Here is a 230686-nt window from a genome sequence, read left to right as displayed (position 1 = left end):
CCGGCCGCGGTGGCCGTGTGGACCACCGGCTTTGCCGTGCACCCGGTGGCGAAAGCCACCACCCTGGAGGTCACCGACACGGGCCAGATCGTGGTCGACGGCACCATGCGTTCGGTCTCGCATCCGGATGTGTACGCCATCGGCGACGCAGCCATGGTGATGGGCCCCGGCGACAAGCCGCTGCGGATGTCGTGTGCCTCGGGCATCCCCACCGCCTGGCAGGCCGCCGACGCCATCGCAGCGTGCCTGACCGGCGGGAAGGCCCCGGACGTGCCGCTGCGCTACGTCAACCAGTGCATTTCGCTGGGCCGCAAAGAAGGCCTGATCCAGTACGTCACCGCCGACGACCGTGCCATCGGGGTGGCCCTGACGGGACGCCTCGCCGCCGTCTACAAGGAGCTGATCTGCAAGGGCGTGGTCTGGGGCGTCGCCAACCCGACGCTCGGGATACCGTCCCGGCGACGCCCACTGGTGAGGGGAGCCGCCGAGACGGACCCGGTAGCCAAGGCATCGGCCTGACGGGCCCGGCGACAGGGGAGCCGCTTCGCCACCGGTCTCCGCGACGGTGGCCTACGGCCACGGTTGCGGACGTGGCCGTAGGCCCGGAAACCGACGGGCCGCCGGCGTGGGCCACCCGGTACCCGGCCGGCGGCGAGGTGGTCATCCGGCTGGGCCTCGGCCTCGGTGGCGAAGCGGGTTTCGTCTGAACACGTGCTCTAACCAAGGACACACGTCGCCGTTGAGGGCCGTGAGGATGAGCCAGCGCACCACGGCTCCGGCGGGAGGCACGGGTGTTGGCTGCGGTGGCCGGGAAGGTTCGCCTGCCGTTTGCGTCGGCGACCCGCCGGCTTACCCGGAATTGGGTCACGTCTGCTGGAGTTGTGTGTCGACGGCCAGTTGGTGATTCCACTGAAAGGCGAACATGTCGCCGGTATGACGGCTGTACACATCGCTCACCCCCTGAAGCGCCTGAAGCACCCGAAATACTCGAAGTGCCTGAAGTACCTGCTGAAGTACCTGAAGCGCCCGATGCGGGGTGTAGGCGTTGATCCCATGCCATCCCGGCGACCGGTTTACCGGCCTCTTTCACGGTGTGCACGGTCCCCGCCCGTAACTCCGGTTCAGAAAAGCGCCCCCACGACTCCCGTGGCCCGGACCTCTCCCAGGACCGGGGGCTGAACGCTACGCGGGAAACGCACTTCGACGCTGCCCGATTGGCGTGGTGGCGGCGCCTGGGCCGAGGCGTGCACCGATGTGCGCAGCCGTATCCCCCGGCGAGGCTGCGTTGCTGGGGAAGAGAGGCCAAAAACCTTATGCAGAAGACGTGTTGAAGTCAGCCAGGACACCTCCCGGCCCTCTTGAGTACGGCGCTGCGGTGATAGCATCCCGGCGTCCGCGATCTTGATCCTGCTGTTGGATCAGCTGCTGTTCGAGGCTGGCCTGCTCGCTGTGCGACTGCGGTGTGCAGTTGCCGGTGGATGCGCTGTGGATCACCGCGAGGTGGGCTGGCCAATGGCTGCAGCCACGCGCCGGGAAAGGTTTCCATGAATCAAGACGTGCTCATATGGTGCCTGGTTGCGGTAGCGGCGGTAGCCGTAGCCGCGGTCGCGGTACTCGTCGTTCGCAACAGGGCCCTGGGGAACAGGAAGCGGCAGGCCGAGGCCGAGTTCACGCGGCAGCGTGACGAGGCCGAGCGGCGACTGGAGTTCGCCGAGGCCGAGTTGCGGAGGTTCCAGCGGGAACAGGCCGCCGTCATCAGTGAAGCCGAGCATGAGGCCGAGGAGAGGACCAAGGCCGTCCTCAAGGGCGCCGCTCGCCTCCTGCAGAGCCTCACCGCCGAAGAGGCGACGGTCCTCGGCCAGATCCAGCGGACGTATGGAGGACACCCCGTCCTCACCGATCTGCTCGATGTGCATCACGCCAACGCGCAGATGGCCCGCAAGTCCGAGGGCATCGCCGTCATGTGCGGTGCGCCCCTCGGCCGCCGCAGCAGGCCCGCAAGCGTCTACGACGTGGTGCGCAACGCCCAGAGTCAGATCCGGAACTTCCAGCGGGTCGAGATCATGCAGTTCAACGGGATCGCTCTGAAGGCGTCCGCCGTCGCACCCGTCGCCCTGACCGTTGCGGAACTGCTGGACAACGCGGCCTCCTTCTCCCAGCAGGACGCGCCGATCGAGGTGACGTTCCAGCGGGTTCAGAACAACGTGTGCATTGTGATCGACGACGCTGGCGTCGGCATGAACGACGAGGACCGGCAGGCGGCGACCGAACTGCTCTCCGGCGACCTCGCTCCTCGTCTGTCGCAGCTTGGCACCCAGCCCAAGTTCGGTTTCCCCGTCGTCGGCCTCCTCGCCCGACAGTACGGGTTCGCGGTCGATGTCACCGGGGTCTCCCGGTACGGCGGTGTCCGGGCCGTGGTGCGGTTGCCCGAGGAGCTGTGGACCACGGAGGAAGCGCCGCAGCCGGTGCAGGAGGCTCCGGTCAGCAGCATTCGGAGCGCCGAGGGCCGGCCGCGCGCCCGCGCGCGCACCGTGCACGGCCTGCCGGTGCGGGGCGCACGCAAGTCGCCCATTGCGAGCGTTGCCGACGACGGGGACGGCGCGGGCGTGTCGAGGCCGCCCACCCTCACCGGCCGCAGTCTCGGTGGTCTCCAGCGCGGCACCCTGTCGGGCCGCACCGCTGACGCCCCGTCGACCGAAGGGTCCGAAGAAGCATGACCACTGACCTGTCCTGGATGGTCAAGGACATCGTGGACAACGTTCCCCGGGCACTGCACGCCGTGGTGCTGTCCTCGGACGGCATATCCAGGGGAGCCACGGACGGCATGACCGAGAAGGGCGTGCGCACCGTTTCCGCCGCCATGGCCGGCATGCAGTCGCTCAGCCGTGCCACGGCCCGCTTCGCGGGCCCGGTGAAGGAATGGCAGTGGAACCAGACGATCGTCGAGTTCTCACACGGCTGGGTGTTCCTGGTCGGAGCGGGACCAGGTGCCTACCTGGCCGCCGCCGCGGAGCCGGACGTCGACCTGCAGCAGATCTCGTTCCGTATGCACCGGCTGGTCGCCCGGCTGGGTGACAACCTCACCTCCGCCCCGAGGGTGAACGGCGCCGATGGGGCCCGGGCCCTCGACGCCCAACTGGTCCAGGACGAGGCGAGAGGCGGACCGGGCTTCGTGCTTCCCGAGTTGGACACGGTGGTCGCCGAGGTCCGGGGGGCCCGGCACGCCGTGCTGCTCGGCGCCGACGGGCTGCCGCGGGGGACGACCTCGGGGATGGGCAAGGACCTGGCCGACACGATGTCCGCCGCGATGACGGGTCTGCACGCCTACAGCCGGGCGACGGCGCAGTTCGCGGATGGTCGGGACGACGTCGAGTGGTTGCAGACGGTCATCGAGTTCCAGCACGGCTGGGTCTTCCTGATCGCGGCCGGTGACGGTGCCTACCTGGCTGCATCGGCCGAACACGACTGCGACATCGAGGAGTACACCACGCGCCTGAAGGACGTGGTGCCCGCGCTGGGCACGGCCGCGGCTCCCCGAGGAAGGACGGCCGGCGATGCGTGAGAATCCGGATCAGGCTCTGGAGCTGACGTCCGATTTAGTCCCTCTGTTTGTGATCACGAACGGGCGTGGCCTGCCTCCGGAGCACGAGTACTCGCACACCACGCTCGTGACCGCCCAGGAGGGCGCCCCGGCACGCGCGCTGTCCCCGGAGGCTCGCGAGGTCATGGACCTGGTCTCGGACGGCTTCCTGTCCGTGGCCGAGGTGGCCGGTCACACGCACCTGCCGCTGGGCATCGTGCGCATCTTGCTGGCTCGGATGGAAGACGACGGCCTCATCTTCGTGCGGCCTCCCACACCGCGTGCCGAGCTCCCAGACCGCGAGCTGCTCCAGGCCGTCATCGACGGCCTGCACGCCAGCCTGAAAACACCGTACGGAGCGTAAGCCGTGTACCTGGATCCAGCCGTCGCTCACGCCGTGAAGATCCTCGTCGTGGGTCCTTTCGGGGCCGGGAAGACCACGTTGATCGGCAGCATCTCCGAGATCGAGCCGCTGCAGACCGAAGAGGAGATCACCGAGGCGAGCGAGGGCTTCGACGACCTTTCCGGAACGCCGGACAAGACGACCACCACCGTGGCCATGGACTTCGGCCGGCGGACCCTCAACCAGCGGTTGGTGCTCTACCTCTTCGGCACGCCGGGGCAGGAACGCTTCAAGGAGATGTGGGAGAGCTTGTCGGCCGGCGCGCTGGGCGCACTGGTCCTCGTCGACCCCGAGCGGCTGCACGAGTGTTTCCCCGTCCTGGACCTGGTCGAGCAGTTCGGCCTGACCTATGCCGTCGGCGTCAACCGCTTCGACGGCAACCCCGACTACCCGCTCGAGGAGATACGCGAGGCCCTGAACCTCTCCGCGGAGACCCCTCTGGTCAACTGCGACGTGCGTCAGCAGCAGGCGTCGACGGAGGCACTCATCACCCTCGTGCAACACCTCATGTCCGCACTCGGCTAGGAGCCATGGCATGCACCACCAACACGACGCCGCGGAGATACCCCCCGCTTGTCCCGCACACGGGAACGTCCAGCTGTTCGGACCGGGCTTCGGCTCCGACCCGGAACGCTTCTACACCCACCTGCGCTCGCTCGGCCCGAGTGCCCCCGTCGACATCGCTCCGGGGGTCGAGGTCGAGCTGGTCACCAGCTACGAAGCGGCCCTGTCCATCCTGCAGAACCCCCACTTGTTCGTCCGCGACTCCCGCCGCTGGAAGGCGCTGAACGAAGGGCGCGTCCCCCCGGACAGTCCCGCCCTGCCCATGATGGGGTATCGCCCCAACGCGCTGTTCTCCGACGGTGCGGCGCACGCCCGCCTGCGTCTGGCGGTCACGGACAGCCTGGCCACGGTCAACGAACTGCAGCTCGTCCGGAAGGTCCAGCAGTCCGCCGACTACCTGATCAGCCGCTTCAGCTCCGAGTCCCGCGGCCAGGCGGAGCTGATGGCCGAGTACGCCCAGCCCCTTCCCCTGCTCGTCTTCAGTGACCTGTTCGGCTGCCCGCCCGAACTCGGTGACCGCGTCATCGCCGGGATCACCGGCATCTTCGAGGGCACCTCCGGTGCGGACGAGGCCCTCGGCGGTGCGCTGACGGAGCTGATCGCCCTCAAACACCGCAATCCCGGTGCGGACGTGACGACACGTCTGATGCACCATCCCGCCGGGCTGTCCGACGAGGAGGTGCTCCACCAACTCGTGACCCTGCTCTCCGGTGGCACTGCGCCCCTGGCGGCTGCCATCGGCACCAGTTGCGCCCTGTACTTCAGCGAGGACTGGCCGGTCGGTCTACCGGTGGAGGACGCGGTCGCCCAAACACTGTGGAGGTATGCGCCGATCGCCAACTACGCTGCCCACTACCCGACTCAGGACATCGAATTGGGGGGCCGCTCGCTGCGCGCCAACGATCCGGTCCTGATCTCGTTCGCGGCGGCCAACACCGATCCGGCGCTCACCGAGCACAGCGAGCAGCTCGGCGGGAAGGCTCACCTGGCCTTCGGTGCCGGCCCCCACGCGTGTCCGGCGAAGGACCTGGCGTCCCTGATCGTGGTGAGTGCGGTCGAGTCGGTGCTCAACCGGCTGCCCGATGTCGAGATGCGCGTTCCGTTCAAGGCGCTCGCCTGGGGGGACGCCCCCTGGAGCCGCTCGCTGGTGACCCTCCCGATCCGGTTCACTCCGCGTGCGGTGCCGTCCGCGGTGCCCGTGGGCCGGCCGGTCGCGGAGGCGGCCGACTGGTCCGCGGCCCCTGTCCAGCGCTCCGCCCCGGCGCCGGGTCCGGCGGCCGCTCCTGCCGCACCGCGGCCCAGGCAAGGCCTGTTCAGCCGGTTCCTGGCATGGACACGAGGCGAGGTCTAGAGGATGAGGGAGTGATGTAAGTAACCCAACGAGAACACTGTGTTATTGGATGCTTCAAGATTCCCACGGGTACGTATGGCGGCTGTGCTCAGAAAGGGGCTGTCACCGTGGGAAGTACCACGACTCTGATGTCCGACCGCCGAGCCGCCGTTTCCCTTCTCTCCCGTTTACGAACGGCGCAGGGCCAGGCCGATCCCTTCCCCCTCTATGCCGAACTCCGCTCCAAAGGCCCCGTCGTCCTGGCCCCGTGGGGCGGATTCCTGGTGACCCGTTTCGACCTGTGCGACCGGATAGTGCGCAGCGGTACCTGGCTGGAGCCGGACCGGCGCTGGCGGGAGAAGCAGGGAGCGCGTACCCGCTGGAGCGCCTTCTCCGCACGGGAGATAGCCAGCACCCTGCCGGCACTCAACCCGCCGGACCACACCAGGGTGCGGCGGGCGGCCGGGAACTTCGACCGCGGCACCATCGATCAGTTGGGCCACACGGTCACTCGGGCGACTGATCGCCTCCTCGACGTCCTGGCCGATCGGCTGAGGGACGGCACGGCGGACTTCGCCGCCCTGGTGAGTGAGGAACTGCCCATCGCCGTCATCGGTGACTGGCTCGACCTGCCGCGGGCCGACTGGCCACGTCTGCGCGAGCTGACCCACGAGCAGGTCTACACTCAGGAACTACTTCCCACAGCAAGTCAGTTGGCCAGGTCCGATGTGGCGATGGCCGAACTGCGGGACTACTTCCTCACGGTGGTGCGCGATCGGCGCGCCTGCCTGAGGGAAGACCCCGTGTCCCGGTGGATCACCACCTGGGACGCCATGGAGCCGGACCAGGACAAGGCCGACGAAGCGGTCTACTACCTCTCCCTGTTCGTGCTGCTGGCCGCGTTGGAGACCAGCTCCACACTGCTGTCGACCATGGTGCTCCGGCTGGTCGAACGGCCGGAACGGTGGGACCTGGTCGCCTCCTGCCCCGACCTGGTGCCCGCTTTCGTGGAGGAGACGCTGCGTTTCGACCCTCCCTCGCACGTGATCAGCCGAGTCGCCGCCGTGGACTGCACGCTGGAGGGCGTGGACGTGCGCGCGGACGACATGGTCCACCTCATGGTGGGCGCGGCACATCGGGACCCGGCCCGGCACCACGACCCCGACCGGTTCGACCCCCACCGCAAACCCGCCCACCTCGCCTTCAGCGGAGGCATCCACTACTGCCTCGGTGCGCCACTGGCGCGACTGGAGGCCCAGACACTGCTCCGCCGACTGGTCAGGCGCCTGCCCGGCCTCACCTTGGTGCGCCCCCCTGCCATGGCGCCCCGGGTGGCCTTCAGACGCCTGCTGAACCTGGACGTCACCCTCATATGAACTCCTCATCCCCTTCCCCCACCGTGTCGGTGCACGAGGCCGTACGTGTCGAGCAGCGCGGCCCCGTCCTCCACGTCCGGCTCAACCCCTCCGCAGGGGACGACACCCTGGACATCGCCGCGCTCGACGCCCTCCTGGCGCTCCTCGACGGCCTCCACGACCGCCCGGACGTCCGCGTCCTGATCCTGTCGTCCCTGGGCAAGGACTTCTGCCGGGGAGCCGACCGCCACGAGTACCAGGCCGCCCTCGCCACAGACCCGGCGGGGACCACCCTGCGCCGCATCACCGACAAGGCACACCGCCTGTGCCTTGCCCTGGAGAACACCCATGCCGTCACCCTCGCCCGGCTACACGGCAGCGTCATCGGGGCTGGTCTCGCACTCGCCGCGTACTGCGACCTCCGCGCGGGTGCGGACACCTGCCGGTTCCGCATGCCGGAGGTCGGGGTGGGCCTGCCGCCGGCCTGGGGAGGAGCCATGGGCCGCCTGATCTCCGAGGCCGGCGCCGCGAGGATCCGGGAACTCATGCTCACCTGCAACGCGTTCGACGCCGCCACCGCGCACCGTCTTGGACTCCTCCATGAGGTGGCCCCCCTCGAACGGTTGGACGAGGTCATCGACGCGTGGACGGCGCCGCTGCTGCGGCGCTCCCCCGAGGCCCTCGTCCTGACCAAGCGGATGCTCGCCGGCTACGCGCGTGCCGACCGCACGGCCGACGTCGCCCTGCTCGACTCCCACATCCTGACCGCGCACCTCGCCTCGGCCCGGACCCCGGGCGCCCGGTGAGAAGCGGTCGGTGCGGCCCTGGCCGCGCCGACCGCGACCTCAGCCGCCGGGCGGCGCCTTCCCCGGTCCGCCCGGCCCGAGCCCGGTCATCACGGGCGACCTGACGGGTGCACGGTCCAGGACCACCGCAGGGGAGGCGCCTTCGCGCGGCCGCCGGGGAGTGGCCGCGCGGCTTGTTCTTCGGCAAGCGGACAGGGGTGCCCCGCACAGCGGACAGGGGTGCCCCGCAGGGACGCGTGGGGCGCCGGAGCCGCCGTCGGGACGGAACGACGGGTACCGGCACGTGGCCCCGCCCGATGCGCGCCGCCCGCGTTGTCCGTGCGCGGGCAACGGCCGGGCGGCTCCACCCGAAGACTGCGCCCGGTCGGCGCCCGTGCGGCAGGAACTGCCCGGGACCGCGCACAGGCCGCACACAGTTCCCCTTCCTAGCATCGCGTGCATGGATTCGACGATTTCGGGGGCGGACGCCCGCTCGCCACGTGCCAGGATCCTCCTCGTCGAAGACGACGAACCCATGGTCGAGCTGCTGGAGGCGGCCCTGCGGCACGAAGGGTACGAGACCCGCGCCATGCTGACCGGCCGTGAGTGCGTCTCCGCCGGGCCGTCCGCTGGATGCGACCTGCTGCTGCTCGACGTCGCCCTGCCCGACCTCGACGGGTTCGAGGTGTGTGGGCGGTTGCGCGAAGCCGGATGCGAGCTCCCGGTCATCTTCCTGACCGCGCGGGACAGCCGGGCCGATCTGCGCACCGGGTTCGCGCGGGGCTGCGACGACTACCTGACGAAGCCCTTCAGCTTGGAGGAGCTGACCCTGCGGATCGCCGCCGTACTGCGTCGCAGCCGACGAGCCGGCCCGGCGGACCGGCCGTTGCGTCACGGCGGTCTCGCACTCGACGACCGGGCCCACCGGGTGACCCGGAACGGCCGGGAGATCGCCCTGTCCCCCACCGAATACCGCATGCTGCGGTACCTGCTCCGGTGGAGTGGCCAGGTGCTCTCGAAGTCCCAGATCATCGAGGGCGTCTGGGGGCACGCCGACGCCGGGCGCGGTGACGGCAACCTGGTCGAGGTGCACATCAGCCAACTCCGCAAGAAGGTCGACGTGCACGGTCCGGCCCTGATCCACACCGTGCGCGGATTCGGCTACGTCCTGCGGACCGAGGAGCGCTGAGGCATGCGGTTGCGCGCGCGCCTCGCCCTCCTGGTGGCTGTCCTGCTCACCGGGGCGGTGGTCGTGCTGGGAGGCGGCACCCTGTGGTGGACGCGGTCCAGCCTCGTCGACGAGGCCGATGCCCGGCTCCTGCGCGCCCGCGCCCAACCGCAGCCGGCGCCTTCCGGCGGTTCGGCCGACCGGGCCCAGCCTCCGGCCCGGCGGGCGGTGGCCCTGCTGCGTTTCGACGCACGGGGGCACCTTGAGCAGACCACACCGTCGGAGGCGACCGGAGATCCGGATCCCCTGCCGGCCGTCTCCTGGCCGGCCGCCCTGTCCGGCGGTCCGGACGGCGGGATACGGAGCGCCGAGAGCGTGGACGGGACGCTCGACTACCACTGGACGGCGGTACGCCGACCCGATGGCGGCGTGACCGTCTTCGCCGTCTCGCTGGGAGAAGTGGCGCGGACGGCCGGCCTGTTGCTGTGGAGCCTGCTCCTGGGCGGCGGCACCGTGGTGGCACTCGGTGGGGGAATCGGTTGGTGGGTGGTGCGTAGGGAGCTCCGTCCGCTGGACGACCTGGTGCAGGCCACGGCGGCGGTAGCCGCCGGCGACGTGACGCCCCGTACCGGGGCCCGGCCGTCCCGCGGTGAGATGGGACGGCTCACCGCGGGCTTCGACCACATGCTCGTCCGGCTGGACGCGTCCCTTGCCGCCCGTGAGTCCGCCCGGCTCAAGCTGGAGCAGTTCGTGGCCGACGCCTCCCACGAACTGCGTACGCCGCTGGCACTGGTCCGCGGTTACGCCGAGCTCCACGGACGGGGAGGGCTGCCGCCCGGCCCTCGGCTGGACCGGGCGATGTCACGGATCGCCGCGGAGACGGCCCGGATGACGGGACTCGTGGAGGACCTGCTGTTCCTGGCGAGGCTGGACCACGAGGCCACCGGCGATACGCCCAAGACGAACGGTCAGACGAAGGACCAGACGTACGTCGACGCATACGGCGGCACGAACGGTGAGGCGAACGGCGGCACGAATGATGAGGTGGATGAGGGCGGCACCCCCGCCGCCCGGGTGGAGGTGGCCGCGGTCCTTCGGGAGGCGGTCGAGGAGCACCGCGTGCTCGGCCCCGGCCACCCGGTCGGGCTGGACGCCGCGACGGGTCTGACGGTCTGTGCCGACAGGCTGCGGCTGCGTCAGGTGGCCGGCAACCTGCTGGCGAACGTCCGTGCCCACACACCGCCCGGCACCGCCACCCGGATCACCGCCGAGGCGGCGGGTCCGGTGACCGAGATCCTGGTGGCCGACAACGGCCCCGGAATCCCCGCCGCTGACCGCCCGTACGTCTTCGACCGTTTCTTCCGCCCCCACGGCTCCCGTGCGCGGACGCGGGCCGGATCGGGACTCGGTCTCGCCATCGTGTCGGCGCTGGTGAGCAGCTGTGGTGGGACGGTGACCGCGATGGAGACGCCCGGAGGCGGCGCCACCTTCCTGGTGCGCCTGCCCCGGCTGTGGCAGGCAGAGGGGTCGGCCGCGCCCGAGCCTTCAGCCAGTGCTCAGGAAGGCTTCAGCGGCGTGCACCGCTGACAGTGACAACGTCGTACCCAACAGAACGGTAGAGCCCGGCCTCAGCCCCCTGCCCCTCCCGCGCCGCCGGGGCGGTCGCGAGCGTGGCGGGGGACCGGATGACGCGGCGGAGCCGGGTGGCGCGGCCCGGGCCGGTCCTGACACCTCCTCCGAGCAAAGCAAAGGACACAGCGTGACAGCGAAGACTCCAGCGAAAACGACAGTGCGCCCTACGACTTCACAGACTCGCGCGACCGTCCTCGTGCGGTCCCGAAGTTTCGTGCTGCGCGGGTTGGCCGCGGCGAGCGGTACGGCGCTGCTGGCGGCCTGTGGCTCGGCCCCCACCACGCCGGCGCAGGATCTGGTGAGCCCGGCTCCGTCGGTGTCCGCCGCGGGCGTCCCCGCGGCCTGGTCCGCGGTCATCGACCCCAAGAAGATCCCACTCGGTGACGGCAAGGTCTCGACCACCCCGCAGACCGGCTCCCTGTACTCCTGCAACACGTCCTTCCGCGGCGGCGGGGCACGCCACGACGGCCCTTGGCTCGACAGCGAGAACAAGACCTGGGACTCCACTGCGAAAGTGCACGTTCAAGGCGCGCACACCTGGCCGGACGCCGGGTACAACGAGACCGTCCAGGGTGACTCCCGGGTCATCACCTCCCAGGACCTACCGAACCACCAGGTCACCGGCACCTTCCCCATCGAGCAGTCCGACCCCGCCTACCAGTACGACACCAACCCCAACCCCATCGAGTCACACACCGTCCACCTCAGCATCCCGCGCAGTCCGACCCTCGCCAACGGCCCCACCTGCGTGGGCATGGGAGCGATCGGCGTGCTCAAGAACGGCGTCTACGTCTACAACGCCATCGACGACGCGGGCCGGGACGCCGCGGCCCACGAGACCCAGGACGCGTGCGACGGGCATCCCGATGGTGCGGAGGAGTACCACTACCACGACATCCCGTCCTGTCTGCTCTCAGCCGCCACCGACAAGGGCTCGACGCTCGTGGGGTACGCCCTGGACGGCTTCGGCATCTACGTCGAACGGGATGACAAGGGGAACCTCCCCACCAACGCCGACCTCGATGCATGCCATGGGCGCACCAGCACGGTGATGTGGAACGGCAAGGAGACGACGATCTACCACTACAGCGCCACCCTGGAATTCCCCTACACCGTCGGCTGCTTTCGCGGCACACCGGTCGACACCCCGGCACATGACCGGACCGGGGGCCGCAACGGGGGCGGTGGCGGTCAGCGGCAGCGTCCGGGGCAGCAGCAACGCCCGGCGCGCTGAACGCCGGCCATGGTGATCACGCCGTCCCGGCCGACGGCCGACGGGCTCGTGCGGCGGCCCGGCCACTCTCACCGCGGCTGGCGGTCCGGCGCCTGCGGTTCCGGGCGGAGGACCTCTTGCCCTCGCGTCGTTCGTTGACCGGTGCGGCGAGGGTGACGGGCACGCCGGAAGGGGGACGGGCGCCGGTGATGCGCTGCAGTTCCTCTTCTCCCGGGCGGATCCGGACGGTACGCGGAGCGATGCCGGCGTCCGCCATCAGGCGGTCCACCGCGCGTCGCTGGTGCGGCAGGACGAGGGTGACGACGGTGCCGGACTCGCCGGCGCGTGCCGTCCGGCCGCCGCGGTGGAGGTAGTCCTTGTGGTCGCCGGGCGGATCGACGTTCACGACCAGGTCGAGGCCTGTGACGTGGATTCCGCGGGCGGCGACGTTGGTGGCCACCAGGACCGTGACGTGGCCGTCCTTGAACTGAGCGAGCGTCCGGTTGCGCTGCGACTGGGACTTGCCGCCGTGCAGGGCCGAAGCACGCACCCCGACGGACAGCAGGTGCTTGGCGAGCCGGTCCACCGCGTGCTTGGTGTCCAGGAACATGAGCACGCGTCCGTCGCGGGCGGCGATCTCGGTCGCGGCGGTGTCCTTGTCGGCATCGCGCACGTGCAGCAGGTGGTGCTCCATGGTGGTGACCGCTCCCGCGGACGGGTCAACCGAGTGCACGACGGGGTCGTGGAGGTAGCGGCGTACCAGGAGGTCGATGTTGCGGTCCAGGGTGGCCGAGAACAGCAACCGCTGACCGCTGGCGGGAACGTGGTCGAGCAACGCGGTCACCTGCGGCATGAAGCCCATGTCCGCCATCTGGTCGGCCTCGTCGAGCACGGTGACGGCGACCTGTCCCAGCTGGCAGTCGCGCCGTTCGATGAGGTCCTTGAGACGGCCGGGTGTCGCGACGACGACCTCGGCGCCGCTGCGTAGCGCGCTCGCCTGGCGGCCGATCGACATGCCGCCCACCACAGTGGCGAGTCGCAGCCGCAGGGCGCGGGCGTAGGGGGTGAGCGCGTCGGTGACCTGTTGGGCCAGTTCCCGGGTGGGGACGAGGACGAGGGCGAGCGGCTGGCGGGGCTGGGCCCGCTGCCCGTCCAGACGGGCCAGCAGCGGCAGGCCGAAGGCGAGCGTCTTGCCCGAGCCCGTGCGGCCCCGACCCAGGACGTCCCGGCCCGCCAGCGCGTTCGGTAGCGTGGCCGCCTGGATGGGGAAGGGCACGGTCACCCCTTCGGCGCGGAGCGCGGTCAGCAGCCGTGCGGGCATGTCCAGTTCGCCGAACGTCTCGACTGCCGGCAGCGGCTCGGTGAGGGTGACCGGCAGGGCGAACTCCTGGCGCCGCGCGGTGGAGCGTGCGCCCTGGCCGCCTCCCGGTCCGTTGCCCGAACGAGGACCCTGGCGGCCCTTCCCCGGCGCTCGGAAGCGGCTGTCGGGGGCAGGGTCTGTCGAGCGCCTGGACCTTCTGTCTGTGCGGAAGCCACCGGAAGTGCCGCCGGTGCGACGGGTGCGGTTCATGGAGGAACCTTCCTCGATGCGGCGTATCGAGGAATTCTGTCCAGCGGTCACGGCCGCACGAGGATTCGCAAGAATGAGCCGGGAAAAATAAGAAAGCCGGGTCTCGTGCTGCTGAAGCCGGAGTGGCCGGCGGTCCGGAAAGCCGGAAATCCAGAAAATCAATGACCTGGGGCCCGCACCCCAAGAGCGCGGGCCCCAGCCACGTGATGCGCGAACCGTTGGCTCGCGACTGTTCGCGTCAGCGTCAGGCGGGAATGATGTTCTCGGCCTGCGGGCCCTTCTGGCCCTGCGTGACGTCGAAGGTCACCTTCTGGCCTTCCTGAAGCTCGCGGAAGCCGGTGGTGGCGATGTTCGAGTAGTGGGCGAAGACGTCAGCGCCGCCACCGTCCTGCTCGATGAAGCCGAAGCCCTTTTCCGCGTTGAACCACTTCACGGTGCCAGTCGCCATAATGAATCTCCCTTGGGGGCAGTGTCGGACTCCACACTTTGTGGAGCCGAGTCGCCGCGATGATCACCCCTCCGGAAGGATTCCGGAAAGCTCTGCGAAGAAGACTCTCTGGCAACCAAAACTGCAACTGCTATCACGCTAACACAGGTCGGGCGGCGGCGGTCATGTGCTTTCGGGGTCGTTCGCCGGTTCCCACTCCTTCGGAGTCACTATTTCTGTACTGGCGGGACTAGATATCTCCGTTGCGCTCGTCCAGCCTCCGTTGCATTTCCTGGTTCAGGCGGAGGGCGTCGTCGAGTTGGTTCTCAAGGGAGATGATGCGGCACGCGGCCTCGATGGGAGTGCCCTGGTCGACCAGTTCCCGAGCACGGGCTGCGATGCGCAACTGGCCTCGGGAGTAGCGGCGGTGACCGCCTTCCGAACGCAGGGGGGTGATGAGCCCGACTTCGCCGACGGCCCGGAGGAAGGCGGGGGTGGTGCCGAGAACGTCGGCGGCCCGTCCCATGGTGTAGGCGGGGTAGTCGTCGTCGTCGAGGCTGCCGGCACCAGGGGCGTTCTCAGCGGGCATAGCACCTTCGTTTCGGGGACGCGGCGAGGGATCCGGGTGTGCGCCGCACCTGTACTCCGGTGGTTCGGCGTCACCTGCCTCGTGCGTCAACCCTAACGCCGGCGGGCTCGGACATGTGGTCTCGCCGCTACAGATTCTCGTTGCACGGCTGGATGGGTCGTGCGCCGGGTGCACGCGGCACCCGATGAGGTGACCGTCGGCGTGTTGCTCCAGACGGCCGGTGCGCGGTGGGTGAACGGCGGTCGTGCGGTGCGGCTCCGACCGGTGTTCGGCGCCGCCCGTCTCGGCGCTTCCCGTCTCGGCGGCGGGCGTCGGGGCCGTCCGGCGGAGGTCACGCTGACTCACAGCAGGGCCGGGCCCGGCCGGCCGGCTGTTGGATCGGCCGGCTGTTGGATCGGTGAGTCAGCGGCTCGTTCGCAGGTCCGGGAACTCCTCGGTCCAGGCGGAGCGGTGGTCGGTGCCGGAGGTTTCCGGTCGGCCGGTGGAGTGTGGTGCGGGGTGCCGGCGGGGCGGGCTCCGTCTCGCCGGCGATGACGACGTGTAGAGGTCTCCACCTGCGGAGTGTTGTCGTGCGTGGTGGTGCGGTGCCCCCGTCAGCGCCCTTGCGCGGCGCGGACTTGTGACGAGAGCCCTGTTCCGGATCAGAGTTGTGAGCCGCCCGTGGCGTCGATGACCTGCCCCGTCACCCAACGGGCGTCGTCCGAGGCCAGGAAGGACACGATGTCGGCCACATCCCCGGGGCGGCCGACGCGGCCGAGGGCTGAGAGCTCCGCAGCGGACTGTTCGGCGGCTTTGTTGCCGCGCAGCCAGGAGGCGTTCATGTCGGTGCCGATGATGCCGGGTGCCACCGAGTTGACGGTGATGCCGCGGCTTCCGACGGCCTTGGCGAGCGTGAGGCTGAAGGTGTCGATGGCACCCTTTGTCATGCTGTAGGCAATGATGTCGGGCTGCGCGATCCGTGTTGCCCCGGACGAGACGTTGACGATCCGGCCGCCGTCCCGCAGCCGCTTGAGCCCCTGCTGCACCAGGAAGAACGGGGCCCGCACGTTGACGGCGAACACCTCGTCGAACGTCTCGGGCGTGGTGTCCTCAAGCTGGCTTCGAGGCGCGATGCCGGCGTTGTTCACCAGGATGTCGAGGCCGGCGCTGCCGCCGTGTTCGAGGACCTTGCGGTCGAACTCTGCCCAGAGGGTCTCCACATCGTCGCCGGTGCCCAGTTCGGCCCGGGCGGCGAACGCCGTGCCGCCCGCCTCCCGGATCGCACCCACCACTTCTTCGGCGGCAGCGGCCTTGCGTCCGTAGTGCACGGCCACCAGAGCGCCTTCCCGGCCGAGCCGTTCGGCGATCGCACGTCCGATGCCGCGGCTTCCGCCCGTCACCAGAGCCGTCTTCCCCGTGAGTGAACCCATGACCTTCCAATCTGTAGCGATAGCTATGGAAAGAGCCTACAGCGGATCCGTAGCGATCGCTGTAAAATTTCCCCATGACGGCGACGAGGCGGGGACGACCGCGCAGTTTCGACCGCGAGGCGGCGCTCGCCCAGGCCACGCGGCTCTTCTGGGAGCACGGCTACGAGGGCACGTCCATCGCGGATCTGACCAGGGCCATGGGGATCTCGCCGCCCAGCCTGTACGCGGCCTTCGGCGACAAGCGCGCCCTCTTCACCGAGGTCGTCGACCGGTACGGCGGAACCTTCGGTGCCTTCATGAGCAGGGCGCTGGAGGAGGAGGGTGACGTCCGGGCGGGGTTCAGCAGGATGCTGCGCGAGGCCGCGGTCTCGTACACCGACCCGCTGCATCCGGCGGGTTGTCTGGTCATCACGGCGGCGACGAACTACTCGGCGCAGACCGCCGATGTCCAGCAGGACCTGCGGGAGCGGAGGCTGGCCAGGGCCCGTGGCTTCGAAGAGCGACTGACCGAGGCCGGGAAAGCCGGGGCGCTGCCCGAAGGCGTCGAACCACGTGCCCTGGCGGTCTACTTCGCGACCGTGGTCCAGGGCATGTCCCAACAGGCACGGGACGGAGCGAGCACGGCCGAACTGGAGAGGGTGGCCGAACTCGCCATGGTGGTTTGGCCGGCCCCACTGTGAGAAGGGGGGCGTGAGTACGGATGCCCACGCCCCTCCCGGTGCTGTGGCCGACCTCTTCCCGGCACGGAGCGGCTTCGGAGCGCCGGTACAACCAGTCACGATGCGGGCGTGCCGCTCGTTGAAGGCCCACGGTGAAGGTCGCGTCCCGTACGGAAGGAGCGCCCCACTCCGATGCCGCATCCCCATGGGAACCGGACCCCGTGCTGAGGGAGCTCCTGTTCATGGACCTCAAGGGCCTGCGCGCCGAGCCGGACGACGTCATCCCCGGACCCCTCGACGGCGGCCACGCGGAACGCACCGCTGGTCTGTGGCCCTCCTCTGGTCTGGTGGCTCTCCCACGTGACGGGAACGCCGATCCGCCCCCGCGCTTCCTGGCCTGCTGCGCGCTCGTCTCCTGGGCGGACCCGGCCGGCTACGCGCCGTCGGCGAGCACCATCGCCAGGTCGGCCCTGATCCGGCCCGGAACGTGTCCGGTGCCGCGCGGACGCAGCCGGTGCAGGGCATCCCGCACGACGCAGTCGCCAGGCCGACGGCATGCAGCAGGCGGAGCACACCGGGATGACCCGGTCGGGTGGAATACCGCTACGGCGTTCGAGTCGATGGGCGATTCCCCCTCACAACCTGTGCCCAGCGGTGATGAGGTCGTGTCCCCGGGGGGAGTGGACAACCTTCAACCGAGGAAGACATGAGACGTTTTGCCAGACGGGCCGCCCTGGTGTGCCTGCCCACTGCCGTTGCCTTCGCGGTGCTCGCGTGCCCCGCATCCGCTGCCCCGTCCGTACCGACCGGCGGTATGCTCCGCGCCGGTGCCACGGACGCCCTCAACCCTCAGACCCAGGCCGATCTCGACACTTCCATGCGCGGCGAGGCCTACGCCAACGCCTCCTACACCTTCTACGCGGCCCAGGCCGACCGCGAGGGGCTTTCGGCCACCGCCCGGCTGTACCGCAAGACAGCCTCGGTGGAACTCAACGAGCACTTCCGCGAGGAGGCCGCTCTTGCCGGCGTAGTCGGCTCCGACGCGGACAACCTGCGCGCTGCGATCGCCGGCGAGACCTACGAGACGACCATCATGTACCCCACCTTCGCCCGGCAGGCCGCGGCCGACGGCGACGACAACGCCGCCGCGCTGTTCACCGAGATCGGCCAGGACGAGGCACACCACCTGGCGGCGTTCCAAGCGGCCTTAGACGTGGTCGAGACCGGCCACGGCAGCATCCCCGCCCCGCCACCCGTCGATGCCGTTCAGGTCCCCGCTGGCGGCCCGCAGGTCCATTCCGCCCGCACCTTGGCCAACCTCGACACCGCCATGCACGGCGAAGCCCTCGCCCACGCCCGCTACACCCTCTACGCCGACCACGCCGCCACCAGCCGTCGCCCCGCCCTGGCCCGTCTGTTCCAGGGCACCGCCCAAGTCGAGCTGCGCGAGCACTTCGCCGGTGAAGCCGTCCTGTACGGCTTGGTCGACACAACCCGGGCCAACCTGGCCAAGACCATCGTCGGCGAACGCTACGAGGCCGAGACCATGTACCCCACCTTCGCCCGCCGCGCCGAAGCCGTCGGCGACGACCGAGCCGCCCGTCTCTTCTGTCACAACGCCACTGACGAAGCCAGGCACGCCCGGGCCTTCCAGCAGATGCTCGACCACCCCAACTGACGCACCCCATGGGCCTGGCCCCACGCGCGGCAACTGCACCGTCCCTTGGCTGGGGTCTCGTGCGGCCCGGAGCAACGGCCGGTCCATGTAGTGCAGACGGACGGGACCTGTCCCCTCGTGGTGGACACCTCTGACCCCGGCCCCGTGTCAGGGGCCGGGCAGGAGGGTTCTCCTAGGAGTAGGACAGATCTGTCCTCGATCTTTCATTGGGCCCGCCGACGACGGAGTCGGTGGGCCCTTTCGCCTTCCGGAGCTGATGGTGGGCAGTCGCGTCGGGCGGGCGTCGGGTTCCACTGCCCGGGGTGGGCCGTGGGCCACGCCATGGTGCCCGATGCGAGGTGGTGACGGAGCAGGCGACGTCCTGCCCGGCCTCTTGGAAGTGCAGGGCGTCCTCGGATCGCCGAGTCCGGGCCCGCCCGGGCCGCTGACGCAAGGGGCGGACTCGTCACTACACGTCCCGGAGATCGGGCGCTCCGAGAACTGACCGAACGAGGACAACCCCCACTGGGTGAAGTGGCAGTGACGACGTGTGGGCTCGTCCGGAAGCCTTCGGCGATGCCGTCCCCGTTGGTGAAGGCGTGGTTCCCACGTGGAGAACCACGACGTCGCACCGCCTGCGAACGGCCGGTAGTCGGCCCGACACCATGCCTGAACATGCTGCTCGCCCGGCGTGACAGGCACGACCTGCACCGGTACCCCTACAGCGACCAACTCCCGTCGCATAGGCCCGAGGACTGGGGCACCGCTCGTCCGGGAGTGATATGTCCTCACCACTGGTTACTTGTCGGTATGCTCCCATGTGGGGTCTGCTGGAAGAAACAGCGATCGGGAAGGACCGGAATGACCAGGCGGTCCAATGGTGTGGACACGATCTGTCCACACCTACTCACGGGGCACGATCCCAGATTCGGAGTGTGGTGGTTAGAGACCCTGACCGGCCGGGAGAAGGAAGTCCTTCTGCTACTCGGTACGGGTCTGGGCAACCGGGAGCTAGCCCGGCAACTGGGTATCGCGGAGCGGACGGTGAAGGCGCACATCGCGAACATCGTGGAAAAGATCGGGCAAACGACGCGGACCCAAGCCGCGATCGTGTCCGCGCTGGCCCATGACGCGTTGTGTTCTGATCCGTCGTGCGCGCGGCATCCGGTGCCGGTTCCCGGTCAACGTCGCCCTGCTGCCGCGTGACGGAGTGTCCTGCGCCCGCGCCGTACCGGGGCGGGCGCAGGACCGGTCAGCGTCGACGTCATCGATGTTCCCGCCGGCCGTGAGATGGGGCGAGCGCCGCGGCGGGCTTGATCCGGGGGGCAGGACCAGGCATCGGCCGTGGCCCCCTCCGCTGACATCACCACCGCAGCCTGCTGGCGCCTCGGCTGCCCGCACAGCCGCTCCGCCTGCACCCTCCGGGCGCGCCCGATTCCCCCGTCGGCCTTCAACGCTCCGCTTCAGACCGCGCCGCCTGCGCGCGGCCGGCCTTCTCGTCCTCGGTCGCCTGCCGTAGCTGCGCCGCCGCCTCCCGTGGGTCGAACGCCGTGGTCAGGCCGTCGCCGAGGTATTGACAGGTGAGCCACACGTGATGTCCGTCCAGATCCGGGGCATGTGCCGGGGGATCCGGGCCCGGGAGTATTGTGGGTTTCGTGACCAATACTGTTCGGGAATCTGCTGTGGTGCCGGCCAGGCGTGTGGTGTTTCCGCTGGTTATCTGGGTGGCTGTGGTGCCGTGGCTGCTCGCTACGGTGACGACTATGCTGTGGGGGTTCTCGCAGGAGCCGGACGGGCTGTTCTTGACCTTCGGCACCCGGCTGGTGCTGGTGCCGCTGCTGTTGGCCGGTGAGGTCGTCGGCGTGATAGCGGCCTTCCGGCGTTATGACGGTCTACGCTCCCGATTTTGGCCGGCGGCCGGGCTGGCATTTGCCCTTCTGGCACTGTTTACGGTGATGGCCGTGGCCGTGACGTGGGGCGAGTGGGGTGGGATGCTGCTGATCTGGGCCCTGTACACCGGCTACGTGTTCTTCGTTTTCGTCTCCGGTGGGATGGCCTGGAAGAAGATCTTCGCCTAGCTCATCGCGGTATGAGGAAGGCCCCGGCAGTGGGTAGCGCGCCGGGGCCTTCCTCGTGCTCGGGTGCTTACTTGTACTTGCCGTAGTAGCCGGTGAGGTTCCTCAGGTCGCACAGCAGGGCGCCGACGAGGCACAGCGGGGAGGCGTACTTGCTCTTGTAGACCCAGGTGACACGTCCACCGTTGTAGATGTAGATCTCGTGGTTGGGCATCCGCCGGTGGTTGCCGGAGCGGATTTCCCAGCCTCCACGGGTTATGTGGAACGTCAACGCACCGTCGATGGCTCCCTTTACTTTGGCGATACCGCCGCAGAACGGGTTGGTGGCGTGGGTCACCATGCGGATGTCGACGTATCCGGAGCCGGAGCCGAGCTTCTTGACCTTCATGTCCTTGGCGCTGGCGGTCTTCTGGGCGACCAACTTGTGGTTGGACTTTCGGTAGACGTGGGTGGCCTTGACGGAGGTGTATCCGCTGACCTTGCGATTCTTCCAGGTGATGACGGCAGACTCGGAGGTGCGGTAACGGGAACTCTTCCAGTCAAAGCCACGGTTATCGCCGCCGTAGACGTACTTTGTGCCCCAGTACTTGCACGCCTTGGGTATGGGCTGGTTGATGTATTTGTCGGGGATGAATGTTGTCCACGTCAAGGTGGTGGTGGCCGACGCTTTGGCGGCCTTGGCCTGGGCGACGGCGGTGCGTTGGACGGCTGCCGCTTCGGCCTCGCCGTGCTTGACCTTGGGCACAGCGACGGTGAGGCCCCAGGTGCGAGCGGCAGAGGTGTCGCCCTTGAGCTGGGGGATGATCCTGTACTGATAGGAGGCGCCGGCAGTGGCGGTGGTGTCCTTGAAGGTGGCCTGGCCCGGCTTGGTGGTGGTGAGAGGGGTTTCGCCGCGGACGACGGTGTAACGGGCGTCAGCCGCGTAGGGCTTCCAGGTCAGTGTCACGACCCCCGGAGCTGCCGTGGAGGTCACGCCCCGGTCCGCCAGGGTGTTGTTGACGAGGGCGGCCCGGCCACCACCGGTGCGGCCGATATTCAGGTGCTGTTCGGTGAGGTCGGAGCGCTGACGCGCGTTCAGGGGGGGCCGGGGCGGCGGGGGCATCGTCGGCACGGGAGGCCACCGTGGTGGTGGCGACGAGTGCGAGGGGGAGGGCGACGAGGGCCGCCATGCGGGGCAGGGATGCGCTGACACGCATGTGGTTCTCCGTTCGTTGAGTAGGCGTGGACGTGTCTCAGTGCTGCTCGTATCGAGTTCGAGGGCGCCCCAGCACTGGTTGTGTGTTCATCGACTTGCCCTCGACGTAGGTCTGTCTTGGGGCTGTCGGAAGGTGATCTCGCCGCCGGACCTGGTGGACGTGACGCCCAGGCGCGCGCCGGACTAGGTGGAGCCGCTCACGAACAGGCAGCGGTCCACGTGGTGAGCAGGTCGGCGGCCTTACGCGTAACGGGCCTCCCGTAGAGGCGAATTGAACAGGTGTTCCCCACTGTACGGTTCGGGTGGCGGGGTGTCTGTTGTCTAAAAGGGAGGCCCGTAGGGCGGGGGAAGGGCAGTTGGGGTCTGTGGACGACCGGGTTCCAGGAAGCGATTGCGTCAGGGCGTGGTGTCTGCGGTCCCGGCGGCCGGTCCCGGACCTGCCGTGAATGGCACTGCCTCTTCAGTGGTGACGGGTGTGTCACGTTCCTCGTGCCCGGAGTGTCGTTGACGTTCGCGGTGAGGGCGTCAACGGGCGCGTGCCGACGCTGTCTTCGAATCTTGTCCCCCATGGTCATAGAGGGATGCGCCCCACGAGGGTGAGCGAATTGCGGCGCGGGCAAGGGCTACAGGAAGGCCGGATGCCTGCGCCGGTCCTGCCGGCGGCAGACCCCGTGCCTTACCGGCGTCGGTGGTGCAGCAGGACAGCCGCCAGTGCGGTGAGTTCGCGCAGGACGGCGGGCACGGCGGCCGGATCGGCCCGGCGCACCGCGGCGACGGCGAACCCGAAGCTGGACGAGGGCGAGGTGCTGACGGCGATGCTGGACCGTGAGCCGGACGCGGTCACCGAGCGGGTCAGGCGGGTCGCGCGAGATCCTGCACCCACACCATCCCGTCGGGACCCTTCGCCGTACCGACGCCCACGTCTCGGTATGCGCAGTTGAGCATGTTCTCCTGATGGATCGAACCGTCCATCCAGTCCTCGACCACGGTGGACGGGTCCGAGACGCCCCGGTCCAGGTTCTCCCCCCAGGCGCTCCAGTCGTATCCGGCGGCACTGATCCGCTCGTCCGCGTGCCGCCCCTCCGGATTCGCGTGATCGAAGTAGCCGCGCGCCACCATGTCCGCGGCGTGCTTGCCGGCAGCCTCATTGAGCCGAGGGTCGATCCTCAGTGGTGCACAGCCGGCCTGTGCCCGGCGGGCGTTGACGAGTTCGGTGAGCCGTTGGGCGGGTCCCACCGCTGCGGGGGTGGGGCTGGGAGTGCTGCGTGTGGGGGTGGGCGTGGGGGAGGGCGTGCGTGTGGGCGTGCGTGTGGGCGTGGGGGTCGGCGTGGGCGACGAGGCCGAGGGGGCGCGGGACGCGACCGTCGTGCGGACGGTCTTGGGCTCGGGCGCCTGTTCGGAGCCGGGCCACAGCAGGGAGAGCAGGAGCGCACCGGCCACCGCTCCGCCCCCCGCGGCGCCGACGACGGGCCACTTCGTCGCGGCCCTTCCCACCGCTTCACCTCCGGCTCCCGGGCCCGGTGCGGCGGTCACCCCGTTTGTGGCGACCGAGGGGTCGACGGGGCTGGCGGAGCCGGAATGTCCGCTCAGGCCGTACAGGTGGGGCGGTGCAGCCGGGTAGCCGTGCAGGGGTACGACCATCGCCACACCCGCCAGCAGTCCCTGCGGTGGTACGAGGTCCGTCCAGTGCGTGGAGCATGTGGGGCACGTACGCGCGTGTCTGGCGATCCTCTTGCGCCACACGGACGACGGCGTACCGTCCCAGCCCGCGGTGACCTCTCCCAGTTCCTCGCAGTGAGCACGGAGGCCGACGGCGCGAACGACGACTCGGCTCACCTCCAGTCGCTCCTTCATGCGCTGCACGCGCACACCGGCGTGTTGGGGAGTCAGGCCGAGGGCCGCTGCCAGCTCGTCCCGGGTGAGTCGGCCGGCGGCCTCCTCCCACCACAGGGCGAGGACCTCCCGGTCGTTCTCGTCGAGCCATCGGGTTGCTTCGGCCACCTCGCGGCGCTGCCCCGAGAGTTCGAGCTGGAGGATGGTCAAGTCGACGAAGTCGGGGGCACGGTCGGCGCCTTCGGGAACGGACTCGAGGGAGGTTGCCGTGTCGCGCTGCTTGCCGTGCCAGCGGTGACGTATCTCGTTCACGGCTATGGCGACCATCCAGGAGCGAAAGCGCGCCGGCTCCCGCAGCCCGCTCAGGCCGTGGAGCACCCGGAGCATGGTGTCCTGGACGACGTCGTCCACGTCGGTGTGACCGTCCAGCGCGCGTCCCACGATGTTGTAGACCAGCGGCAGGTAGTCCGCAACCAGTTGGTGCTGCGCATGGTGGTCCCCGTCGCGCGCGGCGGTGACGACATCGACCCCGTGCAGGTTTTCCCTTTTCATCCGTCCCTCTCCCCTTCCTCCCCGTCCTCGGGACCGGCTTCCTCCCCCCCGTCCTCGGGACCGGTCGTCGGAGCACGCCTCGACGACTGGCCGAGACGCCCGAGCCCGCGGGCCCCGCGGTTTGAGTCAGGGACAGTACCGGACGTGTGTTCTGGGCTCTGCCGGTCCGGGCGGCCTCCGTCCGCGGCCGGCAGCCACGTTGGCGCCTCACGGTCGGCCCGTCTCCGCTCCAGGGACACGACGGTCGACGAACTGCCCGTACGGACGGCCGCCGCGGAGCCCTCCGGGACTTCGGTTCGGTGACGGCCGGGAACGCGCTCCGCGCGAGTCGCTCCCGCCACCAACGCCGGCCTTCCGCAGAATCTTTTCCACATAACCTGTTATGCGACCTGCATGGACCGCTCTCCTGTGCGCCGGAACGACCGGCCAGGGAAGGAGCCACCATGCGCCACTACGACCCTCGTCACGCGCACAAGCCGGGCGAGAGCCGGCCATCGCCCCCGGCGACGCCCGACCTTCCGGAGATACCCGGGGACACTCGACCCCTGGGTGACCGGAGGTCGCGCGCGTCGAGAAGGGGACAGCGTCGGGCGCGGGGCGGAAGGCTCGTCATCGCCGCGGTGACTGGTTTCACGGTCACCGCGGGTGTGGGCTACGCCCTGAGCGGCCACGGGGACGGTGCGCGGACCAAGGCGTCGAATCAGGTGGAATCCCTGGAGCGCGAGCCCGAAGCGCCCCAGTCCGGGGCGTCCGTCACCACCCGACCCCAGGCATCCGCGTCCCGCACGGCCTCGGCGTCCGCCTCGGCGTCCGCCACCGCCACGGCCACGGCCACGGCGGAACCGTCCGGGACCGGGAGGCCCGCCGCCCCTCGCGCGTCCGGTGCGGACACGGCCCACTCCGCGCCTGTGAACCGGCCACGTCCGACGCGGCGAACCACAGCGCCGAGCCCCGAGCGCACCGCGGGTACCCCCCGTCCCGGAGGCCCGGTCTCCGGCACAGCCGCCGAACTCGCCCGGGAAGTGGTCCGACTCACCAACGAGGAGCGGGCAAAGGTCGGCTGTGCACCACTGCGTGTCGACGGCCGCCTCCAGGCCGCCGCTCAAGGCCACGCCGATGACATGGCCGCTCGCAACTACTACGAGCACGACAGTCCGGACGGACGGAACCCCGGTGACCGGATCGGAGCGGCGGGCTACGACTGGCGAAGGTGGGGCGAGAACATTCACAAGGGTCCGAAGGACGCCGGTACCGCGATGCGGGACTGGATGAACAGTCCTGCGCACCGCGACAACATCCTCGACTGCGGCTTCAAGGATCTGGGCGTCGGCGTCAACCTCAGCCCCAACGGCCCCTGGTGGGTCCAGGACTTCGGCACTCCGAGCTGACCGGCGACCGCGCCCCCGATGTTGCCCGAGTGAGGTGACCCCTCGGGGCCTGCAGGGAATCAACTCGATGGCTCTGGTACTTGACACCGCTGGTCAGCGCGACGCAAGCACCCATGGTGTTCTTCTGCAGGCCCCGGGGACTCCTAGCAAAATGGCTGCTTTTGCCGGTGTGTTTGGCGATGGCGGCGAGAGCGGGGCCGATCTGGTTCAGCAATTCTGGTGGGCAGCGGCGGGCCAGGGAGGAGACCGAATCGAAGAACGGGCGGCGAGGAACTGCCTGCTCGGCCAGTGCTCGGTGCAGGCGCGTGAGGAGGCCGGCGAGGTCCTTGAGGGCTTGGGCGTGCGGAACGCGCCGGAGCGCACGAAGGCCCCGGTGTGTGACCGCCGAGGTCGCAGACGATGGGCGCGGTGGCTCCCTCGCTGGAGACGGCGCCGCTGCCGAGCACTTGCGGGACAGGTACGGCGACGCCGGCCGCGTGAATGGCGGCGGCCTCGGTCGGCGCGTTGCGGCGGGCGGTGTGGTCGTACAGCTTCACGATCACGCTGCGGCCGTCACTGAGGCCGGTCCGGAACACGGCCGTCCGGGAGCCCACCGACAGGCGCTCCGCGGTCCGGGCGGGCGTCCCGAGAAGGGCGCTGCAGACGCGGGAGACCATGGCGGGCGGCGGGGCACGGGGAAGGTGGCACCGCATACATCAATCCGGCACATGGACATTTGGTACATAGCCATGAAGCGCACCAACGTCTACGCCGACCCCGAGGACCTGGCGATCATCAAGGAGGCCGCCAAGCGCCGGGGTATAGGCGAGGCTGAGATCATCCGTCAGGGCATCCACCTCGCGGCCATGACGAACCGGGTCTGGGACGAGCCGCTGTTCTCCCGCACCTTCGAGGGACCGGGGCGCGCGCTGTCCAAGTCGGAGGTCCGGGACACGGTCGCCGAGGCCGTCTGGCGTGAGACCGACGCTCGGCGCGGGTCGACGCGCAAGCCGGCCGAGAGGAGTCGTCGCGGCCGCGCACAGGGGCCGGACACGACATGTCCGGCCCTGGCGGGCCATCACCGGACGACGCTGGTGCTGCCGGTGTGCGATCTCTTTGCGGCGTGGGGGTGTTCAGCGGGCGCTGCCGAGGTTGCGGTCGGCGTCGGAGCCCTGGAGCATCAGGGTCGTCTCCTCGATGCGGTTGAAGCGGCCGTCGGCGGCGAGGTCGGCGAAGACATAGACCTCCATGGTCACGGTCGAGCCGTCCTTCTTGGTCATGCGGCAGGTGTGGCGGTCGGCGTACTTGTCGCCGTCGTGCAGCTCCTCGTGGACCTCGATCTCGCCTCCGGCGACGATGGCGCGCAGGTGTTCCATGTGCTGCAGGAACTCGGCGCGGTTGGACCATTCGCCGTCCGTGCGCTGGCGGTACTCGGGGGTGAAGTGGCGCTCCACCGCCTCCTCCAGGGTGAGCTCGTCGTTGAGGAGCAGGTCGGTGAGGGCGGCCTTGATACCGGTGCGGGCCATGGGAGTTCTTCCTTCCGGGAGGGTCAGGCGATGGCGGTGGTGACGTTGAGGGTGTCGTCAAGCCAGTCGTAGATACGGGCCTGGGTCAGGCGCCTGGCGCCGGGGTGGCAGTGGGCTCCCGCGCCTTCCTCGGCGGTGAAGACCATGAGGGTCCTGGGGCAGGTGAGGTGATCGAAGAGTAGTTCGGGCTGGCCTTTGAAGAACATGCCACGATGGGCATGGCTGGCTGAAGGATTTGGCCGACGCCGCCCGCGACATGGCCAAGGCTCTGGACGCGTACGCGGATGCCGTGCACAGTGCGAAGAAGAAGCTGGAACACGAGCTGGAGATCGTCGGCGCCACCCTCGTCGCCGGTACCGCCCTGGCCATCTTCACCGCGGGCGTCTCGGAGGGCGCGGCAGCAGCGGCAGCGGTCACTGTCGCGGACATGGCCGCCGGCCTGGGCATCGCAGTGACCGAGGAGGTCGCCACCATCGCGGGCACCACCTTGGCCACCGCAGCCTTCGCCGGTGTCGAATCCATTACGGTGGATCTCGCTGTAACCCAGCCCGTGTCCATCGCCTTGGGGGAGCAGAAGGGTGGGTTCAGCCTCGATGAGGCCCACCAGGCCGGCGTGTACGGCGCACTTCTGGGCGGTGGCTTCGGCGGTGCGGGTGCAACCTACAGGGCTGTCCGTAGCGGAGGCTTGACGAGCTTCTTCGACAGTATCGATATCAATCTCACCGGGCCTCGCATGGCCGTCGCCGGAGTTCCGGGCGAGCTCGGCGGAGCCACTGGTGACCTCGCGGCGGGTAACGGCTACGCGATGCGGATCAGCGGCTCCGACGCCGGGGGTAGCGGGGCGGGGAAGTCGCCATGGCTTGCGGTGAGCGGCGTTGAAGGACCCGCAGCCGGTAAGTCCCTCAGACCCCCGAACGCCCGGCACACTGTCTCGGGGGCCGCCCACAGTGGCCGCAATGTCAGAGAGGCCAACAGTGTTGTTCTTCGCGGCTACGAGCAGGACATCCACCAGGACATCGCCGACATCGCGGCCGGCAAGGCCGCCTGGGACGACGCCACCAGCCGTTACGAGGTCAAGGGGCGCACGTATGGCGTCGAGGACACGGGCACGGTGTACCCCGACAGCGGCGCGGGCATCGTCAAGCTCGACCGGAACGAATACGCCGCCCTCCAGCAGATCGCCAAGGCCAAGGGCGATATCAGCGCAGCCCCACAGTTGACGCGGAATCCGCGCTTCACAAACAACCCAGAGGCCGTACAGAAGGCACTGGACATTTTCAACGGGACCTACTCACCATGACGTACAACCTCCTCACCGTGGAGCCCCTGACCCTCGACGCCGTCACGGCCGCACTTGCGCAGTGCCTGCATGTGGGCGTCCAGGAAGTGGACGTCGCCGACGAGGACACAGACCAGGACCTGCGCAACTGGGATGCCCTGGTGCTGTGCGAGATGGTGAGCGTCCTGGGTGACGTGTCCACGTCTCTGGACATCTATGTCCATGAGTCGGTGCAGCCGCGACCCACTGAGCGAGAGTTGGCTTCCGCCTTCGCCCGGTCGGCAGGCGCCCTGATCCTCTTCCCCGCCGAGGAGGCGCTGCCGAGCGCGTACTGGCTGGCAACGGAGAGCGGACTCGTCACACGGGCACGTCTGTACGAGAACGACGACGAAGAACCCTGCTACACGATCGACAGGGTCGAGGCACCCATCGACCGGCTCCCGCACGTCACGGTGGCGCGCATCCCCGAAGTTGTCCGCGAGCTAAAGGTCGTCACCCCGCTTGGCGACGTCTTCGCCGCGCATCTGCACCGCATGTACCCGGAGGACACCGACACCCCGGGAACCCCGTTCTGGACGGCAAGGAGTTCCCTGATCGCCTGGGAGAAACTCGTCCGCCAGATGGAAGCTGCCTGGGCGCCGTCCGGCTGGTATCCGGCCGACCTCTACATGGAGCGTCTCTCAGCGAGGGACAAGTTGGAGCAGCTGCGCAATCAGTTCCCCCCAAACGTAACTGTCCTCCTGCAGAACGCTCTTGAGCCGCTGGACGACCTCTTCGCCGACCTGACAGTCGACGACACGGATGGCCTGCTCGGCAAGGAGCCGCTCCCCGGCAAGGATGTCGCCTCGGCACACGGATGGTGGTGGGACCGCCGCCCGGAACCCCTGCCCTGGTGATATGACGGGCCAGTGCCGCCGGCTGCAATCCAGATTGGCAGGACACGGTCCGGGACGTTCTGGGCGCGCCCTTGGCTCGTCAGCACCTGCCTCCTTCACCTATGGGCTCGCCGGTGAGCTTCACCACTGGTGCGGGATCCCTGTGAGGTGGATCTGGCGCGTTTATGGCACCCGAGGGCTGAACAAGCCGCACAACAAACAAGGCCCAGGTCTCCGACCTGGGCCTTCACACTGGAGCGGGTGACGAGAATCGAACTCGCGCTCTCAGCTTGGGAAGCTGATGTTCTACCATTAAACTACACCCGCGTAAGTACGGACAGTGACTCTGGGAGTCGAGGCCCGGACACTTGCTTACCTTACATCATCGTGCCCCCTCGATGTTCAGGCCCCGGGAGCTGAGTGTGTTTCAGGGGCGGGATCCGGCTGCGGTTGAACGGAGTTGGGGCGTACCTTGGGGGCAGGGCGGGGGGTCGGGTGAGGCCGGAGCGCCGCCTGGAGAGTCGTCTCTTTGATCCCGTAATGTGGCTTTTGTTGCCGGGCCAGTATGTCCGGCGAAGCTCTTGGGGAAGGGACATAAGGGACTTGATGGAACGCACCGTCGTCCGCTGCGCGGACGGGCACGTCTTCAGCACCGCTTCGTTCCCGATGCAGCAGGCCGAGCGACTCGGCCCTGGCAGGCTCATGAGGTGTCCGCGGTGTGCCCGGCTCCGCAGTGTGGTGCCGGTCGCCCTGCAGAAGCGGTAGTGGTGTGACCGGCCGGGGCCGGCCGGGACCAGAGGCAAGAGGGGTAAGGCACGCCGGGCGCGGCGGACGCGCTGTAGTCGGGCGGTAACACCGGGCGCGCGGAGTCGTCACGATTGTCACGGCTCCGCGCGCCTTGCGTATCCTCGCTACGTGCTTCTCTCAGACAAGGACATCCGGGCCGAGATCGACGCCGGGCGGGTACGGATCGATCCCTACGACGAATCCATGGTGCAGCCGTCGAGTATCGACGTACGGCTGGACCGTTACTTCCGGGTGTTCGAGAACCACCGCTACCCGCACATCGACCCCTCGGTCGAGCAGCCCGATCTGACGCGCCTGGTCGAGCCCGAGGGCAACGAGCCGTTCATCCTCCACCCCGGGGAGTTCGTCCTCGCCTCCACGTACGAGGTCATCACCCTGCCCGATGATCTTGCGTCGCGGTTGGAGGGGAAGAGTTCGCTCGGGCGCCTTGGGCTCGTCACGCACTCCACCGCCGGGTTCATCGATCCGGGCTTCAGTGGTCACGTCACCCTGGAGCTCTCCAACCTGGCCACTCTCCCCATCAAGCTCTGGCCAGGGATGAAGATCGGCCAGCTGTGCATGTTCCGGCTGACCTCGCCTGCCGAGTTCCCCTACGGCTCCCAGCGCTACGGCTCCCGTTACCAGGGGCAGCGCGGGCCGACCGCTTCGCGGTCCTACGTGAGTTTCCATCGGACCCAGGTGTGAGGGCGGATACGACATGAGTGACGTGCGGGAGAACCTGACGTACGAGCGGTTCGGGACCGCTGTTCGGGAACTGGCCCAGACCATCGCCGACGACGGGTACGAGCCGGACATCGTGCTCAGCATCGCCCGGGGCGGTGTGTTCGTCGCCGGAGGACTCGCCTACGCCCTCGACTGCAAGAACATCCACCTGGTGAACGTCGAGTTCTACACCGGCGTGGGGACCACCCTGGAGATGCCGGTCATGCTGGCGCCCGTCCCCAACGTCATCGACTTCTCCGACAAGAAGGTGCTCATCACCGACGACGTCGCGGACACCGGCAAGACGCTCAAGCTCGTGCGCGACTTCTGCCTCGACACCGTCGCCGAGGTGCGCTCCGCGGTGATCTACGAGAAGTCCCACTCCCTCGTGCAGTGCGAGTACGTCTGGAAGCGCACCGACGAATGGATCAACTTCCCGTGGTCGGTCTTGCCTCCAGTCAGTAGGTCGGGTGAGCCGATCAAGGAGAACAGGGAAGCGCTCTAACCTGCTGCTCCCTTGCCTCCTCCGAGAGCCCTCGCTCTTGATCTCTGCACATGGGCCTCAAGGACAACGGCGTAGAGGTGGCGGACGGCGAGATCATCGCTGTGCGCATCATCGTGGGCTCAAGGCGCTTCGCGACCACCTCGGGTGCTCGTTGCATGAAGCGCTCGACGTCTACACGACGCGCTACGGGCAACTGCGCCGTGAGAGGCCGGCCGCAGGACGCCGGACCAGAAAAGCGCCAGGCGCTCGGGCCGGTGCGCGTCGAAGGAGATGGCGAAGAGCCGGCTGCTCAGTGCGCCACGCATCCTCGGTTCGTTGAGTGCCAGCTGTCGGCAGGGCGCCATGCCGGCGCCTCGAACGAGCATCCCACGGGCGGGCCATCCTCAGTCGCAGCCGAGTATGCCGCGGCCTGGTTCCGTGCGGGACGCCCTCCTTGGCGGCCTCCACGCTTCACGCTCCCGTCCCCCGTGCGTCGGTGGACACGGGGGAGGTCTGCACGAGCATCCTGCGCGGGAACGTGACCGGCTCGATCTCCCCGCAGCCATCTGGGCTCCCCTGGTGCCCAGATGGCCCGGCAGAGCGCCAGCGCGTCCTGCCCGGACACCACGGCCGGCCGGTCCCGCTTCGATGACGACGATGGCACCGTCCACCCGTTGACGCCGGATGGCCATTCTCGCCGCTGAGAATCTCGCTGTGGTAGGCCTGGGGCCCTTTCCCCCGTGTCATGCACGCCCGTACGGGGGCGGACGGGTGTACGAGCGTGGGTCGTACACCCGTGTGTGCCCGAGCGGTTAGAACGTGCCCAGTTTCACGATCGACAGCAGCGCGATCAGCTGGATCGCGGACGCGCCCAGCGCCTTCGGCCAGGGCAGGTCGTGGGAGCGGGAGACCATCAGGGTCAGCAGTGCTCCGGCCGCGACCCAGGTGGCCCAGCCGAGCACCTGGACGAAGCCCGCGTCGCCACCTAGGAACATGGCGAACACCAGTCGGGGGGCGTCCGTCAGGGACGTGATCAGCATGGACAGACCGACCGTGGGCTGCCAGGAGCCGTCACCGCCGAGTTGGCGGGCCAGGGTGTGGGTGACCACCCCCAGGACGAAGGTGCTCAGCACCATGGTCACGGCGGTGATCAGGACGATCGGGACCGCGTTGGAGAGCGTGGCGTTGATCGCGTCCTTGCGGGCGCCGTCGAAGCCGAAGACGGCGAGCAGGCCATAGAGGAAGGTGACGACGAGGGCCGGACGCCACATCGTGTAGTCCCGCATTCGCAGGAACGTCTGGTCGGGGGAGAGGAAGATCCCCCGCAGCAGTTCCTTCCAGTGCAGGGGAGGCCCGAGCGGGGCCGACGGAGCGGCCGAGCCGGCGTGGTAGGTCTGCCCCTGGGTGTAGCCGGCGGCGTCGTCGACCGAGAAGGCCTGGGTGTGACCCGGGTTGTTGGCCGTGTACGGGTCCGGAGCACCGCCCTGTCCGGGGTGGCCGCCGGGGTAGCCGTCCCCGAAGTACTCGGGCCCGTCCTCGGCCTGCGGCCACGGTGCGCCGCCGGCACCGTACGACGACCGCTGCGGCGGGTACGGCTGCTGCGTCGACGGATAGCCGTACGACGGGCTCCGCTGTCCGTACGACGGTCCCGCGGGTTGTCCGTACGGCGACGGCCCCTGCTGTCCGTGCGACGGGCCGGGCCCGCCCTGCGACGGGGCCTGCGGCGCCTGCTGTCCTTGCGGGGCACGGTCGTTCCGACCCCCGCGTCCGATCCTGAATCCAGCCACGTCAACGAACGTACCCGGTCCGGGGAGGCGATGCGCCCGGAGCCGGGTGCGCGGAGCGGCTTTGCGGCACAGCTGTGACATCCCCTAAGGGACCGTCAGGGGAGGAATCAGGGGATTGCCGGGGGAGCCGTCAGCAGGCTGTCCGGGAGCTGTCGGGCAGCTGTCCGGGCCGTGCCGGGGACGGCCGTGGCGAGCGGGGCGGGTGGGGCGGTCCGGGCGGGGCGGGCGGGGGTGGGGCCGGGTGCTGTGGACCCGGCTCCACCCCCTCGTGCGGCGGCGCGCCGGTGCTCGGTCCGGCGCGGTCGGCTCAGCTGTCTCAGTCGGCGAAGTTGACGCCGAACAGGGGCGCACCGGCTGTGGAGACGCCGGCGGACGTGCAGGAGATGAACCTGGCGCCGGACGTGGTGATCTTGGTGCCGTTGGACGGCAGGTAGGTGACGGCGCCGTTGCCGCCGTTCTCGTACGAGCCCACCACCAGGTCGGCCTTGCCGTCACCGGTGACGTCGTCGAGCTTGACGTCGGCGCCGAACAGGTCGTTGTCCTCGTTGCTTCCGGGGACGCCCGCGGTGTTCTGGTGGAAGGACTGCATGCCGGAGGTGGTGTTCACACCGGAGGGGGAGCCGTACAGGATGGTCACCATGCCGGTGTTGGAGACACCGCTGATGTCCTCCGCGGGGCTGCTGACGACGAGGTCCTGGTAGCCGTCGCCGTTGATGTCGCCGAGGTCGAGCTCGTGGCCGAAGGCGTCGCCCTTCTCCGACTTGCCGGGCACGTTGCCGGTGTTCTGGGTGATGCCGATGGTGGAGGCCGGGCCGGAGGCGGAACCGTAGGTGATGTTCACCTTGCCGCCGTCGGCCGAGTCCGGGACCTTGGTGCCGTCCTCCAGGGAGCCGTCCCAGCCGGCGCCGCTGACGATGTCGCCGTAGCCGTCGCCGTTGATGTCGCCGATGCCGGTGATGATGCCCGGCTTCAGGGCCTTGGCGGAGGAGCCGCTCAGGCCGCTGGGGGAGCCGGGCAGCCAGTAGTTGGTGTTCCAACCGTAGTCGGTCTTGGTCTCGTAGCCGTCCACGACGAGGTCCGTGCGGCCGTCGCCGTTGACGTCGCCGGCGGTCAGGTTCAGTGGGCCGTAGGGGTAGGAGTTGGTGCCCGACTGGATCGGCGGCTTCACGGTGGAGAGGCTGCCGTAGGCGCCCGAGGTGGTGAAGCCGCCCCGGTAGAGGTAGAGGGTGCTCTTGGAGGAGCCGACGACCAGGTCGGCCTTGCCGTCGCCGTCGAAGTCGCCGGCGGCCAGGTTCTTGCCCCAGAAGTCGTGGGCGGACGGGGCCGGGTCGTGGATGGTGACGCCCTTGCCGGTGATGCCGTTCTTGGAACCCCAGAGGATGGCGACGGTGCCGCCGTTGACGTCGGTGCCGACCTTCTCGGCGGGGGTGCCGACGACGAGGTCGTCGATGCCGTCCCCGTTGAAGTCGGCGTACGCGGTGGTTTCGCCGAAGCGGTCGCCGGCCTCGGAGGTGCCGGGAACGCCGGAGGTGTTCTGGCTGATCGTGCTGCGCTGGGTGGACTTGATGCCGGAGGCCGAGCCGTACAGGACGACGACCTGGCCGGCACCCTTGTGGCCGTTCACGTAGGCGGCGGGCGCGGAGGCGGCGACGTCGCCTATGCCGTCGCCGTTGAAGTCGGCCTTCGCGACCTTGAAGGAGTCGGCGGCCATGGCGGGGGTGCTGGCGAAGGTGAGCAGACCTCCCGTCAGCGCGGCCGCGGCGGCCGTCGCGAGGGCGATGCGTCTGGTGCTGTGCAAGCGGGTTTCTCCCTGCGGCATATGTGGGATGCCCGGGGCATCCGGGGTCGGTGTACTGCGGACTGCCCGCGTTTGCCGTGAGTTGTCCCCGGGTTCACGGGGCGGTCAGCAGAAGGGAGACCGGCGGGGACATGTAAGGGTTGTACATGAGTTTGATTTTCAGGCGAACCTGAGGGCCGATTACCTCGTCGGGGCGGGGAGCAGCCTGCTGGCGTTCAGCGGCGAAGGGGCCGAGGACGGCTCGGATGCGCGGCGGCGCCGTCGGGCTGAACCGGTCCCGCGTATGCCGCGGCGCCCCCTGCCTGTGCGGGGCGGGGGGCGCCGTCGGGTCTGAGCGGGTCGTAGCGGCTTGGGCCGGCTACTGCACCGGTTCCGGCTCGGGCTCGTTCTCCGATTCCGTTTCGCCTGCCGGGTCGACCGGGGTCTTGACGGAGTCGAGCAGCAGTTGGGCGACGTCGACGACCTGGATGGACTCCTTGGCCTTGCCGTCGTTCTTCTTGCCGTTCACCGAGTCGGTCAGCATGACCAAGCAGAACGGGCAGGCGGTGGAGACGATGTCGGGGTTGAGGGAGAGGGCTTCGTCGACGCGCTCGTTGTTGATGCGCTTGCCGATCCGCTCCTCCATCCACATCCGGGCTCCGCCGGCGCCGCAGCAGAAGCCGCGCTCCTTGTGGCGGTGCATCTCCTCGTTCCTGAGGCCCGGGACCTTGCCGATGATCTCGCGCGGGGGCGTGTAGATCTTGTTGTGGCGGCCCAGGTAGCAGGGGTCGTGGTAAGTGATGATGCCCTCGACCGGGGTCACCGGGATCAGCTTGCCCTCGTCGACGAGGTGCTGGAGCAGCTGGGTGTGGTGGATGACCTCGTAGTCGCCGCCGAGCTGCGGGTACTCGTTGCCGAGTGTGTTGAGGCAGTGCGGGCAGGTGGCGACGATCTTCTTCGCCGACCTGGGCTTCTTGGTCGACTCGTCCTCGTCGTCCTCACCGAAGGCCATGTTGAGCGCGGCCACGTTCTCCATGCCGAGCTCCTGGAACAGGGGCTCGTTGCCCAGGCGGCGGGCGGAGTCGCCAGTGCACTTCTCGTCCCCGCCCATGATCGCGAACTTCACGCCCGCCATGTGGAGGAGTTCGGCGAAGGCCTTCGTCGTCTTCTTGGCGCGGTCTTCCAGGGCACCGGCACAGCCGACCCAGTACAGGTACTCGACCTCGGTGAGGTCCTCGATGTCCTTGCCGACGACCGGGACCTCGAAGTCGACCTCCTTGGTCCACTCCAGCCGCTGCTTCTTGGCCAGGCCCCAGGGGTTGCCCTTCTTCTCCAGGTTCTTCAGCATCGTGCCCGCCTCGGACGGGAAGGCACTCTCGATCATGACCTGGTAGCGGCGCATGTCGACGATGTGGTCGACATGCTCGATGTCCACCGGGCACTGCTCGACGCAGGCGCCGCAGGTGGTGCAGGACCACAGGACGTCCGGGTCGATGACGCCGTTCTCCTCGGCGGTGCCGATCAGCGGGCGCTCGGCCTCGGCCAGGGCGGTGGCGGGGACGTCCTTCAGCTGCTCCTCGGAGGCCTTCTCCTCGCCCTCCATCGTCTTGCCGCCCCCGGCCAGCAGATACGGCGCCTTGGCGTGTGCGTGGTCCCGCAGGGACATGACCAGGAGCTTGGGGGAGAGCGGCTTGCCGGTGTTCCAGGCCGGGCACTGCGACTGGCAGCGACCGCACTCGGTGCAGGTGGAGAAGTCCAGCAGACCCTTCCAGGAGAACTGCTCGACCTGGGAGACGCCGAAGACGTCGTCCTCACCGGGGTCGGTGAAGTCGATCGGTTCGCCGCCGGACGTCATGGGCTGCAGGCCGCCCAGCGCGGTCCCGCCGGTGGCGTTGCGCTTGAACCAGATGTTCGGGAAGGCGAGGAAGCGGTGCCAGGCCACACCCATGTTGGTGTTGAGTGACACCACGATCATCCAGACGAACGAGGTGCCGATCTTGACCATCGCGGCCAGGTAGACCAGGTTCTGCAGCGCGGTGGTGCTCAGGCCCTTGAACGCGATGACCAGTGGGTACGAGGCGAAGTACGCCGCCTCGTAGTGGTCCACGTGGTGCAGCGCGCCCTCCAGGCCGCGCAGGACGTAGATCGCCAGGCCGATGATGAGGATGACGTACTCGACGAAGTAGGCCTGTCCGGCCTTCGAACCGGCGAAGCGGGACTTGCGGCCCGGCCGGGACGGCAGGCTCAGCAGCCGGATCGTCATGAGGACGAGGATGCCCAGGGTCGTCATGACGCCGATGAACTCGATGTACATCTCGAACGGCAGGAAGCCGCCGATCAGCGGGAGGGTCCAGTCGGCTTGGAAGAGCTGGCCGAACGCCTGGGCGAGGGTCGGCGGCAGGGTCAGGAACCCGATGGCGACGAACCAGTGGGCGATGCCGATGATCCCCCAGCGGTTCATGCGGGTGTGGCCGAGGAACTCCCGGACCAAGGTCACACTGCGCTGGTACGGATTGTCGGTCCGGCTGCCGGCGGGGACGGGTTGGCCCAGCCTGAAGTACCGGACGAACTGGCCGATGGCACGGGCGAGCAGCGCAACGCCGACCACGGTCAGGACCAGCGACACGATGATCGCGGCGAGTTGCATGGGGGCTCCTGAGGCAGCCTCGAAATTACTAAGCGGTAACTTATGCAGTCCGTCTGAGACTACCCCCATCTTCCGTCCGGATGCAGCGTGGCGCGGGGTGATCTGGGTCGCTGAGGGGCGCCTTCCCGGGAGCGGGATGCCCATCCTTCCTCACTGCTTTTCCAGGGGTGGGCAATCCGATCGTGTTATTCGTACCGAATTGCTACATTTACACCTACCTTAGAGCCGTGCTCTATGGGATCGCCGCCGCCACTGCCGCCCTCCTTCTCGCCGCCGTGCTCACGGCGCTGATCAGGGCGCCCGCGCTGCGGGCGGGCATCGTCGACCGGCGGCGTCACCGGCAGCGGCCCGTGCCGGTGCTCGGCGGGCTCGCCGTGGTGGCCGTCACCTGTCTGGTCGCATGGGCGGGTCAGTGGACCCGGGTCGCTCCGCTCGGGGGCGGGATCGCGAAGCTGCTGGCTGCCGCCGCCGCGGTCGCCGTGCTGGGGCTGGTCGCCGATGTGTGGCGGCTGCGCGCGCGTGTGCTCGTCGCCGCTACGGCCGTGGCCGCGGCCTGTGTCGTGCCGTATGACGAGACGGGCGTGCTGGGCGGGGTGCTGGCCGTGGGGTGGATCGTCCTCTCCGTGCTCGCCTTCAGGGGGCTCGATCACGCCGACGGGCTCGCCGGAACCGTGGGGGTGATCACCGCCTTCGGGGCGGGGGCCTGTGCCGCCGTCGAGGTGCTGGACGGGCTCGCCGTGCTGCTGAGCGTGTTCGCCGCTGCCCTCACCGGCTTCCTGATGCACAACTGGCATCCCGCGCGGATCGGGCTCGGTGCCTGCGGTTCGCTGTTCACCGGGTTCCTGCTGTCGTCGTCCGTTGTCCTCACCCGCGCGGGGTACGGAATCGGGTCAAGCGTGGCGGTGGTGTTCTGCCTCGGTGCCGTCGCCTTCGCCGACGCCGTCCTCGTCGTCCTCGTCCGGCTGCTGGGGCGACGTCCGCTGCTCCGGCGTGGTCCCGACCATCTCACCCATCGGTTGCGGCGGCTCGGACTGACCCCGCAGGGATCGGTCGTACTGCTGGGTGCCGGCTCCTTCTCCTCGGTGCTCGTCGGGGTGCTCGTGCACACCGGGTGGATGGGGGAGTGGGCGGTGCTGTGGGTGGCGGGAGGGGTGGTTGCCGCCGTTCTGGTGCTCCTTCGTGTTCCTGTTCCACGGTCCGCTCGGGTGGCATCTACGCAGGTCAGAGGGGCCTTGCGTGTAAGGAACGGATAAGAGTTGAGCGGGCTGGACTCAAGTCTATTGACCGGAAGCACCCTCCTCGTGCACACTTGAGCCTGTTCCACTCAAGTCAGTTGGAGGAATCAACCATGGCACGTGCGGTCGGCATCGACCTGGGCACGACTAACTCCGTCGTCAGCGTTCTGGAGGGCGGCGAGCCCACCGTCATCACCAACGCAGAGGGCGCCAGGACCACGCCGTCCGTCGTCGCCTTCGCCAAGAACGGTGAAGTGCTCGTCGGCGAGGTCGCCAAGCGCCAGGCGGTCACGAACGTGGACCGGACCATCCGCTCGGTGAAGCGCCACATGGGCACCGACTGGAAGATCCAGCTCGACGGCAAGGACTTCAACCCGCAGCAGATCTCCGCCTTCATCCTGCAGAAGCTGAAGCGGGACGCCGAGGCGTACCTGGGCGAGAAGGTGACCGACGCGGTCATCACCGTCCCGGCGTACTTCAACGACTCCGAGCGCCAGGCGACCAAGGAAGCCGGCGAGATCGCCGGTCTGAACGTCCTGCGGATCGTCAACGAGCCGACCGCCGCGGCGCTCGCCTACGGCCTCGACAAGGACGACCAGACGATCCTCGTCTTCGACCTCGGTGGCGGCACCTTCGACGTGTCCCTCCTGGAGATCGGCGACGGCGTCGTCGAGGTGAAGGCCACCAACGGTGACAACCACCTCGGCGGTGACGACTGGGACCAGCGCGTCGTCGACTACCTGGTCAAGCAGTTCCAGTCCGGTCACGGCGTGGACCTGTCCAAGGACAAGATGGCCCTGCAGCGTCTACGCGAGGCTGCCGAGAAGGCCAAGATCGAGCTGTCCTCGTCCACCGAGACCTCGATCAACCTGCCCTACATCACCGCGTCCGCCGAGGGCCCGCTGCACCTGGACGAGAAGCTCACCCGGGCGCAGTTCCAGCAGCTGACCGCGGACCTGCTGGAGCGCTGCAAGACGCCGTTCCACAACGTCATCAAGGACGCCGGCATCTCCATCAAGGAGATCGACCACGTCGTCCTCGTCGGTGGCTCCACCCGTATGCCCGCCGTCGCAGAACTGGTCAAGGAGCTGACCGGCGGCAAGGAGGCCAACAAGGGTGTGAACCCGGACGAGGTCGTCGCCATCGGGGCCTCGCTCCAGGCCGGTGTCCTCAAGGGCGAGGTCAAGGACGTCCTGCTGCTCGACGTCACCCCGCTGTCCCTCGGCATCGAGACCAAGGGCGGCATCATGACCAAGCTGATCGAGCGCAACACCACGATCCCGACCAAGCGTTCGGAGATCTTCACCACGGCCGAGGACAACCAGCCGTCCGTGCAGATCCAGGTCTACCAGGGCGAGCGCGAGATCGCGGCCTACAACAAGAAGCTCGGCATGTTCGAGCTGACCGGTCTGCCGCCGGCGCCGCGTGGCGTCCCGCAGATCGAGGTCTCCTTCGACATCGACGCCAACGGCATCATGCACGTCACGGCGAAGGACCTCGGCACCGGCAAGGAGCAGAAGATGACCGTCACCGGCGGCTCCTCGCTGCCGAAGGACGAGGTCGACCGGATGCGCCAGGAGGCCGAGCAGTACGCGGAGGAGGACCACCGCCGCCGCGAGGCCGCCGAGACCCGCAACCAGGGCGAGCAACTGGTCTACCAGACCGAGAAGTTCCTCAAGGACAACGAGGACAAGGTCCCGGGCGAGGTCAAGACCGAGGTCGAGGCCGCCGTCGCCGAGCTGAAGGAGAAGCTCAAGGGCGAGGACACAGCCGAGATCCGCAGCGCCACCGAGAAGGTCGCGGCCGTCTCGCAGAAGCTGGGCCAGGCCATGTACGCCGACGCCCAGGCCGCTGGTGCGGGTGCCGGTGAGGCCAAGGCTGACGACGACGTCGTGGACGCCGAGATCGTGGACGACGAGCGCAAGGACGGTGCCGCGTGACGGAGGAGACCCCGGGCTTCGAGGAGAAGCCCGACGTCCCCTCCGGCGCGACCCCCGAAGACGCCGAGTCGAAGGCCGCTCCCGAGAAGGGGGCGGCCCCGGCCGGGGACGTAAGTGCAGACGCGGGCTTGGTGGCCCAGCTGGACCAGGTGCGCACGGCGCTGAACGAACGCACCCTGGACCTTCAGCGCCTCCAGGCCGAGTACCAGAACTACCGCCGCCGCGTCGAGCGTGACCGGATCGCGGTCAAGGAGATCGCCATCGCGAACCTCCTGACCGAACTCCTGCCCGTGCTCGATGACATCGGCCGCGCGCGGGAACACGGTGAGCTGGTCGGCGGGTTCAAGTCCGTCGCCGAGTCGCTGGAGACCGTCGCGGCGAAGATGGGCCTGCAACAGTTCGGCAAGGAGGGCGAGCCCTTCGACCCGACGATCCACGAGGCCCTGATGCACAGCTACGCGCCGGATGTCACGGAGACCACGTGCGTGGCGATCCTGCAGCCCGGGTATCGCATCGGCGAGCGCACCATCCGCCCCGCGCGGGTGGCCGTCGCCGAACCGCAGCCCGGCACACAGTCGGTCAAGGCCGAGGACGCCGAGGAGAGCACCCCGGCACCCGGCTCCGCCGAGGACAAGGAGAACGGTGGCCCGGACGAGGGCTGACGTGTACACCGAGGGGAACCACGGAAAGGGGGTACGTCGAGGATGAGCACCAAGGACTTCATCGAGAAGGACTACTACAAGGTCCTCGGCGTCCCCAAGGACGCCACCGAGGCCGAGATCAAGAAGGCGTACCGGAAGCTCGCCCGCGAGTTCCACCCGGACGCGAACAAGGGCAACGCCAAGGCCGAGGAGCGCTTCAAGGAGGTCTCCGAGGCGAACGACGTCCTCGGCGACCCCAAGAAGCGCAAGGAGTACGACGAGGCACGCGCCCTGTTCGGCAACGGCGGCTTCCGCCCCGGACCGGGCGCCGGCGGCTCGTTCAACTTCGACCTGGGCGACCTCTTCGGAGGCGGTGCCCAGGGCGGTGCCCAGGGCGGCGGTTTCGGCGGCGGAATCGGGGACGTCTTCGGGGGCCTGTTCAATCGTGGCGGCGGCGCCGGCGCGCGTACCCAGCCCCGGCGCGGCCAGGACATCGAGTCCGAGGTCACGCTGAGCTTCACGGAGGCCATCGAGGGCGCCACGGTGCCCCTCAGGATGTCCTCCCAGGCGCCCTGCAAGGCCTGTTCCGGCACCGGCGACAAGAACGGCACACCGCGCGTGTGTCCGACCTGCGTCGGCACCGGGCAGGTGGCGCGGGGTTCGGGCGGCGGGTTCTCGCTCACCGACCCCTGTCCCGACTGCAAGGGCCGCGGCCTGATCGCCGAGCACCCCTGCACGGAGTGCAAGGGCAGCGGGCGCGCCAAGTCGTCCCGCACCATGCAGGTCCGCATCCCGGCGGGCGTCACCGACGGGCAGCGCATCCGGCTGCGCGGCAAGGGCGCGCCCGGCGAGCGGGGCGGACCGGCGGGCGATCTCTACGTGGTCGTGCACGTCGGCGATCACCCGGTGTTCGGTCGCAAGGGCGACAACCTCACCGTCACCGTGCCGGTGACGTTCGCCGAGGCGACCCTCGGCGGCGAGGTGCGCGTACCGACCCTCGGTGGCCCGGCGGTCACCCTGAAGCTGCCCTCCGGCACCCCGAACGGCCGTACGATGCGGGCGCGGGGCAAGGGTGCGGTCCGCAAGGACGGCAGCCGTGGCGACCTGCTGGTCACTGTCGAGGTGAGTGTCCCCAAGGACCTTTCGGGGAAGGCTCGTGACGCGCTGGAGGCGTATCGCGAGGCGACCGCGGGCGAGGACCCGCGGGCGGAGCTGTTCGAGGCCGCGAAGGGAGATTGAGAGCCCCCATGGATACTTCAGGCCGTCGGCGGAACCCGTATGAGCTGACCGAGGAGACCCCGGTCTACGTCATCTCGGTGGCGGCCCAGCTGTCCGGGCTCCATCCACAGACGCTGCGCCAGTACGACCGGCTGGGCCTGGTCTCCCCCGACCGCACCGCGGGCCGGGGGCGGCGTTACTCGGCCCGCGACATCGAGCTGCTCCGCCAGGTGCAGCAGCTGTCGCAGGACGAGGGCATCAACCTGGCCGGCATCAAGCGGATCATCGAACTGGAGAACCAGGTCGCCGCGCTGCAGGCCCGTGTCGCGGAGTTGCAGTCGGCGGTGGAGGGCGCGGCGGTCGCGATGCAGCAGCGTGAGGCAGCCGTCCATGCCTCCTACCGTCGTGATCTGGTCCCGTACCAGGAAGCGCAGCGGACCAGCGCGTTGGTGGTGTGGCGGCCGAAGCGGCGCCAGCAGTCCGACTGACCGCGGCTGAGTCCCCCCGAGGGCCCGTAGGCGTCCGCCGCCTGCGGGCCCTCGCCGTTCCCCGTACGCCTGCCGGGACGAGGGGGCTGTGGGGCGTGCAGGTGCGGGCGTACTGCGGCTGCTCCTCCGTGCAACGCCTCCGCGGCCCGCACGGGAGGCCACCGGAGAGGCGCTGGCGCGTCCGACGCGTGGTCAGCGAGCCAGGGAAGGCCGGCGGATGGACGGTACGCGGACGAGCGGTCGCCTCGTGCGGCAACAGCCCTGCGGACCGGCACAGCATCGTCCGGGCGATGGCCGGCGGGGCGGGTGCGGAGCCCCTCGGGGCGGCCGTGCCGCCCGTCTTCCCGTACCACCGGGACGGGGCGGGGGATCTGCGGGAGACCGTGGCGCACCGCGGGGCGGATGAGCTGAGGATGGCTGAGTTCATTCGGCTGTTTGAACGAACCTCTTTCTTTGCCGCGTCATGGAGTCCTCTTGAATGAAGCGTCCGTAAAGGGCGTTTGAAGGCGATTCTTCGGGCGGTTTGCGGGGGCAGCGGAACGTGCTGTTGCGGACTCGTTAAGTGAGACGCCTTGACGCCGGGTGTGGCCTCCGCGTTGTCTTTTCAGACACCTAGGCCGTATAGCACCACCCACGTCCGGAACGCACCTGAAGTGAGCCCTCGAATGCGTCGTATCGCCCTATCCGTGGCCGCGTCCACGATGACCCTCTCGCTCGCCGGCTGTGGCGTGCTGAACGCGGCGGGGGACGGCGCGAGCGCGAGCCCGACCAAGGGCAACGACATCACGGTGGGCCTGTTGCTGCCGGAGAAGGCCAACACCCGCTACGACAAGTTCGACTACCCCATCATCAAGAAGAAGGTCGCCGAACTCACCAAGAAGCAGGGCAAGGTCGAGTACGCCAACGCCGCCGCGGACGCCTCCCGGCAGGCCGGGCAGCTGCAGAAGATGATCGACGACAAGGTCGACGTCATCCTGCTCGACGCGGTCGACTCGCACGCCATCGCCAGCGGGGTGAAGAAGGCCAAGGCGGCGGGCATTCCGGTCATCGCCTACGACCGCCTCGCCGAGGGTCCGATCGACGCCTACATCTCCTTCGACAACGAACTCGTCGGCGAAGTGCAGGCCCGCACCCTGCTGGAGGCCCTGGGGCCGAACGTCGACACCTCCGACAAGATCGTCATGATGAACGGCTCCCCCACCGACCCGAACGCCAAGCAGTTCAAGCAGGGTGCGCTCTCCGAGCTGAACGGCAAGGTCACGATCGCGGACAGCTTCGACACCACGGACTGGAAGCCGGAGAACGCCGAGGCCAACATGACCAAGGCGATCGCCAAGATCGGCAAGGACAACATCGCCGGCGTCTACGCCGCCAACGACGGCATGGCGGGCGGCGTCATCAAGGCCCTGAGGGCGGCCGGCGTCACCCATCTGCCCCCGATCACCGGTCAGGACTCCGAACTCGACGCGGTCCAGCGCGTCGTGACCGGTGAGCAGTACATGAGCATCTACAAGTCCTACCCGGACGAGGCCGATGCCGCCGCGCAGATGGCCGTCGCCAGGATCCAGGGCAGGGACATCCAGTTCGATGCGCTCACCCAGGACAAGGTCGACAGCCCCACCACCAAGAACATCCCCTCCAAGCTGGTGCAGCCGAGCGCGCTGACGAAGAGCACCATCAAGGACACCGTCGTCGCGGACGGCATCTACACCATCGATGACATCTGCACCGCCAAGTACAAGGCGGCGTGTGCGGCGATCGGCCTGAAGTAGCCACGACCCACCACGGGCACCGAGCCGTACGACGTGACGTCGTACGGCTCGCGGCCGTGTGGCGTTCACTGACCCCGGCGGCCTTCCCGGAGCGTCGTGCCACCCGCCTTCGCCGGCCCCCTGCGGGGCGGGGGCGTCCGATTGCCGCTCCGGGGGCCGGGCTCTGGTGGGAGGCGGGAGCAACGATGCCCCGGTCATGTCCGCACGGCCTTCACGTTGTTGCAACGCGAGGCGCGGAGCCTGGATGATACCCGGCCATAACGGTGGTTTGCGGCGGGCGCCGCGTGGGGAGCCGTGTTGCGGACCCAGTCGGTGCCGCGCATAGTTGCGCTGCGGAAGTGGCAGCACACCGGGGGTGGGATGGGCAATGGCCGGGCGTGGGGCGGAGCAGCATCCGCACGGTGCCGACCGGCTGTGCGAGGCCGGGGACCGCGTGTATTCCCGTGCCGTGCGCCGGGGACGAGTGCCGCGCACGGACGCCGAGTCGGTGCCCTGCCTGATGGAACTGGCTCTGCTGCACCCGGACCCCGACGACATGGACTGGTTGGTTCCCACCTCCCCGCAGGAGGTCATGACCAGGCTGCTGCGCGGGGTCTACGACGAGGTCAGTGAGAGCCAGCGGCGGGTGGGCTCGGCGGTGGCCGCCTTCGAGCGGTACGCGGACCTCGGCCGGCGGCTGAACACCCTTGCCGGGCCGGCCGAGGGCAGCGCCATCCGGGTGCTGGACGGGCTCTCCCGCATCCAGGCCGCGATGGACGAGGCGACCGAAGCGTGTACGACCGAGGTGCTCACGGTGCAGCCGGGCGGCATCAGACGGGAGGCCGAACTGACCGAGGGACTGCACCGGGCGCTGGCCCTGCGCGGCCGGGGCGTGCGGATGCGCGACCTGTACACGCATGTGGCCCGGCACGGGCAGGGGTTGCTCAACTACCTGGAGTTGATGGGAGACGCGGTCGAGGCACGTACCCTCGACGAGGTCATCGACCGCCTCATCCTGTTCGACCGCACGGTTGCCTTCATCCCCGCGAACACGGACCGCACGATCGCCCTGGAACTGCGCCATCCGGCCCTGGTCGAGTACTTGGTGACCGTCTTCGAGCGCCTGTGGCGGCTGGCGATCCCGCTGACCGCGCCGCTGCCCGACACCGGGATCGAGGGCATCTCGCACCGCGAGCAGTCCATCGCCGCGCTGCTTGCCGAGGGCCATCAGGACGCGGTGATCGCCGAGCGGCTCGGTATCAGTGTCCGTACCTGTCGTGCCCACATCGCCCGGTTGTCGGAGACGCTCGGCGCTGCCAGCCGTACTCAACTGGGCGTCCGCATCGCCCAGGTGGGTCTGGACGGCCAGCGGTCCGGTCTGCCGGCCGCCGCCCTCACCGCTTCCGACCCGGGATCTCCGGGCGCGCGATGAGGCAGCCGGTGGTGCCGTGTGCCGGGTGCGGTTCGGATGTCACGGGGGTGCCCCGCTCAGCCCCGGGTCACTGCGAGCCCCCTCGATCCGGCAGGGGGGTGTCCTTGTCGAGGATGCCTGACTGCGCGATGAGGTAGCCGAGCTGGGCACGGCTGCCGCTGCCCAGGGCCTGGGCGAGTTTGGCGATGTGGGCGCGGCAGGTGCGGACGTTCATGCCCAGGCGGCGGGCGATGGCCTCGTCGACGTGGCCTTCGACGAGGAGCTTGGCGATGGAGTGCTGGATCTCGGTGATGCCGTCGGGGGCGGTCTCGTAGGGGGTGCCGGCGCTCAGTGGTACGGCACGCCCCCACATGAACTCGAAGACCTTGATCAGATATCCGACGAGGCCCGGGTGACGCAGCTCCAGGGCGACTTGCCGGTCGTCCCGTATGGGGATGAAGGCGACCGTCTCATCGCAGATGATGAGCCGTTCGACCAGTTCGTCGATGGTGCGGTACTCGGCTTTGCCATTGACGAACTGGTCGACGTAGGCCAGCCGTTCGGGGATGAACCGGGCAGTGTGCTGGTACAACGTGCGGATGCGGACGCCACGTTCGATCAGGGTCTTGTCGCGCTCCAGACCCTCGATGATTCTCCGTTGGGGGTGACGGACGCTCGGCTGTACCGTCAGTACCTCGCTGCGGCACTGGTCGGTTGCCAGGTCGAGGGCGGCGTTGATGCGGTCGAGGCCCTCCAGCACGGTGATCGAGTGGGTGGGAGCACCGTCCTGTGCGGTGAGGTTCATGAAGGGTTCGAAGACGTCGGCGATCTCCAGGGAGGTGCGCCTGCGCTCGGTGATCTCGCGCTCGATCGGGCTGAGCCGCCGTGCCAGGGCTACCGATGGGGGGACAGGGCGGAGCCAGTTCGGGTCGTCGGGGTCGGCGTGCAGCAGGGCGAACTCCATGAGGCAGGGAGCGGCCTCCACGTCCGCACGGGCGACGCGGCCGGTGCGGAGTGCGTTGGCGTAGAGAAGCCTTCCTTCCTCACATAGTTCAGTAATCGCGTGGGGATGTGTCACGTATGTCGGATTCTTCGTCAAATCTCCACCCCCCAGGGTCCTGAACATGCAGGAACATGATGCACTGATTGTGTGGCCATGACGTGCCCGAATGAGCCATCGTCGTAGTCGACGGGGGAAGAGGGGACCTTCAAGTGAGGACGAAGCCGACTATGCGTAAGAGAATGCTTCGCTCGGTGCTTGTCGCCGCCTTCTCAGCCGTTGTGGCCTTCGGAACGCTGAATGGCCTCTCCACTGCGAAGAGCGACGTACGGGCGGACACCCAGTGGTCATTCGTGAAGCCTGGTGGGGCTGTCGATGACTATGCTGCGGCAGCCCCGAGTGACACTCAGTGGTCTTGATATGACGACTCCACCCGATGACCGCTCCTTCCGTCGCGAGATGGCCACCGCCTATCGCTCGGGCTGGCACTTCATCGACCTGGTCACCGCCATCCCCCACAGCGGCGACTCGCTGATGGTGACCGTCTTCGGTGAGCCGGTCGTCGTCACCCGGGACGAGGACGGGGACGTGCGGGCCTTTCGGTGCCTGCGCAAGCCCCGGGGTGCGCCCCAGCCGGTGCGCTGTGCCATCCGATACGGGATGATCTTTGTGAACCTGGACCAGCGAGACCACCGGATGGCAGAACCGGATGTCTCGGATGTGCGGACTATTTCGGCCACCCCCCGCAGTGCCTGACGCGATTCCCCCGTCGTAAAAGATCGCTCAGGTGCTTCCCCCCGCAGCGGCGTCACCGTGACCTGAACACGGTGACGCCGCTGCAGTTTGTGCTGCTATGTCGAGGTATGGGGGTGCTTCCATGGTGGCTGAAATCAATCGGTTCGACTCGCCCGGACACTCGCTCCGCTTCCCTCTCGGTCACCATGTGTGACGGATCAGTAGTACACGCTCGCTCGTGCCGGTGGCATATCTGAAGTGCCGCTTGCCGCCACCTGCCCCGGCGCCTTTCGGTTCTGGCTGCGTTCGCACGTGCGTACGCATGCGTGGTGTCCCCTGGTGTCAGTCGCCAGCCATCGGAAATTCGACACCGGGAAAGCGTGCGTCCGCCGTCTTGAGTGGAATAGACTCAACTTTGTGCAGGTTACCTAAGTCAGGGCCGCGTGAGCTGTCGGGGCTTTCGGTACGGGAAGCGGCCGTGGAGTCGATGAGGAGGAGAGCACGAACGTGGACGCCGAGCTGACCAACAGGAGCCGGGACGCGATCAATACGGCGAGCAATCGCGCCGTCACCGAGGGGAACCCGGATCTCACCCCAGCCCACCTGCTCCTTGCACTGCTCGCGGGGCAGGACAACGAGAACATCACCGATCTGCTCGCGGCGGTCGGCGCCGATCAGGCAGCCGTGCGCTCCGGCGCGGAGAAGATCCTGGCCGCGCTGCCCAGCGTGACCGGTTCCACCGTTGCGCCGCCGCAGCCCAACCGTGAGCTGCTGGCGGTGCTCGCCGATGCCGGTGAGCGCGCCAGGGAACTCGGTGACGAGTACCTGTCCACCGAACACCTGCTGATCGGCATCGCCGCGAAGGGCGGTGCGGCCGGCGAGCTGCTCAAGGCGCAGGGCGCCGAAGCCGGGAAGCTGCTGGAGGCTTTCCGTAAGGCCAGGGGAGGGCGCCGGGTGACCACCACCGACCCCGAGGGTCAGTACAAGGCCTTGGAGAAGTTCGGCACCGACTTCACCGCCGCTGCCCGCGAAGGCCGATTGGACCCGGTCATCGGCCGTGACCAGGAGATCCGGCGGGTCGTGCAGGTGCTGAGCCGCCGCACCAAGAACAACCCCGTGCTCATCGGCGAGCCCGGCGTCGGCAAGACCGCCGTGGTCGAGGGACTCGCCCAGCGGATCGTCAAGGGCGACGTGCCCGAGTCGCTGCGGGACAAGCGGCTGGTCGCCCTCGACCTCGGCGCGATGGTGGCCGGTGCCAAGTACCGCGGTGAGTTCGAGGAGCGGCTGAAGTCCGTACTCGCCGAGATCAAGGACTCCGACGGGCAGATCATCACCTTCATCGACGAGCTGCACACGGTGGTGGGCGCCGGTGCGGGTGGGGACTCGGCCATGGACGCCGGCAATATGCTCAAGCCCATGCTCGCCCGCGGTGAGCTGCGCATGGTCGGTGCGACCACCCTGGACGAGTACCGGGAGCGGATCGAGAAGGATCCGGCGCTGGAGCGCCGCTTCCAGCAGGTGCTGGTCGCCGAGCCGACGGTCGAGGACACCATCGCGATCCTGCGCGGCCTCAAGGGTCGGTACGAGGCCCACCACAAGGTGCAGATCGCGGACAGTGCGCTGGTGGCCGCCGCTGCCCTCTCCGACCGGTACATCACCTCCCGCTTCCTGCCCGACAAGGCCATCGACCTGGTGGACGAGTCCGCCTCCCGGCTGCGCATGGAGATCGATTCGTCGCCCGTCGAGATCGACGAACTCCAGCGCGCCGTCGACCGGTTGAAGATGGAGGAGCTGGCGATCGCCAAGGAGACCGACCCGGCCTCCCTGGAACGACTGGAGAAGCTCCGCCGCGACCTCGCCGACAAGGAGGAGGAACTGCGCGGCCTGAACGCCCGCTGGGAGAAGGAGAAGCAGTCCCTCAACCGGGTCGGTGAGCTGAAGGAGAGGCTGGACGACCTGCGCGGCCAGGCCGAACGTGCCCAGCGTGACGGCGACTTCGATACCGCAGCCAAGCTGCTCTACGGCCAGATCCCACAGCTGGAGAAGGAACTGGAGGCAGCTTCCGAAGCCGAGGAGGAGGCCGCCAAGGACACGATGGTCAAGGACGAGGTGGGTCCCGACGACATCGCCGACGTCGTCGCCGCCTGGACCGGTATCCCCGCCGGCCGCCTGATGGAGGGCGAGACGCAGAAGCTGCTGCGTATGGAGGACGAACTGGGCAAGCGGCTCATCGGGCAGACCGAGGCCGTGCGCGCGGTCAGCGACGCCGTGCGGCGCTCTCGCGCGGGCGTCGCCGACCCGGACCGCCCCACCGGTTCCTTCCTCTTCCTCGGCCCGACCGGTGTCGGCAAGACCGAACTCGCCAAGGCGCTGGCCGACTTCCTCTTCGACGACGAACGGGCCATGGTCCGTATCGACATGTCCGAGTACAGCGAGAAGCACAGCGTGGCCCGGCTGGTCGGCGCCCCTCCCGGGTACGTCGGCTACGAGGAGGGCGGCCAGCTGACCGAGGCGGTCCGCCGCCGCCCGTACAGCGTCGTGCTTCTGGACGAGGTGGAGAAGGCCCATCCCGAGGTCTTCGACATCCTGCTCCAGGTGCTGGATGACGGTCGTCTGACGGACGGCCAGGGCCGCACGGTCGACTTCCGCAACACCATCCTGGTGCTCACCTCGAACCTGGGCAGCCAGTTCCTGGTCGACCCGACCACCACCGAGGAGGAGAAGAAGGAGCAGGTGCTGGAGGTCGTCCGGGTCTCCTTCAAGCCCGAGTTCCTGAACCGTCTGGACGACCTGGTGGTCTTCTCGGCGCTGACCAAGCCCGAGCTGGAGCGGATCGCGCAGCTCCAGATCGACCGGCTGGCCAAGCGGCTCGCCGAGCGGCGCCTCACCCTGGACGTCACTCCCGAGGCTCTGGCCTGGCTCGCCGAGGAGGGCATGGACCCGGCCTACGGTGCCCGCCCGCTGCGCCGCCTGGTGCAGACGTCGATCGGCGACCGCCTCGCCAAGGAGATCCTCTCCGGCGAGATCAAGGACGGCGACACGGTCCGCGTGGACCGTTCCGGTGAGGGCCTGCTGGTGGGCCCGGCCACGGGCAAGACGCTGTGACGCTCACTCGGTGAACGTCGAGAGCCGTACGAGGGCCAAGACCGGGCCCTCGTACGGCACGTCCACGAGGGCCCGGTCCTGGCTCTCGGCCCGGCTCGGCCCCCGGGTCGCCCGCGCCGTTCGGGTCCAGACGGAGATCCATCCCTTCGCCGCAGTACTCCGTGTTCGGCTCCGGCGCGAGTACTCCGTGTTTGGCTCCGACGCGTGTGGACAGGTGCTCTTCAGCCCGTCCTGCGCGCCGCGCCTCGGTATCCGGAAGGTGGCGTGGTGGGAGAGGGTATCCAGCCAGGTCTCCGCGGTGCAGTGGGTGTCGTGCGCGCCACTGGGCACCTCGATCCGTTGAGCGTGAGCGCCTCGGCGCAGGGTGCCTTCTCCAGGTCCCCGGCCGCCGTAACGAAGGGGGCCGCCACCTTCGTCATTCCCACGACCAGCACCACCGCAACCAAGGGGGCAATCGCCGCGATCAACGCGATGCACCCCCACCTTTTCCGCTCCCGTCACGCCATCCGGGCCTCCCGAGCGCATCGGCCGCCCATTCGTTCAGCCGGATCGTGTCAGCCTATGGCTGACAGGCCCGGCCAGGGCTTGCCACCCCCCTCCCCGCATGAGGGAGGATGGCGGAATCCGCATGAAGGGAAAATCACGGTGAGCATCGACCCGTCCTCGATTCCGAACTTCGGGGGCCAGCCCGAACCGCAGCCCCAAGGACCGGCGGGCCCCGTCGTCCCGGATCAGGATCTCGTGAAGCAGCTCCTCGACCAGATGGAGCTGAAGTACGTCGTTGACGAGGAGGGTGACCTCGCGGCGCCGTGGGAGCAGTTCCGCACGTACTTCATGTTCCGTGGAGAGGCCGAACAGGCGGTCTTCTCCGTGCGGACCTTCTACGACCGTCCCCACAAGATCGACGAGAAGCCGCAGCTGCTGGAGTCCGTCGACGACTGGAACCGCCGCACCCTGTGGCCCAAGGTGTACACCCACACCCACGACGACGGCACGGTCCGTCTGATCGGCGAAGCCCAGATGCTGATCGGCACGGGTGTCGACATCAACCACTTCGTCTCCTCCACGGTCAGCTGGGTGCGGGCCGCGATCGAGTTCGACAAGTGGCTCGTCGAGCAGCTCGGCCTGGAACAGGAGATCAACGACTCGGACGAGCCCGAGGACGACGGAGAGTAGTCCTCCGGAACGCCACAGCGGCGCGTGTGCAGACACCATGGGGTACGCGCCGCGGGTGAAGCTGAGCCCGGCCCCGGCACACGACCGCCACGACGGTGCGCCGGAACCGGGCTCTCGTCATGCCTACCGGCTCCCCCGCGGGTGGTGGCACCTCGGTCCACAGTCTGTGGAAAACCTGGCCGCCCCCACCGCGGGCCCCCTGCGTCGTCGGACGTGGTCGTTCCTGGCGGAAGCCCCGTGACGGCGGCAGCGCCACCTTCACCGTCGAGCCCGAGAAAGGGAGATCGGGGCAGGGTCCCGCCGCTGAGCTGCTGAAACGAAGAGCTCAACGGTGCAACTACCCTATGCGCCCAGCATCTTGAGGCGGGAGGCGGCTTCCTCCCATACGCTTGCCCGCTTGCAGAACGCGAATCGCACGAAGGGCGCGCCCTGCTCACGGTGGTCGTAGAAGACTGCGTCGGGGATCGCCACCACCCCGCAGCGCTCGGGCAGCGCACGGCAGAACGCGAAGCCGTCCGATTCGCCGAGCGGGCGGATGTCGGTGGCGACGAAGTACGTGCCGGCCGGGTGGAAGACCTTGAAGCCTGCCTGCTCCAGGCCGCTCGCGAGCAGGTCCCGCTTGGCGTGCATGTCGGCGCGGAACTCGTCGAAGTACGAGTCGGGCAGGGCGAGCGCCTCGGCGACGGCGTATGGGAAGGGACCGGCGGAGACGTACGTCAGGAACTACGTCGCCGAGCGGACGGCGGTGATCAGCTCGGGCGTGGCCGTTGCCCAGCCGACTCCGCCTTCATGCACCTATTTGTTTCCTGGCTCCACGTCGGGCCAGGTCGACCCCCGTGAACTTGTTGTCGGCGCAGCAGCGGCTTCGGTGGGGCCTGGTCCTGTCGCAGGAGTGGGACCTTCAGCTGCTATCCGCCTCGCGCGATAGAAATCAGAACACAATCAGAGTAAAGTCTGAGTATGAGCATCGCACCCACGGCATTCGAATCGGAGTCCGTCTCGTTCACCGATCTGTCGCGGAACCCGAAGGCTGTCGCTGCCAGGGCAGCCGCCCTGGGATGCCTGCGTGTCACCCACCGAGACGCACCCGACATGGTGTTGACCACGGCCATATACGCAGAGCGCGCCGAGGAGAACCTGACCACGGCCTCCCGGCTGTTCCTTGCACTGTTGAAGCAGGACGACGGTGCCAAGTCGCTTCTGCTCGCGCTGCCCGAGGTGTTCCCGTGGGTGCGCCACCTGGACGCCGAGGAGGTCCGGGAATTCACTGTCGAGCTTCTGGAAGCGCTGTCCGACGCTGCTGAACTGGGCGCCAGGGAGGCTGTGCACCGAGCGATCGTCTCGTGGCGGGCCACCGCCCGCATCAACGCCGACCCTGACCAGCTCAGGGAAGCGCTCAGTCCGCTTGGCGGCGTCGACCTCGGCCCGGTCGAGGTGTACGAGTGAGCCCGAAGAAGGGCGATCGGGTCAGCGTCCCTCCGCTGAGCGGCTGGAACGTCATCCACGGGACGACGGAGGCCGCGACCGGTTGGGAGGAGCTGTGCCGGGTGGTGTTGCCGAACGCGCATCGCTGGCTGGAAACCCTTCGCGCAGACCCGCTGTCGCGGTCCAACTGGAACCGCCAGCACCAGCTCCGAGGCAGACACGCCACCAGGGAATGGAAGGGCTCTGAACTGGAGCAGTGGGAGTACGAAATCACCAGCGGCGGCAGGGTCCGCTACCTGGTCAGCCCGGCCACCTCGACTGTGATCCTTGTGTACGCCTCCCCGCGACACCCGAAGGACACCGAATAGCCTGCGGCGCTTCGCCCGTGCAGAGAAGGCAGAGCGAACCGGGGCGCGGGCTGCGATGGGGTCTTGTGGTGCTGGTGGCGGGCCGACTGAGTCTGAGTACGGCCGTGCCGAGGACGACCGGCCTCCCGGGCAGCGGTCAAGGCGCGAACGCCTTGCGGAGCCGTTCCGTCGCGTCCGCCAGTACCTCGACGCGTTTGCAGAACGCGAACCGCACGAACGGCGCGCCCGCCTCACGGTGGTCGTAGAAGACGGCGTTCGGGATGGCGACGACGCCGGCCCGCTCCGGCAGCGCGCGGCAGAAGGCGAAGCCGTCGGTCTCGCCGAGGGGGCGGATGTCGGTGGTGATGAAGTAGGTGCCGGCGGTGTCGTAGACCTGGAAACCCGCCTCCTTCAGTCCCGCCGTGAGGACGTCGCGCTTGGCCCGCATGTCCTGGCGGAAGGTCTCGAAGTACGAGTCGGGCAGCGCGAGGGCCTCGGCGACGGCGTACTGGAACGGTCCGGATGACACGTACGTCAGGAACTGCTTCGCCGAGCGGACGGCGGTGATCAGCTCGGGCGTGGCTGTTGCCCAGCCGACCTTCCAGCCGGTGAAGGAGAAGGTCTTGGCGGCGGAGGAGATGGTGACGGTGCGTTCGCGCATGCCGGGCAGGGCGGCAATCGGGTGGTGGGTGGCGTCGAAGACCAGGTGCTCGTAGACCTCGTCGGCGACGACCAGTAGGTCGTGGTCAACGGCGACGGCGGCGATGCCGGCGAGTTCCTCGGCGGTGAGGACGGTGCCGGTGGGGTTGTGTGGGGTGTTGATCAGCAGCAGCCGGGTGCGTGGGGTGATCAGCGAGCGCAGCTCGTCGAGGTCCGGTCGGAAGTGCGGGGCCCGGAGGGTGAGTGGGACGCGGGTGGCGTCGGCCATGGCGATGCAGGCGGCGTAGGAGTCGTAGAAGGGTTCGAGGGCGATGACCTCGTCGCCGGGCTCGAGCAGGGCGAGCAGGCTGGCGGCGATGGCCTCGGTGGCTCCGGCGGTGACCAGCACCTCGCGGTCCGGGTCGTACGAGAGGCCGTGGAAGCGCTGCTGGTGCTCGGCGATGGCCTGCCGCAGTTCGGGGATACCGGGGCCGGGCGGGTACTGGTTGCCGCGGCCCTCGCGCAGGGCCCGTACGGCGGCTTCGCGGACCTCTTCGGGCCCGTCGGTGTCGGGGAAGCCCTGGCCGAGGTTGATCGAGCCGGTCGCCGTGGCAAGGGCGGACATCTCGGCGAAGATCGTCGTGCCCATCCCGGCCAGTCGGCGGTTCAGCAGCGGCCTCGTACCCATCAGCGGCTCCTCGTCGCTCGTCACATGGCCATCCTCGGGGTGGACGCGATCAGTGACAAGCACGGCCCGGCAGAAAAGCGTTCGGTGACGGAGCGGTTGGTTTGAGCGGGGGCCTCGGCGATTCCGGGTGGGCTGTCGGCGCGTGGGAAGTCCTGCCCGAGGTTGATCCAGCCAGTGGCGGAGGCCGTCTGTGGATGCTGATCGAGAACATGCCGTCCGCGAGCTCGGCACGCAGGCACAGGATCGCTTCGGCTCCGTGAAGGCCCCAGCGGGCGCTTGTGATGTCGAGGCGGTCGGCGACCAGGTGGCGGCAGACGCCCTCTACCGCTCCGGTGGCGATCGGCCATTCCTTGTCGAGAGCTGTGTCGGAACGTCAAGCTTGGACGCTGCTTTCCATGCCCTGGTCCGCCAGGGCCTTCTTCACGGTGTCCGGCTCGGTGCCGACGACCACCTTGTCCAGCAGCGCGGCGCCGACGCCGTTGTCGTGGACGGAGGCGGCCGGCACCACCACCGCGATCACCAGGCCCAGCACGTCAACGGCCAGTCCCCGCTTGCGCCCGGAAGGAACGCTTCCTAAACGGATTTCTGGAGCGGATCGGCATCCTGCCGGGCGGCCCAGGCGGCGATCTGGGCGCGGGAGTGCAGGCCGAGGGCGGTGCGGATGTTGCGGACGTGAGTCTCCACCGTCCGCACGGACACGTACAGGCGGGCCGCGATCTGGCGGTTGCTCAGGCCCTCGGTGACCAGCGCCGCCACCTCCCGCTCCCGGCCGCTGAGCGGCGCGCCGTCGCCCCGGCCCGCTGCGGGCGGGCCCTCCGGCCGGACGGCGTGGACGACGACCTGCTCCGGCGTCAGTGCCACTCCGGATGCGAGGGCCGCCTCCGCCGCGGCCGCGGGCAACGCGGCGAAGGCCCGCGCGGAGGCGTCCGCGACGCAGTCCTGCCACCAGTCGCCGCCCGCGTCGAAGTCCCTGCTGGTGATGGCCTCGACGGCGGCCAGCAGCCGCAGGCCGTGTTCGAACCGACCCGCACGGATCGCGACGACGGCTAGGCCCTCCACGGACCAGGCGGTGCCGTTCGGCCAGTTCGCCCAGTCTGCCGAGCCCGCCAGCGAGTCCGCGAAGGAGGCCCGCGCCGCCGTGTCGTCGCCCACCGCGAGTGCCATCGCCCCCGCGGTGCGCAGCATCAGACCCAGCGGGCCGGGCGCGGCCTGGTCCCGTAGCGCAGGGAGGACCTCGGCGACGAGCGTCGACGCCTCCCTCGGCCTGCCGTGCTGCACCAGATGCCAGGCCAGGGCGTTGTTGGCGAAGGAGGTCAGCAGGGGATCCTGCGTCGAGCGGCCGGTCCGCAGGTAGTACGCCAACCTCCCCGGGCGGCGCTTCGGGGCACAGGCCTCCTCGACCAGGCACAGCAGTAGCGGCAGCCTGTCGGGCAGCGGTTCCGGTGCGGTTGAGGCCACGGCCCTGGCCTCGGCGGCGCGGCAGGCCGCCACCGGATAGTCGAACTCCCAGGCCGCCAGCAGCGCGGCGGCGGCCAACGCCCCGACACGGTGCCGCGCCTCCGGCCCGGTGCGGGCCAGCGCGCGGCGGACCGACTCGCGGACGCCCTGGGTCCGGCCCTGGTGAATGGCGGCGAGGACGAGGCCGACCGTCAGTGCGAGCGCGCGCTCGTCCCCGTCCGAGCCGAGGCGTTCGACGGCGTGGCGCAGCGTGTCCCGCTCGGCGCACAGCCGTTGCAGTGGCCGGTCGGGTGTGGCAGGCCACTGCAGCAGCGGGGCCGACAGGGCGAGCAGATGCTGTGTCAACCGGTTGTAGGTCGCCGCCTCCTCGCCTGCTGCGCGCAGGCACTCGCGACCATGGTGGCGGATCGACTCCAGCATCCGGAACCGCGCCGAGCCGAGGCCGTCGACGTCGACGTCGACCAGGGATTTCGCCGCCAGGCGGGCGAGCAGGTGCGGAACGGCCGCCGCAGGGACGTCGTCGTCCTCCGTGCCTGCCACGGCCGCGGCCGTCTCGGCCCCGAAGGGGCCCGGCAGCACGGAGAGCCTGCGGAACAGTTGCCGCTCCGGGCCGTCCAGCAGCCGGTGCCCCCAGTCGAGTGCGGCGCGCAGGCTGTGGTGCCGCCCCGGCGCCGTGCGCCAGCCGCCGGCCAGGAAGGAGAGCGGGTCGGTGAGCCGCTCATTGATCTCGGCGGGCGGGAAGGCCCGCGCCAGGCGCGCCGCCAGCTCGATGGCGAGTGGAAGGCCGTCGAGGCGGGCGCAGATGGCCGCGATCTGCGCGGCGTCGCGGGCTTCGAAGCGGAGATCCGGTGCGACCGCCCTGGCCCGGTCCACGAAGAGCCGTGCAGCGTCAGACAGTTCGCGGCCCGCGGGGACAGCTGGGGCCGTCTTCGGGTGAAGGTTGAGCCCGCTGAGGCTGAAGACGACCTCGCCGGGCAGGTCGAGAGGTTCGCGACTGGTGGCCAGCACCCGCAACGCCGCATGGCGGGAGAGCAGTTCGCCGAGCAGTCGGCCGCAGTCGTCGAGCAGGTGCTCGCAGTTGTCCAGCAGGACGAGTACCTCGCTGGCCGGGGTCGCGGTGGCACCGGCCAGGGCCTCGGCCGCGGCCACGCGGGCCGCGGCACCGTCGACGTACGAGGCCAGCTCGACCACCGCGAGCGCGCGGCGGCCGCCGCGCTGCTCGGTTGCCGCCAGCTCGGCGGCGAGGCGCGTCTTGCCCACGCCTGCGGGCCCCACCAGGGTGAGCAGCCGGGTGCCGCGCAACAGGCCTGCCGTCTCCTCCAGTTCGCGCTCGCGGCCGACGAAGCTGGTCAGCTGTGTGAGCTGGAGCGAGCGCCCTTGAGCGCGCCGGCGGTATGCGCGCTGTCGGCAGGCGTTCGAGCAGTAGCGGGGTGCCGGCGCGGGTCGGGCGGATGTGCGCCCGTCGCCGAGGGGACTTCCGACGGATCGTCCGCAGACCTCGCACGAGGTGGTCCCGCGGTGGGGCATCTCCAGCTCCAGTCAGATGTACAGGTATAGACAACCGCTGCCCAGCTTGCATGCATGCGCGGCGTGATTGGTATGACCTTTGGGTGCGCCACGAGGCGCTAGGAGATCGTGTGCGGGTGCGAATCCCCACCGCCGGACCGCCGTAGAGGCCCGGTTGAAGCTGGAGGCAGTCCAACTCAGGGAACGCTGAGGAGGGCGGGAAGCAGCCTCGACAACGTCGGGACGAGTCGGCACTGCCAGACGGCTCGGGTCCGGCTAGCAAGGCCAGAAGGCGTAACGAAAGTGAATCAGCGTCCGAAGTCCCGTAACAGTACCTCCCGGCTCCAACCTGGCGGATATGGGCCGGGGTTGCAGTACGCGACCCGTCCTCCAAGGAGATGGGCCGACTCTGAAGCCGCCCGCGGTGAAACGGCTCAGAGGCCACGCTGAATACCTGCGGTGTAGGCGTGGCGATGCTGCCGGGATAGAGCTGGACGCCGACCTGGCCGAACGACTCCTAGTGAACGTGGGAACCACTCCCGGTCGCCCTCTCGCCGGACATCCGGTGCGGTGATGGGCAGGCCCGTTGTCGGCTGTTGGCCGTGGAGTGGGGCGGAGGCCCCGTAGTAGTCCGAGCGCGCGAAAGGCGCGTACACGGCGAAGGGGGCCAGCAAGTCAGCAGGGAGGGAACTGGAATGCCGGGAGGGCGTTGGTGAATACCGACGAACTGGAGTGGGCCTTGATGAAGGCCGAGCGCCGGGTACTGGAGATCCAGACCAAGCTGCACCGTTGGGCCGTAGATGATCCTCATCGGCGGTTTGACGACCTGTACAACCTCGTGACCGACCCCGCGTTCTTGCTTGTCGCATGGGACCGGGTTCGGAGTAACAGGGGAGCCAAAACCGCTGGGGTGGACGGCCGTACGGCTGCGTCCATTTCGCTGCAGCAGGGCGTCGAGGGTTTTCTCGGCGCGCTGCGTTCCTCTCTGAAGGATCGCAGTTTCCTGCCGCTTCCGGCACGGGAGCGACTGATTCCGAAACCGGGGTCGACAAAGCGTCGACGCCTGGGAATCAGTACGATCCGCGATCGGGTGGTGCAAGCATCCCTGAAGCTGGTGATGGAACCAATCTTTGAGGCAGATTTTCTTCCGTGCTCGTACGGATTCCGCCCCAACTATCGGGTCCACGACGCGGTGTCCGAGGTAAGACACTTGACTTCCCACTCTTACGAATGGGTGGTTGAGGGTGACATCCGGGCCTGCTTCGACGAGATTGCCCATCCGGCCCTTATGGACCGGGTGCGCCTTCGGATCGGGGACAGACGCGTCCTGGTGCTGGTGAAAGCCTTTCTGAAAGCGGGCATCCTCACGGAACACGGCTCGTTGAAGGAGAGTAGATCCGGTACTCCGCAAGGTTCGATCCTGTCGCCGTTGCTCAGCAACGTCGCCCTCGCCGTCCTGGACGAGCACTTCGCCCAGGCGCCAGGAGGGCCAGCGTCTACACCTAACGAGCGAGCGAAGCGCCGTCGCCGCGGTCTGCCTAATTACCGGCTCTGCCGGTACGCGGACGACTGGGTGATTGCGGTTACTGGCACGAAGGAAGACGCCTACACCCTCAAGGAAGAGGCAGCACAGGTGCTCAGCAGAATGGGGCTGCACCTGTCAGAGGAGAAGACCCTAATCACCCACATCAATGAGGGCGTGGACTTCCTGGGGTGGCGCATCCAACGCCATCGCAAGAAGGGCACGGACCGATGGTACGTCTACACCTACCCAGCCAAGAAGGCACTTCACGCCGTCATGGCCAAGGTCAAGACGATCTGCCGACAGGTCAACACAAACCAACCATTGGACGAACTCCTACGCCGACTCAACTCGGTGTTGCGAGGTTGGACCATGTTCTTCCGGCCGGGGGTGTCTAGCGCTACCTTCCAATACCTGAGCGCCTACGCATGGCGTCGGGTCATCAAATGGATTCGTAGCAAGCACCGCCGAATGAACTGGAAGGAACTGCGTCGCCGTTACTGCGGTGGCGAATGGTGGCCCAGAGGGCAGGAACGGGATCTATTTGACCCGGCAAAGGTGCGCACTACGCGTTACCGCTACCGAGGATCACGAATTCCGTCCCCCTGGCCGCTGGCGATAGCATGAGGACCGGACGCGGGCCCGAACTGGGGCTTGTGGAGAGCCCGTTGCGTTGACGAGGCGCACGGCGGGTTCGGAAGGCGGTCCGGGGAAACGGGCTGGTCGAAAGGCCAGTACCGCGCCCCGGGCCGACCTTACCAATTCTTTGACTGAGACCCCACAGCGACAGTTGACGGCGGAACCGGCGTCCACCTGGGCGCGCATCGGTGTTCACCGCCGTTACGCGAGCGACTGCGGACGTCGCGGGGGCTGCGGTTCGTACGGAGGTGGTCGCCCGGCTGCCGATCCGACCATGGTGCTGCCCGCAGGCGGGCAACCCCCCTGGCCCACGCCTGCGGACACGCCCCCTCCATGACTTCGCGGTCCGCCCCGAGACCGCAGAAGGGTGACGCCATGTCCATGAAGCGCACGCTCGCAGTGCTCTCGGCGATTGTCGCCGCACTCGCGACACTCGCCCTCCCGGCCGCCGCCTCGGCCGACGCGACCGCCGGGACGCCGGCGGCCCAGGCCGGCCCCTGTGCGACCTACCCCGCCTGGGTGAGCGGCCAGGTCTACTCCGCCGGAACCGTCGTCCAGTACACGAACGGACACTACTACCAGGCCCTGCACGACAATCCTGGCTACAGCCCGGTGGTCAGCACCTGGTACTGGGCGCCGTTCAGTTGCGCCCCCTCGCCCAGTCCGACACCGAGCCCGACCCCGACTCCTGTGCCGACCGGATTCCCGGTCAGCCAGGCGCAGTTCAACCAGATGTTCCCGAACCGCAGCCCCTTCTACACATACCAGGGCCTGCTCGGCGCCCTGGCCGCCTACCCGGGATTCGCGGACACGGGCAGCGCCGCCGTCCGCGCGCAGGAGGCCGCAGCTTTTCTCGCCAACGTCAGCCACGAAACCGGCGGACTGGTCTACGTGGTGGAGCAGAACACCGCCAACTACTCGCACTACTGCGACACCACGCAGCCCTACGGCTGCCCGGCGGGCCAGTCGGCCTACTACGGTCGTGGACCGCTCCAGCTCAGCTGGAACTTCAACTACAAGGCCGCCGGCGACGCCCTCGGCATCGACCTGCTCGACAACCCCGGCCTGGTGCAGACCGACTCGACGGTGAGCTGGAAGACCGCCCTGTGGTTCTGGAACACCCAGAAGGGCGCAGGCACGACCTCCGCGCACAACGCCATCGTCGACGGCTACGGCTTCGGCGCCACCATCCGCAGCATCAACGGCGCCATCGAGTGCAACGGCGGCAACCCGGCCGAGGTCCAGGACCGGGTCGCCACCTACCAGCGCTTCGTCCAGATCCTGGGCACGGTCCCGGGCCCGAACCTGGGCTGCTGAAGCAGCCCATCCCACGAAGGAGCAGCAGTGAAGGCAATCAAGCGGGCACGCCTCTGGTTCGCCGCCGGGGCGGTCGCCATGACCATGGCGGCTCTCGGCACGGACCAGGCCTACGCGGCGGTCCCGATCGGCCAGCCCGTCAGCGGCACGGCGACCTGGTACAACGATGCGGGCTACGGTGCCTGCGGCACGCCGATCGACGCTTCGTCCCAGATCCTGGTCGCGGTCTCGCCGTCCTACTGGACCTCGGCCAACCCGAACCTGGACCCCCTCTGCTCGGGGATATCGGTCCAGGTCAGCTACAACGGCCGGACCATCACCGTCCCGGTCCGCGACAAGTGCTGGTCCTGCGCTCCGGGCCACATCGACCTGAGCGCCCCGGCGTTCCGCTCCCTCGCCGCCCCCGACCTCGGCGTCATCCCAGTCACCTGGAAGTTCGTCCGCAGCTGACCTGCCGCTTGATGGCCCGTCCGGTCGCAGGTCGGACGGGTCGTGCGGCGCCTTCAGAGGTCGTTTTCAGTATCTCCAAGAGCTGGGTTGATCGTTCCTCTGGCTCAACCGTTCCCTTCAGAGGAACCACGTCTCATTGACTTCCCGCCCTGCTCCGGGCTGCTGAGGGCAGGGCGTGACGTTGTACCTGCGCATGGTCAGCTTGCCAGCGAATAGGTAGGCGAAGAGGGCTTGACCCAGCCGACCTTCCAGCCGGTGAAGGAGAAGGTCTTGCCGGCGGAGGAGAGGGTGACGGTGCGGTCGCGCATCCCGGGGAACGCGGCGAGCGGCAGGTGCTCGGCGTCGTCGAAGACCAGGTGCTCGTACACCTCGTCCGTGACCACCAGCAAGTCCCGTTCGACCGCCAGCTCGGCGACGGCCGCCAGCTCGGCGCGGGTGAGGACCGTACCGGTCGGATTGTGCGGGGTGTTGACGAGGAGCAGCCGGGTCCGGTCGGTCACCGCCGCGCGCAGCTCGTCCAGGTCCAGGTGGAAGCCCGGCCTCGGGCCGGCGTGCGGGCGCAGGGTCACCGGCACGCGCCGTCCGCCCGCCAGCGCGATACTCGCCGCGTACGAGTCGTAGTACGGCTCCAGCGCGCCGACCTCGTCACCGGGCTCGACCAGAGCCAGCAGCGTGGCGGCGATCGCCTCCGTCGCGCCGGCCGTCACCAGTACCTCGGTGTCGGGGTCGTACGACAGGCCGTAGCGGCGCAGTGGGTGCTCGGCGATCGCGGAGCGCAGCTCGGGGACGCCGGCGCCCGGTGGGTACTGGTTGCCGCGGCCGTCGCGCAGCGCGCGTACGGCGGCTTCCCTGACCGCTTCGGGGCCGTCCGTGTCGGGGAATCCCTGGCCCAGGTTGATCGAGCCGGTGGCCACTGCGAGGGCGGACATCTCGGCGAAGATCGTCGTCCCGAACTCCACGAGCCGACGGTTGAGGAGAGGGCGTGCGCTCGATGCCATCCCGGTCATCCTCGGCCCAACCTCTGGAGTTCCTCAACTCTGCTTTGCGGTCCCGCACGGCCGGGCATCCCTCTGTCACCGCGCGAGACGCGGAGAGGGGCGAGGCGCCCACGGGGGGCCGCTTCGGGGGGAACGGAAGGAGGGGGCGCCATGGTGTTCGGCATCATCGGCTTCATCCTGGTGGCGGCCGTGGGCGTGGCCGTCACGGCACGGGCGGGCCGAGCCCGCGTCGACCGGGACGCGAAGGTGTCGCTCGGCAAGGGCGGGACCAGGCGCGGCGGCTCAGGCGGCGGCCGGACCCGGTCGCGCGCGTCGTCGCTCTCGTCCTCGGCAGGCAGTGACGCCGGGAACAGCTGGTGGGCGGACGGCGGTACCGACTCCGGCTCGTCCTCGGGAGGGCATGGAAGCCACGGCGGGCACGGAAGCCACGGAGGAGGTGGGGGACACCACTCCTGCGGGGGCCACTCCTGCGGAGGGCACTCCTGCGGTGGCGGTTCCTCCTGTGGCGGCGGGGGCGGATGCGGTGGGGGCAGTTGACACAGGGCAGCTGAGCAGTCCGCACAGGCGCACCGGCCGGACGAACGTCCGGCCGGTGCGCCCGCGTTCTACCCGCGCCCGTCGCACGCCATAGTTGAACAGTTGAGCTGTGGAGCCCTCTGAGGGATGGAAACGTCACGAAGTTGGGTAAAAACGCTGTGGCGGCGCCCCTGTTCATGATTCCCTCTACATCGCCAACACAGCCCCTAGGAGATCCCCGAGACTCCCCAACCCGGCCGGGCCGGCTGGGCTGACATGGCCGTTCTCCCCCCTCATCGCGTGTAAGCGGAGCCGATCCATGCTCACGACCCTGAACACCTCCTATACCGATACGCGCGCGGCGGACCTCGCCTGGACCCTGGGGCGTGAGCCGCTGCCCGCTCTGGCCACCCTGGATCTGGAACTGTCGGGAGCGATACTTCAGTTGAGGCTGCTCGGCGCATCCCACCAGGTGCTCCTGGAGGAGGAGCAGGGCAGTTGTTCGGAGACGGTCGCGTGTATCCCCGGCTCCAGTACCCCGCTGCCGCTGGGCGTGGCGAAGCGGGTTGGCGACTGGGAGTACGAGTTTGCCGCCCGGGTCGAGGTGCTCACACCCGGCTCGTTCGCGGGCCGTGCCCAGGAGTTGCTGGCCCTCGTGTCCGACCATCCGCACGGCCTCGCCGGTGTCTTCCCCGGCAGTCCGCACGCCTTCACCGCGATGCTGGCCCAGCGGCAGGAGGGCCAGGTGCACTGGCGCACCTGGCACGCCTACCCGCAGGACGGGCAGTTGGTGGCGACCCGGACCCGGGTCGGGGCGCGGGTCCGGGTGGAGCGGCCGGGGCCCATGTGAGCCGGGTGACACGTACGCTGGTCAAACCCAAGGAGGCGGCAACCGCTGCTACTTCCACACGTGTGGGTGACGAAGCGTCCCGAGCATGTGACGTAACGTCGCAGAGTGATCGAACCGCACGCCCCAGCGCCTCCGGGCGCCCCGTCCTCCTGGACTGGTCCCGCGCTGCTGCCCGTCCGGCCCGGCACCGGGCGGTTCCTGGTCCTCGTGTGCGTCTTCGTCTGCGCGGCCTGTGGACTCGTGTACGAACTCGAACTCGTCGCGTTCGCCTCGTACCTCATCGGCGACTCGGTCACCCAGGCCTCCGTCGTGCTCTCCGTGATGGTGTTCGCGATGGGCGTCGGCTCGCTCGGTGCCAAGCGGCTGCGCTGGCGCGCCGCCGCCGGATTCGGTGCGGTCGAGGCCGTCCTCGCGCTGGTCGGCGGGTGCAGCGCGATGGCGTTATACGCCGTGTTCGCCTGGACCGCCGGCTGGGGCGGGGTGTGGGCCGATGGCCCGCGCTGCCTCCTGGTCGCCTTCTCCCTCGCCATCGGCCTGCTCATCGGCGCAGAGGTCCCGTTGCTGATGGAGTTGATCCAGCGCATCCGCAGGCAGGATGCGGGCGGCGCGGTGGCCGACCTGTTCGCCGCGGACTACGTCGGTGCCCTCGTCGGCGGCCTGGCCTTCCCCTTCTTGCTCCTCCCCGTCCTCGGCCAGCTCACCGGCGCCCTGCTCACCGGCACGGTCAATGTCGTCGCGGGGGGTGCCTTGGTCCTCGGGCTCTTCCGCCGCGACCTCACCCGTCGTGCCCGCTGGATCCTGCTCCTGGCCGGCCTCACCGTTCTGGGCGTCCTCGCCGCCGCCGCAGCCCTCGCCGGCGATTTCGAACGGGCCGCCCGGCACGCCGTCTACGGCAGGAACGTCCGGGTGGCCGTGCAGACCGGCGTCCAGGAGGTCGTCCTGGTCGGCGGCACCAGCGGCCAGCCCCTCGACCTCTACCTGGACGGGCGCCTCCGCGCCGGTGGACGCGATGAACGCCGCTATCACGAGGCCTTGGTCCACCCGGCCCTCTCCACCGGCCCCCACGCGCGTGTGCTGATCCTCGGCGGCGGCGACGGCCTGGCGGCCCGCGAGGTGCTGCGCCACCACGAGGTGCGCCGTGTCGACGTCGTCGAACGCGATCCCGGTCTGGTCCGCTTGGCCCGTAGCGACCCCGGCCTGTCCGCCGCCAACGCCCATGCCTTCGCCGACCCTCGCGTCCACGTCACCACGGCGGACGTGCTCGGGTGGCTGCGCGGTGCTCCCGCCTCGGCCTACGACGTTGTGATCGCCGATCTTCCCGACCCCGGTATCACCGCCAGTACCAAGCTGTACTCCCAGGAGTTCTACGGCCTGGCCCGACGGGTCCTGGCCCCCCGCGGCCGCCTGGCGGTGCACGCGGGAGCCGTCACCGCCCGCCCCCGGGTCTTCTGGACCGTCGACGCAACCCTCCGCGCGGCCGGCTTCGCCGCCACCCCCTACCGGATTCTCGGCCGGGACCCCCGTTTCGCCGTGGGCCCCGACCGCGCGACGAAGGCTTCCGGGGCGCCGCGCGACTGGGGCTTCCTGCTGGCGGCCCCCGGCCCGTTGGCCCCGCTCCCGCAGCTGGACCGGATGGGCCGGGGCACCCTGACGCAGGCCGGACTGGAGGCGGACGTGAGGGCGGCGGAACGGACCCGGGTCGAGGGGCTGCCGGCGTCGACGTTGGTGCATCCGCGCTACTGAGGTGTCGGCCGGGCAGGTGGGGGCTCGTGCGAGGGTACGTTCCGGCCGCTCCTGGGTAGGCTCAGCCGACATGGAGCACCAGGTCTTCGTCCCGGTTCCGGTCGAGCTTCTCGCGGCGGCCCTCGCCGACCCCACGCGAGTGGCCGGGGCCGTGCCCGGACTCCAGCAGGACGCCGGTGCCGAAGCCGTCGCCGGGCGGCTGAAGCTGCGGGTCGGCGGTCACTCCGTCACCTACCGGGGAGCGGTACGGGTGGCCGCCCGCGAGGACGGCACCTACACCGTCGAGGGCGACGCCACCGAGGCCCGCGGCACCGGCTCGGTCAAGATCGCGCTGACCCTGCGCCTCGCGGGGACCGACGGTGGCTGCACCGTCACGGTCGAAGGCACGGCGGATGCGGACGGCCGGATCACGGAGTTCCCGGCGGAGGCGGTGACCTCGGCGGTGACGAGGCTGCTGAACCGGTTCGTGGAGGGACTCGTGGCCGCGGCGAAGCCTCCGCTCCCGGAAGACGCCCCCGAGGGCGGCGGCCGAGGCCCCGAACCGGGCACGGCCCCGGAGCCCGCGTCGGCCGCCTCCCCGGACCGGGCGGCCGGCGAGGAGGAGGCCGGCGAGGACGGGCCTGGTGGGGCCGATGAGCCCAGTGGGGCCGATGAGCCCAGTGGGGCCGGTGGGGCCGACGAGGACACGACTGCCACCGAGGGCCTCGCCGAGGACTTCGCCGATACCGGAGCACCCCCTGCCGAGGCCGCGCACGCCCGCCGGACGATGATCGGCCGCAGTGCCGAGGAGGTCGACCACGCCCCGCCCAGAGGCCGCTACGCCCCCGTGCCGGCCCCCCAGACCGTCGCCGGGAACCCGGTCCTGCGCTGGGCGGCTCCCGCGGCAGCGCTGGCCCTGGCCTCCGCGATCGTGGTGACGCGCGCCCTGCGCCGACGCCGCTAGCGCTGCGCAACGGGCCATGCTCGCCCCGTCACGCACACGCCGCCCGCCCGCCACGGCGTTGGCGTTGTTTTCGGACCAGGTGCACGTCCGGGCTACGTCCTGGGCGACGTCCTCTTGATCACCCCAGTAGGGTCGTGGCGTGAGTAACGAAGACATCACGCTGACCGCGGGCGACGCGGAGGTGACCGTGCTGCCGGGCGACGGTGGTCGTATCGGCGGACTGCGGATCGGCGGCCAGGAACTGCTGCGGCAGGGCGAGCGTTTCGGCTGCTTCCCGATGGTGCCGTGGTGCGGTCGGATCAGACAGGGGCGCTTCCTGGACGGCGCCACCGTCCGCCAGATGCCGCTCAACGCCCCGCCCCACGCCATCCACGGCACCGCCCGCGACGGCGTCTGGCACACCGCGCGTACCTCCGGTACCGAGGCGGTGATCACCCACGATCTGGTTGCCCCTTGGCCGCATCCGGGGCGTGTCACCCAGCTCGTCGCGCTCGCCGAGGACAGCCTGACGCTGACGATGTCCGTGGAGACGTACGACGACTCCTTCCCCGCGCAGATCGGCTGGCACCCGTGGTTCAACCGGAACCTCGGCGGCACGGACGTCCAGCTGGACTTCAAGCCCGCCTGGCAGGAGGAGCGTGGCCCCGACCACCTGCCCACCGGCAACCGCATCGACCCCCGGCCCGGCCCCTGGGACGACTGCTTCGGCATGCCCGGTGGAGTCGACGTCACCCTCACCTGGCCCGGCCGGCTGGAGCTGAAGGTGACCAGCCGCGAGGAGTGGGTGGTCGTCTACGACGAGCAGGCGGAAGCCGTCTGCGTGGAACCGCAGACGGGCCCGCCCAACGGTCTGAACACCCTCCCGCGCCTGGTCACCCCGCTGGAGCCGCTGGAGGCCTCGGCGACCTGGAGCTGGCGGCGCCTCTAAGCTGGTCGGCATGACGGACGTACGCGGCGCACTGCTGCAGCAGATCAAGGACAAGGCCGTGGTGCACGGCAAGGTGACCCTCTCCTCCGGTCTGGAGGCCGACTACTACGTCGACCTGCGCCGCGTCACCCTCGATGGCGAAGCCGCCCCGCTGGTCGGTCAGGTACTGCTGGACCTGACCGCGGACCTGGAGTTCGACGCGGTGGGCGGGCTCACCATGGGCGCCGACCCGGTCGCCGCCGCCATGCTGCACGCCGCCGCCGCCCGCGGGAAGAACCTGGACGCGTTCGTCGTGCGCAAGGCGGCGAAGGCGCACGGACTGCAGCGGCGGGTGGAAGGGCCCGAGATCGCGGGACGGCGCGTGCTCGTCGTCGAGGACACCTCCACCACCGGCGGCTCCCCGTTGACCGCCGTGGAAGCGGTGCGCGAGGCGGGCGCCGAGGTCGTCGCCGTCGCGACCATCGTGGACCGGGCGACCGGTGCCGCCGAGAAGATCGAGGCCGGCGCGGGCGTTCCGTACCGTTTCGCCTTCTCGAAGGATGAACTGGGGCTGGACTGACGCCGCTGTTTGACCTGGACTTGCCCGGGGCGCCGACCATCGCGCGGACCATCACGTCATGTCTGGAAAGATGGGGATGACGATGACGTCGCCCCCCCAGGTCTAGGTCAGGGCCGTAACGCACAACGCCAACCGCAACACGAGGAGCGGACAGATGCCCATCGCAACCCCCGAGGTCTACAACGAGATGCTCGACCGGGCGAAGGCAGGCAAGTTCGCCTACCCGGCCATCAACGTCACCTCGACGCAGACCCTGCACGCGGCGCTGCGCGGCTTCGCGGAGGCGGAGAGCGACGGCATCGTCCAGATCTCGACCGGCGGTGCCGAGTTCCTGGGCGGCCAGTACAGCAAGGACATGGTGAGCGGTGCGGTCGCGCTCGCCGAGTTCGCGCACATCGTCGCCGAGAAGTACCCGGTCAACATCGCCCTGCACACCGACCACTGCCCCAAGGACAAGCTCGACGGGTATGTGCGTCCGCTGCTCGCGATCTCCGAGGAGCGTGTGAAGGCTGGCCGGAACCCGCTCTTCCAGTCCCACATGTGGGATGGTTCCGCCGAGACCCTCGCCGACAACCTGGCCGTCGCCCAGGAGTTGCTGGAGCGTGCCCGCGCCGCCCGCATCATCCTGGAGGTGGAGATCACCCCGACCGGCGGTGAGGAGGACGGCGTCTCCCACGAGATCAACGACTCCCTCTACACCACGGTCGAGGATGCGATCCGCACCGTCGAGGCGCTCGGCCTGGGTGAGAAGGGCCGCTACCTGCTGGCCGCCTCCTTCGGCAATGTGCACGGTGTGTACAAGCCGGGCAACGTGGTGCTCCGCCCCGATCTGCTGAAGGAGCTGAACGAGGGCGTCGCCGCCAAGTACGGCAGGCCGGCCGACAGCAAGCCGTTCGACTTCGTCTTCCACGGCGGCTCCGGCTCCTCCGAGCAGGAGATCCACACCGCGCTGGAGAACGGCGTCGTGAAGATGAACATCGACACGGACACCCAGTACGCCTTCACCCGTCCGGTCGCCGACCACATGTTCAGGAACTACGACGGCGTCCTGAAGGTCGACGGCGAGGTCGGCAGCAAGAAGACCTACGACCCGCGCACCTGGGGCAAGCTCGCCGAGGCGGGCATGGCCGCGCGCGTGGTCGAGGCCACGCGGAACCTGCGCTCGGCGGGCACCAAGATCAAGTAACCGCATCGGGCAGTCCGTGCCGCCGTCGCCCGCTGGGGGACGGCGGCACGGTCGTCCGTGCGTCTGCGGTGGTGACTACCGCTTCAGCTCGGCGTACGCCTCGGCGCTGCTGTCCTGGAGGAACTGCCAACAGCGCTCCTTCTCGTCCTTCTCGTCGATCTGGTCGGCCGCGCGGGCGAGGGCGGCGAGGCAGCGCAGGAACCCGCGATTGGCCCGGTGGTCCCAGGGGATGGGGCCGTGCCCCTTCCACCCGGCCCGGCGCAGTGAGTCCAGACCGCGGTGGTAGCCGGTGCGCGCATAGGCGTACGACTCGACCACCCGGCCCGCCTCGTAGGCGTCGTCGGCGAGCATCGCCCAGGCGAGCGAGAACGTGGGGTGCTTCGCCGCGACCTCGGCCGGCGGCAGGGACTCTTCGCCCAGGAGGCGGTAGGCCTCTTCGTTCTCCGGCAGGTACGTCGGCTCCGGGCCGCCGAGCAGGTTCTTGTGCGTCGTCATGCCGCCAGTCTGCCACTCGGGACCGGGGCTTCAGGGCGCCCACGGGGTGAGGTGGGGATCCCCGTACGCACCTCCCGGGCCGTGTCCCGGGAGGTGCCGGTGTGGTCCGTCCGGCAGTAACCGGGGCTTGCCGTATCCGGAAGGATTGCGGAGGATTCCGGGTGGGGACCGGGGCCCCCGTGTCGGCATCGGCAGGGGCGGACCGCTACCCGGAGTAACAACAGGAGACAGCGATGTCCCAACAGGCTCACCCCCCTTTCGAGGCCGCTGAGCCCGAGACCCCGCAGCCCGACCCGAACCTCGACTTCGCGGGTACGACCCCGTACGAGGACTACGTCAGGGCGGATGTGCTCACCCACCTGCAGCACACCCTCTCCGATGACCCCGGGGAGATGGTCTTCCTGGTCACCACCCAGGTCATGGAGCTGTGGTTCACGGTCATCGTTCACGAGTGGGAGACGGCCGCGCAGGCCCTGCGCTCGGACGACGTACCGACGGCGATCGACGCGCTGAAGCGTTCCGTGCGGGAGCTTGAGGCCCTGAACGCCTCCTGGAGGCCGCTCGGCCAGCTCACCCCCGCGCAGTTCAACTCGTACCGCTCCGCCCTCGGTGAGGGCTCCGGCTTCCAGTCGGCGATGTACCGGCGCCTGGAGTTCCTGCTCGGCGAGAAGTCCGCGTCCATGCTCGTACCGCACCGTGGTGCCCCGCGCGTCCACGCGGAACTGGAGAAGGCGCTGCACGAACCGAGCCTGTACGACGAGGTGGTGCGCCTGCTGGCCCGGCGTGGGCACGCCATCCCCGAGTCCGTGGTGCAGCGCGACGTCGCGCAGCGCCACGAGCCCTGCGACGAGGTCGAACGGGCGTGGGCAGCGGTCTACTCCGGCGACCCGGACAGCGAGCTCGCCCGGCTGGGCGAGGCGTTGACGGACGTGGCCGAACTGGTGTGGCGCTGGCGCAACGACCACCTGGTCGCCACCCGGCGCGCGATGGGTGCCAAGCCCGGAACGGGTGGTTCTGCTGGGGTCGCCTGGCTGGAGAAGCGCGCCCGCAAGAACGTGTTCCCGGAGCTGTGGACGGCGAGGTCCTATGTCTGAGCCGACTGCTTCCGCACCGAAGGCCGCCGAACTGGCGGCTCTGGCGAGGACGCTGGACGCAGCGGACGACCTGGCGCCGGTCAGGGAGCGTTTCGCCCTGGACGACGTCGTCTACCTCGACGGGAACTCGCTGGGTGCCCTGCCCGCGCACGTCCCCGACCGCATGGCGGACGTGGTCCGACGCCAGTGGGGTGAACTGCGCATCCGCTCCTGGGCGGAGAGCGGTTGGTGGACCGCGCCCGAACGGATCGGTGACCGGATCGCTCCGCTGGTCGGTGCGGCGCCGGGCCAGATCGTGGCCGGCGATTCGACGAGCGTCAACGTGTTCAAGGCCCTGGTGGCGGCCACCCGCATGGCGGGCGAGGGGCGGACCGAGATCCTGGTCGACGCCACGACCTTCCCCACGGACGGCTACATCGCCGAGTCCGCAGCCCGTCTGACGGGCTGCACCTTGCGTGCGGTGACCCCGCAGGAGGTCCCGTCGGCCCTCGGTGACCGCACGGCCGTCGTCCTCCTCAACCACGTCGACTACCGCACCGGTCGGCTGCACGACCTGCCGTCCCTGACGGCCGCGATCCACGCCTCCGGCGCCCTCGCGGTCTGGGACCTGTGCCACAGCGCGGGCGCGCTGCCGGTGGGCCTGGACGAGCACGGGGTCGACCTGGCGGTCGGCTGCACCTACAAGTACCTCAACGGTGGCCCGGGCTCTCCGGCGTACCTGTACGTACGGAGTGAGCTGCAGCCCCGCTTCGACTCCCCCCTCCCCGGCTGGAACTCCCACCAGGACCCCTTCGGCATGAGCCCGTCCTACGCACCGGCCCCCGGCGCGCTGCGCGGCCGGGTCGGCACGCCGGACATCCTGTCCATGCTGGCCCTGGAGGCGGCCCTGGAGGTCTGGGACGGCGTGTCCGTCGCCGCCGTCCGCGCCAAGTCCCTGGCCCTGACGGACTTCTTCCTGCGGTGCGTGTCCGAGTACTCCGGACCGGGACGCGTGCAGTGCCTCACGCCCGATTCCCACGCGGAGCGGGGCAGCCAGGTCGCCCTGCGCTGCGCGGACGCCGGCGAAGTGATGAAACGCCTGATCGCCAGGGGAGTCGTAGGCGACTTCCGTCACCCCGACGTCCTCCGCTTCGGCTTCACCCCTCTCTACACCGGCTTCGGCGACACGGAGCGAGCGGCCCGGATCCTGGGGGAGGAACTGGCGCGGTGACGTAGGGCCGGGACGAGCACGAGCACGGGCACGTGGGGGCGGGGCCGGGGCCCGGGGCGCGGGGATGTGGGGGCGCGGGCAGAACTCCGGCCCGGCTCTGTTCCTGGCCCCGTCCCTGGCCCCGGCGCTCCCGGTCCTGGCTCAGGGTCGGGCCGAGGGACGTGGCACGAGCTGTGTTGCTCAGCGATCTCGTGGCTCCCCGCCCCTCGTCCCCCGCCCGATCGTCCCTTGCTCGATCGTCCCCCGCCCTCCTCCCCACCCGAACCCCGTACAGAACCGTTTATCCCTCACCCTGCGTGACAACCCCATGTCCCCGCACGTCACCGGCCTGATACCGTCCCCGCCAACGGCCGACGAACAGATCCCCACCTGGTCCGCCACATCCCGAACACGCTTTTGTCGCTGAGAGGTTGGAGCATGCCGGACGACGCCGCAGCAGCCCGCGCCGCCGCCGAAGAGGAATCGGCCTTCTCACACCCCCCGGTTGACCCCGATGTCACCGCGGCATACGGCGACCACCCTGACCAGGTGATCGACTTCTATGCTCCCCGTCCCGACCCGGAGTGTTCTCCCCTCGCCCCCACCTCACTCGCCCCCCTGGTCGCGGTCCTGCACGGTGGAGCCTGGCGCGCGCACCACGACCGCCGCCACGTCACTCCCTTCGCGGACTACCTGGCCCGCAGGGGCTTTGCGGTGGCCAACATCGAGTACCGGCGCGGGGGCGACCCCCTGATCCCGGAGCAGGGCAGGGCGGAAGCGGGGGGCGGGGAAGCCGTCGCTGTTTCCCCCGCTGGTCGCTGGCCGGACACCTTCGACGACGTTGCCACAGCGCTGGACGCCCTCCCCGGGCTGGTGCGCGAGGCGCTCCCGCAGGCAGACCCCCGTCGCACCGTTCTGACCGGCCACTCGGCCGGCGGCCACCTGGCCCTGTGGGCGGCGGCCCGGCACGTCCTCCCGCCGGACGCCCGGTGGCGCACCGAACGCCCGGCGCCGCTGCGCGGTGTCGTCGCCCTCGCCCCGATCGCGGACCTCGCAGTGGCCGAGAAACTGAACGTGTGCGGCAACGCGGCCCTTCAACTCCTCGGCGGAGAAGAGCAGTTCACGGAACGGCAGCCGTACGCGGACCCGGCTCTCCTGCTCCCGACGGGTATTGCGACAACCCTCGTCCAGGGCCGCACGGACCAGGTGGTGCCGCAGGTGGTGGCCGAAACGTACGCGGAGGCCGCGGCGAAGGCGGGGGAGGTGGTGGGACTGACGCTGTTGGAGGACGTGGGTCACTTCCCGCTGATCGACCCGGCGGCGGACGCCTGCGCGGTGGTGGCCGAGGAGATCGCCCAACTGGCCTGGTGAGGAACCGGGTCAGGGCCCGGGGTTGTCGAACGCGGAGATCGCCGGACGACTGGTCGTGGCCGAGCAGACCGTGAAAACGCACGTCGGCCGGATCCTGGTGAAGCTGGGCCTCAGGGACCGCACCCAGGCGGCGGTGTTCGCCTACGAGGCACGGTTGGTGACGCCGGGCTAGTCAGCCCCGAGTCGAGTGGCCGAACTGCTGGAGGAAGGCCTGCCAGCCGTTGGGGGAGAAGGCGAGCAGTGGCCCGTCGTGCTGCTTGCTGTCGCGGACGGCCCGCCCGTTGCCGACCGTGAGAGCGACCTCGACGCAGTTGTTCTCCTGCCCGGAGTACGACGATTTCCGGAAGGGGCCTACAACCTCGGTCATGACTAGCCTTCCTCGATGGTCCGCAGGGTGCTCCGGAGGAGCTGTGCGCTGGCCTCCGGTGCCAGTGCGGACGATCGTAGGAGGTCGAACGCATTGGCGTAAGCTGCCAGGTCCTCGGCACCTTCGAGAACCGATGCTTCTCTCAGGTTGTCAAGCGTCGCTGCTTCGACCGCGGGGTCCGAGCCGAAGCTGAAGGCGCAGAACGCTGAGGTCACGGCTGCCAGCACCCCCGCGCTGAACGGCAACACCTGCACTGTGACGTTCTTCCGTTTGCCGACCTCAAGGATCGCGGAAAGCTGTTCGCGGTGTACCTCGACACCCACCAGCGGGTGCGTGATGACGGCTTCCCAGAGGATGGCGGTGTAAGTCGCCCCGCCTTCCTCGATCTTCGCCTGTCGGCCCTCCCGCACTTTCACCAATTGCCCGACCCGCTCGGGGGTCACGTAGTTGGGGCCCTCCGTGATGACGGCCTTCGCGTAGGTGGGGGTCTGCAGGAGGCCTGGCACCAGGGCCGGCTGCCATTCCCGGATGTGGGTCGCGTCGTCCTCCAACGCGATGTGGTCGAGGTAGTCCGGCCGCAGGTGTGCCGCGTGTTCGAGCCACCAGCCGCGATTCTTCGAGTGCTTGGCCAGATCCTCCAGTTTGTTGCGGACTTCCTGGTCCGTGACGCCGTACGCGTCCAGCAGCAGCCGCAGCTCGATGACGCGGAGGTTCGCGTGCCCGCTCTCAACGCGACTGATCCTGGCCTGGCTTGAGGCGATGACCTCGGCAGCCTGCGGCTGATCGAGGTTGGCGGCCTGCCGGTACGTCCTGAGCGTCGCGCCAAGGCGTCAGTGCGCACGGCCATGCGTGACGTCATGGCCCGCCTGCGCGCCTGGCTCGCCGGGCGGGCGCCGGGGTCCGCGCCGGACGCCCCGGACCTCTCCGCGCCGGTCCGGGTACCGGACCCGTACGTGTGGCGGCTCCCCGCCCTAACTGACCTACCCGAGTTACCCGACCTCCGCGACGCCCGCTGGCGCCGCTGGGCCAAGCGTTGCCGTACGGCCGGCCGCTACCTGCCGTTTCCCCGTGAGGAGGCGTGCTGGCCGAGCCCCTCCCACCTCCCAGGACCCCACCGGGACACCGTCGATGCGTCCGACCACGTAGTACGTCTCTACGTGTGCCGAGAGCCGCCGTCCGGCCCATGAAGGTAGGGCCGGAGCCGTACCGTCCGTGCTGCCCCGGCATGCCACCCCCTGGTCAGACCGGCGTGGCCCGGCTAGCGTCCGTTCATGGCAGCTGCTTCCGATCTCGCTTTCGACCCCTGGGACCCGGCGTTCCTCGCCGACCCGTACCCGGCCTATGCCGAGCTGCGGGCGCGGGGCAGGGTGATCCGGTACGAACCGACCGACCAGTGGCTGATCCCACACCACGCGGACGTCTCGGCGCTGCTGCGCGACCGTCGCCTCGGCCGCACCTACCGGCACCGTTTCTCGCACCAGGAGTTCGGCCGGACCCCGCCCCCGCCGGAGCAGGAGCCGTTCCACACGCTCAACGACCACGGGATGCTGGACCTGGAGCCGCCGGACCACACCCGGATCAGGCGGCTGGTGTCGAAGGCGTTCACTCCGCGCACGGTGGAGCGGCTGAAGCCCTACGTGTGCGCCCTGGCGGGCGAGCTGGTGTCCGGCCTCGTGCGGGAGGGCGGCGGCGATCTGCTCACGCAGGTGGCCGAGCCGCTGCCGGTGGCAGTGATCGCCGAGATGCTGGGCGTTCCGGAGGCGGACCGGGCACAGCTGCGGCCCTGGTCGGCGGACATCTGCGGGATGTACGAGCTGACCCCCTCGCCGGAGACGGCGGCACGGGCGGTACGGGCGTCGGTGGAGTTCTCCGGCTACCTGCGGGAACTGATCGCGGCCCGGCGCAAGGAGCCGGGGGAGGACCTGATCTCCGGTCTGATCGCGGCCCATGACGAAGGCGACCGGCTCACCGAGCAGGAAATGATCTCCACGGCGGTCCTGCTGCTCAACGCCGGGCACGAGGCGACGGTCAACGCCACGGTGAACGGCTGGGCGGCGCTGTTGCGCCACCCCGGCCAGCTGGCGGCCCTGCGTGCCGACCACTCCCTGGTCCCGGCCGCGATCGAGGAGCTGATGCGCTACGACACCCCGCTCCAACTGTTCGAGCGCTGGGTGCTGGAGGACATCGAGATCGACGGGACGACGGTCCCCCGGGGTGCGGAGATCGCCATGCTCTTCGGCTCCGCCAACCACGACCCGGCGGTGTTCCCCGAGCCCGACCGTCTGGACCTCACCCGCGAGGACAACCCGCACATCTCCTTCAGCGCGGGCATCCACTACTGCATCGGCGCGCCGCTGGCCCGCATGGAGCTGGCGGCCTCCATGACGGCCCTGCTCCGGCAGGCCCCCACGCTGGCCCTGGCCCAGGAGCCGGTGCGCAAGCCGAACTTCGTCATCCGGGGGCTTGAGGGCCTGCGGGTGGAAGTGCGCTGAGCCCGGCGGTGCCGAAGGCTCACCCGGACATGTCCCTGCGCCGTAGCCCTGCGAGCCCTGCCCCGGTCAGTATGACCGCCAGGAGGGTGAGCAGCAGGACCGGTTGCCAGCGCATCCCGGCGCTCGGCAGCTTCGGCAGATGGCTGAAGGGGGAGAGGTCCAGCAGCGCCCGGGGCGCGTTGAGGGCGGGGCCGACCCAGCCGATGAGCAGCACCGCGCCTGCGACGCCCCACGCGGCCACGGCACCGCGCGGCAGAACGCCGTAGAGCAGGACGGCGATGCCGCCGATCACCCACACGGCAGGGAGCTGGACCAGGCAGGCGCCCAGGATCGGGCCGATGTCCTTGCGGTAGCCGACGGCGAAGCCCAGGCCGGCGAGGAGCATGATGAGGGCCGCGCCGCCGGCCGCGATCACCAGGTGACCGGCGGCCCAGCGGAGCCGGCCGAGGGGGCCCGCGAGGACCGGTTCGGCCCGGCCGGAGCTCTCCTCGCCGTACAGCCGCAGCACGGACTGCACGATGTAGAGGCCGGCGACCAGTCCCAGCAGGCCGATCACCGCGGCCAGCAGCGCGTCGGTGATGGCGGACTGGCCGCCCATCCGCCGGAAGATCTCCCGGGCCTGTTCGTTGTCCTGCACCAGGTCGGCGGCCCCGGTGGTCACCGCGCCGTAGACCACCCCGGCGGTGAAGAAGCCGAGGCTCCAGCCCAGCAGGCTCCCGCGCTGCAGCCGCCAGGCCAGGGCGCCCGCCGTGCCCAGCCGGCCGGTGGCCGGTCCGGGCCGGGTGGACAGGAAGCCCATGCCGATGTCCCGGCGGCCGGCCAGCTCGTAGGCCACCGCGCCCTGGACCAGCGCGGCCAGCGCGAACAGCGGCAGCACCCACCAGCGCTCGGCTGCGAACGCGCGGACGTTCTCCAGCCAGCCGATCGGGGACAGCCAGGTCAGCGCTGACGAGCCGTCGTCGGCGGCCGAGTCGCCCGCCGCGCGCAGGACGAACGCAGCGCCCAGGACCGCCGCCGTCAGGCCCCGGGCCAGCCGGGCGCTCGCCGTCAGCTGGGCGACGATCGCCGCCAGGGTGGCGAAGACCAGCCCGACGCCGCCGACGCCGAGCCCGAAGGCCGCCGCGCCCGCGCCGCCCTGCCCGGCCAGGCCCGCCGTGATCAGCAGTGCCAGGGCGGCGTCGGCGATCGCGGCCGTCAGCAGCGCGGCCGTCAGCGGGGCGCGCCGTCCGACCATTCCGGCCGACAGCAGCTCCTGCCGCCCACTCTCCTCCTCGTCCCGGGTGTGCCGGACGACGATGAGCAGGCTCATCACCGCCGCGAGGAGGCCCGCGTAGACGCCGATCCGCCAGGCCGTGAGCGCGCCCAGCGAGTCGCCGAAGACAGGGCCGACCATCGCGCGCAGGGAAGCGTTCGCCGCCATCTGGCGCATCAGGCCGACGCGGGCGGCCGGGGTGCCGTACACGCTGTTGAGGGCGTTGGGCATGGAGAGGACCATCAGCGCGATCACCGCGATCCACACCGGGATCAGCAGCCGGTCCCGGCGCAGCGCGAACCGCACCAGGGTGCCGGTGCCGGCGAGGGGGCGGGTGCCCCCGGCACGCGTGGGGAAGGTGGTGGAGGCGCTCGTGGTCATGCCGTCACCTCGCCGGAGCCGGCCGTGTCGTTCTGGTAGTGGCGCAGGAACAGTTCCTCCAGCGTGGGAGGGGTCGAGGTCAGCGAGCGGATGCCGCACTCACCGAGCGAGCGCAGCACGCCGTCCAGCTTGTCGGTGTCGACCTGGAGCCGGACCCGGTGGCCCTGGACGGCGAGGTCGTGCACACCGGGCAGTCCGGCCAGCTCGCCCGGGGGACCGGAGAGTTCGGCACTCACGCTGGTCCGGGTCAGATGACGCAGGTCGGCCAGGGAGCCGCTCTCCACCGTGCGGCCCCTGCGGATGATGCTCACCCGGTCGCAGAGCTGCTCCACCTCGCTGAGGACGTGGGAGGAGAGGAGGACCGTGCGGCCGCGTGTGCGTTCCTCCTCGACGCAGCGCCGGAAGACCTCCACCATCAGCGGGTCCAGGCCTGAGGTCGGCTCGTCGAGGATCAGCAGGTCCACGTCGGATGCGAAGGCGGCGACCAGGGCGACCTTCTGCCGGTTGCCGGTGGAGTACGTCCGGCCCTTCTTCGTCGGGTCCAGTTCGAAGCGTGCGGTCAGCTCGTCGCGCCGCCGTGGGTCGAGTCCGCCGCGCAGGCGGCCGTAGAGGTCGATGACCTCGCCGCCGGAGAGGTTGCGCCACAGGGTCACGTCACCGGGTACGTAGGCGATCCGGCGGTGCACCTCGACCGCGTCCCGCCACGGGTCGCGGCCCAGCACCTGTGCGGTGCCCGCATCGGCGCGCAGCAGGCCGAGCAGCACCCGGATGGTGGTGGACTTGCCGGCGCCGTTGGGGCCGAGGAAGCCGTGCACCTCGCCGGCCTCGACCTCCAGGTCGAGGCCGTCCAGGGCGTGGGTACGGCCGAAGGACTTGTGCAGCCCGGAGACCGTGATTGCCTTCGTCATGGCTCCGAACGTACGCTTCTTTCAGAAATTTGTGAAGTTAAGGAACTATATGAATCTCGGATAGGGTGAGGGCATGACGGAGCCGAGTGCAGAACCGGGGCCGAGTGCAGAGTCGAGTGCGGAGCCCAGCGTGGAGTCGAGTCCGGCGCGCGACCCGGAGTCGGTCTCGCGGTTCGTGGAGCACTTCGCGGCCCAGCTCGTCGAGGCGGGCGTGACGCGCATGCCCGCCAGGGTGTTCGCCGCGCTGCTCGCCTCCGACACCGGGACCTTGACCTCCGCCGAGCTGGGTGAACAGCTGAAGATCAGCCCCGCGGCCGTCTCCGGTGCCGTGCGCTACCTCGCCCAGGTCCACCTGGTCTCCCGTGAGCGGGAACCCGGCTCACGCCGGGAGCGGTACCGGGTGCACGACGACCAGTGGTACCAGGCGCTCACCAACCGCGAGGCGCTCATCAAGCGCTGGGAGGACGCGCTGCGCGAGGGCGTCAGCAGCCTGGGTCCGGACACCCCGGCGGGCCGACGACTGGCCGAGACGCTGGAGTTCTTCGAGTTCATCGAGAAGGACGTGGCCGGGATGATGGAGCGCTGGCGAATCCACCGGGAGCGCAAGCGCAGCCGCTGACCGCGCCGGGTGCTGCCCGCCTCTCCGAGTCCTCCGGTCTTCTGGCGCCTTTCGACTGCACCATCGACACCACCGGCTTCCAGGCCCCGGCCCAAGCTGAGGTCCCCAGCCCCAGGTCCCCGGGTCAGGCCCCGGCCGGCTCACGCCGGGGGCAGCACCAGCCCCCAGGCCCCCTCCAGCACCCGCCACGTCCGCTTCCGCACCGGCCCCGACACCGCCGCATCCGCCCGGTAGCGGAAGTCCGCCCCCGCCACCGTCACCGTCCGGCCGGAGGTCAGCAGCGGGGTCCTCTCCGCGCCCACGGCCAGCGGCCGTACCTCCACCTCCGCCACTCCGCCCGCAGCCGGGGTCACCGACACCTTCTCCACGGGTTGGTCCAGATCCACGACCGTCTCCCCGTCCACGTCCACCCGGAGCCGGGCGTGGCCCGGGCAGGGCACGGCGGGCAGACGGGCGGGCCGGGAGGCGAGGGTGCGGATCAGGGAGCGGTACGTCGTCCGTAGCCAGGGGTGGCCGGACGGCACCGGCACCCGCGCCCCCGGCTCACGCACCGGGACCGGAGGGATGCCCAGGGCTCCCAGAACCACCCCGTCGCTGTCGTCGACCAGCAGGTCCAGACGCCGCTCGGCGCCGTCCAGCACGGCCCGCGCCGCCGCCACCGCGCCGCCCGGCACGCCGAGGGACTCGGCCAGCGAGGTGTCACCCACGGGCACCACCGAGAGCGCGCAGCCGGCCAGCTCCCGCTGTCGGTGCAGGAGGGACACCGTGCGCACCAGAGCCCGGTCGCCGCCCACCACGACCGGCCGCCGCGTCCCTCGCCGGTCCAGTGCGCGGGCGAACTCCTCCGGTCCCTCCGGCAGGCACACCTTGGCCGCCGCACCCGCGCTGAGCACGTCTTTCGCGATCCGTACGGACTCTCCGTCCAACCGCCGTGCCGTCGGATCGATGATCACCAGCAGCTGATCGGACTTCGCGAAAGTCGCCACCTCGGTCCTGCCTCGCTTCCTCGGGTAGCATCTTTGTGCAAGAGCCCCTTGCGCTATTGCGCCAGGGGCTTCGTCTATTCCGGGGCATCCGGTCCGACGGTTGTGCGGCCAACGACGGTCGCGGTGGCACGGCGGTGAACCTTACGCCCAAGCCCCCGACCTTGGACATGCCCCGCCCGGAAGGGGTGTACGCGCGTGCCCGCACTTGTGCTGCTCGGTGCTCAGTGGGGTGACGAAGGCAAGGGGAAGGCGACCGACCTGCTCGGTGGCTCGGTGGACTATGTGGTGCGTTACCAGGGCGGCAACAATGCCGGCCACACGGTGGTCGTCGGCGACCAGAAGTACGCACTCCACCTTCTCCCTTCCGGAATCCTCTCGCCCGGCTGTACGCCGGTCATCGGCAACGGTGTCGTCGTCGACCCGTCGGTCCTGCTCTCCGAGCTGAGCGGTCTGAACGAGCGAGGCGTCGACACGTCCAAGCTCCTGATCAGTGGTAACGCGCACATCATCACGCCGTACAACGTGACCGTCGACAAGGTGACGGAACGCTTCCTCGGCAAGCGCAAGATCGGTACGACCGGCCGCGGCATCGGTCCGACCTACGCGGACAAGATCAACCGGGTCGGCATCCGGGTCCAGGACCTCTATGACGAGTCGATCCTCACCCAGAAGGTCGAGGCGGCCCTCGACGTCAAGAACCAGGTCCTGACCAAGCTGTACAACCGGCGTGCGATCGCCGTCGGTCAGGTGGTCGAGGAGCTGCTGGGCTACGCCGAGCAGATCGAGCCGTACGTCGCCGACACGGTGCTGGTCCTTAACCAGGCCCTGGAGGACGACAAGGTCGTCCTGTTCGAGGGCGGCCAGGGCACCCTGCTGGACATCGACCACGGCACGTACCCCTTCGTCACCTCCTCGAACCCGACCGCCGGCGGTGCCTGCACCGGCGCGGGCGTCGGCCCGACGAAGATCAGCCGGGTCATCGGCATCCTGAAGGCCTACACCACCCGGGTCGGCGCCGGACCCTTCCCGACCGAGCTGTTCGACGAGGACGGCGAGGCGCTGCGCCGTATCGGCGGCGAGCGGGGCGTGACCACGGGTCGCGACCGCCGCTGCGGCTGGTTCGACGCCGTCATCGCCCGCTACGCGACCCGCGTCAACGGTCTGACCGATTTCTTCCTCACCAAGCTGGACGTACTGACCGGCTGGGAGCAGATCCCGGTCTGCGTGGCGTACGAGGTCGACGGCAAGCGCGTCGAGGAGCTGCCGTACTCGCAGACCGACTTCCACCATGCCAAGCCGGTCTATGAGACCCTGCCCGGCTGGTCCGAGGACATCACCAAGGCGAAGTCCTTCTCCGACCTGCCGAAGAACGCCCAGAACTACGTCAAGGCGCTGGAGGAGATGTCTGGCGCCCCGATCTCCGCGATCGGCGTCGGCCCGGGCCGGGACGAGACGATCGAGATCAACTCGTTCCTGTAGGCCTGCCCGCGGGCCCTTCCTGTAGGCGCGGTTACGCCTTCGTGAACGCCCGACCGGTTTCTCCGGTCGGGCGTTCGGCATGGAGCATTACTGACTCATCCTTGACCGTGACATGACTCATTCCTGGTTTCGGGGGGCCTGGGTGGACGCGAGCATCTACGCGAGTAGCCCTGCACGATCGCCCCTGTCTACTCGCGTCAACCCAGCTTCCCTGGAGCCTGTATGCCCGTCAGTCCCATGAACCGCCGTGAGTTCGTGAAGAAGTCGGCCGTCACCGGTGCCGTCGTGGCCGCCGCCGGAGCGGCCGGCACCGGAACCGCCGAAGCCGCCGACCGCAAGCACCGTCACCACCACAAGGCCCCGCACACCTGGTCGTTCTCCATCCTCGGCACCACGGACCTGCACAGCCACGTCTTCGACTGGGACTACTACAGGGACGCCCCCTACACCGACAAGGCGGGCAACTCGGTGGGCGTCGCCCGGGTCGCCACCCTCATCAAGCAGCAGCGTGAGGAGAAGGGCGAGCACCGGGTCCTCCTGGTCGACGCCGGCGACATCATCCAGGGCACCTCACTGGCCTACTACTTCGCCCGCGTCGACCCGATCACCGGCACCGACGGCACCCCGGGCCCCAAGCACCCGATGGCCGTGGCCATGAACCACATGCGCTACGACGCCGCCGCCCTCGGCAACCACGAGTTCAACTACGGCATCGAGCTGCTGCGGAAGTTCGAGAGCCAGTGCGACTTCCCGCTGCTGGGCGCGAACGCCTGCGACGCCAAGACCCTGCGGCCCGCGTTCCAGCCGTACACCATCAAGCGCATCCGCGTGCCGCACGGTCCCGACATCAAGGTCGGCATCCTCGGCCTCACCAACCCCGGCATCGCGCTGTGGGACAAGGACAACGTCAGCGGGAAGATGGTCTTCCCCGGTCTGGTCGAGCAGGCGAAGAAGTTCGTGCCCCGGCTGCGGGCGCTGGGCTGTGACGTCGTCTTCCTGACCGACCACTCCGGTCTCGACGGTTCCTCGTCCTACGGTGACGAACTCCCCTACGTCGAGAACGCCTCGAACCTGGTTGCCGAGCAGGTCCCGGGCATCGACGCGATCCTGGTCGGCCACACCCACGTGGAAGTCTCCTCCTACACGGTCAAGAACGAGGAGACCGGCGAGGACGTCCTCCTCTCCGAGCCGTACTGCTACGGCAAGCGCCTGACCGTCTTCGACTTCGACCTCGAATTCCACTGCGGCCGGTGGCGGGTGACGAACAAGAAGGCGCAGACCCTCAACCCCAACGCGGTGGACGAGGACCCGGAGATCAAGAAGCTCCTGGAAGCCGACCACGAACTGGTCGTGAAGTACGTCAACACCCCGGTCGGCACCTGCACCCAGGACCTGTCGGCGGCGGAGTCGTGCTGGAAGGACGTCCCCGTCATGGACTTCATCCACGAGGTCCAGATGGCGAAGGTCGCCTCCGGCCTGTCGGCCGCCGACGCCGCCCTCCCGCTCATCTCGGTCGCCGCTCCCTTCAGTCGTACCGCCGACATCCCGGCCGGCGACGTGACGATCCGTGACATCGCCGGCCTCTACATCTACGACAACACCCTCTACGGCAAGAAGCTCACCGGCGCCCAGCTGAAGGACTACCTGGAGTACGCGGCGAAGTACTACCACCAGGTCCCGTCCGGTACGACGGTGGACACCTCCACCCTCACCAACGCCAACAAGTTCTGGGACTACATGTACGACACCGCCGCCGGTGTCGACTACGAGATCGACATCGCCCAGCCGGAGGGCTCCCGCATCAAGCACCTCACCTACCAGGGCGCACCGGTCGCCGACGACCAGGTCTTCGTCGTCGCCGTCAACAACTACCGCGCCAACGGTGGCTCCGGTTACCCGCACATCGCCGACGCCGACATCGCCTTCAGCTCCATGTCGGAGATCCGCCAGCTGATGATCGACTACGTGACCGAGAAGAAGACCCTCGATCCGGCCGACTTCGCGGCCGTCAACTGGAAGCTGACGCAGGACGGAACGCCGGTGTTCTGAGACTCGGGGACCGGGCTCGCCCGGACCTGGCAGCGGGCCCGCTGACCCGCGACCGCAACGAGAGGGCGCCCCACGGGGCGCCCTCTTCGTTCACGGTTCGTCTCCGGTTCATTTCCCCGGCCCGTCCGCCAGCAACTCACCGATCGTGAAACGGGTGCTGAAGGTCTGCCAGGCACCGTCGATGACGAGCAGGAACCCGTCACCGTGCCGGAACAGCCTACGGCGCTTGGGCCGCTTGGGCCGCTTGGGCCGCTTGGGGTGCTCCGGGGCGTAGCGCCGGGCGAGCGCATCCAGTTCGGCCAGCGCCTCCGCGCGCGTGCCCTCCACGTGGGCCGTCACGAACGTCTCGGTGTGCTTCGATTCGCCGTTGCCCGTAGTGGTCTCGATGACCAGGCCCCAGGTCGTCATGCGGTCGCCCCTTCCCCCTTCGGTGGTCCGTGCCTCAGCTGAACACGATCATCGACCCCTGCGCCAGAGACCGGGTCGCCGCCGCGTGCAGGCCCAGCCATACGTGCCGTTCGCGGGCGAAGGGGCTGGCGTCGTAGGCGGCCGGCGTGGCCGGTTCCTCCAGTTCGGTGGGGGCGCTCGGCGGGTTCGGGGGTGCCGGAGGGTTGGCCGGATCGATGCCGATCGCCGGGGCCACGTGCTGGAGCTCCCGTAGAAGTGCCTGGGAGGAGCCCAACGGGCCTCCGCCGGCGAGGAGTTCGTCATTCGAAAGGGGTTGCGGGAAGTCGACGGGGACGTAGGCGCCTGCGTGGTCGTAGTGCCAGACCAAGTGGGACTGCTGGGCCGTCGACTCGAACATCTCCAGCAACTGCTCGTAGTCGCCGCCCAGTTCGTCCACCGGGGCCACCGGCAAGCCGCAGACCTGGAGCAGGTACACCCGGCGCAGGAAGTGCAGGGCGTCGTAATCGAAGCCGGCCACCGGGGCGACATCACCGGACAGACCCGGCATGTACGGGTACACCGGCACTGGCGGGAGTCCGGCCTCGGCCAGCGCCTTGTTGTATTGCGCGAGTTCCTCGGCGAAGGGGTTGTCCGGGGTGTGACACAACACATCGACGAGCGGTACCAGCCACAGGTCGCAGGCCAAAGAGGGCTCCTCGCATGGGCGGGCGCGGTCACGCGCTGCAAGCGGTCGGGCAGCAGGTGGTCGCGCAGCGGGTGGTCAGGGAAGGGTAGTCGGTACCGGCCCGGAGCGGCTCCCCCTCCCGTACGGACCGTACTGGTCACCTACCCGTTGGTCAGCTGTTCCAGCAATGCCAGTGAGTGGGCGTTGGCGGCGGCGACGACTGAGCGGGCGGTCTCGGTCTCGCGGCGGGCGAGGGCGTCGACCAGGTCCGTGTGCCCGGCCCAGAGCCGCCCGCGCAGGTCGGGGAGGCGGAGCAGGTGCTGGACCGCGCACACCCAGGACTGGACGCGCAGGCGGTGCAGGAAGTCGCCGAGGTAGGGGTTGCCGAACAGCGCGCTCAGCTCACGCCAGAAACGGAGGTCGTAGCCGATGAGGATGGTGAGGTCGCCCGCGGTGGCGGCCCGCTGGGCCTCCTCCCCGCGGCGGCGCACGGTGGTCAGGGCCGCAGTCGTGAGGGGGTCCTCCACGGGGGTGCGGAAGGCGGGGTGCCCCGAGGTCAGCGCCTGGAACATGCCGTCGGTGACCAGAGTGCGGGCCTCGATCATGTTCCGGAAGTCGGCGATGCAGTAGTCCGGCACGCGGAAGCCGCGGTGCTGGTCGGCCTCCAGGATGCCTTGCGCGGACAGGTTGACCAGCGCCTCGCGGACGGGGGTGGCGGAGACGCCGTACTGTTCGGCGATCTCCTTGACGGTGAAGGCCCGGCCCGGTCGCAGCCGTCCCGCCAGCACCTCGTCACGGAGCGCGTCCGCGATCTGCTGGCGCAGGGTGCTGCGCGTCACGGGGCCGTTGCCGGGCATGGTCCGGGCCTTTCCTCACGCGTGTGGGTGACGTACTCGTACGTTTTCGCGTACTCGCCATGTCTTACGAGCACGTCACCTTACGCGTTCGGATCGGCCCGGCGGCAGCCGTGGTTCGGTCACACGGTGTGACGTCTTCCCCGGAGCGTCGCGGTGGTCACACCGTGTGCTCGTCGGCCACGGTCAGTGCGGCGTCGAGCGCGGCCAGTCCCTCCTTCAGCTCGGCTTCGGTCGCGTTGCACGGCGGCACGACGTGGGTGCGGTTCATGTTCACGAAGGGCCACAGGCCGTGCTGCTTGGCGGCGGCGGCGAACGCGGCCATGGGCGCGTTGGCCTCGCCTGCCGCGTTGTACGGCACCAGCGGCTCGCGGGTCTGGCGGTTCTTCACCAGCTCCAGCGCCCAGAACATGCCGGTACCGCGCACCTCGCCGACGCTCGGGTGGCGCTGGGCCAGTTCGGCGAGGCCAGGGCCGACGACCGTCTCGCCGAGTCTCCTGGCGTTCTCGACCACGCCCTCCTCCGCCATCGCGTTGATCGTGGCGACGGCGGCGGCACAGGCCAGGGGATGGCCGGAGTAGGTGAGGCCGCCGGGGTAGGGGCGTGTGCCGAAGGTCTCCGCGATCCTCGGGGAGATCGCGACGCCGCCGAGCGGGACATAGCCCGAGTTCACGCCCTTGGCGAAGGTCATCAGGTCGGGCACCACGTCGAACAGATCGGCCGCGAACCACTCGCCGGTGCGCCCGAAGCCGGCCATGACCTCGTCCAGGATGAAGACGATGCCGTGCTTGTCGCACAGCTCGCGCACCCCGGCCAGGTATCCGGGCGGCGGGACCATGATTCCGGCCGTACCGGGGATGGTCTCCAGGATGATCGCGGCGATGGTGCCGGGGCCCTCGAAGGCGATCGTCGTCTCCAGGTGCTCCAGGGCCCGCGCGGTCTCCTGCTCCTCGGTCTCGGCGTAGAAGCGGGACCGGTAGAGGAACGGCGTCCAGAAGTGCACGACACCGGCGCCGGCATTGTCGGAGGCCCAGCGGCGGGGGTCACCGGTGATGTTCACGGCCTGTTGGGTGCCGCCGTGGTATGAGCGGTAGGCCGAGAGCACCTTCGCACGGCCCGTGTGCAGCCGGGCCATGCGGACCGCGTGCTCGACGGCGTCCGCGCCCCCGTTGGTGAAGAAGATCTTGTCCAGGTCGCCGGGGGTCCGTTCGGCGATCAGCCGGGCCGCCTCCGAGCGCGCCTCCACGGCGAACGCGGGGGCGAAGGTCGTCATCCTGGCGGCCTGTTCCTGGATCGCCGCGACGACCTTGGGGTGCTGGTAGCCGATGTTGGTGTAGACGAGCCCGCTGGTGAAGTCCAGGTACCGCCGGCCGTCGTAGTCCCAAAAGTACGACCCCTCGGCGCCGGCGACGGCGAGCGGGTCGATGAGGTCCTGCGCGGACCAGGAGTGGAAGACGTGTGCGCGGTCCGCGGCCTTCACTGCGGCGCCGGCTTCGTGATGGGGCTGAGGGGTCATGCGGGCGAGGGTAAATGTCCGGCATGCGGACGGGATATCGGCGTCCTGTTCCGTGGAGGGGAGGTATCCGCGACAGGTTGTCGAGCGGAGGCGGGGAGCGGCGACGGGGAGGGCGATGTCACGGGGGAGACGAAGAGCGGCGGAAGGAAGAGGGGGGCGGGGAGGGAAAGGAGGGGGAGGGGCGGGGAGGGAAAGGACGGGGAGGGGCGGGGAGAGAAGGGCAAGGGGCGGAAGGGGGAAAGCGGAGTGGGAAAGGGGGGCGGAAGGGGGGAAGGAGCGGTGTGGCACAGGGAGGTGGCACGGTTTCCGCAGCCGTCCGCGTCGGCCTCGGGCGGGCCGGGCCGGCCCGTTACGGAACCGTAGACCCCGGCTTGCTGTCCACTTTGTTCGGCCGCACTATTCTCGCTCTGTTGCAGACCGATGTGGGGGGAAGGCGGCGCGGGATGGACAAGCTGGGACCGGGGGATCCGCAGCAGATCGGGGCCTACCGGCTGCTCGCGCGGCTGGGTGCGGGCGGTATGGGGAACGTCTACCTGGCCCGGTCGGACCGGGGACGTACCGTCGCCGTGAAACTGGTCCGCGCGGAACTGGCCGCGCAGGAGGAGTTCCGGGCGCGGTTCCGGCAGGAGGTGCGGGCCGCGCGGCGGGTCGGCGGGCACTGGACCGCTCCCGTGCTGGACGCGGACACCGAGGCCGCGGTGCCGTGGGTGGCCACCGGGTACGTGGCCGGGCCGAGCCTGCAGCAGGTGGTGGGGCAGGACCACGGGGCGCTGCCCGAGCGGTCGGTTCGGATCCTCGCGGCGGGGCTCGCGCACGCGCTCAAGGACATCCACGCGGCGGGGATCGTGCACCGTGACCTCAAGCCGTCCAACGTGCTGGTGACCATCGACGGGCCACGGGTGATCGACTTCGGCATCGCGCGGGCGCTGGAGCAGACCTCGGTGGGCGGGGAAGGGCTCACCCGTACCGGGTCGCTGGTCGGGTCGCCCGGGTTCATGGCGCCCGAGCAGGTGCGGGGCGACCGGATCACGCCGGCCTGCGACGTCTTCTGCCTCGGGTCCGTACTCGCTTATGCGGCGACCGGGGTGCTGCCCTTCGGCGCCGCCAACAGTGGTGTGCACGCGCTGATGTTCCGGATCGCCCAGGAGGAGCCGGATCTGGAGGGGGTGCCGGAGGGCATCGCCGACCTGGTGCGGGACTGCCTGAAGAAGGATCCGGCGGCTCGGCCCTCGCTGGACGCGATTTTGGAGCGGACCGGGGCGGAGGACACGGTGACCGGGGGGCGGTCGCGGGATCCGTGGCTCCCGGGCGCGTTGGTGGCGCAGCTGGGACGGCACGCGGTCCGGTTGCTGGAGGTCGAGGATCCGCAGGGTGCCACGGCGGTGTCGGCGGAGGAGCCCGGGGACATCCGGCCCACGGCCGGGCCCGGATTCCCGCCCGCCCCGGCCGGGCCGCCCGCACCGCACGTGCGGCAATCGCCGCCGGGCGCTGGTGCCGGTGGGGCGCAGACCCCTTCCGCGGGGGTGAGTGGACGGCCGCCCGAGCACGCGCCCGCGTCCGACGGGATGACCTTGCCGGCTGCCCCGGCAGGCCCCGCCCCGGCCGGCGACGGCGGTGGCGTCGTCCATCACCTGCCGACCGTCGCGGCCGGGCAGACGCCGCCGCCCGGCGCGCCCCCGGCGCCGCCGGGATTCGGGGTGGCGCCCGGGACGTACGGGCATCCGCACCAGCACGCCGGGCCCCCGGCCGTCGCCGCTCATCCGCAGCAGCCGGGAGCCGGGGCGTGGGGTGGGGGACAGCCGCCGTACAACCCCTATGGCGGCGGGCTCGGTTCCACCCCGCCGTACGGGCCGCCGGCGTACGGCCCTTCGCCGGTCGGTGCGATCCAGGAGCCGGACCGGCGCAGCGGGCGGTCCACGGCGCTGCTCGTCGTGATAGCGCTGGTCGTGGCGCTGGGCGCGGGCGGCACGGTGTACGCGCTGATGAGGAACGGCAGCGGTACCGACGCCAAGGGCGGCAGTGTGACCGGCCCTGCGTCGGCGGTCGCCTCGACGCCGCCCTCGGCCACCTCCAAGGCGCCCGCTCCGACCACGTCGGCGCCGTCGGCCTCCGCCTCCGCGCAGGGGGAGATCCCGGAGGTGTACCTGGGCACCTGGGAGACCGAGATCGACAACGCCCTCGGCGCCCACCCCCGTGAACTGACCATCGCGCAGGGGAAGGTGGGCGACACCGTGTTGAGGCTGGTCGCGGACGGGCCCACCAACGGCGGCGGGACGTACCACTGTGTCTTTGAGGCCAGGCTCGCCGAGCAGCCGGGCGGCGGCGGCCCGTTGGAGATCGGGCCGTCCAGCGTGGTCACCGGCGAGCCCGCTTCGGCCTGCTCCCCGGGCGAAGCCACCGAGGTCACCCTGCTGTCGGACGGGAAGCTCAAGCGAGCGAAGCGCAGCGGGGGCGGGAGCCTGACGTACACCAGGCAGTGAGCGGACCGGGGATAACCGGTTCCGCTCGCCCGGTCACCTGTGCTCCCGCGGGGCGCCTACCGGGCCTCCGGCGGCCGTTGCCGGGGCATGTTCGGGCGGGAGCCGTTCGCCGGCGGCAGTGGAAAGCGGCCCGTCGAGCCTCCCTGCTCCTGCCGTGGTACGGCCGCCACCGCCGTCTGGATGCCCAGCGGTGCCGCCCCGGTGCGGAACTCCACCATCCAGTCGGTCGTCTCCGTGCGCACCAGTTCCGTCACGTCCTCCGAGAAGCGCCGCAGGACGCCCAGGCACCGTTCGGCGGCCTCGCTCGCCGTGCCCTCCGCCGGTCCCAGCACCTCCCGTACGCTCTCCGAGGCCCAGTCGAACTGCAGTACCTGCAACCGTCGCTGTACCGCCTGCGCCGTCGCCACGTCCCTCATCCACCCGGACGTCACCCCGAAGAACCGGTCGATGCCGACACAGGCGGCCCCGAGCAGCAGTGCCAGGCAGCCCCATGGCGCCACCCCGCCGGCCGCGCCGGTCAGGTCCAGCAACGGCAGCCCGGCTCCGGCCACCGCACCCGCCGCGGCGCCGGACCGCAGTGCCCGGGCGCTGCGCCGCTTCCCTGTCCGGTCCCGCATGTACCAGGCCGCTGTCTCCTGTGCCCCGCGCTCCACCCACCGGTACAGCTCGTCGAGGCGCTCGGCGGGTTCTCCCCAGTCTCCGAGCGGAAAGGCGCGCCCGGTCAGATCACCCGGCCGCAGCCCGGCCGCCTCCTCGCCCCGCCCGTCCTGAGGCGGCCCATCGGGCTGCATCTCCGGCTGACCCACCCGGCACTCCCTACTGATCACGACCGGTCACGTTGCGTGACATTTCATGCCGACGCGCGGCACCCTTCCTACCGCCCAACGGGTGGCGGGGAGGGAGCTTTCCCGGCTTTTCCGCTCGGAAGAGGGCCTTGATCAGGTATAGGACCGTCAACGTTCTCACCCGAAAGAGTGGTGGGGCGATGGTCGCGTGGACCACGTAGGCTCGTGCACAACGGTGAAAAGCGTTGGAGAGTGGCGTCGCAACGCGGCGTCGGAGAGCGGCGTCGGAGAGCGGCGTCGGAGAAGACAGCGAGGAGCTGATCGTGATCCCCGGTGGTGGCCAGCCCAACATGCAGCAGTTGCTCCAGCAGGCCCAGAAGATGCAGCAGGACCTGCAGCAGGCGCAGGAGGAACTGGCGAACACGGAGGTCGACGGGCAGGCGGGCGGCGGCCTGGTGAAGGCCACCGTGACCGGCTCCGGTGAGCTGCGTGCGCTGCTGATCGACCCGAAGGTGGTGGACCCGGAGGACACCGAGACCCTCGCCGACCTGATCGTGGCGGCTGTACAGGCGGCCAACGAGAACGCTCAGACGCTGCAGCAGCAGAAGTTGGGCCCGCTGGCCCAGGGCCTGGGTGGCGGGACCGGCATTCCCGGTCTCCCTTTCTAAGACCGGCCGCAGCCAACTACGGTACGTACCGTACGACTCCAGGAAGGGCAGTCCGTTGTACGAAGGCGTGGTCCAGGACCTCATCGACGAGCTGGGGCGGCTGCCCGGCGTCGGTCCCAAGAGTGCGCAGCGGATCGCCTTCCACGTCCTGCAGGCCGAGCCGGCGGACGTGCGGCGGCTCGCGCAGGCGCTCCTGGAAGTGAAGGCGAAGGTCCGTTTCTGCGCGGTCTGCGGCAACGTGGCGCAGGAGGAGCTGTGCAACATCTGTCGTGACACGCGGCGCGACCCCGCCGTCATTTGCGTGGTGGAGGAGCCCAAGGACGTCGTCGCCATCGAACGTACCCGCGAGTTCCGCGGCCGCTATCACGTCCTCGGCGGCGCGATCAGCCCGATCGAGGGGGTGGGTCCCGATGATCTGCGTATACGAGAACTTCTCGCGAGGCTGGCCGACGGGACGGTCACGGAACTGATCCTGGCCACGGATCCGAATCTCGAAGGCGAGGCCACGGCGACGTACCTCGCCCGCATGATCAAGCCCATGGGCCTGAAGGTCACCCGCCTGGCCAGCGGCCTCCCGGTGGGTGGCGACCTGGAATACGCGGACGAGGTCACCCTCGGCCGCGCCTTCGAGGGGAGACGACTCCTAGATGTCTGACGCCACGCTGCACGCCACGACGCAGAACCCGGACGACTTCGCGGTCCAGATCGCGGACCAGATCGAGAGTTTCCTGGTGGCCGTCTCGGAGGTGGCGAGGGGCGACGAGCCCGGCTCGACGGTTCCCTTCCTCCTCCTGGAGGTCTCCCAGCTCCTGCTGGCCGGCGGCCGGCTGGGCGCGCACGAGGACATCGTCCCCGATGAGCGCTACGAGCCCGACCTGGGCCCCGAGCCGGACGTGGACGGGCTCCGTGAGAACTTCGCCCGCCTGCTGGAGCCCGTCGACGTCTACTCCGAGGTCTTCGACCCCTACGAGCCCCGCAAGGCACCAGTCCCGGCCCGTGTCTCCGACGACCTGGCCGACATCATCACCGACCTCCGCCACGGCATGGCCCACTACCGGGCGGGTCGCACCACGGAGGCCCTGTGGTGGTGGCAGTTCTCCTACTTCTCCAACTGGGGCCCCACGGCCTCGGCGGTGCTGCGTGCCCTGCAGTCGGTCCTCATCCACGTCCGCCTGAACCAGCCCCTGGACGAACTCGACGGCCTCGACACCGATCAGGCCGCCATGGGTGACGAGACCTTGGAGTTCGAGGCCGGCCGTGTGATGGCGGAGGAGATCGGCGGTCCGCTGGGCATCCGGCCGGGCAAGTAGCCGGACACTTGGCTGCCGGTTTTCGCGCTGCTCTCCGCGGGTCAGGGCCCCATCCGCTCCGCACCCGTCGCCCCGGTGCAGGGCTCGGGGAGCGCAGGAATGTGACCCGGCACACTTTGTGGCGTGGCACTGCCCGCGCTGGGCAGGTACCGGAACCGAGTGCTCGATGCCTCGGACCCGGCCGGCCCCATGTCTCACCATGCGGGAACAGGGTGGTGGAATTCGGGCGCTCGATAAACTGAGCCGACATAAACGAACCGAGCGAGGAGCGCACGTGGGCCTTGTCGTGCAGAAGTACGGAGGCTCCTCCGTAGCCGATGCCGAAGGCATCAAGCGCGTCGCCAAGAGGATCGTGGAAGCGAAGAAGAACGGCAACCAAGTTGTCGTCGTCGTTTCCGCGATGGGCGACACGACGGACGAGCTGATCGATCTCGCCGGGCAGGTTTCCCCCATGCCTGCCGGGCGGGAATTCGACATGCTGCTGACCGCCGGAGAGCGGATCTCCATGGCCCTGCTGGCCATGGCGATCAAGAACCTGGGGCACGAGGCCCAGTCGTTCACCGGCAGCCAGGCAGGCGTCATCACTGACTCGGTCCACAACAAAGCGCGGATCATCGATGTCACGCCGGGCCGGATCAGGACGGCGCTCGACGAGGGCAACATCGCGATCGTCGCCGGTTTCCAGGGCGTCAGCCAGGACAAGAAGGACATCACCACGCTGGGGCGCGGCGGGTCCGACACGACCGCGGTGGCCCTCGCGGCGGCGCTGGACGCTGAGGTCTGCGAGATCTACACCGACGTCGACGGCGTGTTCACCGCCGATCCGCGGGTGGTGAAGAAGGCGAAGAAGATCGACTGGATCTCCTTCGAGGACATGCTGGAGCTCGCGGCCTCCGGGTCCAAGGTGCTGCTTCACCGCTGTGTGGAGTACGCCCGCCGCTACAACATCCCGATCCATGTCCGGTCCAGCTTCAGCGGGCTCCAGGGCACCTGGGTCAGCAGTGAGCCGATTATGCAAGGGGACAAGAAGGTGGAGCAGGCCATCATCTCCGGTGTCGCGCATGACACCTCCGAGGCCAAGATCACGGTCGTCGGCGTGCCGGACAAGCCGGGTGAGGCCGCCGCGATCTTCCGTAGCATCGCCGACGCCCAGATCAACATCGACATGGTCGTGCAGAACGTGTCCGCCGCCTCCACGGGTCTGACGGACATCTCCTTCACGCTGCCCAAGACCGAGGGTCGCAAGGCCATCGGCGCGCTGGAGAAGAACAAGCCCGGCATCGGCTTCGACTCGCTGCGCTACGACGACCAGATCGGCAAGATCTCGCTGGTCGGCGCCGGCATGAAGACCAACCCCGGCGTCACCGCCACGTTCTTCGAGGCGCTGTCCGACGCGGGCGTGAACATCGAACTGATCTCGACCTCCGAGATCCGCATCTCCGTCGTCACCCGCAAGGACGACGTGTCCGAGGCCGTCCGCGCCGTGCACACCGCCTTCGGGCTGGACTCCGCCACCGACGAGGCCGTCGTCTACGGCGGCACCGGCCGATGACCACCCCGGTGTACGGAGGCGCACGACGATGACCGGGAAGCCGACGCTCGCGATCGTGGGAGCGACCGGAGCCGTCGGTACGGTCATGCTCCAGATCCTGTCCCAGCGCGCGGACATCTGGGGCGAGATCCGTCTGATCGCCTCCCCGCGTTCGGCCGGCCGCAAGCTGGCCGTGCGCGGTGCGGAGGTCGAGGTGGTGGCCCTGGCGGAGGAGGCCTTCGACGGGGTCGACATCGCGCTGTTCGACGTGCCGGACGAGGTCGCCGCCCAGTGGGTGCCGGTTGCCGCCGCGCGCGGGGCGGTCGTCGTCGACGGCTCCAGCGCCTTCCGGATGGACCCGGACGTGCCACTGGTGGTACCCGAGGTCAATCCGCACGCGGTGCACAACCGTCCGCGCCAGATCGTCGCCAACCCCAGCTGCACGACCCTGACGATGATCGTCGCCCTGGGCGCGCTGCACGCCGAGTTCGGGCTGCGTGAGCTGGTGGTGTCGTCCTATCAGGCGGTGAGCGGGGCCGGACGGGCGGGTGTGGACACGCTCAGGTCCCAGCTGTCCCTGGTGGCCGGTACGGAGCTCGGGGCCAAACCGGGGGACGTCCGGCGGGCCGTCGGCGACGACACCGGGCCGTTCCCGGAACCGGTCGTGCTGAACGTCGTTCCCTGGGCCGGGTCGCTCCGGGCGGATGGCTGGTCGTCGCAGGAGATGAAGGTGCGGGACGAGTCCCGCAAGATCCTCGGGCTGCCGCAACTGCCGGTCGCCGTGACCTGTGTGCGGGTGCCGGTGGTCACCACGCACTCGCTGACCGTCCACGCCCGTTTCCAGGACGAGGTGACGGTCGACGGTGCTCGCGAGATCATCGCCACCGCGCCGGGCGTGGTGCTGTGCGACGATCCCGCGGCCGGTGAGTTCCCCACGCCTGCCGACGTGGTGGGCACCGATCCGACCTGGGTCGGCCGGGTGCGGCGGGCGTTGGACGACCCGAGCGCGCTGGAACTTTTCGTGTGTGGCGACAATCTCCGCAAAGGGGCCGCGCTGAACACTGTGCAGATCGCCGAGCTGATCGCGGCGGAGTCCTGCTGAGCGGGGCGCGGAGCTCCGGTCCCGTCGGCCCGATGCCGTAAACAACCTGCTGGGGAGCGGATCCATTTGTAGGATCCGCGTAAGCAATGTGTCCAGGAGCATGGTCCGGACCACTTGAACCGGGCCGTGCGCCAGCAGAGGATCAACGAAGGACCTTCCTCCCCGCCCCGCGCAACCGCGTCCAGGGCGGGGAGCGTCTTTGCGGTCACCCTCGTGGGGCCTGCGGACACGATGATCCTGGCGTGGGGACGCCGTGATCGGGGCGTGGGGACGCCCGTTCAAATGGGATATAGGGGAAGAGCGGGGCGCATGACGGCACTTGAGGCACCGTCGGTTGTCGCACATGTGACGTCGGACATGTACAACCCTGGACGGGGGAGACGTGTCCAACTGGCGTGGCAGAGGTACTCGAACTCAGTACGGCCCGCCGTGGCCTGGCCCTGCGGCCGCCCGGCGCGGTGCGCCGTCCCCGCCCGCCCGGCGGCATGCCGGTGATCGCGCCCATGCCCGCAGCGCGGCCCGCCCGCATACCCAGCCAGCGTGACGGTGTCGAGGAGACCACGACGACCGCAGTCGGTACCACCGTCGACCATCTCACCGAGACCTACCGGGCCCATTACCGCTCACTGCTCGGCCTCGCCGCGCTCCTCCTCGACGACACCGCCTCCTGCGAGGACGTCGTCCAGGAGGCCTTCATCCGCGTCCACTCGGCCCGCAAGCGCGTCCGCGACCCGGAGAAGACCCTTGCCTACCTCCGGCAGACGGTGGTCAACCTCTCCCGGTCCGCCCTGCGTCGACGCATCCTCGGCCTGAAGCTGCTCGCCAAGCCGATGCCGGACATGGCCAGTGCGGAGGAGGGTGCCTACGACCAGTTGGAGCGGCGCGACCTCATCCAGGCGATGAAGGGACTCCAGCGCCGCCAGCGCGAGGTTCTCGTGCTGCGCTACTTCGCGGACATGACGGAGGCCCAGGTCGCTGAGGCCCTCGGAATATCCCTGGGTTCGGTGAAGGCGTACGGCTCGCGTGGCATAGCCGCGCTGCGGACAGCCATGGAGAGAACGGCATGAGTGAGCGAGTCGAAGGGGGCGGTCCTGGTGGACGCCGCTTCCACGAACGCCACGAGCCCCGAGCCCGGCAAGAACCGGTGGAGCGGCACGCGCAAGAGCACGCCCCAACGCACACTGGGAACGGAACTGTGAACCACGGCCCCGACGGCAGTGGCCCCGATGGGTTCGATTCCGGACTTGCACCGGACGAACTGGCCCTGCGACGGCTGCTGCATTCCGCCGTCGACGACATCGAGCCGAGCGCCGGCACGCTGGAGCACCTGCTCCGGGCCGTCCCCGCTCGACGGGCCCGCAAGCGGCAGGCCGCCGTCGGAGCGGTCGCCGCGGCCCTGTTCCTCTGCACCGCAGTACCCGCCCTGGTCCACGTCTCCAACGCCGGCGGTTCCGATCCCAACACCGCCATGGCCGGCGAGTCCTCGCAGGCCCAAGGCGGTACCGGCCAGGGCACGGACAAGGCCGCCGATTCGGGTGGCAGGAAGGACTCCGGCAGCGCGACAGCCCAGCCCGGCAGGCGGAGCGGCGGCGGAGACCAGAAGGGCGGGAGTGCGGGCAGCGCCGCCGGCGTGACCAGGGACGCCACCCCGTCCTCGGCCCCGTCCCAGGGTGCTCCGATGTGCACGGCGGCCCAGCTGGGTTCCGCCACCGGCAGTGCCGACGCGCCCGACTCCGTCGGCGTCGTCTACGGCACCTTCCAGGTCACCAACATCTCCAGCACCGCATGCACCGTCGGCGGCGAGGGCGCCATCGGCACCACCGTGCAGGGTGCCCCCGACCCGGCCGAGATCGCCACCGTTCGGCACACGGCGGGGGACGCGGCGACGGCACTGCCCGACCCCACTCTCGAGGTCTCCGGGCTGGTCCTGCAGCCGGGCGCGGTCTACGAGGAGAAGTTCGCCTTCGTACCCTCGGCGGCCTGCCCCGCCGCCGGTGGCGGCAGCAGCACCTCCGGCGGCTCGGACACCGGCGCCGCCAGCCCCGACCCGACGCCTTCCCAGGACGCCGCTCCCTCCGGCGGCACGGCCTCCGGCAGCGACACTTCCGGCAGCACGTCCTCCGGCGTCACCACCCAGCTGGTCACCGAGGACGGTACGGTCGGCGGCGGCATCACCGTCACCCACACTCCGCAACCGGGCTCCCCGGCAGTCTCGGTGAGGGTGCCCGACGCCTGCGCGGGCACGGTGTACTACACCGGAGTGCTGGCAGGGGCGTGAAAAGGCCCGGTCTGGTGGCACACGTGCCGCCGAACCCGCCGGCGGCCGGCCCGGTCGGTACCCGGGTCGACACGGGTGACCGTGCCCGTTTTGACGGGTACCCCGACACCGGTCACCCGCCGGCCACGGTCTCCCGGTCAGTCCCCTGCGTCACCAGGCCCAGCGCAGCGTCCCGTTGCGACTCCACCTCCCGGCGCAGCAGCCGGAACCACATGAACACCACGAACCCGGCGAAGACGAACCACTCGCCCGTGTAGCCCAGGTTCTGGAACGCCTTCAGATCCAGCCCGGTGCCGCCCGGTGCGGTCGCGGGCACGGCCTTCATCCCCGAGTCGGCCTTGTCCAGGGTGATCCAGGCGTCATAGAGCCGGTACGGCACCAAGTTCACCAGTGACGCCGAGCTGATGGCCGCCGTCTGCCCGGCCGGCAGCCCGCTCCGCGCGCTGACGCCGTTGTCCCCTGGGGTCTCTGACGCCTGCAGCGCTCCGGTGACGGTGACCTCACCGCTCGGCGGCGCGGGCGCCTTCGCCGAGTCCGCCGCGCCCGGCAGCCAGCCGCGCACCACGGGCAGGGCCTTGCCGGAACCGGTGCGCAGCAGGGTGAGCACGTAGAAGCCGCGCTTGCCGTCCACTTCCCGGCCGGGCACCAGGAGCTGCTTGCCGTAACGGCCGCTCGCGGTGACCCGCCGCCCCGAGGTGCTCTTGTCCACGGGCAGCATCCCGTCCAACGGTCGGGCGGTCTCGTGCCGACCGCTGGCGGCCTGCTCGGCCGCCGCACGGTGGTCCTGCACCCGTGCCTCGAACCGGCTCAACTGCCAGGACCCCATGAAGACGCAGAACGGGACGGCGAGCAGCACGAAGACGTTGATGCCCCACCAGCGGGGTGTCAGCAGAAACCGGTACACGCCCTCCACGGTACGGCGCCTGCGGGGAAGCCCCGGCCGGGGGGCCGGTGGTAGCGATCGCGTACCCCGTGGTCCCCGAAGCCCCCTGCCCTCGGCGTCCTCAATATTCCGAATGTCTCTGATATGTCGAGCACATCGGGCGTTCCGGGCGTTCCGGGCGTTCTCGGCCGCGCGTAGTTCTCCGAGTCGCGGGAGACGGCCGGGGAGGTGATGGGAGGTGATCGGAGGTGGTCCGCGTGCCTGCGATCGGACAGTTGTCCACAGGCTGTGCGCACCCGCCCCCCAGGCGGCGACTCGACCAGGCACTATGGGCGCATGACTGGGGCCATGAGTGAGAGCAGGACGCCGGGCGCGTCGGACACACCAGACGAATTGCATGCAGCGGATGCACCGGATGCATCGAATACGTCAGATGCACCGGACATGCCGGACTGGGAGAAGCGCTTCCGAGCGCCGCGCGTGTCGCTGCCCGACTGGGCAGAGGGCGCGCCGGAGCGCTCCCTGTTCGTGTCGAACGCGACGGGCACGTACGAGCTGTACGCCTGGGACCGCGCCACGGGTGGGCAGCGACAGGCGACGGACCGGCCGAACGGCACCACGGACGGGGTGCTCTCCCCGGACGGCTCCTGGATCTGGTGGTTCGACGACAAGGACGGCGACGAGTTCGGCATCTGGCGCCGCCAGCCGTTCACCGGCGGGGCGGACGAACCGGCCGTCCCCGGCCTGGCCCCCTCTTACCCGGCCGGCCTGGCCCTGGCCCGCGACGGCCGGGTGGCGGTCGTCGGCCGTTCCACGGACGAGGACGGCACCACCATCCACCTCGCGGGGACGGGCGGCGCCCCGGTCGAGATCTACCGGCACCGCGAGTCGGCGAGTGTGGGAGACCTCTCCCACGACGGCTCCCTGATCGCCGTCGAGCACACCGAGCACGGTGACGCCATGCACGCGGCGCTGCGCGTACTGCGCCCGGACGGCTCGACGGTCGCCGAACTGGACGACACCGAGGGCGGCACGCGGGAGCTGGGCCTGGAGGTGCTGGGTTTCGCCCCGGTCGACGGCGACACCCGCCTGCTCATCGGCCACCAGCGCCGGGGCCGCTGGGAGCCGCTGGTGTGGGACGTGGCGACGGGCACGCAGACGGACGTCGCTCTGAACCTACCCGGTGACGTCGGCGCCGAGTGGTATCCGGACGGTTCCGCCCTCCTCGTCGTGCACGGATTCGAGGCCCGCAGCGAACTGTTCCGCTACGACCTGGCGGAGCGTGAGCTGACCCGCATCCCGACCCCGCCCGGCACGGTCTCCGGTGCGACGGCCCGCCCCGACGGCAGTGTGGAGTACCTGTGGTCGTCGGCCGCCGAGCCCCCGGTGGTGCGGTCGACGACCGGCCGGATCGTCCTGGACCCGCCCGGCATGACCTGCCCGCCATCGGTAGAAGTGCAGGACGCGTGGGTCGAGGGCCCGGGCGGCCGGATCCACACCCTGATCCAGCGTCCAACCGGTGCCACCGGACCGTTGCCCACGGTCTTCGACCTGCACGGCGGCCCGACCTGGCACGACAGCGACTCCTTCGCGGCGGGCCCGGCCGCCTGGGTCGACCACGGCTACGCCGTGGTCCGCGTCAACTACCGCGGCTCCACCGGATACGGCCGGGCCTGGACGGACGCCCTCAAGCACCGGGTCGGCCTGATCGAACTGGAGGACGTGGCCGCGGTGCGCGACTGGGCGGTCTCCTCCGGCCTCGCCGACCCGGACCGGCTGATCCTCACCGGCGCCTCCTGGGGCGGCTACCTCACCCTGCTCGGCCTCGGCACCCAGCCCGAGGCGTGGACGGTGGGCATCGCGGTGGTCCCGGTCGCGGACTACGTCACCGCGTACCACGACGAGATGGAGTCCCTGAAGGCCATGGACCGCACGCTGCTGGGCGGCACCCCGGAGGAGGTCCCCGAGCACTTCGAGGCATCCTCCCCACTGACCTACGTCGACCGGGTCGAGGCCCCCGTGCACATCTCGGCGGGCGTCAACGACCCGCGGTGCCCCATCCGCCAGGTCGACAACTACGTCAAGCGCCTGGAGGCCCGGGGCGCGGTCCACGAGGTGTACCGGTACGACGCCGGGCACGGCTCACTGGTGGTGGATGAGCGGATCAAGCAGGTGAGACTGGAGCTGGACTTCGCGCAGCGGCACCTGGCCGCGCGGACCGCCTGCCCGGCGGGGTAGGCAAGGCTGCGCCATCGGGCCTGAACGGCGACACGGGAACGGGCGTACTGAGAAGGCAGGCAGAACACCAGCCGGAGGTACGCACCCGTGACCGTCACCGAAGACGCCTCGCCCGGCGCCAGCACGCACGGCCCGGCACACCCACGCGGCGGCCGGCCGGGCAAGGAGGACCGGCGGCTCAGTTCCCCCTTGGTGCTGACCCTGACGCTCCTGCTGGCGGTGCTCGCCCAGTCCCCGATCCGCGGGCTCCTCGCTACCCCGCGGATGCAGAGCTGGACGACGGTGTTCGTGGCGGTGACCGTCCAGGCGCTGCCGTTCCTGGTGCTGGGCGTGCTGCTCTCGGCGGCGATCGCGGTGTTCGTGCCCCCGTCGTTCTTCGCGCGCGCCCTCCCGCGCCGCCCTGCCCTGGCCGTTCCCGTGGCAGGGGTCGCGGGTGCGGTGCTGCCGGGCTGCGAGTGCGCGTCGGTGCCGGTGGCGGGCGCTCTGGTCCGCCGGGGCGTCACCCCCGCGGCGGCCCTCGCGTTCCTGCTGTCCGCTCCCGCGATCAACCCGATCGTGCTGACCGCGACCGCCGTCGCCTTCCCCCGGAACCCGGAGATGGTCCTGGCCCGGTTCCTGGCGAGCCTGCTGGTGGCGTGCGCGATGGGCTGGTTGTGGCACCGCCTGGGCCGTACGGACTGGCTGCGCCCACCGGCCCACGGTGCACACGAGGGCGCGACCAGGGGGGAGACGTTCTGGAACTCGGTCCGGCACGACATCATGCACGCCGGCGGCTTCCTGGTGCTCGGCGCGATGGCCGCGGCCACGCTGAAGGCGGTGACCCCACCGGACTGGCTGCGCACGGCGGCCGGCAGTCCGCTGTTCTCCGTCCTGGCCCTCGCCGTCCTGGCCGTCCTCCTGTCCATCTGCTCGGAGGCGGACGCGTTCGTCGCCGCTTCCCTCACCCAGTTCTCCCCGACGGCCAAGCTGGTGTTCCTGGTGGTGGGCCCGATGATCGACCTCAAGCTCTTCGCGATGCAGGCCGGCACCTTCGGCCGCGCCTTCGCGCTCCGCTTCGCCCCGGCGACCTTCGTGCTGGCCGTGGCGGGCGCCGTCCTGACGGGTGTGGTACTGCTGTGAACCGCCAGGCCCAGGCCGCCGTCCTGTTCCTGCTCGGCGCCGCCCTGCTGCACGCCGGCACCACCGGCCTCTATCTGCGCTACGTCAAGGCGGGCCTCCGCCCACTGCTGCTGGCCTCGGGAGCGGTCCTGGTCGTGGCGGCGCTGGCGACGGCCTGGTACGAGCGCCGGCGCCACCGCAGCTCCCGCCACACCGCTGAACACCCCGAACCACGCATTTCCTGGCTCCTGCTGCTGCCGCTGCTCGCCCTCATCCTCGTCGCCCCGCCAGCCCTCGGCTCCTACAGCGCGGTGCGCACCGGCACGGCCCTGCAGAGGCCGTACGGCTACGGGCTATTGCCCGCCGGTGATCCGGTCCCGCTGTCCGTGGTCGACTACGCTTCCCGCGCCGCCTACGGCCACGGTCGCTCACTGCACGGCCGCGCCGTCCGCGTCACCGGTTTCCTCGCCCTGGACCACGCCGGCTCGCCGTACCTGGTCCGCATGGCCCTCAACTGCTGCGCCGCGGACGCCCAGCCGGTGAAGATCGCCCTGACCGGCGAGCTGCCGCCGGTACTGCGCCCGGACGCCTGGCTGGAGGTGACGGGCAGGTACGCCACAGGGGTCGCCCACGATCCGGTCAACAACGGGCCCATCCCCTACCTGAAGGTCACGTCGGCCAGACCGGTTCCGGTGCCGCACGACCCGTACGACGAGACCTGGAACAACTGAGCGCGGAGGTCGGAACACGGCAGCGACGAGTCCCCCACATTGCCGTAACCGGCACAGGAACTGCGGTGCGCGTGTTGTCACCATTGCGGTCATGAACGCCTCGGAATATGTCTGCCGTCCCCGCTCGAAGCGCAGCCTCTGGTTCGTCGTGGGACTCGGGGTGGCCGGGGCGCTCACCGCCGGGGCGGCGTTCGGGTACCGGGGCGGTCTTCCTGCCTGGTGGGGGCTCGTCGGTTTGGTGGCGGTGGTGGTGGGTGCCGTGGCGTTGTACCAGGTGACCGCCCGGGTGGCTGCCGACGCGTACGGCGTGCACTCCTGGACACTGCTGCGCCGCCGCAGCGTGCCGTGGCATGACATCGCGGAACTGCTCGTCCGTGTGAAGACCCTGCCCCGGGGCGGTGAGACCCGCCGGGTCGTCCTGGCGATGCGGGACGGGCGCAGGCGGACGCTGCCGCAGCCGGCGAGCTCGACGCCGGGCGACGAACACTTCGCCACGCAGCTGTCCGGCCTGCGCGAGGTCCACCGCCGCCACGGCGGTACGGAGCCGGGCCGGCTCCGCGTCGTCACCGATGACGCGGCGGGCAGCGGCTGGGTGAGCCGGCTGTGCGCGTCCCTGCTGCTGCTCGCGGCTGCGGGTGCGGTCGCGTTCGCGGTGCCGGGTGCCTCGGCGTACGAGCGGCAGTACCAGGTGGCGCAGCCGTGTGCGGCCGGGCTGCAGCCGACCGGGGCCCGGCCCTGTCTGCGCACCGTACCGGCGGTGATCACACGGACCGAGCCGCACCTGCCGAAGCGGCAGAGCTGGCTGTACTTCGCCGGCGGCGGGCCCTCGGACCGGCTGGCCGTGTCCCGTGAGGCCGCCGAGGCGTTCCGGGCCGGTGACCGGGTCGAGCTGACCGTCTTCCGGGGCGAGGTGATGAAGGTCGCCGGAGAGCGCTACGTCTGGACGGGGCACGTCATCACCGGGGGGAGCTTGGCCGTCTTCGCGGCGGGTCTGGTCCTGCTCGCGGGGCTTCCCGGGGCCCAGGTGCTGCGGCGGTTGCGCGGGCGCCGACTGCCCGACGACGAGCGGCTGCCGTCGGCCCTGCCGTTCACGGGTGTCCTCGCCGGCACCGCCGTCTGGCTGCTGCCGCTGTGCTACCTGCACCCCACGACCCCGCTGGGCTCCGCACAGACGATCACCTGGTGGGCCGTCGGCTCGCTGGTCACCGCCGGCCTGTTGACCTGGGCCTGGCACGTCACCCGGATCCGCGTGCCGGGCGAGTCCGCGCCGACCCGGCGGCCGGAAGCGGAGGACGCGGCGGACGGTGACGTGTTCCTGGCCGCCCGTTTCCTGGAGGACACCGACTACAACCCCTATGGCTTCGGCACCCACATCGTCCTCGGCAACGAGGGGCCCGCAGTGACACCCCACCCGGGGCCGGGCCGGTTCGGGGCGAAGTCGGTTCCGGTGGAGCGGCTCACGGTGAAGAACGTACGGCGTGCCCGGGGTGCCGACGGCGACGGCGTTCCCGGTGACTGGCACGTCGCCGAACTGGACGACGCCGGCACGCCGGTCCGCCTGGCCGCGGCCCCCGACGACCTGGCGCGCATCATCCACGCACTGGCGCTCGCGAAGGCGTGAGCCGAGCGGGCGCCGGCGCCACACCGGACGCGGCCTCACCGGTCCAGGCCGCTGTCAAGGGCACGGATCGTGTCGGTTGTCGGCTGTCGGGCGCGGTGGACGCGGCGGCTAGGGTGCGGTGTCCGCGCCGTCGGGACCGAAGCGCTCCAGGTCCCGCAGCCAGGCCCGGGCGTTGCCGTCGGAGGGGGCTCGCCAGTCGCCGCGCGGCGAGAGCGAACCGCCGGCCGAGACCTTCGGGCCGTTGGGCATGGCCGAGCGCTTGAACTGCGAGAACGCGAAGAATCGACGGCAGAAGACCTCCAGCCAGTGCCGGATCTCCGCCAGGTCGTAGGCGACCCGCTTCGCCTCGGGGAACCCGGGCGGCCAGGCGCCCGTGTCCGGGGCGTGCCAGGCGTGCCAGGCCAGGAAGGCGATCTTCGACGGCCGAAAGCCGTAGCGCAGCACGTGGAAGAGCGTGAAGTCGTGCAGTGCGTACGGGCCGATCTTCGACTCGGTGGACTGGAGCTCCTCGCCCGGCACCAGCTCGGGACTGATCTCGGTGTCCAGGATGGCGACCAGGATCCGGCCGGTCTCCTCGTCGAACTGGCCGCTGCCGATGACCCAGCGGATCAGGTGCTGGATCAGCGTCTTCGGTACTCCGGAGTTCACGTTGTAGTGGCTCATCTGGTCGCCGACGCCGTACGTGGACCAGCCGAGTGCCAGCTCCGAGAGGTCGCCGGTGCCGAGCACGATGCCGCCGCGCTGGTTCGCCAGCCGGAACAGGTAGTCGGTGCGCAGGCCGGCCTGGACGTTCTCGAAGGTGACGTCGTACACCGGCTCACCGGCGGCGAACGGGTGCCCGATCTCCTGCAGCATCAGCTGCGCGGTCGGCGTGATGTCCAGCTCCGCCGGGGTGACGCCGAGCGCGCGCATCAGCCGGTGGGCGTTGTCCTTGGTGTGGTCGCTGGTGGCGAAGCCGGGCAGGGTGAAGGCCAGGATGTCACTGCGCGGCCGTCCGGCGCGGTCCATGGCCCGGGCGGCGACGATCAGCGCGTGCGTGGAGTCGAGGCCGCCGGAGACGCCGATGACCACCTTCGGGTCGCCGATCGCCGCCAGCCGCTGCTGCAGCCCGGCGACCTGGATGTTGTAGGCCTCGTAGCAGTCCAGGGCGAGCCGGTCGGGGTCGGCGGGCACGAACGGGAAGCGTTCGACACGGCGGCGCAGTCCCAGGTCGGTGGTGGGCGGGTCGAGTGCGAAGGAGACCGTCCGGAAATCGCCGGTGCGTGCTCCGTGGGTACGGCGGTTGTCGTCGAACGAGCCCACCCGCTGCCGCTCCTGCCGCAGCAGGTCCAGATCGACGTCGGCCACCGCGTACTGGTCGCCGAGCGGGAAGCGCTCGCTCTCGGCCAGCAGCGCACCGTTCTCGTAGATCATGGTCTGTCCGTCCCAGGACAGGTCGGTGGTCGACTCGCCGAGGCCGGCCGCCGCGTAGACGTAGGCGGCGAGGCAGCGGGAGGATCCCGAACGGCACATCAGCCTGCGGTCCTCGGCCCGTCCGACCGTGATCGGGCTGCCGGAGAGGTTGGCGAGGATGGTCGCGCCGGCCAGTGCCGCCTCGGCGCTCGGCGGCACCGGGACCCACATGTCCTCGCACACCTCCGCGTGCAGCACGAGTCCGGGCACGTCCGCCGCCTCGAAGAGCAGGTCCACGCCGAACGGTACGGTCTCGCCGCAGATCCGGATGGTCCCGCCACGCTCGTCGTCGCCCGAGGCGATCTGCCGGCGCTCGTAGAACTCGCGGTAGTTCGGTGGGTACGACTTGGGTACGACGCCGAGGACGCGACCGTGGTGCACGATCACCGCGCAGTTGTAGATCCGGTTGCGGTGGCGCAGCGGGGCTCCGACGACCAGCACCGGCAGCAGCTCCGCCGACCCGGCCGCCACCGACCGGACCGCCCGTTCGACCTCGTCCAGCAGCGCGTCCTGCAGCAGCAGGTCCTCGATCGAGTAGCCGCACAGGCCCAGCTCGGGGAAGACGGCGACGGCGACCCCGTCCTGCGCGCACTGCCGCGCCTGGCGCAGGACCGCTTCGGCGTTGGCGTGCGGGTCGGCGATGACGGTGTGGCCCGTGCACGCGGCGACGCGCGCGAAGCCGTGCTGATAGATCGACCAGAAGTTCAACGGGACTTCCCTCTTGACGCCACAGACCGCGCAGACGAAGCGGATCTCCTACGGGAGGAAGCCTAGATCCCCGGGCCGGATGCGGCCGGTGCGGGATCACCGCTCCGGATAGGACGCTGGCAAAACATTTCGGTTACCGATGTAATGTGTGGGTCATGGCCAACCGCATGAGTCCGCACGGGTCCAGGAGCCGCTGGTCCACCCTGCTCACCGCGGAGCGGCCCCGCCCCGAGGCGATCCGGTCCCGGCCGAACGGCTGGTGGCTGGCCGTGGGGACGGTGTGCTTCGGCGCGTTCATGGGGCAGCTGGACGCCAGCATCGTGACGCTGACCTACGGCAGCCTGCGCACCGGGTTCCACGCCCGCCTGGCCGCCGTGGAGTGGGTGTCGCTGGCGTACCTGCTGACCCTGGTGGCGCTGCTGGTGCCGGCCGGCCGGCTGGCCGACGCCCACGGCCGCAAGCTGCTGTACCTGTACGGATTCGCCGTCTTCACACTGGCCTCCGCCGCTTGCGGCTTCGCTCCCTCGCTGGCGGTGCTCGTGGTGTTCCGTGTGGTCCAGGCGGCCGGGGCGGCCATGATGCAGGCCAACAGCGTGGCTCTGGTGACCACCAGTGCCCCGCGTGAGCGGATGCGCAGCGCGCTCGGCGTGCAGGCCGCCGCCCAGGCGCTCGGACTGGCGCTGGGTCCGACCGTCGGCGGGGTCTTGGTGTCCGCGCTGGACTGGCGGTGGGTGTTCTGGGTGAACGTCCCGGTCGGTGTGGTGGCACTGGTGGGCGGGCACTATCTGCTGCCGCGCACCCGGGCCCGGACGGAGGTCGCGTGCTTCGACTGGGTTGGCCTGGGGTTGCTTTCCGTGGCGACCACCAGTGCTCTGCTGGGTGTGTCCGCCGCCTCCGGGCTGGCCGTGCCCGGCTGGGGTGTGGCGCTGCTGTTCGCGGTGGCGGCCTGGGCCGGCCGGGGTTTCGTGCGGCGGCAGCGACGGGCCGTCGCCCCGTTGCTGGATCTGGCCCTGCTGCGCACCCGGGCGGTGGCGTTCGGGCTGGTCGGGGCGCTGAGTGGCTACCTGGTGCTGTTCGGGCCGCTGGTGCTGGTGCCGGTCGTGCTCTCCGCGCAGGGCAGCTCCGAGCTGACCGCCGGGCTGGTGCTGACGGCGTTGCCGGCCGGGTTCGGGTTGGCCGCGGCCGGCGGGGACCGGTTGCTGCCGCGCCGCCTCTCGGACCGCGGGCGATGTCTGGCCGGGGCCGCCGTTTTCGCTCTCGCCCTGGCCGCCCTGCTGGTCGTCCCGCTGACCACCGTCTGGCTGGTGCCGGTGCTGGCGGGTGCGGGGCTCGGCCTGGGGACGTTCACGCCGGCCAACAACGCCATGATCATGGGTGCGATACCCGCCCGGTCCTCCGGTACGGGCGGTGGCCTGGTCAACATGACGCGTGGTCTGGGGACGGCGCTCGGAGTCGCCCTGGTGACCCTCGCGTTGCATCTGGCGGGGGGTGCAGGGGTGCGGACCGGGGCCCATTGGGCCGCCGTCATCCTGGTGTCGGCCTCGGCCGTCGCGGTCGTGTCGGCGTGGCTGAGCCCCCGCACGGACCCGGTGTGACCCGGGAGCGGGTGATCCGGGCGCCTGCTTTCCGGTGGGTGGACGGGAACATTTCCGGTGCGTGATGCGCTGCTTCTGGTGCCCCGACGGGTAGGTGGGTCTCAGGGGCGGCGATTCGCTGGGACGGCAGGGGACGACGGGCGGAGGAGCGTGAGACCGATGGCGACGGCAGGAGACGACCGGCTCCGCGGGGGCGAGGAGAGCCACACTGACGAGGACTCCCTCGTGACCACGTGCGGACGTCGGATCGCGGTCCGGTGCCTGCGGCTCGGCCGTCCGGACCGGCCGGTCAGCAGGATCGCCCTGGACGTGGGGGAGGACCGCGGCGGCGACCCGGGAGTCTGGGCGGCGCTCACCCCGGAAGAGGCCCGCGGCCTGGCCCATCTGCTCCTTGAGCGGGTCGGTGCGGTCGAGAACCCTGCCGGCGGCGCCCGGCCGCAGGGCGGTTCCCCGTCCTCCTGACGCGGTCTTCCCGGCGCCGTCCTGCCGACCTGGTCTTTCGGCCTCGTCTGACCAACTCGGCTCCGGCGTTCCGGTGCCGGTGTCCCGGTGCCGGCCTCTTGCTCCCGGCTCCCCGGTCCCGGCTTGCCGCTCCCGTCCTCGTCGTTCCGCTTCCCGGGCTCGACGGTGCCCTCGGCCGGCCGGGCGCGCGCGGTGGAACCGGGCCGTGGAGCACGAGGGGCCTATCGGACCTGCGGACCACCCCCTCGGCCTCTCGATCCGGCAGATGGACCGCAGTCGACTGGGAACCGGAAACGGAAGCCGCTTACGGAAGGGGTCCGGCCATGACCGGCACCGCACCGCACACCATCAACGTGACCCGGCCGCAGGACACCGCCGTACACACGCTCGACGTCACCCACGTCGATGGTGATGCCTACGCCATCGACGTCCGCGGTCACCGGATGCAGGTCGACCAGCCCGCCGAAGCGGGCGGCGCGGACACCGCACCGACGCCCACCGAACTGTTCGCGGCTTCTCTGGCCACCTGCGTCGCCTTCTACGCCGGCCGCTACCTGATCCGCCACGGTCTGTCCCGCTCCGGGCTGCAGGTGCGGGCCGAGTTCGTCATGGCCACCGACCGCCCGGCCCGCGTCGCCTCCGTGCGCATCGTGGTCGTCCCGCCGCCGGGGCTCACTGAGCAGCGTCGTACCGCCCTGCTTGCCGTCGCCTCGCACTGCACCGTCCACAACACGCTCAGCCGGCCACCCGAGATCGACATCGAGCTGGCGTGATGCGTTCCCCGCGCCGGTCGCGTCGAGGGCCCGTGCGGGTCGCTCCGGGAACCCGTGTACTCGGTCCGCGTGTACTCGGTCCGCGTGTACTCGGTCCGCGTGTACTCGGGTCCCCTGCCTGCCTGCCGGCCCGGAACAAACCCGGCCCCGCGCCGGTTGTCTCAGATACCCCGTGGGGTATCTGAGAGGAGAGTGGGACGCCATGGCGACCGTCGAACTGACCAAAGAGAACTTCGAGGAGACTCTCACCGGCTCCGACATCGTGTTGATCGACTTCTGGGCCGCCTGGTGCGGTCCGTGCCGGATGTTCGGGCCGGTCTACGAGCAGGCCGCCCAGCGGCATCCGGGCATCGTCTTCGGCAAGGTCGACACCGAGGCGCAGCCCGAACTCGCTGCCGCCTTCCGGATCTCCTCCATCCCCACCCTCATGGCTGTCCGGGAGCGGACCGTTCTGTACGCCCAGCCGGGCGCGCTGCCGCCGCAGGCCCTGGAGGAGCTGATCGCCGAGATCCGGTCCGTCGACATGGGTGACCTGCGTCGGCGGGCTGCCGAGGGCGCGGCGGAACAGGGCTGAGGGCCCACAGAAACCGGGGCCTGCACGCGCTATGCGTGCAGGCCCCGGTTCCGTCGGTCTCAGCGGCTGCGCAGCGCGGCGAGCGTGGCGTCGAGGTCGGCGGCGCGGGGCCGGTTGTGGGGCAGCTTGCCCAACATGGCCGCCATGCCGCAGGTGTCGGTGACCGCGGAGAAGACGAGGCCGCCTGCGATGCCGGCCGAGAGGATCTGGAAGGCCGGGTGCACCAGGAAGCCGAGGAGCAGCCCCAGGAGCACCACCGCCCCCGCGGTGAAGCGCACCTGCCGCTCCATGCTCCAGCGGGCGCGTGTGTCACAGGCGGCGGGCTGGTGCAGGTCGTGCCCCTGAGCGGCCCAGGCGCCCGTGCCGCCGACGAGGGTGGCCGCCGGAATGCCCTGCTCCCTCAGGAGCTTGCAGGCGTTCTCCGAGCGGGCTCCGGAGGCGCACACGACGAGGAGGCCGCCGTGATCGGCCGCGTGCTGGAGCTCGGGCAGGGCTCGCCGAATCTGGTCCAGGGGGATGTTGAGGGCCCCGGGCAGGTGGCCGGAGGCATACTCACCGGGGGTGCGCACGTCGACCACGGTGAATTCGTGCAGTCGTTCGCGAGCCTGATCGGTTTCGAATGCGATGGGGGTCGGGTGGGGGGTCATGACAGAAGTGATCCTTAATGGTCGCCGTCATCCCGAACTGGGACGTACAGTACCCCTAGGGGTATTTCTCGAGGAGTGATCGTGGAACTGGAGCTTGAGGGTGAGTCCCTGAAAGCCGTGCTGAACCGGCTTCGGCGGGCGCAGGGCCAGATCTCCGGGGTGATCCGGATGATCGAGGAAGGCCGGGACTGCGAGGACGTCGTCACACAGCTGGCCGCCGCCTCGCGGGCGCTGGACCGCGCCGGTTTCGCGATCATCGCCACCGGTCTGCAGCAGTGTGTGGCGGACATCGAGTCCGGCCGGAAGAACGGCGAGGACACCGAAGAGATGCGCGCCCGGCTGGAGAAGTTGTTCCTGTCGTTGGCGTGAGGACCCGCACGGGGCCGGGGTGCGGGAGCCGGGCGTTCGGCCCGGCCCCCGGCGCCCGGAGGGCCGGGCGGACCTCCGGCTCCCGGATGCTGACGGTGGCTCGCGGCATTCGGGTGTTCACCGCGGCTTCTGGTGCTCGGGCGTCCATCAGGCCACCGTGTCGACCAGCATGAAGCCGGCCACCGCCAGGAGGACCAGAGCGAAGACCCGCTGCAGCGTCTGCCCGGACAGCTTCGCCGACAGGCGCTTGCCGTCCCACGCGCCCAGGATCGCCGCACCGGCGAACGGGCCTATCAGGGCCCAGTTCAGGCCGTCGGCCGTACCGGCACGCATGGCCAGGGCGGCCACCGAGTTGACGGTGATCACCAGCAGGCTGGTGCCCACTGCTTCCCGTATGCGCATACCGAGGACGTTGACCAGCGCGGGGACGGCGAGGAAGCCACCACCGACACCGAGGACGCCGGTGACCGCGCCCAGTCCGGCGCCGGCCGCCGCCGCCCGGCCCGGCCGCACCGGCGCGGCAGGGCCGGCCGTTGGGCGGGGTCGGAGCATGCGTATCGAGGCAGCACCCGCGAGCAGGGCGAAGGCCACGGTGAGCCAAGCCGCCGGCAGTTGCCCGGCGAGCGCGCTGCCGAGCATCGCCGGACCGATTCCCGCCGCCGCGAACAGCAGCCCTGCACGCCAACGGACGTTACCGTCGCGGGCGTGCGCGGACAGTGCTGTCGCGGAGGTGACGGTGACGATGACCAGGCTCGCGGTGGTGGCCGCGACCGGGGTGAAACCCAGCAGGTAGATCAGGGCGGGCACGGCCAGGACACTGCCGCCGCCGCCGAGCCCGCCGAGTGCCAGCCCGATGACGGCACCGGCGAGCAGGGCGAGTATCACAGCGCTCACGCGACGGATCCGTTCCTGCCGCGTGCGTCGACGACCGGGAGTCCGGCGGCGGCCCAGTCCTGCATGCCACCGATGACGTCGACGGCTTCGACGCCCCTGGCCTGCAGCAGTCGGGCTGCCCGCCGGGAACGGTTGCCCGAGCGGCAGATCACCACTACGGGCCGCGCCTGCGCTGTGCCGGGCAGCCCGGCGCCCGCGGCCAGAGCCGACAGGGGTACGTGCACGGCGTCGGGAGCGTGCCCCGCCTGCCACTCATAGGGCTCACGCACGTCGAGCAGCGTGGCGTCGCCGCCATGCCCGGTGCGGGCCGCGGCATCCTGCGCGGTCACCCGTTCGGAGCCGGTCCTGCTGCGCCGGAAGAGGCTCATCGGGGTTCTCCTTCCTGTTCGTCTTCTCGGAGTTCTCGGAGTTCTCGCAGTTCGCGGAGGTGTTGCGGTTCTCGCAGCGCGCGAGGTCACGGCGCGGAACTCGCGGCGTCCGCGGCGTCCGCGGCGTCCGCGGGGTTCGCGGGGTTCGCGGGGTTCGCGGGGTTCGCGGGGTTCGCGGGGTTCGCGGGGCGTGTGCTGTCAGTCGGTCCGGACGGCGAGCCCCGCCTGACCGACCGCGTCGAAGGAGTCGTCCACGGCGACCACGTCGCGGCCCGCGGCGTCCAGCAGGGAGGCGGCGATGGCGGCGCGCATGCCGCCGGCGCAGTGGACCCACACCTGTCCTTCGGGCACCTCGTGGATGCGGCGGGGCAGCGCGTGGACGGGGATGTGCACCGAGCCTTCGATGAAGCCGGCCGACCGTTCGGAGGCGCGACGCACATCCAGCACGACGACGCCGTCCCGGATGCGTTCCGCGAGGGTGGCGAAGGTGGCCCGGGGGAAGGAGGAGAGGGCCTCGCCCTCCCGTGCCCAGTCGCGGGGTTCTCCAGTGGCCGCGGCGGCGGGGCGGTCGATGCCCACCCGGACCAGCTCGCGCTGTGCGTCGGCGAGTTGTTCCGCCGACTCGGCCAGCAGTGTCACCGGCTTGCCCCACGGGATCAGCCAGGCCAGATAGGTGGCCAGCTGCCCCTCCGCCTCGAAGTTGAACGAGCCCGCGACGTGCCCCTCGGCGAAGGCGACTCGATTGCGCAGGTCGACCACCCATTCCCCGGCGGCCAGCCGGGCGGCGATCTGCTGGGCGTCGGCGACGGCGGGCGGGGTCAGGTCGACCGGCGCGGGGCCGGTCGCATTGGCCGGGCCCATGTGCGCGTAGTACGCGGGAATGTCGTCCAGGCCGGCCAGCAGATCGGCGACGAAGGCGTCCACGTCACGGGTGAGTGCGTCGTTGGACGCCTTCTCCTTGCCGATGGTGGTGGACTCGCCCTCGGCCTGGCTGGAGGAGCAGAAGCTGCCGAAACCATGGGTGGGCAGCACTGCGGTGTCGTCCGGCAGCTCGGTGGCCAGCCGGTGTGCGGAGGCGTACTGGGCACGGGCGAGGTGCTCGGTCAGCCGCGGCTCGACCAGGTCGGGCCGGCCGACGGTGCCGATCAGCAGGGAGCCGCCGGTGAACACCGCGACGGCGGTGCCGTTGTCCTCCAGCGCGTACGAGGTGTGGTGCGGAGTGTGCCCCGGCGTCGCCAGTGCGCGCAGGGTCAGCCCGGCCGCGGCGTCGATCTCGGCGCGGTCGCCGTCGTGCACGGACGTCCGTGGGAAGGAAACCCGGGCCCCGGCGGGGACGAGGTAGTCGGCGCCCGTGACCCGGGCGAGTTCCAGGCCGCCGGTGACGTAGTCGTTGTGCACGTGCGTCTCGACCACGTGGGATATCCGCACCCCGCGCCGCGCCGCCGCCGCGATCACCTGGTCGATGTCGCGCGGTGGGTCGATCGCCACCGCTGTCCGCTCGCCACCCGCCAGGTAGCTGCGGTTGCCGAGCCCGGCCACTTCGATCGTGTCGACGAAGAACACGAGGTACTCCCTTCTGGTGAAGAATTACCCCCGGGGGTATGTATTCGACAGTAACATGGGTACCCCCCGGGGTATTTCCGAGACGACAGAATCGGCCGAGGACATCTCTGTGGAACACCTCTCGGGTCCCCCGGGAACTTCGTGAACAACCGGATACCGCTCCGGTACCGCGCCAGCCGATCAGAAGGGCCACCGCCATGCGCTACGACCGCACCGTGCACCTCGACACCGACTTCGCCACCGCCGTGGCCCGGGTCCGGGACGCCCTGGCCGCACAGGGCTTCGGCATCCTCACCGAGATCGACGTCACGGCCACGCTCAAGGCCAAGCTCGACCAGGACATGGAGGACTACGTCATCCTCGGCGCGTGCAACCCGCCGCTCGCTCACCGCGCCCTGGAGGCCGACCGCACCATCGGCCTGCTGCTGCCCTGCAACGTCGTCGTGCGCACCGACGGCGACCGCACCGCCGTACAAGCCCTCGACCCGGGCACCATGGTCACCCTGACCGGGCTCGACGCCCTTCGACCGGTCGCCGAAGAGGCCACCCGCCGCCTCGACGCCGCGCTGGCCTCGCTCACCGTGGCCGACCGGGACAGCTGAGCCGCAAGGCCGTGGACGTACGGCCGGGGCGTGCAGCGGGGCGGGCCGTCCGCGCCCTGGACGGTGGGACCTCCGCCGTCGCCGCCCCGGCTACCCTTGCCCCCATGTCCGCGCAGCCCCGCACCGAGGACCCCTCGGCCTCCACCGGTCCCGCGGCGCAGGAGCCGGAGGCCCGTCTGCTCACCGAGGCCGTCACCCGGCTGCGCCGGGCACTGCGTTCCTCGATCCGCACCGACTATCCGTGGGAGACCCTCCCCATGGCACAGGTCGAACTGCTGCAGGTGCTCGGTGAGCACTCGCCCGCGCGGATCAGCGACCTGGCAGCCCGCCGGCGCCTTGCCCCGAGCACGGTCAGCGGACTGATCGGGCAGATGATCAACGCTGGGCTGGTCGCCCGGGACGTCGACTCCGCCGACCGCCGTGCCTCCGTCGTCACCCTCACCGAAGCCGGCCGGGAGAAGCTCGCCGCCTGGACCACTGCCCACGAACACCGCATTGACGGCGCCCTCGCCGCCCTCGACGACGCCTCCCGGGCGGCCATCGCCGACGCCCTGCCCGCGCTGTTCCAGCTGGCCGAGCACCTGGGTGAGCCGGCCGAGGGCGGGACGCGGTCTCACGGCGCCAGCGAGAAGTAGTTCTCCTCCTCCTGGGTGAAGTGCAGGCGCAGCACGGTGTTGAGCCCGTAGAGGCAGGAGCGCAGGTCGTCGAGTTGCCCCGGGGCCAGACCACCGTCTGCGCGGGCCAGCTCCACGTGGGTGGCGATGCGCCGGGCGAGGCGTTCGATCTCGCTGTGGGCGCGACTCATGGTGGCGGTGGCCTCGGGGCCGCCGAGGGTGGGCGCGAGGGCCGGGTAGAGCTGGTGTTCCTCGGCGTACTCGTGCGGCAGCAGCCGCTCGGCCAGCAGCCGGTGGGTTTCCGCGACGGCGGCCAGAGCATCGGGGCCCGGACTGGCAGAGAGACGGTCGGCGGCGTCGCGTACGGCTTCGAGGACGTCCTGGAGGTCGTCGTGTTCGGCCGCGAAGCGGTGGATGAGCGCCTCGGCCGCCGGAGTGAGGGCCGGGCGCGCGGTCTGCCCGACGCGCAGGGCACGCAACGCGTTCAGGATGACCGCGACGTCGATGCCCTCCTGGAGCAGGGCGCCGGCGGCGGGCGGGAGCAGGCCGACGGCAGCCGCGGCCATGGCGGCCAACGACATCAGCATGCCGCCGAGGGCACTCTGCACGGCGATGCGGCGGGCGCGCTGGGCGATCGTGACCGCGTCGGCCAGACGGTCTACGCGGTCGGTGGTCAGGACGATGTCGGCGGCCTCGGAGGAAGCGGTGGAACCGCGGGCGCCCATGGCCACACCGACGTCGGCGGCGGCCAGGGCGGGTGCGTCGTTGACGCCGTCACCGACCATCACGGTGACCGCACGCTCGCGTTCGGTGCGCACGGCGGCGACCTTGTCGGCCGGGCTGAGTTCGGCGCGTACGTCGTCCAGGCCGAGGACCGCGGCGACCTCACGGGCGGGTGCGGCACGGTCGCCGGTGAGCATCAGCAGCCGTTCGATGCCCGCCGCGCGGAGATGGCGCAGGGTACGCGGGGCGTCGTGGCGCAGCGGGTCGCGCAGCAGGACCGCACCGGCTGGCTCTCCGCCGACGGTGAGCCAGGCGACGGCCGCGCCGTCGAGCAGGGCACGGTTGTCCACCGCCCTGGCCCAGGCGGGCCGTACGTCGCCGGGGTCGAGGCGGCCGACCGAGACCTGTTGTCCGTCCACGGTGCCGGTGGCGCCCCGGCCGGGTTCCTCCGTGACGCCGGAGGGGGCCGACAGTTCCAGCTTGCGTTCCCGGGCGGTGTCGACGATGGCCCGGGCCAGGACGTGCGGCGAGTACTGGTCGAGAGAGGCCGCCAGCCGGAGGACCTCCGCGGGTTTGTGGCCGGGGGCGGCGGTGACGTCGAGGACACGCGGGCGGCCCCGGGTGAGTGTGCCGGTCTTGTCCAGCAGGAGCGTGCGGGCACGACCGAGGTTCTCCAGCGCCCCGCCGTCACGGATGACCACGCCGAGACGGGAGGCGCGGGAGAGGCCCGAGACGATGGCGACCGGGGCGGCCAGCAGCAGCGGACAGGGCGTGGCGACGACCAGGACGGCGACGGCCCGGACCGCCGAGCCGCTGATCAGCCAGGCCAGCCCCGCCACCGCCAGGGACAGCGGAAGGAACCAGGCGGCGTACCGGTCGGCCAGCCGTACCACGGGTGCCGACTCCGCCCCTGCCTGTTGGGCCAACCGCACGATGCCGGCATAGGTGCTGTCCTGCTCGGTCGCGGTGGCACGCAGTTCGAAGGCACCGCCGGCGTTGATCACACCGCTGCGCACCGCCTCGCCCCGGGGGCGCTCGACGTGGAGCGGCTCACCGGTGAGCACGGACTCGTCCAGGACGGCGGCGGTGCTCTCGACCCGGCCGTCGACGGGGACCACCTCGCCGGGGGCGACGACGAGCAGGTCTCCGACCGCGACCTCGGACAGCGGCACCGTGGTCACCGTGGTTCCGGTGCGGCGGCGGGCCGAGCGGGGCGCGTGCTCCAGCAGGGCGCGCAGGTCGTGCGAGGCGCGCCGCTGGGCGGCGGCTTCCAGCGTGCGGCCGGTGGCCAGCATCAGCGCGATCAGGGCACCGGCCAGGTACTCGCGGACGGCCAGGGTGCCGACGAGAGCCAACACGGCGATCAGGTCCACGCCCGCGCGCCCGTGACGCAGCGCCCCGATCACCCACCCCACGGCGGGGACCACGGCGAAGACCGTGCCCAGAGCCCAGAACAGGTCCGCGAGGTCGCCGGCGCCGGCGAGCCAGGCGCCACCGCCGGCCGTCAGGGCCGCCGCGGTGACGGCCAGCAGCACCGGTTCGAGCCGTACGGATCCGCCCGCCGAGGCAGGGCGGGTTTCCCGCGCTGCGTGGGTCGGGTGCTTCATGGCCCACCTCGGTCCGTCCGGTGCGGTGCCCATCGGGCCGGTTCCGGTCCAGCACATCGCGGCCCCCGGTGCCGGCGGCAGGGGCTGTCCGGCCCTGGCCTGGGGCCGGACAGCCCGCATCCGCCGTGGCGGGGCGCGGCTGAGCGGGGTGTCACCGTCGCTCGACGTCGGTGTGCAGGGCCAGCCGGGGGCAGGCTGCGACGGCCCGGCGGGCGTGGCCGCGCAACTCGTCGGGGACGGTCCGCCCCCTGAGCACCGGGTAGCCCCATTCGTCGAGGCCGATCAGCTCGGGCAGCAGTTCGGCGCACAGACCCCGGCCGGTGCAGGCGATGCGGTCGATGCGCAGGGTCCGGGTGCGGGTCATCGCCAGGCCTCCGGAGGTGTGGCGGGCGGTACGGCGAGCAGGGGCGGCTGGTGCGCGGCCGGGCAGGCGCCGTGGGTGAGGTGCCGGCCGACGTCGTCGGCGAAGACGCGCAGCGCGGAGGCCGCGAGCCGAGCGGCGCCGTCCGGGTGGCGGCAGGCGCCCCGGTCCGGCAGCAGACCGGTCCGGCGGTGCAGGCGGGGCAGCAGGTCCGGGTCGGCCCGTCCGGCGGCCAGTGCCGCGAAGTCCCCGGCCACGGCCGGCAGCCCGAAGCGACAGGGGCCGCACTGGCGGGCGCTGTGGGCGGCTAGATAGCCGAGCATCCGGGCCGTCTCCCTCAGCCCGCAGGCCGACTGCGGGAGTGCGATGAGCACGCCTGCCCCGGGTGCGGCCCCCAGTGCGGCCAGGTCGTGCCGGGCGAGCGGCGTGCGCAGGTATTCCGCGGGGAGCCAGGTGCCGGCGTAACCGCCGAGCAGGACCGCCCGCAGGGACTCCGCGGCCCCGCCGGCGTGGTCGAGGAGCATGCCGAGCGGCGTACCGAGCGAGACCTCCAGGACGCCGGGGGCGGCGACGGCGCCGGAGACGGTGACGAGCGTGGTGCCGGGTTCGTCCCGGGGGCCCGCCTGCCGGAACCAGCCGGGTCCGTGACGGGCGATGAGGGCGAGGTGGGCGAGGGTCTCGGCGTTGTCCACGAGGGTGGGGCGCCGGGCGACCCCGCGTTCGTGGCTGCGCGGGGGGCCGCCCTGCGGGCGGGCCGGGCCGCCGCTCAGCCAGCGCACCAGCGAGGTCGATTCGCTGGAGACGTAGGCGTGCGGCAGGGCGTGCAGCCGCAGCGGCACGGGATCGAGCCGGGCCCGCCGGCGCTCGTCCAGGGCGGCGGCGAGCTGCCGGTACTGGGCGGCACGGGTGCGGGGCAGGCACACGTGGACGACGTCGGCGCCGACCGCGTCCGCGGCCAGGACGGCACCGTCGAGCACGAGGTGGGGTGCGACGGCGAGCAGGAACTCGTCCTTGCGGCTGGCCGGTTCACTCTCCATGGCGTTGACCACGACCACGGCTCGGCCGCGGCGTTCCGCGACCGCGCGCAACTTGCGCGCGGTGGGGAATCCGGCGCCGCCGCGCCCGGTGAGTCCCGCCGCCTCGACGGCCTGCACCAGCGGCCCGGCCGGTCGGCCGGTGAACGGGGGCGGCCCGTAGCGCCGGAGGTGATCGGGCAGGGCGGCCGGCCGTCCAGTGGCGTACCAGCCGGCCAGCAGCCGGGCGGTCGGACCGGGCGGTACGGGCGCGGAGTGGCCGGTCGGCCCGAGTGTGCTGGGGCCGGCCGCGAGGGGTGACCGGGCGGACGGGTTCATCGTCCACCCCCGAACAGGACCGTCGTGGCGGCAGCACGCTGGGCCCAACCGGGCTGGAGCGGTCCGGAGGTGAGGAACATGGTCAGCACCACGGGTACGGCGACCGCGGCGATGGCGGCTGCCAGGCGTCCGGCGACCCGGCCCGGTCCGGCCTTCGCCAGCCGCCACCACACTGCCCCGACCACCGCGGCCAGGCACCCGGCGTAGAGCCACAGCTGGAGCGGGAGCCGGGTGTCGGTGCCGGTTCCCACGCCGTGGAAGAGGGCGAGCGGCCAGGCCGCGTACGCCAGCCAGTGCACCGCCTTCCAGCGCCGGACCCCCAGCCGTCGCCGTAGTGCGCTGGTGACCAGCACCGCGAGCAGCAGGTCGAGCGCGGCCGTGCCCAGACCCAACCAGAGCGGGCGGTACGACGCCCCGAACGGCACCACGGACACCGCCCATCCCAGGTGCACGAACGGGTCGAGCACCGCGGTCGCCACGTGCACGGCGAGGAACACCAGGGTGAGCAGGGACAGATTGCGGTGCAGCAGGCCGATCTCGAACCGGCCCGCGCGGCCGGGTGCGGCCCGCCCGCCGGACGTGATCCCGAGCACCACGGTGGCGGTGAGCAGGATCAGGGCGAGGGTGCCGCCCGCACGGCTGGCGTACCACAGCGGGCTGCCGGTGAGGGCCAGCGCCGTCATCGGGCACCTCCGGCGGCCTCCGGGGGGTCGGGCGGCCAGCCGCCCAGACACTGGACGTGGCCGTCGAGGCCGACCAGCCGGACGGGCAGGGCGATGCGGCGCAGCCAGTCGACCGCCCGGTCGCCCAGCACGATGGCGGCCGTGCCCACGGCATTGGCGTCCACGCAGGTGGCGGCGGCGACGCTGACCGTGCGCCAGACGGGAACGGCGGGTTCGCCGGTCGCCGGGTCGATGATGTGGTGCAGCGTGCGTCCGGCGCGCCGCCAGGTGCGTACCCGGACGCCGGAGGTCGCCAGGGCTCCGCCGGTCACGGCGACGGCGGGCCCGTGGTCCGCGGCGGGCCCGGCATGGTCGTCGGCGAGGGCGATCCGCCAGCCGCCGTCCGGTACCGGTCCGGCCACCGTCAGGTCGCCACCGAGGTTGACCAGGACACCGGTACCGGTGACCTCGGCGATGTGCCGGGCGGCACGGTCGGCGGTGTGGGCCTTCGCGGTGGCGCCCAGGTCGAGATGGGTGTCCGGGGGCAGTCGCAGCCGCCGGGTGCGCGGGTTCCAGACGATCCGCTGCCAGCCGGGCGCCGGGCGGGCCACGGGCAGCGGCCGGGCGTCGTCGGGCGCGAGGGAGGCGAAGGTGCGGTCGTAGCCCACGGCAGCCACCGCGCGGCCGACGGTCGGATCGACGGCTCCGTCGGTGAGCCGCGCGGCGTGCAGCGCGGCCTCGACGGCCTCGGCGAAGAGCGCGCCGACCGTCACCGGGGTGCCGGCGCTCAGGTTCACCCGGGTGAGTTCGGAGTCGGGGCGGAACCGGCTGCACGTGCGGTCGACGGCAGCCAGTTCCGCCCGCAGGACGACTTCCGCGGTGGGCAGCGCCTGCGGGTCGGTCACCAGCAGGGCCGCCGTGGTGCCGAGCGCCGGGAACGCGATCTCGGCGGGGGACGCGGCCGGAGTGCGCGTGGTCATGACGCCCCCGTCGTGGTGTGCGGCTGCTGCTGGGTGGGGGCGGGCGGCTGTGCGGGGGGCTGCGGTGCCGGCTGTGCCGCGGAGCCCGTGCCCTCGCCGTCGTCCCCGCCCTCTTCGTGGCCGTTCCCCCCACCGTGCTCCGCGTCGTCCCCTCCCGTGGCGGAGGTCGCGGGCTGCTGCGTGGATTGTGGGCCGGCCGGCGCGGGGGAGGCCGAACCGCCCGGCAGCGCCTGGGTGTAGTAGCCGCCGAGGGCCGCGGCACCGGCCACAGCGGTGACGGCGATCCACCGGGTGACATGACGGCCGCGCCGCAGACCGCGATCGCGTGCGCCCGGAGAACCGGCGGAGGAGACGTTCTGATCGAAGTCGTCGGGCGAGGGGGCCATGGCAGCGCTCCTGGTGAGTCGGCGGCCCGGGTCGGCTGCGTGCACTTCCAGCTTGGGCCGCCGCCCCTCAGGAACTCGCTCAGGACTTCTTCAGATCCGGTAAAGATCCGCGCCCTTGCCACAGCGGCAGGTCCAGTACGACGGTCAGCCCGCCGCCCGGGGTGTCCGTCAGCCGTGCCGTACCGCCGTTGACGGTGACCAGCCGGTGGACGATGGCCAGTCCCAGGCCGGTGCCCCTGGCCTCGGGGTTGCCGAACCGGCGGAAGGCGACCGCCTTCGCCTCGTCGGACATGCCGGGACCGTCGTCGATGACGACCACCCGGGCCGAGGGGCCCGTGGCGCGGTGCTCGACCGTCACCGTCCCGCCCGCGGGCACGGCGTCCACGGCATTGGCGATGAGGTTGTCGAGGATCTGCTCCAGATGGCCCGCGCCCAGCGCGACGCTCAGCACGGGCCCGTCGGACCCGGAAGACAGCCGTACGCCGCGCTCCTCGGCCACCGGCGACCACGCGGCCACCCGCTCGGCCGCCACCTCGTCGACCCGGACGGCCGTCGGACGGGGTGTCGCCTGTTCGGCGCGTGCCACGGCCAGCAGACCGTCGACCAGCCGGGAGAGCCGGGCGGTCTCCTCCTGGGCGGCGGCCAGTTCGGTGGCCGCGTCGCCCTCGGCACCGGCGCCCAGCAGGTCGAGCCGCAGCCGCAACGCGGCCAACGGGGTGCGCAGCTGGTGGGACACGTCCGCGAGTACCGCCCGGTGGCCGTGCACCAGGGCCTCCGTACGGGCCGCCATGGTGTTGAAGGTGGCCGCCAGCCGGCGTACCTCCGGCGGTCCGCCCCCGATGTCGGCCCGCTCGTCCAGGGCGCCCTCGCCCAGCCTTCGGGCGGAGGCGTCCAGCGTGGACAGGGGGCGGCTGACCCAGTGGGCCAGGCGGACGGACAGCAGCACGGAGGCGGCCAGCCCGGCCGCGCCGATCGCGGCGGACCAGCCCCAGATCGCGGCGATGCGGTCGTTCAGCGGAGCCGCGGAGCGGGCCAGGACGACCGCGCCGGCCGGCTGGCGCACCTCACCGGCCGGTTCCGCGGCCAGCAGCCGCCCCTCGTTCTCCGGCGGCTCCGGCTCGTGCCCGGCCAGCACCTCCTCTGCCAGCTCCTCGGCCTCGTTTCCCTGAGCCGCCGTACAGGGGGTACTGGCCACCAGCCGTGCGGAGGCGTCGTACACGGCTGCACAGTCCCCCGCCCGGGCGGCAGCGTCCAGCTCCCGGCGCATGGCGGTCTCCGGTTTGCCGTCGGAGAGGTGTTCCTCGGCCGCCGCGGCGATCACCCGGGTGGCGGCCCGCTGGTTGTCGCGGTAGGCGACGCGCTCGCGTGCCGTCATCGACACCGCGAGCGGCACGACCGCCAGGACCAGCAGCACGGAGGTCAGGATCACCAGCGTCCAGACGATCCGGCGGCTCACGACCGCTCCCGGGACCCCTCGACCGGCCCGAGCCGGAAGCCGTGCCCGTAGACCGTTTCGATCAGGCCCGGCACGCTGAGTTTGCGGCGCAGCGCGGCGACGTGCACGTCCAGTACCTTCGTGGGTCCGTACCAGTGGGCGTCCCAGGCCCGCTCCAGGATCTGCCTGCGGCTCACCACGCGGCCCGGATCGGCGGCCAGGCACTCCAGAACGCCGAACTCCTTGGGCGTCAGCGTCACCGGGTGTCCGTCGACCGAGACCTGCCGGGTGCGCAGGTCGAGCGCCAGCGGCCCGTGCCGCAGGACCTCCGGCTCCGCCGGGCGCCGCCGGCGCAGCACGGCCCGGATCCGGGCGAGTAGTTCGGCCAGCCCGAACGGTTTGACCAGGTAGTCGTCGGCGCCCTCGTCCAGGGCCACCACCCGGTCCGCCTCCTCGCCGCGCGCGGTCACGACGATGATCGCGGCGTCCGACCGCGCGCGCAGCCTGCGGCACACCTCGATGCCGTCGATGTCGGGCAGCCCCAGATCGAGCAGCACCACGTCGGGTGAGGATGCCGTGAGCGCGGCACGCCCGGTCCGGACCCCGTCGACGGTGTAGCCGGCCTGCCGCAGACCGCGCACCAGGGCGTCCGCGATACCGCGGTCGTCCTCCACGACCAGTACCCGCGTCTCCTCAGCCGCGTCCGTGGCCTGGCCGTTCATATCTGCTACCCGTCTCCCGGACGAGGGGATCGGCGGCGTCGACTCGCCTCCCAGCCTGCGTCCTCACCCGCCCCGCTGGCAGGGGCCGTTCGTCCCCCTTCGCCCCTGGACTCCCGCCCCGGCCCACCGCGGACGGCCGCACGCAGGCGGCCTCCGGAACAGACGGTCCGGTGGGCGGCCCCGGGTCAGACGGCCGTGCGGAGCGGTTCCTCGGATCAGATGGCCGTGCGGAGGCGTTCGCGGGCTTCCCGGGCCCGGCACTCCCGGCAGCGTCCCAGCGCGGGTCCGCGGAAGGCGCGGTCGCAGCCGTCGCAGTTCCGCAAGGGCTGTGCCGCCGGCTGTGTCGTGTCCTCGGAGGGCGTACGTGGCGGCGCGGGCAGCGGTGTTTCCCGGAGGCGGAAGGCCAGGATGCCCGCCGGGCGGGTCAGGAAGCGGTCGGGCAGCCGGGTGGTGAGTTGCGCGGTGATCTGGCAAGGCGTGACACCGGCCGCGAGCCACTCGGCGACGGCCGGCGCCAGACGCACGGCCTCCCGCTCGGAGAGCACCAGACGGGGATCGACTCGGCGGAGCGAGACCAGCACGGCGACCGCCTGCGGGTCGGCGTCGCCGAGCGACACCGGTTCGTTCGTCCGTTCTCCGGTGGGTGTGGGTGCGGGTGCGGGTGCGGGGGCCGGTACAGGTACAGGTGTGGGTGCGGGGGCCGGTACAGGTGTGGGTGCAGGGGCAGGTACTGGCGCCGTTTCAGTGGTCGTGGTCGCGAGCGGGTGCCGTGGTGCCTCCGCCGCCGCGGGCGACCTCCGGCGCCGGGGCGGCTGCGGCGGTGCCGGCGGTTTTGGAGGCCCGCTCGGGGCCGGTGCGTCGCCGGGCGCGTCGTAGAAGTACGTCCGGGTACGGACCTGCCCGGTGGGCAGCCGCTCGCGGCGGCGTTCCAGGTACCCGGCTGTTTCGAGCTCCCTCAGCGCTCGGGAGATCAGGATCTCGCCCTCGGCGAAGTGTTTGCACAGGGCGGTGATGCTCACCGGGGTGCCGTCGGGCAGCGAGGCGATGTACGCCGCGACACCGACCGTGACCGCGCTGCCGCGCCGCTGCGCGAGGGCGTTGGAGAGCACGGTGAAGTCGGCGGTGAGCCGGGTGCGTACGTGGATCACGCCGGAGGTCGGAGCTCCGGCACCGGGGCGCAGGCGCGCGTTAGACTGCGGGTCAGCCATCGGGAAGGTCCTGCTTCCTGATCGCTCAGGCCCTCGATCGGGATGCCAGTCCCGGCCGGGGGCTGTCTTCGTCTGCATCTGTTTGCGGTTGTCGCGGCGAACGTAACCGTCGGTGTCCCGCCGCTGCAAGCCGGTCACCCGGACGGGTGACGCAGGCCGGGAGGGTGGGTGGGCGGGTAGTTCTTTCGCCCGGTCCTTTGGGGAGGCCAGTGGTCCGCCGACCCCTCGTCCACGAGGGACCGGCGGCTCCGCAAGACGGGCCGCGACCGGGCCCTGGCCGACTCGGACGCGGCGCGGGCGGTCCTCCAACTCGGCTGTGCAGGCCGCCCATCCAGAGATCCGCCCCTGCGTCGTGCTCGCCCTGGTCGAACGGCGACACCCGCAAGGTGATGTGAGGACCCGCTGCGGTCTGAAGCAGTCGCGTCGACTGCCTGCGCATGACCGGGTCGCCGCTCCCGCTGCAACACCCGCGGCTCATGTGATGCCGAAGTACGACTTGATCCCGCCGAGCATGAGCTGGACACCGATCGTGGCGACGAACAGCCCGCCGAAACGCGTCATGATGGACATGGTCTGCGGTGTCATGTTCATCTTGTTGACCAGCAGCAGGTGTCCCACGGGGATCAGGGCCACCGTGATGCCCACGGCGATGAGCGCGGCGACGGGTCCGGACCATCCACTTCCGGTAGAGGCGATGGTGATCACCGTGGTGATCGCGCCCGGGCCCGCCATGAAGGGGATGGCGTACGGCACGACGATCGAGCCCTCGGCCGACTCCAGCGCCGGTTCCGCATGAGCCGAGGCACCCCCCTGCGCACGAGGCTGCTGGCCGCCGAAGAGCATCTCGAACCCCATCAGGGCGAGTACGAGTCCGCCTGCCAGGCCGAAGGCTCCGAGGTCGATGCCGATGAGATCGAGCACCTCTCGGCCGACGAGCGCCGCACCACCCAGGGCGATCGTAACGGTCAGCATGATGCGACGGACGTACTCGCGTCGCCGTTCGGGCTCGTGCTCGGTCATCAGGCGGAAGAAGATGGCGCGGATGAACGGATCGACCAGCAGGATCATGGCGATGGTCGCCTGCACCGTCAGCTCAAGTGTGCTCATACCGCCTCCTGCTGCATGGAGCAGCCGACGCTTGAGGCGGACCCCGTCGACGTGCCGTCCGCGGCGACGAGTGCCCCGCATCATCGTCGTACCGCTGTGAGTCACGCGCCAACGGGCGACCTCGAAAGGGGTAAGGGGGGAGGAGCGGACAAGGGGAGAGAGGGAGGAGCTGATAGCGCACCGGCCCGCGTGAAACGGACCTGCCGGTTGGGATTCCTCCTCCGGGGAAGCCGCCCACGGGCTCTCCGTGACCAGGTGGCTGCCTCGGATCGGGCCACGGTCACATCACGGCCAGCATGTACGCCATGCCCGCGGCCATGACGGCCAGACTGATACGGATGCCGGGTGAGCCGTCTGCCACCAGGCCGCCCCCCGGGCGCAACCCCCCGCCAGATCTGCCACCCGGGTCGGATACTGCGCTGCTACCGCTACCGCTACCCCGCTACCGCTACCGCTACCGCTACCGCTACCGCTACCGCTACCGCTACCGCTACCGCTACCGCTACCGCTACCGCTACCGCTACCCCGCTACCGCTACCGCTACCGCTACCGCTACCGCTACCGCTACCGCTACCGCTACCGCTACCGCTACCGCTACCCCGCTACCGCTACCGCTACCGCTACCGCTACCGCTACCGCTACCGCTACCGCTACCGCTACCGCTACCGCTACCGCTACCGCTACCGCTACCGCTACCGCTACCGCTACCGCTACCGCTACCGCTACCGCTACCGCTACCGCTACCGCTACCGCTACCGCTACCGCTACCGCTACCGCTACCCCCCGCTACCGCTACCGCTACCGCTACCGCTACCGCTACCGCTACCGCTACCGCTACCGCTACCGCTACCGCTACCGCTACCGCTATGGCCGCTGCCCGCGGGCGCCGGAAGCGGCATGGCCCCGGGGGCTGATGTGGTGACCGGTGCGGGGGCCGGTGTGACGGTTGGTGCCGTGACCGGTGTGCGCAGGGTCGGGATGCGTGCCCAGACCCCGGCCGTCCAGGCCAGGGTCTGGCCGGCCAGATAGACCACGAACACCCAACTGACCGCGCTGGGACGGGTATGGGCGGGTAGCAGCATGTAGGCCATGGCTGCCATGTCCACCGCCGAGGCCACCCACAGCGCGTTGAGGACACCCTCACGCAGGCTCAGCGCCACCGTGACGACGGCGATGGCCACCGCCAGGAGGCCGAACACCGCCGTCCCCGCGCGGTACGGGCCGTCGTGGCCACCGCGAGGCACCACGTACATCAGCAACATGCCCAGTGCCATCACCGTGTGCCCGGTGTGCCACCAGCGGCGCTGGCCGGCCATCGACCAGGCATGCCACAGGTGCAGCACCACCACGCCCCCGTAAGCCGCCGCCCAGCAGATGCGCAGCCACTGCGGCAGCAGCGGCATGTCCATCGTTCCCATCGCCCCGTGCATGTGCTCGCCACCCGGTTGCACGCCCACGCTCTCCTCTCGCGAAGCCGCCCGGCACCGCTCCCCGCCCCTTCCGGCGTCCGGCGCGGACGGGCGACTCTTACCCGGCGCGGCGCGGGCGGACGCGCGCTTCGACGGCGTGCCGGGGGCGTGCTGACCGGCTCGCGTGCTCTCGTGCTCCGTTGCCCGCTCCCGATGCTTCGGTCTTCGCGAAGGGATCGGGAACCCGCCGGACCTGGGATGGCCGTCGAGGGCGGGGATCGAGGGGGTGACGTGGGTCACGCATGCCTGGTTGAGGAGGTGTCAGCCCGGATTCCGTACCCCCGAGCGATCGCGGCAGCACGGATGCGACGATGAGGACGCAATGACGGTGGGGTGGTGTGCTCGCACGGTACGGGCCGCAGTGTTCGCGGCCGTCTGCGTGCTGCTCGCCGCCCTCGGGCACACCATGATGTCGGGGGCTGAGGTGCCCTGGTGGGCGCTGGCTGCGGGCATCGCGGCGACGGGCGGTACGGCCTGGTGGCTGGCCGGCCGGGAACGCGGACCACTGCTCGTCGTCTCCGTCGCGGTGACTGCCCAGACCGGGCTTCACGCGTCGTTCTCCCTCGCCCAAGCCCTCGTCGTGCACCCGGCGCCGTTGGGCGGGAGGTCGCTCGCCCAGCAGTGGCTCGACCATCTCCTGTGCCGTTCGTCGTCCGGGCCGGGTACGGCCCAGGGCGCCCCGACGATGTTCGTGGGTCCCATGGGCCCCATGGGGCACGGCATCGGCGGCGCGTCCTCGACCGGCATGCTCGCCGCCCACCTGCTGGCCGCGGTGCTGAGCGGTCTGTGGCTCGCCTGCGGTGAACGTGCCGCGTTCCGCATCCTGCGCGCGCTGGCCGGCTGGCTCGTTGCACCCCTGCGGTTGCTCCTCCGGCTGCCCGTACCGCCGCATCGGCCACGCCTCCGTGTTCACCGAGCCGGCTCGGGCCGCGTACCGCACCGCCTCTTCCTCGCCTACGCGATCACTTCTCGGGGACCGCCTGCTGCCGGAACCGCTGCCGTCTGACACAGCCGGTTTCCCAGGGCCGCATCCGGATCCGTCGCACGGAGGGATCTCCGCCTCGGGACCGCTCGTGCGCTCCCGCGCCCCGGCCGGCCGTCCGTCCTCCGTCCGTTACTGGTTCCGCCCTGCTGCCCACCCCGCCTGCCTGATTCCAGGAAGGGCGGATGCCAGGTGAGCACTTTTGCCCTGGTCGCCGGACGATCCGGGCCGGCAGCCCGGACCACCGGCAGCCCGGCTATCTGGCAGGGCCGCCCCGGTCGGCCGCCTCCCGTTCCCTGCAACCCGCAATCCTTCCTCAGGATGGAGATCCGTTCCCTATGTCCCCCAACCGCGCCACCCTGCGTCGTGCCGGGCTTGTCGCCGCGATGACCACCGCCGGTGTCCTCACCGCCGCCGGAGCGGCTTCCGCGCACGTCACCGTCCACCCCGACAGCTACGCCAAGGGCGCCACGGACGGCGTCCTGGCCTTCCGCGTCCCGAACGAGAAGGGCAAGGCCAGCACCACCAAGGTCCAGGTCTACCTGCCCACCGACCACCCCGTCCTCGGCGTCCTCGTCTCCCCGCAGGACGGCTGGACCGCCAAGGTCACCCGTACCAAGCTCAAGACGCCGGTCAAGACCGACGACGGCACCATCACCGACGCCGTCTCCGAGATCACCTGGACCGGCGGCAAGATCGGTCCCGGCCAGTACGAGGACTTCAACGTCGCCTTCGGCCAGCTCCCCGACGACACCGCCCAGCTCACCTTCAAGACCCTCCAGACGTACTCCGACGGCACGATCGTCCGCTGGATCGAGGAGGCCCAAGGCGGCGACGAGCCGGAGAACCCAGCGCCGTCCGTCAGGCTCACGGCCAGGGCCGCGAGGGAGGACGGCAGCTCCTCGACCGCTGCCTCGACGGGCGTGAAGGGCTCCGACGCCTCCGCTCCGGCTGCCTCGACCGCAGGCTCGGCCGACTCGGCCGCCGACTCGACCGCCCGCGGTCTCGGTGTCGCCGGTCTGGTCGTGGGCGTGCTGGGGTTGGCCGCGGGGATGTTCGCCCTCCTGCGCGGCCGTTCCACCCGGTCCCGGACCGAGTAGGAGCGAGTCGGCGCTACCCGGAACCGTCGATCGCGACGTTCACGGCGCCCGCCCATCGCCCGACTGGTGTAAAGGCCTGTTACTCACTTTCGGGTGAACGCGTCAGCGCGGGTGGGGTGGCGGGCGCTGGCGGACAATTGCCTTGGGGCCGAGATTCCAGCGCACGGGCCTGTCGAATTCTGTCAACACCGTGCATGCGCCACATACATGGCTATTACACGTGAGAGTCATGGGAATGCGATGGAACGGTAATGGCCTTCGTGTTGCCTCCATGGGGACGGGCGTGGGTTGCAGGGTGAGGACGTGTGGCCAACCGGCCTCACCCCAGCACAACGCGCCTGGTGGTCCGCCGTTCGATGCCGCGGTCTGCCGGGTGTGCGAGCACTCTTGACGCCCTTGATGAAGGGGGACCTCGTGTCCGTTTCTTCTTCCGTCCGCCGCTGGACCGCCGTCGCGGGCGTAGCTGCCGTTGCCGTTGGCGCCACGACGCTCCCGGCCGCGGCAGCCGACCACGACCACGGCCGTTCGCGCCACAGCGCCGTGTTCATCAGTGGTGTGCACCACGATTCCCGGGGCCGGGAAAACCGTTCCAACCGCTCACTGAACAAGGAGTGGGTGGACATCACCAACAGCACTCGTCGGGCCGTGAACCTGAACGGCTGGACCCTCTCGGACGAGGACGGCCACACCTACACCTTCCACCACGTACGGCTGCACGGCCGCTCGACCGTCCGCGTTCACACCGGCACCGGCCGCAACACCCGGTTCAACCTCTACCAGGACCGACACACGCACGTGTGGGACAAGGGTTCCGACTCCGCCACCCTGCGCAACAACCACGGCCGTTTCGTGGACAAGGTCTCCTGGGGGCACCACCACCGTGGCGACGACCGTCGGCACCACGGCGGTGACCGCCACGGTGGCAACCACCAGGGTGGACACGGCCACTGACGTCCCGGCCGGCGGCAGGTGACTTTGGCCTCTTCGCGCCGGAGGCGAAGGCGGGCCACCCCGCGCAGGGGTGGCCCGCCTTCTTCGTGCGCGGACGGGGGCACCCCGACGCGACCGTACGACGCGCGTGGCCCCCTCGTGTGCAGCGTGTTCGACACCTACTCAGCCGCTACGCGCAGCCGCGCCGTCTCCAGCGAAGCGCCGGTCAACGCTCGCTCCGCCACTGCGCTGACCGGCGCTCCTCCGACCTTCCTCGGCCCGTCACGGTAGCCGTCAACCCGCTGCATTTTTCCGGTGTTTGGTGGCGCGCAACGGGTGCCCATGCCCTCCTGCGCCGGACCGGTGGTCTCGGCTGCCGACGGGATCGAGGAGCAGAGCCGGGGCCGCATCCGGTACACGCCCCCTTACGGCAACCACGTCGTCATCGACACCGGGCGCACGCGTGATGCTGGCCGGCCCAGGAGACGTGGGTGGCGATGGTCGAGGGCTCGGAAGTCGGGATGATGGTGTTGGGCGGAGAAGCGCCGGTCTAGCTCTATCTCGATCCGTGTGGGGCGGGGCCAGGGCAGTGGCGACTACCTCGTGCACCTGGCGAAGCGGCAGCGTGCGGCGGTTGCACGTCACATATGAGTACGGATACTCAACCATGCAGCTCTCGTGCTCAGGCGCTCCTGGGACCACTTCAATACGCTGGCGCACCACGGCAGTACAACGCATCGCGGCAGACACCACATCGCTGCCACGAAGAGGGGGGGTGCCTCTATGTCTTTCGTCAAGGCGCCTGTGTCGGGTTTGGGTGGTTTGGCGTTGCTGGGGTCACGCGGCGAGCTCGACGTCCTTCGGATCGCGGGGTTCGTAGAAGGTGCCGTCGCGGAGCATCGCGAACAGGACGCTGATGCGTTGGCGGGCGAGGCGTAGGAGGGCCTGGGTGTGGGTCTTGTTGCGGTCGCGTTGCTTGTCGTAGTAGGTGCGGGAGGCGGGGTCGTGCAGGGCGGCGAACGCGGACAGGAACATCGCGCGTTTGAGCTGCCGATTGCCGCCTCTGGGGGCATGTTCGCCGTGGATCGACGTTCCGGACGACTTGGTGACCGGGGCCAGGCCCGCGTAGGAGGCCAGGTGGGCGGCGGTGGGGAAGCTGGTGCCGTCGCCGACGGTGACCAGCAGGACGGCGGCGGTCCTGACGCCGACGCCGGGCATCGACGTCAGGACCTTGGAAAGAGGGTGGGCCTCCAGCAGGGCGTTGATCTGGGCTTCCAGGGCCCGGCGCTGTTCGTGGACAGCGGCGAGCGAGCGGGCCAGGGAGGGCACGACGATGTCGAGGGTGCCGGTGCCCGGGACCACGACGGTCTGCTCGTCCAATGCCTCGAAGACGTCGTCGATCAGCCGCTGGGCCATGCGCGGGGCCTTGGGCCGGATGAGCTCGACGAGCCTGCGGCGTCCGGCTTTGCGCAGTGCGGCCGGGGAGCCGTAGCGTTCCAGCAGCCAGGTGACGGCCTGGTGGTCGAGGCGGGGACCCAGAACGCGCTCCAGGCTGGGGTGGAACTGGGTGAGCAGTCCGCGTATCCGGTTGCTGGTGCGGGTGGCCTCGGCGGCGAGGTCCTGGTCGAAGCCGACGAGGACCGTGAGTTCGGCGGTGATCTCGTCGGTGAGCTCCAGCGAGCGCAGGGTGTGCGGCATGGTGCGGGCCGCATCCGCGATGACCGCGGCGTCCTTCGCGTCGGTCTTGGCTTCGCCCGGGTAGAGGTCGGCGATCCGCCGCATCGCGAGTCCGGGCAGGTAGGCGACGGTGCAGCCTGTGTCCCGGGCGACAGTCAGGGGCAGGGCGCCGATGGAGGCGGGCTGGTCCACGATCACCAGCACGGTGCCGAACTTCGCGGCCAGTTTGTCGAACACGGCCCGCAGTTTCGGCTCGCTGTTCGGCAGCTGCTTGTCGAGGACCTTCTTGCCGGCCGGCGTGAGCGCGTGGCCGTGGTGGGTCGTCTTGCCGACGTCCAGGCCGAGGAACACGCCCACGTCTTCGGTGTCGAACATCGCGCCCTTCCCAGGGAGTTGAACGTGCCGACCTCGGCAGCGGTGTCGTACGCGCGCATCCACGTTATGCAGACCTGCCGCCCGCGAACTGCCCGGCATTGCGCCGGACCGGACGGTGGCCGGACCTCTCATCAGCGTCTCCGACGAACACCTCCCGGGCCCGGTGACACCACCCCCCAGGTCATCCGTTCGACAGGGGGACACAGTCATGCCGGGCCCGGAGGCCAGCGGTCCTCTTGCAGGACCGCCAAGAACATAACGGGGGGGAACCACACCGATGGCGTGGGACGAGTGGGACCAGCTCACAGCAGGTGCGGCCCAGCGGATGCAGATCGATCACCTGGCCGGTCCGGGTGGCGGAGGATCGAACGGCTCCTCCGGAGGACCGGCTCCTGATCTGAAGGCGTCACAGGGACCGTGGACCAAGGCCTCGGGCATAGCTCAGGAATTACAGACCGCCACCCATGCGGCGCTCACCGAGATCCAGACGGCCCACGAGAGCATCAAGGGTGGCACCGACGGCTTCGCCAGCACCGCCGCGCTAAACGAGATCTTGCCCACCTGGGAGAAGCGGCTGGCCTCGGTGCGCAACGAGTGCGACCGCTTGCACGGTGCGTTGGCCAAGACCGGTCGCGACTTCGGCGAATTTGACCCCGCTGTCGCCGGCAAGCTCAGCCGGATCGATACCGGCGACAAGCCCGACTGGGCGCGGTGAGGCGTGATGCCCACATGGCAACAACTGCGCGACGCGAGGTTCACCAAGTACGAGGGCGCTGCCGATGGTTGGGGCAAAGTCAGCAACCGGGCCGACGCCGCACGTATTCGGGTCGACCAGGAGATGGCGGCATCGATCCACACCACGCAGAAGGGTGAGGCGCAGACTTCGGCAGAGCGGGACCTGACCCAGTTGGGCCGCAACTACCATTACCTGTACGGCGAATGCGGTCTCATCCGTACGACTCTGAACGGCCTCGCCGCAGAACTATCCGGCGAGCAGAAGAAGCTGAAGCAAGCCCTCGACGACGCAGCCGATCTCAAGTTCACAGTCAACGAGGACGGATCGGTCGAATACCCGAGGAGCACCGAGCTTCCCATGGCCCCCGGCGCTTCCTCCGGCACGGGAGTCGCCAAGTCGGGCGTTTTGTTCCGTACCTGCCTGGTGCGGGCGAGGCGAACGGAGACCCCAACAAGGGCAGGGCCGAGGACATCGCCGAACGCATCTCGCAAGCGGTGAACAGTGCCATCGAGATCGACAACCGGTATGCAAAGGTTCTGCGCGAGCTGTAGTCACCGGACGGCCTGGCCGTGACCGACGACATGCTCCTGGACGAGGCCCACGATATGGGCGACGTCCAGAAGACGGTCGGCACCTACCTCAGCAAGGACAGCATTCCGCGGGGCAAGTCCCCGGCTGACAACAAGAAGTGGTGGGAGGCCCTCACTCAAGGGCAGCGTGAGGAGTACCAGACGTTGTATCCGGCAGAGATCGGCGCGCTCGACGGCATACCGAGCGTGATCCGGGACCAGGGCGGTTTCAAAGTCCCGGTGATCACGTGAGTGCGCAGGTCGCGACGGTATGACGATGCGCGGTCGGCCCGGTCCGTACGCAACGAAGCTCCGGTTGATGCCGGTGACCGATCAAGTCGCCCGCACCGCCCGGAGCTTCGATGTGCCGTCAGTCTGCCACCGTCTGTCTGATCAAGTCGCCCACCCGTCAGCACCGGTTGATCGGACCGCTGGCCCTGCGGCTGCGGACCTTGGCCGACCCCCGGCATCGGCGCGGGAAGCGTCACTCGTTCGTGAGCGTGCTGCTGGTGGCCTGCTCGGCGGTGCTGACCGGAGCCCGTTCCTTCGCCGCGATCGGCCAGTGGGCAGCGAGCGCCCCGCAGGACACGCTCGCCCGGCTCGGCGCCCGCGCCACGACGGTCTTGAACGTGCGCATCGCGCCGAGTGCGGCGACCATCCGCCGCGTCCTGAACGCCGCCTGCCCCGGCGGGCTCGCCGACCTGCTCGGATCCGATCCGGCTGGGGCGGACACCCTCGCGGTGGATGGCAAGAGCGCCCGCGGCTCGCGCCACGGCGAGATCCCGGCCGCCCATCTGCTGGCCGCGATCACCGGCGCCGGCCTGACCGTCACCCAACTGCGGGTCCCCGGCAAGACGAACGAAATCACCTGCTTTGACGCCTTGCTGGCGCCCTACGACCTGACCGGCGTCACGGTCTCCGCGGATGCCCTGCACTGCCAGCGCGATCACGCCCGGTTCCTCGTCGAGGAGAAGAAGGCGCACTACGCCTTCACCGTGAAGCGCAACCAGAAGAACCTGCACCGCCAACTCGCCACCCTGCCCTGGGAGAAGGCGAGTGCGAAGTTCTACGACCGCACCGATGCCCACGGACGCCTGGAGACCCGCGTCGTGCAGGCCCTGACCATCACCGACCTCGGCGTCGACTTCCCCCACGCGGTCCAGGTCGCGAAGATCGTCCGGCACCGCACTCAGCGCAAGACCGGCAAACGCAGCCGCGAGACGGTCTACGTCATCACGGACCTGGCCAGCCGCGAAGCCTCCCCCGAGCGCATCGCGAAGATCGTCCGTTCGCAGTGGATCATCGAGAACCGTCTCCACTTCGTCCGAGACACCGCCTTCGCCGAGGACGCCTCCACGGTCCGAACCGGACACGGCCCGGACAACATGGCCACCCTCCGCAGCTTCGCGATCAACACACTGCGAGCCTCCGGCCACGCGAACATCGCGGCCGGACTCCGCGAGATGTCCTACGACGGCTTCCGCCGACCACTGGACCTCCTCGGCCTTGCCTGACCAGCGCTCCCACGCAAGATCAAAAGACTTTGCAACAGCCCTGGATCCGGGACTCGTCCAACCGGATCGTGCTCGACGAGGCCCGAGCCCAGGTCCAGCACAATCTCGACCAACTGGGCCCGGAGCCGGAGAAGCAGATCGTCACGGCGAGCGGAATCACCACGAACCCGGAGTGGACCACGTGGAACGCCATGGGCGGCAACAAGTACAAGGGCCAGCTCAAGGGCATGGAAGCCATCCAGGGCCGATTCGACCAGAGCGGCATAGACCACATGCCCCCGGCCTACCTGCTCGGATTCGACCTCAAGGGCAATGGGCACGTCATCCTGGCCAACGGCAACCCGGACACGGCGGACCATACGGCGGTGTACGTACCGGGGACGAAGTCGAAGTTGGCGGGGGCCAAAGGCGACATCCAGCGTATGCAGGATGTGTGGGACGCCAGCAACCAGCTATCTCCAGGCACGACCACGTCGACCATTACCTGGATCGGATACGACGCCCCGCAGAGCATCGCCCCCGAAGCCATGGAGAAGCATTGGGCCTATGAAGGGGCTCCGAAACTGAACGATTTCCTGAACGGTCTGCAGACGGTCCAGGGTGGTCCGGATGCCAGCCACACCGCCGTCATTGGCCACAGCTACGGTTCCACCACCGTGGGCGCTGCGGCGAAGGCCCCAGGGCACTTTGCGGCGGACGACATCATCGTGGCGGGCAGCCCGGGCATGCTGGTCGGTGACGCGAGCGACCTGGATGTCGGAAAGAACCACGTGTGGGCCGAGGCGGCCCACGACGACCCGGTCCCGCTGGGCGGCAAGATCGCCCACCTTGGCGGCGACAAGTGGGGCGTCCAGACCTTCCACGGATTGCCGTACGACGCCGGTTACATCCAGACGGTCCCGTCCGACGAAGCATTCGGTGCCCATCGTATGGCCGTCGACACGGGCGGTCACAGTGGCTACTGGGATAAGGGTTCGTACAGTCTCTGGAACCAGGCAGCCGTAGTTACTGGGCGGTACAACCAAGTGGTCTACCCGTAAGGTGATGCTGATGCGTAGCCCAGCAAGGAAGCGGTACCAAGGGGCCTCCATCGGTCTTGCCACCACCGCAGTCGTAGTTTCCCTCCTCACGGCAGGATGTTCTAAGACCGTGGACGACAACGGACACTCCCCGTCGACACCGACGTCATCCGACTCGAAGACAGATTCCGAGCATCCCACGCTGGACGTTGACAGGGCCCGTGACAAGGCCAAGGCCGTCTCCAGCGCGATCTACGAGATGATCGGGACCCACAAAGGCAAGGTCACCGAGCGCGGCCCCGCCATCTCCGCCTGTGAAGGTAAGGACCCCCAGCACTTCTACATGACACGGCATCCCTGGTCAGTCTATGACCTCTCCGAGGACGACCTGAAGGCGTCCTTCCAACGGCTGCGGGACGCCCTGCCGAAGAAGGGCTGGAAGATCGTCGACTACGGCCCCAACAACAGCGATGCCAAGTCACTGTCTCTCACGGCAGATTCGGAGACGGACCGTTTCTCGGTGAAGGCCGTGCTCGTCGTGTCCACTCCGACCAACTCGCACGAGAAGGACCCGCTGCTCGCGATCACCATCGTCTCCGGCTGCTGGCAAGCCCCCAAGGGCACGGATCTCAACTCCGCGTACTGATCCCGCAGCGAGGCGATCCGGTTGACTCTGCATTCGGTTATTCGGTCATTCGGGCGCGGGTCTGGCGATGCTATGTCTCTGAGACAGATCGACCGGTGCCCAGCACTAGCCTGCCGTCCTGACGCGACACATCCAACCGGATGGTGCCGGCTGAAGCACGGCACAGGGGATTGACGCACCTGGGATCACGTATTCCTGGAGAACACAGGACGGCATCCCGTCCCACGTCGCGGTGTGGCGCTCGGCGCGCAAGCACGGCGAGACGAAGACCAGGAAGAGCCGGCGGACGATCGCTCTGCCGAACCAGGTGGTCGACGTCCTCGAAGAGCACCTGTGCTGGCAGAAGCAGGAGCGGGCTTCGAGAGGAATGGAGTGGAGCCCGGCTGGCCGTGTCTTCACGACCAGGACCGGCGAGCCGCTTGACGCGGCCAACGTCCGTAGCGACTTCAAGGCCATCGCGAAGAGGGCCGCGCTCAAGCCGGAATGGATTCCTCGGGAGCTCCAGCACAGCTTCGTGTCCTCCGATTACGGCATCCCGTTGGAGTGCATCGCACTCCTGGTCGGCCACAGCAGCCAAGCCACCGCAGAAGCGGTCTACCGGAAGTAGCTCCGCCCGTGATCACTCAGGGGTCGAAGCCATGGACGAGATCTTCGCTGATGGTGGCGGAGGCTCGGTGTTCTGAGCTACGCCACAGTTTCGTCCAGTAGCCGAGTTTGAGGGACGTCGCTCTCCTGCAATCTGATGGTGAGGTGTGGCCGAAGAGGATGACGCCAGTGGCTGGGGGATCAATGGGGGATGAGTTGCCGACCTTGGTCGGCGTCGTGCTGGGTGCAGTCCTTTCGTATTTGGTGGGGATGTTGAACGAGCGGACCCGCTGGCGAAGGGAGCACGGGGCGCGATGGGGCGGGTTGCTCCTGCAGGCGTACAGCGACTACGGACAGGCAATAAAGGAGTGCGTAGTCGCCTACCAGAGGCTCGCGGCTCATCAGGGGTTGACTGAAGATCCCACGCCCGTGGAGCCTACGAACGACGCACTGGAGCAGGCAGCAAAGGCAGAGACGAAGCGTGCCGCCATGACGGAACCTCTCCGTCTGCTGGCCGATCCCACCACAGCGGTAGCTGTCAAGTCAAATGAAACGTATGTGCGGCTATGAGTTGTGTTGCTGTGGTTCACGCCGCCTGGCGGGGTCGTTGATCCATGCCTGCTGGGGAATCGTCGGTGGTGCGGGGCGGCGGTTGAAGCGTTCGGGATGCTGCTCGAAGGCGGCTGTGAGGGTGGCCGCCCGCTGCTCGCGGACGAGTTCGGCGGTGCCGAAGTGGACGCTGGCGGGGGTGTGGTAGCCGATCCCGGAATGCCTGTGCACGTGGTTGTAGTGCGAGATGAACGCGTCCATCCACTCCCGCGCGTGGGCGAGGGAATCGAAGCGTTCTGGGTAGTCCGGCTGGTACTTCGTGGTGCGGAACTGGCTCTCGCTGAACGGGTTGTCGTTGCTGACCCTGGGCCTGGAGTGGCTACGGGTCACGCCGAGGTCGAGGAGCATCTGGGAGACCTGCTTGGACGTCATGGAGGTGCCGCGGTCGGCGTGCACGGTGTGCGGCACGATCCCGTTGCGGTCGATCGCCTCACGGATCAACTCCTCGGCCCGCGCGGCGGATTCGGCCGCCTCGACGGTGTGGCCGACGGCGTAGCGGGAGTAGATGTCCAGGATGACGTAGCCGTGGTACCAGTTTCCCTTCGCCGGGCCGGCCAGGCATGTGATGTCCCAACTCCATACCTGCGAGGGGCCGTCGGCCACGAGCTCGGGAACCGTGTGGGGCGGGTGGGTGGCCTGACGGCGGCGTTCACCGTCCTGCCCGGCCTCCTTCAGGATCCGGTACATGGTGCGCTCGGAGCAGTGATAGCGGCCGTCGTCCAGTTCCCGGGCGTAGATCTGCGCGGGTGGCAGGTCCACGTACTCGGGCCGGTTCATCAGCTCCAGCACCGCCTGCCGCTCGGTGTCCGACAAGGCGTTGACCGGCGTGGGCCTCGGCGCCTTGGGTCTGGGCGGGGCCGGGTTCAGCCGCCGGTGATGGGTGGCCCGGGAGCGTCCGGCGATCCGGCACGCCGCCACGATGCCCAGGTACGGGGTCAGCTCCTCCACGGCCTCGTGGAGGAGCGGCTCCAGGGCGTCCTTCAGTCCGCGCTCTTGGAGAGTGCTTCCAAGAGCGCGTGTGTTTTTCCCAGCACCTCCAGCGCGGCATCCCGCTTCGCAACCTCCTTCTCCAGCCGCTCCACCTGACGCCGCAGCTTGTCGTTCTCGGCCTCGGCGGGGTGCTTCTTCGGGCGGGTGGGGCTGGTGCGGTGGTCGGTCAGCTTCTCCAGCGCGCCGGCGTCTCTGGCCTGGCGCCACTCGATGACGTGGGAGTGGTACAGCCTCTCCCGGCGCAGAATCGCGCCCTTGTCTCCGGCGGGGGCGGCGTCGTACTCGGCGACGATGCGCAACTTGTACTCGGCCGAGAAGCGACGACGCTTCGGCCGCGGAGCGGGAACCTGCTCGGAAGAATTGGTACGGGACATGCGGATGGGTGCTCCTGTCGTGCACGCCCACAATATCTGATCATTTCAGGGCGTCTCACCCAACGGTGTCAGAGAGGGCCAGTGCCAGGAAGTCGAGTCGGCCACTCTATTCGCCGTCCGCTGCCTGGCGTCGGAGACTGCCGATGTGGTCCGGACAAAGTACGCGATGGCTTCGCGGGCGCTGGAGAGGCGCGGGTCGGGTCACACCTTCTTGACGACGATCGTGTCCGGGACCAGCTTCTCCAGGTCGTCGACGTCCGAGGTGAAGACGGTGACCTGTCCCCTCTGCTGTCGCGCGATGACGGCGAGCACGGCATCGATCGCGTACTTGTGGCCGTGCAACTTGGCGTCGGCCAGAAGTCGACGCGCCTGGCGGGCCTCGTCCTTCCCGATGTCGACGACCTGGAGCCGGGACAGTACCCAGTCCCAGCGCTGCTCGGTCGTTCTGCCGTCGTACGCCTCGACCAGTGTCATCGGGGACGTCACCACTTCGGCCTCCCCGCGTGCCGCGAGGTCGAGCCAGGCGATCATCTTCCGGTCGCCGCGTACCGCCAGGGACAGGGCTTCGCAGTCCAGTACGAAGACGCGGAGGGGTCGCTGTCCGTGCTCACCGGCTCGCTTCTTCACGCAGCCTCTCCGGCGTTGTGCTTTCCGGCGGTTCGACGCCGTTCGTGTTCGGCGTCGAGTTCGTCCAGGTCGACGAGCGCTGCCGCATGCTCGTCCTCGGTGATGGGGCCGTGCTCTTCCTGCAACCAGTCGACCAGTTCCAGGAGCCGGTCCCGGTCACGCTTGAAGCGCAGCGCCTCGGCGACATACGCCGACAGGCCCCGCTCTGCCGCGTCCGCGCGGATCTCGTCCAGGAGATCCTCGGGAATCGTCACGGTTACCTTCTTCGTTGCCATACAAGAGACCATACTCCCGGTATCACACTCCTTACCAGCGGGTCACGTGATAGGCGCTCGGCGATCAGGCGGCCGGGGCGGGGCGTGGGCTGCCGTGGAAGACCTGGCTGGTGTGCCAGGAGCGGTGGACCGCCGCGACGGGACGGGCACCCGGTTGAGGTCCGATGAGCGGGCGGCCGGCGAGCGCTATGACGTGCTCGCGGGCGGCGGGGCTGTGGCCGACGAAGCGCTGCGAGACCAGGATGCGGTGGCTGTCGCCGATGCCGAGGACGCCCTTGTCGAAGAGCTTGTGGTGCAGCGAGCACAGGCACAGGCCGTTGTCGATGTCATCAGGGCCGCCGAACGCCCACCAGCGCACGTGCGCGGCCTCCAGTCCGACCGGCACCGTGCCGATTCTGCCGTCGTAGCCGCAGAAGGCGCACTGGTACTCGTATGCCGTCAGGACCTGCTCCCGCATCCGGGGATCCCGCCGCCTGCGCACGGCCGAGAACTGTTCGGTCTCCGTCGGCTCCAGCTCCAGGCCGACGGCTTCGCACAGGTCGCCGTGGAGCGAGGGCGGGAAGTTCAGGTCGAGCAGGACCCGTGCCATCCGGCCGAGCAGCGACGGCTCGCGCCGCAACGCCGCCCGTAGTTCCGGCGTCAGCCGCCCCGCAGCTCCGATCTCCCGCAGCTCCCGTACGCCACTGCCGGGGCTGCCCGGTCCGCGATCGGTGCGCACCTCCCACACGCCGTCGCTCACCAGATGGTGGAACGGGTAGGCGGGCGTCGTCTTGTTGGGCGGTCCGTATTCGGCCAACAGCCGTCTGAGGTCGTCCTCCACCGCGCTGTACCGCAGTTCACCGTCGGCGTCCTGCTGGAAACGCCCGAGCGCGTACAGGAACAGCAGCGGCTTGTGCGGAGCGCGGGTCCCGCTTCTGCTCCACTGCCTCAGCTTCGCGGTGCGCTCCAGCCAGTCCATGACCGGCGATCGTAGTGGCGTTGGGGTGCGGTGGTATCGAAGGGGCTTGGGGAGTGGGGCGACTCCCAGATGGCGCCCAGACGCCGTGGGGCCACTGGCTTCGTGCCGACGTTGCCTGTTGCGGCCTTAGAAGCTGTTGTCTTTTCGATCTTGAGGGGTGCGCGTCGAACGGGAGTCCCGATCGGGTGGTCGCGGGGTGTTGGGTGCATACGAACAGGGCCTCCTGAACAGCTCGTTGGTGTCGAATCACCGAGCAGCAGGAGGCCCTGGTGTAGCAGTCTTGCGTGCCGATGGCCGGGCAGTCCAGCGCGGTCACCTGGGAGTGTGACTGTCTGGCTCACCGGTTCGGAAATGCCGCCGACAATGGGACGCGGCAGCCGCGCTATCCGACGGACATGACGGACGCGGAGTGGGCCAGGGTCCTGCCGCTGCTGCCGGTGCCGGGCTGGATGCGCGGCCGGGGCGGCCGGCCGGAGGCGTATTGCCACCGGGTCATGCTCGATGCGATCCGGTATCTCGTGGACAACGGGATCAAGTGGCGGGCGATGCCTGCCGACTTCCCGCCGTGGGACCGCATCTACGCATTCTTCCGCCGCTGGCGTGACCACGCCCTGGTCAAGGAGTTCCACGACCGGTTGCGCGCGAGAGTCCGCGAGGAGCTGGGGCGGGACGCGCAGCCGACGGCCGGGGTGATCGACTCGCAGTCCGTCAAGGCGGACGCCGTCGTCGGCGCGGACAGCCGGGGCTTCGACGGTGGCAAGCTCGTCAACGGCCGCAAGCGGCATGTCGTGGTCGACACCCTCGGCCTGCTGCTGGGCGTGATGGTCACCGCCGCGGATGTCGGCGACCGCACCGCTGCCCAGGTGCTACTCGGGCAGGTCGCCGACGCCCACCACCGGCTGGAACTGCTCTGGGCTGATGGCGGCTACACCGGCAGCCTCGTCGAGCACTGCCTGGCCACGTTCGCCCTGGTCCTGGCGATCGTCAAACGCAGCGACGACCAGAAGGGGTTCGTGGTGCTGCCCAAGCGGTGGATCGTCGAGCGCCTCTTCGCCCACCTGATGCGAAGCCGCCGCCTGGTGCGCGACTTCGAGCGCCGCACCACCAGCGCGGAGGCGATGGTCTACTGGTCGATGACCGGGCTCATGACCCGCCGCCTGGCCCGCTCACGCCTGCCGCGAGGGTGAACCGGCCCGGCTGCTGCTCGGCCAGCCAGCCGCGGGCCACCAGGCGTTTCGCCTTCGACCGCAGGGCCTCCACCCGCGCCGGCACCACGTACATGCCGAACACGGCGGCCATCTCCTGGCAGCTCAAAGGGCCTTGATGGAGCCGGGCCCGGTCCGCGAGCGCCGTGAGGATGCGCTGGTAGTCCACCGACAGCACCGACCAGGCCAGCCCCTGGCGCCACACCGGCACCTGTGACTTCGACTTCGCCGCATCCCCAGGCGTCGACGGCACCTGCGCATCCCGCGGATCCGCGGTGACTTCCGCCTCGGCGGCGGCACCGTCGTCCGGAGCCAGCACCGTATCGACCCGCCTGCGAGCGATCGCCCACTCCTGCCATTCCAGCTCGGCCGCGGCCAGCTCGGCCTGGATGCGGTCGGCCTCCTCCCGCAGCCCGTCGACTCGACGCCGAGCGGCGACCTCGTGCTGTTCCAACAGCCCAACAACTGACGGCATCCGCGACCTCCCGGGGAACGACGACCCGACAGGCCACCACTCCCACGGAACCACCGGTCCTATCCCCGACCAGCGGAAACGCGCCGATCACGTCCGGAAAGACAACACCTTCTAACCGACGCGCTCGGCATCCTGCTGACCGCCGAGCGCGCCGCCCTGCTCTCCGGCCGCGACGACGAGTTCGTCGCCGTGGTCCTCAAGGGGTACACCGGCATGCGCTGGGGCGAGATCGGCGGCCTGGAGACCGCGTTCGTCCGCCCTGGAGCCGTCCGCGTCGAGTGGCAGCTGTACGAGCTCGACACGGGCGAGCTGGTGCGCTGCCCGCCGAAGGACGACAGCTACCGCACCATCGACTCGATGGACTGGCTGTCCGCGCTGGTCGCCAACCACATCGCCCGCACGAAGCCCAAGCCGTGCCCCTGCCATGGCAAGACCTACGTCTTCCGAGGACAGGGCGCGGCCCGTACCGGTGGTCACCAGGGCGCGGAGCTCGTCGACGTCGCCCGTCGTGCCGGCGTTTCGACCGGCACGGTGTCCAACGTCCTCAACCACCCAGAACGCGTCACCGAGGCCACGCGAGAGAAGGTCGAGCAGGCCATCGCGGACCTTGGGTTCGTGCGGGGCGGGGCCGTGGCGGAGCATGCCGCCCACTGGCGCAGGAACGGTTTCGCGACCTGGCTGTTCACGCCGGCGGTTTCCGGCTGGTATCCGAAGAAGGCACCGCAGGAGCCACGGCCGGTGCCCTTGCTCGGCGAGCCGTGGCCCGGCGTCCCGGTCCGGGGACGGGGTGCCAGCGATCGGGCCGACGCCTGCTGGCTCCCGATAGCCAAGGGGCTCACGCCCCACGGCCTTCGCCACACCCACCGGACGATGATGGAGGACCTGGGAACCGAGAAGGTGCTCATGGACGAACGCATGGGCCACATCGACGGCTCGGTCTCGGCGCGCTACGCCCACGTCACCCCAGGCATGCGCAAGCGCCTCATGCTGGGGCTGACCGCGCAGTGGGAGGCGGCGCTGGACGCCCGGCTGGCTCTGTGTCCGACGTCGCCGGTGCGCGTCCTCGGCGATTTCCTGCGTGTTCGCGGGGCCGCCCTCCGCTAGCTCCACGGTGCCCCGCAACGTCGTTGGGGGGGCAACGACGATTCCGCCCCTACGAGGGCGACGACTCTGACGCCCATATTCCGACCCGCAACCTCGGGCGCCGACGCCGGAACAAGGGAAGGCTGTGGGGGCACCGTCAAGTCCCTTTCCCTCGGGGATGGAAGGCCGTGTCCCGAAGGGCAGACCGAGCGTTCCTTCGGGGGAGCCGCTTGGAGAGACGCATTGGCCGTTGGCACGATCCCATGGGATGGATGCTGTTGCCCAAGTTGACCGAAAATGGCGAACCCGACCGCGTCAAGGATGTACCCACCGCCACCGCATTGCCTGCACATTCCTTCAATATGACCTCTTCTTGGCTCGCCTCCCCTAGGGTCGGAAGCTGCGGTTGCGAACCGGGGGGAGACGACAGCGATGGGTGACGGCAAGGTCCCCGGCAAGGTGCTGGACATCAAGACCGCCGACATCAAGGCGGCGGCACCGGCCTTCCAGCAGGGGGCCATCGATCTTGGCAAGGCCCTGACCACTCTCATCAAGACCCTGGACGGCCTTGGCGAGCCCTGGGGGCATGACGATCAGGGCAATCAGTTCGGCGGCGTCTACAAGCCGCATCAGAAGTCGATCGAGAGCGCGGCGGGCATCCTGGTGCTCGGGCTGACGAGCATTCACGAGGCCATGGTCGACATGGCCGACGGGCACGTGGACAACGACAAACTCGTCGCTGGCATGTTCACGGAAATAAAGACCCACAAGCAGAGCGACGGTGCCGGTGAGCGTTGAGTCCAAAGCCCGCCACATCCTTCTCGACATGGGCCTGTGGTGGCCCGAGGCCGACCCCGACAAACTGCGGGACGCGGCCAAAGCGTGGCGTGCCTTCGCCGACTCGGTGGATGACGTCCGCTCCCCGGTGCACCGCAGCGCGTCCGGGATCATCCACAACAACACCGGTGAGTCGATCGAGGCGTTCCACAAATTCTGGGACCGCTACGCCAAGGGCAAGGACGGCGGCTGGCTGAGCGACCTCGCGAAGTCCTCGCGGGACATGGCCAATGCCTTGGACAAGTTCGCCGGCGCCATCGACGACGCGATCAACAAGCTGTGGACGCGAATAGCCATCGACGCGGTCGTGATCGCGGGCGGCATCACGCTGGCCGTGCTCACCGCAGGCATCGCCTCCGGTGCAGCGGCGGCTGCGGCGGACGCGGTCATCGAGTTCGGCGCCACAATAGGCGTCGGCGTCTCCGCAGTGGTGGCCGACATCATCGGAGGCGCCTTCGCCGGCGTCGCGTTCGGCGGGGTCGAGTCGGTCACCATCGACGCTGCCGTGGCCCAGCCGCTGCAGATGGTAGCCGGTCTGCAGCACGGCTTCAGCCTGGACGAGGTCAACCAGGCCGCCAAGGACGGCATGATCTTCGGCGGCGCGCTCGGGGCGGGCGACGGCCTGCTGACGGCGAGCATGGAAGGGGGCCTCGCGGACACTCCGACGCTGCTGCGCCCACCGTCGCTCCGCCCCGACCTGGTCGATCTGGGCCCGGCGGCCCGCAAAGCCGACGACATGCCGTGTGTGGGCGAGCCGATCGACGTGGCGACCGGCGCGATGCTGATGACGCAGACAGACCTGTCGCTACCGGGGAGTCTGCCTCTTCAGTTCACCCGCACCCACCTCTCTTCCTACCGGGGCGGCGTCTGCTTCGGCCCGACATGGATCTCCACCCTCGACGAGTGCCTCCAGATCGACGGCGAGGGCGTCGTCTTCGCCGCGGCGGACGGCATGCGCCTGGTGTATCCGGTGCCGGAGCCGGGCGTGCCGACGATGCCGGTGAAGGGCCCACGCTGGCCGTTGGAGTGGGACGGCAAGCCGGACGGCGCGATGACGGTCACGGACCCGTCGACGGGCGTGACCCGGACCTTCGCCGCACCGGTTCCCTCGCCCACCTTCGGCGTGTTCCACCTGGCGCTGGACTCCTGGAGTGACCGCAACGGCAACCGCATCGAGGTCGAACGCGACGCCGAGGGAATCCCGTTCGGCATCCGCCACTCCGGCGGGTACTACGTCGTGGTCGACACCCAGGGCCCACGCATCACCGGCCTGCGCCTCCTGGACGAAACTCCGTCGCGGTACCGCCCGGGTACCGCGACCGACGCGGGCACCGTGGTGATGCGCTACAGCTACGACGGTTCCGGCAACCTGACCGAGGTCATCAACTCCAGCGGTGAGCCTTTCCGCTTCACCTACGACACCGAGGGGCGGGTTACCCGCTGGACCGACCGGAACGGAACCTGGTTCGGTTACGTCTATGACGAGCACGGCCGGGTAGTCCGCACCGAGGGCGTCGACGGCATTCTCGCCGGCACCCTGACCTACGACGACACCGCCCGCACGACGACGTACACGGACTCGCAGGGTCATGTCTCGGTCCACCGGTACAACACCGAGGGCCGGGTGGTGGAAGAGACGGATCCGCTCGGACATGTCACCCGCACGGAGTGGGACGAGTACGGCGACAAGCCGCTGACAGTGACAGATCCCGTCGGCCGCAGCACCGGCTACGCCTACGACCGCGCCGGAAACCTGGTTGAACTCGCGCATCCCGATGGCACGGTGGCCCGGGCCACCTACAACGCGCTCGGTCTACCGACTGAGGTGATCGAACCGGGCGGCGCTGTCTGGCAGCACACCTATGACGAGCGGGGAAACCTGCTGCAGACAGTCGACCCGCTCGGGGCTGAGACACGATACGCCCTGGATGACAAGGGTCGTCCGACGGCGATCACCAACGCTCTGGGCCACACCCGCACCGTGGCGTATGACGCTGCGGGCCTGCCCATCGCTGTGACAGACGAACTAGGCCATACGACGACAATCCGGCGCGATCCCTTCGGTCGAGTCATCGAGGTGACCGACCCTCTTGGCCACGCCACCCGCCTGGGCTGGACCACGGAGGGCAAGCCGTCGTGGCGTGAACTGGCCGACGCCACCCTTGAGTCCTGGACATGGGACGCCGAGGGTAACCTCGTCACCCACACCGATCCAGCGGGCAACACCACTCACCACACAGCCGCGCCCTTCGACCTCCCGGCTACCCGCACTGACCCGGACGGCACCCGGTATGCATTCACCTACGACACTGAACTGCGCCTGACCGGGGTCACCAACCCAGATGGGCGGACCTGGTCGTACATCTACGACGAGGCTGGCCGGCTGATCGCGGAGACGGACTTCAACGGGCGCACGCTGACGTACGCGCACAACGCTGCGGGAGAACTGATCGCCCGGACCAACGGCACCGGCGAGGTCATGCGTTTCACGCTGGACGCGTGCGGCCGGGTCATGACTCGGCAAGACGACGCCGGCGAGATCACGACGTACGAATACGGGCTGGACGGGGGGCTCCGGCGCGCGGTCAATGCGGATGCCGACGTGGCGTTCGAGCGGGACGCCCTGGGGCGAATCCTGTCGGAAACAGTCAACGGTCGGACGTCGATCTTTGAGTACGACGCCGCCGGTCGTCGTACTCGCCGCGTGACACCCTCCGGTCTGGCATCGGAATGGGCGTACGACGCGGCTGGACGCCCAATAGTGCTGCGTTCGGAGGCGGGCTCGGTCGCTTTCACCTACGACGAGGCGGGGCGTGAGACCGAGCGACGGTTGGGTGAGGCGGTGAGGCTGACCCAGAGCTGGAGCCCGACGGGGCGGTTGAGTGACCAGTCATTGGTCTCGACTCTGACAGGTGCGGGGCCGGAGCACCTGCTCCAGCACCGTACGTACGCCTACCGGGCCGACGGACATCTCACGGAGATCCGCGAACTGACTTCCGGTACGCGTCGCTGCGATCTGGACGCCATGGGGCGGGTCACGGGGGTACGGGCACACGGATGGACCGAAACCTATGCTTACGACGCGGCCGGCAACCTGCTCCAAGCGTCGGCCCCTGGCCACGCCTCAGAAGGCGGGCGCAAGTTCGAGGGCACACTCGTCCGCCAGGCGGGACGCACGACGTTCGAGTACGACGCACAGGGGCGCCTGGTCTGCCGGACGCGCGGGCTACTCAACGGGCAGAAGCGCCTCTGGACGTATGCGTGGGATGCAGAGGACCGGCTGAAAGAGGTTGTCACACCTGACGGTGACCACTGGCTCTACCGCTATGACCCGATGGGTCGGCGCATCTCCAAACATCGTGTCGGCGAGGACGGCTCAGCAGCGGATCGCATCGACTTCTCGTGGGACGACACGCGCCTTGCGGAACAGATCGATACGGACGGCAGGATCACCACCTGGGACTATGAGCCAGGGACCCATCGCCCAGTCGCGCAGACCGACCGGCGGGCGTCGTCGGCCGAGACTTCCTTCCTCGCCCGACTGGCCGAGGAGAGCAGCCTTGACATGAGGCCCCGTTTCCACGCCGTGATCACGGACGCCGTCGGCACGCCCATGGAACTGGTCTCCCTCTCCGCCGAACTTGCGTGGCAGTCTCGCACCACACTCTGGGGCACCAGGTTCCCCTCAGCCGCGGACTCCGAGGCAGCTGTGGACTGCCGGCTTCGGTTCCCGGGGCAGTACGCCGACGACGAGACGGGCCTCGACTACAACCTGTTGCGTTACTACGACCCCGAAACGGGCGGATACCTCACATCGGACCCAATGGGCCTCCTGCCTGGCCCCAACCCTCACGCCTATGTCGGCAACCCGGGGAGTGAGTCCGATCCGCTGGGCTTGTTCACGTGCAAGGTTGAGAACGCGCTCAAGAGCTGGCAGAGCCGGAAATACCAGTTCGGTAGCAATGAGTTCGTGCTCGACAAGAAGGGCATGGCACATGTCTTGGAAAGGCATCACCCGGAATACTGGGACGGGTCCGTCAAAGCAAAGCAGTCGTTCCTCGACGGGAAAATGTCAGTCCAGGATGTGCAAGATGCCATCACGGAGACGCTGAAGCAAAACCGGGACAAACTCGTCTCGCGCGGTCCGATGGGCATGTATCAGATCGAGGGTCGAGTGAACGGCGTGGACTACGTCCTCGGCATCAAGAATGGCCGCATCGGTCAATTTTATCCCGGAACCCTCGACAAGTAGGCTGGCTATATGATCGACATCAAGTCCTACCTGCGCACCAAGTCGGGATCGTTCGTCGACGTGGCGGAGGCAGGCTCTCCTCCTGCGGATCCTTCGTATGTCGAGGGAGCTATCGAGATGACCATCAACGGCGTACGGATCCTGGACCGGGAGCTCTGGGACTATGTCGACGAACTCTGGGCCTATATCGGCGATATGGTCCTGAAACTCGCGAACGAGGGCGAGGCGTCGACCTACTTCCCGGATCAGCCGATCCGCTTGTCGTTCAAGCGCCTGGGTGGTGGACTCGTCCTCGTGTCACTCACCTATGATGACGTCAAGCGGACGGTTTCCGTCGGGGAACGTGAACTCGTGGAAGCCTTGCGTCGGTCCGGCATAGAATTCTTCACGAGGATGAAAGAGCTGCTTCCTGAGAACGCCCTGGGGTACGACGATGCCTTGACGCGGCTCACGAGCTGAAGCTGCCGACAGGAGCCTGGGGCGCCCGCCCAGAGTTGGCGGGGGCCAGTTCACTTTCGAAGTGATTCCTGTGATGGTGCGGCAGCATGAGGCCGAACGGCATACCAGGCAGAGGACTTCATCGCAGACGGAGCGCTGGGGGACGTCTGTGGCTCGACACGGCCATGAGTGCCCCGTCACCGGTGCGCGTACTGAGTGGTCTCCTGCGGGCACGCGGGGTGTCGCGTGTGCCCGCCAAGTCGTAACAAGCAGAGTTGCTGTTCCCTCCGGCGACCACTGCCGGAGGGAACAGCCTTAACCTCGATATCCCGCAAGGCCGTCAACTCGGCGCGGTCGTCTCACTCCAGCAGTTACGACGATTGCCCCGTAACGGGGCCAACGGACCCAGGGCTTCGGTGAAGTCGGACGGCGTCTGTTTTGTGATCATGCGAGTCCGAGGAGGGTGAGGGGGCGGTGCGGGTCGCGGGCGGTCCGCCGCAGTCCGGCGGCGATGTTGGTGGCGCCGTTGAGTTTGTGGGCGCCGATGGCGAGGTTGCGCCAGGTCGCCATCGCCCGGGGTGCGTTGCCGGTCCGCAGTTGGGAGGCGTCCTCAGCGAAGGTCACGTCTCGCGTGTGGTGCAGGGCTTCGATCTTCCAGTGGTCCTTGATCAAGGCGGCGAGCTGAGTCGGGGCGGCCTGCTCGGCGCTCAAGCTGGTGACGGCGTACACGGTCTTGATGGTGGTCTTGCCGGTCCTGCGGTCGGTGCGCCGCCGCTTGAGCTGGATGGCCTGGCGGGCGCCGGGGAAGAGCAGATTGTTCACGGTGGCGGCCTTGATCCTGCGGATCTCGCTGCGGCCGTGGCCGACGCCCTTGACTCTTCCCTGGAGCGGGATGTCCTTCCAGGGCAGGGCCTTGAGCTGCGCACGGAGCTTCTTCGCGTTGCCCTTGACGATGACGATGTAGTGGGCGCCGCGTCCGAGCAGATAGGTGGCGTGGTCACGTTGGGTGTGGAGCGCGTCGGTGGTCACGACGGCTCCGGCGAGGTCGGCCACCGTCTCCAACAGCGGCTGGAAGCAGGTGATTTCGTTCGTCTTCTCGCCGACGTCCAGCTGGGCCAGGACCAGGCCGGAGGTGTGGTCGAGCGCGGCCAGCAGGTGGATCTTGCGGCCGTCGGCGCGGGCCGCGCCACGCAGGCTCTTGCCGTCCACGGCCAGTCCCTGCAGAGCGGTGGGCTTGCTCGGGCGGGTTCGCCGGTCGGCGAGCCAGCGCCCGACCGCGACGTCCAGCGCGTCGGCATCGATCCGGGCGAGCAGGCGGCGCACGGTGGTTTCGGCCGGCCGGCTGCGCTGCGGCATCACCGGGTCAGGGCGGATGCCGAGCTGCTCAAGCACAGCATCGGGGGCGTCGGCGATCCACTCGCCGACCGCCAGCAGCGAGGTCGCTCCGGCCAGGACCGCACAGGCCGTCAGTGTGAGCACGACGGCCAGAGCGTGGCGCACTCCGCGTGGATCACGGGGGTCAGGGACGTCGGTCAGGCGCTCCAGTAGCCCCGGCACTTCTGCCGAGGCGGGCGCGCGGTGGGCGCGGAGTTGGTCAAGAGCGGCAGGGATCGGGGATGATGCGTCGGCAGGCACGGTCTTCCATCGGGATCACGGGGCGTCGAGAACTCCATGATCTTGGAAGCCGTGCCTGCTTCGCCTACCACCTCGCTGTATCTGACTTTTCGTCACGAACCGGACCCCGTCCGACTACGCCGAAGCCCTGGGCCCAGGTGCCCGACCCGCGAGACCCCCGCGGCGTCCGGCACGCTCTGGTTGCCGTGCTCGCGCTGACCGCGTGCGCGGTTCTGGCGGGTGCGACCTCTGTTCTGGCAGTCAGCGAGTGGATCGCCGACGCCCCGCCGCACGTCCTGGAACGCCTCGGCATGCGCCTCGATCCACTGTTCCCGAAGCGGTTCCTGCCTGCGGAAACGACGGTCCGGCGGCTACTGGCCCGCATCGACGGCGACGCGCTGGACGGGGCGGTCGGACGCTGGCTCGCCGACCGACGCCCGAAGGCGACTGGGCTGCGCGGCCTCGCAGTGGACGGCAAAAGCCTGCGCGGCGCGGCCAAGGCTAAGGGCCGCAAGATCCACCTGCTCGCCGCACTGGAGCACACCACCGGCCTGGTCCTGGCCCAGCTGGACGTCGGCGAGAAGACGAACGAGATCACCTGCTTCCAGCCACTGCTGGAAACCGTCGCCGACCTGGCAGGAACCGTCGTCACCAGCGACGCGATGCACACCCAGCGCGACGCACGCCGACTACCTCCTCCGCCGGGACGCCCACTACATCGTGATCGTCAAGGGCAACCAGAAGAAGCTGCGCCGACAGCTCCAGTCCCTTCCCTGGAAGGATATCCCGCTTCAGGGTCGCACCCGGGGCATCGGCCACGGCCGCTCGGAGATTCGCCGGATCAAGGTCGCCACCGTGAACAGCCTCCTCTTTCCCGGAGCCCGCCAGGCTGTCCAGATCAAGCGCCGGCGCACCGAGCGCAAGACCGGCAAGACCACCGTCAAGACGGTCTATGCCGTTACCAGCCTCACCGCCGAGCAGGCCACCTCGGCCCAGCTCGCCGAACTCGTCCGCGACCACTGGATGATCGAGGCCCTGCACCATGTCCGCGACACCACCTTCGCCGAGGACGCCTCCCAGCTGCGGACCGGCAACGCTCCCCGCGCGATGGCCACCTGGCGCAACCTCGCCATCGGAGCCCTCCGCACGGCCGGAGTGAAGAACATCGCGGCTGGCCTCCGCCGCAACGCCCGCGACCCCCGCCGCCCCCTCGCACTCCTCGGCCTCGGATGATCACGAACCGGACGTCATGCGACTACGCCGAAGCCCTGCCAACGGACCTGGCTCAATAGGTATATGGAGATTGGCGAGCACTGGGCATACCGAGCGAGGCCGAAGGAGCTGGGCGGCCCTGTCAGGCAGGTGGAGATCGTTCGGGTGGGCGGTCGTGGCAGGTCTGACTGGATCCACGTCCGGTTCCTGCAAGGCGATGACGCCCGGCGTCACCCGCTGCCAGTCGTACGTACGTCGGCCCGGCTGCTTGGGCACGTACCGGACCTGCCTCTGCCGCTCGCGGAAGCCGACCTCGTACGTCCTGCCGTGAACGGTGAGCAGGGGCCTGGGCTGCTTGCGCTTCTTGGACACAGTGATCTCGCCGTGGCGGCCGACTGCCTGCTCGGCGAGGAGCCGGAGCAGCGAGAGGACTCGCGGAAGGACCTCCTCCGAGATCTCGAAGGCGCTGTGGTCCGCCGTGACAGCGGCGACCACGTCCTCGACATCGCTGATCACCCGGCTGCGCGCCAGCCGGATCCGGTTCCACTCGGTGTCGTCCTCACCCGACACCCTGAGCAGACCGAGGAAGAAGTCCCCCTTCGCCCGGCCGCTGTACTTCAGGTGGTACCCCTCGGGCGCACACTGCCGGGCTGCGTCGAAGGCCCTGCGATAGCGGGCTCGCTCCTGGTCGCTGGGGTTCGGGATCCGGAGGAACCGCCCAGCCTGCTGCACTTCCGCGATCAAGGCGGCTCCGATTTCCGCCGGCGACGCCTGCGGGGGCTTGGCGGCGCGTTGCGGCGCCGGCTTCGTCGTGGACGGAGCTGTTTCTTGCTTCTGCGGAGGAGGGGCCTGGCCGTGTCCGTTGCTCGGAACCCGCCGACCGCTGCTTGCGCGGCGCCGGTTCCGGCCGGTCCGGGTGATGACCGTGTTCCAGGTAGAAGCGCCCTGCGTCAGTGATCTCCGCCTGCCACTTCCCATCCTGCTTGGGCATGGTGATCAGACGCCGCTCCTTGAGCGCGCGGGCGGTGAGAGCGAACTCCGGGCTGTCCGACGTGACGGGGTCGGCTCCGTCCCCGATGCGGGTGAGGAGTGCGAGCTGCCGGTCATTCAACGGAGACCATCGGTGCATGGCGATCGTCGTACCGCCTGTGATCGGCCTCGCACAACTGTAGGGATGACCCTTTCCCAGCGTGAGCGGCAAAGAGCGGGCCGGACGGCGAACGGCCGCTCGCTGAGAGCCGCCGGGAGCCGGTTTCTGGAAGTCGGCTCCCAAACGGCTCCCAAAACGGGGCGACAAAGCAAACCAGGCCCGGTGCTGATCTCTCAGCACCGGGCCTGACCTGGTGTTTCCCTGTCGGGGTGGCGGGATTTGAACCCACGACCTCTTCGTCCCGAACGAAGCGCGCTGCCAAGCTGCGCTACACCCCGATGTCGCTGCTCGTTGCGGCGACGACGTTTACTTTAGCCCACCGGTGGCTGGAGACGAAATCCGGTTCAGACGCGGTGGCGTACCGGGGTCGGGCGGACGTGGTCCAGGGTCACGAGCAGAACTGCCAGGGCGTAGATCGCAAGGCCCAGGAGGAGGGCGTTGGCCAGGGTGCTGCGGTAGCCGTGGGCGTCCACGTCGAGGAAGGGATAGAGGTAGCGGGAAGGGGCGGAGGGCGGGAGGAAAGCTGCTCGGGCCAGGGAGAAGGCCAGATAGGCCAGGGGGTAGAAGAGCCAGGTCACGGCCTGGCGGAGGTGCAGGCGGGTCGCGGGGGTGAGGAACAGCCAGTCCAGTAGGGCCAGTGCGGGGGCCAGCGTGTGGAGGAGTTGGAGGGCTACCCACTGGGCGTGCCAGCGTTCCGGGGGTGTCGTCGCGGCCGTCATGGAGAACGGGGGCGACGCGTGGCCCAGGAGAAGGTGATAGGCCAGCGCGGTGATCAGGGCGTAAAGCAGGGCGGCACCCGTTATGGCGGACGGGAGCGGGCGGCGGGCTCTCCAGGCTCTGGCCGCAGAGAGGAACATGACCAGGGCCAGCAGTGCGTTGGTTTGGATGCTGAAGTAGCTCAGGGTGCGTGCCGGGGTGCCGAGCAGGAACTGCAGGGCGACGCCGGCGGCTGCCACCACGGCGGTCAGTAGGCGGAACACCGCTGTCGGGGGGCGGCGGGCCGGGGCCACCACCGCTGTGGCCGGCACCGGGGCGGGCAGCAGCAGGGGCGGGCCCGGGACCGCGGGCAGGTCCGGGATGTCCCTGGGTATCGGGGCGATCATGTCCTCACGCTAGGAGCGGCGGAGGAGCGGAGCCATGTGGACTGGTCCGGGTGGGTTACGTCCGTACGGTGGGGTTTCGCACCGTGAAGCATCGCACCCGCGTCGAGCCGCGTCGCACCGTGAGGGGGTCGTGGGGTGAAGCTTCGTACCGTGCGGCTTCGTACCGTGCGGCTTCGTGCCGTTGTGTGGCCTCGGATCGTCGTGCGGCCGCGTGGGGCGGGGTTCCGCCCGCCCGGCTACTCGCTCCCGGTCAACGTCAGCAGCGTCGCTTCCGGGGGGCAGGCGAAGCGGACGGGGGTGTAGCGGCTGGTGCCACAGCCTGCCGAGACGTGGAGGTAGGACGTGTTGCCCTCTGCCGAGTGGGTGGACAGGCCCTTCACCCGGTCCGTGTCCAGGTCGCAGTTGGTGACCAGGGCGCCGTAGAAGGGGATGCACACCTGGCCGCCGTGGGTGTGGCCGGCCAGGACCAGTGGGTAGCCGTCCGCGGTGAAGGCATCCAGCGCGCGCAGGTAGGGAGCGTGGACGACGCCCATCGAGAAGTCGTGTGCCCCCGACGGGCCCCCGGCCACCCGGGTGTAGCGGTCACGTTTGATGTGGGGGTCGTCCAGGCCGGTCAGCTCGATCGACGCACCCTCCACTTTCAGTGTGCCCCGGGTGTTCGTCAGGTTCAGCCAGCCCGCTGCATCGAAGGCGTCCCGGAGGTCCTCCCAGGGGTTGTGGACCGCGCCCACCACCGGCGGGTTGCCGTTCAGACCGTGGCGGCCGCTCGTCCTCTCCAGCAGGTAGCGGGCGGGGTTGCGGAGTCTGGGGCCGTAGTAGTCGTTGGAACCGAAGACGTACGCGCCCGGGAACTGCATCAGGGGTCCCAGCGCGTCCAGGACCTCTGGGACACCCTGCGGGTCGGACAGGTTGTCGCCCGTGTTGATCACGAAGTCCGGGCGCAGGCCGGCCAGCGCCTGCAGCCAGCGTTGCTTCTTGCGCTGACCGCTCACCATGTGGATGTCGGACACCTGGAGTACCCGCAGCGGGCGCACGCCCGGGGGGAGGACCGGGACCGTCACCCGTCGGAGGCGGAAGGAGCGGGCCTCGAAGCCCGCCGCGTACGCCAGCCCGGCGGCGCCAGCCGCCATGATTCCCAGGGGTACTCCGTATCGCGCGCGCATGTGTCCATCGTGTCAGACCGGGGATCACCGCGGAGACCGGCCGCCGTCCAAAACGACAGGCGTACGGACCAGTACACCTGCGACAATCGACGCCATGACCACCACGCTCAAGTCGAAGCTGCAGGACGACCTCAATGCCGCGATCAAGGAGCGCGACGAGCTCCGCTCCTCGACGCTCCGGTTGACGCTCGCCGCGATCACCAAGGAGGAGGTCGCGGGCAAGGAGAAGCGGGAGCTCTCCGACGACGAGGTTCTCAAGGTGATCACTCGTGAAGCGAAGAAGCGCCGCGAGGCCGCGGACGCCTTCGCTCAGGGCGGACGTGGCGAACAGGCCGAGCGGGAGAAGGCGGAAGGCGAGGTGCTCGCCGCGTACCTGCCCAAGCAGCTTTCCGATGATGAGCTGAACGCGATCGTGGCCCAGGCGGTGGAAGAGGCGAAGGCGGCCGGTGCGGAGGGGCCGCGTGCCATGGGCGCCGTCATGAAGATCGTGAATCCGAAGGTGGCCGGCCAGGCCGAGGGCGGTCGCGTCGCCGCGGCGGTGAAGAAGCTGCTTCAGGGCTGAGCGACGGCGAAGACGGGCACGGCGACGCGGTGGCGCCAACAGCGCGACGCTGACGGCACACGACGGCGCCCCCAGCGGCAGTGGCGACGGCCGAGTACGGCTGCGGGGCCGCACCCCTGAAGGGTGCGGCCCCGCAGCCGTACTCGCCGGGTCCGAGGTCCCGGGACGGACCTCGGGCCTAGCCCCGTCGACCTCCGAAGCCGTTCCCGTTGCCGCCGCCGTTGCTCTGGCCCTGGATGAGGTTCCCGGGGAAGGAGAACGTCGGCGCCGGTGCCGTGCCGCCGGTGGTGCCTCCTGCGGTGCCGCCGCCGGTCGTGCCTCCGTCAGCCGGGCCGCCGATCAGTCCGCCGATCAGCCGGCCGGTGGTGTCGCCGTTGTGCCCGTCGTCCCTCTTCCCGTGGCCTCTTCCCTGGCCGTTCCCGCTGGCGTTGCCGTCGGGGATGTCGACCAGGTGGAAGTCCTCGACGGGCTTGCTCTCCAAGGCGCCGGACATCATGTCGCGCCAGATCGGACCCGGGACCTCACCGCCGAACACCTTCGCGTGCGAAATGCCGCCGATGGTGATGTCGATCATCTTTCGGTGGTGGGCCGGGTCGCCGACCCAGACTGCGCCCGCCATGTTCGGGGTGTAGCCGACGAACCAGGCCGCGAAGCGCTCGTCCGTGGTGCCCGTCTTGCCGGCGCTCGGGCGGCTGCCGAGGCCGGCCCGCTGACCCGTACCGTCCTCGACCACGCCCTTGAGGAGCGTGGTGACCGTGTCGGCGGTCTTCTCCGACATCGCGCGTGAGCAGGTCGACTTCGGCACCGGCAGGGACGTCTGCTTGCTGCCGGTCTTCCGGGTGACCGACTCGATGGCGACCGGCGTGCAGTACATCCCGCGCGTGGCGAAGGTGGCGTACGCGTTGGCCATGGTCAGCGGGGACATCTCCTGCGTGCCGAGCGCGATGGAGGGGGCCTGCTTGATCGCGTTGCCGTCCGCGCGCTCCACGCCCATCTTCTTGGCCATCTTGATGACCGGGCAGATGCCGATGTCGCTGATCAACTGCACGTAGTAGGTGTTGACCGACTTGGCGGTCGCCTCCTTCATGCTGTACGGGCCGTGTTCCGACGCGTTCTCGTTCTTGAGGGGGGAGGGCTTCTTCGGATCGTCGCGCCAGATCTTGCCGTCACACGCGGCCACGGGCGTCGGGTACATCATCTGGTACGGCGACGAGTACTCCTGCGTCGCGGGTTTGCCGCCCTCGATGGCGGCCGCCGCGACGATCGGCTTGAACGTCGAACCGGGTTGGTAGCCGACGCCGCCGCCCATGTCCTGGTTCACGGACAGGTTGAGCGTCGTCTCGTGTTCGGAGGCGTTCATGCCGTACGGCCGGGACTGCCCCATGGCGAGGATCCTGCCCGTGCCGGGTTCGACGATGGTCGCGGCGGTCGCCACGTCGTCGCCCTTGTAGACGTGGTCCTTGATGGATGCCTGCACGGACTGCTGTGCCTGCGGGTCGAGTGTCGTACGGATCGTCAGCCCGCCCCGGTTCCACAGCTTCGCCCGGGCTGCCTTCGTCTTGCCGAAGACCGGGTCGGTCAGGACGACCTCGCGCACGTAGTCGCAGAAGAAACCGGCTCCCTGGACCGCGGTGATGCAGCCGTTCTTGGGTCGGCTGGGGTGCAGTCCGAGCGATTTCTCCTTGGCCTGGTCCGCCTCCTTCTGGGAGATGTCGCCGACCTCGGCCATGCGCTGCAGGACGACGTTGCGCCGCTTGGTGGCCTCCGCCTCGTCGTTGATCGGGTCGTAGCGGCTCGGGGACTGCACGATGCCGGCCAGGAGGGCGGCCTGCTGGAGGTTCAGGTCCTTGGCGTGCTTGGAGAAGTAACGCTGGGAAGCGGCCTCGACACCGTAGGCCTGCTCGCCGAAGAACGTGATGTTCAGGTAGTTTTCGAGGATCTTCTTCTTGCCGAGCTTGTCCTCGATCTGGATCGCGTACTTCAGTTCGCGGATCTTGCGGCCGAGGGTCTGCTGGGTGGCCTGGGCGACCTTGGTCGGGTCGTCGCCGGCCTCCTCGATGAAGTAGTTCTTCACCAGCTGCTGGGTGAGGGTGGAGGCGCCCTGGGTGACCCCGCCTTCCTGCGCGTTCTTGTTCAGGGCGCGCAGGACGCCTTTGAGGTCGACCGCACCGTGCTGGTAGAAGCGCGAGTCCTCGATCGCAACGATCGCCTTCTGCATGTACGGCGAGATGTCCTTGAGGTCGACCACCGTACGGTCGCGGGAGTAGACGGTCGCGATCTGCTTCCCCTGGCTGTCCAGGATGGTTGTGCGCTGACTGAGCTGGGGGCTCTTGAGGTTGGCCGGGATCTCGTCGAAACTCTCGACCGAGCCCTTCGCCGCGAGACCCAGCGCGCCGGCGGCGGGCAGTGCGAGGCCCGCCATCACGGCTCCGGCGAGCACACTGACACCGAGGAACTTGGCGGCCTGCTGCATGGTCGACAGACCACCGCCCGAGCGCTTCTTTGGCATGAGGGCAGCCTAATCCGTACTGTTGAGCGTTCCGATGGAGCGACCGCCTCTCGGGATGTTCCGACTACCGGATCGTGATGTACCAAGTGACGCACCAGGTGACGTACCGCATGATGCGTGAGGTTATGCACCGGGTCGTCCATCGGGCGGGGGGCCGGTCGACGTCCAGCTGAGGGGGCCGACCCGCATCACGGCGTGGCAAAGCACGCCGCTCGCGTTCGTATTTTCCGGACACACGCGAAGGCCTTGGCCTAAGCTGCTCTCAACTGTCACAGCCGTGCCGTCACCTAGGAGTACGTGCGGCACCCCCGAAACGTTCTGGGTGCGCCCCGATTTTCTGAGGGACGTGTCCGAATTCGCCTCGCGTGTCACTCGGCGTCCGGCGTGACGCACCACAGCTGCCCCGGAATGCCGGGATAGTCGTGTATGTCGCCAGCTCACTCCCGCGGGTGATCTGCCGCTTACCCATAGTCCGTTCGGGCCATTCAAGATTGGGCCCGAAGGGGGTGTTGCGCTGTGCCTACCTTCCGTAACGTCCTCAACTGGCGGCGGTGAATATGCCGCTGCCGCCGTGGGGGAGCCTCGATTCGGGAGAGGACGGCGCCGGTATGGGCTGGGTAACCGACTGGAGTGCGCAGGCTGCCTGTCGCACTACTGATCCGGATGAACTGTTCGTTCAGGGAGCAGCGCAGAACAGGGCCAAGGCGGTGTGCACGGGATGTCCGGTGCGCACTGAGTGTCTGGCTGATGCGCTGGACAACCGCGTCGAATTCGGCGTGTGGGGAGGCATGACGGAGAGGGAACGCCGCGCGCTGCTGCGCCGGCGGCCTACGGTGACCTCTTGGCGCAGGTTGCTGGAAACCGCCCGCTCGGAGTATGAGCGAGGCGCGGGGATCGTTCCCCTCGACAACGACGAGGTGTACGAGCACTACGCGGCCGTGAGCTGAGGGCATCGCCCTCCGGCGCGTCCTCGAACGCATGGCTCCGACCCGGCATACGCTGCCGGAAGCTGCAGCCGAGTGCCCCGGGAAGCGCGGTCGGGCATACACCCGGGGAGAATCCGACGGGGCGCACGTCCTCGGAGGTATCGACTGGGCCACGCCTCCGAAGATGCCTAGGGTTTAGGCCTCGTAAGACGTCAGCCGGGCGTGTCGCGCGGAGAGTGCCGGAGAACGCCGGTCTGCCGCAAGCCACGGGAAGCGCCGGCCGGGCGGAAAACGCCCGGGGGAGCCACGGGCCACCCACGGCCTGCGCGTTGCGTTCCGTAGGGCCGTGCAGGGGAACGCGCCGTGTGTGACTCCCCGCGTACGGTTGCTGGCAGCCGCCGGCTCACCGGGCATGCCGGCTGTGCGCGCTAGGACGGTTCCGCCCGTCCCGCCGCGCCTGCTGCCAGCTGGTTGCCGATGTCACGTAGGCCCGCGAGGTCGTGCACGTCGCCGGGCAGCGCGGGGACGTCTACCACCGCCACCTCGGGGTGGCGGGCGGTGAAACGATCACGCGTGCGCTGCTCACGGGAGAGCAGCTGCATGCGCTCGGCATGCAGCCTCAGCAGGCCTGCGGTGAGCTGGTCGACGGAACGCGTCGCGTCGGCGGGGGAGCCTTCCTCAGGAGTGGTCTCACCGGTCGCTGTGCCACCGGTTGTGCTTTCTGTCGTCGTTCCACCGGTCGTGGGTCCAGCGGTCGGGGTACCGCCGGTTGTGCTCTCAGGCGCGGGAGTGCGTGAACTGCCATACGTGTCGGGAGAGTTACGGAGTCCAGCTTTCCCTTCCCCTTGATCCACAATGCGAGGGTCCTCAAGATTTTCCGCGGCGGCGAGCGCCCGTTCGGCGGACAGCCGGTCGGCTTCACTGCCGTGGACCCGGTTCAACACCAGGCCGACCAGGGGCATGTCCTCCTCGGCCAGCCGCTCCACGAAGTACGCGGCCTCGCGCAGCGCGTCCCGCTCCGGGGCCGCCACCACCAGGAAGGCCGTACCCGGCGCCTGGAGCAGTCTGTACGTGGCGTCCGCGCGCGTGCGGAATCCGCCGAACGTGGTGTCCATCGCGGCCACGAACGTCTGCACGTCCTTCAGCAGCTGACCGCCCAGCAGCTTGCCCAGCGTGCCGGTCATCATCGACATGCCGACGTTCAGGAATTTCATGCCGGCGCGTCCACCCAGCTTGGCGGGTGCGGTGAGCAGACGGATCAGACGGCCGTCCAGGAAGGAGCCGAGCCGCTTGGGCGCGTCCAGGAAGTCCAGCGCCGAGCGGGACGGCGGGGTGTCGACCACGATCAGGTCCCACTCCTCCTTCGCCCGCAGCTGGCCGAGCTTCTCCATCGCCATGTATTCCTGCGTGCCCGCGAAGCCCGCAGAGAGCGACTGGTAGAAGGGGTTCGCAAGGATCGCGGCCGCCCTCTCGTGGTCCGCGTGCGCCTCCACGACCTCGTCGAAGGTGCGCTTCATATCGAGCATCATGGCGTGGAGTTCGCCGTCGCCGTCGGTGCCCTTCACCCGGCGCGGCACATTGTCGAGTGAGTCGATACCCATCGACTGGGCCAGCCGCTTGGCCGGGTCGATGGTCAGGACGACCACCTTGCGGCCCCGCTCGGCCGCCCGCAGGCCGAGGGCCGCCGCGGTTGTCGTCTTGCCGACCCCGCCCGAGCCGCAGCACACCACGATCCGCGTCCCCGGGTCGTCCAGCAGCAGGTCGACGTCGAGCACGCGCGCGGGGGAAAGATGACGGGCTGATTCCAGCGCTTTGGCCGGGTCCGGACTCATGACAACCCCTGCTTCCGCAGCTCGGTGGCGAGTTCGTACAGGCCCGCCAGGTCCATGCCCTCGGTGAGCTGCGGCAGTTCACCCAACGGCAGTCCCAGCTCGCCGAGGGCCGCGCGCTGTTCTCGCTCCAGCGCATACCGCTCGGCGTACTCCGCGGCCTGCCGTAGCAGCGGATCCACCAGCTTCTCCGCGTTCCCACCCCGCCGTGCGCCGCCGAGCCCGGCGGACGAAAGGGCCCGGGCGATCGAGGAACGCTCGATGGTTCGTACGAGTTCCAGATCAGTCGCGTCCAGTGCCTGCGGCCGGACCATGTTCACGATGACCCGGCCCACCGGCAGCCGCGCCGCTCGGAGTTCGGCGATGCCGTCGGCCGTCTCCTGTACCGGCATTTCCTCCAGCAGCGTCACCAGGTGCACGGCCGTCTCCGGCGACTTCAGCACCCGCATCACCGCCTGAGCCTGATTGTGTATCGGGCCGATCTTCGCCAGGCCCGCCACCTCGTCGTTGACGTTCAGGAAGCGGGTGACGCGGCCGGTCGGCGGGGCGTCCATGACGACGTAGTCGTACGTGAACGTGCCGGACCGGTCCTTGCGGCGCACCGCTTCGCACGCCTTACCGGTCAGCAGGACGTCTCTGAGACCGGGCGCGATGGTGGTGGCGAAGTCGATCGCGCCGAGCTTCTTCAGGGCCCGGCCCGCGCCGCCCAGTTTGTAGAACATCTGGAGGTAGTCCAGAAGGGCCCGTTCGGGATCGATGGCCAGTGCGTACACCTCGCCGCCCCCGGGAGCGACGGCGATCTTCCGCTCCTCGTAGGGCAGCGCCTCGGTTTCGAAGAGCTGTGCGATGCCCTGCCGGCCCTCGACTTCCACGAGAAGCGTCCGCTTCCCCTCGGTCGCGAGGGCCAGCGCGAGGGCGGCGGCGACCGTCGTCTTTCCGGTCCCGCCCTTGCCGCTGACGACCTGGAGCCTGCTCACGCCTTCGAGACTAACCAGTCAGGCCGACGGTCACGCGGGAGGCTGTGGATAACGGCGCTTGGGTCGCTCACATCTTCGGTGAAAACGTGGCGGCCGTCTGCTGCGACCGGGGGCGCCACCATCCTGTGCGGGGCGGTGCAGGTCCCTGTGCGGGGCGGCACCGTCCACCGTGGACGGTAGCGCCCGTGGTCGGCCGCCTGCCCCAGGGGGCGCAGCGGCTACAGTCGCCCATATGACCAAGTGGGAATACGCAACCGTGCCGCTGCTCGTCCACGCGACGAAGCAGATTCTGGACAACTGGGGTGAGGACGGCTGGGAACTCGTCCAGGTCGTGCCCGGGCCCAACGACCCCGAACAGCTCGTGGCCTACCTGAAGCGGGAGAAGCAGGCATGAGCGCGATCGAGGCCAAGCTGGCCGGACTGGGTCTGGCGCTGCCGGAGGTGGTACCACCGCTGGCCGCCTACCAGCCGGCCGTGCAGTCCGGTGCCTATGTGTACACCGCCGGTCAGCTGCCGATGGTGGAGGGCAAGCTGCCGGTCACCGGCAAGGTCGGCGCCGAGGTCACCCCGGAGGAGGCCAAGGAGCTGGCCCGCACCTGCGCGCTGAACGCGCTGGCCGCCGTGAAGTCCGTCGTCGGAGACCTGGACCGCATCGCACGCGTGGTGAAGGTCGTGGGCTTCGTCGCCTCGGCGTCCGACTTCACCGGGCAGCCCGGTGTCGTCAACGGCGCTAGCGAACTGCTCGGCGAGGTCCTCGGCGACAAGGGCGTGCACGCCCGCAGCGCGGTCGGCGTCGCAGTGCTGCCGCTGGACGCGCCGGTGGAGATCGAGATCCAGGTCGAGCTGGTTCCGTAGGCCCGCCCGACGGGCCTTTGACCTCGGGCACCTCTCGAACATTCGCCCGGTACGGGATAGCCTCCGGCCATGGCGAATGGGCAGTGGTATCCCCCTGAGTGGCCGGACCGCATCCGCGCGCTCGCGGACGGCACCCTCACCCCGGTGTCCCCCCGGCGCGCGGCCACGGTGCTGCTGCTGAAGGACACCGAGTCCGGCCCGGTCGTCCACATGCTGCGCAGGCGCGCTTCCATGGCCTTCGCCGGGGGCGCGTACGCGTATCCCGGTGGTGGTGTCGACCCGCGCGACGACGACCGCCGCGTCCGCTGGGCGGGTCCCCCGCGCGCGTGGTGGGCGGACCGTCTCGGCGTCGACGAGACGGGCGCCCAGGCGGTCGTCTGCGCGGCCGTGCGGGAGACGTACGAGGAGGCGGGCGTGCTGCTCGCCGGGCCCGACGCTGACTCGGTGATCGGCGACACCACCGGCACGGACTGGGAGGCCGACCGGGCCGCCCTGGTTGCGCGTGAGCTGTCGTTCGCCGAGTTCCTGGACCGGCGCGGCCTGGTGCTGCGCTCGGACCTGTTGGGCGCCTGGACCCGCTGGATCACCCCGGAGTTCGAGGCCCGCCGCTACGACACCTGGTTCTTCGTGGCAGCCCTCCCCGCAGGACAACGTACTCGGAACGCCTCCACGGAGGCCGACCGTACGGTGTGGATCCGCCCCGCAGAGGCCGCCGCCGGCTACGACGCGGGCGAGCTGCTGATGATGCCGCCCACCATCGCCACCCTGCGCCAGCTGCTCCCGTACGGTACCGCCGCCGCGGCGCTCGCCGCGGCGCCCGCGCGCGACATGACGCCGGTGCTGGCCAGCGCCCGTCTCCAGGACGGCGAGATCGTGCTGTCCTGGCCGGGGCACGACGAGTTCACCCAGCACGTCCCGACCGCGCAGACCCCGTCCGCGGGAGGCCCCGCATGACCGACGCAGCAGCTCTGCCGGGTCAGCCCCGGGGCGGAGTCCTCTCGGGCCCGGCGACCGAGCGGGCCGTCAACGTCCTCGCGCCCAATCCCTCCGCGATGACCCTGGACGGCACCAACACCTGGATCGTCGCCGAGCCCGACTCCGACCTGGCCGTGGTGATCGACCCGGGGCCGCTGGACGACGGGCACCTGCGCAATGTCGTGGAAACGGTCGAGAAGGGCGGTAGACGGATAGCCCTGACCCTGCTCACCCACGGTCACCCGGACCACGCCGAGGGCGCCACCCGCTTCGCGGAACTGACCGGCACACCGGTGCGCGCGCTCGATCCGGCACTGCGGCTCGGCGACGAAGGCCTGGCAGCCGGGGACGTGATCACCGTGGACGGCCTGGAACTGAGGGTCGTACCGACCCCCGGGCACACCGCGGACTCCCTGTGCTTCCACCTGCCTGCCGACCGGGCCGTGCTGACCGGCGACACCGTACTGGGGCGCGGTACGACGGTCGTGGCGCACCCCGACGGGCGGCTCGGTGACTACCTGGACTCCCTACGCCGTCTGAGGTCCCTCACGGTGGACGACGGGGTGCACACGGTCCTGCCGGGCCACGGGCCGGTCCTGGAGGACGCCCAGGGTGCCGTGGAGTTCTACCTCGCCCATCGCGCGCACCGCCTCGCCCAGATCGAGACGGCCGTGGAGGACGGCTACCGTACCCCGGTCGAGGTCGTGGCACACGTGTATGCCGATGTGGACCGCTCGTTGTGGCCGGCGGCGGAACTGTCGGTGCGGGCCCAGCTGGAGTATCTGGGTGAGCACGGGCTGATCTGACCCGGTTGCGTGGGCCCGGCCGACGGGCTCGGTCCGGTCAGTCGCGGGCGTGCCCGGGCAGGCTCGGCATCAGGACCGGTCGGCCGGGCGAGGCGGATGGGGCGTTGGCCGATCCCGGCCTGGCCGGTCCAGCCTGAGCGACGCAGCGCCAGCGCCGCGTGTCCAGTGCCGCGGCCTAGTCCTCCGGGCGAGGGGCCTTCACACCGTGGACGCGTGCGTACTCCGTGGCGAGCCACGGGCCCAGGTCATCGGTGTACGTGCGCAGCACGTCGGAGTCGCCGACCGGCTCGTAGCCGTGCTCCGCCGCCCTGCGCAGCTGTGCGCCCCGCTGCGGGTAGAAGGCGGCGAACACCTCGGCCATCTCCCGCAGGTCGCTGGTCCATCCCTGCCAGCGGGGCATCACGAGCGTGAAGCCGGTGCGGACGAGGTGCCGGGACAGGAAGCGCACCAGCGGACGGCGGGCCTCCTCGGTGTCCTCGGCCGCGCTGATCCGCTCCCGCCAGTGCGGCAGCCACCGGGCGAGGTCGCCGTTGGTCTCGCGGGCGAGCAGGGAATCGGGACGGTAGCGGGGGAGCTGGGCGGCGAGGTCGTCGCCGAGCAGCGGGGTGCACAGGCAGGCGACGAACCAGCCGAGGTCGTGGCGCTCCAGGTCGCTCAGCAGCCGCTCCTTGCCGTACAGCAGTGTGCCGACGCCGTCGACCTGCGGGAACTCGCCGTCGACCGCCGCACTGAGCGACAGGACGGCGTCCCGGTCAGCGCCGGTCGGCTCCTCCCGGAGCGCGACCAGCAGATCCAGGTCGCTGCGCCCCACGCGCGCGGTACCACGCGGAATCGACCCGTACAGGTATGCGCTGTGCAGCCGTCCCCCGAAGACGTCCAGGAGCCGGTCGCGGGCCGCGGCCACGGCCGGGCGAAAGGCGTCCGCCACGCGCGCGAGGGAACCTTCGCGCTCCATGAAGCCCTGAGCATCGAGACCTGTGGGGCGGATCGTTTCAGCCATGGCTGCACTATGCCTGTCCGCGCAGGTCCGGAGCCATCGAGGACGCCGGGGAGCGGAACCCATCGGGGGTTGCTGCACGCAGGAACGCAGCCACCTCGGGAACGCAGCCGTTTGGGGCACGCAGTCACCTCGGGAACGAGGCCGTTTGGCGGAACGCAGCCGTTTTGGGAACGAGGCCGTGCGCGCAGGTGCGGGGGCAGCAGCCCCCGGAAACCTCAACGCGAACGCTTCGCCAGCCTTTCCACGTCCAACAGGATCACGGCTCGCGCCTCCAGGCGAAGCCATCCGCGCTGGGCGAAGTCCGCCAGAGCCTTGTTCACGGTCTCGCGAGAGGCGCCGACCAACTGGGCCAGCTCTTCCTGGGTGAGGTCGTGGACGACGTGGATGCCCTCCTCGGACTGCACGCCGAAGCGGCGGGACAGGTCCAGCAGCGCGCGCGCCACACGGCCGGGGACATCGGAGAAGACCAGGTCGGACATGGCGTCATTGGTCTTGCGCAGTCGGCGGGCGACGGCACGCAGCAGGGCGCCGGCCACCTCGGGCCGGACGTTCAGCCAGGGCTGGAGGTCGCCGTGGCCCAGGCCCAGCAGCTTGACCTCGGTCAGCGCGGTCGCGGTCGCGGTACGCGGGCCCGGGTCGAACAGCGACAGCTCGCCGATCAGCTCACCGGGGCCGACGACGGCGAGCATGTTCTCGCGGCCGTCGGGCGAGGTGCGGTGCAGCTTCACCTTGCCCTCGGTGACGACGTACAGCCGGTCACCGGGGTCGCCCTCGTGGAACAGGGAGTCGCCACGCGCGAGGGTCACCTCGCTCATGGAGGCGCGGAGCTCCGCGGCCTGCTCGTCGTCGAGTGCCGCGAAGAGCGGGTTGCGCCGCAGAACGTCGTCCACGAGTTCTCTCCTTGTCGACCTGCTCAGGGGATCTTGCTCCCCCGTGTGCCAGGGGACCGTGTTCCCCATTTTGCCGGACGGTCCAAACAGTGTGATCTGTCACAAGGATGCCGCACAGGTGTCCCGAGGTAAGCGTCAGGGGTCCAATCGGGGACTGTTCTTCCGGGTCCGCAGCGGCGGCAGCCGCCGGACCCGGGGATCGCCGGAGGCCCAAATCGCCGGTAGGACACCGGCGGAGACGGTGGTCCGGGACCGTCCGCGTGGCCGCAACCAACGATTCCGCTGTGGGCGAACAGCATCCCGGGTGTGCGATAAATCGGGCGAATTGGGGCGGGTGGCCGCGCGGAGACCTGTCCCGCTCGCCTCGGACCCGGCCGGGGCCGGCGGGCCGGCGTTCGTCGGGGCACCCGTCGTCCGCCGGCTCCGGACCGTGTTCAGCCCGGCGGGCCTCCACGAAGCCGCCTGTGTGGGGCTACGCGGGCGCCGCGCCGTACGGTTGCGCGCCGGTCCGGCGGGGCCGTATCGGCCGTGTGACCCCTCGGGCGGAAGCCGCAGGACCTCGCCCAGCCCTGTGGGTCGGGCCCCGCAGTGCCGTGCGGCCCCGCGTCCTGGTGATCGGCCACCAGCGCCCGATCGGTCGGCGTAGCCTTCGTGCATGGCAGTGAGCAAGGTGCGCAAGGCGGTCACGGCGGTGCCCAAGGCCGTGAAGCCGTGGAAGCCCGAGTCGCGGACGGCGCTCGTACGCCGAGCACGCAAGATCAACCGTGAACTCGCCGAGGTGTACCCGTACGCCCACCCCGAACTGGACTTCGAGAACCCCTTCCAACTGCTGGTCGCTACCGTCCTGTCGGCCCAGACCACCGACCTGCGCGTCAACCAGACCACTCCGGCGCTCTTCGCCAGGTTCCCGGTTCCCGAGGACCTGGCCGCGGCCAACCCGGAGGAGGTCGAGGAGATCTTGCGCCCCTGTGGCTTCTTCCGGGCCAAGACCAGGTCGGTCATAGGGTTGTCCAAGGCGCTCGTGGAGGACTTCCGCGGTGAGGTGCCGGGGAAGCTGGAGGAACTGGTCAAGCTGCCCGGTGTCGGCCGCAAGACCGCCTTCGTCGTCCTCGGTAACGCTTTCGGGCGGCCCGGGATCACTGTGGACACGCACTTCCAGCGGTTGGTGCGGCGCTGGAAGTGGACCGAGGAGACCGAGCCGGACAAGATCGAGGCCGCCGTCGGCTCGCTGTTCCCGAAGAGTGCGTGGACCGATCTGTCCCATCACGTGATCTGGCACGGCCGCCGTATCTGCCACGCCCGCAGGCCCGCCTGCGGTGCCTGCCCCATCGCCCCGCTCTGTCCGGCCTACGGCGAGGGCGAGACCGATCCGGAGAAGGCGAAGAAGCTCCTGAAGTACGAGAAGGGCGGCTTTCCCGGCCAGCGGCTCAAGCCCCCGCAGGCCTACCTCGACGCGGGCGGCAGGCCGGCGCCGCCACTGGGGGTCGCGTAACGGAACGATCGCGGGGCGCTCGGGCGTGGGACAGGCGGATCGAGGGGGAGCGACGGGGCGGCGATGACGAGGGACAGCGAGACGAGGAATCGCGAGATCGGGGCGAGCAACAGCGGGCCGATGGCCGGTCGGGCGAGACCCGGTGAAACACGGGGTGGCTCGGTGATGCTGAGCAGAGCTGGGCTGCCGGACTGGCTGGACCCGGTGGCGCGGGCTGCCGAGACGGTCGAGCCCTTGCAGCTCAGCCGCTTTCTGCCGCCGGACAACGGCTCGGGGCGGCAGTCCGCCGTGCTGATCCTCTTCGGTGAGGGCGAGCGTGGCCCTGAGCTGCTCTTGATGGAGCGCTCAGGTTCTCTGCGCTCGCACGCCGGGCAACCGTCCTTCCCGGGCGGGGCGCTTGATCCGGAGGACGGTGACCCGCGGGGCGACGGGCCGCTGCGAGCCGCACTGCGCGAGGCCGAGGAGGAGACCGGCCTCGATCCGACCGGTGTGCAGCTCTTCGGTGTCCTGCCCGCCCTCTACATCCCGGTCAGCGGCTTCGTCGTCACGTCAGTGCTGGGCTGGTGGCGCAAACCCAGCCCGGTCGGCGTCGTCGATCCGAACGAGACCGCGCGCGTGTTCACCGTCCCCGTGGCAGATCTCACGGACCCCGACAACCGGGCCACCACCGTGCATCCCAGCGGGCACCAAGGCCCGGCATTCCTGGTCGAATCGGCCCTGGTGTGGGGCTTCACGGCCGGGGTGATCGACCGCCTGCTGCATTTCGCCGGCTGGGAACGTCCATGGGACAGAGACAAGCAGGTCCCGCTCGGCTTGCGCTCATGACAGGGTGTCGTACGTGAACGTGCTGGACATCCTGTTGCTGGTCGCGGCCGTGTGGTTCGCGGTGGTGGGCTACCGCCAGGGCTTCGTCGTCGGCATCCTGTCGGTGATCGGGTTCCTGGGCGGCGGCCTCGCCGCCGTGTACGCGCTGCCCGTCATCTGGGGGGCAGTGACCGACAACGCGGACGTCGGTACCACCGCGGCCGTCGTGGCCGTCGTCGTCATCATCGTGTGCGCCTCCGTCGGCCAGGCCCTGACCACCCACCTCGGCAACAAACTGCGCCGGTACATCACCTGGTCCCCGGCCCGTGCCCTGGACGCCACCGGTGGCGCGCTCGTCAATGTCGTCGCGATGCTGCTGGTCGCCTTCCTGATCGGCTCCGCGTTGGCCGGCACCACTCTGCCCACGCTCAGCAAGGAAGTGCGCGACTCCAAGGTGCTCCTCGGCGTCTCCCGGGTGCTACCCGCTCAAGCCGGCACCTGGTTCGCGGACTTCTCCGCCGTCCTTGCGCAGAACGGTTTCCCGCAGGTCTTCAGCCCCTTCGTCAACGAGCCGATCAAGGATGTCCAGCCCCCGGACCCGGCTCTCGCGAGCAGTCCGATCGCCAGCCTGGCCCAGCGTTCCATCGTCAAGGTGACCGGGACCGCGCAGAGCTGCGGCAAGGTGCTGGAGGGCACCGGCTTCGTTTTCGCCGATCGCCGTGTCATGACCAATGCACATGTCGTCGGCGGTGTGGACGCGCCGACCGTGCAGATAGGCGGCAAGGGCCGCACATACGACGCGAAGGTCGTCCTGTACGACTGGAAGCGCGACATCGCCGTCCTCGACGTACCGGACCTGAAGGCGACCGCGCTCAGGTTCTCCGGGCGGGACGCGGCCGGAGGGAACGGCGCGATCGTCGCGGGTTTCCCGGAGAACGGCTCGTACGACGTGCGCGCCGCGCGCGTGCGCGGGCGTATGACGGCCAATGGTGCGGACATCTACCACCGCGGCACCGTCAGCCGTGACGTCTACTCGCTCTACGCGATCGTACGGAAGGGCAACTCCGGTGGCCCGCTGCTCACACCCGACGGCAAGGTGTATGGCGTGGTGTTCGCGAAGTCGCGTGACGACGCCAACACCGGCTACGCCCTGACGGTGGACGAGATCCGGCCCGACATCAACCGGGGACGTACGGCGAACGAGCAAGTGGGTACGGACAGCTGCGCCCTGTAGGGGTTCCTGCGGACCTCTGGGGTGCCCTGCGAGAGCACCGCGTGGGAGCGTCCTTGGATGCCGGGCGCGGGTTTAGCTGCGCGGGTGGCGTAGACGCATCGAGACCCAGCGCGCCCGGCGACGCAGGATGCGCGGAATCCCCACCCGGAGGTCCGCTTCCGCGAGGTGCGGGGTGCCTCGCTGAGGCGTGCTCAGGCCAGCGGCCGAGCGGCGGTTGCGGGGTGCGTCACTGTGGTCGTGCGTCCAGCCCATACCTCGACGTCTGCCCCTGCCCCAAGGTCGATAACCTCCTGCGCGCCCCCTCAATTGGCGTATGCGGTAGGCATGTGGCCGTTCGGGGGACACGTGTTCAGGATCCGGATACACCATGCACGGAGTCCGTCACGGTGAGGTTACCGACTCCGCTCGGCCGTTGGTCCCACTCGGCCGGGGTGCCGCTCGGCTGCTGGTCGGGTGCGGTCACCGGTCGGGTTCGGCATCCTTCAGCCAGTTGATCAGCTCGGTGGAGAACACCACCGGGTCCTCCTCGTGCGGGAAGTGGCCGAGGCCGTCGAACAGCCGCCAGCGGTACGGGGCTTCGACGTACTCGCCCGAACCGGCCGCGCTGCGTGTGCGCGTCACCGGGTCAAGCGAGCCGTGCAGATGCAACGTGGGCACCCGCACCGGCCGTTTCATCCGGCGGTAGAACTGGATGCCGTCCGGGCGGGCCAGTGACCGCACCAGCCAGCGGTACGGTTCGATGGCGCAGTGCGCCGTGGACGGAATGCACATGGCCCGCCGGTACATCTGCACGGTCTCGTCCTCAGGCGTCCGAGGCCCGGACCAGTCCTGGATCAGACGTCCCACCAGTTCGGCGCCATCTGCGGTGAGTTGACGTTCCGGAAGCCACGGCCGCTGGAATCCCCAGATGTAGGAGTTGGCGGCCGTCTGCCGGGCGTCCCGCAGCATCGCCGCCCGCCAGCGCCTGGGGTGTGGCATCGACACCACGGCCAGTCGCCGGACGAGCTTGGGACGCATGGCCGCCGTCGTCCAGGCCAGATAACCGCCGAGGTCGTGGCCGACCAGGGCCGCGTCCGGCTCGCCGAGCGAGCGGATCACGCCCGTGACGTCCAGGGCGAGGTTTGCGGGGTCATACCCGCGGGGCGTGCGGTCGCTGCCGCCGACGCCGCGCAGGTCCATGGCGACCGCCCGGTAGCCGGCGTCCGCCAGTGCGACCAATTGGTGCCGCCAGGTCCACCAGAACTGCGGGAAGCCGTGGAGCAGCAGCACCAGGGGGCCGTCACCGAGTTCGGCGATGTGGAAGCGGGCGCCATTCGCGGCGACGTCCCGGTGGGTCACCCGGTGCCCGTGCGGGAGGTCGATCCGTACGACCGAAGAAGCGGCGGGGTCCGTCATGACGATGAGCGTGCCACAGCCTCGATGGCCTCGGGGGCCCGGCCCTCGGGCAGTTCCGGGCGCGGATGCGGCTTGGCGTTCTGCAGAACGCTCGCCGTCTCCTTCACCGAGGCCGCCACCTTCTGCGGGCCCTGGCCCTTCTTGGCCTTCTTCGCGAACGCCACGCCGACCAGTGTGAGAAGCACCGTCACCAGCACGTTGGCGAGGAAGGACAGCAGGAAGCAGATCGCCAGGTTCCAGCCGCTCCAGGTGCGGATGCCGTAGGCGAGGGCGAAGTTGAGCATCGGCAGGGAGAACACCAGGACCGCGCCCGCCACCGTGAACGCGCCACCGCTCACCGCGCCGCGTTTCACATCCTGTTTGAGCTGGGCCTTGGCCAGTGCGATCTCGTCGTGCACCAGCGCTGACAATTCGGTCGTCGCCGAGGCGAACAGCTGTCCGATGCTGCGTTCGGCGCCGACCGGGCTGCCGTCGGGTGCGCTCATCGCGTTCTCCCTCTGAGGTCTTCTCGTGCCGCAAGTGTGCCGTCCCGAGTGGCCGCCGTGCTCGCGCGGGGTCCCGTCGGGCGGCAGTCCTGCTCGGATGGCCGTCTTGTTTTGTACCGTCTCGTCAGATCATGCCGGACGGTCGCCCTCCTCGCCTGCCCCGCCTGGCACTTCCGCAAGCCCGTGGCGCGCGGCGGCCTCCTGCTCGGCGGCGATGCGTCGGTGTTCTGCGGCCTTGCGGTCGTGGATCTCGGCCATGCGCAGGTGGTACGCCGGGTTGTCCTGTTCGTACACGTCGGGTATGCCGTCGAGGTCTTCGTCTCGCTCCTCCTCCTCGCACAGTCGGCGGTACTTGGTGTTGCGTATCTTCAGCAGCACCGTCGCGCACACGGCAGCGATCAGGGATCCCATCAGGACCGCGGTCTTTACCTCGTCGGTGAGGACCGCGTTGCCGGCGAAGGCCAGTTCGCCGATGAGTAGCGAGACCGTGAAGCCGATCCCGGCCAGACAGGCGACCGCGAAGACGTCGGCCCAGGCGAGGTCGTCGCTGAGGGAGGCACGGGTGAAGCGGACGGTGAACCAGGTGCCGCCGAAGATGCCGACCGTCTTGCCGACGACCAGACCGAGGACCACTCCGAGTGTCTCAGGCTTGCCGAACACGTCCCCAAGCGATCCTGCGGAGATGGACACCCCGGCGTTGAACAGCGCGAACAGCGGGACGGCGAGCCCGGCGGACAGGGGCCGTACCAGGTGCTCGACGTGCTCCCCGGGCGACTGCTTCTCGCCCTCGCGGGTGGTGCAGCGCAGCATCAGACCCATCGCCACACCGGCGATGGTGGCGTGCACCCCGCTGTTGTACATCAGCGCCCAGATCACCAGGGCGAGCGGCACGTACACGTACCAGCCGCGCACGCCCTTGTGCAGCAGCAGCCAGAAGAGGGCGAGGCCGGCGGCGGCCCCGCCGAGCGCGACGAAGTTCAGCTGCTCCGTGAAGAAGACCGCGATGATCAGGATCGCGAAGAGGTCGTCGACGACGGCGAGGGTGAGCAGGAAGGCGCGCAGCGCGCTGGGCAGTGAGGTGCCGATGACTGCGAGGACGGCGAGCGCGAAGGCGATGTCGGTGGCAGTGGGTACGGCCCAGCCCTGGGTGGAGCCGCCCCCGATGACGTTGGTCAAGACGTAGACCAGCGCTGGTACGACCATGCCGCACAGCGCCGCCACCACGGGCAGCACGGCCGCCTTCGGATCGCGCAGGTCTCCGGCGACCAGCTCGCGTTTGAGTTCGATGCCGGCGACGAAGAAGAACACGGCGAGGAGGCCGTCCGCGGCCCAGTGGGCGACGGAGAGGTGCAGACCCAGGGCGCTGGGGCCGAAGTGGAAGTCGCTGACCGTCTCGTAGCTCTGGTGCAGGGCTGGGACGTTCGCCCAGATGAGTGCCGCGATGGCGGCGAGGAGCAGCAGGACGCCGCCGACGGTCTCGGTGCGCAGCGCGTCCGCGACGAAGGTCCGCTCGGGCAGGGACAGCCGTCCGAAGGCCTTGCGGGTGGGAGCGGGAGTGCGGGGCGCGGCCACGGCGGGACCTCCGGGTCGGTGGAGCGGTTCGTCTCAGCCGTCGCAAGGGTCGACGACGGCTCTGCCGACCAGACTTCCCGGCACGCCCTGGGATCGCCACTTTACCGGATTTTGGTGCTGGAAATTAGTGTGGCGAACGAAAGGGGCGGTTCGGTGCAGCGAACCGCCCCTCGTCCCTCTTGCTCAGTCCTCGCTCGGCGCGGCCGGGAGCTTGCTCTGGATGAGGTCCATGACGGTGGAGTCGGTCAGTGTGGTGACGTCACCGAGTTGGCGGTTCTCGGCGACGTCCCGCAGCAGACGTCGCATGATCTTGCCGGAACGGGTCTTCGGCAGCTCGGCCACCGGCAGGATTCGCTTGGGCTTGGCGATGGGGCCCAGCGTGGCGCCCACGTGGTCGCGCAGCCCCCTGAGGAGTGCCTCGTTCTCCGATGCCGAGCCGCGCAGGATCACGAACGCGACGATCGCCTGGCCCGTGGTCTCGTCGGCAGCGCCGACGACGGCCGCCTCGGCGACCGACGGGTGTGAGACGAGCGCCGACTCCACCTCGGTGGTGGAGATGTTGTGCCCGGACACGAGCATGACGTCGTCCACCCGGCCCAGCAGCCAGATGTCCCCGTCGTCGTCCTTCTTCGCGCCGTCACCGGCGAAGTACTTGCCTTCGAAGCGGGACCAGTAGGTGTCGATGAACCTCTGGTCGTCGCCCCAGATGGTGCGCAGCATCGACGGCCACGGCTCGGTCAGCACCAGGTAGCCACCGCCGCCGTTGGGCACCTCGTTCGCCTCGTCGTCCACGACGGTCGCACTGATGCCGGGCAGCGGGCGCTGCGCGGAGCCCGGCTTGGTCTCGGTCACGCCGGGCAGCGGTGAAATCATCATCGCGCCGGTCTCGGTCTGCCACCAGGTGTCGACGATGGGCGTACGGTCGGCACCGATGTGGTTGCGGTACCAGATCCACGCCTCGGGGTTGATGGGCTCTCCCACGGACCCCAGGATCCGCAGGGAGGACAGGTCGAACTTCGCGGGGATGTCGTCGCCCCACTTCATGAACGTCCGGATCGCGGTCGGCGCGGTGTAGAGGATCGTGACCTTGTACTTCTGCACGATCTCCCAGAACCGGCCCTGGTGCGGGGTGTCCGGGGTGCCCTCGTACATGACCTGGGTGGCACCGTTGGCCAGCGGCCCGTACACGATGTACGAGTGGCCAGTGACCCAGCCGACGTCGGCCGTGCACCAGTACACGTCCGTCTCCGGCTTGAGGTCGAAGACCGCCCAGTGCGTGTACGCCGCCTGGGTGAGGTAGCCACCGGAGGTGTGCAGGATGCCCTTGGGCTTCCCCGTCGTCCCGGAGGTGTAGAGGATGAACAGCGGGTGTTCCGCCTCGAACGCCTCGGGGGTGTGCTCGGCGGACTGCCGGCCGACCAGTTCGTGCCACCAGACGTCCCGCTCGGGGTCGAAGGCCACCTCTTGCCCGGTACGGCGCACCACGAGTACGTGCTCGACGTTGCCGACCTTCTCCACGGCCTCGTCCACGGCCGGCTTGAGGGCGGACGGCTTGCCGCGCCGGTAGCCGCCGTCGGAAGTGATGACGACCTTGGCATCCGCGTCCTGGATACGGGTTGCCAGCGCGTCCGCCGAGAAGCCGCCGAAGACGACCGAGTGCGCGGCACCGATCCTGGCCGAGGCCAGCATCGCGATCGCGGTCTCCGGGATCATCGGCATGTAGATGGCGACCCGGTCGCCCTTGCGGACGCCCAGCTCCAGCAGGGCATGAGCGGCCTTGGAGACCTCGTCCTTCAGCTCTGCGTAGGTGATCGAGCGACTGTCGCCGGGCTCACCCTCGAAGTGGATGGCGACGCGGTCGCCCCGGCCGGCCTCCACATGGCGGTCCACGCAGTTGTACGCGACGTTCAGCTCGCCGTCCTTGAACCACTGCGCGAACGGTGGGTTTGACCAGTCCAGCGTTTCGGTCGGTTCCTTGGCCCAGGCCAGTCGGCGGGCCTGCTCGGCCCAGAAGCCGAGCCTGTCAGCCTTGGCCTGTTCATACGCGTCCGCGGTGACGTTGGCGTGCGCGGCCAGGTCGGCGGGCGGCGCGAACCTGCGTTCTTCCTTGAGCAGGTTGGCCAGGCTTTCGTTGCTCACGACATCTCCCTTTCCAAGGGTGTCCGTTGTGTCCCAGGCCACAGCTCATCAGACGCGGGGGGCGATGACAAGGGTCGACCGAAAAATTGGTTTAGACCTGCCGGCCGGGGGTCGCTTCACACCGGACTGCGTGCCTCCTCATCTTCGGCGGCGACTTCCCCCTTGCTTGTGGTGGCACCCCACGTGGCACCTTCGGCCTTGCCGTCGGCGGTGCTTCTCAGGACGTCCTCGAAGGCTGTGTCTCCCGGAGCTTCTGCGAGCAGGTATGCCCGCGCCTCGCCCACGTGGAAGTACATCCCGTGCAGCTCCAGTTCCCCCTTGGCCAGTGCCCGGGCGACCGGGGGGTGCGCCCGTAGGTGGTCCAACTGCTGAACCACGTTGGTCAGGCACAGGTGCTCCACCGCGTCTGCGGGTGCCCGCCCGGCCAGCCGTGGCCGGGCGCGGCGGTCGTCGGCCATCCGCGCGAGGCTTGGCAGCCCGTGCCGCAGCCACCGCTGCAGCGGGGTGTTCGTGCTCGCGCTGCCGGTCGCGGTCAGTAGCGCCTGCATCGCCCCGCATCCGGAGTGCCCGCACACCGTGACGGAGCGCACCCCGAGCACGTTCACTGCGTACTCGATGGCGGCAGCCACCGAGTCGTCGCCGTGCTCCTCACCCGGTAGCGGGACCAGGTTGCCGATGTTGCGCACGACGAACAGATCGCCGGGACCACTGGCGGTGATCATCGACGTGACGAGTCGGGAGTCGGCACAGGTGAGGAAGAGGTGCGAGGGCCGCTGGCCCTCCTGGGCCAGTCGTGCCAGTTCCTCCCGCACCAGCGGCGCGGTGTTCCGTTGGAACGAGCTGATGCCGCGGGCTAGTTCACGGCCTGCTTCCTGTCCTCCCGGGGCCGTCGGACCGACCGCGGAGCAGGACTGGTGGTTGCGCCAGGGCGTCCAGGGCCGGCACCGGCACTCGGTGGACGGGGCCTGCTCGGTGGCTCGGATTCCGCCGCGCAGGCCCGATAGCTCGACCGTGCCGCCGCGCGCGGTGTGGGCGCTGCGCCAGTCCTGCAGCGACTCATACGCCGCGTGGTCCATGAACGAACCGTCCAACTCCACGACGGCGTGGCCGCCTTGGGGTACGAGATGCAGGGCTTTGCTCAGTCTGGGTACCGCGAGGAACGTCAGCTGGCCTCGGGCATGTACGTGATGAACCCCCTCCTTCACTTCGTGGGTGACGCGGGTGTGGGCGAGACGGTGCAGGGCGACGGCGACGGCCACGGCGATTCCGAGCAGCACGCCCTGGAGGACGCCGAGGACCACCACGCCGAGTGTGGTCGCGGCGTAGACCAGCGCTTCCCGGTGGCGGGTCACGGTGCGGATGTGGTGCAGGGACACCATCTGGATGCCGACGGCCATCACCAGGGCGGCGAGGGAGGCTAGCGGGATCGCCTCCAGGAGCGGGACCATCAGCAGCGCGGCGACTACTACGAGAACGCCGTGCAGCATCGTGGAGTTCCGGCTCACGGCACCTGATTTCACATTTGCGGTACTGCGCACGGCCACCCCCGCGACCGGCAGTCCGCCGAGCGCCCCGGAGACGATGTTGGCGGCGCCCTGACCCAGCAGTTCCCGGTCCAGATCAGAGCGGCCGATACGAGACTGCGGGCCGGGGCGGGAGGCGACAAGCTTGTCCACCGCCACCGCACCCAGCAGCGACTGCACACTGCACACCAGGGTGGTGGTCAGCACGGCGGCGGCGATGCCGAGCACCGGGCCCTCCGGCATCCCGGCCAGGGCGTGGCTGCTCCAGGAGGGCAGGTCGACCCGGGGCAGGGTCAGGCCGGTGACAGCCGCGGTCGAGGTTGCCCCGGTGACGGCGACGAGTGCGGCGGGCACCCGACCCAGCAACCGGCCGGCTCTTCCCGGAAGGCGTGGCCAGGTCAGCAGCAGGGCCAGGGTGATCGTGCTGATCGACACGGCGGCTGGGTGCAGGTGGGCCAACTGGCGCGGGAGGCCCCACAGGTTGGCCAGGACGGAGCTGTCCGGGCTGCCGCCGAGGACGATGTGCAGTTGGGCGACGGCGATGGTGATGCCGATGCCGGCGAGCATGCCGTGCACCACGGCCGGGCTGACCGCGAGTGCGCCGCGAGCCACCCGCAAGGAGCCGAGGGCGAGTTGGGCCAGACCGGCGAGGACGGTGATGCCGCAGGTCGTCCGCCAACCGTAGCGGTGGATCAGCTCGGCGGTGACGACGGTGAGTCCGGCGGCGGGGCCGCTGACCTGCAACGGGCAGCCTCCGAGCCGGCCGGCCAGGATTCCGCCCACGGCGGCGGCGACGAGACCTGCCTGGAGCGGGGCACCGGTGGCGAGGGCGATGCCGAGGGACAGCGGCAAGGCGATCAGGAAGACGGCGACGGCCGCGGACAGGTCGGCGCCCTCGACGGAGAACCGACGGCGTCGCCCTGACGGGGGACAGTGTGGCGGATGGGGTGGATGGGGTGGATGGGGGTGCTGGGATGGATGGGGGTGCTGGGTGTCATGGTGCGTGCAGGCTGACATGTTCCCGTCTCCTCCGGGCGGTGCGGTCGCGGACTGGTTGGGGCCCGCGTCATTGGGCGGGCTCGGTCGCGGCCGTGGGTCACGGCATGCAGTGGCGGGATGAATCAACGCTCGGTAAATGAATCGTAATGCAGAGTAAAGATGCGGCAAGGCTTTTCGGGGCAAGTGGCGTATTTCTTCACCTGTGCGGGCGAAGTGGGCATTTGATCGGCTTGTCGTACTAATTCCTTCTCGGTCCCGTGCGACCTTGGCGGCGCTGTCGGTGCAAGCCCGGCACATCACCAGAAAAGACCCTGGTCAGCGTTTGTCTGAGAGAAGGAAGAAGGTGGGCGGAACATGGCCGCCACCCAGAGGATCGCCGTGGGCACCATGGTCGCCGCGGCCTGTGCCGCGTCGCTCGCCGGTTGTGCGACCGGCTCCAAGGGTTCGAAGGAAGGGGCGTCTGGCCCCCAGAAGGGGGCACCGGCCCCCAAGAGCGTGGTCCGGTTGATCGGCGACGGATCCACCGCGTACACCGGCGCTCAGCCGCATCTACCCAGAGCCGAGCGGCTGAAGCCGGGGCAGAAGCCACCGCAGTTCGTCGTGTTCTCCTGGGACGGCGCGGGGGAAGACAGCCAGAAGTTGTTCTCGCACTTCCGCAAGGTCTCCAAAGAGAACCATGCGACCATGACGTACTTCCTCAGCGGCGTGTACATGCTGCCAGAGGAGAAGCGGGACCTGTACCGGCCGCCGCAGCACTCGCCGGGCCGCTCCGACATCGGCTTCAACGACGAGCAGGGCATCGCCGACACCGTCAAGCAGCTACGGCTGGCCTGGCTGGAGGGCAATGAGATCGGCACCCACTTCAACGGCCATTTCTGCGGCCCCGACGGCGGGGTCGGCACCTGGTCGGTAAACGAGTGGAAGAGCGAGATCTCCCAGGCCAAGCAGTTCGTGAAGACCTGGAAGACCAACACCGGCATGCACCAGGCCGCGCCGCTTCCCTTCGACTACGACAAGGAACTGATCGGCGCCCGCACCCCCTGCCTCGAAGGGCAGAAGAACTTCATGAAGGCCGCCCGTCAACTGGGGTTCCGCTATGACTCCAGCGGAGTCAACAACCAGGTGTGGCCCAAGAAGAAGGAGGGCCTGTGGGACCTGTCGATGCAACTGGTGCCCTTCCCTGGGCACACCTATGAGCAGTTGACCATGGACTACAACTTCATGGTCAACCAGTCCGGCACCGAGACCCAGGGCGATCCCAACAAGTTCGACTACTGGGGCGACCAGATGCACGACGGCCTGATCAAGGGTTTCTACCGGGCGTACGACGGCAACCGCGCGCCCCTGATCATGGGCAACCACTTCGAGTCCTGGAACGGCGGCACCTACATGCGGGCCGTCGAGAACGTGGTCAAGGAGGTGTGCAACAAGCCTGACGTGCGCTGCGTCTCCTTCCGACAGCTCGCCGACTGGCTGGACGCCCAGGACCCGGCGACCCTGAAGAAGCTGCGCACCCTGAAGGTGGGGGAAGCGCCCCGCAAGGGCTGGGCGTCCTTCCTCTCCGGCCACCCGGCCCCGGCGCCCAAGGGGGTGCCCGGGGCGCCGGCGGTGGGGAAGTAGACCTCAGATCGGGGCTGCCACACTCTCGCTGAGCACGAATCCGGGGTCGACCTGTGCCGCCAGGTCGGCTCCGGTGCGCTCATTGCCCCAAGCCTCGGCGTTCTTGAGGTGGAAGTGCACCATCTGCCGGGTGTAGCGCTCCCAATCGCGCAGCTCGTATGACCCGTCCACGGTGCACCGGAGGGCCTCCAGGGCACGGCCGTTGGGCTCTTCCAGGAGGTCGAACCGTGGTGGGTGCCCCTTCTCCATGGCACGGACCCAGTCCGAGCGCCCGACCGTGACCAGCAGGTCGTCCCCGACCTCCGTGCGCAGGAAGTCGATGTCGTCCGGTTCCTGGATCTTGTTGCCGACAACCTTCAGGGCGACGCCGAAGTCGCGGGCGTAGTCCTTGTACTGGCGGTAGACGGAGACCCCCTTCCGGGTCGGTTCGGCGACGAGGAACGTCACGTCGAAGCGGGTGAACATGCCCGAGGCGAAGGAGTCGGAACCCGCCGTCATGTCGACCACGACGTACTCGTCGGGACCATCGACGAGGTGGTTCAGGAACAGCTCCACCGCTCCCGTCTTGGAGTGGTAGCAAGCGACCCCCAGGTCGGTGTCCGTGAAGGGGCCGGTGACCATCAAACGGACGGCACCGCCGTCGAGTTCCACGGGGCGTGCGCAGGCGTCGTAGACCGGGTTGGGTTCCCGCACCCGGACCAGCCGTGAGCCTTCGCCGGGCGGGGTCGTCTTGATCATTGTCGCGGCGGAGGTGATGCGCGGATTGGTGCCGCGCAGATAGTCCTTGATCAGCGGCAGTCGTTCACCCATGGCGGGTAGCGCCGCCGCCTCCGCTTCGCTGAGGCCGAGCGCGGGGCCGAGGTGCTGGTTGATGTCCGCGTCGATGGCGACCACTGGAGCGCCGGCGGCCGCGAGATGGCGGATGAAGAGGGAGGAGAGCGTGGTCTTGCCGCTGCCCCCCTTCCCAACGAAAGCAATTTTCATGTTCACGAAGCGTAGCCGCTCGGTGGCTTTCCGTGCAGGCCCGTGCGAGGAAGACCACTCCTTCGTGGGGTCGGTGATCGGGGTGGCCGGGACGTTCGCCGGGGGGTGGCGGCCGGGCCGCAAGGGACGCGTAGTGTCGTACTCATGAGTACGACAGGCGCGACCGCCGATCCGCTTGCCGCCCTGGGTGCGCTGCCCGGCGTGGCCGAGTCCGTGGAGTCCGTACGCAAGGCCGTGGACCGGGTCTACGGGCACCGGATCATGCGGCGCCGCAGCAATGAGATCGCCTCCGAAGCGGCCTTGCGCGGGGCCCGCGGCTCGGCCGCACTGTCCGGTGCGGACTGGGCTCTGGAAGAGGTGCGACGGCGCACCGACTTCAGCACCGGTGCCGAGGCGCGTGCCGTGGGTGCGGCGCTGCGGCTGTCGGCCGAGGCGGGGCAGCTGCTTTCCATCTGGCGGCAGACGCCGCTGCGGGTGCTCGCGCGGCTGCACCTGGTCGCTGCGGCCAGCCAGGAGGAGCAGGTCGGCAGGCCGCGTCAGGCCGGTGAGGTGGTGGACGAGCCGCTCGTCGAGCGGCAGCTGCCCGATGCCCAGGAGGTCTCCGCCCGACTTGAGGGGCTGGCGGACCTGATCATTGCGGGGACCTCCGCGCCCGCGCTGGTGACGGCCGCCGTGGTGCACGGCGAGCTGCTCGCGCTGCGGCCCTTCGTCTCCTACAACGGTTTGGTTGCGCGTGCGGCCGAGCGGATCGTGCTGATCGGCAGTGGGCTGGATCCGAAGGCGGTCTGTCCGGCGGAGGTCGGCCACGCCGAACTGGGTCGAGCCTCCTACCTGGCCGCACTGGACGGATACGTCTCCGGTACCCCCGAGGGCATGGCGGGTTGGATCGTTCACTGCGGCCGGGCGGTCGAGCTGGGCGTTCGCGAATCGACGGCGGTGTGTGAGGCGCTCCAGCGCGGCGCGGCCTGAGGCATCGCGCTCCCGGCTGGGGTGATGGTGTCCGGCGGAGCCGGGGCGTGCGCTGTCCCGTATCCGGCGGGCGTGCGCCGTCGGACGCGAAGAGGACGCGTGCGCGGGGAGCGAACAAGGTTGCGGCGGTACGAGAGCTCGTACCGCCGCTGGCATGTCCACCGGGTTACCAAGCGTCCTCGAAATGTTGCCCATCAGGTCGGGGTGCTTTGCCCGTCACCTGGTGCGGCTGGCCCGTAATCGACGGGTCGACGTCGCGTGGGTGCCCGGTGTCCATGCTGGGTCCGTGGGCCAAGTGCGTAGCGCTAGGGGATCCTCTCGGATGTCCTTTGGTCGCGCGGGCCGTTGAATTCTTTCTACTGCAAGTCGGGAACAAGCGGAACCCTTGCCTGCATTTCTTTACCTTTGCCTTCAAGCGGGGTGAACCGGACTCTGATCAGGCACTACGGCGCCGGCTGGCGTACCAGACGAGGCCGGCGGTGGCAGCCGCTGCGCCTATGGCCGCTGCTGCCACCAGCGCCGGGCGCGGCGGGACGGAGAGCGTGGGCAGCCGCTTCTTGAGCGGTACCGGGCGACGGAACTCAAGAACCGGCCACCCGCGTGCGTTTGCCTCGCGGCGCAGTGCGCGGTCCGGGTTCACCGCGTGCGGGTGCCCGACTGCCTGGAGCATGGGCAGATCGGTCGCGGAGTCGCTGTAGGCGTAGCAGCGGTCGAGGTCGTAGCCCTCGGACAGGGCCAGTTCCCTGACCGCCTCGGCCTTGGTCGGACCGTAGGCGTAGTACTCGATCTCCCCGGTGAAGCAGCCGTCCTCGCCGACGACCATGCGCGTGGCCACCACCCGGTCCGCGCCCAGCAGTTCACCGATCGGCTCGACGACCTCGGCGCCCGAGGTGGACACGATCACCACGTCCCGGCCGGCCATGTGATGCTCCTCGACGAGGGAGGCGGCCTCGTCGTAGATGATCGGGTCGATCAGATCGTGCAGGGTTTCGGCGACGATCTCCCGCACCTGCTGGACATTCCAACCGCGACACAAGGCCGACAGATACTCGCGTACGCGCTCCATCTGGTCGTGATCCAGGCCACCGGCCAGGAAGACGAACTGGGCATATGCGGTACGCAGTGCGGCCCTGCGGTTGATCAGCCCGCCTTGGTAGAAGGACTTGCTGAAGGTGAGTGTGCTCGACTTCGCAATGACCGTCTTGTCCAGGTCGAAGAAGGCTGCTGCGCGAGGCAAGGAGTGGTTTTCCACGTCCTTGAGCATAGGCGCCCACCATTCGGCGTAAGGTGGGGCGCGTGGGTTTGCCTGAGAGGGCTCTCGGGTACACCATGGAAGTCACGGATCGTTCGCGACCGTGCTAACCCGGTCCGGCTCCTCCCCCCCGAGTCGGCCGTGGGGACGACCCCCGCTCTCCCCCCCGGCGGGGGTCGTCGCATGTCCGGGTGGGTTTTCTTACTTCCCCCCTCTGCTGAGGGTCTTCTTCGGTGGGCTGTGCGATCGATGCCGCGCCGGCCTGGGGCCTAATCGGCATGTCCATGATCTGCTACTCCTGGTAATCATCGCACTGCGCTGCGGAAGTCGTACACGGGCTAGTACGGCAGTCACCGGTATGGGTGAAGCCGATATCCACAGCCTCTGACTTGTCCACAGTTTTCGACCAAGATCCACACGATTTCGAGGATCGCTGCACCGTGATTCCAGCACGTTCCGGACAGCGTCGAGTTCATGGCCGGTTCCGAATGTTCGAGCGGGTATGGCCGGTTCTTATCGGCTGTTCATATGGAGGCCGCGCGCCGGTTCTTCACATCTTTGTTAATCGCGTGGCCGCAGGTGCTGCGCGGAACACCCAGCGAAGGGGGAGCGCACATGACCGGAACCCTCACCCACGACCCGCCGCCCGGTGCCGGAGGCCGGCCGCTCATCGTCACTGAGGACGCTGGACTCCTGGACGACCTGCTGCGCCTGTGCGCTGCCGCGGGCGCGACACCGGAGGTCCACCACGGCGTGCCGGATCACGGCGGCGGCTGGGAGACGGCTCCGCTCGTGCTGGTCGGTGACGACGCCGCAGGCCGCGTACGCGGTGCCACACGACGTCATGGGGTGGTGCTCGTCGGCCGTGACCAGGACGACTCGGAGGTGTGGAAACGAGCCGTCCAGATCGGTGCCGATCATGTCCTGATGCTCCCGGACGGTGAGCAGTGGCTGGTTGACCGCATCGCCGACGTCGCGGAGGGAGTGGGCCGTCCAGCCCTCACTGTCGGCGTGATCGGTGGCCGGGGCGGGGCCGGTGCATCCACCCTCGCCTGCGCGCTCGCCATCACCTCCGCGCGCGAGGGACTGCGCACCCTGCTGGTGGACGCCGATCCGCTCGGCGGCGGACTCGATGTACTCCTCGGGGGCGAGAGCGCCGAAGGGCTGCGCTGGCCCGCCTTCGCCGCCTCCCGCGGACGGGTCGGCGGAGGAGCCCTGGAGGAGTCGCTGCCGGAACTGCATGCGCTGCGGGTGCTCAGCTGGGACCGGGGCGACTGCGCGGGCATTCCGGCCCAGGCGGTGCGCGCGGTGCTCGCCGCCGCCAGACGGCGCGGTGGCGCGGTCGTGGTCGATCTGCCCCGTCGCCTCGACGACGGAGTCACCGAAGCCCTCGCTCAGCTTGACTTGGCCCTGCTCGTCGTCCCCGCCGAACTGCGGGCGGTCGCGGCCGCCGGACGGGTGGCGTCCGCCGTCGGCATGGTCGTACGCGATGTGCGGGTGGCGGTCCGCGGGCCGTACGCGCCCGGCCTGGATGACCTGGAGGTGGCCCGGTTGCTGGGCCTGCCGCTGGTCGGCGAGGTCCCGGTCGAACCGGCACTGCTGCGTCCGCGCGCCGGTGCCAAACCGCCTGGTGCGAGCGGCCGCGGCCCGCTCGTCCGCTTCTGCGTGAACTTCTGGGAACGCGCGCTCGTCGAAGTGGGAGGCACCCGATGACGCTCCCCGGAGTCCACCCGGCCGACGGCGCGGCCCTGCTCGACGGCGTCCGGCGCCGACTGGCCGAGAGCGGCGCCGATCCCACCCCGGCGCGCGTCGCCCAGGCATTACGCGAACAGGGCCGGGTCCTCGGCGATGCTGAAGTCCTCGGCGCGGCCGAACGCCTCAGGTCCGAACTCGTCGGCACCGGCCCGCTGGAGCCGCTGCTGGCCGACCCGCAGGTCACCGATGTCCTGGTGTCCGCCCCGGACCGGGTATGGGTGGACCGTGGCGGTGGCCTTGAACTGACCCCGGTGGCCTTCCCCGACGCGGCGGCTGTTCGACGTCTTGCGCAGCGGCTGGCTGCCGTGGCCGGACGCCGCCTGGACGACGCCCGCCCCTGGGCGGACGCCCGGCTGCCCGATGGCACCCGGCTCCATGCTGTGCTGCCCCCGGTAGCGGTCGGCTCCACCTGCCTGTCCCTGCGAGTGGTGCGGCCCCGGGCGTTCACCCTTGAGGAACTGGTGGCGGCCGGCACCGTGCCACCGGGCGGCGACGGCATTCTGCGGGCTCTGCTGACGGCCCGGCTGTCCTTCCTCGTCAGCGGCGGCACCGGAAGTGGCAAGACGACTCTGCTCAGTGCCTTGCTCGGCCTGGTCGGACCGGGCGAACGCATTGTGCTCGCTGAGGATTCCGCCGAGCTGCGACCGGACCACCCGCATGTGGTCCGGCTGGAGACCCGGCCGGCCAACCAGGAGGGCGCCGGCCTGGTCACGCTGGAGGACCTGGTCCGGCAGGCGCTGCGAATGCGGCCCGACCGGCTGGTGGTCGGGGAAGTACGCGGCCCCGAGGTAGTGCACCTGCTCGCGGCTCTCAACACCGGCCATGAAGGCGGCAGCGGCACGGTCCACGCCAATGCCGCCGCGGATGTACCAGCCCGCCTGGAGGCGCTGGCCACCGCCGCCGGACTCGACCGGGCTGCGCTGCACAGCCAGCTGGCGGCCGCCCTCTCGGTCGTGCTGCACCTCGTTCGGGACCGGTCCGGACAGCGCCGGATCGCCGAAGTGCACGTTCTGGAGAGGGACGCCACGGGTCTGGTGCGGACGGTGCCGGCGCTGCGCTGGGCCGAGCGGGCCTTCACACGGGAGAGCGGCTGGGAACGGCTGCGGCAACTGCTCGGCGCCTCGGGCGGGTTCGGGGATGCGGGTGACATCTGTGGACCAGTGGGGATCGGCCGGCGCGGGTGGGTTCGGTGCTTCCCGGACGCGGATGAGTCAGGGAGCGAGTGAGCAGAGGTGAGGGAAGTGACGGGAGAGATGTTCATGGCGGTCGCGCTGATGTGCCTGGGTGCGACGGCCTGGTGGCTCGGTGAACGGCACTACGGGGCACGGCGGGCGCGGCTGTTGCTCGCCGGTGGTGGGGTGGTCCCCACAGGTCCGCCCTCATGGGAGCAGACCCTCGGTGTGCTGCGGCGGCTGCGCGGCCGTTTGGGGGCCGAGTGGTGGGCGCTTGGGGCAGGGCTGCTGCTCGCACTGCTGGGCACTTCGGTGATTCCGATCGTCGCGGGAGCGGCCGGCGTGGCGGTGCTGCGCCGGGTGCGGCTTGCCGGACAGGCCCGCCTCGCCCACGAGCGACGGGCGGACGCGGTGATCACCCTGTGTGGGGTGCTCTCCGGGGAGGTGCATGCGGGACGGCAGCCGGGCGCAGCGCTGCTGCGGGCGGCACGGGATTCCGGTGGCCTCGGCGACGCACGGGCAGCCGTGATTGCGGCGGCGCGGTTCGGCGGTGACGTCCCTTGTGCGCTGGCCGCTGCGGCCCGGGAGCCGGGCGCCGAGGGCCTGCTCGGACTGGCCGCGTACTGGCGGGTGGCCGTCGACCGGGGAGCGGGGCTCGCGGCCGGCCTGGACCGGCTGGACGGAGCCCTGCGCGCCGAGCGGGACCAACGCGCCGACCTTCGCGCCCAGCTGGCGGGAGCCAGGGCCACAGCCCTGCTGCTTGCCATCCTGCCTGTTCTCGGACTGCTCCTTGGCGCCGCCATGGGCGCCGATCCGCTGCGCGTACTGCTGCACACCGGAGTCGGCCTCGGCTGTCTGACCACCGGGCTGGTGCTTGAAGCGGCAGGGACGTGGTGGGCCGTTCGGATCGTGCGCGGAGCGGCATCGGGGTGAGGACGGAGCGTGTGGGGGCGGAGGACGGAGCGCGTGGGCCCGGGCAGGGCCAGGACACCAGGAGCAGCGGGTGGTCTCCCTTCCGGTCGGGGGCGTACGCGGCGCGGGTGGGTCGGTGAGGGACCAGACGACCGAGGGACGAGGGGGGCGATCGAGGTGGTGGTCCGGGTGACCCGGACACAGCGAGTTGTTCGGCACATGGGAGGCATGCGGTATGAGCGGAGACGTCATCCACAGGCTGGGGATGACCGGGGGCGTGCTGCTGGCCCTTGCCTGGGCTGTCCGGCGGTTGGTGATGGTGCGCCGCCGCCGGACACGGCACCGGGTGGTCCGGCTGCTGGGCCGGGGAGCGCCCGTGCCCAGAGCCCGATTCGAGGTGCCGGGTGCGGCCCGGCGGTGGCTGCTGCCGACCGGCGCGGCGTGCGGTGTCTGGGCGCTGGTGGGCGGAGTCACCGGGGTCCTGCTGGGGTTCGGCGCGGGCGCCGTGCTGTGGCGATGGCGGGACCACCAGTCGGCGGCGGGTCGCCCGGAGGAGATTGACACTGCCAAGGCAGCACGCCAACTTCCCCTGGCGGCCGACCTGCTGGCGGCCTGCATTTCGGCTGGCGCCGGTCCGGTGATTGCCGCCCAGGCGGTGGGGGAGGCCATCGGCGGCCCCGTGGGGCAAGCACTGGCCCAGGGGGCGGCCGAGGTGCGCCTCGGGGGTGAACCGGCCCGCGCCTGGCGCTTGTTGGCCTCACTGCCCGGTGCCGGAGGCCTGGCCCAGCTGCTGGAGCGGGCGGATGAGTCAGGGGTGCCTGCGGCCGGTCCGGTCGCCCGCCTCGCCTCGGACGCGCGTGCGGAGTGGACACGGGCCGCGACGGCCCGGGCGCGTCGGGCCGCCGTACTGATCTCCGCGCCGGTGGGCCTGTGCTTCCTGCCCGCCTTCATCGCCGTCGGGGTGCTGCCTGTCGTGATCGGGCTGGCGGGCGGTGCGATGGGAGGGGGGTGAGGCGCCCGACAGTGGCTGGTTGCAGAAGTCCGAAAAGGACAACGAACGTGAACTCCAAGGGGGTTGGTGTGAATCAGAAGATCAAGAAAATGACGCAACGGCTACGGGGAGTGTGTCGTCGGGACGCTGGGATGGTGACGTCCGAGTACGCGATGGGGATCATCGCCGCCGTCGGCTTCGCGCTGCTGCTCTATGAGGTGGTCACCAGTGGCCAGGTCAAGGCGGAGCTGCAGGGGATTGTGGAGAAGGCCCTCAGTGCGCGGATGTGAGCGTCAGGGGGATCGGGGATTCGTGACCGCCGAGGCGGCCGTCGTGCTCTGCGTGTTGGTGGCGTTCACCATGGCACTGGTCTGGGGGCTGCTGGCGGCGGCCGCCCGGATCCAGTGCGTGGACGCTGCCCGCACGGGCGCCCGGGCCGCCGCCCGACAGGACCCGGTTGAAGCAGTGAGGGCGGTGACGCGGCAGACCGCGCCGCGCGGGGCGCGGGTGACGGTGGGGCGCGACGGCGACCTGGTCCGGGTGACGGTGGTGGCCAGGCCGCCGCTGCTGGGCGGGCTGCCCTTCGAGATGCGTGAGGAGGCTGTGGCACTGGCCGAGCAAACCGTGGGGGCGCCGAAGGGGGGAGAGCCGTGACGCGTGGTCAGGCGCACGGCCTGCCGAATTCCGACCGGGGTTCCGCCACCGTTTGGAGCCTGGGGGCGATCGTGGTGCTGTGCGTAGTGTTCGGCACCTTACTGGCGCTCGGACAGGCCGCCATCGTCCGGCACCGAGCGGCCGGCGGTGCTGATCTGGCGGCGCTGGCAGCGGCCGACCACTGGGCCGAGGGAAGCGCGAAGGCCTGCGCCCGTGCGGAACGGGTGGCGGCGGCCCAGAGAGTACGGCTGGAGCGATGCACGATCGTCGGCGAGACTTCGGACCTGACGGCGGCGTCGGGAGGAGGGCTGTTCACGGCGGAGGTGCGGGCGAGAGCGGGGCCGGCGGGGCCCGTGAAGCTCATTCCCAGTGGGGGTGAGTCATGGCCCTCCGCGCGTACGGGCAGGACACCTGTACCGTCCGCGAGCGGAGCGGGGCACCGGTAGTGCCCCGGCTCAGGACCGAGGGGCTCGCCCCCAGAGCCGGTCCGCGCTCGTCCTCCTAAGGCTCACCTGAGGTCTTCCCGGGTGTCCTCCTGGCTCCTCGCAGCCTTCGTGGAGCGCTCTTGGGTGTCCTCCTCCGCCGGCCCCGCCGGTGCTCCCCGCAAGAGCACCGTGAGCAGTCGTACCGCCCCCCTCTTGTGCAGCGGATCGTTACCGTTGCCGCACTTGGGCGACTGGATGCAGGACGGGCAGCCGGCGTCGCACTCGCAGGAGGCGATGGCCTCACGGGTGGCGGTGAGCCAGGCGCGGGAGGTGTGGAAGGCACGCTCGGCGAAGCCCGCGCCGCCGGGGTGGCCGTCGTAGACGAAGACGGTCGGGAGCAGGGTGTCCGGATGCAGCGGGACGGAGACCCCGCCGATGTCCCAGCGGTCACAGGTCGCAAAGAGGGGCAGCATGCCGATTGAGGCGTGCTCGGCGGCGTGTAGGGAGCCACCGAGGATCTCCGGGCTGATCCGGGCCTCGTCCAACTGGTCCTCGGTGACCGTCCACCACACTGCACGCGTGCGCAGCCTACGAGGAGGGAGGTCGAGTTTGGTCTCGCCCAGCACTTCACTGGTGATGAGGCGCCTGCGAAGAAAGGAGACCACCTGGTTGGTGACCTCCACGGAGCCGAAGCAGAGGCGGCCGGAGCCCCAGGGAATCTCGATGTCCGTCTCCAGGACGGAGATCGACGTGGTGTCGCGTGCGACCGTCGAGTACGGCGGGTCGGCCTGCTCGACCAGGGCGACCGAATCCTCCAGATCCAGGTGGCGGACCAGGTAGGTCCGGCCCTGGTGCAGGTGGACAGCACCCTCGTGGACCGTGGAGTGTGCTGCTCCCGCGTCCACCGTGCCGAGTAGCCGGCCAGTGCCGGCCTCGACGACCTGGACCGGGCGGCCGTCCGCGCCGCGGATGTCGGTCAGGTCGGCGGCCCGCTCCCGGCGTGTCCAGTGCCAGGCCGTCGTCCGCCTGCGGAGCAGCTTCGCAGCCTCCAGTTGCGGCAGCACGTCCGCGCAGGTGGGGCCGAAGAGGTCGAGATCCTCCTCGGCCAGCGGGAGTTCCGCGGCGGCGGCGCACAGGTGCGGGGCGAGGACGTAGGGGTTGTCGGGGTCGAGGACCGTGGACTCCACCGGCTGGTCGAACAGGGCCTCGGGATGGTGCACGAGATAGGTGTCCAGCGGGTCGTCGCGGGCCACGAGGACCGCCAAGGCGCCCTGCCCGGAGCGGCCGGCCCGGCCTGCCTGCTGCCACAGGGAGGCGCGCGTGCCCGGATAGCCCGCGATCACCACCGCGTCCAGGCCGGAGACGTCCACTCCGAGCTCCAGGGCGGTCGTGGCAGCTAGGCCCAGCAGTTCTCCGGAGTGCAGAGCACGTTCCAGAGCGCGGCGCTCCTCGGGGAGGTAGCCACCGCGATAGGCCGCGACACGCCGGATCAGAGAGCGATCGACCTCAGCCAGTTTCTCCTGGGCGATCACCGCGATCAGCTCGGCGCCGCGCCGGGACCGGACGAAGGCCACGGAACGCACACCCTGCACGGTGAGGTCGGTCAGCAGGTCGGCGGTTTCGGCGGTGGCAGTACGCCGTACGGGCGCACCCTTCTCGCCGTGCAATTCGGTGAGCGGCGGCTCCCACAGGGCGAAGACGAGTTCGCCGCGCGGGGAGGCGTCGTCGGCGACCTCGACCACGGGCAGTCCGGTGAGCCGGCGTGCGGCGACCGACGGCTCGGCGGCGGTTGCCGAGGCCAGCAGGAAGACGGGCGAGGCGCCGTAGCGGGTGCACAGGCGCCGCAGACGGCGCAGCACCTGGGCGACGTGCGAACCGAAGACACCCCGGTAGGTGTGGCACTCGTCGATGACGACGTATCGGAGCGATTTCAGGAAGGAGGACCAGCGCGGGTGGGAAGGGAGTATCCCGCGGTGCAGCATGTCCGGATTGGTCAGGACGTAGTTGGCGTACTGGCGGACCCACTCACGTTCCTCGAAAGGGGTGTCGCCATCGTAGACCGCTGGGCGCACCGCGCTGCCCAGCGGTTGGGAGAGCTCCTTCACCGACCGGCACTGATCCGCAGCGAGCGCCTTGGTGGGGGCCAGATACAAGGCTGTGGCGCCGCGTCCGGCAGGCCGCCGCACGCCGCCGTCCCGTGGAAGTGCTTCGTGCTGCCGCGCCCGCCGGTTGGATGACTCTGCACCGTCGAGGAGGGCGGACAGAACCGGCACGAGGTAGGCGAGGGACTTCCCGGAGGCCGTTCCAGTGGCAACGATCACCGAGTCGCCGTCCAGGGCGTGCTCCGCGGCCAGTGCCTGGTGTGTCCACGGGTGCTCAATGCCGCACGCCTGGACGGCAGCGATCACCTCTGACCGAATCCGGTCAGGCCAGACGGCATGGCGACCCGCACGCGGGGGCAAGTGCTCCGTATGAGTGATGCGCGCAGACCGGCTCGGCCCGGAGGCGAGCCGGTCCAGGATCATGTCCGGGGACGGGCTGGATGCCGGGTCAGCCGGGGGCCGATCGGTTCGGTGATTCTTGGCCATCGGGACCGAGTGTGTCACCGGCGTGAAGGACAATGGAGCCAAGGCGTCGTGCACGCCTGCCAGTAAGTGATTGAATGCCATCGCGGCTGGCGATGCGTCCTGGGGGCCGTAAGCCGAGGTGCCCGAGGGGCGACCGCTCGATAGCAAGGTGCTGGAGGATCCGTGGACCTGTCTCTGTCGACCCGTACCGTCGGCGATCGTACGGTCGTCGAGGTCGGTGGCGAAATCGATGTATACACCGCGCCCAAGCTGCGTGAGCAGCTGGTCGAGCTGGTGAACGACGGCAATTTCCATCTTGTCGTCGACATGGAAGGCGTGGACTTCCTGGACTCCACCGGGCTTGGCGTGCTGGTCGGCGGCCTGAAGCGAGTGCGTGCCCACGAGGGCTCGCTCCGCCTGGTCTGCAACCAGGAGCGCATTCTCAAGATCTTCCGTATCACCGGCCTCACCAAGGTGTTCCCGATTCACACCTCGGTCGAGGAAGCGGTGGCGGCCACCGACTGACCGTGACCGGTGGTCGGCGCTGGGCTGCTTCTGGTCGCCCGGCGCCGGTCGGTTCCGCCGTGCGCCGATGGCCCCTGCGTCGGCCGGTCCGGTTCCGGGCTACTGAAACGGTCCGGAGAACAGAAGTACAGCAGGGGGGCGGGCTCACTGCGGCTCCGCCCCCGATCGCACGCCCGTAGTCGCGAGGGGGATGCATGGCCACCGTCGAACTCCGCTTCAGCGCGCTGCCCGAGCACGTCCGGACCGCCCGGTTGGTGGCGGCAGCAGTGGCGCGCAGGGCCGGGGTGGACGAGGCCGTCCTGGACGAGGTCCGCCTCGCCGTGGGCGAGGCCTGTTCCCGTGCCGTCGGGCTGCATCAGAACGGCGGTATCACGGCGCCTGTGAAGGTGGCGCTGATCGAGGAGGAGAAACAGTTCTCCATCGAGGTCGGAGACGAGGCCCCGCACGCGACTGTGGGCGGCGACACGCCCGGCGCGGGGCAGGATGGTGAGGGGGAGGCCGAGGAGGACGAGATGGGCCTCGCGGTGATCAGCGGTCTGGTCGACGACGTGGAGGTCACCGCCGGGCAGAACGGCGGTCTCATCCGCATGACCTGGCCCACCACCCCGCCGGCCGCAGCACTCCTCTGAGCTGTCGCGCAACCTCACGAGGGCCCTGCTGAGCAGGGCCCTCGTCCTGTTTTTCCGGCGTCGAACCGGACCTCCCGGAATTCGTGAAGGAATTCACGATCAATAGCCCGATAATTTGATCAAGCGTCAATGCGGTCGTCAATGCCTTTGAGGCATTACCGCTTTCGGGTTCCATGGCGTGACCTCGATCATTTGCTGAAGAGCGTGGGTGGGCCAATTCCGCTTACCGCGCTCTGTTGGGATCACTCAGGGGTACCTACAATCCGTCCACATCTTGAGCTCAGCCCAAGCGTCAAGGAGGACGAATGGCGGGGCTTTCTACCCCTCATCAGTTGGTTCACCCCACAACTCTCGCAGCCGCGGTCCTGACCGACGCCAACCGGATCATCGTGGCCGTCATCGTGGCGGTCGCTCTGGCCGCGCTGGTGGTCGCGGGGATCCTGGTGCGCCAGGTGCTGGCGGCGGGCGAGGGTACCGACCGCATGAAGCGGATCGCCGAGGCGGTCCAGGAAGGTGCCAATGCGTATCTCGCCAGGCAGCTGCGCACGCTCGGCGTATTCGCCGTCGTGGTCTTCTTCCTGCTCATGCTGCTGCCCGCGGACGACTGGAATCAGCGTGCCGGACGCTCAGTGTTCTTCCTGATCGGTGCGACGTTCTCGGCGGCCACCGGTTATATCGGTATGTGGCTCGCCGTGCGCAGCAACGTGCGCGTCGCCGCCGCGGCCCGGGAAGCCACTCCGGGCGAAGGCGAACCGGAAAAAGATCTCACCGCCGTCTCGCACACCGCGATGAAGATCGCATTTCGTACGGGCGGTGTCGTCGGCATGTTCACGGTGGGGCTAGGCCTGCTGGGCGCCTCCTGTGTGGTGCTGGTGTACGCGGCCGACGCGCCGAAGGTGTTGGAGGGCTTCGGTCTCGGTGCCGCCCTGATCGCCATGTTCATGCGAGTGGGCGGCGGAATCTTCACCAAGGCCGCTGACGTCGGCGCCGACCTGGTCGGCAAGGTCGAACAGGGCATTCCGGAGGACGATCCGCGCAATGCCGCGACCATCGCCGACAACGTGGGCGACAACGTCGGCGACTGCGCGGGCATGGCGGCCGACCTGTTCGAGTCGTATGCCGTCACCCTCGTGGCCGCGCTGATCCTCGGCAAGGTCGCCTTCGGTGACTCCGGGCTCGCCTTCCCACTCCTGGTGCCCGCCATCGGCGTGATCACGGCGATGATCGGTATCTTCGCCGTCGCTCCGCGGCGCACCGACCGGAGCGGCATGTCTGCGATCAACCGCGGCTTCTTCATCTCGGCGGTGATCTCCCTCGTGCTGGTCGCGGTCGCGGTCTTCGTCTATCTGCCGGCGAAGTACTCCGACCTCGACGGCGTCACTGACGCGGCCATCAAGGGCAAGGACGGCGACCCGCGCATCCTGGCCCTGGTCGCGGTGGCCATCGGCATCCTGCTCGCCGCCGTCATCCAGCAACTGACCGGCTACTTCACGGAAACCAGCCGCCGCCCGGTCCGGGACATCGGCAAGACCTCCCTCACGGGCCCGGCCACCGTCATCCTCTCCGGTATCTCGGTGGGCCTGGAATCCGCCGTCTACACCGCCCTGCTCATCGGGCTCGGCGTGTACGGCGGGTTCCTGCTCGGCGGCACGTCGATCATGCTGGCGCTGTTCGCGGTGGCCCTGGCCGGCACCGGCCTGCTCACCACGGTCGGTGTGATCGTCGCCATGGACACCTTCGGCCCGGTCTCCGACAACGCGCAGGGCATCGCCGAGATGTCCGGCGACGTCGAGGGCGCGGGTGCCCAGGTGCTCACCAACCTGGACGCGGTCGGCAACACCACCAAGGCCATCACCAAGGGCATCGCCATTGCGACCGCTGTCCTTGCCGCATCGGCGCTGTTCGGGTCGTACCGCGACGCGATCACCACCAATGTGCAGGACGTCGGGGAGAAGCTCACCGGGCCGGGTGCGCCGCTGAGCTTGTCCCTGGACATCTCGCAACCCAACAACCTCGTCGGCCTCATCGCGGGTGCCGCGGTCGTCTTCCTCTTCTCCGGACTGGCCATCAACGCCGTGTCGCGTTCGGCGGGTGCGGTGGTGTTCGAGGTGCGGCGGCAGTTCCGTGAGAAGCCCGGGATCATGGACTTCAGTGAGAAGCCCGAATACGGCAAGGTCGTCGACATCTGCACCAAGGACGCCCTGCGGGAGCTGGCCACGCCAGGTCTGCTCGCCGTCATGGCGCCCATCTTCATCGGGTTCACCCTCGGTGTCGGCTCACTCGGCGCCTACCTTGCCGGCGCGATCAGTGCGGGCACGTTGATGGCGGTGTTCCTCGCCAACTCCGGCGGTGCCTGGGACAACGCCAAGAAGCTGGTGGAGGACGGCCACTACGGAGGCAAGGGCAGCGAGGCCCATGCCGCCACGGTGATCGGCGACACCGTCGGTGACCCCTTCAAGGACACCGCCGGACCGGCGATCAACCCGCTGCTGAAGGTCATGAACCTGGTGTCCCTGCTCATTGCGCCCGCAGTGATCAAGTTCTCCTACGGCCATGACAAGAACCTCTGGGTGCGGATCGGGATCGCGATCCTCGCGCTCTTGGTGATCGTCGTCGCCGTGTACATCTCCAAACGGCGCGGGATCTCCGTCGGGGACGACGAGAGAAGTGAGCGGATCGCTAACTCAACGGATGCGGCGGTGGTTTCGTAGACCACCTCGCGAAGGCCTGCACAACGGGCGGGCGGACGGCGCGAACTGACGTGCCGCCCGCCCGCTCGCCGTGTGGGCTCACCCACGTCGTGAGCATTCTCTCTCGGTGGTATATAGCTCGATGAAAGGTGATTTAAGGGACGTACGGTGTAGGGAGGCGTTGTGTCCGCCGTGTAGGGTCCGGGGCCCGAGAGCCATGGAAGGGACCGATCCGGTGAACAAGAAGCTCGCGGCCGCGCTGTCCGGCGGTGCGGTACTGGTAGTGGCACTGTCGGGATGCACCAGCAGCAGCAACAGCGGCGACAAGGGGCCCGATCCCAAGCTGGTGGCCTGGGCCAAGTCGGTGTGCGACGCGGTGCCCGCCCAGAACGCGAAGATCAAGGCGGCGAACGCGGCGATCAGCACGACCGCCGCCGCCGGCAAACCCGAAACTCTCCAGAAGACCGACTCCCAGGCCTTCCAGGACATGTCCGACGGCTACAAGGCGATCGCCGTCGCGATCAGCGGAGCCGGCGCGCCTCCCGGCGTCGAGGGCGGTGCCCAGCGGCAGCAGGACGTGGTGAAGAGCTTCAACAGTCTCAGCGTCTCGTACGCGGACCTCAAGAAGAAGGTCGACGAGCTGGACACCAAGAACCAGGCGAAGTTCGCATCGGAGTTGCACGATGTCGCCGCGCAGATGACGGAGCTGGAGAAGAAGCACCAGAGCAGCATCGATGCGCTGCAGAAGCTGCAGCAGGGCGAGGTCGAGGACGCGATCGCCGAGCAGGCCAGTTGCAAGAAGGACGCCTCGGCCACATCACCTTCGGCGAGCTCGACGACCGGGGCCATGACGGGCTGAGGTGCGCCGCGTTCCGGTCCGGGCCTGATCCTGTCCGGAGGTCCGTTCGGCGGCGCGGTTCGCTGCGTGTGCCGTGGTCGGCTTGGCACTCCCGTTCGCGGCGCCAGGCGTGGCCGGTCGGCGCTGCCAGAGGGCGTGCTGAGACCACTGCCCGGGCCACCGCGGGCCACAATGGGGGCGTGACTGACTCCGGACTCGCACCCCTGCCCGCCTCCGACCGGCCCGAGACGGCCGCGCGCCTACGAAAGGCGCTGCTGACCGCCGCCTTCACTGCCGACGGGCTGCTTGACCTGCTGGGCGCCCCCGCGTACGCGGCGCTCGCCCGCAGCGAGACCGTGCCCGCCCTGCGGGCGACTCGTGGCGACACGCCGCTGGAGACGCTTGTGCGGCTGTTCCTGCTCCAGCAGCCGGTGCCGCACGCCCGCGTGGCTGCCGTGCTGCCTGCCGAGGAGGCCCTGGAGGCCGGCTGGCTCACCCGTGTCGGCGGCGCGGAGGTGGCCGCCACCGTGGACGTGAGACCGTACGGCGGTCCCGGCGGCGAGGACTGGTTCATCGTCTCGGACCTCGGCTGCGCGGTCGGCGGCGCGGGCGGAATCGGGCAGCGGAACGAAGAGGTCGTCCTCGGTGTCGGCGGTGCTTCCACGACCCTCGCCGGAATCACCGTCCGCACGCCGGTGGACTCCGCACTGGACCTTGGTACCGGCTCCGGCATCCAGGCGCTGCACGCCGCTCAGCACGCCACGCGGGTGACCGCGACCGACCTCAACCCGCGCGCGCTGCACATCACCGCCCTCACGCTCGCGCTTTCCGGGGCGCCCACCGCCGACCTGCGCGAGGGCTCACTGTTCGAGCCGGTCGGGGACGACGAGAGGTTCGACCTCATCGTGTCCAACCCGCCGTTCGTGATCTCCCCGGGTGCCAGGCTGACCTACCGCGACGGTGGCATGGGCGGGGACGATCTGTGCCGCTCGCTCGTTCAGCAGGCAGGGGAACGGCTGAACGAGGGCGGGTTCGCGCAGTTCCTCGCCAACTGGCAGCACGTGGCAGGGGAGGACTGGCAGGACAGGCTCAGAGCGTGGGTCCCGCGCGGGTGCGACGCCTGGATCGTGCAGCGTGAGGTGCAGGACGTCACGCAGTACGCCGAGTTGTGGCTCAGGGACGGCGGTGATCACCGCGGGGACCCGGCGGAGTACCAGGCGCATTACGACGCCTGGCTCGACGAGTTCGAGGCGCGCAAGGTCAAGGCGGTCGGCTTCGGCTGGATCACGCTGCGAAGGACCGGCTCCACCGAGCCCGCAGTCATGGTGGAGGAGTGGCCGCACCCGGTCGAGCAGCCTCTGGGGGGCGAGATCCGTGCGCACTTCGAGCGCCTCGACTACCTCCGGGAGCACGACGACGCGGCGCTCTTGGACAGTCACTTCAGGCTCGCGGCCGAGGTGGTCCAGGAACAGGTCGGGCTGCCCGGCGCCGAGGACCCCGAGCATGTCGTGCTGCGCCAGCACCGCGGGATGCGCCGGGCCACGAAGGTGGACACGGTCGGCGCCGGGTTCGCGGGGGTGTGCGACGGGACGCTGAGCGCGGGCCGCATCCTGGACGCCATCGCCCAGCTGGTCGGCGAGGACCCGGTCCTCCTCCGCGACCGCACCCCCGCACAGATCCGGCTGCTGGTGGAGCAGGGCTTCCTGGAGCCGTTGGGATGAGCCGGCCGGTGCGTGCGCCGGGGCGCACGGGTGGGTCGGCGCGCGGTCGCGGTGACCGACGCCCGCGGAACCGCGCCCGGGCGGGTGTCGTGGTCCGGAAGGCCGCGCTGCCGTAGCCGCGCCCGGGCCTTCGCCGACGGCGCACGCCACCGGCGAAGCCCGGCGGACCGGTGACGGACCGGTGACGGAACCCGGGACAGTCCCGCACCGGGAACGCCGTCCGTGGAGGTGGTCCGGAAGTGGTCGGGAAGGCCGACGGGAAAACGGCCGGAAAAATATGCATGCAGGCCCCGGACCAGGATTCTTCGTACATATATTCGATGGCGGGGTGGCCTTCCGTTCACCCCGATGTCGCCCGCCGGCCTCTCCTGCGTGGCACCCTCCCGGCGCCGGGCAGGATCGTGGGGCGCGGAACGCGCGGAAGGGGCGGGGCGGGGATGGAGAATGTGTCGGCGATCTTCGCGGGACTGGTGTTCGCCCTGTTCGGAGGTGCTCTGCTGGTCTGGACGGGGGTGCGTGTGTGGTGCGGCGAGCCGGTGGCCCAGGGTGTGAGTCGGATCGCATCGGTCGCCCTGGCGGGTGCGGCCGGGGCCGTTGCTCTGGCCCTCGGCGGGTACTGCCTGACCCGCCTCTGACGCCGGGGTACGCACTCTCGCGATGATGTCCCGGGAGTAAGGGGAGCGTCACGCTCCGGACACGGACTGCGGGATCTCCGGGTACTCCGGGCGGCAGGAACGGTGGTAGTCGGGTTACCGTTCGAGTGGCCGTTGTGGGCTTTTCCCGTTTGACACGGGAGCGGGATGTACCGTCACACTCCGCAGCGTCACACGCGCCAGAAGCACGCCGCGACCCCGGGACTAAGGCCTGGGGAGGCCCCAGCGTCGACCGGAGAGAAGAGCGAAGTTGTCCCCGACCAGCGAGACCGCACAGGGCGGCCGCCGACTCGTCATCGTCGAGTCGCCTGCCAAGGCGAAGACGATCAAGGGCTACCTCGGCCCCGGCTACGTAGTCGAAGCGAGCGTCGGGCACATCCGTGACCTTCCCAACGGTGCCGCCGAGGTGCCCGAGAAATACACCGGCGAGGTCCGCCGCCTCGGTGTGGATGTCGACCACGACTTCCAGCCGATCTATGTGGTCAACGCCGACAAGAAGGCGCAGGTCAAGAAGCTCAAGGATCTCCTCAAGGACTCCGACGAGCTCTTCCTCGCCACCGATGAGGACCGGGAGGGCGAGGCGATCGCCTGGCACCTCCAGGAGGTCCTCAAGCCGAAGATCCCGGTCAAGCGGATGGTGTTCCACGAGATCACCAAGGACGCGATCCGCGAGGCGGTAGCCAACCCGCGCCAGCTCAACCAGAAGCTGGTCGACGCCCAGGAGACCCGCCGCATCCTCGACCGCCTCTACGGCTACGAGGTGTCGCCGGTCCTGTGGAAGAAGGTCATGCCGCGCCTGTCGGCCGGCCGTGTCCAGTCCGTCGCGACCCGGCTCGTCGTCGAGCGGGAACGTGAGCGCATCGCTTTCCGTTCCGCCGAGTACTGGGACCTGACGGGCACCTTCGCGACCGGTCGCGCCGGGGATTCCTCGGATCCGTCGTCGCTGATCGCCCGCCTGCAGACCGTAGACGGCAGGCGGGTCGCGCAGGGCCGCGACTTCGACTCCCTGGGACAGCTCAAGAGCGCGAACACCCTCCACCTCGACGAGGCAGCTGCCCGCGCCCTCGCCGCCGCCCTGGAGAACACCCGCTTCTCCGTGCGGTCCGTCGAGTCCAAGCCGTACCGCCGTTCGCCGTACGCCCCGTTCCGTACGACGACGCTGCAGCAGGAGGCCAGCCGCAAGCTCGGCTTCGGCGCGAAGGCGACCATGCAGATCGCGCAGAAGCTGTACGAGAACGGCTACATCACGTACATGCGTACGGACTCCACGACACTGAGCGACACCGCCATCGCCGCGGCCCGGGCCCAGGTCACACAGCTGTACGGCACCGACTACCTGCCTCCGCAGCCGCGCACCTACGCCGCGAAGGTGAAGAACGCGCAGGAGGCCCACGAGGCGATCCGCCCCTCGGGCGACCGGTTCCGCACCCCGGCCGAGACCGGTCTGACCGGCGACCAGTTCAAGCTCTACGAGCTGATCTGGAAGCGGACCGTCGCCTCTCAGATGAAGGACGCGACCGGCAACAGCGTGACGGTGAAGATCGGCGGCACCGCTACCGATGGCCGGGACGTGGAGTTCAGCGCCTCCGGGAAGACGATCACCTTCCACGGCTTCCTGAAGGCCTATGTCGAGGGCGCTGACGACCCGAACGCCGAGCTGGACGACCGCGAGCGCCGGCTGCCGCAGGTCACCGAGGGCGACGCGCTGTCCGCCGAGGACATCACGGTCGACGGCCACGCCACCAAGCCCCCGGCCCGCTACACCGAGGCCTCCCTGGTCAAGGAGCTGGAAGAGCGCGAGATCGGCCGCCCGTCGACGTACGCGTCGATCATCGGCACGATCCTCGACCGGGGCTACGTCTTCAAGAAGGGCACGGCACTCGTCCCGTCCTTCCTGTCCTTCGCCGTCGTCAATCTCCTGGAGAAGCACTTCGGGCGGCTCGTCGACTACGACTTCACCGCCAGGATGGAGGACGACCTCGACCGCATCGCCCGCGGCGAGGCCAAGGCTGTGCCGTGGCTGAAGCGTTTCTACTTCGGCGAGGGCACGGTGACGGGCGGCGCGGCCGACGCCGGCAACGGCGACGGGGACCACCTCGGCGGTCTCAAGGAGCTGGTCACCGACCTGGGCGCGATCGACGCGCGTGAAGTGTCGTCGTTCCCGGTGGACAACGACATCGTGCTCCGGGTGGGCCGTTACGGGCCCTACATCGAGCGCGGAGAGAAGGACACCGAGCAGCACCAGCGCGCTGACATCCCCGCCGACCTGGCGCCGGACGAGCTGACCGTCGAACTGGCTGAGGAACTGCTGGCCAAGCCGAGCGGCGACTTCGAGCTGGGCACCGACCCGGAGACCGGCCACCAGATCGTCGCCAAGGACGGCCGCTACGGCCCGTACGTCACGGAGGTCCTCCCCGAGGGCACCCCCAAGACCGGGAAGAACGCGGTCAAGCCACGCACGGCCTCCCTCTTCAAATCCATGTCACTGGACACGGTCACGCTCGAGGACGCGCTCAGGCTGATGTCGCTGCCGCGCGTCGTCGGCACCGACGCCGACGGCGTGGAGATCACCGCGCAGAACGGCCGCTACGGCCCGTATCTGAGGAAGGGCACCGACTCGCGCTCGCTGCAGTCCGAGGAACAGCTCTTCACGATCACGCTGCAGGAGGCCCAGGCGATCTACGCCCAGCCCAAGCAGCGCGGTCGTGCGGCCGCCAAGCCGCCGCTGAAGGAGCTGGGCGAGGACCCGGTCTCCGGCAAGCCGGTCGTGGTCAAGGACGGCCGCTTCGGACCGTACGTCACCGACGGCGAGACCAACGCGACCCTCCGGGCCGGCGACAGCGTGGAGACGATCACCCCGGAGCGCGGCTTCGAGCTGCTTGCCGAGAAGCGCGCGAAGGGGCCCGCCAAGAAGACCACGAAGAAGGCGGCGGCCAAGAAGACCGCCCCGGTGAAGAAGACCGCGGCCAAGAAGACCACGGCGAAGAAGACGACCACTGCCGCGAAGAAGACGACCGCGAAGAAGACGACCGCGAAGACCACCGCCAAGAAGACCACCGCCAAGAAGGCGACGGCTTCGAGGGCGGCGGCGTCCGGCACAAAGGACTGACCGGCTCCCGGGCCGGACGACCGCCTGCGGCTCCGCTGCCCGGCTTCGCACCACGCGCCCCGGCACCACCTCGGTGTCGGGGCGCTCGCGTCCGGCCATGCGGGGCGTGGTGTGCGTCGCTGCGGATAGGCTGAACGCATGACGCGAGCCGAGCAGCCAACGGCCCACACCCCATCACCGGACGACGCACTGGTCGTCGACTCCCGCGAACGCGCCGTTCGTTCCCTGTTGCGCCGACCGCAGCTGAGGCGCCTGTGGAGCGCACAGCTGGTGAGCGGTGTCGGTGATGCCCTCGCACTCCTCGTACTGGTCGTTCTCGTCCTCCAGGCGGCGATCGTCGAGGGCACGTTCGGCGGCGGGTACCGGGGCGTGGCGTTCGCGGTGGCGACGGTCTTCGCCGTACGCGTCCTCGCCACCTTGCTCTTCGGCGCCGTCCTCTTCGGACCGCTGGCCACGCTCACTGCTTACGACGGTCCGCTCGACCGCCGCTGGACCATGGTCGGCGCCGACGGACTGCGCGCTGTGCTGCTGGTCGTCGCCCCCCTGTGGATCGACTGGACCCCTGACAACGCGTTCGTCGTCCTGCTCGTCACCGCTTTCGTCGCCGGCGCGGCCGAGCGGCTCTGGACGATGTGCCGGGAGAGCGCGGCCCCCGCCCTGCTGCCCGCCCCGCCCCTGGAAGGCGCGACGGTGCGACCGCTGCCGGACCACCTGGACGCCCTGCGCCGGCTGACGCTGCGCACCAACTTCCTGGCCGTCCCGCTGGCCGCGGCCGTGCTGGTCGCCGCCGCCCTGCTGAACAACCTGCTGGGCACGGGCGTGGCCTGGTTCGATCAGCATCAGGCCGCCCTCGGCGCGTATGTGGCCGCGGGCTTGTTCTCGGCTTCCCTGTCCGTGCTGCCCTTCCTCGAACTGCCCGGCACGCGGACCCCCCGTGCACGGTCGCCGCTGGAGGGCCTGCGCCGTCCGCACACCGGTGCCGGCGTGGACAAGGGCCGCACGGGTGCGATCCCGCTGCTGATCGTGGCCTGTGCCGCCGTGGCCGGGACCATCGCCGCCGCCGTCTCTGTCTGCGTGCTGCACGCCGTGGACCTGGGCGGTGGACCTGTCCTCTACGGCCTTCTGGTGCTGGGCCTGACCGGCGGCGTCGCCGTCGGCATCCGTACGGCGCCCGCACTGCTGCCCTCGCTCTCCCGCCGCAGACTCCTGGCCCTCGCGATCGCCTTCACCGGCATCGCCCTGCTGTCCGCCGGACTCGTCCCGGACGTCACCACGGTGCTGCTGATCGTCACGCTGGCCGGCATCGGTGCGGGCGTGGCCGCCAACACCGGGCACGCGCTCCTCGACCAGGAGACCGAGGACTACCGCAGAGCGCGCAACACCGAGCACCTGCACGCGGTCGTACGGGTCTTCATGGCGTTCGGCGTGCTGGTCGCACCCGTCGTCGCGGGGCTGATCGGCCGGCACCGGCTGGAGAACGGCCGGTTCGTCTTCGCGCACGGCGGCGCCTCCTTCACGCTCATGCTGGTCGGGGCGCTACTGCTGCCGGTGGCCGCGTTGGTGCTCGCCAAGGTCGACGACCGGTCCGGCATTCCGCTGCGGCAGGACCTCAAGGACGCGCTGCTCGGCGGCGACGACCCGGTCGAAGCACCGGCGGGCACCGGCTTCTTCATCGCCCTGGAGGGTGGTGACGGCGCCGGCAAGTCCACCCAGGCCGAGGCCCTTGCGGAGTGGATCCGCGCCAAGGGCCACGAGGTCGTGCTCACCCGCGAGCCCGGTGCCACCCCGGTGGGCAAGCGGCTGCGGTCGATCCTGCTGGACGTGTCCTCGGCCGGCCTTTCGCACCGTGCGGAGGCACTGCTGTACGCCGCCGACCGCGCCGAGCACGTCGACACCGTCGTGCGCCCGGCCCTGGAGCGCGGCGCGGTGGTCATCTCGGACCGCTACATCGACTCGTCCGTCGCTTACCAGGGCGCCGGTCGCGATCTGTCCCCGACCGAGATCGCCCGCATCAACCGGTGGGCGACCAACGGGCTCGTCCCGAACCTCACCGTGTTGCTGGACGTCTCCCCGGATACCGCCCGCGAGCGGTTCACCGAGGCGCCGGACCGGCTGGAGTCGGAGCCGGCGGAGTTCCACGCACGCGTGCGCGCCGGATTCCTCACGCTGGCCGCCGCCGACCCCGGCCGCTACCTCGTCGTGGACGCGGGGCAGGAACCGGAGTCCGTCACTACGGTGATCCGGCACCGGTTGGACATCGTGCTGCCGCTGTCCGAGGCCGAGATCCGGGCCCGGGAGGAGGCGCGGAAGAAGGCCGAGGAAGAAGCGCGCCGCAAGGCCGAGGAGGAGGCCGCGCGCAAGGCCGAGGAGGAGCGACTGGAGCGCGAGCGCCAGGAGCAGCTCGCCAAGCTTCGTGCCGAGGAGGAAGAGCGCAAGCGGCGCGAGCTGGAGGAGGTGCAGCGGCGCGAGGCCGAACGGCAGGCGGAGGAGGCCCGGCAGCGGGCCGAGGCAGCGCGCCAGCGTGCGGAGCAGGAACGGCAGCGGCTGCTAGCCGAGGAGAAGGCCCGGGCTGAGGAGGAGGCCCGTCGGCAGGCCGAGCAGGAGCGCCGCCGCAAGCAGGCCGAGGAGGAGGCCCGGCTGCGCGCGGAGGAGGAGGCCCGGCAGGCCAGACTGCGGGCCGAGGAGGAAGCCCGGCGCCTTCAGGCGCAGCGCAAGGCCGAGGAGGCGCTGCTGCGTGCCGAGGAGGCCCGCCGGCAGGCGGCCGAGGCCGCGGCGGCGGCCGACGTGGCTGCCCGCAGGCCTGGTGAACCCCGGCCGACCGCGCCGACCGGGACGCCCGAGGCGGTGACGGTTCCCACGCCGGTCGTTTCCCCGGGCGCGCGTGAGCCGGGCGGCCGTGCGTCGGACGCGCACGGTTCGGACGGTCATGAGTCGGACGGAGGAACGTCCGGCGGCCGTGAGCCCGGCATGGGTGAGACGACCCTGCTGCGTCCGGTGCGCGAGGAGCGTGGCGGGTCCGTCGAGGAGACCCGGGACTCGGGTTCCGACTCCGAGGTCACCGCCGAGCTCCCGCAGCCGCAGGTCTTCTCCGGACCGGCCGGCGAGTCTGCGGTGCCGTCTGCGGTGCCGCAGGGCGCGGCAGAGCGGACCGCGGTCCTTCCGCCGGTCCCCGCCGACGCCGCCGATCCCGCCGAGGAGACGGCCGTGCTGCCACCGGTGGTGCCGGGCGCAGCCGATGAGACCGCCGTACTGCCGTCCGTGCCGGCCGCGTCATCCGTACCGCATGAAGATCCTGGTTCGGCGGACCGGGTACCGCCCGGCTTCTTCCGGGACGAGCAGACCGCCGCGGGTCCCGACGGCTCCGAGGACCGTACCCGCGAGATGCCGCGGATCGACGCCGACGGCACGCCTCGCCGCCGGCCGCGCCCCGACTGGGCTGAGGAGACCCCACTCGATGACCTTCCGACGCTGGCCGACGAGCTGCTGGGGTCGTACGACGAGCCGGCGCATGCCGAGCACGACGAGGACCAGGGCCGCGGGCCCCGCGGGCGGGGGCGGGGGCGGCGCGGCTGACGCCGGCCCCGGCCCTTCGCGCCGCAGCCTCCGCCCGTCATGCGTTGTCAGTGCCCGCCCGCACAATGGACTGCGGAACGCGGAGTGTGACGGAAGGGCGGCGTAACCCATGACCGTGTGGGACGACCTCGTGGGGCAGGAGAAGGTGAGCGCGGTACTCGACGCCGCCGCGCGGGACGCTGACGCCCTCGTCACCGCCGCCGCGGCCGACGAACCGTTGCCCGAAGCGTCCAGGATGACGCACGCCTGGCTGTTCACCGGCCCGCCCGGAGCGGGCCGGAACCAGGCGGCGCGGGCCTTCGCCGCGGCCCTGCAGTGCGTCAGCCCGGACCGCGCCCTCGGTGGGGTCCCCGGCTGTGGTTTCTGCGACGGCTGCCACACCGCGCTGCTCGGCACCCACGCGGATGTCACCACGGTCGCCGCGGTCGGCTCCGAGATCCTGGTGAAGGACATGCGTGACACGGTCCGCAAGTCGTTCACCGCCCCGGCGAACGGCCGCTGGCAGATCATTCTGGTCGAGGACGCCGAGCGGCTGAACGAGAAGTCGGCCAACGCCGTCCTCAAGGCCGTCGAGGAGCCCGCCCCGCGCACGGTCTGGCTGTTGTGCGCCCCGTCCGTCGAGGACGTCCTGCCGACCATCCGTTCCCGCTGCCGCCACCTGAACCTGCTGACCCCGTCCGTCGACGCGGTCGCCGACATGCTCGTACGACGCGAGGGCGTCGAACCGCAGGTCGCGGAGTCTGCCGCTCGTGCCACGCAGGGCCATGTCGACCGGGCCCGGCGCCTGGCCACCGACCCAGCGGCGCGCCAGCGCCGGGCCGCTGTGCTCAGGCTGCCCCTGAGACTGGACGAGGTGGGAGCCTGCCTCAAGGCCGCCCAGGAACTGGTCGATGCCGCCGCCGAGGATGCCAAGCAGCTCGCCGAGGAAATGGACGGCAAGGAGACCGAAGAGCTGAAGGCTGCGCTGGGGGCGGCCCAGGGCGGTCGACTCCCGCGCGGTACGGCGGGGGTGATGAAAGACCTGGAGGACATGCAGAAACGCCGCAGAACCCGCACGCAGCGCGACAGTCTCGACCTTGCGCTCGGCGACCTCACCTCCTTCTACCGCGACGTTCTCGCCCTCCAGCTCGGCTCCCGGGTGGCGATCGCCAACGCCGATGCCGAGGATGCCCTGGGGCAGCTGGCCCGGGGCAGCGCTCCGGAGTCCACGCTCCGCCGGATCGAGGCGATCGCCGCGTGCCGTGGGGCTCTGGACCGCAATGTCGCCCCGCTGCTCGCGGTGGAGGCGATGACGATGGCGTTGCGGGCCGGGTGACCGGGGCAGGGGGCGGCGCAGGGGACGGCGTTGCGCGCGGATGACCGGGGCCGGGTGGGCCGGGTCGCCCGGGATTGACGGGGAGCCTCACCCGTACGAGCCATGCTCACCACGCGGTGCGTTCAAGCCACCGCACAGCGTTACTCTCGCATGATGCACACCTGGCCATCCTTCCGCTGCACCCGGAGCCGGTACGGGACCCGCACCGGGACCCGTACCCCCACCCGAGCCCCGGCCTTCCTGACGGCGACCCTTCTCACGGCCGCCGCCCTGCTCGTGTCCGCCTGTTCCTCCGGGAACCCGCCCACCTCGGTGACCGGTGCGGCGGACGTGGCGCTGGCGGCGTTGCCGCAGTCGACGCCGTCGGCGCTGACGCCGTACTACACCCAGCGGCTGCACTGGCACAGCTGCGGTGTCGCCGGCTTCGAGTGCACGACGATGAAGGCCCCGCTCGACTACGCGAAGCCCGGTTCGGGCGACGTGCACCTCGCGGTCGCCCGCAAGTCGGCCACCGGCACCGGCAAGCCGATCGGTTCGCTGCTGGTCAACCCGGGCGGCCCGGGCGGCTCGGCGATCGGCTACCTCCAGCAGTACGCGGGCATCGGCTATCCGGCCGAGGTCCGCGCCCGCTATGACATGGTCGCGGTGGATCCGCGGGGCGTCGCCCACAGTGAACCCGTCGAATGCCTGGACGGGCGTCGGATGGACACATACACGCAGACCGACCTGACGCCCGATGATCAGCGGGAGAAGGCCGCGTTGGTCGCGGCGGACAAGACGTTCGCGCAGAGCTGCGGGGCGCATTCGGCGCGGCTGCTCCAGCACGTCTCCACCGTCGAGGCGGCGCGTGACATGGACATCCTGCGGGCGGCGCTGGGTGACCGCAGGCTGAACTACGTCGGGGCGTCGTACGGCACCTTCCTGGGGGCGACGTACGCCGGCCTGTTCCCGGAACGGACCGGCCGGATGGTTCTGGACGGCGCGATGGACCCGGACCTGGACGCCCGCAGGCTGAACCTGGACCAGACGGCCGGCTTCGAGACGGCGTTCCAGGCGTTCTCGAAGGACTGCGTACGGCACTCCGACTGCCCGCTCGGCGGCAAGGGCACGACGCCCGCGCAGGTCGGCGACCATCTCAAGGCGTTCTTCCGCAAGCTGGACGCCCACCCCATCTCGGCGGGCGACGTGGACGGCCGCAAGCTCGGTGAGGCGCTGGCCACTACCGGGGTGATCGCGGCGATGTACGACGAGGGGGCGTGGGAGCAACTGCGCGAGTCACTGAGCTCGGCGATGAGGGAGAACGACGGCGCGGGACTGCTGGCGCTCTCCGACAGCTACTACGAGCGTGGCGCGAACGGCCGTTACAGCAATCTGATGATGGCCAACGCCGCCGTGAACTGCCTGGACCTGCCGCCGGCCTTCACCGGCCCCGCCCAGGTGGAGAAGGCCCTGCCCGAGTTCAAGAAGGCATCCCCGGTCTTCGGCGAGGCCCTGGCCTGGGCCTCACTGAACTGCGCGTACTGGCCGGTGAAGGCCACGGGCGAGCCGCACCGCATCGAGGCGAAGGGCGCGGCGCCCATCGTGGTCGTCGGCACCACACGTGACCCGGCGACCCCCTACCGCTGGGCGCAGTCCCTGGCCCGCCAGCTGTCCTCGGGCCACCTCCTGACCTACATCGGCGACGGTCACACCGCGTACGGCCGCGGCAGCACCTGTATCGACACCGCGATCAACACCTACCTGCTCCACGGCACCCCGCCCACCACCGGAAAACGCTGCTCATAGCCCTCTTCACCCGCCCTGGAACCGCCTGCTCCGGGGCGGGTACGAAGCACTCCTGGAAACTGTGTAGACTTACCGTCGTTGCTGATCGCACCATAGTGCGGACAGCGTGCCGCTTTAGCTCAGATGGCCAGAGCAACGCACTCGTAATGCGTAGGTCTCGGGTTCGAATCCCGAAAGCGGCTCAATCCGAAGCCCGGCTCAGAGATCTCTGAGCCGGGCTTTTCCGTTCGGCGAACGCGACGGCGGTGCCGGGATCGGGCCGTGCGCGTGTCGTCTCAGGCCGTGACCGTCGGCGAGGGGGTTCCCGAGCCCGAAGGGCGTTGGGGCAGTAGCGCCTTGCAGGTCTCGTACGCCTTCGCCGTCTTCGGATCGGAGGTGTTCAGGTCGCGAAGGCCGCCGAGTCGGCCACGTCTGCCGGCGCCGTTGGTCGTGCCGGGCGATGGCGTGGGCACCACCACCCCGTGGTCCTTCAGGCAGCTGGTGAAGGCACGGAATGCCGTCGAGTTCGCCCCGCCGGCCCCGCCGCGCCCGGTGAACTGCGGCCGCAGCGACTTGCACGCGTCGAGCGCCTTCTGGGTGGTCGCGTCGGGTGAGGCACCGCCGAACCCAGGGAAGCCGCCTCCGCCGAACCCACCTCTGGCGCGCGGCGAACCGGAGGGCCGCGGTGCCCCCGGTGAGCGCCTCGCAAAGGTCGGCAGGTCCATCCCGTGCTGCGACAGGCACTGTCGGTACGCCTCCATCGCCTGCGGTCCGCCTGCCCTGCCGGAGGAGGCTGTGGCCGACCCCGAAGGCTTGTCGGACGCCGAGGCCGAACCCGGCGAGGACGAACACGCCGTGAGGAGGAGCGCTCCTGATACGGCGAGGACGGCGACGGACACGCCCGCCCGCAGCGCGCCGGCAGTGGTCCTGGGCATCTTCGTATGTCCCCTCGGGTCAGCGGCTGGTATATCGCCGCGCGCGAGCATGCACAGAGACGCGGGGGTGCGCGGGCGGTGACGGACGACTCAACCGCATCGAAATGGAGACTTCCGGGGACCGTGCTGTGAGTTTCCGGGGAGCGTGTGGCGGACGACTTCACCCGGCGGCCGATGCTCGACCGGTTTATTCACAATAAGTGCTGTTTGCCGCCTGTTCGGCCGCCCGGCCGCGGGTCGCCACTCCCAGTGAACTCCCAGGATTCTCCCAGGCGTTCAAAGGCATGGGCGTCCACAATGCGCGCCATGAAGGTGCTCCCACGGCGGCGCAGGGCCGCCCTGATCAACTCGGTGCTCGGCGTGGTGGTCCTCGCGGGTGCGGGCGGCGCCTACGCGGCGGTGCACGACGACGGCGGCAAGTCTTCCGGTAACGGCACTGCCCGGGTGGCCACCGTCACCAAGGGCACGGTGCTCGCCACGGTCTCCGGATCCGGCACGCTGTTCTCGCCGAGCGACGCAGGGCTGAACTTCGCCACCGGCGGTACTCTCACCGAGGTCAGCGTCAAACCGGGCGACAAGGTGACGAAGGGTCAAGTCCTGGCCAAGGTCGATCCGACATCGGCGAAGGAGACCCTGAGCCAGGACGAGGCGTCGCTGACCGCGGCGGAGGCGAACCTGACGAAGGTACAGGCGGGCGAACTCCCCGCAGCCAACGGGAGCAGCGCCTCATCCGGTTCCTCCGCCTCCGGCCGTGGCGGCGTCACGGCCACCCCGACCCCGACCCCGACCGTGGATCCGGCCCAGCTCGCCCAGGCACAGGCCCAGTTGACCCAGGCACGGAACAGGGTCGACGCCGACCAGCGTGCCTTGGACGGGTGCGTCCTCAAGGCTCCGGTGTCCGGCACGGTCGCGTCGGTGTCCGCCAAGAAGGGCCAGACGGTCACCGGGACGGGAAGCGGAGGCTCCGGCAACGGCTCGTCCGGCTCGTCGAGTAGCGCCGGCAGCTCCACCACCCCGACGGGCTTCATCGTGCTGACCAACCCCACCGGGATGCAGGTCACCGCGGACTTCTCCGAGGCCGATTCCCTGAAGGTCAAGCCCGGCCAGGCGGCCAGGGTCACCCTGAACGCCGAATCCGGCACGGTCCTCAACGCCAAAGTCCTGTCGGTCAGTTCGCTGCCGGCGAGCAGTGGCTCCGCCGCCGGCAACAGTGGCAGTGCCGTGCAGTACGAGGCCACGCTCACCATCACCAGCCCCACCGCGAACCTGCGCACCGGCCTGAGCGCCAGCATCCAGGTCATCACCGGTGAGGCGTCCGGTGCACTGAGCGTGCCAACCGCTGCGGTGTCCGGCACAGGCGCCAACCGCACGGTCCTGGTGATCAACTCCGATGGCTCCACCACCCGTACTGACGTCACCGTCGGTGTCGAGGGCGATTCCGCGGACCAGATCACCAAGGGCCTGACCGAGGGCCAGAAGGTGCAGATCCCGACCGTGGCGTCGGCTGGGAACGGTGGCTTCCCGAGCGGAGCGTTCCCCGGTGGCCTCGGGGGCGGCGGCCGGTTCGGGGGCAGGGGCGGCGGCTCGCGCACCGGTGGCGGCGTCCGGGGCTCCGGCGGAGGCGGTCGCGGATGAGGTGGGACCCGCGCAAGCGGCTGCGCCTGGGCCGAACCGGATTCCACCGCCGGGCCGAGACGGGAGCCGGGCCCGCGGCCGAACCGGGCGCCGACAGTCCGTGGAGCCCTCCGCCGGTCATCGAGGTGCGGTCGCTGACCAAGACGTACGGGCACGGTGACGCCGTCGTCCGCGCCCTCGGCGGCGGCCCCGGCCCCGTGACGGGCGAGCCGGCCGGCGTGGACCTGGTGGTCGAGCAAGGCGACATGGTGGCCGTCATGGGCAGTTCGGGCTCCGGCAAGTCCACCCTGATGAACATCCTGGGCTGCCTGGACGAGCCGACTTCGGGCCGCTACCTGCTGGACGGCATCGACGTCGGCGGCCTGGACGAGCACCAGCTCTCCCTGGTCCGCAACCGCAAGATCGGTTTCGTCTTCCAGTCGTTCAACCTGGTGCCGCGCACTCCCGCGCTCGCCCAGGTCGAACTCCCCCTCACCTATGCCGGGGTGAGGTCCGCCGAGCGGCGGCGCCGCGCGCTCGCCGCGCTCGCCCTGGTCGGCCTCGCGGACCGGGTCGGGCACCGGCCCAACGAACTCTCGGGCGGCCAGCAGCAGCGTGTGGCGGTTGCCCGCGCGCTGGTCACCGCGCCCGCGATGCTGCTCGCCGACGAGCCGACCGGAAACCTGGACAGCCGCAGCACGGAGGAGGTGCTCGCCATCATCGACCGGTTGAACGCCTCCGGCCGCACCGTCGTCCTGATCACGCACGAGGACGAGGTGGCCCGGCACGCCAAGCGGGTGCTGCGACTGGTGGACGGACGGATCGTGGAGGACGTACGGCAAGCGCCGGTCGAGGGGCCACCGCCGGCACTCCGCGATCCCGCGATCTTCGCGGTGCACTCCCAGCGTTCCCCGCACTCCTCGGATTCCCCGCACTCCTCGGACTCCGCGCACTCCTCGGACTCCGCGCACTCCCTGGCTGACGGGACCTCCGGTGCTGGCTCCGCGATCGCCCCGGGAGGTGCCGGCCGGTGAACGTCATCGAGACCCTACGGTTCGCCTTCGGCGGGCTCGCCGCGAACAAGGTCCGTTCGGGCCTGACGATGCTGGGCGTACTCATCGGTGTGGCTGCCGTCATCATCCTGCTCGCGGTCGGCAACGGCTCTTCGCAGGCGGTGAGGGACTCCATCGAGAAGCTGGGCACCAACGCGCTGACCGTTTCCTCCGGGGCCGGCTTCGGCGCCAGGTCCACGGCGACGGTCACCAAGCCGCTGACCGTGGACGATGCCCGGGCGCTCGCCGACCCGGCCTCGGCCCCCGATATCGAGTCGGTCGCGCCCGAGGTCAGCACCTCGCAGACCGCGTTGTACCAGGGCACCTCGCACACCGTGGGCCAGGTCGTGGGCACCTATCCCGCGTACTTCAAGGCGTCCAACAGCAAGGTGGCGAAAGGCGACTACTTCAGCGCCGATGACGTGCTCAACTCCCGCAAGGTGGCGGTGATCGGCTCGACGACCGCCACCGACCTGTTCGGCACGGTCAGCCCGGTGGGCAAGAAGATCGTGTTGGGCGGCACCCCGTTCACCGTGGTCGGGGTGCTGGAGACCAAGGGCGGCACCGGCTTCCAGGACCCGGACGACACGGTGATCGCACCGCTGCCCACCGTGCAGAACGCGTTCACCGGCTTCGGGCCGATCAGCCAGATCCTGGTCGAAGCGAAGACCGCGGACGCCACCACGCCCGCGCAGAACGAGATCACCACCGTGTTGATGGCCCAGCACGGCATCAAGGACGCCTCGGCGCTGGACTTCCGGGTCAGTAGCCAGGCGTCACTGCTGGATACCCAGACGTCCACCCGCCAGACCTTCACGGTGCTGCTCGGTGCGGTGGCCGCGATCTCGCTGCTGGTCGGCGGGATCGGGATCACCAACATCATGTTGGTGACGGTGACCGAGCGGACCCGGGAGATCGGCATCCGCAAGGCGATCGGCGCACCCAAGGGCCTCATCCTGGGGCAGTTCCTCGCCGAGTCGACCCTGCTGTCGGTGGTCGGCGGCGGGCTCGGCGTGGTCGGCGGGCTGATCGGCTCGCACTTCACCATCGTCGGCATCAAGCCGGTGATCATCCCAGAGTCGGTGGGCGGAGCCTTCGCCATCGCCGTCGCCATCGGGCTGTTCTTCGGCAGCTACCCGGCCAACCGTGCGGCGAGCCTGCGTCCCATCGAGGCACTGCGGCACGAGTGACACCACGTCAGAGCTTGAGTGAGCTTGAGTGAGCTGGAGAGAGGGAGTACCGGAGATGGCGCGACGCCGCACCGAACTGGTCAAGGCGGACGACGCCCGCACGGAACTGCTGCCGCTGGTACCCGCGCCGTCGGGGACGGAGGCCGCATCGGACGCATCTGAGGTCGAGGCGGTGCAGGGGCCAGGCGGCGCCACCGCCGAGCCGCCCGAGGACGTCCTGGCCGAGCCGCCGGACGCGCGGGACATCTCGGCGGAGCTGGCGGCGCCACCGCGGCGCAGGTTGCCGTGGCTGACGCTGGTGCTGGCGGCCGGAGCGGTGGCGGCGGGTGCCTTCACCGGCGGGGTGCTGGTGGAGAAGGGCCACCTGCAGAACCCGCCGGGTGCGGCGTCGGGCCGCGGGTTCACCTTCTCGGGCGGCACGGGATCACGGGCGGGTGCCGGGGCGAGCGCGCGTGCCGGCGGCGGTCGTACCTTCGGCCAAGGCGCAGGGGGCACCGGTGCTTCGAACGGTGCCGGGGCCGGCTCCGGCGTGACGTTCGGCACCGTCAAGCTCGTCGACGGCAAGACGATCTACGTCACCGACGCCCAGGGCGACATCGTCAAGGTCACGACCGGCGGGTCCACGAAGGTCACCGAGTCCAAGGAAGGCAAGATCGGTGACCTCCAGCCCGGGCAGACGGTGACGATCAGGGGCAGCCAGAACGCCGACGGAGACATCGCGGCGACGACGGTGACGGAGGGCGGGCCGGGCGGCGGCTTCGGGGGGTTCGGCAGATCCAACGGCGGGACCGGCAGTCGTTCCGGCGGGAACTGATCCCGGCCGGAGCCTGCCGGGGTCCGGCATTCGGGTCCGGAACCGGGCTCACAGCCGCAGAGCGTAGGGTGCACGGCATTTGCCCCAGGAGGAGTCCATGGACACGCCCGAGGCCAGTCTGCTGGTGGTCGACGACGAACCCAACATCCGGGAACTGCTGTCGGCGTCCCTGCGTTTCGCCGGGTTCAGAGTCGTCTCCGCGGCGACCGGAGCGGACGCGTTGACGGCGGTCGCCCAGGAGCGCCCCGACCTTGTCGTCCTGGACGTGATGCTGCCCGACATGGACGGCTTCGCGGTGGCGAAACGGCTGTGGGAGGACTCGGGGCCGCACTCCTCCCGGACGGCGGGCGGTGCGACCGACCGGCTGCCAGTGCTCTTCCTCACCGCGAAGGACGGCGTCGAGGACAAGATCAGTGGGCTGACGGCCGGCGGCGACGACTACGTCATCAAGCCGTTCAGCCTGGAGGAACTGATTGCGCGGATCCGGGCGATCCTGCGGCGCACCGGGGCACCCACCGACGACGGACGGCTGGTGGCGGGCGACCTGGAACTCGACCCGGTCGGACACCAGGTCATCCGGGCCGGGCGGCCGGTGTCGTTGTCCCCCACCGAGTTCAAACTGCTCGCGTATCTGATGGCCAACGCCGACCGGGTGGTCTCCAAGCCGCAGATCCTGGACCACGTGTGGGCGTACGACTTCGGCGGTGACCTCAGCATCGTCGAGTCGTACATCTCCTACGTACGGCGGAAGGTGGACTCGGGGGTGGACGGGGCCGCGAAGCTCATCCACACGGTGCGCGGCGTCGGTTACGTGCTGCGGCGCCCGCCGACACAGGGCTGAGGGCGCGGTGAACCCGCGTGCCTTGACCACCCGGGCGCGGGGCCTGCGGTTGTCGGCGGTGTCCCTGCGGTCGCGGTTGATGCTGCTCTCCTTGGCCCTGGTTCTGCTCGGGCTGACCGTCAGTGACATGGTGGTGCTCGGTTCGGTCCGCGGCCAGTTGGTCACACGGGTGGACCGGCAGCTGGAGCGCTATGGGCAGTCGCTCGCCGCGCGCCTGGGCACGGACGGCGTGCCGGAGCCACGCTTCGTCCATTCGAACAGGCACGGGTCATGGCTGCCGAGCCAGTTCGTGGTCGCCTTCGTGGCGGCGGACGGCCGGGTCTCCGAGCAGTTCCGCCTTCCCGTCGCCGCCGGTGATCCCCGCCCGGTGTGGCCCCGGATGGATGCGGCCTCCCTGCAGGCCCACCTCGGCAAGCCCTTCGACGTCGCCAGCGACCACGGTGGCAGCTGGCGGGTCCTCATCGTGCCGGTCGCGGCCTCCGCCGTGACCACGGACGGCACCTCTGCCACCGACTCCTCCCCTTCGGCGAACGTGGCCGCGCCGCTGCCCGTCGGCGTGGTGGTCTCCGCCTCCCTGGATGAGGTGGACTCCACCACCGATCACCTGAGCACCGCCTTCCTCCTGATCGGTGGTGTGGTGGCGGCCCTGCTCGGACTGGCCGCCTGGTTCGCGGTACGAGCCGGTCTGCGCCCGCTGCGGCTGATCGAGGCGACGGCCACCGAGATAGCCGCGGGCCGCCCGCTGTCCCACCGGATGCCCGAGGCTTCGCCGCGCACCGAGGCCGGGCGGCTGTCCTCGGCACTGAACGTGATGCTCGCCCAGATCGAGTCGGCCTTCGCGGCCCGCGCGGAGTCCGAGGAGCAGATGCGGCGGTTCGTCGCGGACGCCAGCCACGAGCTGCGGACCCCGCTCGCCGGGATCCGCGGCTTTGCCGAGCTCTACCTGATGGGCGCACTCGTCGACGAGGAGGACGTCAAACGCACGATGGCCCGTATCGAGAGCGAGGCCGTACGCCTCGGCGGCCTCGTCGAGGATCTGCTGACCCTGGTACGGATGGGCGAGCAGCGCTCGGTCCAACCCGCCCCGATGGACCTGCGTACCCTTGCGGTGGATGCCCTGCACGACATCACTGCCCTGGACCCCGGACGCCCGGTCACCCTCACCGGCCCAGGCGACCTGGGCACCCCGCCCGGCCCCGCCCCCGTCCTTGGTGACGAGGCCCGGCTGCGCCAAGTGGTCGCCAACCTCGTCGGTAACGCCGTCGCCCACACTCCACCCGGCACCCCGGTCCGCATCGGCGTCGGCACCCTTGACGGTCACGGCGTCCTCGAAGTCGCCGACCGCGGCCCCGGTCTCACCCCCGAGCAGGCCGCTCGTGTCTTCGAACGGTTCTACCGCGTCGACCCCGCCCGCACCCGCACCACCCCCACTGACGGCGCCGGCCTCGGCCTGTCCATAGTCCACGCCCTCGTCACCGCCCACGCGGGCCACGTCGACCTGGAGAGCACCCCCGGTCAAGGCACCCTCTTCCGCGTCCGCCTCCCCTCGGCGAAACAACACTGAGGCCCGACGGGGCAGCGCCCCCTGCCGAGGTCTTCAGACGGGGGACGCTGGCCAGCGCACGGTCCCGTCATGAGGGCATCGCGACCTTGTGTGCGGGGGCAGGACGTGACGTGAGGCCCCTGGCCCGGAGCCGTCACCCTGCAGGGACGACCCCTTCGCGAGGCCGCTCAGATCACTCCATCGGCGTGCGGTGATACCGGTGCGCCGGTCGGGAGGCTGCTCATCACGGTTCCTGCTGTCCGTATGCCCGGGTGTGCCTCAGTCGGATCCCACGCAGTGCTCCAGCAGCCCGGAGATCGATCCGTCGACCAGGCGGTAGCGCACGATCCGCCCGTCCTTCAGGCCCTCGACGATGCCCGCGGTGCGCAGCAGACGCAGGGCCTGGGAAACGGTGGTGTCCCTCATCCCGGTGGCGACCGCGAGGTCGGACACGGAGATCGGGCCGGCCCGGTGGAGGGCGAGCAGCAAGGACAGACGTCCGGGGTCGGAGAGCAGGGAGAAGCGGTCCGCCCAGGCGCGTACGCGCTCGGGCTCGCCGATGGCGGCGATGGCGTCACAGACCCGGTGACCGTCGATGGTGCGCTGCCCGGCACGTTCCGCGGGGACGAGATGCATGGAGCCATCATCGCAGCCTCCCCTCGCGTTCCCGCTATACCTGCTCAACTGTGCAGCCTTGCAGTCACTACCCACTGCCTTCTAGGGTGAACGGGCCGTGGTGTTCGGGAAGACCGGTGCCGGCCCTTCAAGGGCTCAGTCCGGAGCGGCCCTCGCCACTGTGATCGGGAAGTTCCCGCCCCACACACGCCACTGGCCACACAGCCGGGAAGGCAGGGGCGGGCGCGTCGACCCGTCAGCCAGGAGACCGGCCACGGCATCACGAAGCTGATCCACGAGGTGCTGGAGCGTGAACGTATGACCGTGTCCGAAGGCGTGTCCGAAACGACCGCCGCCCCGTCCACCCCCCACTCCTTCCGCTGGCGCCGCGAGGACACCGTCCGGACAGCCGGTCTGCTGGCCATGATCGTCGCACTGCACGTGGTGGCGTTCGGGATCCTGTTCCTGCTCGTGATTCCGCATCACTACGAGGTCGGTACAAAGGCGTTCGGCATCGGCCTGGGCGTGACGGCGTACACGCTCGGCATGCGGCACGCCTTCGACGTGGACCACATAGCGGCGATCGACAACACCACCCGCAAGCTGATGGCCGACGGCAAGCGGCCGGTTTCGGTGGGGTTCTGGTTCGCGCTGGGGCACTCCAGCGTGGTCGTCGTCATGGCCGTGCTGGTCGCCGGTGGCGCGAAGCTCGCCGGCACCCTGATGAACGACGATTCCCGGACCCATCAGGTCCTCGGCGCCGTCGGCACCACGGTCTCCGGTTCCTTCCTGTACCTCATCGCGGCCCTCAACCTCGTCGCGCTGTTCGGCATCCTGCGCGTCTTCCGGGCCATGCGCGCCGGGCACTACGACGAGACGGAGCTGGAGGCCCACCTCGACTCGCGCGGCTTCATGAACCGCATCCTGGGCCGGCTCACCAGGTCCGTCCGGCGCCCGGGGCAGATGTTCCCGCTCGGTTTCGTCTTCGGTATCGGCTTCGACACCTCCACCGAGGTCCTGCTGCTCGCCCTGGCCGGGAACGGTGCCGCCGCCGGGCTCCCCTGGTACGCGGTGCTGTGCCTTCCGCTGTTGTTCGCGGCGGGCATGAGCCTGTTCGACACCCTTGACGGCACGTTCATGAACTTCGCCTACCAGTGGGCTTTCTCCAACCCGGTGCGGAAGGTGTTCTACAACCTCACCATCACCGGCCTGTCCATCGCAGTGGCCTTCTTCGTGGGCACGATCGAGTTGGTCGGCGTCCTGCACGACAAACTCGGCCTACGTGATGACGTCACCGGCTGGATCGCGGGCCTGGACCTGGACAACGTCGGCTATGTCATCGTCGGCCTGTTCGTGGTCGTCTGGGCCGCGGCCATCACCTACTGGCGCCTGGCCAGGGTCGAGGAGCGCTGGAGCGTTCGCACGGCCGACCCCCGCTGACGGTCCCACCGCATGGTGAACGAACCGACAAACCCGGAGGACATCGGAGTAAGACGAGTTCAAGAGGTCGCCAAGTGAATCGCTGTCAGGTGAACCTGCACCCGTGAGGCAACATCTTGGTGAACGGCGGGCGCCGGGCGGTCGGGACGCGGTGCCGCCGCCGGCCGGATGGGTGAGGAACGTGGTGGAGCTGAGGATCGCCGTCGCCGTGGTGACCATGGGGAACCGGCCGGCAGAGGTCGACGCCCTGCTGGAGTCCGTGGCGAAGCAGGATCTCGCCCCCGCCCGCATCGTGATCGTGGGCAACGGCTGTCGGCTGCCGGAGTTCACCAGCCGTCTCTCCCTGCCCGGCGAGGTCACCACCATCGAAGTCGAGGAGAACCTCGGCTGCCCCGGCGGCCGGAACACCGCGCTTGCGCGGCTGCGGGAGTACGGGGACGTCGATGTCGTCGTGGAACTGGACGACGACGGGCTGCTCGTCGACGCCGACGTACTGCGGCGCGTACGAGACCTTTACGCCGCCGAGCCCCGCCTGGGCATCGTCGGCTTCCGCATCGCCGACGAGCGGGGCGAGACCCAGCAGCGGCACGTTCCCCGGGTGGGCAGGTCGGACCCGATGCGCGGGGGATACGTCGCCGGCTTCCTCGGCGGCGGGCACGCACTGCGGATGGCGATGCTGGCCGAGACCGGGGACTGGCCGGCCCGGTTCTTCTTCGCGCACGAGGAGACCGACCTCGCCTGGCGGGCCGTCGACGCCGGCTGGAAGATCCGCTACACCCCCGAACTACTGCTCCAGCACCCCAAGACCTCGCCGGCGCGGCACGCCATCTACTACCGCGTCAACGCCCGGAACCGTGTCTGGCTCGTCCGGCGCCGGCTGCCGCTGCCGCTCGTCCCCGTGCACCTGGGCGTGTGGGTGCTGCTCACCCTCGCCCGCACCCGCTCCGTGGCCGGGCTGAAGGCGTGGTTCGGCGGGTTCGCGGAAGGGCTGCGGGAGCCGGCCGGGGAACGACGGCCCATGCGCTGGCGAACGGTGTGGCGGCTTACCCGGCTCGGGCGTCCGCCGGTGATCTGAGTCCGGCCTGCGAGGCCGGGAACCGAGCACGGGGAGGAACGTGGAGGGCACGGGTCGTGGAAGGGGGCAGGACGGGGCCCCGGTCGTTCACCTCCGCCGACCGGGGCCCCGTACGTCCCCGGAGCCGGCCTGCGGCGACACTCCCCCGAGCTACGCGATAGACGCGCGCGCCGTCGAACCGGCTCCGATGAAATGATCAGATCAGAATGCGCCAACAGATCGCTAACATGTGGCCAACGGTTCGGCGGACGTCAAGGGCCGGTTGGCCGGAATTCGTTCCGTGGGAGCGGAAGAGGGCCTCAGGCAGGCGGGTCCAGGACCGGGTCGACCGAACGAAGGTGGCGGGAAGCCGTTGTGGATGGGGCGGAAATCCGCCAGTGGGCGGCAGGTGCACATCTGCCGCGGAACTCGGCCGATCCCAGCCGGGCGGGAAGGCAGTGGAGCGGCGAGATGCGGCGGCGCGGGCTGCGGTTCGGACTGCTGGGGCCACCGGTCCTCTACGGCCGACCGCCGTACACACTCTCCCGAGACACCCTGGACGGCCCCCTGACGCAGGCCGCCGGCAGCGCCTTTGGCGCTGATTGCGGACCGGCCGTCGCCGAGGTCCCCGACGCCGAGGTCCGTGCGGTCGGCAGCCCCAAAGTGCGCGCTCTGCTGGCCGCGTTGCTACTGGAGCCTGGCCGGGTCGTGTCGATCGAGTCGCTAAAGGACGTCCTGTGGGGCGGGGCGCCGCCTGCCTCCGCGCAGGCTTCCCTGTACAACCACGTCGCCCGGCTGCGTCGGCTCCTGGACGATCCCGAGCGGCTCAGGGCCGTAGCGCCGGGTTATCTGCTGCGTGTCGACCACGGTGAGTTGGACGTGCACGTGTTCGATGCGCGGGTCGCCGAGGCACGTGCGGCGCACGCCCGGCGGGACTGGCAGGGTGTCGTGCATGCCTGCCTGGGCGCACGCGCACTCTGGCGCGGCACCCCGTTCAGCGGGCTGTCCGCGGAACTCGGCGGCGTCGCCCTGGTGCAGCGCCTGGAGGAGGCGCGGCTGCTCCTACTGGAGTGGCGTTACGACGCCGAACTCGCCCTGGGCGGTGGCAGGGCCACCGCGCTCGTTCCCGAGCTGGCTGCTCTGGTCGCCGATCATCCGCTGCGCGAGGCGTACCACCGTCAGCTGATGCTCGCCCTGCACCGCACCGGCCGTCCGGCCGAGGCCCTGGCCGTCCATCGTGACCTGCGTGCCCGCTTGGTGGGTGAGCTGGGCATCGAGCCCGGCCCGCCGGTCCGGGAGGCGCATGCCGAGGTACTGCGGGGGAGCGGCGAGGGACGACGGCAGCAACGGGGGGAACAGCATCTTGGTCCGCGGCGGTCTGCCGAAACCGCCGACCGGCCGAACGAAGCCGACGGGAACGGTGGGCCGGAAGCCGGTGAGGGCGTCCGCGCGGTGCCCGCCTCCCGTCCCACCGCACGGCGGACCCCGCGCCCGGCCCAGCTCCCGGCTGCGCCGGCCCACTTCACCGGCCGCGCCGAGGTATGCCGCGCACTGTCCCGGTCCCTGGCCGGGCAGTCCACCCCGGCATCGGCCGTCGCCGTGGTCAGCGGCATGGCCGGTGTCGGCAAGAGTGCACTGGCGCTGCACGTCGCCCACATGCTGCGGGAACGGTTCACCGACGGTCAGATCTACGTCAACCTGCACGGCGCCACCCCCGGAATGACCCCGCTCACCGCCGCGCAGGCACTCGCTTCCCTACTGCGGGACCTCGGTGTCGAGCCCCGCAGTATTCCCGAACGCCCGGATGCCGCAGCCAGGTTGCTCCGCTCGCTCCTCGCCCCGGCCCGCATGCTGCTGGTGCTGGACGATGCTGCGGGCGCGGCCCAGGTGCGGCCCCTGCTACCGGCCGGACCCGGCTGCGCGGTGATCGTCACCAGCCGTTCGCCGCTCACCGCCCTCGACGGCGCCCGGCGTTTCCCCCTCACCCCGCTGTCCGCCCAGGACAGTGCGGACCTGCTCCGTGCCGTGAGCGGTCGCGAGGGGCTGGACGCCGGCCACGCCCTGGTCGAGCTGACCGGGCGGCTGCCACTGGCACTGCGCGTCGTCGCCGCCCGGTTGGCCGCCCGCCGCGCACTGACCCCGGAGGTTCTGGCCGGTCAACTGGCGGTCAGTGGTGAACGGTTGCACCACCTGGAGTACGACGATCTCAGTGTCCGGCGCTCCCTCGCCGTGGCCCATGACGCACTCGCCGCCGCCGATCGCGAGGCCGACCGGGACGCAGCCCTCGCGCTGGGCCGTATCGGCGCGCTCGACCTTCCGACCTACGGTGCCCCGCTGATCGCCCGCCTCACCGGCACCGATGAGCGCCGCGCCGAAGCAGCTCTGGACCGTCTGGTCGACGTCGCCCTGTTGGAGGAGACGGCGTACGGCCGCTACGCCCCGCACGACCTGGTCCGCGACTTCGCCCGCGAACTGACGGTCGCGGGTACGGATTTTACGACCGCTGGGCTCCGCCCCCTTCCGCCCCGGACGCCGACCCCCGCCCCGCCCCAGACACCGGCTCACGGCACCAGCACCGCGCCCGTCCCGGTCCCGGCCTCCGCGTCCGCGCCGGATCTGGTCGCCCTCCGCTGGTACGCCGCCGTCGCCGAGCGGGTGCTCAACGCGATCGTGGAACCGGGGTTCGACCAGGACGACCGGCGTCGGCCGATCTTCGCCCAGCCCCCCGAGCATGCCGAGGATGTGGCCGCCGTGCCGGCCTTCGCGTCGGTGGAGGAAGCCTGCGCCTGGGGTGAGGTGGAGTTGGAGAACGTCGTCGCCCTGGTCGCCCGGAACGTCGACGCGGCCGACCCACACCGAGCCGCCCACCTCTCCGCGCTGGTGCGGCTGCTCTTCCCCTATGTCCAGCGCAGCGGACGCGTCGCCGAGATGAAGGTGTTGGGGCGGGCCGCGGTCCGTGTTGCGCGGCGGCTCGGTGACGCGGCGGCGGAGGCGTACGCGCTCGGTGACCTCGCGGGCCTGAACTTCCTGACCGGCCGGCAGAACGACGCCCTGGCCCTTACCGACCAGGCCCTGCAGATCTGGCGGCGGCTCGGTACGGCCTCCAGGATCCGACGCTGTCTGAACAATCGAGGGCTGCTGCTGGAGGGGCTCGGCCGGTTCGCGGAGTCGGAGGAGGCGCTGCGGCAGAGTCTCGCGTACTCGCGGCAGTTGAACGATTCCTTCGCGGAGGCCGTCACCCACAGCCATCTCGGCAACCTCTACGAGCACACCGATCCTCGCGCCGCCATCGAGCACCACCGGCGCTCCCTGGCGATCGGGGACGCGCTCGACGCGGTCATCGTGCAGCACTCGGCGCACTGCAACATCGGCTACGCCCATCTCACCCTCGGTGAACCAGCCGCCGCCGCCCGGCACTTCGAGGAGAGCCGGCGCATCCTCGGCACCCATGGTGACTGGCACGGCGAGTCCCAGACCAGGCTCGGTCTCGTCCGGGCCCTGCGACAGCTGGGGGAGAGCGAGCGGGCGGGCCGTGAGTGCGCGGAGCTGCAGCGTCGGGCCGATGCCCGTGCCGACCCTTACATGGGCGGCCTGGCCCGGCACCAGTACGGACTGCTGCTGCACGAGCAGGGGCGGCGGGCGGAGGCGTACCACGCCTGGAGGGCGGCGCTGGAGGCGCTGGACGGTACGGACGAGCGAGCGGTGCTGGTGGAGCTGCGTGAGCTGCTCGCGGGCTGACCCTGGCCTCGCGGAGCCGCCTACTTGGCGTCGGCGTAACACTCCACCACCGCCGTGCTGAACGGGAACCGCACCGGTGTTTCCCCGAAGGTCAGCCGGCCGGCGAGGTCGGCGCACTCGCGGATGGCCCGGACGACGGCGTCGGCCTCCTCGGCAGGGCAGTGCACGATCACCTCGTCGTGCTGGAAGAAGACGAGCTCGGCCTTGAGGCCCGCGCAGGCCTGGCGCAGCGCGGCGAGCAGCAGCAGGGCCCAGTCGGCAGCACTGCCCTGTACGACGAAGTTCCGGGCGAAGCGTCCGCGTGCACGGGAGTCGCTGGAGGCGTAGCCAGGTGTCCAGCCGGGCCGGCCGTCCGAGGACGCGTCGGCCGTCACCTCAGCGCCGACCGCGCCGAGGGGGATGCCCGCTTCCTCCGCCGCCGCCTCCGCGTCGGAGCCGGCGGCCGGCGGGCAGGTCCGGCCCAGCCAGGTGCGCACCAGTCGGCCCTCTTCGCCCGCGCGTGCCGCCTCGTCGACGTAGGCGACGGCCTTCGGGAACCGGCGGCGCAGCGCGGCGAGGTTCTTCAGACCGTCACCGGAGGTCTGGCCGTAGACCGCGCCGAGTACGGCGAGCTTGGCCTGCTCACGGTCGCCGGAGAAGGCGCGGTCGGACACGGACTGGTAGAGGTCGCTCTCCCGGCCGGCCACCTCCATCAGACCGGGGTCGCGGGAGATCGCCGCCAGCACCCGCGGTTCCATCTGGTCCGCGTCGGCCACCACGAGTCGCCAGCCGGGGTCGGCGATCACGGCCCGGCGGAGCACCTTGGGGATCTGCAGGGCGCCCCCGCCGTTCGTCACCCAGCGGCCGGTGACCGTGCCACCGGCGAGGAACTCGGGGCGGAAGCGGCCGTCGCGCACCCAGTCCTGTAGCCAGGACCAGCCGTGCGCCACCCAGATGCGGTACAGCTTCTTGTACTGCAGCAGGGGCTCGACGGCGGGGTGGCCGACGGATTGGATCTCCCAGCGGCGGGTGGACTTCACCTTGATCCCGGCCTGTGCGAAGGCCTTGACCACGTCCGCGGGCAGGTCAGGCCGCACCCGGCGGCCGAAGGCTGCCGACACCTCGTCCGTCAGTTCGGCGAGGCGACGCGGCTCGCCCCCGCCCGGGTACCGCTCGCCGAGCAGATCGTGCAGCAGGCTGCGGTGGACCGCGCCGCTCCAGGGCAGGCCCGCGTGATTCATTTCGGCGGCCACCAGCGTCCCCGCCGACTGGGCGGCGGTCAGCAGCTGCATCCGGCCGGGGCGGTCGGTCTGCTCGTGCCGGCGCTGCTGGTCGCCGTAGACGGCGAGGAGGTCTTCGAGGGGCAGGCGGACGCCAGTGGTTTCGAACAGGGAGGACTGCGCGCCCGGCCCGGCGGTGCGCTGGGGCGGGTCGGGCGGTACGGGGCCGCCGCGGAGGCGGGCCAGGGCGGCGGCGGCCGAGCGTGGCTCGCCGTACCGACCCTCATGGCCGAGCAGAAGTGTTTCGGCGTCCTCGATGTCGTAGCACCGCTCCACTCGCACCCCCGTAGCGAGCAGGCGCGGGTAGACCTCGACGGTCGACCGCCACACCCAGCGTGTTGCCTCCGGGCGGCTCCGCACCGCCCCGGCGAGATCGCTCTCCCGCCGCACCGGCCCGGCGGGCAGCCCGTCCGGGCCGAGGGGTGCGACGTCCACGCCGCCGTCCTCGGCCGGTGCGAGCGCCCACCGGTCGGTCATGACCGCGAGTGTGGCAGGAGGGTCTGACAAGGGGTCCGCCGGCGACGTCGGCAACGGGCTGGCAACCCTTGGGCCTGCGGTTTCATCCTTCGGGGCGGGCGGGGCCCGCCGTTGTGGTGTCGACTGCCGCCTTCTGCTGCTCCAGCAGCGCCGCCAGTACGTTGCCGACGTACTCCTCGGTGGCCGCCTTGGTGATGCCGAGGCCGTTGAGCACCCCGTGGCCGTTCTCCTGCTCCAGCAGCGCCAGCAGGATGTGCTCGGTGCCGATGTAGTCGTGGCCGAGGCGCAGGGCCTCGCGGAACGTGAGTTCCAGGACCTTCTTGGCCTCGGGGCCGTACGGGATCAACTCGGGCACCTCGTCCGCGGCGGGCGGGAGCGCGGCGGACGCAGCCTGCCGCACCGAGTCCAGCGGGACGCCCTGGGCGGTGACGGCCGCCGCGGCGAGGCCCCCCGGCTCGGTGAGCAGCCCGAGGACGAGGTGTTCGGGACGGCCCTCGGGATTGTGGGCGGCTACCGCCTCGTGGTGCGCGGCCATGACCGCGTTCCGGGCCCGGGGGGTGTAGCGGCTGAAGCCCTGGGCGGGGTCGAGGCCGGCGGACTCCTTGGGCACGAACCGCTTCTGTGCCGCTTGCCGGGTCACGCCCATGCTCTTGCCGATCTCGGTCCAGGACGCCCCCGAGCGGCGGGCCTGGTCGACGAAGTGACCGATGAGGTGGTCGGCCACATCCCCTAGGTGGTCGGCCGCGAGCACCGCGTCCTGGAGCTGTGCGAGGGGTTCGGAGTGAACCTTCTTGATGGCCCCGATGAGGTCGTCGAGGCGCACGGATGCTGTGACGTTCGGATTGGTCGCCATGTGTCAACCGTAGGTTGCCCCCTCACGCCCGTCAACCAATGGTTGACAGGCGTGAGGGGGCGACGCTCCCTGCTCCGCTCCGAGGCCCTGGCCCTGGCCCTGGAATGCGCCTCCGGTGGCTGAGCGGCGTGGGCGTCCACTCCGGGGCCGGCCGCGGTGCGGCCCGCGCCGGAGCGTCGGTCGTCCACAGGTTGTGGACGGCCGAGGGAGGTCGTCGGTGGGCCGTGGCACGATCGACGATGTGACCAGCACTGCCAGTACCGTCGAGCGGGCCTTCCGCGCCGCCCTCTACGACGACACCGACACCGGCCTCGACACCGGCGCGTCCCTGCTCGCCACCGATCGTGCGGCGGACGCCGAAGTCACGCGGCGGGGCGAGGAGTTCGTGACCGCGGCCTGGCAGCGCGGCTGGCAGCCCGCTGATGTCATACGGCTGGTGCGGCGCGAGCTGGCCGAGAAGCACGTCCGCCTGGCTGTCGCGCTGATCCGGGCGCAGGCCGGGCGGGACCGCCCGCGTGGGCGCCGCTGGGCCGCCCAGCTGGAGTCCCTTCCGCAAGAACCCGCCCGCGAGGTCGACCGCTTCTCGCATGCCACCACCGTCCTGGAGCTGTACCGCCTGTTGCTGAGGCTTCCCGCCCTGGAACCCCTTGAGGAGGAGATGCGCGGTACCCCCGGTCCGGCCGCCTCCCGCATGCTCACCCGCATCCGCGCGCTGCTGGCCAAGGCGGAGGCGACCGGGTACCCCGAGGAGGCGGAGGCGCTCAGCGCGAAGGCGCAGGAACTCATCGCACGACACAGCGTCGACGAGGCACTGCTCGCCGCCCAAGCACCCGTCCCGGATGCGCCCCGTGCCTGTCGGATCGGGGTCGAGTCGCCGTACGAACAGCCCAAGGCGGTCCTGCTGGACGCCGTGGCCACCGCCAACCACTGCCGTGCGGTGTGGAACGAACCGCTGGGTTTCTCCACGGTCGTCGGCTTCGAGGCGGATCTGGAGGCGGTGGAACTGCTCTACGTCTCACTGCTGGTGCAGGCCATGCATGCACTGACCAAGGCGGAGGCCGTCCAGAGAGCAGGCGGGCGCAGACGGACGAAGACCTTCCGGCAGTCGTTTCTCGCCGCCTACGCCCACCGGGTCGGCGACAGGCTTGCGGCCGTCACCGAGACCCAGGTCACCCGGGATCTGCTGCCCGTGCTGGCCACGCGCGCCATGGCCGTTACCGACCGGGTGGAACGCATGTTCCCCGAGACCAGCACGACCCGGCTGCGCGGCGTGAGCGACGCGGCGGGTTGGACGGAGGGCACTGCGGCGGCCGACCGGGCCCGGGTCGAGGGCCGGCCACGGCTGCCGTGAGGCCCGGTGCCACCTCAGTCCCCGACCCGCTGGAAGGCGCTGACGGAGGCGTTGGGTGCGTCGCCCGTGCTCGAAAGGGCCACCGGGCCGTACGACCACGGGAAACTGCGGGTGGTGGCGGAGCCGGGCAGCTTGATCTTCACCGACTTCGCCGCCAGGTGGCTCTTGTCGCCCGCCTCGCCGCGCACGTAGCCGATGGTGAAGGACGCCGAGTCACCCTTGGCGAGCTTCAGCTTCTGGGCCTTGGCCCCCTTGAGGACCGGCACCTCGTGCGCCACGCCGCCGGCCTCCAGGGTCACGCCGGGGAAGCCGTCCAGGGTGCAGGGGGTGCTCTGGTTGGTGAGGCTGACGGGAACCTCCCCGGTATCCCCGGCGGCCGGGGCCACGCTCGCCGACCCGATCTGTACGGAGACCCCGCCGATTCTGCAGGCCGAACTGCCGCCGCTCACACCTCCGCCGCCGTCGCAGGCGGTGAGCAGCAGAGCGGCGGCGAGGGCGGTGACGGTGAGCGGAATGACGCGCATGAGCAGGTCCCCATCGAGATCGTGACGGTGTCCCTGCATCATGGCCTCCAGGCTCCGGCACCGTTCCGGCGCCCCCGTCGAATCACTGTTTCGGGCGCTTTTCCACGTCGCTGAGCCGGGCGCCGCCGCGTCGCTGCCGCAGCATCATCCCTTCAGGGGGTTGGGCAGTCCGGAGGGCAGCTTGCCGCCCTCGACCTTGGTGTAGGTCTCCTGGCCGAGCTTGCCCGACCAGGTCACCTTCAGGACCTTTTCGCTCACCGATTCGACCCTGCCGGAAGCCCGGTCCTTGCTGCCGCCGGTACAGGTCAGATGGATCGTCGGTGCGCCGGCCTCGGTACCGACCGTCCCACTGCACACCGTTCCGCCGGTTGCGAAGGCCCCGGCGTCCTGCCCGGTGATCACCAGGGCCACGACCTTGTCGCCGGACGCGGTGACCCAGCTGCCCTGGAGTGTGGCGGACTCGCCGGACACGGTCGGGGAGCCGGTGGCCGGAGTCGGCGCAGACGTAGACGCTGGGGTTGTGTCCGCGCTCGGCGTGGTCGAGGAGCGGTCGGCCGAGCCGCCGCCGCTGCACGCAGTCAGCGCCAACGCACCTGCCAGCAGCCCGGTGGCCACGGCGGCGCTCCGTACTCTCGCAGTCGCAGGAGTCACCGGGAAGCCCCCAAGCTGTCGCGGCCGGCCGCCCCCAACTGGACGGCTCCCAGCAAGTTACCAGCAGGTACGGCAGGACTTCCTGTCTCCGACCAGAATCCCTTCCCGCGGTGGGACCCTTTCCCCTCCGGCAGGTGGGCCTTCCCCGCGTCCGTTTGCCGGGGTGTGCAGGACCGACTGCGTCCGTATGAACGGTTCCGTCCGGAGGTCGGCCATCGGTATCAGATGACCTCCGTCCCGCGGCCGGATTCTGGTGTGTCCGGTGTCGTGGAGGTGTGGGTCCTGGCCTACGACTTTGAGTGGATTCTGTCCCTGCGGCGGTCGGACGCGGATCAGGACAATCCCTGCACCGGACCATCATCTTCGGCCCCTGGAACGAGAAGACCGCCGGTACGCGTCTTTTCCCGGTGCGCGAAAGGGGCGCCCCGGGCGCCCCGGCTCGGCTGACGTCGTGCAAGATCATGGATGAGGGATGGGAAGGTGCATGTCCTGCCTGCTCCGGGGCAGACGCTGGAACAGTTCGGGTAAAGCGCACGTCAAAGCTGTAATTGCGAGAACACTCGGCGTGCACGTGCATCTGCTCATGCAAGTGCACGGGAACGGAGTTATGATCCGGGTCAGTTGACCAGAGCATCCATGGCTACACGAGCCAGTGCACCACCGGGGAGCGACCTGTGGACCGCGACGTTGACGGCGTTTACGGGGGGTATGACGTGTACAACGGCATGGCTGCCACTCAGCTGGACGGGGTGGCCTGGCAGAAGAGCCGGCACAGCAACTCGCAAGGTTCCTGCGTGGAGTTCGCGCGGCTGCCGGGTGGCGATGTTGCCGTACGCAACTCGCGGTTCCCAGACGGACCGGCACTCGTCTACACGCGTGCGGAGATCGAGGCCATGCTCCTCGGGGTCAAGGATGGCGAGTTCGACCACCTGATAGTGAGTTGACCGACCCGGTTGGGGTGGGCCCGGCGGAAACGACGCCGGGGTTCCTCGGTGTGGGGTGACGCGCGTAGAAGTCGGGCGTGAATCCACCGCCGGCCGGATCAGTCGGCCGGTCCGAGCCCGAACAGGGCCCAGACGATCTTGCCGTTGAGCGGGCCCGCGAGCGGGTGCCAACCCCAGCTGTCGGCGAACGATTCGACCAGGAACAGCCCGCGGCCCGACTCGGCGGAGAAGTCGTCCGAGTCGCCCGGGACCGGTGTCTCGTGACTCGGATCGCGCACCGCGCAGACCAACCGATCGGACCAGTGCACCAGGTGCAGCCGTACGGGCGGGCCGGGTTCGGCGGCGTGGCACTGATCGGGTGGCAGTGCGTGGCGCAGTGCGTTGGTGACGAGCTCGGAGACGACGAGGCATATGTCGTCGAAGCGGTCGCTGGCGTCCCACTGGTCGAGGGAGCGGCGGGTGAAGCGCCGGGCCTCTCGCACCGCCTCGTAACGGGCGGGTAGGGCGCAGGAAGCGGCATCGGATGCGGTTGCGGGGTCCAGTGGCGGAAGGCCCTGCCGTAACGGCTTGAGCATGGTCGATCCATTCGTTCCCATGCGAGGCACTCCCGGGAATCCGCGGTCGTTGCGATGCGATATAGCGGTGGCGCGGCACCATGGTTTCGGAAGCGAAGGGCAGATGCAAGGGCAGATGCACGTGCACGTGACGGAAATGAGCGTGACCATACCGCTTCATGGCTATTTTTTCCGTCCCCTCAAGGGCGGTTGTCGCCAGTGGTCCCGACCTTTTCCTGGCTTGGAGGAGGCAGAAACGGCCGAGCTCTTTCCGTTTCCGTAACCGCACGAGTACTGCTCGAAGTGTTTTAGTGGCAGACTGCGGCCCCTGGAGACGGTTGGGGAGGCTGGCGAACGTGAGCGCGGGAGAGCCCGGATCGGTGGTGCGGCGGATGCTGCTCGGCTCGCAACTCAGGCGACTGCGTGAAGCGCGGGGGATCACGCGTGAAGCGGCGGGGTACTCGATCCGCGCGTCCGAGTCGAAGATCAGCCGGATGGAGCTGGGC

The 230686-nt window shown here is 70.0% G+C and carries 200 protein-coding genes, 3 tRNA genes, 11 pseudogenes and 1 riboswitch (2 of these 215 running past the window's edge); of the genes and pseudogenes, 130 read left to right on the top strand and 84 right to left on the bottom strand.

Annotation, left to right across the window (positions count from 1 at the left end; all coding sequences use genetic code 11):
• From LK06_RS14940 to LK06_RS14890, 11 genes are all read left to right on the top strand, one after another.
• Nucleotides 1-519: the final stretch of an NAD(P)/FAD-dependent oxidoreductase gene (locus tag LK06_RS14940; protein ID WP_043434251.1), read on the top strand. It extends 690 nt beyond the left edge of the window; the window shows 519 of its 1209 coding nt (coding positions 691-1209); its start codon lies off the left edge, out of view; its stop codon occupies nucleotides 517-519.
• Between the two features lie 1025 nt (nucleotides 520-1544).
• Nucleotides 1545-2717 carry an ATP-binding protein gene (locus tag LK06_RS14935; RefSeq protein WP_039653490.1) on the top strand — a complete coding sequence of 391 codons (1173 nt, stop codon included), beginning with the start codon at nucleotides 1545-1547 and terminating at the stop codon, nucleotides 2715-2717.
• On the top strand, nucleotides 2714-3562 hold the full coding sequence (locus tag LK06_RS14930) for a roadblock/LC7 domain-containing protein (protein WP_234367413.1): 849 nt from the start codon (nucleotides 2714-2716) through the stop codon (nucleotides 3560-3562). The genes LK06_RS14935 and LK06_RS14930 overlap by 4 nt, the downstream gene beginning before the upstream one ends.
• On the top strand, nucleotides 3555-3944 hold the full coding sequence (locus tag LK06_RS14925; protein WP_039653488.1) for a DUF742 domain-containing protein: 390 nt from the start codon (nucleotides 3555-3557) through the stop codon (nucleotides 3942-3944). Before LK06_RS14930 ends, LK06_RS14925 begins: the two co-directional genes overlap by 8 nt.
• Nucleotides 3945-3947: 3 nt before the next feature.
• Nucleotides 3948-4508 (top strand): GTP-binding protein, encoded by a 561-nt coding sequence (locus LK06_RS14920; RefSeq protein ID WP_039653486.1) that lies wholly within the window; start codon nucleotides 3948-3950, stop codon nucleotides 4506-4508.
• 10 nt (nucleotides 4509-4518) lie between these two features.
• On the top strand, nucleotides 4519-5898 hold the full coding sequence (locus tag LK06_RS14915; RefSeq protein WP_043434253.1) for a cytochrome P450 family protein: 1380 nt from the start codon (nucleotides 4519-4521) through the stop codon (nucleotides 5896-5898).
• Between the two features lie 128 nt (nucleotides 5899-6026).
• Nucleotides 6027-7253 (top strand): cytochrome P450, encoded by a 1227-nt coding sequence (locus LK06_RS14910; protein WP_039653483.1) that lies wholly within the window; start codon nucleotides 6027-6029, stop codon nucleotides 7251-7253.
• Nucleotides 7250-8038 carry an enoyl-CoA hydratase/isomerase family protein gene (locus LK06_RS14905; RefSeq protein WP_039653482.1) on the top strand — a complete coding sequence of 263 codons (789 nt, stop codon included), beginning with the start codon at nucleotides 7250-7252 and terminating at the stop codon, nucleotides 8036-8038. The genes LK06_RS14910 and LK06_RS14905 overlap by 4 nt, the downstream gene beginning before the upstream one ends.
• A gap of 439 nt (nucleotides 8039-8477) precedes the next feature.
• Nucleotides 8478-9206, top strand: coding sequence for a response regulator transcription factor (locus LK06_RS14900; RefSeq protein ID WP_052269966.1), 729 nt, complete (start codon nucleotides 8478-8480; stop codon nucleotides 9204-9206).
• A gap of 3 nt (nucleotides 9207-9209) precedes the next feature.
• Entirely contained in the window at nucleotides 9210-10772 is a 1563-nt protein-coding gene (locus LK06_RS14895) for a sensor histidine kinase (RefSeq protein WP_052269965.1), read from the top strand.
• A 241-nt stretch (nucleotides 10773-11013) separates the two neighbouring features.
• Entirely contained in the window at nucleotides 11014-12051 is a 1038-nt protein-coding gene (locus LK06_RS14890; RefSeq protein ID WP_159025128.1) for a YHYH protein, read from the top strand.
• Between the two features lie 16 nt (nucleotides 12052-12067).
• Here the strand turns inward: LK06_RS14890 and LK06_RS14885 are convergent, their stop codons facing one another.
• The 4 genes from LK06_RS14885 to LK06_RS14870 all read right to left on the bottom strand — a co-directional run bounded on the left by LK06_RS14885 (nucleotide 12068) and on the right by LK06_RS14870 (nucleotide 16025).
• Nucleotides 12068-13600 (bottom strand): DEAD/DEAH box helicase, encoded by a 1533-nt coding sequence (locus tag LK06_RS14885; RefSeq protein ID WP_039653480.1) that lies wholly within the window; start codon nucleotides 13598-13600, stop codon nucleotides 12068-12070.
• Nucleotides 13601-13844: 244 nt separating this feature from the next.
• Nucleotides 13845-14048, bottom strand: coding sequence for a cold-shock protein (locus tag LK06_RS14880; protein ID WP_039653478.1), 204 nt, complete (start codon nucleotides 14046-14048; stop codon nucleotides 13845-13847).
• 229 nt (nucleotides 14049-14277) lie between these two features.
• Complete coding sequence (locus LK06_RS14875) at nucleotides 14278-14616, bottom strand: MerR family transcriptional regulator (RefSeq protein WP_039653476.1); 339 nt, start codon at nucleotides 14614-14616, stop codon at nucleotides 14278-14280.
• A 641-nt stretch (nucleotides 14617-15257) separates the two neighbouring features.
• Complete coding sequence (locus LK06_RS14870) at nucleotides 15258-16025, bottom strand: SDR family oxidoreductase (protein WP_039653475.1); 768 nt, start codon at nucleotides 16023-16025, stop codon at nucleotides 15258-15260.
• A gap of 74 nt (nucleotides 16026-16099) precedes the next feature.
• On the opposite strand from LK06_RS14870, the gene LK06_RS14865 reads away from it, so the two are divergent.
• From LK06_RS14865 to LK06_RS35060, 3 genes are all read left to right on the top strand, one after another.
• Nucleotides 16100-16705 carry a TetR/AcrR family transcriptional regulator gene (locus LK06_RS14865; protein ID WP_039653473.1) on the top strand — a complete coding sequence of 202 codons (606 nt, stop codon included), beginning with the start codon at nucleotides 16100-16102 and terminating at the stop codon, nucleotides 16703-16705.
• 685 nt (nucleotides 16706-17390) lie between these two features.
• Nucleotides 17391-18362 (top strand): rubrerythrin family protein, encoded by a 972-nt coding sequence (locus LK06_RS14860; RefSeq protein WP_234367412.1) that lies wholly within the window; start codon nucleotides 17391-17393, stop codon nucleotides 18360-18362.
• 555 nt (nucleotides 18363-18917) lie between these two features.
• Nucleotides 18918-19547: a helix-turn-helix transcriptional regulator gene (locus tag LK06_RS35060; RefSeq protein ID WP_324618354.1), complete on the top strand. Its 630-nt coding sequence runs from the start codon at nucleotides 18918-18920 to the stop codon at nucleotides 19545-19547.
• Nucleotides 19548-19791: 244 nt separating this feature from the next.
• Here the strand turns inward: LK06_RS35060 and LK06_RS33180 are convergent, their stop codons facing one another.
• Nucleotides 19792-19932, bottom strand: coding sequence for a hypothetical protein (locus LK06_RS33180; protein ID WP_159030171.1), 141 nt, complete (start codon nucleotides 19930-19932; stop codon nucleotides 19792-19794).
• A 64-nt stretch (nucleotides 19933-19996) separates the two neighbouring features.
• Between LK06_RS33180 and LK06_RS14850 the strand changes: the two genes are divergently transcribed.
• Nucleotides 19997-20419: a hypothetical protein gene (locus LK06_RS14850; RefSeq protein WP_159025301.1), complete on the top strand. Its 423-nt coding sequence runs from the start codon at nucleotides 19997-19999 to the stop codon at nucleotides 20417-20419.
• A 67-nt stretch (nucleotides 20420-20486) separates the two neighbouring features.
• Here LK06_RS14850 and LK06_RS14845 read toward each other — a convergent pair whose 3' ends face one another.
• The 4 genes from LK06_RS14845 to LK06_RS33170 all read right to left on the bottom strand — a co-directional run bounded on the left by LK06_RS14845 (nucleotide 20487) and on the right by LK06_RS33170 (nucleotide 24888).
• Entirely contained in the window at nucleotides 20487-21527 is a 1041-nt protein-coding gene (locus tag LK06_RS14845; protein ID WP_052318974.1) for a hypothetical protein, read from the bottom strand.
• A 760-nt stretch (nucleotides 21528-22287) separates the two neighbouring features.
• The gene (locus tag LK06_RS33175; protein WP_159025300.1) at nucleotides 22288-22494 is read right to left on the bottom strand and encodes a hypothetical protein; all 207 of its coding nucleotides are present in this window, start codon (nucleotides 22492-22494) and stop codon (nucleotides 22288-22290) included.
• The gene (locus LK06_RS14840) at nucleotides 22464-23996 is read right to left on the bottom strand and encodes a sigma-70 family RNA polymerase sigma factor (protein WP_043434257.1); all 1533 of its coding nucleotides are present in this window, start codon (nucleotides 23994-23996) and stop codon (nucleotides 22464-22466) included. The genes LK06_RS33175 and LK06_RS14840 overlap by 31 nt, the downstream gene beginning before the upstream one ends.
• 700 nt (nucleotides 23997-24696) lie before the next feature.
• Nucleotides 24697-24888, bottom strand: a complete 192-nt coding sequence (locus tag LK06_RS33170; protein ID WP_159025127.1) for a hypothetical protein — start codon at nucleotides 24886-24888, stop codon at nucleotides 24697-24699.
• Between the two features lie 16 nt (nucleotides 24889-24904).
• Here LK06_RS33170 and LK06_RS33165 point away from each other — a divergent pair, with 16 nt between their 5' ends.
• Together LK06_RS33165 and LK06_RS34350 are read left to right on the top strand one after the other, a co-directional pair.
• A complete protein-coding gene (locus LK06_RS33165; RefSeq protein ID WP_159025299.1) occupies nucleotides 24905-25384 on the top strand; it encodes a CAP domain-containing protein in 480 nt (159 codons plus the stop codon).
• A gap of 722 nt (nucleotides 25385-26106) precedes the next feature.
• Nucleotides 26107-26364: pseudogene (locus tag LK06_RS34350) on the top strand (ribbon-helix-helix domain-containing protein); the annotation flags it as partial.
• Between the two features lie 132 nt (nucleotides 26365-26496).
• Here the strand turns inward: LK06_RS34350 and LK06_RS14825 are convergent.
• Together LK06_RS14825 and LK06_RS14820 are read right to left on the bottom strand one after the other, a co-directional pair.
• On the bottom strand, nucleotides 26497-26889 hold the full coding sequence (locus tag LK06_RS14825) for a nuclear transport factor 2 family protein (RefSeq protein WP_039653468.1): 393 nt from the start codon (nucleotides 26887-26889) through the stop codon (nucleotides 26497-26499).
• 23 nt (nucleotides 26890-26912) lie between these two features.
• Complete coding sequence (locus tag LK06_RS14820; protein WP_039653466.1) at nucleotides 26913-27095, bottom strand: hypothetical protein; 183 nt, start codon at nucleotides 27093-27095, stop codon at nucleotides 26913-26915.
• 29 nt (nucleotides 27096-27124) lie between these two features.
• On the opposite strand from LK06_RS14820, the gene LK06_RS14815 reads away from it, so the two are divergent.
• Complete coding sequence (locus LK06_RS14815) at nucleotides 27125-28189, top strand: hypothetical protein (RefSeq protein WP_052318975.1); 1065 nt, start codon at nucleotides 27125-27127, stop codon at nucleotides 28187-28189.
• A complete protein-coding gene (locus LK06_RS14810; RefSeq protein ID WP_039653464.1) occupies nucleotides 28186-29064 on the top strand; it encodes a hypothetical protein in 879 nt (292 codons plus the stop codon). The genes LK06_RS14815 and LK06_RS14810 overlap by 4 nt, the downstream gene beginning before the upstream one ends.
• 232 nt (nucleotides 29065-29296) lie before the next feature.
• On the opposite strand, the gene LK06_RS14805 is transcribed toward LK06_RS14810, so the two are convergent.
• Nucleotides 29297-29370 (bottom strand) — tRNA-Gly (locus tag LK06_RS14805).
• Nucleotides 29371-29958: 588 nt separating this feature from the next.
• On the opposite strand from LK06_RS14805, the gene dcd reads away from it, so the two are divergent.
• Nucleotides 29959-30534 carry a dCTP deaminase gene (gene dcd / locus LK06_RS14795; RefSeq protein ID WP_039653433.1) on the top strand — a complete coding sequence of 192 codons (576 nt, stop codon included), beginning with the start codon at nucleotides 29959-29961 and terminating at the stop codon, nucleotides 30532-30534.
• A 13-nt stretch (nucleotides 30535-30547) separates the two neighbouring features.
• Nucleotides 30548-31057 carry a phosphoribosyltransferase gene (locus LK06_RS14790; protein ID WP_039653431.1) on the top strand — a complete coding sequence of 170 codons (510 nt, stop codon included), beginning with the start codon at nucleotides 30548-30550 and terminating at the stop codon, nucleotides 31055-31057.
• Nucleotides 31058-31848: 791 nt separating this feature from the next.
• Here LK06_RS14790 and LK06_RS14780 read toward each other — a convergent pair.
• The 3 genes from LK06_RS14780 to LK06_RS14770 all read right to left on the bottom strand — a co-directional run bounded on the left by LK06_RS14780 (nucleotide 31849) and on the right by LK06_RS14770 (nucleotide 37247).
• Complete coding sequence (locus LK06_RS14780; RefSeq protein WP_174673878.1) at nucleotides 31849-32904, bottom strand: YIP1 family protein; 1056 nt, start codon at nucleotides 32902-32904, stop codon at nucleotides 31849-31851.
• Nucleotides 32905-33139: 235 nt separating this feature from the next.
• A complete protein-coding gene (locus LK06_RS14775; protein WP_174673877.1) occupies nucleotides 33140-34642 on the bottom strand; it encodes an FG-GAP-like repeat-containing protein in 1503 nt (500 codons plus the stop codon).
• 337 nt (nucleotides 34643-34979) lie between these two features.
• Entirely contained in the window at nucleotides 34980-37247 is a 2268-nt protein-coding gene (locus LK06_RS14770; RefSeq protein ID WP_039650575.1) for a (Fe-S)-binding protein, read from the bottom strand.
• Nucleotides 37248-37474: 227 nt separating this feature from the next.
• On the opposite strand from LK06_RS14770, the gene LK06_RS14765 reads away from it, so the two are divergent.
• From LK06_RS14765 to LK06_RS14730, 7 genes are all read left to right on the top strand, one after another.
• A complete protein-coding gene (locus LK06_RS14765; protein ID WP_039650572.1) occupies nucleotides 37475-38500 on the top strand; it encodes an MraY family glycosyltransferase in 1026 nt (341 codons plus the stop codon).
• A 95-nt stretch (nucleotides 38501-38595) separates the two neighbouring features.
• A complete protein-coding gene (gene dnaK, locus LK06_RS14760; RefSeq protein ID WP_043434261.1) occupies nucleotides 38596-40422 on the top strand; it encodes a molecular chaperone DnaK in 1827 nt (608 codons plus the stop codon).
• Nucleotides 40419-41084 carry a nucleotide exchange factor GrpE gene (grpE, locus tag LK06_RS14755; RefSeq protein WP_039650568.1) on the top strand — a complete coding sequence of 222 codons (666 nt, stop codon included), beginning with the start codon at nucleotides 40419-40421 and terminating at the stop codon, nucleotides 41082-41084. The genes dnaK and grpE overlap by 4 nt, the downstream gene beginning before the upstream one ends.
• A gap of 42 nt (nucleotides 41085-41126) precedes the next feature.
• Nucleotides 41127-42302 (top strand): molecular chaperone DnaJ, encoded by a 1176-nt coding sequence (gene dnaJ / locus LK06_RS14750; protein ID WP_039650566.1) that lies wholly within the window; start codon nucleotides 41127-41129, stop codon nucleotides 42300-42302.
• An 8-nt stretch (nucleotides 42303-42310) separates the two neighbouring features.
• Nucleotides 42311-42769 carry a heat shock protein transcriptional repressor HspR gene (locus LK06_RS14745; protein ID WP_039650565.1) on the top strand — a complete coding sequence of 153 codons (459 nt, stop codon included), beginning with the start codon at nucleotides 42311-42313 and terminating at the stop codon, nucleotides 42767-42769.
• Nucleotides 42770-43434: 665 nt separating this feature from the next.
• Nucleotides 43435-44541 carry a sugar ABC transporter substrate-binding protein gene (locus LK06_RS14735; RefSeq protein ID WP_039650562.1) on the top strand — a complete coding sequence of 369 codons (1107 nt, stop codon included), beginning with the start codon at nucleotides 43435-43437 and terminating at the stop codon, nucleotides 44539-44541.
• A 367-nt stretch (nucleotides 44542-44908) separates the two neighbouring features.
• Nucleotides 44909-45952, top strand: coding sequence for a helix-turn-helix transcriptional regulator (locus LK06_RS14730; RefSeq protein WP_039650558.1), 1044 nt, complete (start codon nucleotides 44909-44911; stop codon nucleotides 45950-45952).
• A gap of 67 nt (nucleotides 45953-46019) precedes the next feature.
• Here LK06_RS14730 and LK06_RS14725 read toward each other — a convergent pair whose 3' ends face one another.
• Nucleotides 46020-47057 (bottom strand): helix-turn-helix domain-containing protein, encoded by a 1038-nt coding sequence (locus LK06_RS14725; protein ID WP_078858693.1) that lies wholly within the window; start codon nucleotides 47055-47057, stop codon nucleotides 46020-46022.
• A gap of 294 nt (nucleotides 47058-47351) precedes the next feature.
• Here LK06_RS14725 and LK06_RS14715 point away from each other — a divergent pair, with 294 nt between their 5' ends.
• From LK06_RS14715 to LK06_RS14700, 4 genes are all read left to right on the top strand, one after another.
• On the top strand, nucleotides 47352-47687 hold the full coding sequence (locus LK06_RS14715; RefSeq protein ID WP_039650554.1) for a Rieske (2Fe-2S) protein: 336 nt from the start codon (nucleotides 47352-47354) through the stop codon (nucleotides 47685-47687).
• 486 nt (nucleotides 47688-48173) lie between these two features.
• A complete protein-coding gene (gene clpB / locus LK06_RS14710; protein ID WP_039650552.1) occupies nucleotides 48174-50771 on the top strand; it encodes an ATP-dependent chaperone ClpB in 2598 nt (865 codons plus the stop codon).
• A 10-nt stretch (nucleotides 50772-50781) separates the two neighbouring features.
• Complete coding sequence (locus LK06_RS33160; protein WP_159025298.1) at nucleotides 50782-51114, top strand: hypothetical protein; 333 nt, start codon at nucleotides 50782-50784, stop codon at nucleotides 51112-51114.
• 302 nt (nucleotides 51115-51416) lie between these two features.
• The gene (locus tag LK06_RS14700; protein WP_039650550.1) at nucleotides 51417-51947 is read left to right on the top strand and encodes a type III secretion system chaperone family protein; all 531 of its coding nucleotides are present in this window, start codon (nucleotides 51417-51419) and stop codon (nucleotides 51945-51947) included.
• 342 nt (nucleotides 51948-52289) lie between these two features.
• On the opposite strand, the pseudogene LK06_RS14695 reads toward LK06_RS14700, so the two are convergent.
• Nucleotides 52290-52727, bottom strand: a pseudogene (locus LK06_RS14695) (aminotransferase class I/II-fold pyridoxal phosphate-dependent enzyme); the annotation flags it as partial.
• 180 nt (nucleotides 52728-52907) lie between these two features.
• Between LK06_RS14695 and LK06_RS14690 the strand changes: the two are divergent.
• Nucleotides 52908-53393, top strand: a complete 486-nt coding sequence (locus LK06_RS14690; protein ID WP_043409029.1) for a hypothetical protein — start codon at nucleotides 52908-52910, stop codon at nucleotides 53391-53393.
• Entirely contained in the window at nucleotides 53390-53740 is a 351-nt protein-coding gene (locus LK06_RS14685; RefSeq protein WP_043432063.1) for a hypothetical protein, read from the top strand. Before LK06_RS14690 ends, LK06_RS14685 begins: the two co-directional genes overlap by 4 nt.
• Nucleotides 53741-53876: 136 nt before the next feature.
• On the opposite strand, the gene LK06_RS14680 is transcribed toward LK06_RS14685, so the two are convergent.
• The 4 genes and pseudogenes from LK06_RS14680 to LK06_RS14670 form a co-directional block, all read right to left on the bottom strand.
• Nucleotides 53877-55046, bottom strand: coding sequence for a pyridoxal phosphate-dependent aminotransferase (locus LK06_RS14680; RefSeq protein ID WP_039650621.1), 1170 nt, complete (start codon nucleotides 55044-55046; stop codon nucleotides 53877-53879).
• Nucleotides 55047-55251: 205 nt separating this feature from the next.
• Nucleotides 55252-55413: pseudogene (locus LK06_RS35255) on the bottom strand (ISKra4 family transposase); the annotation flags it as partial.
• A gap of 6 nt (nucleotides 55414-55419) precedes the next feature.
• A complete protein-coding gene (locus tag LK06_RS14675) occupies nucleotides 55420-55578 on the bottom strand; it encodes a hypothetical protein (protein WP_174673876.1) in 159 nt (52 codons plus the stop codon).
• 41 nt (nucleotides 55579-55619) lie between these two features.
• Nucleotides 55620-58031, bottom strand: a complete 2412-nt coding sequence (locus LK06_RS14670; RefSeq protein WP_052318825.1) for an ATP-binding protein — start codon at nucleotides 58029-58031, stop codon at nucleotides 55620-55622.
• A gap of 691 nt (nucleotides 58032-58722) precedes the next feature.
• Here LK06_RS14670 and ltrA point away from each other — a divergent pair.
• The 3 genes from ltrA to LK06_RS14650 all read left to right on the top strand — a co-directional run bounded on the left by ltrA (nucleotide 58723) and on the right by LK06_RS14650 (nucleotide 61938).
• On the top strand, nucleotides 58723-60159 hold the full coding sequence (gene ltrA / locus LK06_RS14660) for a group II intron reverse transcriptase/maturase (protein ID WP_086082975.1): 1437 nt from the start codon (nucleotides 58723-58725) through the stop codon (nucleotides 60157-60159).
• Between the two features lie 387 nt (nucleotides 60160-60546).
• Nucleotides 60547-61488: a glycoside hydrolase family 19 protein gene (locus LK06_RS14655; RefSeq protein ID WP_039650544.1), complete on the top strand. Its 942-nt coding sequence runs from the start codon at nucleotides 60547-60549 to the stop codon at nucleotides 61486-61488.
• 27 nt (nucleotides 61489-61515) lie between these two features.
• Complete coding sequence (locus LK06_RS14650; RefSeq protein WP_039650542.1) at nucleotides 61516-61938, top strand: cysteine/serine endopeptidase inhibitor; 423 nt, start codon at nucleotides 61516-61518, stop codon at nucleotides 61936-61938.
• A gap of 233 nt (nucleotides 61939-62171) precedes the next feature.
• Here LK06_RS14650 and LK06_RS14645 read toward each other — a convergent pair.
• Nucleotides 62172-62945: pseudogene (locus LK06_RS14645) on the bottom strand (aminotransferase class I/II-fold pyridoxal phosphate-dependent enzyme); the annotation flags it as partial.
• Between the two features lie 826 nt (nucleotides 62946-63771).
• Between LK06_RS14645 and LK06_RS14635 the strand changes: the two are divergent.
• From LK06_RS14635 to fbaA, 6 genes are all read left to right on the top strand, one after another.
• Nucleotides 63772-64302: a DUF2617 family protein gene (locus LK06_RS14635; protein WP_039650538.1), complete on the top strand. Its 531-nt coding sequence runs from the start codon at nucleotides 63772-63774 to the stop codon at nucleotides 64300-64302.
• Nucleotides 64303-64407: 105 nt separating this feature from the next.
• On the top strand, nucleotides 64408-66045 hold the full coding sequence (locus tag LK06_RS14630) for a polyamine aminopropyltransferase (protein WP_039650536.1): 1638 nt from the start codon (nucleotides 64408-64410) through the stop codon (nucleotides 66043-66045).
• A gap of 70 nt (nucleotides 66046-66115) precedes the next feature.
• On the top strand, nucleotides 66116-66988 hold the full coding sequence (locus tag LK06_RS14625; RefSeq protein WP_043432016.1) for an SRPBCC family protein: 873 nt from the start codon (nucleotides 66116-66118) through the stop codon (nucleotides 66986-66988).
• A 139-nt stretch (nucleotides 66989-67127) separates the two neighbouring features.
• Nucleotides 67128-67916, top strand: coding sequence for an aldose epimerase family protein (locus tag LK06_RS14620; RefSeq protein ID WP_039650532.1), 789 nt, complete (start codon nucleotides 67128-67130; stop codon nucleotides 67914-67916).
• A gap of 10 nt (nucleotides 67917-67926) precedes the next feature.
• Complete coding sequence (pyrE, locus tag LK06_RS14615; RefSeq protein WP_039650530.1) at nucleotides 67927-68475, top strand: orotate phosphoribosyltransferase; 549 nt, start codon at nucleotides 67927-67929, stop codon at nucleotides 68473-68475.
• A 154-nt stretch (nucleotides 68476-68629) separates the two neighbouring features.
• Nucleotides 68630-69661 (top strand): class II fructose-bisphosphate aldolase, encoded by a 1032-nt coding sequence (gene fbaA, locus LK06_RS14610; RefSeq protein ID WP_039650528.1) that lies wholly within the window; start codon nucleotides 68630-68632, stop codon nucleotides 69659-69661.
• 75 nt (nucleotides 69662-69736) lie between these two features.
• Here fbaA and LK06_RS14605 read toward each other — a convergent pair whose 3' ends face one another.
• Nucleotides 69737-70156, bottom strand: coding sequence for a DUF3151 domain-containing protein (locus LK06_RS14605; RefSeq protein ID WP_039650526.1), 420 nt, complete (start codon nucleotides 70154-70156; stop codon nucleotides 69737-69739).
• Nucleotides 70157-70389: 233 nt separating this feature from the next.
• On the opposite strand from LK06_RS14605, the gene LK06_RS14600 reads away from it, so the two are divergent.
• The 4 genes and pseudogenes from LK06_RS14600 to LK06_RS14585 all read left to right on the top strand — a co-directional run.
• Nucleotides 70390-71250 carry a tryptophan 2,3-dioxygenase family protein gene (locus LK06_RS14600; protein WP_039650524.1) on the top strand — a complete coding sequence of 287 codons (861 nt, stop codon included), beginning with the start codon at nucleotides 70390-70392 and terminating at the stop codon, nucleotides 71248-71250.
• A complete protein-coding gene (gene kynU / locus LK06_RS14595) occupies nucleotides 71243-72460 on the top strand; it encodes a kynureninase (protein WP_039650522.1) in 1218 nt (405 codons plus the stop codon). Before LK06_RS14600 ends, kynU begins: the two co-directional genes overlap by 8 nt.
• A 417-nt stretch (nucleotides 72461-72877) precedes the next feature.
• Nucleotides 72878-73810 (top strand): alpha/beta hydrolase, encoded by a 933-nt coding sequence (locus LK06_RS14590; protein WP_039650520.1) that lies wholly within the window; start codon nucleotides 72878-72880, stop codon nucleotides 73808-73810.
• A gap of 19 nt (nucleotides 73811-73829) precedes the next feature.
• Nucleotides 73830-73982: pseudogene (locus LK06_RS14585) on the top strand (response regulator transcription factor); the annotation flags it as partial.
• Here the strand turns inward: LK06_RS14585 and LK06_RS14580 are convergent.
• Together LK06_RS14580 and LK06_RS14575 are read right to left on the bottom strand one after the other, a co-directional pair.
• Nucleotides 73983-74177, bottom strand: coding sequence for a DUF397 domain-containing protein (locus tag LK06_RS14580; RefSeq protein ID WP_039650518.1), 195 nt, complete (start codon nucleotides 74175-74177; stop codon nucleotides 73983-73985).
• A gap of 2 nt (nucleotides 74178-74179) precedes the next feature.
• Nucleotides 74180-75007, bottom strand: a pseudogene (locus LK06_RS14575) (helix-turn-helix domain-containing protein); the annotation flags it as partial.
• A 15-nt stretch (nucleotides 75008-75022) separates the two neighbouring features.
• Here LK06_RS14575 and LK06_RS33155 point away from each other — a divergent pair.
• Together LK06_RS33155 and LK06_RS14570 are read left to right on the top strand one after the other, a co-directional pair.
• Nucleotides 75023-75364 carry a hypothetical protein gene (locus LK06_RS33155; protein ID WP_159025297.1) on the top strand — a complete coding sequence of 114 codons (342 nt, stop codon included), beginning with the start codon at nucleotides 75023-75025 and terminating at the stop codon, nucleotides 75362-75364.
• Nucleotides 75365-75448: 84 nt separating this feature from the next.
• Nucleotides 75449-76669 (top strand): cytochrome P450, encoded by a 1221-nt coding sequence (locus LK06_RS14570; RefSeq protein ID WP_039650515.1) that lies wholly within the window; start codon nucleotides 75449-75451, stop codon nucleotides 76667-76669.
• A 19-nt stretch (nucleotides 76670-76688) separates the two neighbouring features.
• Here the strand turns inward: LK06_RS14570 and LK06_RS14565 are convergent, their stop codons facing one another.
• Nucleotides 76689-78302 (bottom strand): ABC transporter permease, encoded by a 1614-nt coding sequence (locus tag LK06_RS14565; protein ID WP_043410366.1) that lies wholly within the window; start codon nucleotides 78300-78302, stop codon nucleotides 76689-76691.
• Complete coding sequence (locus tag LK06_RS14560; protein WP_039650511.1) at nucleotides 78299-79210, bottom strand: ABC transporter ATP-binding protein; 912 nt, start codon at nucleotides 79208-79210, stop codon at nucleotides 78299-78301. The genes LK06_RS14565 and LK06_RS14560 overlap by 4 nt, the downstream gene beginning before the upstream one ends.
• Nucleotides 79211-79283: 73 nt before the next feature.
• Between LK06_RS14560 and LK06_RS14555 the strand changes: the two genes are divergently transcribed.
• Nucleotides 79284-79829, top strand: a complete 546-nt coding sequence (locus tag LK06_RS14555; protein WP_052269824.1) for a GbsR/MarR family transcriptional regulator — start codon at nucleotides 79284-79286, stop codon at nucleotides 79827-79829.
• Between the two features lie 140 nt (nucleotides 79830-79969).
• Here the strand turns inward: LK06_RS14555 and LK06_RS14550 are convergent, their stop codons facing one another.
• Entirely contained in the window at nucleotides 79970-80815 is an 846-nt protein-coding gene (locus LK06_RS14550; RefSeq protein WP_039650507.1) for a diacylglycerol kinase family protein, read from the bottom strand.
• A 195-nt stretch (nucleotides 80816-81010) separates the two neighbouring features.
• Between LK06_RS14550 and LK06_RS14545 the strand changes: the two genes are divergently transcribed.
• Both LK06_RS14545 and LK06_RS14540 read left to right on the top strand, forming a co-directional pair.
• A complete protein-coding gene (locus LK06_RS14545) occupies nucleotides 81011-82294 on the top strand; it encodes an adenylosuccinate synthase (RefSeq protein WP_039650505.1) in 1284 nt (427 codons plus the stop codon).
• A gap of 222 nt (nucleotides 82295-82516) precedes the next feature.
• Nucleotides 82517-84343: a bifunctional metallophosphatase/5'-nucleotidase gene (locus tag LK06_RS14540; protein ID WP_043410370.1), complete on the top strand. Its 1827-nt coding sequence runs from the start codon at nucleotides 82517-82519 to the stop codon at nucleotides 84341-84343.
• Nucleotides 84344-84451: 108 nt separating this feature from the next.
• On the opposite strand, the gene LK06_RS14535 is transcribed toward LK06_RS14540, so the two are convergent.
• From LK06_RS14535 to LK06_RS14520, 4 genes are all read right to left on the bottom strand, one after another.
• The gene (locus LK06_RS14535) at nucleotides 84452-84751 is read right to left on the bottom strand and encodes a hypothetical protein (protein ID WP_052318823.1); all 300 of its coding nucleotides are present in this window, start codon (nucleotides 84749-84751) and stop codon (nucleotides 84452-84454) included.
• A gap of 34 nt (nucleotides 84752-84785) precedes the next feature.
• On the bottom strand, nucleotides 84786-85436 hold the full coding sequence (locus LK06_RS14530; RefSeq protein ID WP_039650501.1) for a hypothetical protein: 651 nt from the start codon (nucleotides 85434-85436) through the stop codon (nucleotides 84786-84788).
• A 140-nt stretch (nucleotides 85437-85576) separates the two neighbouring features.
• Complete coding sequence (locus LK06_RS14525; RefSeq protein WP_039650499.1) at nucleotides 85577-86272, bottom strand: GntR family transcriptional regulator; 696 nt, start codon at nucleotides 86270-86272, stop codon at nucleotides 85577-85579.
• 157 nt (nucleotides 86273-86429) lie between these two features.
• Nucleotides 86430-87785 carry an aspartate aminotransferase family protein gene (locus tag LK06_RS14520; protein WP_039650497.1) on the bottom strand — a complete coding sequence of 452 codons (1356 nt, stop codon included), beginning with the start codon at nucleotides 87783-87785 and terminating at the stop codon, nucleotides 86430-86432.
• A gap of 443 nt (nucleotides 87786-88228) precedes the next feature.
• Between LK06_RS14520 and LK06_RS14515 the strand changes: the two genes are divergently transcribed.
• Nucleotides 88229-90265: a serine/threonine-protein kinase gene (locus LK06_RS14515; RefSeq protein WP_039650494.1), complete on the top strand. Its 2037-nt coding sequence runs from the start codon at nucleotides 88229-88231 to the stop codon at nucleotides 90263-90265.
• A gap of 56 nt (nucleotides 90266-90321) precedes the next feature.
• Here LK06_RS14515 and LK06_RS14510 read toward each other — a convergent pair whose 3' ends face one another.
• The gene (locus tag LK06_RS14510) at nucleotides 90322-91071 is read right to left on the bottom strand and encodes an SLATT domain-containing protein (RefSeq protein WP_039650492.1); all 750 of its coding nucleotides are present in this window, start codon (nucleotides 91069-91071) and stop codon (nucleotides 90322-90324) included.
• 302 nt (nucleotides 91072-91373) lie between these two features.
• On the opposite strand from LK06_RS14510, the gene LK06_RS14505 reads away from it, so the two are divergent.
• The 8 genes from LK06_RS14505 (at nucleotide 91374) to LK06_RS14475 (ending at nucleotide 97939) form a co-directional block, all read left to right on the top strand.
• Nucleotides 91374-91718: a YbaB/EbfC family nucleoid-associated protein gene (locus LK06_RS14505; protein ID WP_039650490.1), complete on the top strand. Its 345-nt coding sequence runs from the start codon at nucleotides 91374-91376 to the stop codon at nucleotides 91716-91718.
• Nucleotides 91719-91773: 55 nt separating this feature from the next.
• Nucleotides 91774-92373 carry a recombination mediator RecR gene (recR, locus tag LK06_RS14500; RefSeq protein ID WP_039650488.1) on the top strand — a complete coding sequence of 200 codons (600 nt, stop codon included), beginning with the start codon at nucleotides 91774-91776 and terminating at the stop codon, nucleotides 92371-92373.
• A complete protein-coding gene (locus LK06_RS14495; protein WP_039650486.1) occupies nucleotides 92366-93028 on the top strand; it encodes a DUF5063 domain-containing protein in 663 nt (220 codons plus the stop codon). Before recR ends, LK06_RS14495 begins: the two co-directional genes overlap by 8 nt.
• Nucleotides 93029-93302: 274 nt before the next feature.
• On the top strand, nucleotides 93303-94580 hold the full coding sequence (locus LK06_RS14490; protein ID WP_039650484.1) for an aspartate kinase: 1278 nt from the start codon (nucleotides 93303-93305) through the stop codon (nucleotides 94578-94580).
• A gap of 28 nt (nucleotides 94581-94608) precedes the next feature.
• Nucleotides 94609-95661: an aspartate-semialdehyde dehydrogenase gene (locus LK06_RS14485; RefSeq protein WP_039650482.1), complete on the top strand. Its 1053-nt coding sequence runs from the start codon at nucleotides 94609-94611 to the stop codon at nucleotides 95659-95661.
• Between the two features lie 395 nt (nucleotides 95662-96056).
• Nucleotides 96057-96728, top strand: a complete 672-nt coding sequence (locus tag LK06_RS14480; RefSeq protein ID WP_078858713.1) for a SigE family RNA polymerase sigma factor — start codon at nucleotides 96057-96059, stop codon at nucleotides 96726-96728.
• Nucleotides 96729-96860, top strand: a complete 132-nt coding sequence (locus tag LK06_RS34875) for a hypothetical protein (protein WP_267886076.1) — start codon at nucleotides 96729-96731, stop codon at nucleotides 96858-96860.
• Nucleotides 96857-97939: a hypothetical protein gene (locus tag LK06_RS14475; RefSeq protein ID WP_039650479.1), complete on the top strand. Its 1083-nt coding sequence runs from the start codon at nucleotides 96857-96859 to the stop codon at nucleotides 97937-97939. The genes LK06_RS34875 and LK06_RS14475 overlap by 4 nt, the downstream gene beginning before the upstream one ends.
• Nucleotides 97940-98051: 112 nt before the next feature.
• Here LK06_RS14475 and LK06_RS14470 read toward each other — a convergent pair whose 3' ends face one another.
• Complete coding sequence (locus LK06_RS14470; RefSeq protein WP_174673875.1) at nucleotides 98052-98843, bottom strand: SURF1 family protein; 792 nt, start codon at nucleotides 98841-98843, stop codon at nucleotides 98052-98054.
• 423 nt (nucleotides 98844-99266) lie between these two features.
• Between LK06_RS14470 and LK06_RS14465 the strand changes: the two genes are divergently transcribed.
• From LK06_RS14465 to LK06_RS14450, 4 genes are all read left to right on the top strand, one after another.
• Nucleotides 99267-101060, top strand: coding sequence for a S9 family peptidase (locus tag LK06_RS14465; protein ID WP_043432328.1), 1794 nt, complete (start codon nucleotides 99267-99269; stop codon nucleotides 101058-101060).
• 87 nt (nucleotides 101061-101147) lie between these two features.
• On the top strand, nucleotides 101148-102179 hold the full coding sequence (locus LK06_RS14460) for a permease (protein WP_043432327.1): 1032 nt from the start codon (nucleotides 101148-101150) through the stop codon (nucleotides 102177-102179).
• On the top strand, nucleotides 102176-102889 hold the full coding sequence (locus tag LK06_RS14455) for a TIGR03943 family putative permease subunit (protein WP_043432325.1): 714 nt from the start codon (nucleotides 102176-102178) through the stop codon (nucleotides 102887-102889). The genes LK06_RS14460 and LK06_RS14455 overlap by 4 nt, the downstream gene beginning before the upstream one ends.
• A 91-nt stretch (nucleotides 102890-102980) precedes the next feature.
• Nucleotides 102981-104510, top strand: coding sequence for a membrane protein (locus LK06_RS14450; protein WP_043410136.1), 1530 nt, complete (start codon nucleotides 102981-102983; stop codon nucleotides 104508-104510).
• A 108-nt stretch (nucleotides 104511-104618) separates the two neighbouring features.
• Here the strand turns inward: LK06_RS14450 and LK06_RS14445 are convergent, their stop codons facing one another.
• The gene (locus tag LK06_RS14445; protein WP_039650467.1) at nucleotides 104619-106670 is read right to left on the bottom strand and encodes an NAD(+) synthase; all 2052 of its coding nucleotides are present in this window, start codon (nucleotides 106668-106670) and stop codon (nucleotides 104619-104621) included.
• Nucleotides 106671-106825: 155 nt separating this feature from the next.
• Here LK06_RS14445 and LK06_RS14440 point away from each other — a divergent pair, with 155 nt between their 5' ends.
• From LK06_RS14440 to trxA, 4 genes are all read left to right on the top strand, one after another.
• Entirely contained in the window at nucleotides 106826-108265 is a 1440-nt protein-coding gene (locus LK06_RS14440) for an MFS transporter (protein WP_052269821.1), read from the top strand.
• A gap of 159 nt (nucleotides 108266-108424) precedes the next feature.
• Nucleotides 108425-108727: a hypothetical protein gene (locus tag LK06_RS14435; protein ID WP_039650465.1), complete on the top strand. Its 303-nt coding sequence runs from the start codon at nucleotides 108425-108427 to the stop codon at nucleotides 108725-108727.
• 323 nt (nucleotides 108728-109050) lie between these two features.
• Complete coding sequence (locus tag LK06_RS14430) at nucleotides 109051-109500, top strand: OsmC family protein (protein ID WP_078858711.1); 450 nt, start codon at nucleotides 109051-109053, stop codon at nucleotides 109498-109500.
• Between the two features lie 202 nt (nucleotides 109501-109702).
• On the top strand, nucleotides 109703-110074 hold the full coding sequence (gene trxA, locus LK06_RS14425) for a thioredoxin (RefSeq protein ID WP_039650462.1): 372 nt from the start codon (nucleotides 109703-109705) through the stop codon (nucleotides 110072-110074).
• A 59-nt stretch (nucleotides 110075-110133) separates the two neighbouring features.
• Here the strand turns inward: trxA and LK06_RS14420 are convergent, their stop codons facing one another.
• Nucleotides 110134-110721, bottom strand: a complete 588-nt coding sequence (locus tag LK06_RS14420) for a rhodanese-like domain-containing protein (RefSeq protein WP_039650460.1) — start codon at nucleotides 110719-110721, stop codon at nucleotides 110134-110136.
• A gap of 81 nt (nucleotides 110722-110802) precedes the next feature.
• Between LK06_RS14420 and LK06_RS14415 the strand changes: the two genes are divergently transcribed.
• Nucleotides 110803-111090, top strand: coding sequence for a metal-sensitive transcriptional regulator (locus LK06_RS14415; RefSeq protein WP_039650458.1), 288 nt, complete (start codon nucleotides 110803-110805; stop codon nucleotides 111088-111090).
• A gap of 147 nt (nucleotides 111091-111237) precedes the next feature.
• On the opposite strand, the gene LK06_RS14410 is transcribed toward LK06_RS14415, so the two are convergent.
• The 3 genes from LK06_RS14410 to LK06_RS14400 form a co-directional block, all read right to left on the bottom strand.
• Nucleotides 111238-111984 (bottom strand): sulfite exporter TauE/SafE family protein, encoded by a 747-nt coding sequence (locus LK06_RS14410; protein ID WP_039650456.1) that lies wholly within the window; start codon nucleotides 111982-111984, stop codon nucleotides 111238-111240.
• Entirely contained in the window at nucleotides 111981-112352 is a 372-nt protein-coding gene (locus tag LK06_RS14405) for a rhodanese-like domain-containing protein (protein ID WP_039650454.1), read from the bottom strand. The genes LK06_RS14410 and LK06_RS14405 overlap by 4 nt, the downstream gene beginning before the upstream one ends.
• Nucleotides 112353-112550: 198 nt before the next feature.
• Complete coding sequence (locus tag LK06_RS14400) at nucleotides 112551-113915, bottom strand: MBL fold metallo-hydrolase (RefSeq protein ID WP_043410133.1); 1365 nt, start codon at nucleotides 113913-113915, stop codon at nucleotides 112551-112553.
• Between the two features lie 197 nt (nucleotides 113916-114112).
• Between LK06_RS14400 and LK06_RS14395 the strand changes: the two genes are divergently transcribed.
• Nucleotides 114113-114517, top strand: a complete 405-nt coding sequence (locus tag LK06_RS14395; protein ID WP_039650449.1) for a DUF302 domain-containing protein — start codon at nucleotides 114113-114115, stop codon at nucleotides 114515-114517.
• Nucleotides 114518-114621: 104 nt separating this feature from the next.
• On the top strand, nucleotides 114622-115152 hold the full coding sequence (locus LK06_RS14390) for a MarR family winged helix-turn-helix transcriptional regulator (RefSeq protein ID WP_039650604.1): 531 nt from the start codon (nucleotides 114622-114624) through the stop codon (nucleotides 115150-115152).
• Here LK06_RS14390 and LK06_RS14385 read toward each other — a convergent pair.
• The 12 genes and pseudogenes from LK06_RS14385 to LK06_RS14330 form a co-directional block, all read right to left on the bottom strand.
• On the bottom strand, nucleotides 115131-117461 hold the full coding sequence (locus LK06_RS14385) for a heavy metal translocating P-type ATPase (protein ID WP_086083690.1): 2331 nt from the start codon (nucleotides 117459-117461) through the stop codon (nucleotides 115131-115133). The two genes, LK06_RS14390 and LK06_RS14385, sit on opposite strands and share 22 nt — an antisense overlap.
• A gap of 151 nt (nucleotides 117462-117612) precedes the next feature.
• The gene (locus tag LK06_RS14380; RefSeq protein WP_039650447.1) at nucleotides 117613-117825 is read right to left on the bottom strand and encodes a ferredoxin; all 213 of its coding nucleotides are present in this window, start codon (nucleotides 117823-117825) and stop codon (nucleotides 117613-117615) included.
• Nucleotides 117822-119174, bottom strand: a complete 1353-nt coding sequence (locus LK06_RS14375; protein WP_043432322.1) for an NADH-ubiquinone oxidoreductase-F iron-sulfur binding region domain-containing protein — start codon at nucleotides 119172-119174, stop codon at nucleotides 117822-117824. The genes LK06_RS14380 and LK06_RS14375 overlap by 4 nt, the downstream gene beginning before the upstream one ends.
• Complete coding sequence (locus LK06_RS14370) at nucleotides 119171-119857, bottom strand: ferric reductase-like transmembrane domain-containing protein (protein ID WP_043432321.1); 687 nt, start codon at nucleotides 119855-119857, stop codon at nucleotides 119171-119173. Before LK06_RS14370 ends, LK06_RS14375 begins: the two co-directional genes overlap by 4 nt.
• Complete coding sequence (locus tag LK06_RS14365; RefSeq protein WP_052318840.1) at nucleotides 119854-120816, bottom strand: FAD:protein FMN transferase; 963 nt, start codon at nucleotides 120814-120816, stop codon at nucleotides 119854-119856. Before LK06_RS14365 ends, LK06_RS14370 begins: the two co-directional genes overlap by 4 nt.
• Nucleotides 120813-121202: a hypothetical protein gene (locus LK06_RS14360; protein ID WP_039650441.1), complete on the bottom strand. Its 390-nt coding sequence runs from the start codon at nucleotides 121200-121202 to the stop codon at nucleotides 120813-120815. The genes LK06_RS14365 and LK06_RS14360 overlap by 4 nt, the downstream gene beginning before the upstream one ends.
• A gap of 79 nt (nucleotides 121203-121281) precedes the next feature.
• A complete protein-coding gene (locus LK06_RS14355; RefSeq protein WP_039650439.1) occupies nucleotides 121282-122658 on the bottom strand; it encodes a sensor histidine kinase in 1377 nt (458 codons plus the stop codon).
• Complete coding sequence (locus LK06_RS14350; protein WP_052269819.1) at nucleotides 122655-123359, bottom strand: response regulator transcription factor; 705 nt, start codon at nucleotides 123357-123359, stop codon at nucleotides 122655-122657. The genes LK06_RS14355 and LK06_RS14350 overlap by 4 nt, the downstream gene beginning before the upstream one ends.
• Before the next feature lie 215 nt (nucleotides 123360-123574).
• Nucleotides 123575-124567, bottom strand: a complete 993-nt coding sequence (locus tag LK06_RS14345; RefSeq protein ID WP_063891023.1) for a hypothetical protein — start codon at nucleotides 124565-124567, stop codon at nucleotides 123575-123577.
• 25 nt (nucleotides 124568-124592) lie between these two features.
• Nucleotides 124593-125072: pseudogene (locus LK06_RS35055) on the bottom strand (Scr1 family TA system antitoxin-like transcriptional regulator); the annotation flags it as partial.
• Nucleotides 125042-125674, bottom strand: a complete 633-nt coding sequence (locus tag LK06_RS14340) for a MarC family protein (protein WP_039650437.1) — start codon at nucleotides 125672-125674, stop codon at nucleotides 125042-125044. The gene LK06_RS14340 and the pseudogene LK06_RS35055, both read right to left, overlap by 31 nt.
• A gap of 776 nt (nucleotides 125675-126450) precedes the next feature.
• Nucleotides 126451-127131 carry a DUF5134 domain-containing protein gene (locus LK06_RS14330; protein WP_174673874.1) on the bottom strand — a complete coding sequence of 227 codons (681 nt, stop codon included), beginning with the start codon at nucleotides 127129-127131 and terminating at the stop codon, nucleotides 126451-126453.
• Nucleotides 127132-127465: 334 nt separating this feature from the next.
• Here LK06_RS14330 and LK06_RS14325 point away from each other — a divergent pair, with 334 nt between their 5' ends.
• The 3 genes from LK06_RS14325 (at nucleotide 127466) to LK06_RS14315 (ending at nucleotide 130176) form a co-directional block, all read left to right on the top strand.
• Entirely contained in the window at nucleotides 127466-128149 is a 684-nt protein-coding gene (locus LK06_RS14325) for a hypothetical protein (RefSeq protein ID WP_039650434.1), read from the top strand.
• Between the two features lie 314 nt (nucleotides 128150-128463).
• Nucleotides 128464-129225, top strand: coding sequence for a YcnI family copper-binding membrane protein (locus LK06_RS14320; protein ID WP_043432041.1), 762 nt, complete (start codon nucleotides 128464-128466; stop codon nucleotides 129223-129225).
• 414 nt (nucleotides 129226-129639) lie between these two features.
• Entirely contained in the window at nucleotides 129640-130176 is a 537-nt protein-coding gene (locus LK06_RS14315; protein ID WP_039650583.1) for a lamin tail domain-containing protein, read from the top strand.
• An 816-nt stretch (nucleotides 130177-130992) separates the two neighbouring features.
• On the opposite strand, the gene LK06_RS14310 is transcribed toward LK06_RS14315, so the two are convergent.
• A complete protein-coding gene (locus LK06_RS14310) occupies nucleotides 130993-132207 on the bottom strand; it encodes an IS110 family RNA-guided transposase (protein WP_086083247.1) in 1215 nt (404 codons plus the stop codon).
• Nucleotides 132208-132484: 277 nt separating this feature from the next.
• On the opposite strand from LK06_RS14310, the gene LK06_RS14305 reads away from it, so the two are divergent.
• From LK06_RS14305 to LK06_RS14275, 7 genes are all read left to right on the top strand, one after another.
• Nucleotides 132485-132922: a hypothetical protein gene (locus tag LK06_RS14305; RefSeq protein WP_052269817.1), complete on the top strand. Its 438-nt coding sequence runs from the start codon at nucleotides 132485-132487 to the stop codon at nucleotides 132920-132922.
• Between the two features lie 6 nt (nucleotides 132923-132928).
• On the top strand, nucleotides 132929-133441 hold the full coding sequence (locus LK06_RS14300; RefSeq protein WP_052269816.1) for a hypothetical protein: 513 nt from the start codon (nucleotides 132929-132931) through the stop codon (nucleotides 133439-133441).
• A 71-nt stretch (nucleotides 133442-133512) separates the two neighbouring features.
• Nucleotides 133513-133764, top strand: coding sequence for a hypothetical protein (locus LK06_RS14295; protein ID WP_052318826.1), 252 nt, complete (start codon nucleotides 133513-133515; stop codon nucleotides 133762-133764).
• Nucleotides 133765-133874: 110 nt separating this feature from the next.
• Nucleotides 133875-135026 (top strand): ISAs1 family transposase, encoded by a 1152-nt coding sequence (locus LK06_RS14290; protein WP_234367286.1) that lies wholly within the window; start codon nucleotides 133875-133877, stop codon nucleotides 135024-135026.
• Nucleotides 135027-135055: 29 nt separating this feature from the next.
• On the top strand, nucleotides 135056-136066 hold the full coding sequence (locus LK06_RS14285) for an alpha/beta hydrolase (protein ID WP_052318836.1): 1011 nt from the start codon (nucleotides 135056-135058) through the stop codon (nucleotides 136064-136066).
• 109 nt (nucleotides 136067-136175) lie between these two features.
• Nucleotides 136176-136691, top strand: coding sequence for a hypothetical protein (locus tag LK06_RS14280; RefSeq protein WP_052269814.1), 516 nt, complete (start codon nucleotides 136176-136178; stop codon nucleotides 136689-136691).
• A 232-nt stretch (nucleotides 136692-136923) separates the two neighbouring features.
• Complete coding sequence (locus LK06_RS14275; protein WP_234367410.1) at nucleotides 136924-137298, top strand: tyrosine-type recombinase/integrase; 375 nt, start codon at nucleotides 136924-136926, stop codon at nucleotides 137296-137298.
• A 542-nt stretch (nucleotides 137299-137840) separates the two neighbouring features.
• Here LK06_RS14275 and LK06_RS14265 read toward each other — a convergent pair.
• From LK06_RS14265 to LK06_RS14250, 5 genes are all read right to left on the bottom strand, one after another.
• Complete coding sequence (locus LK06_RS14265) at nucleotides 137841-138833, bottom strand: IS3 family transposase (RefSeq protein ID WP_411572771.1); 993 nt, start codon at nucleotides 138831-138833, stop codon at nucleotides 137841-137843.
• 32 nt (nucleotides 138834-138865) lie between these two features.
• Entirely contained in the window at nucleotides 138866-139249 is a 384-nt protein-coding gene (locus tag LK06_RS35250; protein WP_043404360.1) for a transposase, read from the bottom strand.
• Between the two features lie 201 nt (nucleotides 139250-139450).
• Nucleotides 139451-139876: a PIN domain-containing protein gene (locus LK06_RS14260; protein ID WP_039657652.1), complete on the bottom strand. Its 426-nt coding sequence runs from the start codon at nucleotides 139874-139876 to the stop codon at nucleotides 139451-139453.
• Complete coding sequence (locus LK06_RS14255) at nucleotides 139873-140151, bottom strand: ribbon-helix-helix domain-containing protein (RefSeq protein WP_043404357.1); 279 nt, start codon at nucleotides 140149-140151, stop codon at nucleotides 139873-139875. Before LK06_RS14255 ends, LK06_RS14260 begins: the two co-directional genes overlap by 4 nt.
• A gap of 64 nt (nucleotides 140152-140215) precedes the next feature.
• Nucleotides 140216-141109, bottom strand: a complete 894-nt coding sequence (locus LK06_RS14250; protein ID WP_039657656.1) for a phosphorothioated DNA-binding restriction endonuclease — start codon at nucleotides 141107-141109, stop codon at nucleotides 140216-140218.
• A gap of 395 nt (nucleotides 141110-141504) precedes the next feature.
• Here LK06_RS14250 and LK06_RS14245 point away from each other — a divergent pair, with 395 nt between their 5' ends.
• Nucleotides 141505-142296: an IS5 family transposase gene (locus LK06_RS14245; RefSeq protein WP_086083551.1), complete on the top strand. Its 792-nt coding sequence runs from the start codon at nucleotides 141505-141507 to the stop codon at nucleotides 142294-142296.
• Here LK06_RS14245 and LK06_RS14240 read toward each other — a convergent pair.
• Nucleotides 142253-142789, bottom strand: a complete 537-nt coding sequence (locus tag LK06_RS14240) for a hypothetical protein (RefSeq protein ID WP_043435391.1) — start codon at nucleotides 142787-142789, stop codon at nucleotides 142253-142255. The two genes, LK06_RS14245 and LK06_RS14240, sit on opposite strands and share 44 nt — an antisense overlap.
• 69 nt (nucleotides 142790-142858) lie before the next feature.
• Between LK06_RS14240 and LK06_RS14235 the strand changes: the two are divergent.
• The 4 genes and pseudogenes from LK06_RS14235 to LK06_RS14220 form a co-directional block, all read left to right on the top strand.
• A pseudogene (locus tag LK06_RS14235) lies at nucleotides 142859-143893 on the top strand (LacI family DNA-binding transcriptional regulator); the annotation flags it as partial.
• Between the two features lie 411 nt (nucleotides 143894-144304).
• Nucleotides 144305-144670: a hypothetical protein gene (locus LK06_RS14230; RefSeq protein ID WP_039651266.1), complete on the top strand. Its 366-nt coding sequence runs from the start codon at nucleotides 144305-144307 to the stop codon at nucleotides 144668-144670.
• Nucleotides 144660-148961: a DUF6531 domain-containing protein gene (locus tag LK06_RS14225; protein WP_267894071.1), complete on the top strand. Its 4302-nt coding sequence runs from the start codon at nucleotides 144660-144662 to the stop codon at nucleotides 148959-148961. The genes LK06_RS14230 and LK06_RS14225 overlap by 11 nt, the downstream gene beginning before the upstream one ends.
• Before the next feature lie 9 nt (nucleotides 148962-148970).
• Entirely contained in the window at nucleotides 148971-149420 is a 450-nt protein-coding gene (locus tag LK06_RS14220) for a hypothetical protein (RefSeq protein ID WP_052319059.1), read from the top strand.
• Nucleotides 149421-150002: 582 nt separating this feature from the next.
• On the opposite strand, the pseudogene LK06_RS14215 reads toward LK06_RS14220, so the two are convergent.
• A pseudogene (locus LK06_RS14215) lies at nucleotides 150003-150899 on the bottom strand (ISAs1 family transposase); the annotation flags it as partial.
• A 116-nt stretch (nucleotides 150900-151015) separates the two neighbouring features.
• On the opposite strand from LK06_RS14215, the pseudogene LK06_RS34870 reads away from it, so the two are divergent.
• Nucleotides 151016-151633 (top strand): annotated as a pseudogene (locus LK06_RS34870) (transposase family protein); the annotation flags it as partial.
• Nucleotides 151634-151733: 100 nt separating this feature from the next.
• Nucleotides 151734-152087: pseudogene (locus tag LK06_RS34865) on the top strand (ISAs1 family transposase); the annotation flags it as partial.
• Nucleotides 152088-152246: 159 nt separating this feature from the next.
• On the opposite strand, the gene LK06_RS34340 reads toward LK06_RS34865, so the two are convergent.
• The 4 genes from LK06_RS34340 to LK06_RS14190 all read right to left on the bottom strand — a co-directional run bounded on the left by LK06_RS34340 (nucleotide 152247) and on the right by LK06_RS14190 (nucleotide 155641).
• Complete coding sequence (locus LK06_RS34340) at nucleotides 152247-152969, bottom strand: hypothetical protein (RefSeq protein WP_234367409.1); 723 nt, start codon at nucleotides 152967-152969, stop codon at nucleotides 152247-152249.
• Nucleotides 152970-153579: 610 nt separating this feature from the next.
• A tRNA-Pro gene (locus tag LK06_RS14200) sits at nucleotides 153580-153653 on the bottom strand.
• A gap of 66 nt (nucleotides 153654-153719) precedes the next feature.
• The gene (locus tag LK06_RS14195; RefSeq protein ID WP_039651264.1) at nucleotides 153720-154478 is read right to left on the bottom strand and encodes a Pr6Pr family membrane protein; all 759 of its coding nucleotides are present in this window, start codon (nucleotides 154476-154478) and stop codon (nucleotides 153720-153722) included.
• Nucleotides 154479-154714: 236 nt separating this feature from the next.
• Nucleotides 154715-155641 carry a metallophosphoesterase gene (locus tag LK06_RS14190; RefSeq protein WP_043433798.1) on the bottom strand — a complete coding sequence of 309 codons (927 nt, stop codon included), beginning with the start codon at nucleotides 155639-155641 and terminating at the stop codon, nucleotides 154715-154717.
• Between the two features lie 94 nt (nucleotides 155642-155735).
• Between LK06_RS14190 and LK06_RS14185 the strand changes: the two genes are divergently transcribed.
• Entirely contained in the window at nucleotides 155736-156203 is a 468-nt protein-coding gene (locus LK06_RS14185; RefSeq protein WP_039651261.1) for a GatB/YqeY domain-containing protein, read from the top strand.
• A 178-nt stretch (nucleotides 156204-156381) separates the two neighbouring features.
• On the opposite strand, the gene LK06_RS14180 is transcribed toward LK06_RS14185, so the two are convergent.
• Nucleotides 156382-158712 carry a transglycosylase domain-containing protein gene (locus tag LK06_RS14180; RefSeq protein ID WP_174673873.1) on the bottom strand — a complete coding sequence of 777 codons (2331 nt, stop codon included), beginning with the start codon at nucleotides 158710-158712 and terminating at the stop codon, nucleotides 156382-156384.
• A 608-nt stretch (nucleotides 158713-159320) separates the two neighbouring features.
• Between LK06_RS14180 and wblA the strand changes: the two genes are divergently transcribed.
• The gene (gene wblA, locus LK06_RS14170; RefSeq protein ID WP_174673986.1) at nucleotides 159321-159659 is read left to right on the top strand and encodes a transcriptional regulator WblA; all 339 of its coding nucleotides are present in this window, start codon (nucleotides 159321-159323) and stop codon (nucleotides 159657-159659) included.
• A 407-nt stretch (nucleotides 159660-160066) separates the two neighbouring features.
• Here the strand turns inward: wblA and bagB are convergent, their stop codons facing one another.
• Complete coding sequence (bagB, locus tag LK06_RS14165; RefSeq protein WP_039651257.1) at nucleotides 160067-161470, bottom strand: ATPase BagB; 1404 nt, start codon at nucleotides 161468-161470, stop codon at nucleotides 160067-160069.
• On the bottom strand, nucleotides 161467-162444 hold the full coding sequence (gene bagA / locus LK06_RS14160) for an ATPase BagA (protein ID WP_039651255.1): 978 nt from the start codon (nucleotides 162442-162444) through the stop codon (nucleotides 161467-161469). Before bagA ends, bagB begins: the two co-directional genes overlap by 4 nt.
• 232 nt (nucleotides 162445-162676) lie before the next feature.
• Here bagA and sp36 point away from each other — a divergent pair, with 232 nt between their 5' ends.
• From sp36 to LK06_RS14140, 4 genes are all read left to right on the top strand, one after another.
• Nucleotides 162677-162838 (top strand): Sp36 family protein, encoded by a 162-nt coding sequence (gene sp36 / locus LK06_RS14155; RefSeq protein WP_071659064.1) that lies wholly within the window; start codon nucleotides 162677-162679, stop codon nucleotides 162836-162838.
• Nucleotides 162835-163299: a RidA family protein gene (locus tag LK06_RS14150; RefSeq protein WP_039651252.1), complete on the top strand. Its 465-nt coding sequence runs from the start codon at nucleotides 162835-162837 to the stop codon at nucleotides 163297-163299. Before sp36 ends, LK06_RS14150 begins: the two co-directional genes overlap by 4 nt.
• Before the next feature lie 69 nt (nucleotides 163300-163368).
• Nucleotides 163369-164253 carry an NUDIX hydrolase gene (locus LK06_RS14145; protein WP_039651251.1) on the top strand — a complete coding sequence of 295 codons (885 nt, stop codon included), beginning with the start codon at nucleotides 163369-163371 and terminating at the stop codon, nucleotides 164251-164253.
• Nucleotides 164250-165080, top strand: coding sequence for an MBL fold metallo-hydrolase (locus tag LK06_RS14140; protein WP_039651249.1), 831 nt, complete (start codon nucleotides 164250-164252; stop codon nucleotides 165078-165080). The genes LK06_RS14145 and LK06_RS14140 overlap by 4 nt, the downstream gene beginning before the upstream one ends.
• A 175-nt stretch (nucleotides 165081-165255) precedes the next feature.
• Here the strand turns inward: LK06_RS14140 and LK06_RS14135 are convergent, their stop codons facing one another.
• Both LK06_RS14135 and LK06_RS14130 read right to left on the bottom strand, forming a co-directional pair.
• Nucleotides 165256-166080 carry a nucleotidyltransferase domain-containing protein gene (locus tag LK06_RS14135; protein ID WP_043433796.1) on the bottom strand — a complete coding sequence of 275 codons (825 nt, stop codon included), beginning with the start codon at nucleotides 166078-166080 and terminating at the stop codon, nucleotides 165256-165258.
• Between the two features lie 215 nt (nucleotides 166081-166295).
• Entirely contained in the window at nucleotides 166296-166970 is a 675-nt protein-coding gene (locus tag LK06_RS14130; protein WP_030734182.1) for a Crp/Fnr family transcriptional regulator, read from the bottom strand.
• A gap of 655 nt (nucleotides 166971-167625) precedes the next feature.
• Between LK06_RS14130 and nth the strand changes: the two genes are divergently transcribed.
• From nth to LK06_RS14115, 3 genes are all read left to right on the top strand, one after another.
• Nucleotides 167626-168462, top strand: coding sequence for an endonuclease III (nth, locus tag LK06_RS14125; protein ID WP_039651243.1), 837 nt, complete (start codon nucleotides 167626-167628; stop codon nucleotides 168460-168462).
• Between the two features lie 165 nt (nucleotides 168463-168627).
• The gene (locus LK06_RS14120) at nucleotides 168628-169287 is read left to right on the top strand and encodes an NUDIX hydrolase (protein ID WP_411572770.1); all 660 of its coding nucleotides are present in this window, start codon (nucleotides 168628-168630) and stop codon (nucleotides 169285-169287) included.
• Between the two features lie 13 nt (nucleotides 169288-169300).
• Entirely contained in the window at nucleotides 169301-170500 is a 1200-nt protein-coding gene (locus LK06_RS14115) for a MarP family serine protease (protein ID WP_039651278.1), read from the top strand.
• Between the two features lie 72 nt (nucleotides 170501-170572).
• On the opposite strand, the gene LK06_RS34335 is transcribed toward LK06_RS14115, so the two are convergent.
• The 6 genes from LK06_RS34335 to LK06_RS14085 all read right to left on the bottom strand — a co-directional run bounded on the left by LK06_RS34335 (nucleotide 170573) and on the right by LK06_RS14085 (nucleotide 178631).
• Nucleotides 170573-170752: a hypothetical protein gene (locus tag LK06_RS34335; protein WP_071659065.1), complete on the bottom strand. Its 180-nt coding sequence runs from the start codon at nucleotides 170750-170752 to the stop codon at nucleotides 170573-170575.
• 207 nt (nucleotides 170753-170959) lie between these two features.
• Nucleotides 170960-171895, bottom strand: a complete 936-nt coding sequence (locus LK06_RS14105; protein ID WP_039651242.1) for an alpha/beta fold hydrolase — start codon at nucleotides 171893-171895, stop codon at nucleotides 170960-170962.
• On the bottom strand, nucleotides 171892-172380 hold the full coding sequence (locus tag LK06_RS14100) for a phage holin family protein (protein ID WP_039651240.1): 489 nt from the start codon (nucleotides 172378-172380) through the stop codon (nucleotides 171892-171894). The genes LK06_RS14105 and LK06_RS14100 overlap by 4 nt, the downstream gene beginning before the upstream one ends.
• Before the next feature lie 129 nt (nucleotides 172381-172509).
• Complete coding sequence (gene nhaA, locus LK06_RS14095; protein ID WP_039651238.1) at nucleotides 172510-173952, bottom strand: Na+/H+ antiporter NhaA; 1443 nt, start codon at nucleotides 173950-173952, stop codon at nucleotides 172510-172512.
• Between the two features lie 183 nt (nucleotides 173953-174135).
• Nucleotides 174136-176091 (bottom strand): acetate--CoA ligase, encoded by a 1956-nt coding sequence (gene acs, locus LK06_RS14090; RefSeq protein WP_039651236.1) that lies wholly within the window; start codon nucleotides 176089-176091, stop codon nucleotides 174136-174138.
• A 116-nt stretch (nucleotides 176092-176207) separates the two neighbouring features.
• Complete coding sequence (locus LK06_RS14085; protein ID WP_052318932.1) at nucleotides 176208-178631, bottom strand: SulP family inorganic anion transporter; 2424 nt, start codon at nucleotides 178629-178631, stop codon at nucleotides 176208-176210.
• A 336-nt stretch (nucleotides 178632-178967) separates the two neighbouring features.
• Between LK06_RS14085 and LK06_RS14080 the strand changes: the two genes are divergently transcribed.
• Nucleotides 178968-180233 carry a polysaccharide deacetylase family protein gene (locus LK06_RS14080; protein WP_039651234.1) on the top strand — a complete coding sequence of 422 codons (1266 nt, stop codon included), beginning with the start codon at nucleotides 178968-178970 and terminating at the stop codon, nucleotides 180231-180233.
• Nucleotides 180234-180236: 3 nt separating this feature from the next.
• Here the strand turns inward: LK06_RS14080 and LK06_RS14075 are convergent, their stop codons facing one another.
• Entirely contained in the window at nucleotides 180237-181217 is a 981-nt protein-coding gene (locus LK06_RS14075) for an ATP-binding protein (RefSeq protein ID WP_174673872.1), read from the bottom strand.
• A 144-nt stretch (nucleotides 181218-181361) separates the two neighbouring features.
• Here LK06_RS14075 and LK06_RS14070 point away from each other — a divergent pair, with 144 nt between their 5' ends.
• Complete coding sequence (locus LK06_RS14070) at nucleotides 181362-182186, top strand: Fic family protein (RefSeq protein WP_039651233.1); 825 nt, start codon at nucleotides 181362-181364, stop codon at nucleotides 182184-182186.
• A 436-nt stretch (nucleotides 182187-182622) separates the two neighbouring features.
• On the opposite strand, the gene LK06_RS14065 is transcribed toward LK06_RS14070, so the two are convergent.
• Nucleotides 182623-183450, bottom strand: coding sequence for an HAD family hydrolase (locus LK06_RS14065; protein ID WP_039651231.1), 828 nt, complete (start codon nucleotides 183448-183450; stop codon nucleotides 182623-182625).
• 603 nt (nucleotides 183451-184053) lie between these two features.
• Here LK06_RS14065 and ssd point away from each other — a divergent pair.
• From ssd to LK06_RS14030, 7 genes are all read left to right on the top strand, one after another.
• Entirely contained in the window at nucleotides 184054-185151 is a 1098-nt protein-coding gene (gene ssd / locus LK06_RS14060) for a septum site-determining protein Ssd (RefSeq protein WP_039651229.1), read from the top strand.
• Complete coding sequence (locus LK06_RS14055) at nucleotides 185148-186419, top strand: TadA family conjugal transfer-associated ATPase (protein WP_078858879.1); 1272 nt, start codon at nucleotides 185148-185150, stop codon at nucleotides 186417-186419. The genes ssd and LK06_RS14055 overlap by 4 nt, the downstream gene beginning before the upstream one ends.
• Nucleotides 186420-186446: 27 nt before the next feature.
• The gene (locus LK06_RS14050; protein ID WP_411572784.1) at nucleotides 186447-187298 is read left to right on the top strand and encodes a type II secretion system F family protein; all 852 of its coding nucleotides are present in this window, start codon (nucleotides 186447-186449) and stop codon (nucleotides 187296-187298) included.
• A 214-nt stretch (nucleotides 187299-187512) separates the two neighbouring features.
• Nucleotides 187513-188289 (top strand): type II secretion system F family protein, encoded by a 777-nt coding sequence (locus tag LK06_RS14045; RefSeq protein ID WP_174673871.1) that lies wholly within the window; start codon nucleotides 187513-187515, stop codon nucleotides 188287-188289.
• A gap of 89 nt (nucleotides 188290-188378) precedes the next feature.
• Nucleotides 188379-188558, top strand: a complete 180-nt coding sequence (locus tag LK06_RS14040) for a DUF4244 domain-containing protein (RefSeq protein ID WP_071659073.1) — start codon at nucleotides 188379-188381, stop codon at nucleotides 188556-188558.
• A gap of 22 nt (nucleotides 188559-188580) precedes the next feature.
• Complete coding sequence (locus LK06_RS14035) at nucleotides 188581-188922, top strand: TadE family type IV pilus minor pilin (RefSeq protein WP_039651224.1); 342 nt, start codon at nucleotides 188581-188583, stop codon at nucleotides 188920-188922.
• Nucleotides 188919-189368, top strand: a complete 450-nt coding sequence (locus LK06_RS14030) for an Rv3654c family TadE-like protein (protein WP_052269845.1) — start codon at nucleotides 188919-188921, stop codon at nucleotides 189366-189368. Before LK06_RS14035 ends, LK06_RS14030 begins: the two co-directional genes overlap by 4 nt.
• 62 nt (nucleotides 189369-189430) lie before the next feature.
• Here LK06_RS14030 and LK06_RS14025 read toward each other — a convergent pair whose 3' ends face one another.
• Nucleotides 189431-192016: a DEAD/DEAH box helicase gene (locus LK06_RS14025; protein ID WP_078858880.1), complete on the bottom strand. Its 2586-nt coding sequence runs from the start codon at nucleotides 192014-192016 to the stop codon at nucleotides 189431-189433.
• Nucleotides 192017-192097: 81 nt separating this feature from the next.
• Between LK06_RS14025 and bldG the strand changes: the two genes are divergently transcribed.
• The 11 genes from bldG to LK06_RS13970 all read left to right on the top strand — a co-directional run bounded on the left by bldG (nucleotide 192098) and on the right by LK06_RS13970 (nucleotide 208934).
• Nucleotides 192098-192439, top strand: a complete 342-nt coding sequence (gene bldG, locus LK06_RS14020) for an anti-sigma factor antagonist BldG (protein WP_010986038.1) — start codon at nucleotides 192098-192100, stop codon at nucleotides 192437-192439.
• A gap of 194 nt (nucleotides 192440-192633) precedes the next feature.
• Nucleotides 192634-193068: an ATP-binding protein gene (locus LK06_RS14015; protein WP_039651222.1), complete on the top strand. Its 435-nt coding sequence runs from the start codon at nucleotides 192634-192636 to the stop codon at nucleotides 193066-193068.
• A gap of 305 nt (nucleotides 193069-193373) precedes the next feature.
• The gene (locus LK06_RS14010; protein WP_039651220.1) at nucleotides 193374-195779 is read left to right on the top strand and encodes a sodium-translocating pyrophosphatase; all 2406 of its coding nucleotides are present in this window, start codon (nucleotides 193374-193376) and stop codon (nucleotides 195777-195779) included.
• 196 nt (nucleotides 195780-195975) lie between these two features.
• Entirely contained in the window at nucleotides 195976-196617 is a 642-nt protein-coding gene (locus LK06_RS14005) for a small secreted protein (protein WP_039651218.1), read from the top strand.
• A gap of 179 nt (nucleotides 196618-196796) precedes the next feature.
• Nucleotides 196797-198317, top strand: coding sequence for a N5-glutamine methyltransferase family protein (locus LK06_RS14000; RefSeq protein ID WP_039651216.1), 1521 nt, complete (start codon nucleotides 196797-196799; stop codon nucleotides 198315-198317).
• Nucleotides 198318-198754: 437 nt separating this feature from the next.
• Nucleotides 198755-198952, top strand: a complete 198-nt coding sequence (locus LK06_RS13995; protein ID WP_039651214.1) for a hypothetical protein — start codon at nucleotides 198755-198757, stop codon at nucleotides 198950-198952.
• A gap of 268 nt (nucleotides 198953-199220) precedes the next feature.
• Nucleotides 199221-202079 (top strand): type I DNA topoisomerase, encoded by a 2859-nt coding sequence (gene topA / locus LK06_RS13990; protein WP_039649491.1) that lies wholly within the window; start codon nucleotides 199221-199223, stop codon nucleotides 202077-202079.
• A 138-nt stretch (nucleotides 202080-202217) separates the two neighbouring features.
• Nucleotides 202218-205652: a dTMP kinase gene (tmk, locus tag LK06_RS13985; protein WP_086083329.1), complete on the top strand. Its 3435-nt coding sequence runs from the start codon at nucleotides 202218-202220 to the stop codon at nucleotides 205650-205652.
• A 109-nt stretch (nucleotides 205653-205761) separates the two neighbouring features.
• The gene (locus tag LK06_RS13980) at nucleotides 205762-206967 is read left to right on the top strand and encodes a DNA polymerase III subunit delta' (RefSeq protein WP_039649487.1); all 1206 of its coding nucleotides are present in this window, start codon (nucleotides 205762-205764) and stop codon (nucleotides 206965-206967) included.
• 153 nt (nucleotides 206968-207120) lie between these two features.
• Nucleotides 207121-208752: an alpha/beta hydrolase gene (locus tag LK06_RS13975; RefSeq protein ID WP_039649507.1), complete on the top strand. Its 1632-nt coding sequence runs from the start codon at nucleotides 207121-207123 to the stop codon at nucleotides 208750-208752.
• A 108-nt stretch (nucleotides 208753-208860) separates the two neighbouring features.
• Nucleotides 208861-208934, top strand: a tRNA-Thr gene (locus LK06_RS13970).
• A 93-nt stretch (nucleotides 208935-209027) separates the two neighbouring features.
• Here the strand turns inward: LK06_RS13970 and LK06_RS13965 are convergent.
• The gene (locus LK06_RS13965) at nucleotides 209028-209666 is read right to left on the bottom strand and encodes a hypothetical protein (protein ID WP_078858747.1); all 639 of its coding nucleotides are present in this window, start codon (nucleotides 209664-209666) and stop codon (nucleotides 209028-209030) included.
• Nucleotides 209667-209972: 306 nt separating this feature from the next.
• Here LK06_RS13965 and LK06_RS13955 point away from each other — a divergent pair, with 306 nt between their 5' ends.
• The 6 genes from LK06_RS13955 to LK06_RS13930 all read left to right on the top strand — a co-directional run bounded on the left by LK06_RS13955 (nucleotide 209973) and on the right by LK06_RS13930 (nucleotide 216741).
• Nucleotides 209973-211301, top strand: a complete 1329-nt coding sequence (locus LK06_RS13955) for an efflux RND transporter periplasmic adaptor subunit (RefSeq protein ID WP_052318863.1) — start codon at nucleotides 209973-209975, stop codon at nucleotides 211299-211301.
• Entirely contained in the window at nucleotides 211298-212314 is a 1017-nt protein-coding gene (locus LK06_RS13950) for an ABC transporter ATP-binding protein (protein WP_078858749.1), read from the top strand. Before LK06_RS13955 ends, LK06_RS13950 begins: the two co-directional genes overlap by 4 nt.
• A complete protein-coding gene (locus tag LK06_RS13945) occupies nucleotides 212311-213522 on the top strand; it encodes an ABC transporter permease (protein ID WP_039654269.1) in 1212 nt (403 codons plus the stop codon). The genes LK06_RS13950 and LK06_RS13945 overlap by 4 nt, the downstream gene beginning before the upstream one ends.
• A 55-nt stretch (nucleotides 213523-213577) precedes the next feature.
• Nucleotides 213578-214336: a hypothetical protein gene (locus LK06_RS13940; protein ID WP_052318862.1), complete on the top strand. Its 759-nt coding sequence runs from the start codon at nucleotides 213578-213580 to the stop codon at nucleotides 214334-214336.
• Between the two features lie 97 nt (nucleotides 214337-214433).
• Entirely contained in the window at nucleotides 214434-215177 is a 744-nt protein-coding gene (locus LK06_RS13935) for a response regulator transcription factor (protein ID WP_043432716.1), read from the top strand.
• A 22-nt stretch (nucleotides 215178-215199) separates the two neighbouring features.
• Complete coding sequence (locus tag LK06_RS13930; RefSeq protein WP_342351825.1) at nucleotides 215200-216741, top strand: HAMP domain-containing sensor histidine kinase; 1542 nt, start codon at nucleotides 215200-215202, stop codon at nucleotides 216739-216741.
• 258 nt (nucleotides 216742-216999) lie between these two features.
• On the opposite strand, the gene LK06_RS13925 is transcribed toward LK06_RS13930, so the two are convergent.
• Nucleotides 217000-217356, bottom strand: a complete 357-nt coding sequence (locus LK06_RS13925) for an ArsR/SmtB family transcription factor (RefSeq protein WP_039654267.1) — start codon at nucleotides 217354-217356, stop codon at nucleotides 217000-217002.
• 81 nt (nucleotides 217357-217437) lie between these two features.
• A riboswitch (cobalamin riboswitch) is annotated at nucleotides 217438-217626 on the top strand.
• A 27-nt stretch (nucleotides 217627-217653) separates the two neighbouring features.
• On the opposite strand from LK06_RS13925, the gene nicT reads away from it, so the two are divergent.
• From nicT to LK06_RS13910, 3 genes are all read left to right on the top strand, one after another.
• Entirely contained in the window at nucleotides 217654-218775 is a 1122-nt protein-coding gene (nicT, locus tag LK06_RS13920; protein WP_039654307.1) for a Nickel transporter NicT, read from the top strand.
• A gap of 217 nt (nucleotides 218776-218992) precedes the next feature.
• Entirely contained in the window at nucleotides 218993-219850 is an 858-nt protein-coding gene (locus LK06_RS13915) for a glycosyltransferase family 2 protein (protein WP_052270046.1), read from the top strand.
• Nucleotides 219851-220300: 450 nt separating this feature from the next.
• Complete coding sequence (locus LK06_RS13910; RefSeq protein WP_039654265.1) at nucleotides 220301-223567, top strand: AfsR/SARP family transcriptional regulator; 3267 nt, start codon at nucleotides 220301-220303, stop codon at nucleotides 223565-223567.
• A gap of 20 nt (nucleotides 223568-223587) precedes the next feature.
• Here LK06_RS13910 and LK06_RS13905 read toward each other — a convergent pair whose 3' ends face one another.
• Both LK06_RS13905 and LK06_RS13900 read right to left on the bottom strand, forming a co-directional pair.
• Nucleotides 223588-225303 carry a bifunctional 3'-5' exonuclease/DNA polymerase gene (locus tag LK06_RS13905; RefSeq protein WP_043404287.1) on the bottom strand — a complete coding sequence of 572 codons (1716 nt, stop codon included), beginning with the start codon at nucleotides 225301-225303 and terminating at the stop codon, nucleotides 223588-223590.
• A gap of 82 nt (nucleotides 225304-225385) precedes the next feature.
• Entirely contained in the window at nucleotides 225386-226156 is a 771-nt protein-coding gene (locus LK06_RS13900; RefSeq protein WP_043404284.1) for a Clp protease N-terminal domain-containing protein, read from the bottom strand.
• Between the two features lie 217 nt (nucleotides 226157-226373).
• Between LK06_RS13900 and LK06_RS13895 the strand changes: the two genes are divergently transcribed.
• The gene (locus LK06_RS13895) at nucleotides 226374-227507 is read left to right on the top strand and encodes a DUF2786 domain-containing protein (RefSeq protein WP_086083325.1); all 1134 of its coding nucleotides are present in this window, start codon (nucleotides 226374-226376) and stop codon (nucleotides 227505-227507) included.
• Between the two features lie 14 nt (nucleotides 227508-227521).
• Here the strand turns inward: LK06_RS13895 and LK06_RS13890 are convergent, their stop codons facing one another.
• Nucleotides 227522-228031: a DUF4232 domain-containing protein gene (locus LK06_RS13890; protein ID WP_039654305.1), complete on the bottom strand. Its 510-nt coding sequence runs from the start codon at nucleotides 228029-228031 to the stop codon at nucleotides 227522-227524.
• 144 nt (nucleotides 228032-228175) lie between these two features.
• Nucleotides 228176-228646, bottom strand: coding sequence for a hypothetical protein (locus LK06_RS13885; RefSeq protein WP_039654261.1), 471 nt, complete (start codon nucleotides 228644-228646; stop codon nucleotides 228176-228178).
• A 710-nt stretch (nucleotides 228647-229356) separates the two neighbouring features.
• Here LK06_RS13885 and LK06_RS13880 point away from each other — a divergent pair.
• Nucleotides 229357-229626, top strand: a complete 270-nt coding sequence (locus LK06_RS13880; protein WP_039654260.1) for a DUF397 domain-containing protein — start codon at nucleotides 229357-229359, stop codon at nucleotides 229624-229626.
• A gap of 98 nt (nucleotides 229627-229724) precedes the next feature.
• On the opposite strand, the gene LK06_RS13875 is transcribed toward LK06_RS13880, so the two are convergent.
• On the bottom strand, nucleotides 229725-230222 hold the full coding sequence (locus LK06_RS13875; RefSeq protein ID WP_174673869.1) for an ATP-binding protein: 498 nt from the start codon (nucleotides 230220-230222) through the stop codon (nucleotides 229725-229727).
• 350 nt (nucleotides 230223-230572) lie between these two features.
• Here LK06_RS13875 and LK06_RS13870 point away from each other — a divergent pair, with 350 nt between their 5' ends.
• Nucleotides 230573-230686 carry the start of a helix-turn-helix domain-containing protein gene (locus LK06_RS13870; protein WP_052270044.1) on the top strand. The gene runs 711 nt beyond the window's last position, so 114 of the gene's 825 nt are visible here — the first part of the coding sequence; its start codon is at nucleotides 230573-230575; its stop codon lies beyond the right edge, outside the window.

Origin of the sequence: Streptomyces pluripotens, from assembly GCF_000802245.2 — a bacterium.
Classification (GTDB): Bacteria; Actinomycetota; Actinomycetes; order Streptomycetales; family Streptomycetaceae; genus Streptomyces; species Streptomyces pluripotens.
This window is presented reverse-complemented; position numbering and strand designations above follow the sequence as displayed.

Coding starts and splice junctions, on each gene's coding strand:
- LK06_RS14185 (WP_039651261.1), top strand. CDS start 155,736: ATGACCACCACGCTCAAGTCGAAGCTGCAGGACGACCTCAATGCCGCG.
- LK06_RS14450 (WP_043410136.1), top strand. CDS start 102,981: ATGAACGCCTCGGAATATGTCTGCCGTCCCCGCTCGAAGCGCAGCCTC.
- LK06_RS14870 (WP_039653475.1), bottom strand. CDS start 16,025: ATGGGTTCACTCACGGGGAAGACGGCTCTGGTGACGGGCGGAAGCCGC.
- LK06_RS14375 (WP_043432322.1), bottom strand. CDS start 119,174: ATGAACCCGTCCGCCCGGTCACCCCTCGCGGCCGGCCCCAGCACACTC.
- LK06_RS35250 (WP_043404360.1), bottom strand. CDS start 139,249: ATGTCCCGTACCAATTCTTCCGAGCAGGTTCCCGCTCCGCGGCCGAAG.
- LK06_RS14255 (WP_043404357.1), bottom strand. CDS start 140,151: ATGGCAACGAAGAAGGTAACCGTGACGATTCCCGAGGATCTCCTGGAC.
- LK06_RS14420 (WP_039650460.1), bottom strand. CDS start 110,721: ATGACCCCCCACCCGACCCCCATCGCATTCGAAACCGATCAGGCTCGC.
- LK06_RS13995 (WP_039651214.1), top strand. CDS start 198,755: ATGGAGAATGTGTCGGCGATCTTCGCGGGACTGGTGTTCGCCCTGTTC.
- LK06_RS14540 (WP_043410370.1), top strand. CDS start 82,517: ATGCCCGTCAGTCCCATGAACCGCCGTGAGTTCGTGAAGAAGTCGGCC.
- LK06_RS14040 (WP_071659073.1), top strand. CDS start 188,379: ATGACGCAACGGCTACGGGGAGTGTGTCGTCGGGACGCTGGGATGGTG.
- LK06_RS14085 (WP_052318932.1), bottom strand. CDS start 178,631: ATGTCAGCCTGCACGCACCATGACACCCAGCACCCCCATCCATCCCAG.
- LK06_RS13955 (WP_052318863.1), top strand. CDS start 209,973: ATGAAGGTGCTCCCACGGCGGCGCAGGGCCGCCCTGATCAACTCGGTG.
- LK06_RS14635 (WP_039650538.1), top strand. CDS start 63,772: ATGCTCACGACCCTGAACACCTCCTATACCGATACGCGCGCGGCGGAC.
- LK06_RS14140 (WP_039651249.1), top strand. CDS start 164,250: ATGACCGACGCAGCAGCTCTGCCGGGTCAGCCCCGGGGCGGAGTCCTC.
- LK06_RS13875 (WP_174673869.1), bottom strand. CDS start 230,222: ATGGGAACGAATGGATCGACCATGCTCAAGCCGTTACGGCAGGGCCTT.
- LK06_RS14065 (WP_039651231.1), bottom strand. CDS start 183,450: ATGCTCAAGGACGTGGAAAACCACTCCTTGCCTCGCGCAGCAGCCTTC.
- nicT (WP_039654307.1), top strand. CDS start 217,654: ATGACCGTGTCCGAAGGCGTGTCCGAAACGACCGCCGCCCCGTCCACC.
- LK06_RS14015 (WP_039651222.1), top strand. CDS start 192,634: ATGGCCACCGTCGAACTCCGCTTCAGCGCGCTGCCCGAGCACGTCCGG.
- LK06_RS14925 (WP_039653488.1), top strand. CDS start 3,555: ATGCGTGAGAATCCGGATCAGGCTCTGGAGCTGACGTCCGATTTAGTC.
- LK06_RS14860 (WP_234367412.1), top strand. CDS start 17,391: ATGAGACGTTTTGCCAGACGGGCCGCCCTGGTGTGCCTGCCCACTGCC.
- LK06_RS14240 (WP_043435391.1), bottom strand. CDS start 142,789: ATGCCGTCAGTTGTTGGGCTGTTGGAACAGCACGAGGTCGCCGCTCGG.
- LK06_RS14735 (WP_039650562.1), top strand. CDS start 43,435: ATGCGTCGTATCGCCCTATCCGTGGCCGCGTCCACGATGACCCTCTCG.
- bagB (WP_039651257.1), bottom strand. CDS start 161,470: ATGAGTCCGGACCCGGCCAAAGCGCTGGAATCAGCCCGTCATCTTTCC.
- LK06_RS14565 (WP_043410366.1), bottom strand. CDS start 78,302: ATGACCACGAGCGCCTCCACCACCTTCCCCACGCGTGCCGGGGGCACC.
- LK06_RS14010 (WP_039651220.1), top strand. CDS start 193,374: ATGGCGGGGCTTTCTACCCCTCATCAGTTGGTTCACCCCACAACTCTC.
- LK06_RS13950 (WP_078858749.1), top strand. CDS start 211,298: ATGAGGTGGGACCCGCGCAAGCGGCTGCGCCTGGGCCGAACCGGATTC.
- LK06_RS14570 (WP_039650515.1), top strand. CDS start 75,449: ATGGCAGCTGCTTCCGATCTCGCTTTCGACCCCTGGGACCCGGCGTTC.
- LK06_RS13890 (WP_039654305.1), bottom strand. CDS start 228,031: ATGCGCGTCATTCCGCTCACCGTCACCGCCCTCGCCGCCGCTCTGCTG.
- LK06_RS34335 (WP_071659065.1), bottom strand. CDS start 170,752: ATGGGCTGGACGCACGACCACAGTGACGCACCCCGCAACCGCCGCTCG.
- LK06_RS14345 (WP_063891023.1), bottom strand. CDS start 124,567: ATGGCTGACCCGCAGTCTAACGCGCGCCTGCGCCCCGGTGCCGGAGCT.
- LK06_RS14150 (WP_039651252.1), top strand. CDS start 162,835: ATGAGCGCGATCGAGGCCAAGCTGGCCGGACTGGGTCTGGCGCTGCCG.
- nth (WP_039651243.1), top strand. CDS start 167,626: ATGGCAGTGAGCAAGGTGCGCAAGGCGGTCACGGCGGTGCCCAAGGCC.
- LK06_RS14385 (WP_086083690.1), bottom strand. CDS start 117,461: ATGAAGCACCCGACCCACGCAGCGCGGGAAACCCGCCCTGCCTCGGCG.
- LK06_RS13935 (WP_043432716.1), top strand. CDS start 214,434: ATGGACACGCCCGAGGCCAGTCTGCTGGTGGTCGACGACGAACCCAAC.
- kynU (WP_039650522.1), top strand. CDS start 71,243: ATGTCTGAGCCGACTGCTTCCGCACCGAAGGCCGCCGAACTGGCGGCT.
- LK06_RS13905 (WP_043404287.1), bottom strand. CDS start 225,303: ATGACCGACCGGTGGGCGCTCGCACCGGCCGAGGACGGCGGCGTGGAC.
- LK06_RS14135 (WP_043433796.1), bottom strand. CDS start 166,080: ATGGCTGAAACGATCCGCCCCACAGGTCTCGATGCTCAGGGCTTCATG.
- LK06_RS14050 (WP_411572784.1), top strand. CDS start 186,447: ATGTTCATGGCGGTCGCGCTGATGTGCCTGGGTGCGACGGCCTGGTGG.
- LK06_RS14340 (WP_039650437.1), bottom strand. CDS start 125,674: ATGAGCACACTTGAGCTGACGGTGCAGGCGACCATCGCCATGATCCTG.
- LK06_RS13980 (WP_039649487.1), top strand. CDS start 205,762: ATGACCGTGTGGGACGACCTCGTGGGGCAGGAGAAGGTGAGCGCGGTA.
- LK06_RS14580 (WP_039650518.1), bottom strand. CDS start 74,177: ATGACCGAGGTTGTAGGCCCCTTCCGGAAATCGTCGTACTCCGGGCAG.
- LK06_RS13915 (WP_052270046.1), top strand. CDS start 218,993: ATGGGGAACCGGCCGGCAGAGGTCGACGCCCTGCTGGAGTCCGTGGCG.
- LK06_RS14070 (WP_039651233.1), top strand. CDS start 181,362: ATGAGTACGACAGGCGCGACCGCCGATCCGCTTGCCGCCCTGGGTGCG.
- tmk (WP_086083329.1), top strand. CDS start 202,218: ATGACGCGAGCCGAGCAGCCAACGGCCCACACCCCATCACCGGACGAC.
- LK06_RS35060 (WP_324618354.1), top strand. CDS start 18,918: ATGCCGTCCCCGTTGGTGAAGGCGTGGTTCCCACGTGGAGAACCACGA.
- LK06_RS14820 (WP_039653466.1), bottom strand. CDS start 27,095: ATGTTCTTCAAAGGCCAGCCCGAACTACTCTTCGATCACCTCACCTGC.
- LK06_RS13900 (WP_043404284.1), bottom strand. CDS start 226,156: ATGGCGACCAATCCGAACGTCACAGCATCCGTGCGCCTCGACGACCTC.
- LK06_RS14525 (WP_039650499.1), bottom strand. CDS start 86,272: ATGCCCGGCAACGGCCCCGTGACGCGCAGCACCCTGCGCCAGCAGATC.
- LK06_RS14435 (WP_039650465.1), top strand. CDS start 108,425: ATGGCGACGGCAGGAGACGACCGGCTCCGCGGGGGCGAGGAGAGCCAC.
- LK06_RS14560 (WP_039650511.1), bottom strand. CDS start 79,210: ATGACGAAGGCAATCACGGTCTCCGGGCTGCACAAGTCCTTCGGCCGT.
- LK06_RS14195 (WP_039651264.1), bottom strand. CDS start 154,478: ATGATCGCCCCGATACCCAGGGACATCCCGGACCTGCCCGCGGTCCCG.
- LK06_RS14105 (WP_039651242.1), bottom strand. CDS start 171,895: ATGACGGACCCCGCCGCTTCTTCGGTCGTACGGATCGACCTCCCGCAC.
- LK06_RS14880 (WP_039653478.1), bottom strand. CDS start 14,048: ATGGCGACTGGCACCGTGAAGTGGTTCAACGCGGAAAAGGGCTTCGGC.
- LK06_RS14900 (WP_052269966.1), top strand. CDS start 8,478: ATGGATTCGACGATTTCGGGGGCGGACGCCCGCTCGCCACGTGCCAGG.
- LK06_RS14290 (WP_234367286.1), top strand. CDS start 133,875: ATGTGCCGTCAGTCTGCCACCGTCTGTCTGATCAAGTCGCCCACCCGT.
- LK06_RS14120 (WP_411572770.1), top strand. CDS start 168,628: ATGCTGAGCAGAGCTGGGCTGCCGGACTGGCTGGACCCGGTGGCGCGG.
- LK06_RS14935 (WP_039653490.1), top strand. CDS start 1,545: ATGAATCAAGACGTGCTCATATGGTGCCTGGTTGCGGTAGCGGCGGTA.
- trxA (WP_039650462.1), top strand. CDS start 109,703: ATGGCGACCGTCGAACTGACCAAAGAGAACTTCGAGGAGACTCTCACC.
- LK06_RS14465 (WP_043432328.1), top strand. CDS start 99,267: ATGCCGGACTGGGAGAAGCGCTTCCGAGCGCCGCGCGTGTCGCTGCCC.
- LK06_RS14360 (WP_039650441.1), bottom strand. CDS start 121,202: ATGGCCCCCTCGCCCGACGACTTCGATCAGAACGTCTCCTCCGCCGGT.
- LK06_RS14180 (WP_174673873.1), bottom strand. CDS start 158,712: ATGCCAAAGAAGCGCTCGGGCGGTGGTCTGTCGACCATGCAGCAGGCC.
- LK06_RS13910 (WP_039654265.1), top strand. CDS start 220,301: ATGCGGCGGCGCGGGCTGCGGTTCGGACTGCTGGGGCCACCGGTCCTC.
- LK06_RS14440 (WP_052269821.1), top strand. CDS start 106,826: ATGGCCAACCGCATGAGTCCGCACGGGTCCAGGAGCCGCTGGTCCACC.
- LK06_RS14305 (WP_052269817.1), top strand. CDS start 132,485: ATGGCGTGGGACGAGTGGGACCAGCTCACAGCAGGTGCGGCCCAGCGG.
- LK06_RS14080 (WP_039651234.1), top strand. CDS start 178,968: ATGGCCGCCACCCAGAGGATCGCCGTGGGCACCATGGTCGCCGCGGCC.
- LK06_RS14600 (WP_039650524.1), top strand. CDS start 70,390: ATGTCCCAACAGGCTCACCCCCCTTTCGAGGCCGCTGAGCCCGAGACC.
- LK06_RS14190 (WP_043433798.1), bottom strand. CDS start 155,641: ATGCGCGCGCGATACGGAGTACCCCTGGGAATCATGGCGGCTGGCGCC.
- LK06_RS14715 (WP_039650554.1), top strand. CDS start 47,352: ATGACGACTCCACCCGATGACCGCTCCTTCCGTCGCGAGATGGCCACC.
- LK06_RS14790 (WP_039653431.1), top strand. CDS start 30,548: ATGAGTGACGTGCGGGAGAACCTGACGTACGAGCGGTTCGGGACCGCT.
- LK06_RS14535 (WP_052318823.1), bottom strand. CDS start 84,751: ATGACGACCTGGGGCCTGGTCATCGAGACCACTACGGGCAACGGCGAA.
- LK06_RS14865 (WP_039653473.1), top strand. CDS start 16,100: ATGACGGCGACGAGGCGGGGACGACCGCGCAGTTTCGACCGCGAGGCG.
- LK06_RS14245 (WP_086083551.1), top strand. CDS start 141,505: ATGACGGACGCGGAGTGGGCCAGGGTCCTGCCGCTGCTGCCGGTGCCG.
- LK06_RS14840 (WP_043434257.1), bottom strand. CDS start 23,996: ATGAAAAGGGAAAACCTGCACGGGGTCGATGTCGTCACCGCCGCGCGC.
- LK06_RS14780 (WP_174673878.1), bottom strand. CDS start 32,904: ATGTCACAGCTGTGCCGCAAAGCCGCTCCGCGCACCCGGCTCCGGGCG.
- LK06_RS14670 (WP_052318825.1), bottom strand. CDS start 58,031: ATGCCCCACCGCGGGACCACCTCGTGCGAGGTCTGCGGACGATCCGTC.
- LK06_RS14655 (WP_039650544.1), top strand. CDS start 60,547: ATGTCCATGAAGCGCACGCTCGCAGTGCTCTCGGCGATTGTCGCCGCA.
- LK06_RS14905 (WP_039653482.1), top strand. CDS start 7,250: ATGAACTCCTCATCCCCTTCCCCCACCGTGTCGGTGCACGAGGCCGTA.
- LK06_RS14320 (WP_043432041.1), top strand. CDS start 128,464: ATGTCCCCCAACCGCGCCACCCTGCGTCGTGCCGGGCTTGTCGCCGCG.
- LK06_RS14310 (WP_086083247.1), bottom strand. CDS start 132,207: ATGTTCGACACCGAAGACGTGGGCGTGTTCCTCGGCCTGGACGTCGGC.
- LK06_RS14605 (WP_039650526.1), bottom strand. CDS start 70,156: ATGACGACGCACAAGAACCTGCTCGGCGGCCCGGAGCCGACGTACCTG.
- LK06_RS14485 (WP_039650482.1), top strand. CDS start 94,609: ATGACCGGGAAGCCGACGCTCGCGATCGTGGGAGCGACCGGAGCCGTC.
- LK06_RS14515 (WP_039650494.1), top strand. CDS start 88,229: ATGGACAAGCTGGGACCGGGGGATCCGCAGCAGATCGGGGCCTACCGG.
- LK06_RS14025 (WP_078858880.1), bottom strand. CDS start 192,016: ATGGCATTCAATCACTTACTGGCAGGCGTGCACGACGCCTTGGCTCCA.
- LK06_RS14495 (WP_039650486.1), top strand. CDS start 92,366: ATGTCTGACGCCACGCTGCACGCCACGACGCAGAACCCGGACGACTTC.
- LK06_RS14910 (WP_039653483.1), top strand. CDS start 6,027: ATGTCCGACCGCCGAGCCGCCGTTTCCCTTCTCTCCCGTTTACGAACG.
- LK06_RS14885 (WP_039653480.1), bottom strand. CDS start 13,600: ATGAACCGCACCCGTCGCACCGGCGGCACTTCCGGTGGCTTCCGCACA.
- LK06_RS14730 (WP_039650558.1), top strand. CDS start 44,909: ATGGCCGGGCGTGGGGCGGAGCAGCATCCGCACGGTGCCGACCGGCTG.
- LK06_RS14810 (WP_039653464.1), top strand. CDS start 28,186: ATGACGTACAACCTCCTCACCGTGGAGCCCCTGACCCTCGACGCCGTC.
- LK06_RS14220 (WP_052319059.1), top strand. CDS start 148,971: ATGATCGACATCAAGTCCTACCTGCGCACCAAGTCGGGATCGTTCGTC.
- LK06_RS14370 (WP_043432321.1), bottom strand. CDS start 119,857: ATGACGGCGCTGGCCCTCACCGGCAGCCCGCTGTGGTACGCCAGCCGT.
- LK06_RS14005 (WP_039651218.1), top strand. CDS start 195,976: ATGGAAGGGACCGATCCGGTGAACAAGAAGCTCGCGGCCGCGCTGTCC.
- LK06_RS14725 (WP_078858693.1), bottom strand. CDS start 47,057: ATGTTCAGGACCCTGGGGGGTGGAGATTTGACGAAGAATCCGACATAC.
- LK06_RS14430 (WP_078858711.1), top strand. CDS start 109,051: ATGACCGGCACCGCACCGCACACCATCAACGTGACCCGGCCGCAGGAC.
- LK06_RS14230 (WP_039651266.1), top strand. CDS start 144,305: ATGGGTGACGGCAAGGTCCCCGGCAAGGTGCTGGACATCAAGACCGCC.
- dnaJ (WP_039650566.1), top strand. CDS start 41,127: ATGAGCACCAAGGACTTCATCGAGAAGGACTACTACAAGGTCCTCGGC.
- LK06_RS14300 (WP_052269816.1), top strand. CDS start 132,929: ATGCCCACATGGCAACAACTGCGCGACGCGAGGTTCACCAAGTACGAG.
- pyrE (WP_039650530.1), top strand. CDS start 67,927: ATGACGGACGTACGCGGCGCACTGCTGCAGCAGATCAAGGACAAGGCC.
- LK06_RS14555 (WP_052269824.1), top strand. CDS start 79,284: ATGACGGAGCCGAGTGCAGAACCGGGGCCGAGTGCAGAGTCGAGTGCG.
- LK06_RS14590 (WP_039650520.1), top strand. CDS start 72,878: ATGCCGGACGACGCCGCAGCAGCCCGCGCCGCCGCCGAAGAGGAATCG.
- LK06_RS14745 (WP_039650565.1), top strand. CDS start 42,311: ATGGATACTTCAGGCCGTCGGCGGAACCCGTATGAGCTGACCGAGGAG.
- LK06_RS14405 (WP_039650454.1), bottom strand. CDS start 112,352: ATGAGCCTCTTCCGGCGCAGCAGGACCGGCTCCGAACGGGTGACCGCG.
- wblA (WP_174673986.1), top strand. CDS start 159,321: ATGGGCTGGGTAACCGACTGGAGTGCGCAGGCTGCCTGTCGCACTACT.
- LK06_RS14930 (WP_234367413.1), top strand. CDS start 2,714: ATGACCACTGACCTGTCCTGGATGGTCAAGGACATCGTGGACAACGTT.
- LK06_RS14250 (WP_039657656.1), bottom strand. CDS start 141,109: ATGGACTGGCTGGAGCGCACCGCGAAGCTGAGGCAGTGGAGCAGAAGC.
- LK06_RS14075 (WP_174673872.1), bottom strand. CDS start 181,217: ATGAAAATTGCTTTCGTTGGGAAGGGGGGCAGCGGCAAGACCACGCTC.
- LK06_RS13975 (WP_039649507.1), top strand. CDS start 207,121: ATGCACACCTGGCCATCCTTCCGCTGCACCCGGAGCCGGTACGGGACC.
- LK06_RS14380 (WP_039650447.1), bottom strand. CDS start 117,825: ATGACCCGCACCCGGACCCTGCGCATCGACCGCATCGCCTGCACCGGC.
- ssd (WP_039651229.1), top strand. CDS start 184,054: ATGACCGGAACCCTCACCCACGACCCGCCGCCCGGTGCCGGAGGCCGG.
- sp36 (WP_071659064.1), top strand. CDS start 162,677: ATGACCAAGTGGGAATACGCAACCGTGCCGCTGCTCGTCCACGCGACG.
- LK06_RS14350 (WP_052269819.1), bottom strand. CDS start 123,359: ATGAACGGCCAGGCCACGGACGCGGCTGAGGAGACGCGGGTACTGGTC.
- LK06_RS14690 (WP_043409029.1), top strand. CDS start 52,908: ATGAGCATCGCACCCACGGCATTCGAATCGGAGTCCGTCTCGTTCACC.
- LK06_RS13965 (WP_078858747.1), bottom strand. CDS start 209,666: ATGCCCAGGACCACTGCCGGCGCGCTGCGGGCGGGCGTGTCCGTCGCC.
- LK06_RS13925 (WP_039654267.1), bottom strand. CDS start 217,356: ATGCATCTCGTCCCCGCGGAACGTGCCGGGCAGCGCACCATCGACGGT.
- LK06_RS14875 (WP_039653476.1), bottom strand. CDS start 14,616: ATGCCCGCTGAGAACGCCCCTGGTGCCGGCAGCCTCGACGACGACGAC.
- LK06_RS14145 (WP_039651251.1), top strand. CDS start 163,369: ATGGCGAATGGGCAGTGGTATCCCCCTGAGTGGCCGGACCGCATCCGC.
- LK06_RS14915 (WP_043434253.1), top strand. CDS start 4,519: ATGCACCACCAACACGACGCCGCGGAGATACCCCCCGCTTGTCCCGCA.
- LK06_RS14770 (WP_039650575.1), bottom strand. CDS start 37,247: ATGCAACTCGCCGCGATCATCGTGTCGCTGGTCCTGACCGTGGTCGGC.
- LK06_RS14045 (WP_174673871.1), top strand. CDS start 187,513: ATGAGCGGAGACGTCATCCACAGGCTGGGGATGACCGGGGGCGTGCTG.
- dnaK (WP_043434261.1), top strand. CDS start 38,596: ATGGCACGTGCGGTCGGCATCGACCTGGGCACGACTAACTCCGTCGTC.
- fbaA (WP_039650528.1), top strand. CDS start 68,630: ATGCCCATCGCAACCCCCGAGGTCTACAACGAGATGCTCGACCGGGCG.
- LK06_RS14775 (WP_174673877.1), bottom strand. CDS start 34,642: ATGCCGCAGGGAGAAACCCGCTTGCACAGCACCAGACGCATCGCCCTC.
- LK06_RS14895 (WP_052269965.1), top strand. CDS start 9,210: ATGCGGTTGCGCGCGCGCCTCGCCCTCCTGGTGGCTGTCCTGCTCACC.
- LK06_RS14100 (WP_039651240.1), bottom strand. CDS start 172,380: ATGAGCGCACCCGACGGCAGCCCGGTCGGCGCCGAACGCAGCATCGGA.
- LK06_RS14625 (WP_043432016.1), top strand. CDS start 66,116: ATGGAGCACCAGGTCTTCGTCCCGGTTCCGGTCGAGCTTCTCGCGGCG.
- LK06_RS14825 (WP_039653468.1), bottom strand. CDS start 26,889: ATGGCCCGCACCGGTATCAAGGCCGCCCTCACCGACCTGCTCCTCAAC.
- LK06_RS14325 (WP_039650434.1), top strand. CDS start 127,466: ATGACGGTGGGGTGGTGTGCTCGCACGGTACGGGCCGCAGTGTTCGCG.
- LK06_RS14520 (WP_039650497.1), bottom strand. CDS start 87,785: ATGACCCCTCAGCCCCATCACGAAGCCGGCGCCGCAGTGAAGGCCGCG.
- LK06_RS33155 (WP_159025297.1), top strand. CDS start 75,023: ATGCGTGACGTCATGGCCCGCCTGCGCGCCTGGCTCGCCGGGCGGGCG.
- LK06_RS14395 (WP_039650449.1), top strand. CDS start 114,113: ATGCGCTACGACCGCACCGTGCACCTCGACACCGACTTCGCCACCGCC.
- LK06_RS13940 (WP_052318862.1), top strand. CDS start 213,578: ATGGCGCGACGCCGCACCGAACTGGTCAAGGCGGACGACGCCCGCACG.
- LK06_RS14390 (WP_039650604.1), top strand. CDS start 114,622: ATGTCCGCGCAGCCCCGCACCGAGGACCCCTCGGCCTCCACCGGTCCC.
- LK06_RS14680 (WP_039650621.1), bottom strand. CDS start 55,046: ATGGGTACGAGGCCGCTGCTGAACCGCCGACTGGCCGGGATGGGCACG.
- LK06_RS14055 (WP_078858879.1), top strand. CDS start 185,148: ATGACGCTCCCCGGAGTCCACCCGGCCGACGGCGCGGCCCTGCTCGAC.
- LK06_RS14365 (WP_052318840.1), bottom strand. CDS start 120,816: ATGACCACGCGCACTCCGGCCGCGTCCCCCGCCGAGATCGCGTTCCCG.